Here is a 227523-nt window from a genome sequence, read left to right as displayed (position 1 = left end):
CGGACGGGCGGCGATGACCGGAGGCTGGGCCTGGTGGCGCGAGGGCGACCCCACGCGGGCTCGATCAGTCCTCGAACAGGGAATTCGACTTTCGAACCGCACGCACGACCCGGTCGGCATCGGCCGCAACATCCAGACCTTGGCATGGATTGAGGCCCACCAGAACCACGCCGACCGCGCCGCCGTCCTGCTGGGAGCCGCTGCTGGCATCTGGCGGGAGATTGGCCTCACCAACTACCTCGACCAGCTAATCGACCATCAGCAATGCGAAAAACAAACCCGCCACGCACTTGGTGGCCGCCAATTCGAAAAGGCGTTCCAGCACGGCGGTGCCATGAGCGTCAACGACGCCGTCGGCTACGCCCTCGGTCAACACTTTGACACCCCCGCATCCCACTCACCCGAAACCACCAGCCTGACCCGCCGTGAACGGCAGGTCGCCGATCTCGTCGCAAAAGGACTCACCAACAAGGCAATCGCCGATCAGCTGGTTATCTCCCGACGCACCGCACAGGGACACGTCGAACACATCCTCGCTAAGCTCGGATTCACCTCGCGAACCCAGATAGCCGCGTGGATCATCGAGACTAACAATCAGTCCGAAGACTTTGATAACAGTGCGCCGCCAGAAGGTGACTCTCCGGGTGCCGTATAGGGACGGATTGGAAGAGACGATCGAGAAACCCGGTAATACCGCCGTCGGCGCGGAGTCCGGGCTCGAACGTACTTTGCGGTGCGAGCACGAGCGGTCTGCCTCTCGCGCGTGTCCCCGGTCGGTGCCACGGGCCGACGCCGGGTTCGAGGATCGCTCCGTGATCGCGGGCCCACGCAAGCGTTTCCGCACAACCGTCCGCCCAGGCCCGCACCACATCTGACCGTGCCGTGTGGTCGGTGACTTGGAACACTTGGGCCGCCAGGGCGCTCGGATCGGTATTGGGATCGAGCTTGGCAGCATGCAGGACGCCCGAAGAGAGGGCGCTGTTGCTCCATCCCGGAATCCGGTCGCCGCGTTCGATCAACACGACCCGGGGCACCAATTCCTGCGCGCTGAGCGCCGCGGTCAGTCCGGTGATGCCGGCACCGACGACGACCATGTCGCTGAAGGGCATTTACTCCTCCTTGGTGAACAGCCCCGTCGTGACAATCACTTCTAGATCGTTGTCGCGTAGCCAGCGGGCATGTAGGTCGGTCAGGTGCTCATCGCGTTCACGGCGAGCGGCATCGCCGTCACCGAGCCGCAGGTCCTTTTCGGGCGTTTGCGGGCCTCGATGACGAAGGCGTGGCCGTCGGTGTGCAGCATGGGAAGAACTTGCCGCAGGTGTCGAGCAAGGCATCCATAAGAACGACGAGGATCGGATTGTCGGTGCTTGGGCCACCTTGCGGTAGAACTCGGTGAGCTCGTCGACGCGCTCGGTCCGGTGCTCCTCACCCGTCAACTCCTCGGCCCGGGCGATATCGCGGTCGAGTTCGTCGAGGTCGTCGGCGGTCAGCTTCGGGATCGCGGACGCCAGGACGTTCCCACAAATTGCGCGCATCGCCTCGGTGAGATTGTCCAGCGAGAAGTCCGCCAGCCGGAGGCCGGCGGTCAGGTGCGCAGCCATCGCCGCCGTGGTGGGGCGAGCGATGAACGCCCCACCGTTTGTCCGTGGCCATGAGAAAGGGATCTGGCGCACTTCTCGTGAAGGTGTTCGGCGTGTCGCCTCGGTGTGCTGACCTGCGGCGGGTGAAGATCGTCGGCGTGTGATTTCGAGGGCGTGCGGGCGTTGCTGCCTCACCTGATTGGTGTCGTTGTCGCGGGGGTTCGTCGGGTCGGTTCTACGATCCGTATCGCCGCAGAGCCGAAGGGCGACCGGGGACGGTGTCCGGGCTGTGATGGTGAGTCTGCTCGCGTGCATTCTCGGTACCGCCGACAGCTGGCCGACACCGCGATCGGTGGGCATCCGGTCATGATCGACCTTCGGGTGCGTCGATTCTTCTGTGACACCATTGATTGCACGGCAAAGACTTTCGCCGAGCAGGTACCGGGTCTGACCGAATCACGGTCACGACGCACGCCCGTCCTCGGCGCGATGGTCACAGCGATCGGATTGGCCGTGGCCGGGCGGGCCGGGGCCCGGCTTGCGACTCGCCTCGGGGTTGCTGTCGGCAGGGACACCCTGTTGCGGGCGGTCCGGGCCATGAGCGATCCGAAGGTCGGCGAGGTCAGCGTCCTGGGCATCGACGACTTCGCGATCCGCCGCGGTCACGTGTATGGCACCCTCGTGCTGGATATGGTCACCCGCAGGCCGATCGACCTGCTCGCCGACCGCACTTCGGACACCGTTGCCGACTGGCTGAAGGAGCATCCCGGCACCGAGGTGGTGTGCCGTGACCGCGCCGGCGCCTATGCCGAAGGCATCCGGATCGGTGCTCCGGACGCCGTCCAGGTGGCCGACCGCTGGCACCTGTGGCACAACCTGGCCGAGGCGGTGGAGAAGACCGTCACCCGTCACCGCGCCGACCTGCGTCTGCCCGATGAGGATGCCCATCAAGTCGGCGTCGTCACGGGTGGCATCGATGAGATCGTCCACGCCGCGAGCGAGCCGATCGATGGCCGGCTCGTCACCCGAACCCGCGAACGGCATACCGCTGTCCGGCAACTGGCCTCCCAGGGCATGTCGATTTCCGCGATTGGGCGGAAGCTCTCACTCGACCGCAGGACGGTACGGCGATTCGCCCGCGCCAGCGAGGTCGAGGAGCTGCTGACCAAGGCGGAGTGCCGCGCCAGCTTGCTCGACGAGTTCAAGCCCCACCTCCACGAACGCTTCAATGCCGGGTGCACCGATGCCGCCCGGCTCACTCGTGAGATCGCCCTGTTGGGCTACCGCGGCAGCGACAAGACTGTCCGCCGTTACCTGCAGCCGTTGCGGAGCGCTCTCAATCCGCTTTCATCAGGACCCGCTTCGCCGTCGGTCCGGCAGGCCACCGGCTGGCTGACCCGCCACCCGGATCGGCTCACCGCCGACGAACGCACTGGGCTCGATGCGCTGCTCGAACGCAGTCCCGCCCTGGCCACCACCCGAGAGCTGGTCCACGACTTCGCCGAGATCATGATCGAGCGGCGCGGGAGCGACCTCGGCGCCTGGATGACGGCCGTTGACACCAAAGGAGATCGGGCACTTCGGTCCTTCGTCACAGGTTTGCGCCGAGACCTCGACGCCGTCACCGCAGGGCTGACGTTGCCCTACAGCTCCGGGCCTGTTGAAGGACACATCAATCGCATCAAAATGCTTAAACGTCAGATGTACGGACGCGCAAACCTGGACCTGCTCCGCAAGCGCGTCATCCACACCGTATAGCTAAGGCCGACAACAGAATCACGAAAAGTGCGCCAGATCCTGAGAAAGTACCCACTGGTGGCCAGGTCGAGGTCCCCACTGGTGGCCAGATAAAAGTCCCCACCCCGTGTTCGTCGTGTCGATCAGGAACTTGTGGCCCGAGCGGTGACGGTGAAGGTGCCAACCACACACCGCACCACCCGGGGAGTTCCATTGAAGTCTGCGAGGGACCGTATGGACATCATTTCCGCCTACCGAGAAGTCGGGTCGTACCGGGGAGCCGCCGAGCTCTGCGGCACCACCCACAAGACCGTCAAACGAATCGTCGAGCAGTTCGAGGCCGGTGACACCCCGCGACCGCGAGCTGAACGCGCCCGCAACTACGACGCGGTGTCCGAACTCGTCACCCAACGCGTGGAGAAATCCCAGGGCCGCATCTCCGCGAAACGGTTGCTCCCGATCGCACGGACCGCCGGCTACGACGGGTCGGACCGCAACTTCCGCCGCCTCGTCTCGGATGCGAAAGCGCGGTGGCGCAACGAACATCATCGCGGACGCCGCCCCGCGGTGTGGACACCCGGCGAATACTTGGTCATCGACTGGGCTACCGTCGGCGGCCTGCACCTGTTCTGCGCTGTGTTGGCGTATTCGCGGTGGCGGTTCGCCGCCTTCGCCACCGACGAGCGTGCCACGACCACGCTGGCGTTGGTCGCCGAAGCGCTCGCCGCGATCGGTGGTGTCCCGGAGAAGGTGCTGGCGGACCGGATGGGCTGCATCAAGGGCGGGGTCGTGGCGAACGTGGTGATCCCCACCCCGGACTACGTCCGCTTCGCCAGCCACTACGGCTTCGCCCCCGACTTCTGCCACGTCAACGACCCGCAGTCGAAGGGCATCGTGGAGAACCTCGTCGGCTACGCCCAGCGTGACCTGGCCGTCTCGCTGTTCACCGAGGCCGCGGTCGCCGGCACCACGGTCGATGTCCATACCGCGAACGCCGCCGCCCGCACCTGGTGCGCCGAGGCCAACGCCCGGATGCACACTGAGATCTGCGCGATTCCTGATGAACGACTGCGCGACGAGCGGGAACTGTTGCACCCATTGCCGTCTCTGCGGTTGCAGATGGGGCCGCCGCCGGTGACCCGCAAAGTGGACCGGCTCTCGTGTGTGCGGTTCGCGTCCGCCCGGTACTCGGTCCCGACCCGGCTGATCGGGACCTCCGTGCGGCTGGTTCAGTCCGACGATGCCCTGGTGATCGTCGAACCGGCGACCGGACGGGTGGTCGCCGAACACGACCTCACCGCACCGGGAACCGCGTCGGTGCACGACGAGCACTACGACGGACCCCGCCCGGCCCCGAACCGGGCACCTAGGCCGAGAACGACTGTCGAGCAGCAATTCTGCGCTCTCGGTGCGAGCGCCGAAGCGTTCCTGGTCGGTGCCGCCGCGATCGGCAACACCCGCCTGGGACCCGAACTCGAGGTGCTGCTGGCACTGGGCGCCGCGCACGGCACCGAGGCGTTGGTGGCGGCGTTGACCCGGGCGGTGGCATTCCGACGATTCCGAGCGGCCGATGTTCGCTCGATCCTCGCTGCCGGTGCCGGAACTCCGCAACCCAGGCCGGCCGGGGATGCGTTGATTCTGGATCTTCCGACGGCACCGACCCGATCGCTCGACGACTATGCGATCGGCCCGCGCACGGACGGGAGCGCCGGCTCATGACCGAAACAGCGACCACCGCAGAAGGGCCGGTCACACCCGCTCCACCGCCCGCGGTTCCGGTGCTGGCGGCGGACCTCGATGCCGGGTTGCGCCGGCTCAAACTCGCCGCGATCCGTCGCACCGCACCCGAAGTCCTCCTGACCGCGAAGACACAGCGCTGGACCCCGGAAGAGGTGCTGCGAACCCTCGTCGAGGCGGAGATCGCCGCACGGGACGCCTCGAACATCGTGAACCGGCTCAAGGTCGCCGCGTTCCCGGTCCCGAAGACGTTGGAGTCGTTCGACGTCGCGGCGTCATCGATTCAGCCGAAGGTGTTCGACTACCTGACCAGCTTGGAATGGGTTCGAGCACAGTCGAATCTGATGATCATCGGACCAGCCGGCACGGGAAAGTCACACACCCTGATCGGGCTCGGGATCGCCGCGATTCACGCCGGGCACAAAGTCCGCTACTTCACCGCCACCGACCTGGTCGAGTCCCTCTACCGCGGACTCGCCGACAACACCGTCGGGAAGATCATCGACTCCCTGTTGCGGGTCGATCTGATCATCCTCGACGAAGTCGGGTTCGCCCCACTCGACGACACCGGCACCCAACTGCTGTTCCGGCTCGTCGCCGGCGCCTACGAACGCCGCTCACTGGCCATCGCCTCACACTGGCCGTTCGAGCAATGGGGCCGATTCCTACCCGAGCAGACCACCGCCGTCAGCATCCTCGACCGGCTCCTGCACCACGCCACCGTCGTCATCACCGACGGCGAGTCCTACCGGATGAAAGACGCCCAACACCGAAAGGAGCGCCCCTAAAACACCCCTGAACTACCGCACGGGGTGGGGACTCAGACTTGGCCACCAGCGGGGACTTCTACCTGGCCATTGACACCGTTGGTGCCCCGTCGGATGGTGATCACACCGCTGATTTCCAGCATGCGCAATGCCTCGCGGAGGGAGTTTCGGCTCACGGACAACTACGCGACCAGCGTGATCGTGGAGGCCCGCCGAACGGGGTACGAAGTGTTGTGGGCGGTCGGAAATGCGGAGCCCCGTGAGCTGCCGCAGTTGGACTTCCGCGGAGGGACGCCGTCGCGACGGTGTGCGTCGCTACCTCTCGGTGCTGCCGTGCTTCTGCTGACGGAGGCGTTCCCATCCGGCTGTTCGTTCAGCGATGAGCCGCTCGTACCCGTTGCCGGACGGTTGGTAGATGTGTTCGCGGTCCATTCCCTCGGGGAAATAATCCGCGCCCGAGAAGCCTCCTGGACTGTGGGGGTCATACTCGTAGCCTTCTCCGTAGCCGAGGTCCTTCATCAGCTTGGTAGGGGAGTTGAGGATGTGCGCCGGAGGCATGAGGGAGCCGGTCTGTTTCGCGAGCTTCCGTGCTGCGTTGAACCCGCGGTAGACCGCGATGGACTTGGACGCGGTTGCGAGGTAAACGACGGCCTGTGCGATCGCGAGCTCTCCTTCCGGGGAGCCGAGCCGCTCATACACATCCCACGCTGCCAGCGCCTGATGCACGGCCTGGGGATCTGCGATCGCGATGTCTTCGTTGGCGAATCGGACGAGGCGGCGGGCGATGTAGAGGGGGTCTTCGCCGCCGTCGAGCATCCGCGCCAACCAGTACAGCGCCGCGTCGGGGTCGGAGCCGCGCATCGATTTGTGTAGGGCGGAGATGAGGTTGTAGTGCCCCTCTTGAGACTTGTCGTAGATCGGGGCGCGTTGCTGAACCAGTTCGGCCAGGCCGGCGACGTCGAGCGTGCCGGCGACGGTCTGGAGCTGCTCGATGAGGTTGAGCAGGTAGCGGCCATCGCCGTCGGCCATCGCGATCAACGCCTGTCGAGCCGGCTCGTCAAGCGGCAGTGCTCTGCCGGTGGTCTCCTCGGCCCGTTCGGTCAGCGTGGTCAGCGCGGGTTCGTCGAGGCGTTTGAGGACGAACACCTGGCAGCGCGAGAGCAGTGCGGCGTTGAGCTCGAAGCTGGGGTTCTCGGTGGTCGCGCCGACCAGCACGATGGTGCCGCCCTCGACGTACGGTAGGAAGGAGTCCTGCTGGGCGCGGTTGAAGCGGTGGATCTCGTCGACGAACAGCAGGGTCCCCTGGCCGACCTCCCGCCGTTTGGCGGCTGCTTGAAAGATTTTGCGGAGCTCGGCGACGCCGGAGAAGGTCGCTGAGAGCGGTTCGAAGACGAGGTCGGTGCGCTCTGCGAGTAGGCGTGCGATGGTCGTCTTCCCGCAGCCGGGTGGCCCCCACAGCACCATGGAGACGAGACGATGCTCGGCGACCATCCGGCCGATCGGTGCGTCCGGACCGAGCAAATGCTCTTGTCCGACCACGTCGGCAAGGGTCTGCGGGCGCAACCGGTCGGCGAGCGGACGACCGACATCGTCAGGCTCGAACAGTGACGGCGGGTCCTGGCTCACGTTGTCGCCTCCTTCGTCATGACCGAGGTGCGGTGGTGGTGTTACTCCGGGCGGTCCTTGGCCGGGAGTTTCTCTTCGGTGAGTTCGTAGGAGCCGTGGACGAGGTCCTCGACGAGCGAGCGGGTGATGCCTTCGCCGGCTCTGACAGAGATCCAGTGGTCCTTGTGAAGGTAGTGGCCCCGGCTGATCGCATCGTGCTCGCGACGCAGCGCGTCCCCGTGGTGAGGGTCGACCTTGACGGTGATGATCTCCAGCTCCGGGTCGTCCTCGGTCACGATCAGGAACACTTTGCCCGCGACTTTCCACACCCGCAGGTGCTCGGTGAATGGGTACCCGCTGCTGGTGCCGGGCAACCTGCCGGCGACGTCCTGGGCCTTCTTCTGGATGTCTTTCCCGCTCAAGGTCATGGCTTCTCCTGCCCGAACGTGTGAGGGTCGACGGGCCGGTCCGCTCGTGGCAGGTTCTTCTCGACCACCAGCAGGTAGGACTCGGTCACCAGATCATCGATCAGCGGTGCGTCGAGCTTCCCGCCGGGGTGCAGGGTGATCCAGTGTTGCTTGTTCATGTGGTAGCCCGGCGTGATGTCGCCGTGCGCCTGTCGCAGCGCCGCGCTGTCGGCGGGCGCGGCCTTGAGGATCACGATCGGTTCGCCGGTGATGTCGGTCTGGAGCATGAAGACTTTGCCGCGGACCTTGAACACATCCCAGTCAGGGCCGAACGGATGAGTGAGTTCGGCACCCCGCAGTTCGTGCGTCCGATCGGCCGCACGCTGCTGCAACGACTTTCCATCCATCGTGGTCCCTCCTTCGGCTCAAGTACGTACTATAGTACGTACTGATGGGATGCTTCGTCAGACCGCGGATGGGGAGGTGATGCGATGCGCAAGGGAGTCGCGAACGATCCGCTACGGAAGGAGAAGATCGCGCAGGCGGCGCTGGATCTGCTGGACGAGGACGGGATGCGCGGCACGACGCACCGCACGATCGCCCAGCGAGCTGGCGTCCCTCTGGGATCTGTCACGTACCACTACGCCAGCCTCGACGACATCCTCGTCGCGGCGTTCGAGCTGATGGGCGAGCAGATGGACCCGCGCTACGGGCAGCCGATCCGTGCAGCCTCCTCGCAGGCGGAGGCCTGCGAGGTCCTCGTCGACGCGATCTGCGGGGAGCGTCGGGCGACCGACCGCGAAATGCGCTTGCATCGCGAGCTGTACGCCCTTGCGTCGCGGAACTCCCGGCTTCATGCTCTTGTCCGATCGTTCGAGGAGCGGGCGATCGCCGCGCTGACGACGCAGTTCCCCGAGCCTGCGGCCCGGGCCCTCGACGCTCTCGTCGAAGGGTGGTGGATCTACCAGTCGTGGAACCCGGGAAGGCCTGCGGCGGCTGACGTGCGCCGTTCTGTCAGGGGCCTGGTCGATGCATTCGAAGTAGGCGACCCCGACCATCATCCATCTCGAGACCGTACGACCAACAAGGTTCGACTATCGAACCCATCTTGAAAGGAACATCGTGGCCACCATTCCTGACTACGAAACGAACTACACTCCTGAGCAGAAGCAGCTTGCCGAACACCTCATCGGGTTGGAGAAGTCCGCCCTGGACAAGTGGTTCAACGGCGATGTGTCCGGGTACCGCGAACTGTGGTCGCGCAGGAGCTTCACCTACTTCGACGGCGCAAACCTGGAGCGGGTGGAGGACCACGAGAGCATCGATGGGTTCCTGGACGAGCTGGACGGGATGCTTCACGCTGATGCGTACGACCTGCGCAGCCCGCGCGTGCAGTTCGGCGACGACACAGCGTTGCTGACCTTCCAGCTGTACGCGGACACCAACCTCATTGACATGAAGTACAACTGCATCGAGCTCTACCAGAAGGAGGAAGATTCGCAGTGGCGCGTCATCCACTCCACATGGTCTTTCATTCGACCAATGGACATGGACTTCGGCTCAGCTGAAGAAATCGTCTGAGAGCATCGCCCGGCCCGATCCATGACAAGGACGATGTCCTCAGCAACAATCTGAAGCCGTTCAACGCCTGGGGAGGACAGCTACTTCGGAACGTCGATGACTCTCTCCCGCTCATACCGGGCGTCTCATACCCACCCGGCATGAGAGTGGAATACGGGGGAGAGCACAGCGACATCGGACAGAGAGAAGAGGGATAACGCATGGTCGACACGATGCAAGCCATACGGCTCACTGGCCCCGGCGGGTACGACGCGCTGACGATCTCAGAGGTACCCAAGCCTAGTCTTGAGCCTGGGTGGGTGCTTATCGGGGTGAAGGCATTCGGGGTGAACGAGTCCGAGGTAACCAGCCGGCGTGGCGAATCCGGCCCGGACTTCGCCTTCCCCAGAATCCTCGGGATTGAATGTGCAGGCGTCATTGACGCCGCCGCGCCCGAGAGCCGGTTCAGCCCCGGACAGCAGGTCGTCACGATGATGGGCGGCATGGGCCGCGCGATCGACGGCAGCTACGCCGAGTACGTGCTCGTGCGCGAGGAGAACGTCATCCCGTTCTCTTCCGAATCTGCCCTGGGAGACGATCGGTGCGCTGCCGGAGATGTTCCAGACCGCCTATGGGTCCCTGACCACCGGCCTTGTTGACGAAGGGGAGCTCGCGAAGCTGGTGTGGCGGGAGTATTCCGACGGTCTCAACGCAGCCCTCGAGCTGGTCGGACTCGACGTCCTTTCCGACACGATGCGCACGCTTCGCCGTGGCGGGACAGCATGCTTCACCGGTGCCCTCGATGGAGCGTGGAGCATCAAGGAGTTCTCTCCATTCTCGGTGACCCCCACCGGCGTTCGCCTGACGACCTACGCTGGCGAAGCCTCAGACCTCCCCGAGAACGCCTTCGCGACCCAGCTCGACGCGATCGCTGACGGCCGGATCACCCCCGCTATCGTTGCTGTCTACAGCGGACTCGGGCGCGTCGCCGACGCGCAGCGGGATCTTGAAATGAGTCACGTCCCCGGCAAACACGTCGTCGTCCTCGGCTGATGTATCGCGCACCGACGAACGCTCAGCATCTGACGGCACGCGCTTGATCCTGGGCTCTGCAGGCACTTCGGCCTCTCCGAGGCCTCTGCGGCCACGATCCGTGCCGCGCACACCGTCCACCTGTCACCGCCGCGTAGAGCGAGTACTCGCTGTGGACTTGGGATCTCGGAGTCGATCAACCTCGCCGACCACGGCGCGCAGATCCCCGAGGCCTGACCCGGCAGGTTACCGATCACCACCTTCCAACTCACTGGCCGCGACAAGTCGGCTGGACAATCCTCTGGGACAACATCATCGACTACGAACCGCAACAAGTAGCCTGACCCCCGACATCCCGGCCACACGGCCACGACCCAGGAACACCGAACGTGGATAAGCTGATAACCCGGTCAGCAGATCAGCCACGCCCCGAACACCGTCGCCCATCGGCATCACCAAATAGATCGACCCAAAAATCACCGAGATCACCGATCCACGGATTGAGGCTAAGGGCGTTTAAGATCACGGCACCCAGAACACTCCAGTCCCGGCGATGATCTCGTGCCCGATGGTCATCGATGCGGTCACCGGTCCTATACCCGTGAATACACTTGCGGACTCGTTGTACGGGACCTTCAGTACTCCAGCGGCCCCAGTCGCTAGGTTTCTCCAGTGCATCCAGTAAGTGCCGTTGCTATTGGGTGAGGTGACCGGGAAGGTGACGGTGCCGGGTCTCTCACCTGTTATTACCGTCGGAGTCCTGACACAGTAGTAGAGGGGCGGGCACCCCACAAAGAGGCCGGTGCTCCAGACGAGCGGAATCTGAAAGCTGTTCACAGTGGGCGCTGCTGACGCCGTGCTTGGCGAGATAGCTAACGGAGTAGCCACAAGGGTGGCGACAGCGAGTGCTTTAACGAGCGTGGACTTGAGCATGGTGCGAGCCTTTCGTTCACTGAAATGACTACTCAGACCCGCCCCCGACGCAGAGTACTGAGATCAACGGTAACTGCTACCTCCTGGTCTCGTGCGGCGTTTGGAACTGGCCAAGTTCGTCCCAGTCCCGGAATTCCGGCTCTCCGTGGCTGAGCCACCGGACGTATCCCAAACCACGGACATGGCGGGCTCAGTGGCCGATGCGGTCCGCAAGCAGATCCGCCGGTACTGGCTGGTGTCGGAGCACCGGTCAGCCTTTGCGGACACCGCTCGACACACCCAGGGCGATTCCGACCAGGCAACCACGCAAGGTCTCACGACCACGACCACGCTTGGCCGCGGTGGTCGCATGCAGCTCACGGGGACGGACCTGGGTCCGTTCGAGCGTCATCCCCGGGCGCGGTATCGGCCACTCCTCGTGAAAACGCGCTGAGGTGCGGTTTCGGTGGAGACGGTGCGGGAAGCGGAATTTCAGTTTCCGCACCGTCTCCGATGCTCGGCCGGACTTGGCAACGCGCTCCGTCGCATCCGGGTCACTGCCAGTCGGATTGAGTAGCCCGTATGAAGACGCGACTCGTGACGCTCTGCGCTCACCAGAACGCTCGGCAGCGATTACCGCGGTTCGCCTGTTGTGCGCGAATGTGCACGCAGGAAGCGGACTCAGGTGTGATTGGAGGCGCCTCGTTCGCGTGATTACCGGCCGGTCAGTTCGTGGGTGACCCAGGCTGGCACGGTTGCTCGCCATAGGTGAACACCCCTCCACGACCGGGGTGTTCACCCATTAGGCCGCGTTGTGTTCACCCATTGGGCCCGCGATCGGACTCGGCCCCCACTATCTGCGAATTCGACCCTTTTGCGTCCGTTTCGAACGGATCTCCGGCCGGTCTGCGACCCGTTCGGCGCGGTGGGAGCCGTATCTCCGGAGAATCGGTGCCTGATAGTGGTTCATTTTCGGTGGGTGGTCGAGGTCGGTCACCGGGATCCGTGGATTCCGGTGCCGGGGCGGGGTAGCTATCTGCCGGGAGGGGTGGTAGACGACGATTCTGTGTGGCCCTTGTTGGCTCGATTGATGCGAGGCCGCCGGCGCGGGGTGCGCTTGGGCGCCGCTTCTCCGAGGTACCGAGTCCACGGATCGGGAATCCCGCGCCGGGCGTGCCAGTCGTGCAGGCTGAGAATGTTCAGTGGGGCCAAGCCACACATGAAGCGGGTGGCTACGGCGTCGAGTTGGCGGACGTGCCCGAAGGTGAAGGACCGCAGGAACGAGCCCAGCGTCGACGGGGCATACGGGCGGTCGAAGACCGTGGGCATGGCTCCGTGCCGCAGCACTGCCGGGTCGTCGATACTGTCGGCGCCCGCGACCATTCCGGCCACCAGTGCGAACACCTTCTGGCCCGCATGCGCGCCCTTGTCGGTCGGCATCGACACATGCTTCGTCGCCAAGGCTTCCAAGCCGCACCGGTGTGCCAACCCGAGCGCCGGAACCAGCCCCGCCGACGAGAGGAGGTTGCGGTCATCGCACGCCGCGGCCTTCACCGGGCGGGTATGGGATAGGTGCACCCTAGAGATTCCCTTCGTGTCGATCGAACTGGTTCTGTGCGGAGCCCAATTCTTCTAGCGCGCAAGGGCATCTCGCCGTTTCAACTCACCCACCCTGACACAGGTGGATTCAGGCTTAGGGGCCTTCTGGATGTCGTTCTCGCTGTGTTCGCACGTTCTGCAGGGATCGGCGCTGGTGTGACCGGCCGGGTCGTGGGTGTTCGGTTGAGGTCCGAAATCTGCGGAGTCGGTTGAGTGGTTCCTGGTCCGTGGAATTGTGGCGACTGCGTCGATCGGCTTCGGAGGTACCGCCCCAGATCCCGAAGGGTTCACCGACCGCGATGGCGCGATTCCGGCATTCTGTAGTGACCGGGCAGCCGGCGCAGATTTCCTTGGCGACGCGTTCGCGCCGGAGACGCGCCCCCTTTCCTTCGCCTTCTCGGGGAAAGAAGAGGTCGATGTTTCGGGTGCGACACTCCCCGTGAAGTTGCCATTCCCAGAAGTGACTGAGCGGCAAGGGAAGTCGTGTAGTGAGCGGTGTCATCCTGTGGTGTCTTTCGCAGCGTCTATGTGGTCTAGGGTTTTTAGGTCTTTGTCGTTGGCTGTCGCAGGCTAGGCTCCGGGTTGTGATCGAGCTCGGTCAGCCTTGTGTCGCAGATCGTGGTGAGGTGCCGCACAATTTCCGGTGGGAGGGTTGCGGCGGCACCGTCGTCCAGGCGGGTTTGCAGTCTCCGGAAGTATTCGGCTGGCGGCAGGCCGAATGTGAGCATGATGTCCTCGGCTGGCCCACCGCCCCAGTGCCGCCAGGTGAGGGCGAATGCCAGGATTTCGTCGCTGTCGTGCATGGGGGTCCTTGGGTGTCAGCTTGCCTTTGCGCTCGGGTCGTCGGCGTCGTCGTGGCCGTTGTGGATCAGATGTAGTTGGGCGATGGCGTTTCGGGCGGTGATCTGTTGGTCGGTGATGGTGAGTTGGCCACGCCAGCTGCCGAGGAAGGTGCAGGTCCAGGAGATCAGCGTGGCCAGGCGGCTGCGGAAGCCGACGACGTACACGACGTGGACAGCCAGCCAGAGGATCCACGCGAGAACACCAGTCAGTTCCAGGTTGCCGACCTTCGTGACGGCCTTGAAGCGGGCAATGGTGGCCATCGAACCTTTGTCGCGGTAGCGGAACGGTGCCCGCTCGGATGTGGTGCGGTCCTTGGCGGCTGCGGTGAGCTCGGTTTTGATCTGCTGCGCGGCGTAGCGGCCGCCCTGGATGGCGACCTGCGCGACACCAGGCAGGTGGTCCTTGGCCATCATGTCGCCGACGACGAAGACGTTCGGGTGTCCGGGCAGGGTGAGGTCGTCCTCGACGGTGACACGTCCCGCGCGGTCGAGGTCGGCCCCGGACTGGGCGGCGAGCTGGGCGCCCAGGGGGCTGGCGGCGACGCCGGCGGACCACACCTTGCAAGCGGCGTCGATGCGGTGGTGTTCATCGTCGCTGTCGCGGACGGTGAGCCCGTCGGCGTCGACGTCGGTGACCATGGTGCCGAGTTGGATCTCGACGCCGAGATCCTCGAGTGCGGCGGCGGCCTTGTTGCCGAGGTTGAGTCCGAACGGTGGCAGAACGGTTGGGGCGGCGTCGAGGAGGATGATCCGGGCGTCGCGGGTGTCGAAATTGCGGTAGGTGCCGACCAGGGTTCGGTGTGCGAGTTCGGCGATCTGCCCGGCCATCTCGACACCGGTGGGTCCGGCACCGACGACGACGAAGGTCAGCAGCTTTGCTCGTTCATGGGGGTCATCGCACACCTCGGCGCGTTCGAACGCGCCGAGGATGCGGCCTCGGAGTTCGAGGGCGTCGTCGATGGTTTTCATGCCGGGGGCGTGTTCGGCGAAGGGGTCGTTGCCGAAGTAGGACTGTTGGGCGCCGGCGGAGACGATGAGACTGTCGTATCCGGTGACGGTGGTGCACCCGTCCTGCACGGAGGTGACCGTCTGGGTGGCCAGGTCGACGGTGGTGACGTCGCCGAGCAGGACGGTGGCGTTGGGTTGGTCCTTGAGAATCATCCGGGTCGAGGGTGCGATCTCGCCTTCAGAGAGGATGCCGGTGGCGACCTGGTACAGCAGTGGCTGGAACAGGTGGTGGGTGGTGCGGTCGACGATGGTGAGGTCCACATCCGCGCGACGCAATGCCTTGGTGGCGAACAACCCACCGAACCCGGACCCGACCACCACCACCCGATGGCGCGGAGAGGCGGCGGGCGCGGTGGGGAAAGTCATGACAGATCTCCTTTTGCCGATGTGACGAATCGGCCTGCGATAGATGAGGAACGGGGCGTGCTGCGTCGGATTTCGGCGCCTGGTTCAGATTCGCGGGCGTCGCGTCCAGCGGCGTGCCTTGAGCGCGAGGTGCAGCTCGAGGCGAGTGGCGCCGTTGAGGGGGTCGACGCCGAGGATGTCGCGGATCTTGTTGATCCGGTAGTAGAGGCTGGTGCGGTGCAGGTGCAGGGTGTCGGCGACGGCTTTGACGTTGTCGCCCTGGTCGTAGAACACTTCGAGAGTGTTCACGAGGTCACCGTTGGGGTCTGCTTCAACGAGGGTGTCGAGTAGGTCGGACACGGTCCCCTCGGTGCGTAGGCGGGTGGCGATCAACCGGTATGGGCCGATGGTGTCCCAGGTGGCGATGGTGCCCGATTCCGGTTCGACGGCGGCGGTTTGGGCGGCGATCACCGCCCGCCGGTATCCTTCGGGAAGCTGGTCGATGGAGGAGATGTTTTCTGCCACACCGGTGTAGAGACGCTCCGGCGAGGTATTGCCGGGTTGGGTGACGCCGGATGCGGCGGCGAGCCGCTGATGCAGACGCAGGGCGGCGTTGGCCTCGTTGTCCGGTCGCAGCAGCACCACCGAGTGGCTGTCCTGCACCGATCCGGCGATCACGCTCGGATACCGTGAGACGGTTTGCTGGCTGGCCAGTCGCAGCTGGGCGGCGCGGGTCTCGGAGAAGGCGGTGACGTCTTCGCCGGCGGAGAAGATCGAGACCGCCAGCCGCAGCGAGGACGCCGACCGCACCGGCGACCAGTTCGCGACCGTGTCGAGGGCATCGGCGTTTCCTTGGCAGGCGGCGAAGAACTCGAGTTCGCGTTGATGTCGTTCGTCCAGGTGCGGGGAGGCCATCTCGTAGAGGACCGTGGCGAGGAGTTCGACCTGGTCGGCGATGAGGGCGACCGTCGTGGTGACCCGGTCCGGGTTCTCCGGGGCGAGCTGGTCGATGACATAGAGCAGTCCGGTGCGCACGCCGCGGTGGATCAGCGGAACGCAGATCCGGGGGTCCATCTTCAGGTCCGGGTTGGCCGGGATGATGATCGGTTCGACGGCGGTTCCGGTGCCGTGGCGTGCTTCCCAGTCGCGGATGTCCTCGGGTACTTCTCGGTTGAGCAGGGACCGTACCCGGGCGTCGTCGGCATGGCCGTGCTGGGCGCTGTAGGCGACGAGTCGGCCGGTGAGATCGTCGAGGGACGCGCCGGTGCCCAGTGCGTTGGCGATCTCGTCGATCGCGGGTTGGATCTCGCTCTCGCTCACAGCCTCATCATCCGCTTCGTGGGGGGGTCGGGGGCGGATCTGGTGCAGGCAGACGCGTCTGTCGATCCGCCGGGGTCGGGTTCGGGTGGGTGCGGTCATGTCAGCATTCGGGGACATTGACGGCGAGCCCGCCGGTGGAGGTTTCCTTGTACTTCGAGAGCATGTCCATCCCGGTCTGCCGCATGGTCTCGATCGCCTGGTCGAGCGACACGCGGTGGGTGCCGTCGCCGTGCAGGGCCATTTTCGCCGCGTTGACGGCTTTGACGGAGGCGATGGCGTTGCGTTCGATGCAGGGGATCTGCACCAGCCCGCCGATCGGGTCGCAGGTCAGGCCGAGGTTGTGCTCGATGCCGATCTCGGCGGCGTTTTCGACCTGCGCGGGGGTGGCGCCGAGCAGTTCGGCGAGGGCGCCGGCGGCCATCGAGCAGGCGGAGCCGACCTCGCCCTGGCAGCCGACCTCGGCGCCGGAGATCGAGGCGCGTTCTTTGTAGAGCACGGCGATCGCGGCGGCGGTGAGCAGGTACTTCACTACCGCGTCGTCGCGGGCTTGCCGGGTGTTGAGGCCGGGGAGGTAGCGCAGCGCCCAGAACAGGACCGCGGGCACGGTCCCGGCGGCCCCGTTGGTGGGGGCGGTGACGATCCGCCCGCCGGCGGCGTTCTCCTCGTTGACGGCCATCGCGGCGACGTTGAGCCAGTCCATGGAGTCGGCATGGTCGACGACCTTCTCGCGTTCGACGAGGCGGGAGTAGAACTCCGCAGCGCGGCGCTTGACCCGCAGCGACCCCGGCAGGTGGCCGGGGGTGGTGAACCCGTTGTGGATTGAGGCGGCCATCACCTGCCAGATTTCGAGCAGCCCGGCACGGATCTGTTCGGGGCTGCGGGTGGCGAGTTCGTTGCGCCACATGACATCGCTGATCGGCAGGTTCTCGCGCTCGCAGATCTCGAGTAGCTCGGCGCCGGTGCGGAAGGGCAGCGGAATCGGGGCGCCCGCCCCGGCGGCGTTGTCGCCGTCGCGTTCGACGAAGCCGCCGCCGATCGAGTAGTACACCGCCTCGTGGGCGGGGGTGGCGGCGGCGAGCTGGTCGGTGGACCACTCGGCGGCGGCTGGGTCGGTGTGGACGGCGAACCGGATGGTGTTGGTGTGGCGGTCTTTGATGGTCAACGCGTGCATGCCGATGTCCGCGGTGCCGAAAACCAGGTCGGTGCTCGACCCGAACTGCAGGCGGTGTTCGGTGTCGATTTGTTCGACGCGGGTGTGGGCGTAGGTGGGGTCGACCGATTCGGGGGCGTTGCCCTCGAGGCCGAGGAGGACGGCGCCGAGGGTGCCGTGCCCTCGGCCGGTCGCCGCGAGAGACCCGTAGAGGTCGACCTCGAGGCGGGTGATCGACCGGACGTCGAGGAGGTGTTTGACCTCGTCGACGAACAGGGTGCCGGCGCGCATCGGGCCCACGGTGTGCGAGCTGGACGGCCCGATCCCGATGGAGAAGAGGTCGAAAGCGCTGAGAGCCATCAGACGGTGCTCCATTCGTCGGTGGACGGACAAGCGGCGGGACGACCCCACAGGTCGGTGGTGACCTGTCGGCGCAGGTGTCGGGTCGCCGGGGCCAGTGGGCTGTCGTCGGTGGTGGTGAGGGACCGGTGCACGAGAGCGGCGAGGTCGGTGACGGTGTCGAACCCGGCGCCGCACCGGATGAACTCCTGCACGCCCAGGCGCACGCCCTCGGGTGGGGTGCCCGGGCTCTGCCACGGCAGCCGGCAGGCGCCGGTGTAGATGCCAGAGGCCTCGAGACGCCGAACCGCGGCCGGTCCCCCGCCGATGCCTTGGGCGTCGATGACGACCTGGTGGCTGCGGGTGTAGCCGAGGCGGCGGCCGACGACGACCAGCCCGAGGGCGTTGAGGTTCGCGGCCAGCTCGCCCGCGTACTCGAGGGTGGCCGCGGCCCACGGCGGCGACTGGTCGACCGCTTCGGCGGCGGCGACCGCGAGCGGGCCGAGGCGGGCTGGGTCGTAGTTCGACAGCATCGTTGGGTATGCGGCGTCGGCGAGGCGCTCGGCGTGCTCCGCGGCGTGGGTGACGGCGGCGCCGCCCGCGGGTCCGGCGAAGGTCTTGTACGTCGAGAACGTCACCACATCGGCGCCCTCGGCGAGCGGGTCCTGGTAGTAGCCGGCGGCGATCAACCCGGCGGTGTGGGAGGCGTCGTAGACCACGACGGCACCGACCCGGTCGGCGGCCTCGCGGACCGGCCCGAGGTGGTGCGGGAACAAGGTCACGCTGCCGCCGACCACGATCAGCCGCGGTCGTACCCGGCGCACGAACTCGTCGATTTCCCCGGCGTCGATGTCGAGGGCGCTCGGCGAGTACGGCAGGTGTTCGACGGTCAGCCCGCGAATGCCTGCGGTGCCGAGAATCTGTTGATGGCTGGCGTGGCCGCCGGATTCCGGGGACAGGACGGCGATGGTGTCGCCGGGTTCGGTGAACGCGATATAGGCGGCGAGGTTGGCCATGGTGGCGGTCAGGTACCGCACCTCGGCGTAGGTTCCCCGCAGCGCCTGGGCGACCTGGCGGGTAGCGAGCACCTCGAGGTGCTCGATCTCCTGCACCGCGGTCTGCACCTTCTCCCCCGGCCACCCCAGTGCCGGGCGGGTGGACAGGGCGGTGTCGTGTGCGGCCGTCACGTTCGGGGACAGGACGTTGGTGCCGGCGTAGAGGACGATCCCGTCGTTGATCCGCGCGTGGTGCTCGGCCAGCGACCGGTGCACCGATTCGACGACCTGGGCGGTGCTGGTCTCGGTATGCGCGGTCTCCAGGGTCGACAGCCGCTGCTGAGCGATCGGTGATGCCCAGGGTGCGATGGTTGAACGGGGTCTCATGCGACTGTCTCCTGGTCGGTGGTCGGTGGTCGGTGGACGGCGAGCAGGCCGCACCCGGTTGCAGGTGCGGCCAGACTCGACGTCAGGGATGTAGTACGGGACGGTCGTTTTCGGTGGCCGGGCTCGGCGTCACCGGTGATGCCGTGCGCCGGGCCGAGAGGTAGTACCCGGCGAGCAGGACGGTGGCCCAGATCGGCAGGGCATAGAGGGCGATGCGCTGGCCCTCGTCGAAGGCGAGTAGGACGGTGACCGCGGCCAGGAAGGCGAGGGTGGCCCAGCACAACGGCTTGGCGAGCGGAAGCCGGAAGGTGCTTGCGGGGACCTCGCCGCGTTCGACGCGGCGCCGGTAGACCAGGTGGCAGGCGACGATGACACCCCAGGACCAGATTGCGCCGAGGGTGGCGACCGAGGAGATGTAGGAGAACGCCTGTTCCGGGACGATGGCATTGATCGCGACGCCGACGAGCATCAGCGAGCCCGAGGCGATGATCGCGGCGGCCGGGACGTGGCCGCGGTTGGTCTTCTCGAACATCTTCGGTGCCACACCGTCGGCGGCGAGCTTCTTGAGCAGGCGGCCGTTGCTGAACAGGCCCGCCGAACACGACGAGAGCGCAGAGGCCAGGACGACGAAGTTCATGATGCTGGCGGCGGCGGGCAGCCCGATCTGGGTGAAGCCCTTCACGAATGGGCTCGAGTCGGCGTTGAACTGGTTCCACGGGAACAGCGAGAGCAGCACGATCAGGGTGCCGACGTAGAAGATGCCGATGCGCCAGGGGATGGAGTTGATGGCCTTGGGCAGGACGGTGGCGCGGTTCTTGGTTTCGGCGGCGGTCATGCCGATCAGTTCGACACCCTGGTAGGAGAAGACCACGATCTGGAAGGCGAGCAGGACGGCGAGCAGGCCGTGGGGGGCGATGCCGCCGTGATCCCAGAGATTGGCGATGCCGCCTTCCTGTCCGGCCTTGCCGACGTTGAAGACCAGGGCGAAGATGCCGCCTGCGATGAGGGCGACGATGGTGATGACTTTGATGGAGGCGAACCAGAATTCGGCTTCGCCGAAGAAGCCGACCTTGGCCAGGTTCAAGGTGACGAGCGCGATCAGTGCGATCAGGGCAGTGAGGTATTGCGGCATCGACGGGAACCAGAATCTGACGAAGATGCCGGCGGCGGTGAGTTCGGCCATGCCGATGATGGTCCAGGTGATCCAGTATCCCCACCCGGTGATGAAACCGTATGCGGGACCGAGGAATTCGCGGGCGTATTCGGCGAAGGAGCCGGTGACGGGACGGTACATCAGCAGCTCGCCGAGGGCGCGCATGATGATGAAGATGAACACGCCGGTGACGGCGTAGACACCGATCAGGGCGGGTCCGGCGTAGGAGATGCCCTTACCGGAGCCGAGGAACAATCCTACGCCGATGGCGCCGCCGATAGCGATCATCCGGATGTGCCGCTTGTTCAGGCCTTGCGCGAGGCCGTCCTCGTTCAACTGTTCGTGGGAACTGTCGACTGTCATGGTGTGTCCTTGGGTCCAGGGTCGGCGAGGACCGCCGTGGCACTGGGAAGGGTGCCGGGCGTCGCTCGGTTGCTCTAGCTGGGGGTTCGGATCCGACTACTGCAGAATGTGCGTCTTCCGAGGACGCCCGAGTGGGCTCCCGGCGCCGCGCGCGGGCGGCGCCGGGAGAAAGCGGGGGTCAGACCGCGATGGTGATGTTCTTGACCTGGGTGAAGCTTTCGAGTGCTCCGTCGACGGAGTACTCACGGCCGAGGCCGGACTGCTTGATGCCGCCGTAGGACATGCCGGGCAGCTGGCCGCCGCCGCGGTTGATCTGCACCCAGCCGACCTCGAGGGCGTTGGCGGTGCGGATGGCCTTGGTGATGTCCTTGGTCCACACGTAGCCGGCCAGACCGTAGGTGCTGTCGTTGGCCGCGGCGAGGACCTCGTCCTCGTCCTTCCACGGGATCACCACCAGGACCGGTCCGAAGACCTCCTCGCGGGTGATGTCCCAGTCGGCGTCGGCGCCGGTGATGACGGTGGGGGCGACGAAGAAGCCGTCACCGCCGACGGGGCGTTCGGGTCCGCCTGTGATCACGGTGCCACCCTGCTCGATGCCCGAGGTGATGTAGCGGCAGACGGTGTCGAACTGCTTCTCGCTGACGATGGCACCGATGTCGGTTGCCTCGTCGAGCGGGTCACCGATCTTGAACTGGCCCAGCTTGTTCTTCAGCTTCGCGAGGAACGAGTCGAAGATGTCCTCGTGAAGGTACAGCCGCGATCCGGCGGTGCAGGACTGGCCCTGCCGGGTGAACCGCATCCCGGCGATCACGCCGTCGACGGTGGCGTCGTCGTCGGAGTCGGGGAACACGATCGCCGGCGACTTGCCGCCGAGTTCGAGGGTGACCGGGACGATCCGGTCGGCGGCCGCGGCGAGGATTTCCTTGCCGACACCGGTGGAGCCGGTGAAGGTCAGCTTCGCGACGTCGGGGTGCTTCGACAGCGGCACCCCGACCTTCTGGCCGGATCCGGTCAGCACGTTGAGTACACCGGCGGGCAGGATCTCGTGCGCCCATTCGGCGAGCTTGAGCACGGCCAGCGGGGCGAGTTCTGCGGTCTTGAGGACCAGCGTGTTGCCCATCGCCAACGCCATCGCGATCTTGAGCGAGGACAGGGTGACCGGGGCGTTCCACGGGACGATGCCGCCGACCACACCGAGCGGCTCGCGCACGGTGTAGCTGACGAGGTTCTCCCCGAACGGGAGGGTTTCGCCCTTCTGCTCGGAGGCGATCTGACCGTAGAAGCGGAAGATGTCCGCGCCGCTGGCGGCCTCACCGCGGGCCTGCGTCCGCAGGGCGTTGCCGGTCTCCGAGGCGATGATCCGGGCGAGTTCTTCCTGATTTTCGGCGATCGTGTCGCCGAGCTTGATCAGCAGGGCACCGCGGTCCCGCGCCGGCAGCGCCTTCCACGGACCGAACGCGTCCTTCGCGGCGGCGATGGCGCGGTTGACGTCAGCCTCCCCGGAGTCCGGTATCAATGCGAGAACTTCACGGCGGGCCGGGTTTTCGACCTCGAGCCAGTTGCCCGAATCAGCCGGGACCCACTGGCCGCCGATGAGCTGGCTGACCTTGGTCGCGGTGGTCAGGGTGGGGGTGCTCACTGGTTGTTTCCTTTCGTCTGCAGGCGGATGCCGGTGAAGTCTTCGTAGAACTCGACGACGCTGGTGAAGTCCTTGCCGCCGCGGCCGTCGCGCTGGCCGATGCTGAACAGGTCCCGGACCAGGCTGGTGACCGGGGTGGGGAGCTTGGCCTTGCCGGCGGCGTTGAGGAACAGGCCGAGATCCTTGTGCATGAAGTCCAGGGCGAAGCCGGTGGGCCGCTCCTCCGTGAACAGGGTCTTGGGGAAGTAGTTGCTCAGCACGTTGCTGTTGGCCGAACTCTTCATCAGCACGGCGACCGCGGTATCGAGATCGACACCCGCGGCGACGGCGCTGCTCAGGCCCTCACCGAGGGCGACGATGTTGGCGGCGGTGATCTGGTTGTTGGCGAGCTTGATCGCCTGGCCGCTGCCCGAAGGGCCGACGTGGAAGATGTTGCCCGCGAAGGTTTCGATCAGCGGGATGACCTTCTTCACCGAGGTCTCGTCGCCGCCGAGCATCACCGCGAGGGTGCCGGCCTCGGCGCCCTGCACGCCGCCGCTGACCGGTGCGTCGAGGAAGCTCGCCCCGGCGACCTGGGCATCCTGCGCCAACCGGCGGGTGGTGTCCGGGTCGATGGTGCTGTGGTCGACGATGACCAGGCCCTGAATGCCCTGCTGCAGGACGTCCGCGACGACGCCCTCGACGATCGCCGGGGTAGGCAGGCTCAGGAAGAGTGCCTCCGCCTTCTGCGCCGCCTCACCGGGTGAGGCGACCGAGCGGGCACCGAGCGCGACCGCCGCGTCGACAGCCGCCGTATTCAGGTCGTACACCGCGACGTCGTGACCCGCCTTGACCAGGTGTGCAACCACCCGGCCACCGATGTTGCCGAGGCCCACAAAGCCCACGGTGGATGTCATCAGTTGCTCCTATCGAGGAAGTGTTCTCGCTCATCAGCGAGACCGTCGTTTTGGTACGACGCCAACACTAGGAATGCGTGAGCTGGGTCACGACCGGCAAATGACGAGAGCTTTTCCCGATCTGCCCTACATTTGTCGAATCGGCTACTCATAGGGCGTTAACCAGGCATTTCGCAGACCACATAGAAGTGTGATTGGCTACCGCGCTATGTCACCCTTCCGAACCGACGCCGCCGCCGTCGTGGCCACCGCGCTCATCGACGCAGGCCTGACCGACCGCATGCGGATCTTCGACACCCCTGTTCCCACCGCTCCGGAAGCCGCCCGCACACTCGGGTGCGAGACCGCCGCGATCGTCAACAGCCTCGTTTTCGACGCCGACGGCTCCCCCTTGCTCATCCTCGCCAGCGGCGCCCACCGAGTCGACACGGAGCGACTCGCCGGAGAACTCGGCTTCGACACCCTCACTCGCGCCTCGAAGAACTTCGTCGTCGAAGCCGCCGGGCAACAGATCGGAGGGGTCTCCCCCATCGGGCATCCCCAGCCCCTCAGGACCATCCTCGACAGCGACCTCGAACAGCAGCAATGGTTATGGGCCGGCGGCGGCGATCTCTACACCATGTTCCGCGCCAGCTATTCGGAGCTACTGGCGATCACCACGGCAACACCCCTGCCCGTCGCTTGACGCAATGCCGACCGGCTGTGCCGACCGGCCGGAGAACGATGCATCGTTCTGCATGCGCTTCTACGCACATCTAGGACGAAATGATATTTGATGGTCAAAGTCATTGGCCCCGCTAGCTGTTACGAGGACCGCCGGTGAGCTTCGCCGGTCCAACCCTGTGGCCCGCGCCCACGCCGGCTCACCCGGGTCGACAGGCCCTCACACGGTTCTCAGAAGAATACCGAGATCCTCTCCAGTGACGCTCTGCGCTAACCAGAACGATTTTCAGCGATCACTACCGTTCGCAGGTAGCGCGCGAACGTAGCCGCAGCGACCGGAATGGGGTGTGATTCGAGGCCCCGCGTACGTGTGATTACCGGACAGTCAGTTCATGGAGCTACCAAGGCCCGCACTGTTGCTCGCCATAGGTGAACACCCCGGCGGGCGGCCATCCATCCATCCATTCCATCCACCATCCACCCCGCATCCACGCCCCGCGTCGTCCAGCCCGCCCCACCAACTCCACCCATCCGTCCGTTGGTTGCCGGTTGGCGGTTGTCGGGGGTTCGGTAGGCGACGATCACCAAATTGCTCGATGAATTGAGTTGAGTCGAAACTTATTCCCGGCCCAGCTCGGCCGGGGCATCGGAGTGGCAACGCGGTCCTCGACGGCGCCGACGCGGTGATGCTCTCCGGTGAAACCTCGGTCGGTGCATACCCGCTCGAGACCGTCGCGACGATGGCGCGGATCCTCACCGCCGTCGAAGACGAATCCACACCCCGCTGCCACTGCTGGCATTCGCCCCGGTACCCCGGATGAGCAACGAACCCGCGCTCATCTGGGGTACCGAAACCTTCCTCGTCGACCCGGTCCAATCCAGCCATCTGCCGCCACGGCTCGTCGTCGGCACTGTGCGAATCCGGTCGGGAGTGGGCGTCTGGTACGGCGCAGTGGTCCGCTGCGATGCGGAAAGGATCGAGATCGGCGAATGGACGAACATCCAAGACGGCTGCGTCCTCCGCGCACATCCCGGTTTCCCGCTTGTCATCGACACAGGGGTATCGATGGGACACAAGCGATCCTGCACGCCTGCACGACCGGCGACGACCTCCTCGCCGGCATGGGTGCGACGGTGACGAACGGCGCCCGCGTGGGGGCGAGCACCCTGATCGCCGGCATCCCCGGAAAGGTCCGGCGTTCCCTGACAACACTGGAACTAGGAGTACCCCTCGGCCGAACGCACCTTATCCGCGTCGAGCGGTGGTGTCTCGCACCTGAATCCCGTACGGCAGTATCTCTTTGCGTGCGGGTCCCTTGTCACCGGCGAGACGTTGGAGAAGCATGCGTGCGGCGCGTTGGCCCATCAGATCCCGCGGCACGGTCACGGTGCTCAACTGGAGGGGGCCGGCGCTGGAGAAGCTCATGTCGTCGAACCCGGTCAGGGCCAGGTCTTCCGGCACGCGCTTGCCGATTTCCCGGGAGACGTCGAGAACGCCGAGCGCGATCATGTCGTTACCGCAGACGATGGCGTCTATCTCGGGGTGTTCGGCGAAGAGTGCTCGGGCGCGCAACGCGCCGGCCGGTCGGGTCAACTCTCCCCACACGTCGGGTTCGTTGACCGCGCGCAGACCCGCTTTGGCCAGGGCGTCACGGTATCCGTTCATGCGGTTGACCGACACGCTCGAGGTGTCGGGGCCGCCGAGGATGGCGACCTTGCGCCGGCCGGTGGCGACCACGTGGGAGGCGATTTCGAACGAGGCGGAGTAGTCGTCGATGCCGACCCAGTCGGAGGGTTCGTCTTCGATCTTGCGGTAGAGCTGCACAACGGGGATGTTCTCGTGGCGGAGCTTGTCGAGGAGAGGTTTGTCGGCTGCGACGAGCGAGGTGAAGATCAGGCCGCTGCAGTTCCGGTCGACTTGCGCGAACGCGACATCCGATTGCCGCGAACCGTCCACGCCGACGTGGGAGACGAACACCTCGTAGCCTTCTTCGGCGGCGGCGGCGACCACTCCCCCGGCGACCTCGGTGTAGAACGGATTCGCGATGTCCGCCAGAAGTAGCCCGATTGCTTTCGTGGTGCCCGAGCGCAGTTCCCGGGCGATCCTGCTGGGTCGAAACCCCATCTCTTCGGCGATGGCGAGGATCCGCTGGCGGCTCTCGTCGCTGACCCCGGGCGCCCCGCTGAGTGCGTAGGAGACCGCGGCAGCAGATACCCCCGCCTTGCGGGCGACATCGCTCATCGTCACTCGCCGGGTGCGGCCACCGTTGGACTTACTGTCGGTCATGCGCGCCAGCTTACGCGGTTAAGTGATGCTTTCAGGGGCGACACCGCGCCGCGTCCTGCACAAACGCCATCACTGATTCGTTTAAGTTGCATGAAACTCCGCCAATGACTGCTTAAGCACTCGGACGACTACCCAGACTCCATCTATTTAGCCAGTTAGAGGCACTAGTGAAGCACTGAAGCATCACCACTTGTGCGCTAAACCACAACGATGTACCGTCACTTATGCGATTAAGCGAAAGGAGAGCATCGTGAGTTCCACTGTTGAGATGAAGAACGAAGAGGCTGTGCCCTACACGGGTCCGAAGCCGTACGGGATGAGTGACGATCTGATCGTTCCGGGTGCATTGGACCTCGAGTGCGACGAGCGGCTGTGGGTTCCGCAGTCGCAGGATGTCGAGTTCCGCCCGCTGGTGTTGTCGGCGAGCCAGGGCTACTTCGTGAACATTCTGCGGGTGCGCCGCTCGGGCATCCTGTCCCGCCACCGGCACGCCGGGGCGGTGCACGCGTTCACCCTGCGGGGCCGCTGGCACTACCTCGAGTACGACTGGTGGGCTGAAGAGGGCACCTACGCCTTCGAGCCGCCCGGCGACATCCACACCCTCGAGGTCCCCGAAGACGTGACCGAGATGGCGACCCTGTTCCACGTGAGCGGCGCGTACATCTACGTCGACGTCGACGGCAACACCGTCGGCATCGAAGATGTGTTCAGCAAGATCGACAAGGCCCGCGCGCACTACGAGAAGATCGGTCTCGGCGCCGACTACGTCGACCGCTTCATCCGCTGACACTGCGGCGGACACCGCCCGACATGGCGCAACCACACCGAGTGCCCTCGGCACTCGGGGGCGGTGTCCGCCGGCGCCCCACCCTCTCATCCCTGAGCCCGGCAGCGGGCGAAAGTTAGCAGGTTCCCCATGCGAGCTCTGACCAAGAGAAGTGCCACTCCCCACGACGTCCTGGTGCAGGACCTGCCCAAGCCCGAACCGGGCCCGGGGCAGGTGCGGGTACGCACCGAGGCGTGCGGGCTGTGCGGCAGCGACGTGCACGCCTGGCGTCGCGACACCGGCTACGAATGGATCCGCCCCCCGGTCGTGCTCGGACACGAGGCGGTCGGATACGTCGAAGCCCTCGGCGAGGGCGTCGACCCGACCTGGATCGGCAAACGCGTTGTCCCCGTTGCCATCGACGGCTGCGGCGTGTGCGATCTGTGCGAGCGCGGTTTCCGGCAGATCTGCCCCCGGCGCACCGTCCTCGGATTGTCCTTCGACGGCGCCGCCGCCGAATCGTTCGTCGTCCCCGAGGTCCGCCTCGTCGAGGTCGACCGGCATCTGCCTGCGTCGACCCTGGCGCTGACCGAACCACTGTCGGTCGCCTGCCGCGCGGTCGCGCACATCGAGAACGCCGCCGACGGCCCCACCCGGGTGGTGGTATCCGGGCCCGGACCGATCGGCACGATGGCCGCCCTCGTCCTCGCCCAACGCGGCCACGATGTCGTGCTCTCCGGGGTCGGCAACGATGAGAACGTGCGATTGCCGCTGGCCCGCGCGCTCGGTCTGCGCACCGTGATCGCCGGCCGGGACGCGCTGCCTTTCATTCCCACCGCCTGGGTCGACGCCTCCGGTTCGACGGCAGCGCTCGATGCTGCCATCGCCGCGGTCCTGCCCGGCAGCCCCATCTCCGTCGTCGGCCTGTTCGCCCGCACCGGACCGGTCGACTTCAACGCCGTCACCCGCAAGGAGATTCGTCTGCAGGGCAGTTACGGATCAACGAAGGTCGACTACCGGGCCGCTGCCGACGCGATGGCCGCCGACCCGACACCGTGGCCCCGGCTGGTGACCGAAATTTCCCTCACTGATGCGGCTTCGGCGCTCGAACGCGCCGCGGCCGGTCACGACATGAAGGTCGTGCTCGTCCCATGACCACACCGGACCCCACCCCTGTCCCGAAAGGACACGCCATGTCCACACCCGACGTTGCGGCCGAACCCGCAACCCACGCGGCCGGGCGCACCTCGATCGTCAAGGTCGCCTTCGCCAGCATGATCGGCACGGCCGTCGAATGGTATGACTTCTTCCTCTACGGCTCGGCCGCCGCGCTGGTCTTCGGGCCCCTGTTCTTCCCCGACAGCGAACCGGCCACCGCCACCCTGCTGGCGTTCGCCACGTTCGCGGTGGGCTTCTTCGCCCGCCCGCTCGGCGGGATCGTCTTCGGCCACTACGGTGACAAACTCGGTCGCAAGAAGATGCTGGTCGTCAGCCTGCTCATGATGGGCGCCGCGACCTTCGCCATCGGCCTGTTGCCGACCTTCGCGAGCATCGGTATGGCCGCACCGCTCCTGTTGATCGGCTGCCGACTGCTGCAGGGCTTCGCCGTCGGCGGCGAATGGGGCGGAGCGGTCCTGATGGCCGCCGAACACGGTGACAACGACCGCCGCGGATTCTGGACGTCGTGGACCCAGGCCGGCGTACCCCTCGGAAACCTCCTCTCGGCGGTGGTGCTGTGGGTGCTGGCACTGTTCCAGAGCGACGAAGCCTTCGATTCCTGGGGTTGGCGTATTCCCTTCCTGCTCAGCGCCGTACTGGTCCTGATCGGTCTCTGGATCCGGCTGAGCATCGAAGAATCCCCGGTCTTCGCCGCCAACAAGAAGGCCCTCGAGAACCACAAGGCCGAGCACGCACCGATCATCGAGGTCCTGCGCAAATACCCCCGCGAGGTGCTCATCGCGATGGGGCTGCGACTGGTGGAGAACACCTCGTACTACATCTTCACGGTCGTGGTGATGACCTACATGGTCACCTACCTGGATATGCCCAAGAGCGCCGCCATCGCGGGTGTGCTGATCGCCTCCGTCGCGCAGTTCTTCCTCACCCCGATCATCGGCGCCCTGTCCGACCGGGTCGGCCGGCGACCGCTGTACTTCACCGGCGCACTCGGTGCCGGCATCTGGGGATTCGTCTTCTTCCCCCTCATCGACACCGGCAACCAAACCGTCATCGCGGCGGCGATCTTCATCGGCCTCATCTTCACCACCCTGATGTACGCGCCGCAGGCGGCGATGTTCTCCGAACTGTTCGGCACCAGCGTCCGCTACAGCGGCGCCTCTCTTGGGTACCAGCTCGCCTCGGTGTTCGCCGGCGGCCTCGCCCCCGTCATCGCGGTCGCGCTGCTCGGCACCGTCGAGGAAAAGAACACCATCGCCGTCAGCATCTACCTCGCCGTCCTCGCCGTGATCACCATCATCGCGGTGATCGCCGCCAAGGAAACCGCCCGCACCTCCCTCGAACACGACCGGGTCCTCGACGAGGCCACCCGCAACTGATGAGCCGCCGGGCCGGTGTGCGGCGCTCACCCCGCACACCGGCCCGGTCACCACCATTCGAAAGAGCCTCCCCCATGAACACACCCGCCCACACCACGGTTATGGACCTGTTCCGGCTGGACGGCAACGCCGCCCTCGTAACCGGTGCCTCCCGCGGCCTCGGCCGCGCACTCGCCATCGCACTCGCCGAGGCGGGAGCCGACATCCTCGCCGTCGACATCGGCGACCTCGACCAGGTCGCCAAGGAGGTGCGCGCCCGGGGCGTTCACTGCGCCACCCGTACCGCCGACCTCAGCAACCTGACCCCCGACACCGCGGCCGAGTTGATCTCCTGGGCCAAAGCCGAGTTACGGCCTCCGACGATCCTGGTCAACAACGCGGGCATCATCCGCCGCGGCCCGGCAATCGAAACCCCTGCAGCGGACTGGTCGGCGGTGCTCGACCTCAACCTCACCACCCCCTTCCTGCTCAGCCAGGCCTTCGCACAGGCCGCCCTCGACGATAATGCCGCCGCGAGCATCATCAACATCGCCTCGATCAACTCCTTCCAAGGCGGAATGGAGGTCCCGTCCTACGCCGCCTCCAAGCACGGCATCCTCGGACTGACCCGAGCGCTCGCGAACGAGTGGGCACCCCAACGCATCCGCGTCAACGCAATCGCCCCCGGCTACATGGAAACCGAATTCACCGCCGCGCACCGCGAGGACCCCGCCCGGGCGGAGAACATGCTGCGCCGCATCCCCGCCGGCACCTGGGGCCGACCGGAAGATCTTGCAGGCGCAGCCGTCTTCCTCGCCTCGGCCGCATCCGCCTACGTCACCGGCACCGCCCTGTCCGTCGATGGTGGATGGCTGTCCCGATAACACCGCGACCACCACTCGGAGGAGCCGCCATGGCATCGACACCGCAGAACCGTACCGACGTCCCCGCCGCCGATGCCCGATCGTGGCTGCTCGTATCCGCAGCACACAGCAGGCACTTCACCGAAACACACACCGGAGCGGCCGACGCCGTCATCTACGACCTCGAAGACGGTGTCGTCCCCTCCGCGAGACCCACGGCACGAGAAGCCCTCCACCTCTGGTTCTCTCGCGGCGGCACCGGCTGGGTCCGCGTCAACCCGCCGGCACCGAGGACTGGAGCCATGACCTCGACGCACTCGAGGCAACACCCGGGCTCTTGGGCGTGATGCTCGCCAAATGCGAGTCGGCAGAGCACGTCACCGAGACCGCCGCCCGATTGCCCGCCCGGACCCCCGTTATGGCACTCGTCGAATCGGCCCTCGGCATCGAACGCGCCTACGACATCGCCTCCGCACAGCCCACTTCCCGGCTCGCCTTCGGAAGCGGCGATTTCCGCCGCGACACCGGGGCAGCCGATCTCGCGCCTGCTCTGTCCTATGCCCGGGACGATCGGTGGTGGCGAGCCAGGCAGCGGGTCTGCCCGGCCCCATCGACGGTCCCACCCTCACCTCCGCCGACGACGCGCTCGCCGATGCCCTGACCGTGACGCGCACGATGGGCATGTCGGGCAAGCTGTGCATGCACCCGGGACAAGCCCCCGTCATCAACCGCGCCCTGAGCCCCACCGACACCGACATCGACTGGGCCCGCCAGATCATCGACCAACTCGGCGTCGACGGTGCGCGCATCGAAAATGGCAGTGACCTGCCGAAACTCGGCCGAGCGCGGACGATCAGCCGCCTCGCCACCGTCTTCGCACCAGCACCAAATGGTCGACGTGGACGTTCTCGGCTTCGACACCGGCGCGGCGCAGCGCATCGACCTGGTGGTCGGAGTCTGGTCTGCGCTGGAGACCCGTGCGTAGCCGCGATTACCGACACTCACTTACCGATGTACCGCCACGGGCGAGGGCACTCGGCAGCCGTTCGGGAAGTAGGCGTGCTGCGTGCGCGGCAGCCGGGGAGTTCCACGTCAAGCTGCTCGACCGACCGGTCTAGGAGGTGACCCGCGTGGTGTTGGTTTCGAGCTGTCGGCGGATCGCGTCGCCGAGGGTTTGGGTGGTGGCGGTGCCACCGATGTCGGGGGTGAGGGTGTCGCCGCCGACGGCGAGGACGTCTTCGACTGCGGTCATGACGGCGGTGGCGGCCTCGGTCTCGCCGAGGTGGTCGAGCATCATGCTCGCGCTCCAGATCTGCCCGATCGGGTTGGCGATGCCCTTGCCGGCAATGTCGGGGGCCGATCCGTGGACCGGTTCGAACAGGCTCGGGAACGTGCGCTCGGGGTTGATGTTTCCGCTGGGGGCCACGCCGATGGTGCCGGTGCAGGCCGGGCCGAGGTCGGAGAGGATGTCACCGAAGAGGTTGCTGGCGACGACGATGTCGAACCAGTCGGGGTGCAGGACGAAGTTCGCGGTGAGGATGTCGATGTGGTACTTGTCCACTGCGACATCGGCGAAGTTCTGGGCCATCGCTTCGACGCGCTGATCCCAGTACGGCATCGTGATGGAGATGCCGTTGCTCTTCGTCGCGGAGGTGAGGTGTTTCTTGGGCCGGGACTGGGCGAGATCGAAGGCGTACTTCAGGATTCGGTCCACACCGGTTCGCGTCATGACCGTTTCCTGGATGACGGTTTCGCGGTCGGTGCCCTCGAAGATCTTGCCGCCGATGCTCGAGTACTCGCCCTCGGTGTTCTCCCGCACCACGAAGAAGTCGACGTCACCGGGTTCGCGCCCGGTCAGCGGGCTGGTGATTCCGCGGAGCAGTTTGACCGGCCGCAGGCTCACGTATTGGTCGAAGTGGCGGCGGAACTGCAGCAGGCTGCCCCACAAGCTGATGTGGTCGGGGACCACGTCGGGCCAGCCGACGGCGCCGAAGAAGATGGCGTCGAACTGGTTGAGCTGGTCGAACCAGCCGTCCGGCAGCATCGTGCCCGTCTTGGTGTAGTAGTCGGCGCTGGCGTAGTCGAACTGCTCGTAGTCAATGTGGAAGTCGAATGCCGACGCCGCGGCTTCGAGGACCCGTAGTCCCTCCGGGACGACCTCCGTCCCGATCCCGTCGCCGGGGATGACTGCGATCCGATGTGTTGCGCCCATGGTGTGGTGACTTCCCTTCGGGGTCCAGAAATCCTGGCGTGCAGCACTATCGGCGCTGCCGCCAGGGTGATTCGGGTGTTTGGTTATGGAGGCCGGTGAGGCCGCCCGGTCAGGCCGGCTCGCGTGAGGTCGCGCCCTCGCGTTCCTCGAGGGCGCGGATGGCGGTGGCGGTGAGGCTTTCGGTGATGTGTCGGCGCATCAGCTCGCCGGTGCCGGCCGCATCGCCCGCGACGACCAGGTCGAACAGCTGGCGGTGTTCGTCGAGGTCGCGGATGCGGGGTTCGTCTCCGGGAGGGAGTTCGAGGCCGACGCGGCGGTACCGGTCGGATTTGTCCCAGACGTCGTCGAGTAACCGGATCAGCACGTCGTTGTGGGAGGCGACGTAGAGGGCACGGTGGAATTCGCGGTGGGCTTGCAGGCCCTCTTCGCCCCATTGACGGGTGACCGGCACCAGTCGGCTCAGGGCGGAGCGCATGAACAGGATGTCCTGATCGGTGCGCCGTGCGGCGGCCAGTTCGGCGGCGGTGGGGTCGAGGGAGAGGCGGACCTCGAAGAGCTGGCGGGCCTCCTGTGCGCTCATCTGCGCCACTCGCACGTCGCGGTGTGAGTCCATCTCCACGAGCCCTTCGCTGCTCAGGCGGCGGATCGCCTCCCGCAGCGGGGTGATGCTCATCTTGAGGCTGTCGGCGAGTTCGTACTGCGCCAGGCGTGATCCCGGGGCGAGTTCGCCGCTCAAGATCAGCCGACGGAGCTCGCCGTACGCAACGTCGCCCTTGCTCGAATAGACGTTCATGACGTTCGTCGGCTGCATGTGCCCTCCCTCACCCAAATCCTCGGTCTGTGCTCCCGGCCACAAATTGGCCCTTGTGTCCGGCGCCACGATCAGTCTAACATCGCTCTTGCATCTTATAAGACTTACAACTTATAAGACCGATACGAGAGGGAACCATGAAGATCATTTCCGTACACGAGGGCATCGTCCCGATCAGCTCGTCCATCCGGAACGCCTGGATCGACTTCAGCAAGATGGACTGCTCGATCGTGGCGATCGTCAGCGACGTCATGCGAGACGGCGAGCCGATCGTCGGCTACGGCTTCAACTCCAACGGCCGCTACAGCGCCGGAGAGATCCTGCGCCGCCGCGCCATCCCCCGGCTGCTCGACGCCGACCCCGAAGCGCTGCTCGACGAGGCCGGCGACCTGGACCCGACCCGGGCCTGGGACATCATGATGAAGAACGAGAAGCCGGGCGGCCACGGCGAGCGCTCGGTCGCGGTCGGTGTCATGGACATGGCCCTGTTCGACCTCGCGGCGAAGATCGCCGACAAGCCGCTCTACCGCTACCTCTCCGACAAGTACGGTGACGGCCGGCCCGACGACTCGGTCTTCGTCTACGCCGCCGGCGGCTACTACGCGCCCGGCAAGACCCTGAAAGACCTGCAGGACGAGATGCGCGGCTTCCTCGACATGGGCTACAACGTGGTCAAGATGAAGATCGGCGGCGCCGACCTCAAGGAGGATCTCCAGCGTATCGACGCCGTCCTCGAGGTCCTCGACGGCGACGGATCCCGCCTCGCGGTAGACGTCAACGGCCGCTTCGACCTGGCGACCGCCCTCGAATACGGCAAGGCCATCGAGCCCTACAACCTGTTCTGGTACGAAGAGGTCGGCGACCCGCTCGACTACCGCCTCAACGCCGTGCTGTCCGAGAACTACTCCGGCCGGATTGCCACCGGTGAGAACCTCTTCTCGCTGCAGGACGCCCGGAACCTGATCCGCTACGGCGGCATGCGCCCGGACCGTGACATCATCCAGGTCGACCCCGCCCTGAGCTACGGCCTCACCGAATACCTGCGGGTGCAGGAGATGCTGAAGGACCACGGGTGGTCCTCGCGCCAGTGCATCCCGCACGGCGGACACCAGTTCTCCCTGCACATCGCCGCCGCACTGAAGCTGGGCGGCAACGAGTCCTACCCGGGCGAATTCCAGCCGACCGGCGGCTTCGCCGACGGTGCCGTCGTCGAGAACAGCCGGGTCGGGCTCACCGAGATCCCCGGCATCGGGTTCGAGGGCAAGGCCGCCTTCTACAAGGTGCTCCGCGCACTGCACCACTGACCCCCAACCTCCATGGTTCCGGCTGATGCGGGGACCGCCACCTGGTCCGATGTGCGAAGGAGCACTCGCGATGACTACTACCACCATGTCCCCGAGCCATACAGAACCTGAACGCTCGCGGCTCAGCCGACTGATGCGCGAGTTGTGGTTCCAAGTGCTGCTGGGGGCGGTCCTCGGAATCACGGTCGGCGTCCTGCTCCCGGACGTCGGCGCCGCTCTCAGCCCGTTGAACGACTGGTTCATCGGCATCGTCAAGATGATCGTCGTCCCGGTCGTGTTCTGTGTGGTCACACAGAGCATTGCGTCGATGGACAGCCTCCGGAAGGCCGGCCGGATCGGTGCCAAGGCGCTCGGCTACTTCATGGTCCTGTCGCTGTTGTCGATGCTCATCGGGCTGGTCGTGGCGAACGTCTTCAAACCGGGCGCGGGCATGAACATCAATCTCGCCGAGCTCGACACCGAGAGCATCCCCGGCGCCGGCCAGGCCCACGGCGCGGTCGACTTCATCGACCGCATCATCCCGACCAACCTGTTCGGTGCCGTCACCGGCAACGAAATCCTTGCCGCACTGCTGGTCTCGATCGTGTTCGGCTGCGCCCTCAACGTCTCCGGCGAGAAGGCCGCACCGATCAACGACGGCATCTCCGCGCTGACCTCCGTGGTGTTCAAGATCGTCGGCTGGGTCATGCGGCTGGCCCCGATCGGCACCTTCGGCGCCTTGGCCTCGGTCGTCGCCAAGTACGGCGCCGAGAGCCTGCAGCAGCTCGGCTACCTGATCCTGCTGTTCACCGGCACCTGCATCGTGTACGTCATCGTGGTCCTGGGGGTCATCAGCCGCGCCTGCGGAGTCGGCCTGTTCTCGCTGATGCGGTACCTCAAGGCCGAACTCCTGGTCGCGCTGAGCACCTGCTCGAGCGAGGCGGTGCTGCCGCAACTGGTCCGCAAGCTCGAGGACCTCGGTGTCGGTAAGCCGGTCGTCGGCATCGTGATCCCGTCCGGGTTCTCGTTCAACCTCGACGGATCCGCGGTCTACCTGACGATGGCCTCACTGTTCCTCGCCCAGGCAGTCGGAATCGACCTGTCCTGGCAGCAGCAGCTGATCATGGTCGGGGTGATGATGCTGACCAGCAAGGGAACCGCCGGTATCGCGGGCGGAGCGTTCATCGTCCTCGCCAGCACGATCACCGCCGTCGGCCACGTCCCGCTCGCCGCGCTCGCCCTGATCGTCGGTGTCGACCGCATCCTCAACGAGGGCCGGGTCTTCATCAACGTTCTCGGCAACGCGATGGCCACCATCGTGATCGGCAAGTGGGAGAACGACTTCGACGCCGAGAAGGCACGAGCAGTGCTCGGTGCCCGGCCCGGCACGCACGAAGAAGCCGGAAAGTAACCAACAGTGCCGACATGACAGGGCGAGGTGGCCGCGGCGACGCGGCCACCTCGCCCTGCCGCATTCGGCCGCAACACACACACGAACTCGAGAGGAAATGACCTGTATGTCACGCGTTCTGGTGACCACCGACTACCTCGGTCCCGGTGACGACATCGACGACCTTCTGCGCCGGCACGGACACGAGGTGACCTACGCACCCGCTCGCGGTGCCCGCAGCCGCGCGGAAGCGTTGGCGTTGTTCGACGGAATCGACGGAGCCGTCATCGCGAGCGAACCTATCACCGCGGACATGCTCGAGACCGCCACGTCCCTGAAAGTCATCGCCCGCAGCGGCGTCGGCTACGATTCCGTCGATTTGGCGGCGGCCGCCCGCCACGGCGTCCGGGTGTGCAACACCCCCGGCGTCAACCACGACGCGGTCGCCGAAATGACGATCGCGCTGATCCTGACGACCGCCCGTAAACTTTCCGCCGTCCTCTGCGGAGTCCGGGAGGGCCGCTGGCCCCGCGGCGCCGGCCGCGAATTGCGCGGCTCGACACTCGGTGTCATCGGCTACGGACCCAGCGGCCGGGCCGTGGCCCAACTCGGTCTGGCGTTCGGAATGTCGGTTGCCGTGCACAGCGCGCACCCCACCGGCGACCCGGGCATCGAGTTCGTCGACCTCGACACCGTCACCGCCACCGCGGACTACCTGTCGCTGCACACCCGCGCCGCCGCCCAGGCCGGGCACCTGATCGACCGCAAGCGCCTGCAGGCGATGAAGAACACCGCGGTCCTGATCAACACCGCCCGCGGCAGCCTGGTCGACGAGGACGCCCTCGCCGACGCCCTCGAGGCCGGAGACATCGCCGGCGCCGCACTCGACGTCGTCGCCCGAGAACCTCTCCCCGCCGACAGCCGACTCCGCGGCCTCGACAACGTGCTCATCACCTCACACCTGGCCGGTCAGACCGTCGAGGCCCGCAACCGCGCCGGTCTCGCCGCCGCCCAGGCCGTGATCGACGTCCTCGCCGGCCGCGAACCCGCTCATCCGGTCGATAAGGAAACGGTATGACCATGACCGAGAAACTCTCGACACCTCCCCGCGCGGTAGACGCCGAAATCTCCCGTACCTGGCTGCTGGTCAACGCAACTCGGACAGACACCTTCGACGACGCCGACCAGTCCCGGGCCGACCAGATCGTGCTCGACATCGAAGACGCCGTCGACCCCACCGCGAAACCCGACGCCCGTGTCGACGTCACCCGATGGCTGGAAGAACGATCGGCGTGGGTCCGGATCAACGACCGCTCGACCCCCTTCTGGTCCGACGACGTCGACACCTTGAAGGGCCTTCCCGGCCTGGCCGGGGTGATGCTCGCCAAGACCGAGTCCGCCGAGCAAGTGACCGAAACCTTCGACCGCCTCGGCGGCGCGACCCCGGTGCTCGCACTGATCGAGTCCGCCCTGGGCATCGAGGAAGCCCCACAGATCGCACGTGCCCGAGGCGCCTTCCGCCTGGCCTTCGGCAGCGGCGACTACCGGCGCGACACCGGCACCGGAGCCGACGACCTCGCCATGGCCTATCCGCGCTCACGCCTGGTCATCGCCAGCAGACTCGGTAACCTCCCCGGCCCGATCGACGGACCCACCGTCAGCGACGACCACGCAGTCCTCCACGAGAAATCCACGCTGGCTACCACCCTCGGACTGACCGGCAAGCTGTGCCTGAAAACCGACCACCTGCCCGTCATCAACGCCGCCATCAGCCCCACCACCGACGACGCCACCTGGGCCCGGGACTTCCTCGCCGACTTCGAAGCCCGTGGCCGCATCATCCGCGACGGCAGCGACCTGCCCCGTCTGGGCCGCGCCCAGAAGATCGCCCGGCTGGCTACGGCATTCGGAGTTCTCTCGCCATGAACGCTGCCCACCCTGCAGTGCACAGCGTCTGTGCAGCCACTGCTGATCCTCACGATGCGAGGTAGCGCCACATGTCGTCGACTACCCTTTCGACCCACCTGTATGCACCGCGGACCGATTTATGGGACTGGCAACTTCGCGCCACCTGCAGACAGGTCGAAACCGACCTGTTCTTCCCCCAGGAAGGCGAAACCCATCACGATCGACGGGGCCGCGAGCGGGCAGCCAAACGGATCTGCCGCACCTGCCCGGTGCTCGCCCAATGCCGCACCCACGCCCTGAGCGTCGGCGAACCCTTCGGAATCTGGGGCGGCACCACCGAGGACCCCGACGGTTGACCATCTCCCACAGCCACCCACCACCGGGCAAACGACCGCCCCAATCCTGAACTGCAGTACACGGATCCACAATCGCCACGCGACCCCTCACGGCACCCACCCACCGAGAAAGTGAGAACATGCCCCTCTTCGTCGTCGAGTACACCTACTCCGCCGTCACCGCTGCAGGCCGCGATGAACACCGCACCGCACATCGAGCCTGGCTCGCCGACCTCGTCGAACAGAAGACCGTGATCGTCTCCGGCCCCTACGCCGACGACTCCGGCGCATTCATCGTCGTCGCCGCCGACACCGCCGAGACCGTCGAACAGCTCTTCGCCCAAGACCCCTTCGTGACCCACGGACTGGTTCCCACCCACAGGATCATCGAATGGACGCCGGTCCTCGGAACGCTCATCCACTAACCGGCTGGCGCAGCGATACCACCCGACGGTGGGCACCGCCCTCCGACCGGCTGGAGTCGCGACGGTGACGCCCGACCGGCAGCACCCGCAGGCCATGAATCCTCTGCACAGAGCGAGCACGACTGGTGCAGAGAATCCACCCGGCCGAGACCGACATTCTGCCTCTCGCCGGCATCTTCGACTTCTGGCGCAACTCCGATGTCCCCGACGAGGACCCGGACGCCGCAAGTGCACGCGCAGTAGCGACTGGGAGGGCCGCCCGATCTGCGCTGCCTGCAATCGGAAGTCCCGCAACGTCAATCATCTCGATCGCTTGGTTCGCCGAATTCTGGCGGTCAGCCCGGCGGCGCATGTCGACCGCGTCCGCCAGATCCTCGAGCGTGCAGAGAAAGCGCCGTCTAGCGACATAGATCTCCGGTGAGGTACCGCTGCAGATTGGGAGCGATCATGTCGATGATCCGTTCGTGTGAGGCCGAGGCCAGTGGTTCGATGGCGAGCAGATAGCGCATCGAAGCGAGACCCATCAGCTGGGTGGCGACGAGATTCGCGCGCCAACGCGCTAATTCGGGGTCGGGCTCCATCGACTCCGCGATCGGTTGCAGCGCTCGTTTGAGTAGGAACTCCCGCAACAGTGCGGCGCTGCGGTCATGTGCCATCGAACTTCGCAGTACAGCCACTGCCGCTGTTCCCGCGGGGGAATCCCAGAGATCGAGTGCGGTCCGCAGCAGCCGCTCGGCGATCCGGTCGCGAGGTCCTTGGAGGACTGAGTCGACGTATTGTCGCGGGTCGAACGGGGCGTCCATCACCGCGAGGAAGAGCTTCTCCTTGGTGCCGAAATAGTAGTGAACCAACGCCGTGTCCACTCCGGCGGATGCGGCAACCGCGCGTACAGTCGCCGCATCGTATCCGGCTCTCGCGAACTCTTCTCTTGCAGCGCTGAGGATTTGATCTCTGGTATCGGATGTTCCTGGGCGTCGTCCGCTTCGTGCACCTGCCGCCATCAGGACTCGATTGCTGCCCGGCGGTCGATCAGTACCATCGTCTCCTCCAAGGTGGCGGGCACCTCTGTCACCGCCGCTCTTAGCCCGGCTGAGTCGAGCGCCCTGCGCACATCGGCGGTGCTGACACCCGCTACCCGTACGACCCGTCCGTCGAGTGTCACCGGCAGCTGCGCCCTCATCAGCGCTTCGAACGTCCGTGCCCACTCCGCCGTCTGCACGGCGACCGCCCGTTGCCCTCCGATGATGTCGGCGAGGGTTCCGCGCGCCACCGGGCGTCCGTGGGACATGAGCACCAATCGGGTGCACTGCTGGGCCTCCTGCAAGTAGTGCGTGGTCACCAGTACCCCGCAGCCTGTGTCCGCCTGGTCGTGGATGGTGTCCCACAGCCGGGTACGGGCCAGCGGGTCTACGCCCGAGGTCGGCTCGTCCAGGATCACCAGTTCCGGTCGGTGCGACAGTGCGCAGTGGAACGCGAGCCGACGTTGCAACCCGAGCCCGATCTCCCGGACCGGACGCGCGGCAACCGCCTCGAGCGCCTCCGGTAAAGGTTGCTCGGACAGTCCGAATGCCTCGGCCACGAACTCGACGTTTTGCCGGACCGATAGTTCCTGGTAGAGCCCGAGACTCTGCGGCATGTAGCCGAGTCGGCGGAGGGTGTGCCGCGAGGGCGGTGCACCGAACACATCGATCGCTCCCCGATCGACCGCCTCGAGCCCGAGGATCATCCGGATCAGCGTGGTCTTGCCGGCCCCGTTCGCGCCGATCAAGCCGACGATCTCCCCCGAGCGAACATGCAGTGACATGTCTCGGACTGCTGTGAACGCGCCGAAGTTCCGCCACACACCACGCACGTCGATCGCCACTCGCTCAGACATGCTCGGAGTTCCGCTGCTCGTTGCGTGCCAACATCAGCGCGATCACTGCGTCCTCTAGATCGGTGTGCTCGTCGCAGCGTCCCCGACCTGACGGGCTCCACACACGAAACATGCTTCCTCGCCTCCAGGTTCGGTTCGCAGCTTCACCCAGCGGCCGATTCCGTTCCGTACTGATCGTGCCCGGAATCGAGGCGATCATCTCGTCCGGTGTTCCCAACCCGAGGATCTCGCCGCCGTCGAGAACCAGCACTCGGTGTGCACGCTCGGCCTCGTCCAGGTACGTCGTCGACATCAGCACCGCGGTGCCCGCTGCCGCTGCTTCCGCCACCATCCGCCACAACTCCACCCGACTGACCGGATCCACGCCGGTGCTCGGCTCGTCGAGTAGCAGCACCAGAGGACGATGCAGCATCGCCATGCAGAAGCCCAGTTTGTGGCGCATGCCGCCAGAGAGCTGGCCGCCGAGCCGGTCGCCGACGCCGCCCAGACCTGCCGGGCCGAGTAGCCGAGCTTTTCGGTCGCCCAGCAGGTCCGGACTCATTCTGTAGGCGCTGCCCACGAATTCGATGTTCTCGTCCACCGTCAGGTCCCGCCACACCCCGGCGGTGCTCGGCTGAAACCCGATCTCGTCCTTTGCAGGCATCGTGACGGTACCGCTGGCAATCGGGATCCGGCCGGCCAGTGCCCCGAGCAGGCTGGTCTTGCCCGCCCCGTCGCCCCCAACCACCGCGGTGATCTCCCCGCGCGGAATATCGACAGTCACCCTGTCGAGCACGACCCGACCGCCGAGTCGCACTGTCAGCGCAGCCGCACCCCAAGCACGGTCACGTGAGGCCACTGCGTACCACCGCCTTACCCCTCGGTGCAATCGACCGCTTCAGCCGGAACACCGCCGCCCCGAAGATCAACAGTGCCATCGCGGTCAACACAGCAATCGGGATCCACAAGGTGCTCATACCGGCCCCACGCAGCATCACCCCCTGCGAGATCTTCGTGAAGTACGTCAGTGGAAGCAGGTACCCGATCCAGCGGACGCCTGGGGCCATGGCGCTGAGAGGAAAGATCATGCCGGACAGCAGGACCTGAGGCAGCAGCACCATCATCGCTGCCTGGATCGCTTGTCCGGTGGTCTTGGAGATCGTGGAGATGAACACCCCCAGACCGAGTACCGCGAACAAGAAGATCGCCGCCCCGAGCGCGAAGATCAGTGCGTTGCCGTTGAACGGTACCGAGAAGATCCAGATGCCGAGCAGAGTCACCGCCACCATGTCCACTGCGGCCAGCAGAAAATAGGGTGCAATCTTCCCGGAGATCACCGCGGCTGGCGAAAAGGGCATCACGGCAAGCTGTTCCAGTGTGCCCGCCTCACGCTCTTTGACCAGACCGATGCTGGTAATGATGGTGCCGATGAAGGTGAGGATAAGTCCGATGATTGCTGGCACCATCACCCATGATGTTTTCAGGTCGGGGTTGTACAGGACCTCGGAATCGACGGTGGGACCCATTCGCGCGACGACAATCTTGGCCGCTTGTGCGGCGAAGAGATTGGACCCGTCGATATACACGGTCGGCTTCCCTGCCCCCGTGACGATCGCTAGGTCGGAAACGTCGTCGCGCAGTGCCGTGCGCGCCGTCGCGTCGGTACCCGCAGAATCGACGGTGTCGACGTGCAGAACCTGCGCCACCTGCGGGTCGGCCGCGAGGCGGTCCGCCACCGTGTTTGCGTTCGGTCCGACGATTGCCGTTTCGAGTGTCGTGATGGTGAAGTTCGCGGCGAATCCGAAGACGACTAGCAACAACAGCGGCAGCGCGACGAGCATGGCGAGGGTGCGTCGGTCTCGCCGTAGCTCACGAAATTCCTTGATGATCATTGCCCGCATGAGCACTCCCGAACCTGAGATACAGGCTTATCCATGAATTCATCGAATAATGAATTCAACGCTATGCCGCCTTGATGAGCACTGTCAATGGGCGCGGCGAAGCCAGGCGTCGCGGCTCCGTACTGGTGAAGATCACGGTCAGAGGGCCCGCGCCGCATCACCGGAGCGACCGTCGCCGTCGACAGCTCCGACCCCGCCCTCGCCCGCATTCGACTGCGCCACCTGTCCGGTGCTCCGATCTGTGCCGTGCGCTCCGCATCGTGCAGAACCATGTCGACTTCGACCCGTCGCTCTGGTCTGCGGCAAACCCCCCGGACTGCGTGAAGCTGAACCATCAGCCACCGATCAGCGTCCACTGCTCTGCGGGAATCTCCCGAGCGATCTCGGCGGCCTGCGGTCACGGCCGGCCCCATCCACCGACCGGTGCCTCCACCGCCCACTCCGGCCGCGTCTCACCGGATGTCATCGAGCAACTCCCCTGGCGCCCGCACTCCGGCGCTTCGCTCCCGGGTGTCGAGCGAGTCCATCAAATCCACCGCAACAGTCGCCACCGGCAACGTCGTCGTCGTGAAAGACGGATCCGGCGTGGGCCCACACGGGACAGCCGGGTTTGTGGTCAGGTCAGGGAGTCGACGGGCAGGGCCGCCAGCCGCCACTCGAGCATGCCGTCGGTCAGCCGCGCTGCGCGGCGGCCGTGGTCGGTCAGCAGCCGGACCGCGTCGTGGGCGAGAACGCAGTAGGCGCCGCGGCAGTAGGCGACGATCTCCTGATCCGGCGGCAGGTCGGCCAGGTGATCGGCCAACTCGTCCAACGGAATCGACACCGCCCCGGGGATGTGCCCGGCCTGGTATTCCTCGCGGGGGCGCACGTCGAGCACCGTCACCTTCCCCGACCGGGCCCGCTCGAGCAGCTGGTCCTTGCTGACGTGTTCGGTGTCGGCCGGGCCGAGATACGCGGCGGCGGCGGCCTCGACATCGGGCAGGTGTTCGTTGGCGACCGTGCGGACCAGTGCGAACAGCTGCGCCACGTCCTCGCCGGCGAGCCGGTAGAACACCTTGGTGCCCTCGCGGCGGGTGGCGACCAGGTTGGCCTGCTTGAGGGTCTGCAGATGCGCGGACGCGGTGGTCAGTCCCAGCTCGCAGGCGCGGGCAAGGGCGTCGACGGTGCGTTCGCCCTGGGCGAGCAGATCCAGCAGTTCGAGCCGCTTGCCGCTGCTGAGCGCCTTGCCGACGCGGGCGAACTGGTCGAACAGTTCGGTCTTCGCGATCCGATCACCCATGGCATTCTCCAATCATCTTTGGAATAGTGTAGAACATGGATCGGGTGTTCCGCCCGGGACGCCCACGGAGCCGAGGCAGGGAGAAGGCCATGGCCGGGATCGATCTGGTGCCGCTCGTCGACGAGGGGCTCGGCAACTCCGCGTATCTGGTGGACCTGGGCGACGGGCGGGCGTTGGTGGTCGACGTCAGCCGAGACCTGCGGGCCGTGCACGCCGCGGCCGCGCGCCGCGGGTTGACCGTCGCGTTCGCCGCCGACACCCACCTGCACGCCGACTTCCTTTCCGGCGCCCACCAGCTCGGCGCCACCGGCGGGACGCGGGTGCTGGCCTCCGCCGCCGGGGACCGGGAGTATCCCCATACCGGGCTGCGCGACGGCGACGAGGTGGACCTGGGCGGGCTGCGGCTGCGGGCCCTGATGACGCCCGGGCACACCCACGAACACCTCTGTTACCTGCTCCTCGACGGCGAGAAGGAGGTCGGGGTGTTCACCGGCGGCTCGCTGCTGGTCGGCTCTGCCGCCCGTACCGACCTGATCTCTCCGGAGCGCACCGAGGCCCTCACCCGCGCCCAGTACGCCTCCCTGCGCCGTCTCGCCGCGCTACCCGGCGAGGTGGCGGTGTGGCCCACGCACGGGGCGGGCTCGTTCTGCTCGGCCCCGCCCGGCGCCGAACGCACCAGCACCATCGCCCGCGAACGCGCCACCAACCCGTTGCTCGCCGCCCGCGACGAGGACGCGTTCGTCGACCAACTGCTGGGATCGCTGGGCAGCTATCCGCCGTACTTCCGCCGGCTCGGGGAGGTCAACCGACTCGGTCCTCCACTCCTCGACCAGGATCCGGTGCTGCCGGCGCTGACCGTCGACACCGTCCGCGCCCAGTTGGCCGGGGGCGCCGCCCTGATCGATGTGCGCGCGCTGGCCCGGTTCGCCGCCGAACACATCCCCGGTGCGGTGTCGATCCCGCTGCGGCCGGTCTTCGCCAGCTGGCTGGGCTGGCTCGCCCCGGCCGACCGGCCCCTGATCATCGTCCGCGACCAAGACCAGGACGTGGACGAGATCGTCTGGCAAGCAATGAAAATCGGGTACGACAATCTGATCGGTGAACTCGACGGCGGCCTCGCCGCCTGGACCGCCGCCGAACTCGCGGTGGCCGCCACGGCGCTGACCGGCCCCGACGGGGTCGGCAATGTCCGGGTCCTCGACATCCGTCAACGCCCCGAATACCTGGCCGGGCACTTGCCCGGCGCCATCCACATCGAACTCGGCGCCCTCCCGGGCCGGGTCGACGACCTGCCCCGCGAGCCCACCGTGGTGATGTGCGGGCACGGCGAACGCGCGATGGGCGCCGCCAGCCTGCTCGAACGCGCCGGCCACCGACAGCTGACGGTGCTCGAGGGCGGTCCCGACGACTGGGCCCACGCGACCGGGCGCACCCTCGAGACCGGCGCATGAGCAGAGACCGTCGCAGGAGCACCACCTCGCCCCGGCCGATCCGACTCGGCCTGGGCCCCAACCTCGCCCAGTTCAGCCTGCTCGTCGCGGTCAACGCCCTCGTCGGTGGCATGGTCGGCCAGCAGCAGACCGTGCTGCCGCTGCTCGCCTCAGGCGAATTCGGGCTGACCGGCTACACCTTCATCTTCACCTACGTAGCCGCGTTCGGAATCACCAAGGCCGCCGCCAACTACTTCGCCGGAACCTGGTCCGATCGCTTCGGCCGCAAGCCGGTGCTGCTGGTGGGCTGGCTGTTCGCCATCCCCGTCCCGCTGATGCTCATCGCCGCCCCCAACTGGTGGTGGGTCGTGGCCGCCAACGTGCTCCTCGGCATCAACCAGGGCCTGACCTGGTCGACCACCGTGGTGATGAAGATCGACCTGGTCGGCCCCGCCCGCCGCGGCCTGGCGATGGGACTGAACGAGGCCGCCGGCTACGGCGCCGTGGCCGTCAGCTCGCTGATGGCCGGCTACCTCGCCGACCAGTACGGGCTACGACCGGCCCCGTTCCTGCTCGGACTCGCCTACACCGCGCTGGCCCTGCTGCTGTCCGGGGTATTCATCCACGAAACCCGCGACCACGCGCGCCTGGAAGCCACCCAGCACACCCCGCGTGCGGACGGAATGCACGATCACCTGCACGCGGATCTGACCAACCGGCAAATCGCTGCGGCAACCAGTTTCACCGAACCCGCCCTGTCCTCGGCGAGCCAGGCCGGGCTGGTCAACAACCTCAACTTCGGGCTCTCCTGGGGCCTGTTCCCCCTGCTGTTCGCCACCGCCGACCTGGGCGCCGGGCAGATCGGTGTGCTCTTCGCCCTCTATCCCGGCGTATGGGGCGCCGGACAATTGGTCACCGGCGCCCTTTCGGACCGGATCGGCCGCAAGCACCTGATCACCGCCGGCATGACCCTGCAAGCCGCAGCCCTGGCGCTGATCGCCGCCTCCCACGGCTTCACCGGGTGGGCGGCCGGCACGGTGCTGCTCGGGGCCGGCACCGCCATGGTCTACCCCACCCTGCTCGCCGTGATCGGCGACGTCGCACACCCGGCCTGGCGCGGCCGCGCCGTCGGGATCTACCGGGTCTGGCGCGACAGCGGCTACGCCGTCGGCGCGATCCTCGGCGGCGTCGTCGCCGACCTGATGGGCATGCACGCCGCCGTCTGGGTGGCCGCCGCCGTCAGTGCCGCCTCGGCCCTGGCCGTCGCGGTCCGCATGTACGAAACCCACCCCCGACCCGTCAACACGAGCACGCAGCGTGCGCCGAGGGGTTGATCGCATCCCGGGGGAATGCGCTGCGGCGGCAGCCCATACAAGGACCGGCGCCTGGCCGGCTCCCGAGTGCAGTCGGCATGAGCAGCAGGGTCGCGAGCGCACGGCTCGTCTGCACCGCAGTGATCGAATGCACCAGGTGAGCATGACCTCCCGTCCGTGTGGCGAGGACGTACGCCGCCTACGTGTGGGTCAAGATCGCGGACCAGATCCTCGAATCGATTGTAGGAAGTCCGGCGGGTTCGGGAAGTGCCGCGTTCATCATCCGGGGGCACCCGATTCACCGCCGTCTCGTCCGTCGAGGATGAGGTGGGCGCCACGGGAATGTCCTAGCACCTGTCCCGGTTGATCTATATATACCCATGGGGGTATTTTGGGAGATGCTGACCGAGGTGACGATGATGAAGCTGACCGACGACTTGCCGCGTACGTGTCTTCCGGACGATCGGGGTGGCGGTGCCCCGCAGTTGGTCGTGACCCGGGGCCCTGGGCCGGCGAAGGGTGCATCCCTTGCCGTCGACCGCGACATCACCGTGCTCGGCAGCCATCCCAGGTCGGAGATCGTGCTCGGCCACGGAACCGTCTCGCGTCGGCATGCCGAAATCCGCCGGGACGATGCCCAGTTCATCCTGTGCGATGCCGGCTCTCTCAACGGAACTTATCTGAACCGGCAGCCCGTCGATTGCGCCGGACTGGTGGACGGCGACGAGGTTCAGATCGGAGTCTTTCGCATGCTCTTTCGACTACCCGCCGCGTCGTCGATGTGTCGGCCGACCGTAACGGCGACGCCGAAGATCGCGGGCACCCCGAGCGCCGGGCCGTAGTGCCCGCCGCTGATCATGAGGACCGCTGCAACGGTCAGCGGACCGATCACGCGCCGATCTGGTCGAGGGCCATCCGCGAGCAGGCTGACCGTACCGAACGCGACCACGAACCCCACGCACCCATCGACGGCAGCGCTTGCGAGATCGGGCGTTCCCCCGGCGGTGCGGAGGTTCCCGGCGGCGGGGTCGTGCGGTGTCACCCCTGCTCCTTGCGGGGGGCGGGGACCAACAGGACGGGTCGGCGGGCGTGGTGGACGAGTTTCGAGGACACCGATTCGCCGAGAAACCGCTCGAACAGGGACATTGCGCCGCCCCGGGAGGTGCCGATGATGATCATCAGGGCATCGTTCGCTTCGGCGATCGTGGTCAACAGTTGCGCGGGATTCCCTTCCCGCGAGTAGTAGGCCCAGTTGCCGGGCAGCGCGGCCAGCATGGTGCAGGCCTCCCGGCGTTCTTGTTCGACGGCGTCGGCGAAGCGCTGTTCCCAGTCGTCCCGGTCGGGTTCGACGGGCATGTCGTCGATGTCGACGATGTGCGCGACGTGCAGAAAAGCATTGAGTCGGCCCGCGAGGTCCATCGCGTGGGTCAGGGCGGCGTGGCTGGCCGGGTGCCGGTCGAAGCCGACCACCAGATGGCACACCACCGGAGTGGAGGTCGCGGGACCGTCGACACGCAGCGGGGTGCGCCAGTCCCGCAGCGTCTCCCGCGTCGGGTGGTTGTCGTTATTGGTCATGGTCGTCTTCTCCTCACACCCCATCAGCCAGGGCGAGACCGGCACTGCCGGCGACGGTCACCAGCAGGGTGCCGACCGCGCGACGCCGGGTGGCGTACCGCTGGCGTGGGATCAGCCGCACGGTCTCGAAACTGGCGGTACTGAAGGTCGTGTACCCGCCGCAGAACCCGACACCCACGATCAGCTGAATTTCCAGCAAGACATCGTGAAAAGGGAACCAATCCGGCTACGAACCCGAGGAGCAGCGCCGGTCACGTTGACGATCGCCGTCGCCCACGGAAACTCCGACGTCCGCCGGTGTTTGATCGCCCCATCCACACCGAATCGGGCGATCGCCCCTATCGCTGCCGACGCACTCGATCCACCACACCATCATCGCGTCGCCTCCTGCGCCGTGACTGAAGGTGCGTGCCGATCGCAATTCCCGCGGTGGTGGCCACCAGACGCGGTCAACCGCGCGCTGCTGGCCAGTCTCGATCCTCGCCTGACCGATGTCGGGCAAGACACAGCCTGCTGGAATGAGGCGTCTGGATCAGTACGACCAGAAGCCTCCCTGCGTCCCTCGTGTGATGCGGGATTGGCCAGTCCCGGCCCGCTCTGTCAGCTCTTCGGCTCGGGGGTGCGCAGGTTCGGCGACGACGGTGACCCGTCCAAGTCGATCGTCGAGCGCACGGTCGAGCGCATCGAGATAGGCATCGGTGAACGCGAAGCCGAAATCCCCGAGGTGGATCAGGACGTCGGCGTTGCGTTTCGCCGCATGTGCGATGGCCACGACACCGCATGCCGTGTTGGCGTGCCAGTCCCCCGCGATCGCCACCCGCCCAGGGCTGGTGCACAGAAATCGCCCGGTACCGGGGTTCTCGAGCTGGTGGTGGAGCATCTCAAACCACCTCTCTCGCTGCGTTTTCGGCGGGCGCACCAGTCGCCGGACCGGAGCGCGTGTGCTCGGTCGATGCCAACCATTGCGTTGGCATACAGCGCGTGTCGCTCACGCGATCCGCTGTTCGTGCTGATGCCCGTGAGGTCCGATACCGGGCGTCGTGCCTGGGCGGTCTTCTGGCTGCGGGACCTCTCCGCCGTGGCGCACAACTATCGTCCACCGGTTTTCGGGGGGCGAGATCGTGCACTGGGTCGTCAGTCGGGGTGTCCGCCGTGCGGGACGGTCAACGGGAGGGACCGGCCGACGAGACTTCGCCGCAGGATCGGCAGGGATGTCGCGATCTGCCGGATCTGTGTGACGGAGGCGGCTTGCGGGGCCGCGATCATCGCCGGGACCCCGGCATCGCCCGCCTCGCGCAGTTCGATGTCGAGTGGCACCTGCCCCAGGAGCGGTGCGGCGATGGCCTCGGCGAGACGCTGACCACCTCCGGCGCCGAACAGCGGGGTGCTCTCGTGGCACGACGAGCAGATCATCGCGGACATGTTCTCCACGACGCCGGCGACCGGCATCCGTGAGTCGCGGGCCATCCGGCCGACCCGCTGGGCGACGGTCTGGGCCGCCGGCTGCGGTGTGGTGACGACGATGAGCGCTGCGTCGGGCACGAGCTCGAGCAGCGAGAGCGTCACGTCGCCGGTGCCGGGTGGGAGGTCGATGAGCAGAACATCGAGTTCACCCCAGTACACATCGTCCAAGAACTGCTCGATCGCCTTGTGCAGCATCGGGCCACGCCAGACGACCGGCTCGTCGTCCCGGACGAAGAACCCCACCGACATCAACGCGACCCCGAAGGCCTCGACGGGCAGCATCAGTCCCTTCAGCGCGACCGGCGCTCGGCGCACCCCGAACAGGTGCGGGATGGAGTATCCCCAGACGTCGGCGTCGAGAATGCCGACCCGTTTCCCCTGCCGGACCAGGGCCACCGCAAGGTTGGCCGTGATCGTGGACTTACCCACGCCACCCTTGCCGGAGGCCACGGCATACACCTGGGTTGCCGAACCCAGTCCGAACGAGTTGGCGCCCCGTGGCCCGGCGCCGCGAAGGCGTGCGGCGAGCCGCATACGCTCGCCCTCGCCCATCGCCGCGAAGGCGACCTCGACGCCGGAGACGCCGGCGATGGCGCGGACTGCCGCGGTGACGTCGGTGGTGAGGGTCTCCTTCAGTGGGCATGAGGGCGTCGTGAGTCGGACAGTCACCCGCGCGACGCCGGAGCGGTCAACTTCCACCTCGCCAAGCATCCCGGCCTCCTCGAGGGGCAGGTGCAGCTCGGGATCCTCGACGCGTGCCAACGCGGTGCGCACGTCGGCCGGATCGACCTTCGCGTCGGCACGCCTCCGCGACAACAGGCTCATGGTCGCTCCTCCGCATCGGGCGATCGAAAGGCGCGTCGGCGGGGTTTGACCGGGCGCATCATGAACTCTGGACGGCGCAGCCCGGACCGGCTCGGTCCGGGACGGGTGTTGTCCATCCAGGCGCGGTACACCTCACGGGACCGCTGGGTGTCCACCACCACATCGCCGTACCGGTCGTCCACGTGGGCTCTCTCGACGCGCACCTTCTGGTGCCAGCAGTGCATGCCCGAGACCGGGTCGGGATGCACGGCGAATGCGAGGTTCTGGTGCACGCCGGGGTCGTCCCAGTAGATCCGGTCGCTGTCCGGGTCGTCACTGTGGAACGGCTTCACCCCTTCCTTGTAGCGCAGCCTCCACACCCCGTTGCCGTCGTTGCCGAGGTCGACCAGGCCCATCACCCACCGGGATCCCGCGTTCTCGGACGTGCGCCACCGGCCCATGTGGTGGGAGAGCCCCATGACGCCGGGGCGGATCGCCTCGGTGGACCAGACGCGGGCCACGAAGTAGCCGATCTCGGTGTTGACCCGGACCAGATCGCCCGTGCCGACCCCGAAGCGCCCGGCGTCCACGCTGTTCATCCACAGGGGATGGGTGTTGCTGATCTCGTTGAGGTACTTGGCATTACCTGATCGCGTGTGGACCAGGGTCGGGAGCCGGAAGGTCGGCATCAGCACAATCTCGTTGTTGGCCTGGTCGATCGAGCGGTAGCTGACGTGGGACTCGATGTAGCCGGGTGTGGCGTACTCCTCCCACCCGAAGTCGACCATGGTGTCGCTGAACAGCTCGAGTTTGCGCGACGGCGTGAGCCAGCCGGCGGTCCTGCTGCCGTCCGCGTGGACGACTCCCACCGCACCCGCCTCCCCGACCAGCGGCGGGGTCGAATCGAGGGTGACGGGTTTGCGGAGCACACCGTTGCCGTCCGGGGTCGCCCCTTCGGTTTCGGCGTCCGACAGTGGCCGCTCGTCGAGTCGATAGGCATCCTTGGCGACCTCGAACACGCCGTACTTTCGCATGTATTGCAAGGGGGTCAGCCCCTGGTCGGCGGCAGCTTGTGGCAGGCCGGGCACGCTGTTTTCGAAGACCCAGCGGTAGTACTCGTCGACGGTGACCTTCTCGCCCGGCCGGTACGGCGACTCGAAGTACTTCCGGATGCCGAGGCTGCCGTCGGGGTCGATGCGCCAGGACAGCTCGAACCAGAATTCGTTCTCCTCCCACACCTCCCCCGGGTTGGATTCACGGGAGTCGGACACGAGCCGGCCCATCTTCTCCATGGCCACCCGGGTGACCGGCTGGCGGAATCCGAGCCACTTGCCGGCGTACTGCTCGTAGGACTGGGTGTCGTGCCGTTCGGTGCTGTGCCCCATCGGCAGGACGTAGTCCGCGAACGTCGCCGTCTCCGACCACGTCGGGGTGAGTGCGACGTGGCAGCCGACGAGCTGTTCGTCGGTCAGGGCCTTCAGCCAGCTGAAGCCGTCGGGGTTGGTCCACACCGGGTTGTAGACGCGGGAGAAGTACATCGACAGCTTCCCGCGGCCGTCCTCGAGCAGGTGAGGCAGCAGGATCGACATCTCGTTGGTCGACAGTGGGAACTCCGCCGGCCAGATCATCTCGTTCCACGACTGGTGTCCCTCGGGGACGTTGGGGCCGTGGGCGATGATCTTGTCCCAGCCGTTGGGGCTGGTGCCGCCCTTGGTGCCGACGCTGCCGGTGAGCACGTTGAGGAAGAACAGGGCCCGCGACACCTGCCACCCGCCGAGGTTGCCGGACGCCGCGGCGCGCCAGACGTGTGCCGACAGTGCTGTACCGGCGGTGGCGACGATCCGGGCTAGCTCGGCAATCTGCTCCTCGGGCACCTGCGCCTCCTGCGCCGCGTAGGCGAAGGTGTATCCGGCGTAGTCCTCGGTCAACGCGCGGATGAACTGGTCGAAGTCGTCGGCAGGGTGCTCGGGGTGGCGGCGTGTCATGTACGTCGACCAGTTCACCCAGCGGCGGATGAATGCCCGGTCGATCTGGCCGGTTCGGAGCAGGTACGCCGCGACGGCCAGCAGGATCGCGGCCTCGCTTCCTGGCCACGGGGCAATCCAGAGGTCGGCGTGGGAGGCCGTGTTCGACAGCCGCGGATCGAGCACGACGACCGTGGCTCCGCCCTCGATCTTGCCCTCCATGATCCGTTGCGCGTGCGGGTTGAAGTAGTGCCCGGCCTCGAGATGACTCGAAATCAGCAGGATCACCTTCGCGTTCGCATAGTCCGGCGAGGGCCGGTCGTAGCCGCCCCAGAGCGAGTAGCCGAGCCGCGCGCCGGCGGAACAGATGTTGGTGTGGCTGTTGTGCCCGTCTACGCCCCACGCCAGCAGGAACCGTTCGGCGAAGCCGTCCTCGCCGGGCCGCCCGACGTGGTACATGACCTCGTCCCTGCGGTCCTCGACGATGGCGGCCCGGATCCGGGCCGCGATGTCGTCGAGCGCGTCGTCCCAGCTGACCCGATCCCACCGGCCGCTGCCGCGCGTGCCGACGCGCTTGAGCGGGTGCAGGATCCGCTCGGGGTCGTTGACCTGGTTGATCGTCGCGGGACCCTTGGCGCAGTTGCGCCCTCGCGAGCCCGGGTGGGCGGGGTTGCCCTCCACCCTCTTGATGGACATGTCGGACTTGTCCACGTAGGCGAGCAGTCCGCAGGCCGACTCGCAGTTGAAGCACGTGGTGGGCACCAGCATGTACTCGTGTGGCACCTTGCGCGGGTGCGCCTTGGCGTCGTATTCGACGTGGTGGTCCCAGTTCTCGACCGGCGGGAAGTTCCGCAGCCGTTCGTGCGTGCGTTCGCCCGGCATCGCCGGCGAGGCCGGTGTGCGGTCCGTCTCGGCAGTCATGGCTGGTCCCTTCGGCGTGGTCGTTCGTTCACGAGAGCGGCGGGTCCTGGCCCGCCCGGACGAAGGCCGTCTCGTAGTCGAGGAGAGCGACCTGGGCCAGCAGGCCCGCGAGGACGAGGAGCACGGCACTGCCGGACCCGGTCCACGCGGGCGCGGCCAGCGCGGCCGCCAGCACCGCGGGGGCGATGGCTCCCAGCCAGAACAGTCGCGCGTAGCGGCCGTGCGTGATGATGTGCGCGGCCACGGACGCCTGGCGGCTGGCGTGCCTGCTGGAGTACTCGATGCCCAGCATCATCAGGTGCAGGCCCGTCGAGAGCACGAACGCGCGCGTGAGGAAAGCGATTGCACCACTGGAGAGGTCCTCGAACGGTGCCATGACGAGGAGGGCCCCGGAGCCGACCATTCCAGCCTGCACGAGCAGGTGCCAGAACAGCAGCGGCGACTGCCACAGGTCGCGGCCCTCGGCCTGCCCGAAGAGGAAGCCGGTGTAGCCGGCGACGAGCGCGCCGAATGGGATGGCGAGCCAGGCCAGCACGGTCTGGGCCCAGCCGATCTCGAGGAGGGCGGCGAGGATCCACAGGACCGCGCCGCCGGCGAAGGCGGCCAGGGCGTAGGCGCCCCAGACGAGCCATGAGGTCCAGTTGGACTCGAGGAAGATGTAGAGGAACCGCTCGGGACGCTTGAGGTCCCAGATCAGCAGGGCCCCGGTGGCGGCGGCGCCGAGCAGGGCGACGGCGGGGGCGCCGTAAGCGCCGAGCCAGCCCAGGTCGACGCCGAGGATGTGGGCCAGCCCGGCGATGGCCAGCGCGCCGGCGGCCACGGCCTTGGTCCACAGGTAGGTCGTCACCCGCCACCCCCACGGCCGGGGGTGCGCGGTGTTCAGCGTGGTGCGCGCCCGGGTGGTGGGGTCGCCGGGCAGATCGGCGGCGGTCGCGAGGCGCTGCGCGTCCGGTTTCGCCCACAGGTAGGTGTCGGCGACCGGTGCGGCCAGCGGGTCGAGGACAGCGTGGTCGGCGCCGAGGTAGAAGACGTTGGGCCCGGTGTTCTGCTCCGGGGAGCGCACCGTGGTCTCGTGGGTACCGATCAAGCGGGCGATGCCGCTCGTCGGGTCGTCGAGGTCGCCGACCCAGATCGAGTGAGTGGGGCAGACCACCACGCAGGCGGGCTCCATGTCGTTGTCGATCCGATGCGCGCACAGGTTGCATTTGGCTGCGGTGTGGGTGTTGTCGTCGATGTAGAGGGCGTCGTAGGGGCAGGCCTGCATGCAGCTCTTGCAGCCGATGCAGCGCTCGTTGTCGAAGTCGACGATGCCGTCGTCGCGCTTGAACAGTGCCTGAGTGGGGCAGATCTTCACGCACGGGGCGTCGGTGCAGTGGTTGCAGCGCATCACCCCGAAGGAGCGGGTGGTGTCCGGGAACTCGCCGGTGTCGACGTACTTCACCCAGGTGCGGAACTGCCCGACCGGCACCTCGTGCTCGGTCTTACACGCCACCGTGCACGCGTGACAGCCGATGCAGGTGCGTTGGTCGATGGCGAAGCCGTAGCGCACCGACCTCACTTCTTCCGGATGATGTAGCGGTAGACGCCGTCCTCGCTGGTGCGCTCCAGCAGTTCGTTCCCGGTGTCCTTCGCCCACGACGGGATGTCGGTCCTCGACCCACCGTCGGTGGCCTCGACGAGCAAGATCTGCCCGGACTCGAGTTTCCGGGCCGCACGCGAGGCGAGGAGCACCGGCATCGGGCACTTCTGGCCCTTGGCGTCGATGGTGACGTCGATCTGATAATTCACGGCGGGCTCCCTGAATGCGGCGGGTCAGATGAAGAGGTTGATCTGGGACTTGCTCATCGCGGACAGCGCGGTGGCGGCACCGACGGGCTCGCCGACACCGTCGATGAGCTGGTCGCGGCGCAGGCCGAGCAACTCCATGCTCATCTCGCACGGCCACAGGTTCACGCCCAGCTCGGTGCACATCTGCACCAGGTCCGTCGGAAGGGCCACATTCTGGCCCCGCGCCAGCTTCTTCAACATCCATGGACCGGCGCCGGCCATGTGAAGTTTGGACAGCTTCATGTGGCTCATCCCCGGCCGGTTCATCCCTGCCAGTGCCTTGGTCATCGCGTTGGTGCCGGTGATCCTGACGTCGTCACGCACCAGCGGGAAGAGCCCCCAGAACGTGAAGAAAATCGTGGTGGACATGCCGTACGCGGCACCGGTCGACCCCAGGATCAGCGTCGGCCACATCTTGTCCAGGTCACCACTCCAGGCCACGATCGTCATGCTCTCCGGGATGACATCGTCATCGTGCTGCGGGCTGTCGGACATGCGCCGGCCCCTTTCTCGGCTGGCTGCCCAGGAGACCTCGTGAGGGCCTTCGCGCAGACATTGCTAACTGTGATCCAAAACACTACATTCGTATATGCGCATACTGCAAGATGCCTCTTCGCGTCGTATCGAATATGTGGAAGACCACCCGACATCCGTGCACCTTGGGAGGACACGTGGCTGACACCATCACCTCGACGGAACTGTTTCGCGAGATCCAGGCCGGCACCGTCACCGAGATCCTCGACGTCCGCAGCACCGACGACTTCCGGGCCGGCAAGGTGGAAGGCCCGCGGCCCGTCCCCACCCGCCACGTCCCGGTGTACCGGGTGATGGAGGAACTCGAGGAGCAGGCCGCCGCCACCCGCGAGGGTGCGGTGATCGTCTGCGGGCAGGGAAACGGCTCCGAACTGGTCGCCGAAGAGTTCGAGGCCCTCGGAGTGCGCACCCGCTCCCTGGCGGGCGGAACCGACGCCTGGAACCGGCTTCTCGTCCCCGTCGAGATCACCGGATTGCCCGGGGACGTGCGGGTGTGGCAGTTCCAGCGACCCGCGAAGGCGTGCCTGTCCTACCTCGTCGGAGTTCCCGGCGGCAACGCCGTCATCGTCGACCCCACCCGGTCTCCCGACGCTTACCTGGAGCTCGCACAGGTTCACGACATGGCCGTCACACACGTCGTGGACACCCACGTCCATGCCGACCACATCAGCGGTGGCCCCGCCGTGGCCGCCCGGCTCGGCGCCGAGTACCACCTGCCGCCGGAGGACGCCGGTGGCATCGTTCCGTTTCCCAACCGGCCCCTCAAAGACGGCGACCAGCTCGACCTCGGCTCCGCCATGGTCCGCGCCATGACGATGCACCTGCCGGGACATACCCCCGGCACCACCGCGCTGTTGGTCAGCGAGACGGTACTGCTCGTGGGGGACACCGTCTTCGTTCGCGGGCTCGGACGGCCCGACCTGACCGGTCAGGCCGAGGAACTCGCCCGCGATCTCTTCCGCAGCGTGCACGAGCGGCTTCGACCTCTCGATCCACGCACGATCATTGCCCCGGCGCACTGGTCCACCAGCGAAGAGATCAACGCCGACGGGCTCGTCACCACCACCCTCGAAGAGGTCTTCACCGCCACCTTGCTCAACGAGCGGGCCATCGAACGGTTCGTCGAGCAGATCGTCAGTTCCCTACCCGCAGCGCCGCAGGCCTACGACACGATCCGCCGCGTGAACGCCGGACAGATCACCCCAGGGGACGACGAGATCGAGGTCCTCGACGTCGGACGCAATCAGTGCGCGGCATCCACCTCACTGACGGCGACATCGTGACCAGCTCTCCCCGCCGGCCGGCACGCCCCGGGAGAACCCCACTGCACGAGGTCGGCGAGCATCCCGACTACCGGTTCACCCTCGCCAACGAACGCACCTTCCTGGCCTGGGTCCGCACCGCACTGGCCCTGATGGCAGCCGGGGTCGCCGTCGTCCAGTTCGTCCCCGGCCCCACGGCGATCCGCCACGGACTGGGCTTCGTGCTGATCAGCCTCGGCGGCGCGCTCAGCGCCGTGTCCTACACCCACTGGGAACGCAACGAACGCGCCATGCGGCTCGGCGAACAGCTGCCCTACTCGCCGATGCCGAGGCTGGTGGCCGCGATGCTCGCACTGGGAGCCCTGGCGGCGCTGGTGCTGACCGTAGTCGACCTGGTCGAGACCTGAGGGTCGCAGCCGATGCTGACCGGTTGGCTGCTGCCGCATCGTCGCAGGAAGGAACCGGCCGTCGACGTCGGCCTGCAGGCCGAGCGGACCGCCATGGCATGGCAGCGGACCGCCCTCGGTGTCGGTGGCGTGTCGGCGTTGCTGCTACACCTCGCCGCAGGCAATCTCCCAGTGGCTGTTCCAGGACTCGCCGGCCTGTCGGCCGCGCTGCTGCTACTCGTGCTGTCGGAACAGCGGTATGTGCGGATCGTGAACAAGGTGGGAGCCGGTGAGCCGCCGCCAGCCCCCGGCCTCGTACGCCTCATCGCAGCCGGTGCCGTCGTCCTCGCGGTGTCCGCCCTTGCGCTGCTGCTCCTCACCGACGCCTGACCGAGCAGGCACGCGGGCCGCACCTATAATCAGCTTCCGAGGCCCGGTTTGGAGGGGTGATGGACCAAGACATCGCGGCACAACTACAAGAACTCCACGCCAGGGTCTGCAAAGCCATTGCCGACCCCAAGCGCCTTCTCATCATCAACGAACTTCGCGACCGTGAACTGAGCGTCGGAGAACTCTGCGAGGCAACCGGCATCAGCCAGTCCAACGCCAGCCAGCATCTGACCATCCTGCGTGAGCGCGGCATCGTGACGACGCGCCGCGTCAAGAACAACGTCTTCTACTCGCTACGCAGCCAAAAGATTGTGCAAGCAGTGGACCTGCTCCGAGAGTTCTTGGCCGAGGATCTGGCCGACCACGCAGCATTGGACGGCGCCATCCGCGGCTGACCCCGCGGGACGTCGGGACAAGCGGCCCAACCGCACGCCGCGCCGCGCCGGTGAGATCGGTGCGCGACCAGGCTGCGCCCCCGGATACACGCACACCATCTCCCCCGCCGGCCCTCGGTGAGACCAGGAAGTCACCTCCCCCAGCGGCATCAGCCGCACACCCGGTACATGGGCCCGCACGGACCCGTAGCCTTCGCGCACGACCACCACCGGCGCGCCGGACGCCCATGCCGGACGCAGAGGCATCGACTTCCTTGTCGTGGCCACTGGCCGATTGAAACCGGCGGGGGCATTTCGCCAAGAGCCTGACATATACCCCCAGGGGTACTTGCATACCCCATGGGGTATATGGCAGTCTTGTTGACAAGGAGAAAGATCCTGCCAACTTCGGAGGAGACCACGATGATTCTCGAGCAGTACTACATCGAGTGCCTGTCCCACGCCTCGTACCTGATCGGAGACGAATCCACCGGGCGAGCCGTCGTGGTCGACCCGCGCCGCGACATCACCGAGTACCTCGACGACGCCCGCACGTACGGGCTGACCATCGACGGGGTGATCAACACCCACTTCCACGCCGACTTCGTCTCCGGGCACCTCGAATTGGTCGAGGCCACCGGCGCCTGGATCGGCTTCGGCGAGGCCGCCGAGACCGACTACCCGATCCGTCGCCTCGCGCACGGCGAGCACATTTCCCTCGGGCGAGTCGACCTCGAAATCCTCTCCACCCCCGGCCACACCTGGGAATCGATCAGCGTCCTGGTCCGGGAAACCGCGGACGCCACCGCGACCGCGGTCCTGACCGGGGATTCGCTGTTCATCGGCGATGTCGGTCGGCCCGACCTGGTCAACCTCGGCGACGGCTCCACCACGGACCTGGCCCGCGCGATGTACCACACGGTGCACGACACGCTACTGGCCCTGCCCGACGGCGTGACGGTGATGCCCGCGCACGGCGCCGGCTCCTCCTGTGGCAAGAACCTGTCCGCGGAGCTCACCTCGACCATCGGGGAACAACGGCGCACCAACGCGTCGGCTCAGCCGATGAGCGAGGACGCATTCGTCGCGTTGATCACCGACGGCCAGCCCGCGGTACCGGCGTACTTCTCGGTGGACGCGGCCCTGAACAAGTCCACCCACCCGGCGCTCGACCAGCACCGTCGGATCCCGGAACTGTCCGCGGACCGGGTGCGCGCCGAACTCGCCGCCGGCACCCGGGTGCTCGATGCCCGCACCGTCGACGACTTCGCCGCCGGACACTTGCGCGGTGCGGTCAACGTCGGCTTCGACGGCCGGTTCGCCGAAACCGGCGGCATGGTCGCCGAGGTCGGCGAGGCGATCGTGCTGATCACCTACCCGGGCGAGGAACAGGACGCGGCGATGCGCCTGGCCCGGATCGGCTCGGACAACGTGATCGGCTACCTGGGCACCCACACCGACGGCATCCTCCCCACCGCACTCGCCGACCTCGTCCAGACGGCGCCGCGCACCACCGTCACCGAACTCGACCGGCTGCGCGCCGACGATGCGATCACCCTGGTCGACATCCGCAACCCCGGCGAACGCGACTCCGGCGTCATCCCCGGTGCGATCCCGGTTCCGTTGGCGCAGTTGCGGTCCCGAGCCGAAGAGCTGCCGACTGGCAAGCCGATCGTGGTGCACTGTGCCGGTGGATGGCGTTCGAGCGTCGCCGCATCGCTGCTCCGCGCCCGCGGTATCGAGCGGGTCAGCGATCTCGTCGGCGGCTACAACGCATGGGCCGCACAGCAGGTGTCGGCCTGACGCTCCCTCGATAAGCACCCCCACGGAAAGGATCCCTCATGACCACCAAAAACCTCACCCACACGGACTTCGCATCCACGATCACCGACAACGCCATCGTGCTCGTCGACTTCTGGGCGTCGTGGTGCGGCCCGTGCCGGGCCTTCGCGCCCACCTTCGAACAGTCGTCCCGCAAACACCCCGATATCGTGCACGCCAAGGTCGACACCGAAGCCGAGCAGCACATCGCCGCGGCCGCGGGAATCCGCTCGATCCCGACGATCATGGCATTCCGCGACGGGGTGCTCGTGTATTCGCAACCCGGAGCTTTGCCGCCCGCGGCCCTCGAGGAGTTGATCTCCCAGATCAAGGCGCTCGACATGGCCGCAGTACACGCCACGCTCGCACAACAACCTGCCGCAGCGGGGCAGGCATAGCGGTCTCATTCCCGGGCCCCTCAACAGCACCGACCCGATCAGTGAGGTGCCGCCCATACCCGTCCCACACGTCACCGCCGAACTCTCCGGCGAGCAGACCCGATGACGGTGCGCGAGCCGACGCGGCGATCTGGTTCCCCGATCGGTGGCCGTCGCTGGGAGGAGCCTCCTGCCGGGCGATGTCCCCGGTCGCTCCCGGGGACCAACGGCCCTGGCGCGGTCCGTGGTCCCCTGCCACCCTGACAAGAGCAGGAACCTGGTGCCCCGCCGGAGAAGAGGCACTTCGATGACGACGGCAGTTTCGTCCACGCCGATTGCACCGTCCCGGTGGTGCTTTCGATCCCGTCCCGTGCCGGACCTCGAGCCGATGAGATCGATACCGAACGCAAGCACCAATAATCGGAGGTAGAGCATGGACTACGGCAAGGCCGTCCAACAGGAACTTCGGGGGCCCGCCCGGGCACTGCGCCACACGATCCCGCAGGTCTACGCCGGTTACGGGCAACTGCACGAAGCCGCCCTGGCACCCGGGGCTTTGGACGCCAAGACCAAAGAACTGATCGCCCTCGCGATCGCCGTGAGCAAGCAATGCGATGGCTGCATCGCCGCACACGCGCGCGGCGCCGCCGAGCACGGCAGCACACCACAGGAAGCAGCGGAGGCAATCGGCGTCGCGATTCTGATGAACGGTGGGCCCGCCACCGTGTACGGACCCCGAGCATTCGCCGCGTTCAACGAGTTCCACGCCGATCAGGAACCTGGCCACGAGAACAATCCGCCCGGACGATAGCTGGAATCACAGCGATTCCCGCCGAGCGCCCACCAGGCGGCTGGGCAGACTGAGGCACTGTGCGCCACCGCGGATCCGACCGGAACCGCCGCGACCCGGATCCGTTGCCGCTCAATGACTGTCGATGCCAAGGTGGGAAGAAGCCGGCACAGGACAGGTGTGGCCATCCGCACATCTCCCGCGAATAGATACCCCTAGGGGTATAGTTTGTTTCGTTACGATCAGCGGCATTCCGAGGAGGAACCCACCATGTGTTATCCAGTTACGTGCCCCGGCTGCGGAAAGACAACGTGGGGAGGCTGCGGTGCACACGTCGACGGTGTCATGAAGGCCGTGCCCGAATCCCAGAAATGCACCTGCGAGGACAATTCCGCTCCCCCGGCGAAATCCGGATTCTTCAGCACACTCTTCGGCCGCTGACCGCACGACCCACCCGCCCCACCGACAGACCCTCGCCACCTCCACTGCCGGCCACCGCGCACTCGAGGGTGCCGTCGACGAGAACCAGGCTTCGTCGGCGGAGCAGGGATTCGGCCGCACCGAGATCGACATGCAGGGGGGCGCGCCGGCGAAGCTCGGCGAGAGGACGGCACGCAATGCCACCCTCGGCACCTGTAACTCCCCGCCCGCGGATCGAGCGGTCAACCCCAACCGGCAGATCGGGCTGCTGCCGCGGGTAACCGAGGAGCCCGCGCTCGCGCCGGCGATCAGGGAAGCGGGTATGCGCCAGCGATGCGCACCAACGTCGCCGGCGCCCGCCACCCGAAGGACTGCATGGATACCCCCATGGGTAACATAGTCGACCATGTTCAATACCCCCTAGGGTATGAAGGGTGTGTCATGCGTGAAATCGAGATCGGTGAATTCGCCGACGCGTGGGCGGCGGGAGCGCCCGTCGTCGACGTTCGAGAGCCGTGGGAATACCGGAATGCGCACGTGCCCGGCGCGCAATTGCTGCCGTTGGGACAGCTTGGCGACCGGGTAACGGAGATCCCGGCCGGCGCGGTGGAGTACGTGATCTGTGCGTCCGGGAACCGGAGCGTGCAGGGGGCACGAATCCTCATGACTGTCGGACGGCCCGCGGTGTCGGTGGCCGGGGGCACCTCCGGGTGGGCCGCGGCGGGCCGGCTCCTCGACACCGGTGATGGCGGCTCATGTGCCCACCGCTGATCGCCCCGCCCCTGTATCGACCAGATTGTTCCTCTCAGATCGTCAAGGAGACCGCAGATGACCCGCAGTACCACCGTCGACGGCGACCAGCCCACGACCACGACCACCGCCGAGAGTGGGGTGCTGGGCCGAATGGGCGTGGCGATGGCCACCCATACCAAAATGGTGTTCGGGGTGTGGTTGATCATGCTGGTCGCGCTCGGTGCGGCGGCGCCGTCGGTGTTCGGCTCGCTGGCCGGTGCCGGGTGGCAGGCCAACGGCTCGGAGTCGGTGCAGGTGCGTCAACTCGCCGAGCAGCACTTCGGCGGTAACTCCTCGGCGGCGGTGCAGGTGGTCGTGCACTCGGACTCCCAGACCGTCGACAGCCCGCGGGTTCAACAGACCCTCCGCGAGGTCGGCGCCGTCTTCGCAGGCGATACCCGGTTCGGGGCGGTGATCACGCCGCAGCCGGGAATGTCGATCAGCCCGGACGGGCACACCGGCATTCTCATTGCGGGCGCGAACGCGAGCACCGACGACATGGTCAAGGCCGTCGACGTGCACAAGGCGGAGCTGACGGCACTGTCCGGCGACGGGATCGAGGTGTACCCGACCGGGGCGTCCGCGCTGTGGAGCGACTTCAACAAGGCCAACCACGACGCGATGATTCAGGCCGAATTGTTCTCCTGGCCGGTGACATTGGCGATCATGGTGCTCGCGTTCGGATCCCTCACCGCCGCCGGGCTGCCACTGCTGTTGACCCTGGCCGGGCTCGTCGCCTCGGCAGGCGGGCTGGTGTTGCTCAACGAGATCACCCCGATCTCGGTGTGGGCGATGAACTTCGCGATGATGTTCGCCCTCGCCCTCGGCATCGACTACGCCCTGTTCGTCGTCTCCCGCTTCCGGGACGCGGTGAAGAACGGTGGTGACCCACGATCGGCGGTGGCCGAGACGATGGACACCGCGGGCAAGGCGGTAGCCCTGTCCGGGCTGACCGTGCTCGTGAGCCTGTCCGCTGTGCTGTTGGTGCCGGCACCGGCGGTGCGCACGATGGCCGTCGGGATCATGCTGGCGGTGTTCTTCGTCCTGCTGGCCACCCTGACGTTGCTGCCCGCCGTGCTGGGCACGCTCGGCGGCAAGGTCAACGCCGGCTCGCTGCCCTGGGCGAAGAGGCAGCAGCACCGCTCGCCGCGGTTCGCCGCCTGGGGCGAGCTGCTACATCGCCACCCGTGGCCGTTCGCGATCGGTTCGCTGCTCGTGCTCATCGCGCTGTCGGTCCCCGTGCTCGGGCTGAAGGTCGCGATGCCCTCGATCGAAGTGGTGCCCACCGATGCCCCGGTCCGGCAGGGCTACGAACTCGTTCAGGGCCAGATGGGCGAGGGGGCACCGGGGATGTTGCAGATCATCGCCCCCACCGCGGAGGGTACGGAAACCGGGACGACAGCCGCCGCAACCGACGGAATCGCCATGGTGACCCCGCCGCAGCCCGCACCGGACGGTAGTGGCTACGTGATGCTGCAGGCCATGCCCACCGTCGATCCCTCCGACGCACGAATGGGCACCATCCTCGACACCCTGCGCGCGGATCTGCCCCCAGGCGCGTTGGTCGGCGGGGCGCCCGCGGAGAATCTGGACCTGCAGCAGGCGCTGAACGATTATTTCCCGCTGATCGTGGGCATCATCTTGATCCTGGGGTTCGTGCTGCTGCTGGTGGCGTTGCAGGCCCCGTTGATCGCGATCCTCGGCACGGTGGTCAGCCTGCTCTCCACTGCGGCCGCGTTCGGGGTCGCGAAGCTGGTCTTCCAGGACGGTCACGGTGCGAGCCTGCTCGGCTTCACCCCCCAGGGGTTCCTGGACGGGTGGGGGCCGGTGTTCTTCTTCGCGATGATCTTCGCGATTGCCATGGATTACACCGTGTTCCTGCTGGCCACCGCGAAGGAACACTACGAACGTTCCGCGGATCCGAAGGTCGCGCACGTCGACGGTCTGGCGCATTCCGGTCGGGTGATCTTCGCCGCCGCCGCGGTGATGGTCGCCGTGTTCTTCACCTTCGCCCTCGCCGACCCGTTGCCCCCGAAGGAGATGGGCATCATCCTCGGGGTCGCCGTGCTCCTCGACGCGGTGCTGATCCGGCTGATCCTGCTGCCGGTGCTGCTGCGCCTGACCGGGCACGCTGCCTGGTGGTCACCGGCCTGGCTGCGCAAGGTGTTGCCGAAGATCAGCTTCTCCCACTGAGCGTCGGGACCGTGGCCGCGGGTGGGGTGGGGCATTACACAATGCACCCACCCCACCCTTGGTACCCCGGGGGGTATACTGTGATTAGGTCTCAGGAAAGGAACCATGATGGTCGGCGACGAAGACAGCATTGCATTGGTACTCAACCGGCTCCGCCGGGCCCACGGGCAGCTCGCCGGGGTGATCTCGATGATCGAGCAGGGACGCGACTGCAAGGACGTCGTCACCCAGCTCGCCGCGGTCTCCCGCGCCCTGGATCGCGCCGGGTTCAAGATCGTGGCCACCGGGCTACGGGAATGCCTCACCGGCGAGCCCGAGGACGGCAGGGAACCGATGACCGAGGCCGAACTCGAGAAGCTGTTCCTCGCCCTCGCCTGAGGCTCGGTCCGGCCACCACCTCCGTTCGCCGTCGACGAAAGGTGACCATGACCGACGCGACCCGTCGGTGCGGCTGAACCATCGAATGGATCGTGCCGCTCCTCGCCGGAACGGTGGTGCTCGCGGGAATCGCACTGGCACTGGTCTTTCCGTCGCGGTGGCTGCTGGTCACCGGGTTCGCAGCCCGCGAACCCGCTGCTCCACCGCCTCGGTGTGTGTCCCGGCGCACCGCAGTATGCCCGACCTGATCCCAGGTCGCCGAGAGAAAGGCAGACACGCTCATGACACTCGCACTGTCGACCACCCTGCACACCTCGTTCGCCGACGCGGTGGACCGCACCCGCAAAGCCCTGGCCGAGCAGGGTTTCGGGGTCCTCACCGAGATCGACATGAAGGCCACCCTGAAGGCGAAACTCGGTGAAGACATGGAGGACTACCTGATCCTCGGTGCCTGCAATCCGCCGCTCGCGCACCGTGCGGTCACCGTGGACCGGCAGATCGGGCTGCTCCTGCCGTGCAACGTCGTCGTGCGCGCCGACCCCGCCGATCCGGGCACGGTGCTGATCGACGCGATGAACCCACAGGTGATGGTCCAAGTCGCCGACCAACCCGGGCTCGGAGCCGTCGCCGACGACGCCACCGCCGCATTGCAGGCCGCCATCGACTCCTTGGGCGCGGGCGCATCGAAGGACTGACACCGCACCCGCCCATTCCCGTTGACGGAAAGGAGGATCGGTGACTCTGACCGTCGCGCTCGCCCTCGGAGCGATCATCGGCGTCCTGCTCGGACTCCTCGGCGGCGGCGGGTCGATCCTGGCCGTCCCCGCGCTGGTCTTCGGCCTCGGTCTCGACCTCGAACAGGCCATTCCGATCTCCCTGCTCGTGATCGGTGTCGCCTCCCTCGCCGGAGCCGTCCCGAAAATTCGCGAGCACCAAGTGAATTGGCGCATGGCCGGGGTATTCGCCGCCTGCGGCATTCCCGCCACCTTCGCCGGCAGCGCGATCGGGCGCCTGCTACCGCAATCGGTGGTCCTGATCGGTTTCGCTGCCGTGATGGTCGTCGCCGGGATCCGGATGCTGATGGACCGAGGCGACACCGGCACCGCCTGCGAGGTCGGGGACTCGGGGATCGACTGGCGCCGCTGCGCCCCCCGATCCATCCCCGCCGGGATCGCGGTGGGATTTCTGACCGGCCTGTTCGGTGTCGGCGGCGGATTCTTGATCATCCCCGCCCTGGTGCTGATGCTCGGTCTGGACATGTCGGTCGCGGTCGGCACCTCGCTGGTCATCATCGTCGCGAACTCGGCGGCCGGTCTGGTCTCGCACCTGAGCGGCGCGAGCATCGACTGGGCGATCACCGTCGCGTTCGCCGGCACCGCGATCGCCGGGTCCCTGATCGCCGGTCATTTCGGCACCAAGGTCGACACCGACCGGCTGCAGCGGTGGTTCGCCTACCTCGTCTTCGCCGTCGCCGCCTACGTGCTGATCGACACGATCTTGCTGCGCTGATGCCGCGGGCGGCCGGCACCACACCGTTTCACCTAAGCCCTCCCGGGCAAGCGAACACCAGAGAATATGTGAGGAAGGTACGAGTCATGGACGTATCGATCATCGAGACCTCGAGCCTGGGCGACCGCAGTTACCTGGTCAGCGACGGCGCCGTCGGCGTCGTCGTCGACCCGCAACGCGACATCGACCGGGTCTTGACTCTCGCCCACGACCGCGGCGTGCGGATCACCCACGTCCTCGAGACCCACATCCACAACGACTACGTCACCGGTGGCCTCGAGCTGGCCCGCACCGTCGGCGCCGAATACGCCGTCCCCACCGGCGACGACGTCGGCTACCAGCGGCGCGCCGTCGGTGACGGCGACGTCATCGACGCCGGACCGATCCAATTGCAGGTCATGCACACCCCCGGCCACACCCACCACCACGTCAGCTACGTCCTCCGTGACACCGCCGGCACCCCCCACGCAGTCTTCACCGGTGGATCGATGCTCTTCGGCACCACCGGCCGCACCGACCTCCTCGGCAAGGCCCACACCCGGGAACTGACCCACGCCCAGTACCACTCGGTGCGCCGCTTGGCGGACGAGCTCCCCGCCGACACCAAGATCTACCCCACCCACGGATTCGGCAGCTTCTGCGCCGCCACCCCCGCGAGCGGGGACTCCTCCACCGTCGGCGAACAACTCACCACCAACCCCGCCCTGACCCAAGACGAGCAAAGCTACGTCGACGAACTGATCGCCGGTCTGTCCGAGTATCCCGCCTACTACGCCCACATGGGCGTGATCAACACCCGAGGACCGGCCCCGGTCGACCTGTCTCTGCCCGCACCCGTCGACCCGGACGAGCTCCGCCGCCGCATCGAGGCCGGCGAATGGGTCGTGGACCTGCGGGAGCGCACCGCCTTCGCCGCCGGCCACCTCGGCGGCACCCTCGGCTTCGAGCTGTCGGACTCGTTCGTCACCTACCTCGGCTGGCTCTACCAGTGGGGTGCACCCCTGACCCTGATCGGCGAAAACGAAGACCAGGTCGCCGACGCCCGCCGCGAACTGGTCCGCATCGGCATCGACGACCTCGACGGCTCCGCGATCGGTGAAATCCACACCCTCGTCGCCGGCACCGCACTGCGCTCCTACCGGGTCGCCGACTTCGCCGCCCTCACAGAGGCACTGCGCGAGAAGGACATCGCAGTCCTCGACGTCCGCCAACGCAACGAATACGACAGCAGCCACATCGACGGAGCGATCAACATCCCGCTCCACGAACTCTCCGACCGCCAGGGGACCCTCCCCGACGGGGAAATCTGGGTGCACTGCGCCTCCGGCTACCGCGCCTCCGTCGCCGCCTCGATGATCGACCGACCCGACCGCACCACCGTGCTGATCAACGACGACTACGACAACGCAAAGGACACCGACATCACCAGCACGACATAGGCATTCGAATGTCACGGGGCGCTGACCGATTCTGGAAGACCGGCGTCCACTGCCATACCTACCCGTGGAATCGGTTCGGCCAACGCTGGAAGCAACTCTGGCGACCGCGACCTCGTGCACGACGGCCAGACATACACCGGTGACCACCGTCCCGTGTGCACGCGGGGGCCTGCCGGGTGCGGCGACGCTGCCGCGCTGGTGACGGTGGTCCGAGAAGGCACACTTATACCCCCCGGCGTATTATGGGAAGTGGCGGGGCGACAGCATCGGGTCTCCCCCGGACGGAGGTGAGGCGGCAGATGCGTTACGGCGACTGCGGTGGGGGCATAGCCGGCTGGGTGTGGGTGTTCGGTGCGCTGCTGGTGGTCGGGCTTCTGCTGCTCATGGTCGCGGGAGGACTGCTGACGTATCGCGCAACATCTCGACCGGACAGCCACCTCACTGGCCGCACCGGCCGACACCCCGCGCCGCCGGCCGGGCAGGCCCGGGCCCGCGAGATCCTCGACGAACGTTTCGCCCGGGGCGACATCGACGCCGAGGAGTTCGGTGACCGGCGGCGCATGCTCGACGGCGGCGATTGATGGAACCGATCAGCCGCCGCCGCGCACTGCAACTCGGCGGCCTGGGCCTGGCCGGCGTGCTCGCGGGCGGGCTCGGATTGGCTTGGCAGGGCAGCCGAGGCGCCCGATTCGACGCGGCGGTCGGTGCGGAACTGTCCGAACCGAGCGTGCTCGCGAGCAGCGGCGGGGAACTCGCGCTCGCGCTGACGGCGGCCGAGGGGGACCTTCCGGTCGCCGGGGGCCGGGCGCGGGTCCTCGGGTTCAACGGCGGCCTGCCCGGCCCCACCTTGCGCGTGCGGCCCGGCGGGGCTTCCCCCCTGAGTGAGGACATCATGAACACTGGGTCGTGAAGACCCAGAGGAAGAGATGTCACTGATGGCGATGAAGGCGTACTCGGCGGAGTTCAAGGCCGATGCCGTCGCGCTGTACCTGTCCGATCCGAGCCACACGTTCGAGGGCATCGGCAAGGATCTGGGAGTCAGCCGCGAGACGCTGCGCACCTGGGTGCGGGCCGAACGCAAACGCACCGGCGCTCCCGCGGCCGAGCTCCGGGCCAGTGGGGCGGCGCGGCCGGCATCGCGGGCCGGCGGGGTATCGTCCGAGTCCGTGTTGGAGGAAGAGAACAGGCAGCTCAAGGCCCAGATCCGCAAGCTCGAAACCGAACGGGAGATCCTGCGGAGGGCCGCGAAATATTTCGCCGGGGAGACGAATTGGTGAGCAGCCACTTCCAATTCGTTGACGACCACTGCGACACCTTTCCGGTGAAGTGGCTGTGCCAGATCCTCGAGGTCTCCCGCTCGGGGTTCTACCGGTGGCGGGCCGCCGCGCCGGCCCGGGACGCCCGCACCTCCGCCGACGAGGAGTTGGCCGCCCGGATCCGCGCCATCCACGACGACTCCGACGGCACCTACGGGGCCCCACGGGTGACCGCCGAACTGCGCGATGCCGGGATCGAGGTCAATCACAAGCGGGTCGAACGGGTCATGCGCGTGAAGGGGATCGTCGGGCTGCATCTGCGCAAACCGGTGCGCACCACGATTCCCGCCCCGGACGCGGCCCCGGTGCCGGACCTGGTCCGGCGGGATTTCACGGCGAGCGCACCGAACACCAGGTACGTCGGGGACATCACCTACCTGCCGGTGGGTGACGGTGAATTTCTGTATCTGGCGACGGTGTTGGACCTGGGTTCGAGACGGTTGGCGGGGTGGTCGATCGCCGACCATATGCGCACCGAGTTGGTCACCGATGCGCTGCGGGCGGCGGCCGCCTGTCGTGGCGCCGCCGGGCTCGATGGATCAATATTCCACTCCGACAACGGAGCTCAATATGCATCGGCGGAATTCGCCGAACTCTGCTGCGAGTTGGGGGTGACCAGATCGCGGGGTGCGGTCGGAACGTCGGCGGACAACGCGGCCGCCGAGTCGCTGAATGCGACGTTGAAACGGGAGACGCTGAAGGGGCGGAAACGCTGGAACAGTGCGGGCGAGGCGCGCGCTGCCGTGTTCCGCTGGATCACGCGATACAACACCAGAAGGAGGCATTCCACTCTCGGCCAAATCTGTCCGGTCGAGTTCGAGCAGCGATCGGCTACGCTGGCCACCGCCGCATAGGAATAGGTGTCCACATCTCGGGGGGAACGCCCGGCGACCGGATCCGGGTGACGCTGCGCAACCGCTTGTCCGAGCCGACCAACCTGCACCTGCACGGGCTGCACGTCTCCCCTGCGGGCAACGGCGACAACCCGTTCCTGCGGATCGAGCCGGGCCAGGACTTCGACTACGAATACCGGCTGCCCGACACTCATCCGTCCGGGGTGTACTGGTACCACCCGCACCACCACCACCTGGTCGCCGACCAGATCTTCGGTGGCCTGTATGGAGCCATCATCGTCGACGACATCGATCCGGTGCCCGTCACCCGGGAGCGGGTGCTGGTGATCTCCGATCTGACCCTCGACAATGCCGGACGGATCGCGCCCGCCTCGATAATGGACCGGATGGTCGGCCGGGAGGGCAATCTTGTGTTGGTCAACGGCCAGCTCCGTCCGACGATGACCGCCGCCCCGGGCACGCTCGAACGGTGGCGCATCGTCAACGCCTGCGTCAGCCGGTACCTACGCCTTCGGATGGACGGGCAACAGCTGCGACTGCTCGGCCTGGACTCGGGCCGCTTCACCGAGCCGCGCCCGGTCCAGGAGTTCGTGCTGGCCGGTGGAAACCGCGCCGACCTGTTGGTGTCCACCATGGCGGGATCGGGGCAATTGCTGGCCCTGCCGGTCGACCGGGGCGCAATGGGCATGATGGGGCGCGGGGGCAGGGGCGATCCCTCGTCACCGGGCGGGGATGCGACGGGGACGGTCCTTGCCACTGTCGAGGTCGCGGGTGCTGCCGCCTCGCCGCCGGCTCCGGTTCCCCCGCAGCCGTCGCCGCGTGACCTGAGACGCGAAACCGTTGCCGCCACCATGACGTTCACCTTCGGGGTGGGAATGGGAATGGCCATGGGCGCCGGCGGGATGCGGTTCACGATCGACGGCCGCGAGTACGATCCCGACCGCACCGACCACACGGTACGGGTGGGCACCGTCGAGGAATGGACCCTCGTCAACGACTCGCCTATGGAGCACTCGCTGCACCTGCATGTGTGGCCGATGCAGCTCCTGCGCACCGGCGGACGGGAGGTCACCGAGATCGCCTGGCAGGACGTGGTCAACATCCCGTCCCGCAACCGGGTGACGGTCCGCGTCGCGTTCGACGACTACCCCGGCCGCACCGTCTATCACTGCCACATCCTCGACCACGAAGACCTTGGCATGATGGGCGTCATCGAGGCGCGATGACCCCCACCGAGAACGTGCGATCGAAGAATTTTCGCGTACTTACGCAACCCGCCTGCCGCCGGAGTCACCCTGGAAATCCGATGAATCCCACCGCACGAAGAAGGCGGCGGGGACACCCGCGGACAGGGTGGCGGCTCCGGAGACGGGGCAGTTCAAGGCTGCGGACGTCCGCACGTGAGAGGGCCCACCGCTTTGGACACCGCCGCGATGTCGGCGCACATCCCGTCTCGCCATCGTTGCCGCAGGTGCAGGTGGTCTCGAGCTCACGCTCTCGACCGAACGAGCACCGGCCGATGACACGGTTCGACGACGAACTCGCAATACCGAGCTTTCCTGTGTCGGGGTTCGCTCCCCGGCTGCTTCGCCACGGCAGTCCGTCGCTGCGCTCCTGGCGGTCTCGTTGTGTGCGGCGTGTGGGGTACCCGAGGTTCTTCCACCGCCCCCTACCGGTGACTATTCCCAATTCCACCTGCCCGATGGTGCCCAAGTGTTACCGCCCCCGAGCGTCGTTCCACCTGTCCCACAGGATCCCTCCACCTGCGACGCACTGTCGAGCCTGCGACCCGATCCCTGATTGCGACCGGAGACGGCGCCACCCGGCACCGCGCTGGCCACCATCGCCGCACGCGGCCGGCTGATCGCCGGAACCGACCAGAACACGAACTTGCTCAGCTTCCGGGATCCCGCCACAGGCACCCTGCAGGGGTTCGATATCGACCTGGCAAGGGAAATCGCCCGCGACCTCTTCGGAGACCCGGCGAACGTCGAGTTCCGACTGCTGACCTCTACCGGGCGCTTCGAGGCGTTGGAAAACAACGAAGTCGACCTCGTAGTCCATGCCACCTCCATCACATGCGAACGCGCCGCACGCGTCGGATTCTCCACCGTGTACTTCGAGGCGTTCCAGCGCCTGCTCGTACCGAAGGGATCCGGCATCTCCTCGCCGGCGGACCTGGCCGGGAAACGGGTCTGCACCTTCATCGACACCACCTCCCTCGCCACCGTCCAGCGCGTCGCACCCACCGCCACGGTCGTCGCGGTCCCCGACTGGGACGATTGCCTGACCACCCTGCAGCACGGCCGATGCGGCCAGCACCGACAACTCCATCCTCGCCGGCCTCGCAGCTCAGGATCCCCACCTCGAGCTCGTCGGCCCGAACCTGGAACTCGAGCCGTACGGTGTCGTCACAAACAAGAGCAACGACGACCTGGTGCGCGTCGTGAACGCAACACTCGGAACGAGTGCGTACCGCACGGAACATGGATGAGGATGTACGACAAATGGTTACGCCTGGTAGGGCCGACCGGCGGCCCACCAGCGCCGAGCTATCGGGACTGACACGGTGACCGGGTGCGAAGGTCATCGGTATGTCGCCACTCGCCTGGATCTGATCCCGCGGACCTGGATGTGATCCCGCAGGTGACGGTCGCCGATCGGATCCTCGGAGACCTGCACCGCGGAGACCGGGTCCGGCGCTCCACTGGCAAGGAGCCGGACCCAGGACGACCACGGGCGCACGGTGACAGCGGGATTCGCACGGACTCGAGGCGCAGGGCGCCATACCGAAGACGAGATCGACTGAGCTCACTTCGCTGACTGTGACCCCCGCGCGCGACCACGTCGATCTCCGCATTCTTCACCCATTCGATCCGACCGAGGTAGACGTCGGTCAACGCATTGCGGGCGGATCTCCGGCGGGGGTGAGGCATCAGCTTGCCCAACATTCTGACAATGACAGTCTTCGGGTGCCATCATCAGACATGGGCTATGACACGGATGAATCAGCCGAGCAACCGATCACCGAACTGGACTCGGAGACGAGCTGGCAGTTGCTCAGCTCGGGCGCCTTGGGGCGGCTTGCCTTGAGCGTGTCCGGGCGGGTCGACATCTTTCCCGTCAACTACGTCGTCCACGAAGGCAAGGTGTACTTCCGAACCGCTGAGGGATCCAAGCTCGTCGAGCTAACCATCCACCGGGACGTCGCCTTCGAGGTGGACGAAATAGCCGAGAAATCGGGCTGGAGCGTCATCGTCCACGGCACCGCGCGTCGCCTCCAAAAGCTCAGTGAGGTCGCCGCAGCCGACGAGTTGCCTTTGCGGTCATGGCTGGCCACCCCCAAGTTCAATTACGTCGAGATCACACCCACCGAAATCACCGGTCGCCGCCTCGTCTTCAGCGACGAACCGGACCGCTGAACCGCCCTAACTGCCTCGGCTCTCCTCCGCGCTGCCACCCCAAACAACCCTGCAGTGACGTGCGGTACCAAGTACGTGGCCGAGACGTAGCGGGAAGAGGGTACGGCGCCAGGCTTCTGCATGAGGCGCCGGAGAGTTGGGATGGGATCGGACCGCGTTCCCTGTTGGAGAAGTACGTACCTTGTGAGGCAGGACGCCATGGACCCCGATCGCCGCCGCCCCGCCCTTCAAGGGCTCGGACGGACCCTCACGACCGGCGAGTGCATGCCGCTGCTGCGGTCGGTTCCCTCGGCCTGAGCCTGCTACTAGCCGGTGCCCGCCGCACCTCCCGACGCGGCCGCCTCGCCCGCCACGAAACCGACGTCGTAAGCCAGGACCGCGACCATCTCGCCGAACAACAACGCGGGAACGTCAACGCCGATTCCAACCCCACCGACAGACGTGACTGGCGGCACCCATTCGGCCACCGATCAGACTGCACCGCAACCAGCTCCACCCCCTGCCGCCAAACCGAGGGCGCGGTTGTGGAAACTCCGGTACCCGGTGGTGAACAGTGTGCTCGGGTTCTCTGACGGGCTGATGTATTCGCTGTTGTACGAGTGCAAGCTCGGGCCGGTAACGTAGTTTCTCGTGAACGGGCTCCCTGCCACGCTCGATGCCGATCATCGGTGTCTCGTGACGGCGCCCAGACCGTGAAAACTGCGAAGCCGCACGTTCGGCACCCTCCTCAGCAGGCCGCGGTCGACAGCGTCATCGAAATGCATGGATTGTCGAAACGCTTCGGTGGTCTTATCGCCGTCGACGCGCTCGACCTCGACGTCCATCGGGGTGAGGTCTTCGGGTATCTCGGCCCCAACGGGTCGGGGAAGAGCACGACGATCCGCATGCTGTTCGACTTCATCCGGCCGTCCACCGGAACCTACACCGTCCTCGGTGGCAGCGGCGCCGACCCGGCCATTCGCCGCCGGCTCGGCTACATCCCCGGCGAGCTCCAGTTCGACCCCAGATACACGACGGCAGACCTGATCGCGTTCTACGGCCGCCTTCGCGGTGGAGTCGACACGACCTACGTCGACGAGCTTCTCGAACGCTTCGACCTCGATCCAGTGCGCCCGATCGGACAACTCTCCACGGGCAACCGCCGCAAGACCGCAATCGTGCAGGCGTTCATGCATCGTCCGGAGCTGTTGATCCTGGACGAACCCACGGCGGGTCTCGACCCATTGCTGCAACACGAGTTCCACCAGCTGATCGGCGACGTCAAACGCGACGGCACGACGGTGTTCCTGTCCTCACACGTCCTGCCCGAGGTGGAAGCGCTCGCTGACCGGGTCGGGATCTTGAGGAAGGGCCGGCTCGTCACGGTGGCGGCCATCGACCAGCTCCAGCGCCAAGCCCGCCAGCACATCGACCTGTACGTTGCCCGCGAAGCAAGCGCCGAGCCGTTCGAGAGCCTTCCGGGCGTCCTCAGCGCTACATCGTCCGGTACGGTGATCAGGCTCGTCATCGAGGGGAACGTCGACGCCGTCCTCAAGCAGGCCGCGACGCTGCCGGTGCGACGGATCGTCACCCACGAGACCGATCTCGAGGACGCCTTCCTCAGCTTGTACCGGGACGAGCCGAGCCCGTGAGGGTCCTTGGGCGTTACCTCGAGGACCGGCGCCGCTCAATGGTGTGGTGGTCGGGCGGCGTGGCTGCCTACGTGGCGGTCAACAACGCGTTCTACCCGACGATCAAGAACGTGACGGGCATCGAGAACCTCGTCAAGGACCTTCCGGATACGTTCAAGACCCTGATCGGCTCGAGCGACCAGATCCTCATCACCTCGCCCGCGGGGTACCTGCAGGGACGTTTGTTCGGCCTCATCCTGCCCGTCCTGCTGTTGATCTTCGCCGTGGGAGCGGGCGCGTACGCGATCGGCGGCAGCGAGGAGGACGGCACCCTCGAACTGCTCTTGTCCAACCCGGTGACCCGTGGACGCGTCCTGATCGAGCGATTCGTCGCAGTGGTCGCGCTGTCGCTCGGCCTTGGGATCGTCACCACCGCGAGCCTCCTCGCGTTCTCCCCGCCGTTCGGCTTGCTCGAGGGCGTATCGATCCCCGGGCTCGTCGCGGCGGTGTTCGCGGCGACCGCATTCGGGCTGATGCACGGTGCGATCGCGTTTGCTGCGGGCGCCTGGACGGGCCGACGGTCGGTGGCGATCGCCACGGCCGCAACCGTGGCGGTGATGGGAAATCTCCTCAACGCCGTCGCGGCATCGAGCGAGAGCTTGCACATCTTGCGCTTCGCTTCGCCCTGGCACTGGTACGGGGGCCGCAACATGCTCGCGCAGGGAATCGCGCTCGAGCCGTTCCTCGCTCCGATTGCCGTTTTCGTGGTCTGCGCGGCGGTGGCCCTGTGGAGCTTTCGACGGCGGGACCTGCACTGACCCACCGCACGTGGGGTGACGTCGAACCGGTGTACCGGACTCATGCCGTATCCGCGAGCAGCGTGGCAGTTTCAGCAGTTCCCTGCACGGACCCCAGAGGAGCTAGTCGTTGGTGCAGACTTCATCCGAATGGGAGGCGCAATAGTCATGTGCACAACGCGATCATCTACTTGCTGAAGCCCATTCGCGATATCTGGGCGCAGCCGTGCAGTGCGCGGACGGCGGTGGCGGCAGCGAGGACGCCCGCTGTGGCCTGGCGGCGGATTCCCTCCAGCCACGAATCCAGGCCACCCCTCCGGTGGTGATTGCCATGAGCGTCGTCGATGCTCCCGTCCTACCCTGAGTTGAGGCCGCCCGGGTAATGGTCGGCGGTGCCGTCGTCGACCGCTGAAGGAGTCCCGTGTCCGGTGACACAGATCCGGAACTCACTCCCGCCCCGCGTGGTCGGATCACCCACATGCTCAGCGCCCGCCCGTTGCTGCTCCTCGCGTTCGCGTTCGCGGTCATGGCGGACCCCGTATCCTCCGTGGCGTACGCCATCGAGGCTGCACTGCGAGCCCTGGGCGGTGATCTCGCTCTGCTGATCCCGCCCATGGGAGCAGTCGTTGCCATCATCGCGGTGGTGAGCGTGAACTACCAGCAGCTGATTGCCCGTTACCCGCAGGGCGGCGGCGGCCATCGGCGAGGCCTTCGGCGGGCTATGTGTGGGTGAGAACGACCGCAAGGAACAACAGACCGTTCACGATGCCGGTGATGCCGGCCGTGATCCCGGCGGCAACGTCGACGGGCATGCGATGGGGTGTTCTTCTACCTGTCCGGTAGGCGGTGATCCCGGCCGTCACCGCACCCACACCCACGATCACACCGATGCCGTACGCCCAGAACAGGGCGACAGACAACACCCCGCAGAGAAATGACACCTGCCCGTATCGGTGCTCCCGTGCCTGGTCGCCGGTCCCACGGCTGTGACCGGCTCCTCTCATGATTACCCGCAAACCCCACCGCTGACTTCCCTTGTTGCCGCCTCGCTCCGGGTCACAGGTTGGGCAAGACCGCGGCGAGGAACAACACACCGGCCGTGATTCCGGCCAGCCCGGCCAGAACGCCGAGGACCGCCTCCACGGGAATCGGTTCCTGCGTAGCGCGGGCGCGATCTCGGGCAACAGCTGCTACGACGAGAGCGCCCAGACCCAGCAGCACACCCACTCCGAAGGCCCAGAACGCCACGACCGAGAGGGCACCGAACATCACCGCCAGATCACCGGCAGCGTTTTCCCGTGCCGACCCTGCCGGCACGGGGTGCTTGCGTGATTCGGGAGCGACCATCATGGGTCTATTCATCGAGCCACAGTCGTCGCCGGCACACCCGCAGCATCGCCGAGGCTTCGGACGGGGTGAGGGTCTCGGGTGGGTCGGTTTCGAGAAGGTCCTCGAGCCGCCGGAAGAACGTGGCCGGGGGTAGCCCGAACTCGGTTTCGATGTCGTCGGCGGGGCCGCCTCCGAGGCGATACCAGCGGCGCTCGAAATCGACCAATTCCGCAGTGTCTGTCTCGGGCATCGGTGTCACCTTCCCATCCGGTCCGGCCGGTAGGTCAGATCGCATTCTGGGCGGCCGTGCCGGGAGTACTTCCGAAGTGATGTCCTCGGGTGGATGACCCCTCGGGAACACCACTGACCGTATGACGATTGTGCGGCTCGGTTGTAGGGTCCGAAGACCTCACCCGCGAACACCACGGCTTGCCCGACCGGCACCGGCGTCAGGCGGCGCTGCCGTCGGCCACGGCAGCCGGGAACGCGCCGGCGACCGGCTGATCGAACGCGGCGGGAAGTGGCTGGTGGATGACGTTGGTGATGAGCTCGCCGAAGGCGTGCGGGTCGTCCATCAGCCAGGCGTGCCCGCCCGGCATGGTGATCGTGTGCGGATCCCCCAGTGCGGCCTGCAGTGACAGGGACGTGGATTCGGGGATGATCGTGTCCCGCTTGCTCCACACCACGAAGATCGGAAGTCGACGTTCGGCGAGAGCGGCGAGTTCCGGGGCAAGGTTCGCGGTGCGGGCGAGGTGGGCGACCTCCCACACCGCGCCCGGGTTGCGCAGCACGTTGGGCACCGCGTCGCGCAAAACGACCGGCAGGACACGAGTCAGTTGCCGGCCGGGCAGCAGATCGGCCGGCAGGTGCAGACCCCAGTCCCACAGCGGACGATCACGCAGTGCGCGCACCACCCCGCGGCCGTCGGTCCACGCGGAACCGCCGATGGAATTGACCAGCACCAAACGTTCGGCCAGATCGGGCAATCGGTGGGCCGTGGTGATCGCGACGCCCCCACCGAACGAATGACCGACGACGGTCACGGGCCGGGGCAGGCCAATGGTGTCGGCGAACTGCCCCACCCAGTGGGCGTACCCGGGAAGAGTTCTCTGCGCCTCCGGCAGACGGGCGGTGCCTCCGAAACCGGGGAGTGCCGGGACATACACACGCATACCCATTCCGATCAGCTGCTCGAGCGGGCGGGTGTAGGCCGCTCCACTGAGCCCCCAACCGTGCAGGAACAGCACCCGCGGCCCGAAGCCGCCGACCCCGTACCGGGCGATCCGGCCGTCGATGCGCACCGACCGCCACCGCAGACCGGAGCACGGTCGCTGCGACCCAACGTTCGTGTTCATACCTTCCATCACACGACGATCGCGCGGATGCGCCCAGGGCCGCCGGGCCTTCACTTGGTTACCAAGGTCCCTTTTCTACCCGGTGTGCTCGAGGCGGTGCCTGCACGCTGCCCTGCAAGCGGCCGCGAAGGTCGTCATCGTTGTCGGCAAGGCTGTCGCCACCTCGCCCTCGGATCAGCGCGCCGCTACCCGGACCACCACCTCGTTGCGACGGAGGAATGGGATGGTCCACGGCGGATCGTAGAACCAGGCGACGGGTTCACCGTTCGGGACCCACGCGGTGTCATCCAACGCGCGCAGCAGTTCAGCGGTGCGCGCAGCGACCGCCCCGGGGCCGCGGTCGCCTGTGAAACGCAGCGCCGCGACCGCCTCACCGGGGACCTCCACCAGTTCCACGTTCTGGTCCTTGGGAATGGGCAAAGCTTCCATCGTCCATTTCGACGGCATGTAGAACCGGACGACCCACGAGTCGCCCGGACCGCCGACCTGGGATACCGGCGAGGTCATCGCGATCTTCGACTTACTCACGTTGGCGCCGAAGATGTATCCGGCCAGGCGCCGGAACCCTGCGTTACGGGCACTCTCCTCGTCTCCGGGCACCGTGGTCTCGGCAGCGACACGCGGACCGTACCGGCGGATCTCGAGGCCTCGAATCTTCTCCTGGACGTCGTAGCGAGGCTCTTCGGTGCCGCTGCGAATTCCTACCAGCGACCCAAAACCCTTCGCCACATCGGTCGCGATCGTCACCAACCCCATCTCGGCCTCCTTGTCGGATTGCTACGCCGTGAACTCTTACGGGACACCTCTAGGTCTTCATCAACGACTCGCGCACCACGCGACGCAGAACCTTGCCAATCTGGGAACGCGGTAGATCTTCGACCACCACCACCTTCCGAGGCACCTTGTATGCCGTCAGATGGGTTCGGCAATGCTCCCGCGCCGCCTCGGCGTCGAACTCGCTTTCCGATGCAACCACCGCCGCGACCACTTCTTCACTGCCGCTCGGTGTCGGCAGGCCCACAACGGCGACGTCGGTCACTCCGGGGAACAGTCGCAGCGCCTCTTCCACCTCGGACGGCATGACGTTGAATCCACCGGTGATGATCAGTTCCTTGATGCGATCCACAACCGTGACGAAGCCGCCAGGATCAACTTGGACAATGTCGCCGGTTCGGAACCAGCCGCCTTCGAGCAGCGCTTCCCGCGTCTTTTCGGGTTTGTTCCAGTACCCGGTGAACACTTGAGGCCCTCGAATCAGCAGCTCGCCGCGTTCCCCTGGCTCCACATCATCGATGGGATTGTCGGGATGCACGACCCGAATCTCGGTGCTGGGAAAAGGAACTCCGACGGCACCTGGGCGACGCGCGAGCCCGATCGGATTTCCGAGCGCGACCGGAGACGTCTCGGTGAGCCCGTAGCCCTCGACGAGCAACCCACCGGTGACCGTTTCCCACAGTTCGAGTGTCGCTGCCGGCAACGGCATCGCCCCGGAGATCGCGTAACGAGCCGACGTCAGGTCCACACCTCGCTCCTGTGCGGCACGCGCGAGTCGCTCGTATATCGGTGGCACCGCGGGGAGAAATGTCGGCGGATGTCTCTTCGCTGCGGCCAACACCAGGTCGACGTCGAACTTCGGAAACAGCACCAGGCGTGCGCCGATACTCATCGCGAACGTCAGACACAGCGTGAGCCCGTAGGCGTGAAACATTGGGAGAACGGCGTATACAACCTCCTCGCCGTCCACAAGTCCTGGAACCCACGCGCGTCCCTGCTGGGCGTTGGCGGCGAGGTTCCGGTGACTGAGCATGGCGCCCTTCGGGGTGCCTGTGGTGCCGCTCGTGTATTGCACCGCCGCCAGATCACCGACGGTGGGTCGGGGATAAGCCGGATCGATTCGCCCCTTGGTCAGCAGCTGCTTCCACGGAACCGCTGCCGGCGCCGGAGCGGTCAACTCGTTCCGAAGCTTCCGCGCCCTCGCGATGGGCAACGCCAGGCCGATCCGTTTGGTCAGGGGCATCGATTGCGTAATGTTCACCGCAACGACGTGCTGGAGGGCCGTCTCGCCGGAGAACTCGCGGAGCATCGTGCACACTTTGTCCCAGGCGATTGCGACCTTTGCACCGTGGTCCGCAAGTTGGTGCGCCATCTCCCGAGAGGTGTAGAGCGGATTGTGCTCGACCACCACACCGCCGATCCGCAGCACGGCGTAGAACGCGACAACGTGTTCGGGGCAGTTCGGCATGATCAGAGCCACCCGGTCACCGTGGCTGACGCCGAGGCGCCGCAGTCCCTCGGCCGCACGTTGTACGCGGTCATCGAGCTCGGTATAGGTGAGTTCCGCTGCGAAGAACTCGAGCGCCGGTCTGGGCCCGAACCTTGCCACCGAGGCGTCGAACATGTCGACCAGTGACGTCTCCGGGATTTCGATGTCCGCTGGAACGCCTTCTGCGTAGCTGCTGAGCCACACCCGTTCGACACTCTTTCTCATACGGACCACCTGACCCTGTCGCACCTCGTCGCCCTAGGACTGCCGCGCAGTGCTCCGCGCGGTCGGCTAATGGCATCCCGACCCCGTCGGGTCGGCGTCATCGCTGGGCTTGCCGCCGAACCTACGACCGTCCGACACGTACTTCTAGAGGCGTTGGACCCCGGCAGGTGGCGACGTCGATGATGATCTGTCTGAGGCCGCGCGACGGATACAACCTCTGCACCGCGCCTGCGGCCAGTCCGGGTCAGTTGACCGACCATCCCGGTGCGTGCCCGAGACCCTGCCATTCCCGCTGCCACTGCGAACGGTGGTGTTTGTCGAGCAGCCAATGGACCCCGAGTAGGAGCAGGCCGCAGCCGACCGTTCCGAGCATCAGGAACCCGAGTGCCGCGCCGATGGCCCCGAGTGCGTTGTCGGTGGCGGTGTTCGGGGCGGCCATGTAGTTGCCGTCTTTGTCGACCCAGACGGTCACCGTCTGTCCGGCCCACGCCCCGGTACCTCGCTGACTCCCGAACAGTGGTCGAGTCAAACCGATTGCCCCGCATGGGATGTGCGACAGCTTGCGTGCCACGTCCTCGGCATGGCGGCGTATGCATCGTCGATCCGCGAGGGCCGCCGGCAACAGAGGCTCGCGCACAAGGCCCTCGCAACCCACGGCGGAGGTGAGTTCATCGATCAACTCACCGACCTCCAGGTCCGAGAGCGCGCCGCGCTGACCCCAGCGCAGATCACCAAGCAATTCCACGCCATCGGCCGCGGCGCAGCGAAGGGACGCAGGCGCACACCCGCGATCATTCGCCGACACCGAATGCCCGAACCGCAGACGATCGGAGGAATCAGCGAATGGTGGTCCATCGGGTTCGTCACCGACGTGATCCTCACCCGCGATGTCTGGATGCATCGTGTGGATCTCAGCCGGGCCATCGGCCGACCGCTGCGCCTGTCCGCCGACCACGACGGCGAACTGATAGCCGACATGGCACGCGAGTGGGCGGGGCGCCACGGACAACCGTTCCGGCTGCACCTCACCGGTCCCGTCGGGGGTGCGTGGTCGTCGGGCACCGACGGCGAAACCCTCGAGGTCGACGCCCTCGAGTTCTGCCGCATCCTCTCCGGGCGGGAACCCGGAAACGGGCTGCTCGCAACCCCGGTGCCCTTCTAGGGCTGCGCCACACGAGATCGTGATCACCTCGGATACCACACCGAATTGGACACGACATCAGCGTTCTCAACGATCAACTCGCCTCGAGGCTCACGTCGTAGTCCTCGTCGGTGAGAAACCATGGGTCAACGCGCGGCAACCTGATGGTGGAAGCCGCCCTCGGCGTGAGGGCGGACGTCGTCGATTGTCAGAGTAGGCGCTCGGCGCTGGTCCGTGCATCTCGTCGCCGACGCCGGTGTGTGCGCCGTCTGCGGTCGGCCTCGGACATCCCACCCCACGTTCCGTACGGTTCGGCAACGGCCAGGGCGTACTCGCGGCATTCGATGAGCACCCGACAGTCCTGGCAGACGCGTTTGGCGTGCGCTTCGCGCCGCGCCCGGTCGCGGCCGCGCTCCCCCTCCGGGGAGAAGAACAACGACGACTCGACGTTCCGGCACGACCCCAGGATGCGCCAATCTCCGTAATCACGGTCGGTGGACAGCCCGGTCCGCAGCGAATTTTCACGGCGGGAAGCCGACGCAGTGCTCGGCGCACGAGCGGGTACAGAAGTCATGGGATCGGTGTCACTCATCTCAGTTTCGGATTTTGCGCGGCGAACGTGCCACGTGTAGTGACATCGGTTGGACAACAACATGAAGCACCGTGCGCCCTGTTCGGCGGATCAGGTGCCCAGCCAGAGCCGTCGACGGGCGACGGTGGTCATTCGCTCGACCAGCACCGGCCGCAGGGGTGCCAGCGCAGCGACGTCGAGGTATGCGACCAGTGTCCGGAAGAACGCCGCGGTGTCCATCCCGAAATCGGCCATGATGACCTCGGCCGGTCCGCCGCCGTGGGCGCACCACCGCAATTCGAAGGCCACCATTCGGCTCAGCTCCGTCATGTCCGTGGCCATCTGCGCCCCTGGTGGTTCGGTGCACCGGTTGCCGCACAACGGGTCCGGACCCTGGGCTGACGCGAACTCGGTTGCCGAGGCCGAGGTGGTGGGTAATCCATCGGGTGGCCAACCGGGCAGTAGCCACAGTGCATCGGCACGGCGCTGTCATCGGGCAACGCTCTGCCCTCCGGGGCAACCGGGACCCACGGCGAGGACTGTGTGAGAGCAGTTCGATGGACCAAGGATCGGAAATATCGGATCCTCGCTGCCGGCGGAGGTCTGGGGTGAGCGGGCGGCGTGGAATGCGTTGGCGACGGTGTCGAAGCAGGGCACCGCTGCACCGATGCCGATCCGGTCCAGGATCGAGCGCACATCGGCGGATGCGGCCAAAGTCAGGCGGCACCGCTGCGCCGACAGATCGGTGGCGGTGCGGTGCAATGCTGCCAACCCGGGGCACCCGAGAAAAGGAACATGTAGCAGGTCGACGACGACACTGTGACCGGTCAGCACCGATTCGCCGAGACAGGCCGACAGCACCGGCACGGTGCCGGCGTCCACGTTCCCGGCCACCCGGATCACGACCGGGCCGCCGGGGGGTTCGTCGATGTCGATGCGGAATTCGGTGGCCGCGGCAGCGATGGTGTTCGACCGCCAGGTGTCCGCTGACCAGGACTTCACCTGTGCCGGAGAGTCGACAACGGAATGGAAAAAGGTCATGAGGTTCCTCCGGGGTGGGACCGACCCGAAAAACCCAAAAAAGAAAAGGCCGAGAATCGTAGCCGGGAACGGACACTGTCTGCCGGGCTGTGAACTCAACCTCTGCCCTCAACGATAACGCGCATTTCCCAGGAAGCAACCCGCACCCGGATTCGGGCGATACCGCACAAACCCCGCCGCCGCGGCCGCGAATCCGCGGCGGTGTCGCGTGGGCGCTACCAGACGAAACGCACACCAGGTAGGGGCAAGGTATACCGTTGAGCAACTCCTATCCCCGTCCCCGCCGGCTCGAACGCCAGAGCGCCGCACAGCGGACACCAGCTGCCGACTCTGGCCACCGATGACTCGGCGGATCCGCACTCATCACGGTGTCGGCCCCGTACGGGGGATCGACATCGAGCTATGAAAACACGCGTCCATCGCACCGTTCGACGTCGCGGCCGAGCGGTGGTTCCCTGCGGCGGCCAGGTTCGCCGTCACGGTCACGACCGCCAGCGGCTCGCTTCCCCGGCCGCCCCGGCACACGACGCGATTCGGACACTCAGATACGACACGATCGCCGCACGACCCTAGAAGCGCCGCAGCACTTCTCGCCCATCACTAGGCTCGACACGATAGCGCTCAGAACGCCTGAGACAGGGCGTTGACGACGGATCTTCCTACCGGAAAGGGGTGGCCATGAGCAGATCGATCGAACAGCCCGGTCACGACGGCACCCGGGTGCTCGTCGTGATCATCTCCGCGGCAGTGGCGATCGTAGGCTCCTTCATCGGCTCGGGGGCGCTGTTGGGAACCCCGATCGCCCAGGTCGCCGACGGCGCCCTCGCCGCGGACGCCACCGCCGTCGCCCCCGGCGGGCCCGCCTTCTCGATCTGGACACTGATCTATCTGGGATTCATCGCGCACGCGATCTGGCAGGCCCTACCCGCCCACCGCGCCGACGTTCGACAACGGCGCCTCGGGTGGTGGCTCGCCGCCTCGATGATCCTGAACGCGGCATGGATAACCTGCGTCCAATTCGAACAGCTCTGGCTCAGTGTCCTGGTCATCATCGCTCTCCTCGCCGTGCTGACGGTCGTCTTCGGGGGTCCTGACCACCGAGAGGCCCTCCAGCCGCGTCGAGGCGGTCGTCGTCGACGCCACCGCATACGTCTACCTCGGCTGGGTGTGCGTCGCCGTGGTCGCCAACATCGCCGCAACACTGGCTGCCGCCGACATCGATCCGTTCGGACTCGGACCCGACACCTGGGCCGTACTCGTCCTCACCACCGTCGCCCTGGTCGCCATCCTCCTCGCCGTCGCCGGCCACGGACGCGTCACCGTCACAGCCGCGATCGTGTGGGGCCTTGCCTGGATAGTGGTGGCCCGAACCACCGGCGACGGCCTCAACTCGCGGCCGGCCGCCATCGCTGCGGCCGTCGCCGCCACCGTAGCCGTACTCGCCACCGCAATCGCTCGCGTACCTCGGCAGCAACCGACAACCCGAACACTCAAATGACCATGTAATCAATTTCGCGCCCACCACGCACACCGATGGAACATGTCGCCTCTACTGGTCAAACGCTAGGTTTGCTCAGGGAGCGCCTCCATAGTCAGCCGGTGTGCGAGGTGATGACCGGCAGGCTCAGTACCCTGCCCTCCCCCGGTGCTCACTGACGCTGGCAGCATCAGCGCCGCCTGCAAACATCAACTCGACTCCCGCCTTCCTCGAGCAGTACAAATACTTCATCGCCGGTGTGAGCACCCCGCCGCGGCTGCTCAAACAATTCGACCAGATCCGGGCCGACCTCGGCGGCGTAGGGATTGCGGTGCGGTCCATAGCGCAGCAGAGTGGGAATGGCATGGCCGGTGCATACGGACGTGATGGGCGATGGCGGCGTGCTCCACGTACCGCGGCTCGCCGGGCCCCTCCGGTTCGAGGCCGAAAGATGGGTGAGCACGATGGTGAGTGAGCAAACGAAGGCCCGGATTCAGCACGATCTCGACGCCCGGTTCGGCCGGTTCGGGGTGTGGCTCTATCGCGTGACGAGGGGCCGCATCGTGCGGCCGTGGGGGCGACGAGTCCTGGTGCTGACGACCCGGGGCCGGCGCACCGGGCTGGCTCGGTCCGTTCTGCTCCAGTACTTCCCCGACGGCGCCGACCGCATCGTCGTGGCCGCTAACAGTGGCCGCCCGACACATCCTGCCTGGTACCACAACCTGACGGCGACTCCCGCGGCGACGGTCGAGGTCGACGGGCACCGCCTGCTCGTGCGCGCCGTCGAGCTCACCGATGCGGAGGCGAAGCAGTGGTGGCCGAGGGTGGTGGCGATCGCTCCGTCCTACGCCCGGATCCCCGAGCGGACCACCCGACGCATCCCGTTGATCCGACTCGTTGCCGCGAACTGACCGGCGATGGCCCGGGTTCGCGGCGCGCAGGTCCGGGCGCCTGCGGTAGTAGGGGGTCGATGGCTGCGATCCGATCGGTTTCCGGTCCCGGTGTTGAGGTAAGACCACCTGCTCGGATTCGCTGGGCAGTCCGGTGAGGGCGGAAACGGTCGGTAGCTCCAGGGCACCCGCACCTCGTTCATCGCGACGCGGTTCCCGGCGCGTTGGATGAGTTGCGGTCGGCGGCGGCCGCCGAGGAACCCATCGAGACGGTGCTGGGCCGGCTCACCAAGACCGCGCGGGATGTGTTGCCCGACGCCGACGCGGTGAGCGGTGACCCGGATCGACGCTCCGACTCACGCACCGTCGTCGCCACCGATGACCGGGCGGTGCGGACCGACCAGCAGCAGTATGCGGCGGATCGGTGCGTGTCTGGACGCCGCTCGCACCCGGGAAGCGGTCCGGGCCGTCGGCGGGGACCACGCCGCGCAGTGGCCGGAGTTCGCCTGCGGCCGCCGCGGGGGCCGGAATCGGTGCGTGCCTGTCGGTCCCGTTGGTCGTCGACAGCACGGTACCGGGCGAGTTGGTCGGCTCGTTCAACGTCTACAGTGACCGGGGCGAGGCATTCGATCCGTTCGACGAGAAGTTGATGCGGTTGCCGACCACCGCGGCGGCGGCCGCGATCAGCAACGCCCGCCGCTGGCAGGCGGCCGGTGAGACGATCGCACAACTCGAGGTCGTGTTGGGGTCCCGGGCGGAGATCGACCAGGCCAAGGTGTGCTGATGGCGGAGCACCGCGTCACCGCGGAGGAGGCGTTCCAGCATCTGGTGCAGGTCTCGCAACGCACGAACACCACACTGTCCGAGGTGGCCCGGAATCTGATGGCATCGATCACCCAGGACCGCTGACCCCCGCATCAAAACGAGTGTCCCGCATGCGAGGAGACGCCTTGGTGTGACCTCTGATGCGGGTTGTCAAGACGGGGCTGGTGCGGCGGTGTGGGTTGCCGGCGGGCGGCGAACTGTCGGACGTAGTCCTGATCGGCAGGGCCGGTGCGGGCGGGCAGCAGCAGCGGCCGAGTCTGGTTGAGCCGCTGACCGTGATCGCCGGTCCCCTCGCCGACCACACCGAAGCCGTTCTGCGGGAAGCGCTCGGCCACGTCCTCACGCCCACGCCCGAACGGGCACGATCACCCTCACCGTCACGGTCGACGATGTCCTCACCCTCGACGTCACCGACGACGAAGCCGAGTCGCCTTCCTGGCTGCGGCGACGCCGGACACGGACCGAAGGGTTCGACGGGGCGTGTTGGTGACGTTGTCCTCTACGCGCGCACCGGGACCAGCGAAAGACTGGACACAGCCCCGGATAGGCTGCAGCCTGCAGCGCCACGGAGGGAAGAGGGAACCGATGTTCTCGCCGTCTTCTCTGCGACCCGCCCGACTCGACGACAGTCCCGCGTTACCGGGTTACATGGCACCGCGATTCGCGTTCGGTGCCGCGACGGCGGCGACCGTGCCCACCGCAATGGTCACCGGGTCCGCGCTCATCGCCGCGGCCGCCGGACTCCTCGTCCTCCTCGCCGTCGCCGTTGCCTCGATACTGATCTGACACCGCCGGTCGAAAAGCCCGCCGAGACAGCGGCCGAAGTGCGCCGGGTGCGGTGCTCGTCCGCACCCTTCCTCCCGGCTCACACCGGGGTGTCGACGTGCGCATACATCGCGCGCAGTCGAGTGAACGGGCGGCAGCGCCACCGGGGACCCGGCGGCCGGTCCGATTGTCCTGTGTGTGCATGAGTGAGGAAGTCACAATGGGCCGCATGGCGGCAGAACCGAAGATGCTGCGGGTCGAGCTGGAAGAGGTCGGGGCGCGGCACTGGTGGGCTGCGCTGTTGGCGACCCTGGCCTCGCAATCGGGGAACGCGTACATGCGGTTCGTCGGTGTCGTCGACGGCCGGCCTCGGTATGTCAGTTCCACCTTCCCGGTTCCCCGCACGTGGGGCACCGTCCCGCCGCAGGAAGCGTGGGCGCCGGGGATGACGGCGTCCCTGGCGGAGCTGCGCCGCACCATCGAGGATGATGGTTGGCATGAGGTTGGCCGCGGACAGCAATCCTGGTCACTGACCTATCAGCGTCGCTGACACGAGACACGCTGGCCCACATCACAATCGAGATGCAGACAGTCCGGGTCGGTGAGGAATAGGTGCCTCGCACACGACAACAGAAGTCACCGGAGCGTCCTCGTCTTCTGCCGTTGTGCTGCCCGGACGTGTTTCAGGCGCGCATGCTCGGAGGGAACACGTCGATTCACGCGACCGGAGGAGCATGCATGAGGGCGATCCAGTATCGAACCATCGGCCGTGAGCCCGAGCTCGTCGACATCCCCACTCCCGAGCCGGGGCCCGGGCAGGTGCTGCTTCAGGTCACCGCTGCCGGGGTCTGTCACTCCGATGCATTCCTGATGGGGCTGCCGCGTGAGCAGTACACGTTCGGTCTGCCGCTGACCCTCGGGCACGAAGGCGCCGGCCGCGTCGCCGCGGTCGGGGCCGGTGTGGACGACGGTCTGCTCGGAGTCAATGCCCTGGTCTACGGGCCCTGGGGGTGCGGGCAATGCTGGCACTGCGCGCAGGGCATGGAGAACTACTGTTCCCGGGCCGCGGATCTCGGTATCGTCCCGCCCGGGCTCGGTGCCCCCGGGGCGATCGCCGAGTACATGATCGTCGATTCGCCGCGGCATCTCGTCCCGATCGGAGAACTCGACCCGGTGACAACGGTTCCGTTGACCGACGCCGGACTCACCCCGTATCACGCGATCACACGATCGCTGGGCAAGCTGCGGGCCGGCTCCAGCGCCGTGGTCATCGGGGCCGGCGGTCTCGGCCACGTCGCCATCCAACTTCTGCGGCATCTGTCGCCGGCACGGGTGATCGCCCTCGATGTCAGCGAGGACAAACTCGAGCTGGCCCGGTCAGTGGGTGCGCACGAGGTGCTGCGCAGCGATGCCGGCGCCGCAGAGGGGGTGCGCAGGTTCACCGGACCGGCCGGGGCGGCGCTGGTACTGGATTTCGTGGGGATGCAGCCGACATTGGATCTGTCGATGGCCGTCGCCGGGGTCGGTTCCGACGTCGCGATCGTCGGCTTGGGTGACGGGCAGGCGGCTGCCCAGGTCGGATTCTTCCGCGGCGCCTACGAGACCAATGTCGCCGTTCCCTATTGGGGTGCCCGGCACGAGTTGATCGAACTCGTCGAACTGGCTCGTCAGGGTGTGCTCGATATTGCGGTGGAGCGGTTCGACCTCGACGACGGGGTGGAGGCGTACCGGCGGCTGCTGGCCGGAACGTTACGCGGACGTGCGGTCATCGTGCCGTGAATATGTCGGAGTGCGACACCGGAAGGCCCGCAGTGGTGGGCCTGCTCACTTCTCCTGTTCCGGTGGGTCGGGGTCGGCAGGCACACCCTCCTCGTGCGCGCCGCCGAGCTCACCGTGGAGGCGAAGCAGTGTTGGTCCGACTCGTCCCCGCGGTCTGACCGGCGATGGTCCGGGTCCGCGGCAGCCTCGACATCGCTCGACCGGTCGAGGAGGTTTTCGACTTCGTGGCCGATCAGCGCAACGAGGTGCGCTACAACCCAGCCATGACCGACTCGATCAAGATCACCGACGGGCCGATCGGGGTGGGGACACGGTTCCACGCAACCATTCTTCGCCGAGGCAAACCACTCGCGGTGATCGTCGAGTACACCGGGTTCGACCGCCCTCACCTGCTGGCGTCCCGCAGCGTCATGAAGGGTGCGGTCGTTACCGGACAGGTGCGATGCGAACCCGTTGCGGGCGGCACCCGGCTTCAATGGGAGTGGGAGATCACGGTGCCGGGCCTCGCGCGCCTCGCCGGACCCGTCGTCGGATTCATCGGTCGGCGGCAGGAACGCGCCATCTGGACGGGCCTGAAGCGCGTCCTCGAAGCCGGGACCGACACCGTCTGATTAGCCCGCCCCTGACACGTCGGGCAGGGGTGCGGTCCAGGTCAGGCGGGTTCCGCCGGTGGTGCGGGTGGTGTGGGTGCAGGTGCCGCCTGCCTGTTCGGCGCGGGCAGTGAGGTTGTGCGGGCCGCTGCGCGTGACGGCCGGGGCGATGCCGGCCGTCGTCGGTGACGCAGATGGTGAGGTCGTCGCCGACGGAGACGGTGACATCGACGTGGTGGGCGTGGGCGTGGTGGACGACGTTGCTCAGTGCTTCCCGCAGCACTGCTTCGGCATGGTCGGCCAGTGGGCTGGTGACCACGCTCAGCGGTCCGGTCAGGCGCACCGAGGTGCGCAATCCGCTCTCACCGGTTTGTTCGGTGACGATCGCGGTCAATGCCGGGCGCAGCGCGAACCCGTCGTCCTCCCCGCCGTGCAGGTCGAAGATGGCGGTGCGGACATCGGTAAAGTCCAGTCCGTGCGCGAACAGTCGTTGGATGACGTGGTCGTCATCCACGCGCACGATCACACCGCGGAGTCGAGCTTCGGACTCGGCATCCTCTACCAACAGGAACTGCAGATCGGCGACGAGCAGGCCGAACACCTGAACGGTCAGTGGCAGGCGGCGCTGAAAGCGGCACGCCCCCTCTGGCGCTGACCGGGCCGATCACCGCAAACACAAGAGGTTCCTACCGCAAGATGGGTTCACCGACACGGGCACAACGGCTTTCCCCGCGGCACGCGGCATAGCCTCACGTTCCACCAGGAATCTTGGACCGGCCTCCAACTCAGAATTCTATCGAGTCAGGCGGCGAATCATCTACGCCCCCTTAGGTGTACCGTGGCCGACCGGGTCGATTCGGGCCTGCTGGCTGATCGGGGTCGGGGTCTGCGCTATCGAGACCGTCTCCCAGATCCACTTCTCTAAACGGAAGAGGTGGTCACCTCGAGAAGATCGGCGAGCTCGAACACCCGCTCCTCCGGTGACGCTTCCCGGAGTTCCCTCGCTTCCTCCACGACCTTGGTGTGGAGCGCCGTCAGGTAGTCCGAGTCTGTCGACCAGGCGGTGCCAGTGGGGTCTGTCGCCGTTGGCGGTGATCACGTCAGGAATGTTGTCACTGACGAGCTTTCGATGACCCTCGACCGCGTCGTTGTTTCACATCCCTCGATCGAACCATTGCAATCGGCTGCAACGTTTATTGCGCACGTCATATCTCCCTACATTCATGACCCGGGTTACACGAGGCACCAACCGTTCCGACGCCGCAGCGCGATCGGAGGCGGGCCCCGACGTAGCCGGCGACAACGGAGAAACCAAGGGAGTGCAATGGCGCTGAACAAGAACTCGCTACTGAGCGCGTATCGGAGGATGTCCGAGATCCGCGCGTTCGAAGACCGTCTCCACGAAGAGAACGCCACCGGCGACATCCCGGGCTTCATTCACCTGTACTCCGGGCAGGAAGCCATTGCCGTCGGCGTGTGCGAGAACCTGCAGGACACCGATTACATCGGGTCCACCCACCGCGGGCACGGGCACTGCATCGCCAAGGGGTGCGACCTCCACGGGATGATGGCGGAGATCTTCGGCAAGGACGACGGCCTCTGCCACGGCAAGGGCGGTTCCATGCACATCGCCGACCTGTCCGTGGGCATGCTGGGCGCGAACGCCATCGTCGGCGGGGCACCCTCCCTGGCCATCGGTGCGGCGCTCAGCGCGAAGACACTGCGAAACGGCGGCGTCGCGGCCTCGTTCACCGGCGACGGTGGCTCCAACCAGGGAACGGTCTTCGAGGCCATGAACATGGCTGTCGTACTCGACCTTCCCATCATCTTCGTCACCGAGAACAACGGATTCGGCGAGGCCACCGGACGGGACTACGCCGTCGGCGCACCCAGCATCGCCTCCCGCGCGGCATCCTTCGGCATGCCCGCCGTCACCGTCGACGGAACCGACTTCTTCGCCGTGTACGAGGCGACCCGTGAGGCCGTCGAGCGTGCCCGGATGGGAGGCGGGCCCACCTCGATCGAGGCGATCGCGTACCGCTGGCACGGGCACTTCGAAGGTGACGCGCAGCTGTACCGCACCGCGGATCAGGTCGCGGAACTGCGCAAGACGAAAGACCCGCTGCTGAATTTCCGCAACCACCCGGACAGCAGGAAGGTGTCGGCGAAGGAACTCGACGCGATCGATTCCGACGCACGAGCCCGCGTGGACGACGCCGTCGCGAAGGCGCGGCAAGCCGAATACCCGCCGTTGGAGAACCTTCTGACCGACGTCTACGTGTCGTACTGAGAGTGAGAACAGAGATGACAACGTCGAAGACGACGTACCGCGAAGCAATCAAGGCCGCGCTCGCCCAGGAGATGGAACGCGATGCGACGGTAGTGCAGATCGGTGAGGATCTGCGTGGTGGTCAGGCGGGGACCAATCCGGAACTCGAGTCCGGGAAGCTCGAGGCGTTCGGTGGTGTGCTGGGTGTGACCAAGGGCTTGTGGACCGAATTCGGTTCCGACCGGGTCATCGACACCCCGATCACCGAGTCCGCGATCATCGGCATGGCGGCCGGCGCGGCGTTGACCGGGCTCCGTCCGGTCGCCGAACTGATGTTCATGGACTTCTTCGGGGTCTGCTACGACGCCCTGTACAACCAGGCCGCGAAATTCCGCTACATGTTCGGCGGGAAGGCCCGCACCCCACTCGTGGTGCGCGGCATGATCGGCGCCGGATTCTCGGCGGCTGCGCAGCATTCGCAGTCCCCGTACAACGTGTTCGCCGCGGTGCCCGGCCTCAAGGTGGTGGCCCCGTCCAACGCGTACGACGCCAAAGGCCTTCTCATCCAATCCATTCGCGATGACGACCCGGTGGTGTTCTGCGAGCACAAGACGCTGTACGACCTCAAGGGCGAGGTGCCCGACGAGCCGTACACCATCCCGTTCGGCGTAGCCAACTACACCCGGGAAGGCACGGACGTCACGATCATCGCGCTCTCGGCCATGGTGAATGCCGCCAACACGGCCGCCGACAAACTTGCCACCGAGGGCATCTCCGTCGAAGTGGTCGACCCGCGGACCGTCTCACCCCTCGACGAGGAGGGCATCCTCGAATCCGTCGCGTCCACCGGGCGGGTGGTGATCGTCGACGAGTCCGCGGCACGATGCGGATTCGGCCACGACGTCGCAGCGCTGATCGCCACCAAGGCGTTCGGTTCGCTGAAGGCACCGATCGAACTGGTCACCCCACCGCACACCCCGGTGCCGTTCTCCCCCGTGCTCGAACAGGCATGGCTTCCCAACGCGGCACGCATCGAGGCCGCGGTACGCAAGGTGGTGACCGCCTGACCATGAGTGACATCAAACTGATCGAAGTTCCCAAATGGGGCCTGTCCATGGACGAGGGCACCGTCACCGAGTGGTTGATCGACGAAGGAACCCCCTTCTCGAAGGGCGATCTGATCTGCGAGATCGAGACCAGCAAGATCACCAACGAGTTGGAGGCGCCGTTCGACGGAGCGCTTCGTCGCATCGTCGCCAGGCCGGGTGCCACGTTGCCGGTGGGTGCGGTTCTGGCCGTGTCGGCTGACGCGGCCGTTTCCGACGCCGAGATCGAGGAATTCCTGACCGGCATCGGAGCGGATTCCGTCCCCGCATCCGAGCCCGAGCGGTCGCCGGGCGGACAACCCACCCCCGCGGAACCGCGCGTGACACCCACCCCGTCGGCGCCGGCGGCACAGGAGTCGGCGAGGACTCCCGGCACAACCGCCGTCCCGGATTCGCTACGGGGACAGACGAAGGGTGACGTGTTCGCGACACCACACTCCCGCCGACTGGCAGACGAATTGTCGATCGACCTGGGCCGTGTGGCCGGGACCGGTCGCGAAGGCCGGATCTCCGTCGCGGATGTCCACGACGCGATTCGCTCGGCAGGTGGAACCGTCGCGGAGGCACCGTCTCCGACCCGATCGGGTGTGCCCGGACGCACCTCCGAGGACGACAGCGGAATCGATGCGACGCCGGTGGCGCGTCGACTGGCGAAATCCCTCGGCATCAATCTGCACGATTGCCGGGCCACCGGTTCGCGGGGACGCGTCTGCGAGGCAGATGTCCGGGAAGCCGAACGGACGTTCCGGCTCGTTCCCGATCCGGTGGCGGCGTCCACGGGCGGCGCGGACACCTCGCAGCACACGGCACCCGAGTTCGAGACGATCCCGTTCAACTCGATGCGCAAGGCGATCGGTCAGCGTCTGCAGGAATCGAAGCGCAACGCCCCGCACTTCCGGCTCACCGTGGACCTCGAGATCGACAATCTCCTCGCGCTCCGCAAGGAGATCAACGCGACCGTGCCCTCGGTCAAGCTGTCGGTCAACGACTTCGTCGTCAAGGCCTGCGCGGCGGCGCTGCGCAAGGTCCCCGATGTCAACGTCCAGTTCGACGAAGCAGCACAGTCGGTGCTGAGATTCTCCACCGCCGACATCTCGGTGGCCGTCGCCCTGCCGTCGGGTCTGATCACGCCCATCGTTCGCGGGGCGGAGAGCAAGAGCCTCGCCGAGATCTCCGGTGAGGTCCACGCACTGGTGACGAAGGCCAAGACCGGCAAGCTGACGCCTGCGGAGTTCCAGGGCGGCACGTTCACCATCTCGAACCTCGGGATGTTCGGGGTGCGCGAATTCGACGCGATCATCAACCCACCACAGGGCGCCATCCTCGCCGTCGGAGCCGGACAGCACCGTCCCGTCGTCGTCGACGGTCAGGTCGTGCCTCGCACGGTGCTCACCGTCACCTTGTCCTGCGACCACCGGGTAATTGACGGCGCCCTCGGCGCCACGTTCCTGCAGGAACTGCGGCGCTTCGTCGAGTCACCCGCATTGATGCTGGTCTAGGGAGTATCCATGACTGACAAATACGACGTCCTGGTAATCGGAAGCGGCCCCGGCGGCTACGTCGCCGCTATCCGCGCCGCTCAGCACGGACTCCGCACCGCGGTGATCGAACGGGACCGCCTCGGCGGTATCTGCCTCAACTGGGGTTGCATCCCCACCAAGGCACTCCTTCACGGCGCCGACGTGGCGCATACGCTGGCAAATCTGCGTCCGCTCGGATTCTCCACCAGTGGTGTGGAATTCGATATGGCACAACTGGTCGAATTCAGCCGTGGGGTGTCGGGTCGGTTGTCCGACGGCATCGGATATCTGATGAAGAAGAACGGTATCGACATGATCACCGGCACCGCACGCCTGACCGGAAAGGGCGTCGTGGGGGTCCGGGAGAGCGCGGACTCGGCGTCGCCGCTCACCGAGTACCGGGCCGACCACATCATCCTGGCCACGGGTGCGCGCCCGCGGTCGGTGCCCGGGGTGACACCGGACGGCGATCGGGTCTGGACCTACTTCGACGCACTGGTTCCCCAGGACCTTCCGAAGTCGTTGCTGGTCATCGGGTCCGGTGCCATCGGCGTCGAGTTCGCCAGCCTCTACCACGATCTGGGCAGCGAGGTCACGCTCGTAGAGCTGGCACCGCAGATCATGCCCGTCGAGGACGCCGCGGTGGCCGGCCACGTGCGCCGGCAGTTCGAGAAGCGCGGGATCGAGATCCACACCGGTGCCTCGGTATCCGAACTCACGGTCGGCGCGGACTCCGTCGCTGTGACGGTGAGATCGGCGGACGGAACCCTCGAGCAGCGTGTCGTGGAGCGGGTTCTCGTCGCAGCCGGCATCCAGGGCAACGTCGAGGATTTGGGACTCGAGGACCTCGGCGTCGAGGTCGACCGCGGCTTCGTCACCACCGACCAGTGGTGCCGCACGACCGCATTCGGGGTCTATGCCATCGGCGACGTCGCCGGCGCCCCGTGCCTCGCTCACAAGGCCGGCCACGAAGGTGTGCTGTGTGTCGACAAGCTGGCGGGTGACCCGCACGTGACACCGCTGGACAAGGACTATGTCCCCGGATGCACGTACGCCCGGCCCCAGGTCGCCAGCCTCGGCCTCACCGAGGACCAGGCGCGGGCGACCGGTCGTTCCCTGCAGATCGGGCAGTTCGATCTGCAGGCCTCCGGCAAGGCGCTCGCCATCGGTGAAGCGGACGGGTTCGTCAAGACCATCTTCGACGCCGACAGCGGGGAACTACTGGGCGCCCACATGGTCGGTCCCGATGTCACCGAGCAGATCCAGGGCTTCGGCATCGCCCGATCCCTGGAGGCCACCGGTGACGATCTCGCGGAAGTGATCTTCGCGCACCCCACGCTGTCCGAGGCCATGCACGAATCTGTCCTGGCCGCGCTGGGTCGCCCGATCAACATGTAGCAATCCCGCCGAACCGTGGTCACCCTCCGGCACCACGGTTCGGCGGAATTACCCCCAGGAATCGACACGTGACTGCCACACCGAGACCATCGTCCGACGCCACGCAGGCCCCGCCCGGCCGCAAGCTGCTCCGCCTCGAGATCCGGAATGCGGAGACTCCGATCGAACGCAAACCGAACTGGATCAAGACGAGAGCGAAGATGGGCCCGGAATACTCCGAGCTCAAAAGCCTCGTCAAACGTGAGGGTTTGCACACCGTCTGCGAAGAAGCCGGCTGCCCCAACATCTACGAATGCTGGGAAGACCGCGAAGCGACCTTCCTCATCGGCGGGCAGCAATGCACCCGCCGCTGCGACTTCTGCCAGATCGACACCGGCAAGCCCGACGACCTCGACCGCGACGAACCCCGCCGCGTCGCCGAGTCCGTCCAGGCGATGGGACTGCGCTACTCCACCATCACCGGCGTCGCCCGCGACGACCTCCCCGACGGCGGCGCCTGGCTCTACGCCGAAACCGTCCGCCTGATCCACCAGCTGGGCCCCGGCACCGGCGTCGAACTGCTCATCCCCGACTTTGGCGCCAAGCCCGACCAGCTCGCCGAGGTGTTCTCCACCCGCCCCGAGGTGCTCGCCCACAACGTCGAAACCGTCCCCCGCATCTTCAAACGGATCCGACCCGCGTTCCGCTACCAGCGCAGCCTCGACGTGATCACCGCCGCCCGCGAAGACAACCTCGTCACCAAGTCCAACCTCATCCTCGGCATGGGCGAAACCCCCGACGAGGTCACCCAGGCGTTGCACGACCTGCACGACGCCGGCTGCGACATCATCACCATCACCCAGTACCTGCGCCCCTCCCCCCGCCACCACCCCGTCGAACGGTGGGTCAAGCCCGAGGAATTCGTCGAGCACTCCACCACCGCCGAGGAAATCGGCTTCGCCGGCGTCATGGCCGGACCCCTCGTCCGCTCCTCCTACCGCGCCGGCCGCCTCTACGCACAGGCGATGGCCCACCACGGCCGCGAACTCGCGGACCCTCTCACTCACCTCGCAGCCGTCCGACCCGACAGGAGTGTCAGCCCTTGATCAACGATTCCGTCATCGAAGACGCACAGGTCATCGAATTCGCCCGTCGCTGGCTGCCGTACGGCGGTGGCACCACCGGTGATCTCCTCGTCGAATTCGGTATGACACCCGCGTGCTATGTGGCCCGGCTCCGCAAGATCCTCGCCGGACCGGCCGGTCAGTGCCTCGACCCGCAACTGCGCGCCGACCTGGGCCGGTTCGTCGCCGTGCGATCGGCGAGGAATTAGACACCGGGAAGGTTCGTCACCCGACGACGTGCACGTCGACACCGTCCACGAACCGATACGGATGGGTGGACAGAACGGGGCCGAGACTCTTCCGGAGACGGGAGAGCTCGGCGCGAACGGCCACCACGTGGTCGCGGTCACCGAACAGCGCCACACTCAGTGACGCGGCATCGATTCCAGCGGAACCTGTTTCGGTCAACAGTCGCAGGATCTGCGCGTGGCGGGGTGAGAGCGCTCGGGTCCAGCTGGTGTCGCCTCGCACCGTGGCTCGCGGGGTGTCACCGAGGTCGAGTTCCACTGCGATGGCCGTCGGCCTGCCTCCGCGTCGCACCAGCCAGCCGTCACCGAGCGGTTCCGGCATGCACAGCCCCAACCCGGGCACGAGCAGTGGCGTGCCCGGGCACGGCGGTGACACCCGGTCGGGAACGGTGAGCCCGCGGGCGTCGGCGACCCAGCCGTGCCGGTCGACCACGAGCGCCGGACCGGCGGTCGCCCCGAGCGCCGGTGCCGCATAACCGCGGAGCTTCCCGAGAGTGATCGTGTGTTCCTGCCACAGTGTGGCCTCGGCCAACCGGACCGCCGTCTGCACCAGTGCCACCGTCGTCGGATGAACCGACATCGCCGAGCCACTGATGTCGACGACGCCGAGCACCTCGCCGCTGCGCGGATCGTGCACCGGAGACCCGGTACACGACCACCCGCAGTGCGACCGTGCGTAGTGCTCCGCCGAGAACAGCTGCACGGGAGCATCTTCCACCAACGCTGTTCCGATGGAGTTCGTGCCCACCGACCTCTCGGACCACCGGGCGCCCTCCATGAACCAAAGCGCGTCGGCGGCCTTTCGCACGCCGCGTGACCCTTCGCGCCACAGCACCACCCCGTCGGCGTCCGCGATCACCACGATGAAGTTCGCGTCTTCCGCCACCTGGGTCAACGTGTCGCGAAGCTCGGGAAGGACCGATCGCAGGGCAGTTCGCGTCCGCCGGGCCTCGACCTCGGCATAGTCGGCGAGCACCACGTCCTCGCAGCGGTCGGGGCTGACCCCGTCCGCTTGTAACCGCGACCACGATCGGCCGACCACGTCGCGCGGCTGCGCGGGCGGTTGCCGTCCCGACAGCACGGCATCGTGCACTTGACTCAACAACCTCGCGTGCCGGGGCAGATCGACGCCCGAGCCGACGGCGGGAAGGCGGTGCCGAACCGAACCGGTAGTACTCACCCGGCCGAGCCTACCGGGGATGTGAGTGCTCGACCAGAGCCAGGCTCCAACCATTTCGATTGGGGGCGAACGCAATCGACAGCGGTCGGGACCACAGTGCAACCGAGTGCAACCCTTGAATCCCCGCCCTCGTGACGCTTGGCTCTCCTGTGAGGACCGTCACAATGGACAGGAGCTAGGGATGAGCATCAAGGGCAAAGTCGCGTTGATCACCGGCGCGGGCCAGGGCATCGGACGCGCGATCGCGTTGCGATTGGCGTCGGACGGCGCCGACATCTCGCTCGTCGACGTCAACGGCGACCGGGTCGATGCGGTGGCCGACGAGGTCCGGGCCGCGGGCGCGAAGGCGATCTCACTGGTCGCCGACGTGACGGACCGCGATCAGGTGCAGTCCGCCGTCGACCGGACCGAGCGCGAACTGGGCGGATTCGACATCATCGTCAACAACGCGGGAATCGCCCAGGTCAACCCGATCGCCGACGTCACACCGGAGGAGGTCTCGCGCATCCTCGCCGTGAACGTCGAAGGCGTGCTGTGGGGAATCCAAGTCGGGGCAGCCAAGTTTCGAGCACGGGGGCATGGTGGAAAGATCATCAACGCGTCGTCGATCGCCGGCCACGAGGGATTCCCGATGCTCGGCGTGTATTCGTCGACCAAGTTCGCGGTCCGCGGACTCACCCAGGCCGCGGCGAAGGAGTACGCGTCCGACGGCATCACCGTCAACGCCTACTGCCCCGGCGTCGTCGGCACCGACATGTGGGTCACCATCGACGAGCGGTTCTCGACCCTCACCGGCGCACCGAAGGGCGCCACGTTCGAGAAGTTCGTCGGCGGCATCGCCCTCGGACGCGCGCAGACACCCGAGGACGTCGCCGCGTACGTCTCGTATCTTGCCGGGCCGGATTCCGACTACATGACCGGGCAGGCGGGACTGATCGACGGCGGCCTGGTGTACCGATAGGCCACCACTCGCAGCGGGGTTTCACGCCCGGATTCGCGGGTAGACGGACGTAGGGTGATGCGACAGCGCGTCCGGGGATGAAAGGGGCAGCCGTGGACGTCGACGACCTGGTGGAGCGCACCGCTCGGTTGCGGTTCGATCTGCAAGCACTCGAAAACCGCATCAAGGAGTTGACCGACGCGTTCGACACACTCGACCGCACCACCGACGGCGCTTCGAAGGAACAGGTGATCGACAGCCTCAGCGATGCCCGGCTCGACCTGAGCACTGCGGACAGGCACCTCGAGACCGCAGTGCGAAACGCCGAGAGGCTGTCGACCACCTGAACCCTGCGTCGGACGACGGGCTCGTCATGTCGTCGACCCCCGCGCACCCCAGACAACCCGATCCCACCAACTGCTGAGCGGACTGGGATCCGGCCACCGGATGGGCTCGTCCTCGCGCAGTTCCGTAACGCGACGTTGCGCACTCTGATTCGATGATCCGCCTTCTTCTCGACGCACAGCACTGCACCTCCCGAATTCCTGCGCGCCCGTCACGGCGGCGGGCGCGGCCCACTGTGCATCCGGAATTTAGCACCGCCGCGTCCGAACGACCAGCTCTCCGACGCAGTAACCATTCGATAGCGACCGTCCAGGTTTCGGCGAGCACCATCGAAACTGGCACTCACAGCCGCCGAGTGCTAAATTTCTGCTGCACAGTGGTGGATGCGCTCGCCGAGGTGGCGGGCCATTTTGACGATCACGGGAGGTGTGTTGCGGTGCTGCGTTCCGATCGACTCGCCGAGGCTCGGCCGATGACCCGATCTTTGCTGGAAGTCCACAACGGATCGTCGCGACACAATCCCGACAGCTCCCCGGCACGACTCCCCCGGCTCGCCAGACCACAGCACCTGCAGGGCGAACACTGGAGCGACATCTCGGTCATGCTGGGAGCACTGTCGATAGTGATGTTCTGGATGTTCGGATTCGGCATCGTTCTCGGCGTCTGCGCCATCGCTGCCGGCATCGCCGCCAACCGACACCCTGCCGTCGAAGGAAGCGAGCCCAAGTCTCTGGAAGCACTGCTGGGCATTCTCACCGGCGCTTTCGGAATCGCCGCCGGCACAGTCTTTCTCACCGCGGCGCTCCCACACCTCTGACATACGCCACAAATCTGGCCCGACACCCGGCGAGGATCAACTCGCGGGTGCCGGGCCAGATGACGGTTGATCGGCCGAGGCCGATCAACCATGATCAGTCGAGGTCGAACCGGTCGAGGTTCATCACCTTGTTCCAGGCAGATACGAAGTCCTGCACGAACTTCTGCTGCGCGTCGTCGGTGGCATACACCTCGGCGAGAGCGCGCAGTTGCGAGTTCGAACCGAAGACGAGATCGACGGCGGTGGCGGTCCACTTGGCGTCACCCGTGACACGGTCGGTGCCTTCGTAGACGTTCTCCGCCGAGGCCGAGCCCTTCCACTGCGTACCCATGTCGAGGAGGTTGACGAAGAAGTCGTTCGTCAACGCCTCGGGCCGGTCGGTGAAGACGCCGTGCTTCGTCTGACCGAAGTTGGCGTTCAGTGCACGCAGGCCGCCGACGAGAACCGTCATTTCCGGAGCGGTCAGGTTCAACATGTAGGCCCGGTCGACCAGAAGTGCCTCGGCAGGCAACTTCTCCCCCTCTCGGAGGTAGTTGCGGAACCCGTCGGCCCTCGGCTCGAGTACGGCGAACGACTCCACATCGGTCTGCTCCTGTGTGGCGTCGGTACGACCCGGCGTGAACGGGACCGTGATGTCGTGGCCGGCGTTCTTCGCCGCCTTCTCGACCGCCGCGGCGCCGGCCAGCACGATCAGATCCGCGAGCGAGACCTTCACCCCGCCGGACTGCGACGAGTTGAAGTCCTGCTGGATCTGTTCGAGGGTCTGCAGGACCGTGGCCAGCTCGGTGGGGTTGTTGATCTCCCAATCCTTCTGCGGCGCAAGCCGGATTCGCGCCCCGTTGGCGCCGCCGCGCATGTCGGTGCTGCGGTGGGTGGCTGCCGACGCCCAGGCGGTCGACACGAGCTGGGAGATGGACAGACCCGAGTCGAGGATCTTGCCCTTGAGCGCGGCGATCTCGCTGTCACCGATCAGCTGGTGATCGACTGCGGGGACCGGGTCCTGCCACAGCTGCGCCTCCGGAACCCACGGGCCGAGGTAGCGCGTGACGGGCCCCATGTCGCGGTGCAGCAGCTTGTACCACGCCTTGGCGAACTCCTCGGCGAACTCCTCCGGGTGATCGAGCCAACGCCGGGTGATCTTCTCGTAGGCCGGGTCGACGCGCAGGGAGAGGTCCGTGGTCAGCATCGTGGGGGCACGCCCCGCCGACGAATCGAACGGGTCAGGGATCGTGCCCGCGCCCGCGCCGTCCTTGGCGGTCCACTGCCAGGCACCCGCGGGACTCTTGGTCAGCTCCCACTCGTAGCCGTACAGGACTTCGAGGAAGCTGTTGTCCCACTTCGTCGGTGTGGGGGTCCACACGACCTCGAGACCACTGGTGATCGCGTCCTTGCCCACGCCGGTGCCGTAAGCACTCTTCCAGCCCAGGCCCTGCTGCTCGATCGGGGCGCCTTCCGGTTCCGGACCGACCAGGTCGGCGTCGCCTGCGCCGTGGGTCTTGCCGAAGGTGTGGCCGCCTGCGATCAGCGCGGCGGTCTCCACGTCGTTCATCGCCATGCGGCCGAACGTCTCCCGGATGTCGCGGGCGGCTGCCAGCGGATCCGGCTGGCCATTGGGGCCCTCCGGGTTCACGTAGATGAGACCCATCTGCACGGCCCCGAGCGGACCCGAGAGTTCGCGATCGCCGCTGTAGCGCTCGTCGCCCAGCCAGGTGTCCTCGGGACCCCAGTACATCTCCTCGGGCTCCCAGATGTCCTCGCGGCCGAATCCGAACCCGAAGGTCTTGAACCCCATCGACTCCAGGGCACAGTTTCCGGCGAAGACGAGGAGGTCCGCCCACGAGATCTGCTTGCCGTACTTCTGCTTCACCGGCCAGAGCAGCCGGCGAGCCTTGTCGAGGCTCGCGTTGTCGGGCCAGCTGTTGAGGGGGGCGAAACGCTGGGCGCCCTGACCGCCACCGCCGCGACCGTCCGCGATGCGGTAGGTGCCGGCGGCGTGCCAGCTCATCCGGATGAAGAGGCCGCCGTAGTGGCCGTAGTCGGCGGGCCACCAGTCCTGCGAGGTCGTCATGAGATCGATGACGTCACGCTTGAGTGCCTCGACGTCGAGCTTGGCGAACTCTTCGGCGTAGTCGAAGTCCGCGCCCATCGGGTTCGACTTCGACGTGTGGGCGTGCAGCACCGACAGCTCCGGCTGGTTCGGCCACCAGTCGCGGTTCGTCCTCGGGCGGTTCGCCGCCGGAGTGGGAGACGGGATTACGGGGTTTTCACTTTCACTGGTGCTCTGAGTGTTTCCCTCATGAGCGACCGGGCAGCTATCGGACACAACATTCCTTCCGGGAGAGACCAAATTGGGCTGTGGTCATGGGTTCGATCGAGAAGTCTGTGATGTCGAGCAGTCGGGGCACAGACCCCAGTAGATGACCTCGGCCTCCTCGACGAGGAAACCGTTGTCGTCGGACGCGGTCAGGCAGGGCGCCTCGCCGACGGCACAGTCGACGTCCGCAATGACCCCACACGACCGGCAGATGACGTGGTGGTGATTGTCTCCGACCCGCGACTCGTACCGAGCAACGGAGCCGGGCGGCTGAATCCGCCGCACCAATCCCACAGCGGTCACTGCGTGCAGCACGTCGTACACGGCCTGCCGGGACACCCCTTCCAGAACGGTGCGCACCGCTCCGAAAATCGTCTCCGTATCGGCATGTGGACGCGCGTGCACGGCCTCCAACACCGCGACCCGCGGGCGGGTCACGCGAAGCTCAGCCCCGCGCAGCAGCGCTGCGTAATCCGGCATCGACGGCACCCACCCACTATGACTTACTTTTCTGGACTCAGCCAAGACTTTGCGGAAACATTTTGCCGTGACTTCGAATCACGCATATATGGCCCGGTGGCCGACCGCTGCTCCGGCAAACCCTTCAGGGAAGCTCGAAGGTGACGACGACCGTGGGCACCGAATCCGGCGACGACAGTCCGATCGTGCCGCCCGACGGCACGAGGGAGAGTCCGCCCCCGCCGCCGCCCGGTGGCTCGTCCGCCTCGCCGGTGCCACCGATGCGTCCCCCGGCGGCGCCCCCACCACCGCCGTACCAGCCGGCCCCACCTCCACCCCCGGCCCCGATCCCGTCACCGACGGCCGCCGGAAGCGTCGCCCCGGAACTTCCTGCGCTGCCGCCGTATCCGGGACCACCGGCAAGCCCCGCCGGGCTCGACCCGTCGGATCCGAACACTCCCTGTCCGCCGCCCTGCGCGAACGAGCCGTAGCCCGACGGTGTCGCCCCGCCGCGCGCACCGCCTCCCGGCGCTCCCGCATCGCCGCCGGGCGACACCATCCCGCTCGCGGTCGACGCGCCGCCGCCTCCTCCGGCCGCGATGACCAGCGGCAGTTCGATTCGATGCGGAACCAGCATGCTCGACCTTCCGGTATCGAGGACGACGGCCGAAAGACCTCCCCCGTCAGCGCCGTTGACGCTCGGCGGAGTGGTGTTGCGGCGCCAGTCGGTGGTGCCGCCGCTGCCCCCGCCGCCCTCGACCTGCGTCAGAGCGTCCGACCCGCCGCCGTGCCCGTTCTCGCCGACCCGGACGTACACCGTCGATCCCGGAACGAGCCACGCGTCACCACCGGCTACCGCTCCCCGGCGATGACGACGACGGCCAGGAACGGACGCGGAAGCACCACCCCCGGTCTGATCATGTCTCCCGCAACGGGGGTCACCGCGGCGACCAGGCCACACAGCAGGACCCACCCCGGCGGCACGAAGCCGTCGCGTTGCGCGACAGCCGCACCGGCGATGGCAACGACGGCGATATGCGCGAACACCGGCACAGCGAGCGGGTAGTCGTACTCACTCTCCGCCACGCGTCGACGAAAAAATGCCGTCACCTGCACACGACCAGCGTAGGCGAAGACCCACCCGCAGCGCGTCCTCTCCGGAGCGGAGACACCCTCCGCCCACGGTAGGAGACGAGAACGCGACCGTGGCACGGCGAAACCGCTGCCGCGAATCCGTAGCGTTGCCGTCATCAACGGAACTACGGAGGTGGCCGAGATGTCGTGGAACGGTTCCGTGCACGCCGGGCGGTGCTGGAAGAGATACTGGCGCGGGCGCACGCCGACCCCGCACTGGCGTTGCGGTTCGACGAAGTGCCCGGCGCGATAGAGCTTTTCGGCTCGGCCGACAACATCCTGCTCTCACTTCAGCACCGGTGGAGCAATCACCTCGCGGCCCGCCTCGACCAGGCGGTCGAGGACGGCACTCCTGTGAATTCGACGTGGAAAGCGCTGGCCGCCGAGCAACCGGCGTTGCGCGCGCTCCTCGACACCGCGGCCGCGTCTTCCCTGCCGTTGCGCGGGTCTCAGCGCGCGGAGCAGCGGATGATCGAGGCCCACCACACCGGACGCCTGTCCGGCCACGGGATCGAGCAGCGACCGATCGGCGCGCGAACGCCGACGACGACCCCCGCGTGACAGACGGACAGCTGGCCTCGGGATTTCGCTAAGGGTGCGCGAAGGCCGCCTCGAACGCGTCGAGCGCGTCGTCCGGATCGTTCTTCGCCCACCCTTCGAGTCCCACGACGCCGGTGTAGCCGATGTCGCGGAGGGCGGCGGCGACAGCCGGGTAGTGGATTTCGCCGGTTCCGGGTTCGCAGCGTCCGGGGACGTCGGCGACCTGGATCTCCCCTATGTAGGGCAGCGCCTTTCGGACGAGTTCGATGAGGTTCCCCTCGCCGATCTGGGCGTGATAGAGATCGAGATTCATGCGTAGGTGCGGGCTGTCGACCGCCTGGACGAGAGCGAGAGTGTCGGCCGCGGTCGCGAACGGGGTACCGGGATGATCGACGGCGAGGTTGAGGTTCTCGAGCGTGAACACCCGCCCCGCCTGTTCACCGAGTTCGGCGACCTTCCGCAGAGTGTCGGCGGCGGTGAGCCACATTGCGGGCGTGACCGTTTCGACCGGCCAGACGGGCAGGCCCCGGTTGTCGAGTCCGGTTCCGTGCAGGTTCAACCGCGGGCAGTCGAGCCGTTTCGCGACGTCGAGGGACTGCTGCGCCGTGGTGAGCAGGGCCTCGATGCCGTCGGGTTCGGTGAGGTTGCCCTCCAGATAGCCCGTCATCGAGGAGAATTCGGCGCCGACAGCGGCGAGAGCGTCGATGTCCTTGGTGGACCAGTCCCAGATCTCGACCTGGAGTCCGCGTTCGGCGATGCGGTGCACGCGGTCCAGGAACGGCAGGTCGAGGTAGAGCATTTCGGCGCTGGCGGCGAGCGTGTACGTGGCCATCGGGTGTCACCCGTCCAGGTCGACGGCGGAGCCGGTCTCGACGCTGCGGATGGCGGCGAGTGCGATCGACAGCGCGGTGCGGGCGTCCTGGCCTGTGACGACGGCCGGTGTGTGGGTGCGGATCGCGTCGACGAAGGCGGTCAGTTCCCCCACGTACGCGGAGTGCAGGAGGTCGGTGTCGCGGCGCGCGGTGTCGGCGTGCAGCCCGTCGGGGCCGTAATAGGTCATGTCGGTGCTGAGCCCACTGCCAGCGGTGACCATGCCGCCGGAGCCGAATACCTCGCCGCGCACGTCGTATCCGTACAGCGCGCTGAAGCTCGCCTCCGCCGTGGCGATGGCACCGTTGTCGAATTGGACGGTCACCACTGCGGTGTCGAGGTGGCCCGCGCCCTTGGCGTCCGGTCGCACCAGGGCGTCGGCGACCGCGTGCACCCGCACAGGGCGTGCGCCGGGGTTGAGGAAGCAGAGCGTATCGAAGTCGTGAATGAGCGTTTCGAGGAAGATCGTCCACTGCGGAACGCGTGCCGGATCAGCGGTGTACGGCCCGGGATCGCGGGTCAGCGAACGTAGCAACTGCGGGGTTCCGACCTTCTGCGCGTCGATCGCGGCGCGCGCGGCGGCGAATCCGGGAGCGAATCGGCGATTGAACCCGACCTGCAGGACGATGCCGGCGTCGGCGGCCGCCGCGATGGCGCGGTCGGCGTCGGCGAGGGTCACTGCCATCGGCTTCTCGACGAACACGTGCTTGCCGGCGGCCGCGGCCGCGACGACCAGGTCCGTATGACTCCGCGCGGGGGCGGTGATCAGCACCGCATCGACCTCGTCGCTGGTGAGGACGTCGTCGACGGTCGTGGTGGCGAGCGGCGCCCCCAACGCCGTGGCGAGACGCTGCGCGGACTCGCCGACCGGGTCGCTGACCGCGACGAGCGACGCCCCGGGAACCAGACGGGCCACGATCTCCGCGTGATTCGAGCCGATGCGCCCGGCACCGATCAACGCGATGCGTACCGGGTGGGAAGCGGGCGCCGTCGAGTGGACGGTTGCGGCTTCGGTGAGTGACATGGGTGCGCTCCAGTGCAGTGGAAGGGGAGGTCGAGGCGAACTAGTACGTTCTAGTTCTAGACCGTAGAACTCGTGCGATCATTGGTCAAGAGCAGCTTCGAGCGAAACGGCACGGGGCCCGGAAGACAGGAGCCGTGCACGTGGTCGAACCGGTGGCGGGATCGACCGGTGGCGCTCGTCCGACAATGGGCGACGTCGCGCGCGCAGCAGGAGTCTCCACAGCGCTCGTCTCGATCGTGATGCGCGGCGTTCCCGGCGCCAGCGAGGCCACTCGCAGGCGCGTGCTCGACATCGCCGACGAGATGGGCTACGTGCCGGATCGGCGCGCACAAAAGTTACGCCAGGCCAGTTCCCGGCTGCTCGGCGTCGTCTTCGAACTGCAGCAGCCGTTCCACGGCGACCTCGTCGAACAGATCTACGCCGCGGCCACCCGCCGGGGATACGACGTGATGCTCAGCGCGGTCGCCCCGAGCCGTGCCGAGAAGGTCGCCGTCCAGGCGCTCATGCGGGAGCGCTGCGAGGCCGCGATCCTCCTCGGCACCCGGTTCGACACCGATGCGCTCGGCGCCCTGGCCGATCGCGTGCCCACCCTCGTCGTGGCGCGCGCAAGCGGCCTGCCCGGAGTCGGTGCCGTGCGGGGCGACGACGTCGCCGGAATCACCCTGGCCGTCGACCATCTCACCGAACTCGGGCACCGGAACATCGCCCACATCGACGGCGCCGACGCGCCCGGCGGTGCCGACCGGCGGGCCGGTTTCCTGGCCGCGATGCACCGGCACGGACTGTCGGCTTCGGCAACGGTCGTGGCGGGCGGCACGACGGAAACCGAAGGCGCAGAAGGCATGCACAAACTTCTGGAACTGCCCACTCCCCCGACCGCCGTCGTCGCCTTCAACGACCGATGCGCCACCGGCGTGCTCGACCTACTGGTCCGCCGCGGCCGGGACGTGCCCGCGGACATCTCCGTCGTGGGCTACGACGACTCCCGCCTGGCGCGGATTCCGCACGTGCAGATGACGACGATCTCGCAGGACGCCACACACATGGCCGAAGCCGCCGTCGACGGAGCGCTGGCTCAGATCGCCGGCGACAAGGCGGTCGACCTCGTGCTCGCGCCGCACCTCGTTCGCCGCGCGACCACCGGCCCTGTCGCACACCACGACTGAGGTCAGGAGCCTGCGAATGTGTCGAGATTGCGACCGATGAGCATCAGAGTGGGCCCAAGCGGGCCCTGAGCAGGCAGAACTCATTGCCTTCGGGGTCGGCCAGGACGTGCCACTGCTCCTGCCCTGTCTGGCCGATGTCGGCCGGGCGCGCACCGAGCTTCAGAAGGCGGTCGAGCTCGGCGTCCTGATCGCGGTCGGTGGCGTTGACGTCGATGTGCAGCCGGGATTTCCCCTTCTCCGGCTCATCCCTGCGGCTGAGGATGATCGTCGGCTGCGGACCGCCGAACCCTTCACGCGGTCCGATCTCCACCGAGCCGTCGTCCTCGCGATCGAGCACGACGAGGTCGAGGACCTCGCACCAGAACCGCGCCAGCACCTCAGGGTCGCGGCAGCCGAGCACGAGCTCACTGATACGACATGCCATTAGCGACACCTGCTCTCAGCACGGCCGTCGGCCATGCGGTAGGGAAACCGACTTCGAGACACGACAGAGATCTGCCGGATACTAGGCCGACGACCAGACACCGAGTTCGTTGCCACTCGGATCGGTGAAGTGGAAGCGGCGCCCGCCGGGAAAGTCGTACGGGCCGTTGACGACGGTGCCGCCGGCCGCCCACACCGCATCCACCGACGCGTCGAGATCCACCGAGTACAGCAGCACCAGCGGCCCGCCTGCCGGCTTCCGTTCCGGCACCTGCAGCAGGCCGCCGACCTCCTCTCCGTCCGCACCGACGATGCCCGCGTACTGCGGGCCGTAGGAGTTGAACTCCCAGCCGAATGCCGAGCGGTAGAACGCTTCCGCGTCCGCGAGGTCCGTGACCGACAACTCCACGTAGTTCAGTCGATGATGATCTGCGGCAGAACGTGACATGCCGGAACTCTAGCCGGAATCGGCTCCTCGATCAGGAGTTCGGTCGGCGAGAAGCATGTTCACGAAACCGCGGGTGCTCGCCGTCTGGGGTCGGCCGGCGACCTGGACGAGTGAAATGGTGCGTTCGACCGTCGGCTGCAGCGGTATGTGGACGAGACCGGCGAACGAGATCATGGGAAGCACGAGTTCGGGCACCGCGGTGACACCGAGCCCGGCCGCCGCCAATCCCGCTACCGCGCCGATGTTCTGCGCCTGCATGACGGGTCCGAGTTCGATGCGGGCGTCCTCGACGGCCCGGCGGACGGGCGCCGCGATGCTGCTCTCGGGTCCGAACGCGATGAACGGCTGTCCGGCGAGATCCGACCACCGGAGTACCGGCCGATCGGCGAACGGATGTGTCGGCGCGACGGCGCAATAGAAGGAGTCGCTCGTCAGAACGTCCTGTTGCAGGCCGGGCAGAATCCCCGAGGTGGTGACCAGGGCGAGGTCGACCGTGCCCGAGTACACGGCGTCGAGGACCTCCTGCCGCAGTCCGTCCCGGATCTGGAGGCGCACGTCGGGATGCTGCTCGCGGAAGCTCACCACGTACGGGGGAAGGAACGTGGCCGCGAGCGAGGGCAGGCATGCCACCGTCACGATTCCGCGGTCACCGGTGACGAATCGTTCGATCTGTGTGAGCCCGTCGTCGAAGTCGTGGAGCATCCGCCGGGCGTGCTCGATGATCTCGTGCCCGTGCGTGGTCAGCTCGACGCGGCGCGTGGTGCGTTCGAACAGCGTGACGTCGAGTCGGCGCTCGGCCTCGGCGACCGAGCGGCTCAGCGAGGACTGAGATACGTCGAGTGCGTGGGCCGCCGAGGTGAAGCTCGCGTAGTCGGCGATGGCGACGATGCTCCTCAGGTGAGAAATCCCGAGATTGATGCTCATGCGCATCAGTATGGCCGGTATTCATGCGCTGGATATTCATGACTTGAACTCATGAATCGATCATTCATTGATATTTGACGCGCAATTGTGAGGCGCGCGACACTGAGACTCCATTTCGAAGGAGGTCACATGGTTGCCGCGCTCGGGTTCGCCACGATCGCTTGTTTCCTGGCGCTGGCGTTCAGCCGCCGGGTCTCGGTGCTGGTCGCACTGATCCTCGTTCCCGTCGCGTTCGCGATCGTGGGCGGATGGGCACCCGACCTCGGGGAGATGGTGGGCGACGGTCTGCTGAAGGTCGCGCCCGTCGCCATCATGATCGCCTTCGCTGTCCTGTATTTCAGTCTGATGGTCGACGTGGGACTGTTCGACCCGGCGATCCGCCGGATCGTCCGGTGGGCAGGCGGCAATCCCACCAAGATCGCCGTCGGAACCGCGGTGCTGACCCTGCTCGTCGCGCTCGACGGCGACGGAACCTCGACCTTCCTGATCACCATCTCGGCGTTGCTACCCATCTACCAGAAGCTCGGGATGCGCCCGGTCGTCCTTACCGGCATCGTCTGCCTTGCCGCGGGACTGATGAACATGATTCCGTGGGGCGGCCCGACCGTCCGCGCCATGGCCGCGCTCGACCTGACCAGCGCCGACATCTTCACGCCGGTCCTGCCCGCGATGGGGGCCGGGGTCCTGTGGGTCCTGTTCGCCGCCTACATGATCGGCCGCGTGGAACGTAAACGGCTCGGCGTCACCGAACTGATATCTCCCGGCGGCGGTGGTCCCGGCACGCCGCACGTGTCCGACGCGCCGGTGCGCACCGGTCGCCAACGGGCGGTGATGGCGTTCAATACCGTGCTCACCCTCGTTCTGATCGTGATCCTGCTGTTCCAGCTCGTGCCGCTGGAGGTGGCATTCGCCATCGCATTCGCACTCGCGCTCGCCGTCAACCGCCCGAAGTGGGACGACCAGCAGGCCCTGTTCGCGAAGCACGGCGGCAACGTCACCATGGTGGTGGCGATGATCCTCGCGGCAGGCGTGCTCACCGGAATCCTCAACGGCACCGGGATGATCACCGCGATGGCGCAGACCTTCGTCTCCTGGATTCCGCAGTCCGCCGGCTCCCTGATCCCCGTCATCACCGCCGTCACGTCGATGCCGCTCAGCCTGGTCTTCACCCCGGACGCCTACTACTTCGGCGTCGTACCGGTGCTCGCGGAAACCACCGCATCGTTCGGAGGCGACCCCGCGGAGATCGGCCGCGCCGCCATCCTCGGCCAGATGACCACCGGATTCCCGCTCAGCCCGCTGACCGCCGCGACGTTCATCCTGATCGGACTGAGCAAGGTAGACCTCGGCAAACACCAGCGGTTCATCTTCGGCTGGGCCTTCGGAACCACGATCGTGATGACCGTCATGGCGCTGCTCACCGGTGCCATCTCGCTGTAATCGTCCGCGACACCACCTCGGGCCGGCCCACCCACCACACGTCGAACAGGCAAAGGACTTCGAGCCCGTGACACCATCGAGCACCCGCGGCAGCGCTTCGCGGAGCGTACGACTCGGCGCCGGATCCGGGTTCTCCGGGGATCGCATCGACCCCGCCGAGAAACTCGCCCGGCACGCCGACCTCGACTACCTGATCTTCGAATGCCTCGGCGAACGCACCGTTGCCGCCGGAAACTCTCGCCGACTCGAGAACCCGGACGAAGGATACGATCCGCTCCTCGGCGCACGCATGCGCGCGGTTCTCCCGCACACGCTCGCGTCCGGGACCACGGTGATCACCAATGCCGGTGCCGCGAACCCTCTCGCCGCTGCCGAATTGGTCTCCGGCATCGCGTCCCGGTCCGCCGACCGGCGGGTCCGCGTCGCTGCCGTCACGGGCGACGCGGTGCTCGAGCAGGTGCTGCGCCACGACCCCGTCGTGTGGGAGACCGGGAAACGCCTGTCGGAGCACGACGAGGAACTCGTCTCCGCGAACGCGTACATCGGCGCGGAGGCCGTGATCCCCGCGCTCGAACTGGACGCCGACGTCGTGGTCACCGGGCGTCTGGCCGATCCTTCCCTCTACGTCGCCCCACTCGCCCACCACTTCGGATGGGACCTGGCCGACCACGACACCATCGGCGCCGCAACCGCGATCGGGCACCTGCTCGAGTGCGCCGGACAACTCACGGGCGGGTACTACGCGGATCCCGTCACCAAACCGGTGAAGGGCATGGCCGATCTCGGCTTCCCGTTCGCCGACGTCCTCGCCGACGGATCGGCGACGTTCGGCAAACTCGACGGGTCCGGCGGCATACTCACCGAACGAACCTGCGCCGAGCAACTCCTGTACGAGGTGGGAGATCCCACCTCGTATCTCACGCCGGACGTGACCGCGGACTTCGGCAACGTGTCGTTCACCAATGTGGGACCCGACCGGGTCGCCATCACCGGTGCGACGGGGCGCCCCCGGCCGCAGCAGCTGAAGGTCACCCTCGGCTTCCGTGGCGGCTGGCTCGGTGAGGGGCAGATCAGTTACGCGGGCCCGCGCGCCCACCCCCGCGCCCGGCTCGCCGCGGACATCGTCACCGAACGACTCGTCGACGTGCACGGTTTCACCGAGGACGCCGTCTCCGTCGAATACATCGGCGCCGGTGCGGCTTTCCGCGGCCTCGACACGGACACCGATGCGCACGAGGTTCGACTGCGGGTGACCGCCCGCGCACGCACCCGCGAGGAAGCCGACCTCGTCGGCTGGGAGGTGGAAAGCCTGTACACCAACGGACCGGCCGGCGGGGGCGGCGCCCGGCGCTCGGCGACCGAGGTACTCGCGATCCGCTCGTGCACCCTCCCCCGCGACCTCGTGCCCACCCGGGTGCACCTCACGGAGGTGACGACATGACCACGCCCGCAACGGTTCAGAAGATAGACTCCCTCGCCGACGTTCGTGCCGGCGACAAGGGAGACACGCTCATCCTTGCCGTGCTGGCCCGGGACCACGCCGCCTACCGTTATCTCGCCCGGAGACTGACCGAGGACGTCGTCGCCGCCCACTACGGCGAGCTGATCACCGGTCCGGCCCGGCGCACCTGCCAGCCGAACCTGATGGCGATGGTGTTCGAGTTGCCGGGCGTCCTCGGCGGCGGCGTCACGGGTTCCCCCGCACTCGACGGACACGGCAAGACGCTGGGCTATCACCTGCTGAGCCTCGAAATTTGACGGGCTACACGGGATTCCGGTCCCGCGACGCCGACAGGGTGACGGCGAGCGCCTGACGGTCGAGCTTGCCGCGCGGCGTGCGCGGCAAGCTGTCGACCGCGAGTACCTGGACCGGCATGCTCGGGCTGGGTAACGTGGCGCGCAGATGCCGCCAGATCTCGCTGGAACTCGGCCCGTCGCCGTCCACCACGATCGCGGCGGCCGGTGCCTCGCCCATCCGGCTGTCGGGCACTCCGATGCACGCAGCCTCCGAGATCCCGGGGAGTGCGGTCAACGCCGCTTCGATGGCCGCGGGTTCCACATTGAGCCCCGCCCGGATCACCGTGTCGCTGTCGCGGCCGAACAACTGCAGGCTGTTGCCCGCGACCCTGCCTCGGTCCCCGACGGTCATCCACCCGTCGGCGGGGCCGTTCACCACGCCGTCCTCGGTGAGGTAGCCGTCGAACAGCATGTCGCTGCGCACGTGAACGAGGCCCGCGCGAATCGCTGCGTCGACACCGTCGAATAGTTCGCCTGCCGCATGTTCGTCGGCGGCGCCGAGACTCCGGTCGAAGGACACGAAGCTCAGTTCGGAGGCGCCGTAGAAGTGCACGAGCGACGCCTTCGGCAACACTTCCTGCAGCGCCTCACGCCCGGTGCGCGGCCACCGGGCCGCCGACGACAGCACCTCACGGACGCTGCCGACCGGACCGATGCCCGACCGCACCACATCCCAGGCGATGGTGGGTACCGAGTACAGATGTGTCGCTGCGTCGCGCAGCGAGTGGGTGACCGGTCGCAGATCCACCGTCGCACCGCGAGTGAGGCCGTGCAGCGCGCCGTACAGGAAATGGGTGTGGTCGAGAACTCCGGGCACCGCCACGCGATCCCCGCTGCCGATGTCGAACGTCGCGTCCGATCGGTCGAGGGTCGTGGCCCACGATCGCTGGTTGCGCACGAACAGCTTCGGCTCACCGGTGGTGCCGGACGTGATGCCGACCAGCAGTTCGGTGCCGGGACGCGCCCGGCCTGCGGCGCCGTCGGATTCGAGGCTGTCCGCCGTCTCGACGGTCCCGTCGAATCCCAGTCTCCGTAGCCTGGTGTGCTGGTGCGGCGCGGCCACCACGGCGCCGGGTTTCGCGAGCTCGAGCACCCGCGTCAGCTGCGCGGGCAGGAGATGCCGATGCAGCAGCACGACGCTGACTCCCGCGTGCATCGCCGCCGTCACCACGACCAGCGACCCGACATCCGACGTCGGCAGCACGGCGACCCGGTTCATGCCGTCGAGCCCGGCGGCGGTGCGTGTGACCCGCGACCAGAACCGGCCGTAGTCGACGGTCTCGCGTGCGGACACGACCGCTGTCGTCTCCGGGTTCTCGGCGGCCCGTCGAGCGACACGCTCGGCGAGCAGCTCAGTCATCGTCCACTCCCCGTGCGACGAGGGCGTCGCCCATCGCATCCGCGGTCCGGAGGGCGCGGACCAGAACCGGTGTGGCCAGCGCCGTCATCGACCATTGCAACCCGCGTGCCTTCCGCGCCTGCGCCACCTCCTGCACGATCCCCGTCAACAGCGGGATACACCGGATCGCCAACGCGAGCAGGAGTCCGATCCGATCCGGGTCGACCCCGAACCTCCGCAGGGGCCCGAGTGCGCGCGACACCGTGTCGAGCATGTCGGTGACCCGGGTGGTGAGCGTGACCAACGCGGCGAGCGCCACCGAGATCAGCAGCACCCCGCACACGACGACCGCCCGCGCGGGCGACGTGATCAGCACCTGGAACACGGCGATGATCAACAACATCCACACCACCGGGCGCAACTGCGCCACGGCGACCCGCCACGGAATGGAGGCCACCGCGAACAGCAGTCCCACCGCCAGGACGACGACGCCGACCTCGAGCGGGGTGCGCACGAACACCGTGGCCGTGACGATCGACGCGATCAACAGCAGCAGTTTCAGCCCGGCGGGCATCCTGTGCAGGAGCGAGTCGCCCGGGCGGTACAGGCCGATCATTCGACCAGCTGCCGGTACGCCGGGACGGCGTCGTCCGGGCTGCCGTCGAACGCGACGAGACCGTCGTCGATGACGATGACCCGTTCGAAACTCTCCAGCAGCGCCAGTTGGTGGGTCACGACGATCACCTGCTGGTCCATCGAATCGAGCGCTTCGGAGACGACGCGCGCGTTCCGCAGATCCAGCAGCGTCGTCGGCTCGTCGGCGATGACCACCTCGGGCCTGCGGATGAGGACGGCGCCGATGGCGAGCAGCTGCTTCTGGCCCCCGGACAGCAGGTGCGCGGGGTGATCGGCGTGCCGGTCGAGCCGGAACCGCACCAGGATCTCCTCGACGCGACCGGCGATCTCCTGTTTGCTCAGACCGGACCGGCGCAGCGAGAACGCCAGGTCCTCGGACACCGTGGGCATGACGATCTGGGTGTCGGGGTCGGTGAACACGAACCCGACCTTGCGGCGCACCTGCGCGCCCTTCCTGGCGGCGTCGACACCGTCGACCGTGACCGTGCCGGAGGTGGGCTTCAGCAACCCGTTGATCATGCGCGCCAGGGTCGACTTGCCGGAACCGTTGGAACCGATGATGCCGACGCGGCGCTCGGAGAAACGCAGGTCGACGCCGCGCAGCACCGGGCGGTCCCCGAAGGCGTGCGTCACCGAATCGAAGACGATCTCACTCACGACACACGCTCCACGAGCATCGCGATGCCCTGCCCGCCGCCGATGGCGCAGGCCGCGAGCCCGAGCGGGGGTCCGTCCTCGCGCAGCATCTGACTTGCCAAGCGCACCAACAAGATCGCCCCCGAGGCGCCCCACGGGTGCCCCATGGCGATGGCGCCGCCCTGCGGGCAGATCGTGGATTCGTCCAGGCCGAGTTCGTCCGAGACCGCCAGCACCACCGACGCGAAGGCCTCGGTGATCTCGACGACGCCCAGATCCGCCACGTCGTGTCCGGTCCTCTTCAGGAGTGTGCGGATCGCGGGAACCGGTCCGAGTCCGGGCAGCGCCGGGTCCGATCCCGCGACGGCGGAGCCGAGGATCCGTAACGCAGGCAGTCCGGCGGCCAGCGACTCGGTCGTCACCGCCAGCACGGCGGCGCCGTCCGAGATGCCGCACGAGTTGCCCGCCGTGGCCGTTCCGCCGGCACCGAAACTGGGGCGTAGCCGCGCGAGCCTGGCCTCGGTCATGCCTGCGCGAATGCGCTGGTCCCGCTCGATGTCACCGATCGGCACGATTTCCGACGAGAAGTCGGCGGCTGCGGCGAGCGTGTGCGACCGCGCCGCGTAGGCATCCTGCCGCTCACGGCTGATGCCGCGCACCCGCGCGAGCTCGTCCGCGGCCGCTCCCATGTCGGGGTCGGGGAAGCCCTGCGGCGCAAAGGGAGCGCGGGTGTAGCGCACCGGATCGGCGCCCCCCGCCGGCGGCCAGAACCGCCACGGCGCCGTGCTCGCCGACTCGACGCCGCCGGCCAGAATCAGCTCGTCGGCGCCGCTGCGCACACGGAGCGCGGCCTGCATCACCGCGTCGAGTCCGGAACCGCACTGCCGGTCGACGGTGACACCGGGAACCGCCACACCCATCCCCGCCTGCAGGGCCGCGACCCGCGCCGGATCACCGCCAGGCCCGAGGCAGTTGCCGAGGACGACGTCGTCGACCTCGGCATCGATACCCGACTCCCGCAGCGACGTCAGAACCTCGCGGAGCACGGGGGCGGCCAGGTCGGTGGTGGTCAGATCGGCGAACCCGTGCCCGGCATTGCCGATCGGCGTGCGGCGCGGCGCCACCAGGACAGGGACAGAGCTCATGCCAGCCAGTCTCTCACTCGGCCTCGGGCGACCTTGCCACTGGCAGTCCGCGGCATCGACTCGATCGGCACCCAGCGGCGGGGCAGGGCTTCCTTCGTCAGCGTCCGGCGTGCTCGGGAACGGACGTCGCCGATCTCCGCGGTGCCGTCGAGCTCCACCACGGCGGTGACGGTCTCGCCGAGCACCGAATGCGGCGATCCGACGACGGCGGCCGCGGCGACACCGTCGAGCGTCCCGAGGATGCGCTCGACGTCCTCGGCGATCACCGTGGTGCCGCCGACATTGATCGCGGATTCGCCCCGGCCGCGCACCGTCAGCTCGCCGTCGTCACCGAGTTCGGCCAGGTCACCGACACCGAACCACTCCGGGACTCCGATCACGCTGTACGGCGACCGGACGTACAGCAGACCGTCGCGGATGTCGGCGTCGACGCCGTCCAGCAGCCGGAGCGGTTCGGGCACCCGGCGCGCCGCGACGAGGGAGAGTTCCGCGGCGCCGTAGTACTCGACGATCCCGATGCCGTCCGCCACCGCGCGGGCGCCGTCGTCCAGGGCGGTGCCGGCGACGATCGCCGTGCGCAGCTTCGGGGCCTTCCCCACCACCTCACGGAGAACGGCGGGAACGGCGTGCACCACCGTCGCCCGGGACGGGTCGTCGGTGACGCACGCACCTCGCCAGAGTGCGTGCACTGCGCCGAACAGGTGCATCGTGGCGTGCAACGGGCCGGTGATCAGCACATGGTCGGTCGCCTCGATGCCCGTGATCGCGGTGAAGGCGGGGAAGCTGTCGAACCAGGAGGCCGCGGTGCGCGCGAGCGGACGCGGCCTGCCGGTGGAGCCGGACGTCGCGACCAGCAGAAACGCGGACGGCGGAATCACCGCGCGGTCCGGGCGCGCGTCGGGGTTCTCGACGATCACCGTCGTCCCCTGCCGCGCCGCCGCGCACACGCAGATCAGGGCGTCCGGGACCGGCAGCGTCGACGCGTCGTAGGCAGGCGCACCCGGGCCGTGCTCGAGGATCCATCGGTCGATGGCACGGTCGAGTTCGGCGTACGTGTAGGTGCGGGCTTCGAAGTCGAGAGCAGGCTGATCGCCGGAGCCGCCGAGTTCGGAACTCACGTACGGATCAGGCCGGGGTACGCGCGATGCACGCTCTTGGCGACCACGGTCGCGACGACGACCTTGAGCAGGTCGCCGGGGATGAAGGCGAAGTTGGTGGTGATGGCGGCGCCGACACCCAGATCGGTGCGGAGCAGGAGTCCGACGGTGCCGAAGACGTAGATGACGACGATCCCGCCGAGGGCGTTGATCAGCAGACCGAGCGCGATCGGGTACTTCGGCAGGATCCGAGCGGTGAGGAGACCGATGATCAGCGTCGCGGGCATCCAGCCGATGAGGTACCCGGCGCTGGGGCCTGCGAGCGCGGTCAGTCCGGTGCGGCCACCGGACAGCAGGGGCAGGCCGATCAGGGTCAGTGCGATGAAGACCGCGACGGCGGCTGTGCCCTTGCGAGCGCCGAGCACCGCGCCGGCGAGGATGACGCCGAGCGTCTGCAGTGTGATCGGCACTCCGCTGAAGCCGACCGTGATGGCGCCGGGCAGACCCAGCGCCGCGATCAGCGCGGCGAACACCGCGATCTGCGCCATGTCCCGCGCTGAAATACCGAGCCTCGACACCCGAGCACTCTCGACACCTGCCATGACGACTCCTCTTGCTTCAAACTTGAACGACGTTCAAGGTATCAGGTCGGCGCGGACAACGGTGCGGCAGACTCCGCGACGTCGCCCTCGTCGGGCGTCGTGCGCGCCCCGGCCCGCGCTGCTCCGATCCCCGCCGCGACGACGAAACAGATCCCGGCCACGGCCGCGTGGTCGGGAACCTGATGCAACACGACGAGCCCGATGATCAACGCGAACGCCGGTTCGAGGCTCATCAGGGTCCCGAATGCCGCCGTGTTCAGCCGGCGCAGGGCGAGCATCTCCAGCGTGAACGGCACGACCGGCAGCAGTATCGCCAAACCCAGCCCGATGATCAACAGGTCCGGCGTCATCTTTCCGAGCATCGACGGTCCACCCACGGCAGTCGCGACCAATCCGGCGACCGGCATGGACACCGCGAGCCCGTTGAGACCGGCCACCTCGTCGCCCACGCGCTGGGTGAGCACGATGTAGAGGGCCCAGCATGCGGCCGCGCCCAGTGCGAACAGGATTCCGACCGGATCGACACCGCCGGCCCAGGGTTGCGTCAGCAGCAGCACCCCGACGGCCGCCAGCGCCGGCCACTTCAGGCGACCGCGTCCGTGCAGAACAGCGACGCCGAGGGGACCGAGGAACTCCAGCGCGCTGGCGGTTCCCAGCGGGATCCGGTCCACCGCGGCCATGAACAGCAGGGTGACCGCCGCCGTGACCACCCCGAGCAGGACACACGCGCCGAGCGACGATCGCGTGAACGCCTTCGGACGAGGCCGCACGATCACGGCCAGCAACACCCCCGCCCATGCCAGGCGCAACCAGGCGGCGCCCTCGGCGCCGACGCGTTCGGACACGCCGACGGAGATCGCGAGTCCGCTCTGTACGCACAGCATCGAGGTCAGCGCCATCGTCGCGCCGACGTGGGTCGAGTTCCTGGTCATGTCTGCATTGAAGGACACCTCGACCGTTCACGTCCACGTGACTTTCATGGACAAACCGTTCGGATATCGCGAACAATGCGTGGGTGGATACCCGACGCCTGCATCTCCTGCTCGAGCTCTCCCGCCTCGGCTCCATGCGTGAGGTCGCCGAGACACACCGGCTGACCACCTCGACCGTCTCCCAGCAGATCGCCGCACTCGCGAAGGAGACGGGTGCGCAGCTCGTCGAACCGACCGGCCGCCGGGTGCGGCTCACTCCGGCCGGTCGCCGGCTGGCCGACCACGCCGTCACCATCCTGGCGGCCGTCGACGCCGCCCGGCTCGACCTCGACCCCCACGCCGAGCCGGTCGGCACCCTGCGCGTCGGGGGCTTCGCGACGGGCATCCGGGTGTCGCTGCTCCCGGTCGTCGCCGAACTGGCACGCACCCACTCGCAGGTGGACGTGGTGATCAGCGAATACGAGCCGGTCGAGGCGTTCGCATTGCTCGCCGACGACGAACTCGATCTCGCCCTGACCTACGACTACAACCTGGCACCGGCATCCCCGGGCACCGCGCTCGAGGCCGTCCCGTTGTGGTCGACTCCCTGGGGACTCGGCACCCCCACGCCCGCCGAGAACGGACCCGCAGACGTCGCCGCCTATGCCGGTTCGCCCTGGATCGTGAACTCCCGCAACACCGCCGACGAGGACGCCGTCCGCACCCTGGCCTCGCTCGCGGGTTTCACACCGCACATCGCCCATCAGATCGACAGCCTCGACCTCGTCGAGGACCTCATCGCCGCCGGCTACGGGGTGGGCCTGCTGCCCGCCGACCGTCCCACGCGCAAGGAAGTCACGGTCCGCCCGCTCACCAACCCGAAGGTCGTGCTGACGGCCTACGCCGTGACCCGCCGCGGGAGGTCGACCTGGCCGCCGCTGCGCCTGGTCCTCGACCGCCTGGCCGCCGTCACCCGGGAACGGCGATCGGCCGACGCGACATGACCCGCGTGATACACGACGCCCCGCCTGCGGGAGCGCAGGCGGGGCGGTTTCGAACGGGAGCGCGCAGGGCGGGTTCTAGCGGGAGGCCACCGCGGAAGCCGCGTCCTTCAGGGTGCGGGCGGCGACCTGCAGTCCTTCGAGCTGTCCCAGTTCGACGTCCTCGTGTTCGATGTTGACCGCCATGTCCGGGTCGACCCGCTGCAGGGCGGCGAGGAAACGGGACCAGAAATCGACGTCGTGTCCGCGACCGACGGCGACGAAGTCCCACGCCGAGTCCTCGGGCCACTTGTTGACCACGTGCTTGCCGCCGAGTCCGGTGGGGTTCTGGTCGGCCGGGATCCGGGTGAACCGGTCGTCGAGAACACCGTAGATCTTGCAGTTCTCGTTGATCCGGGTGTCCTTCGCCGCGGCGTGGAACACGAGGTCGCCGAGCCAGTCGACCGCGGCGACCGGATCGATGCCCTGCCAGAACAGGTGCGACGGGTCCATCTCCGCACCGACGTTCGTGGCACCGGTCTTCTCGACCAGACGCTTCAGGGTCGGCGGGTTGAACACCAGGTTCTGCGGGTGCATCTCGATCGCGACCTTGACGCTGTTCTCACGGGCGAGCGCGTCGATCTCCTTCCAGAACGGCACCGCCACCTGATCCCACTGGTAGTCGAGGGAGTCGAGATAGCCACTGTCCCACGTGTTCACGTGCCAGGCCGGCCACTGGCCGCCGGCGTGCGCGGCCGGCAGCCCGGACATCGTGACCACCCGGTCCACACCGAGCAGGCCGGCGACCCTGATGGCGTTGCGCAGGTCCTCGGCGTCCTCGGGGCCCACCTCGGGATCCGCGTGCAACGGGTTGCCGTTGCAGTTCAGGCCGGCGATGGAGACGCCGGTCTCGTCGAAGACCTTCAGGTACTCCTGCGGTGACACCTCACCGGAGAGGAGTTCCTTGACAGGCAGGTGCGGGGTGGGCAGGAAGCCGCCCGCGTTGATCTCCGCGCCCTCGAGCCCGAGGGACGCGATGGTCTCCAGCGCCTCGCGCAGGCTGCGGTCGTGCAGGACGGCGGTGTACACACCGAGTTTCATGAGGGTTCCTTGCGTGGTGGGAAGAAGTTGCGGTTCAGGGGGTTTGCGGTTACGGGGTTTGGGTTCAGCCGATCTTGACGGCTGCTCCGTCGGCGCGGGCGGACTCCGCGACGGCGGTGACGATCTGCATGCCGCGCAGCGCGTGGGCGAAGGACGGCAGCGGGCCGAGGATGTCGATGCCGGCGATCTGGTCGAGGAACGCCCGGGCCTGGTAGGCGAAGAACTCCGCCTTGCCGTGGCCGACGCCGCCGGCATCCATCGGCAGGCCACCCTGGATGTACGGGTGCTGCGGACCGATGATCACCCGCCGCTGACCGTTCACGGTGCGGTCGAGGCCCTCGCTGGACACCGAGAATTCCGCGGCGCGAGCCAGGTCGAACGCCGCGGAGCCGGACGTCCCGAACAACTCGAAACCGAGTCCGTCCGGAAGCTGATGCGCGACGCGGGAAGCGGAGAACGTGCCGACCGCGCCGTTCTGGAAGCGCGCCGTGAACGTCGCGAGGTCCTCGTTCTCGACGGGTGCCATCTCACCGGTGGTCTCGGCCTTGGTGTGGCCGTAGGTGACTCCGGCAGGCACGGGACGCTCCGTGATCACCGTGGCGAAGGTCGCGCCGCTGATCTCGACGATCGGACCGCACACGAATTCGGCCATGTCGAGCAGGTGGCTGCCGACGTCCGCGAGCGCGCCCGTTCCGGGACCGCCGCGGTACCGCCAGGTGATCGGCGAGGCGGGGTCGAGGCCGTAGTCGCACCAGTAATGCCCGTTGAAGTGGATGATGTCGCCGAGGCGGCCCGTCGCGAGTTCGTCGCGGATCGCCTGGATGGCCGGCGACCGGCGGTAGGTGTACCCGACCGTCGCGATCGTGTCGGCATCCGCAGCGGCCGCGACCATGGCCTCGGCGTCCGCGATGGACCCCGCCAGGGGCTTCTCGCACAGCACGTGCTTCCCCGCGGCGAGGAGCCCTTCGACGATCTCCCGGTGCAACTGGTTGGCGATGACGACGCTCACGGCGTCGATGTCCGGCGATTCGGCGATGGCCTGCCAGCTGTACTCGGCCCGCTCGTACCCGTACCGCTTCGCGGTGTCGTCGGCGACGGCCTGATTGGTGTCGGCGATCGCAACCAGACGCACGTCGGGGCGGTCGGTTCCGAACAGCGTCGACGCCATGCGATATCCGGCGGCGTGTGCTCGTCCGGCCATGCCGCCGCCGATGACGGCGACACCGATCGAGTTGGAAGTCATGAGTGGAAGCCTTTCGGTGTGATGTTGACCCGGCGGGAGCGCAAGTCGGCTACCCGCAGACCCGCACGGATGAGTGAAGACGTCCCCCGGCTAGTTCGGTCTATTTAACCGGTCTAATACGACTACTATGAGCTGAGTCACGCCACCCTGTCAAGCCCCGGCTCGGCGAGCCGGCCAGCGGGCCGCACCCCTTGACGAGCACCCTTGGCGTGCAGATATCGAATGCAATTTCACTGAATACCTCTTCAGTGAATGCGAAGTCGGGAGGAACGGACGACGGTCAGCGTCGCAGGCGGTCCGGCACTGGGAGGCTGCTGGCGGAAGTTCCGCACGGACGGCTGTCGGGGGATCCGCTGCACAGTACGACGCTGAAGCGGGGTTCCCTGGTCGAGGTGCTGCGTGAGTGCGCCGAGCAGGCCGGGGTGCGGATCGTCACCGGCCGCCGACTGGTAGGGGCCGAGCCCACGGGACACGGTGTCCGCGCGCAGTTCGCCGACGGTTCCAGTGCCACGCGCCGACCTGCTGGTCGGCGCGGATGGTCTCTGGTCGGCTACCCGGTCGGTCCTTGATCCCGGCGCGCCCCGACCCACCTACGGAGGCTCTCCAGCGTCTCGGGCAACGCCGACGGCATCCCGGCCGAGACCGGCACGTTCAACATGGTTTTCGCGCGCAGCGGCGCCTTTCTCCACATCCCGGCGCCGGACGAAACCGTGTGGTGGTCCGCGCAGGTTGCCGATCCCAGGCCACCGGACCTGGCCGGTGTCGGCGACGACTGATTGCTCGGGCGACTCGCCGAGCTGTACCGGTTCGAGCCGCAGCCGCTCGAGATCATCAGGGCGACCACGCAATTGCACCGTCCGACGCTCATGCACACGCTGGCCGAAGTCCCCGTCTGGCACGACGAGCACGTAGTCCTCGTCGGCGACGCCGCCCACCCGGTCGGGGCGGGGCAGGCGCCTCCATGGCCATCGAAGACGCCGTCGTCCTGGCCCGGGCACTCGCCGAGACCGACTCGACCGGAGAAGGTCTCGCCGAATACGACCGGCTCCGCCGGGCCCTGACGGCCGCCGCGGGTCAGGACACGCCCGACCGGGATCCTTCCATCGGCTCCGGCGCGGGCCCGGTGGTACGGCGCGCGACGAGCCGCGGCCGGAGGACGGTCGCGACCGATTCGGTCCTCCCCCGGTCCAGCCGTTGGATGACCGCCTCGACCGCGGTGGCGGCTTGCTCCCGCGGTTGCTGATTGACCGACGTCAGATCGATGTGCGCGAGGTGGGCGAGCACGCTGTCGTCGTATCCGGAGACCGAGACGTCTTCGGGGATCCGCACGCCCCGGCTGCGCAGTTCGCCGATCAGCCCGATGGCACTGCGGTCGTTGGCCGCGATCACCGCGGTGGGAAGCTGCGACCGCCCGAGCAGTGTCTCCGCGGCGACCGTTCCGGCGCTGTCGGTGAAATCACCCTCGACGACGTCGATGTCGAGACCGTGACGACGCATGGCACGGGTGTACCCCGACCTCCGGTCGGCCGCAATCGTGCCCGTACCACCGCTGAGGTGCGTGATCCGGCTATGCCCCAGCTCGACGAGATGGTCGACGACGGTGCCGATCCCCTTGCCGTCCGCTGTGCGCACGACGTCGACGGCGCCGTCTCCGACGCGGCGACCGACCACGACCACCGGTACCCGTTCCCCGAGCGTGTCGAGCACGTCGGCGTCGAGTTCGGTGCCGAGCAGGATCAGGGCTTCGCAGCGGAAATCGAGCAGCGTTTCGACGACTTTCGGTTCGGCGTGCGTGGGAGTCAGCGCACCGAGCACCACCTCGTACCCGTGGTCGTCGGCGGCGGCGACGATGTACTCGACCATCTCGGCGTGGAAGCTGTTGCGAATATCCGCCGTCACACCCACGAGGTGGGTCCGCCGGAGCGACATCAGTGCAGCGGTACGGTTCGGTCGGTACCCGAGCTCGTCCGCGACGTCGAGGACCCGTTTCCGCGTCTCGGCACTCGGTCCGGGAACCCGCCGAAACACCATGGAGACCAACGCCTTCGACACCCCGACACGGTCGGCGATGTCCTGCATGGTCACGGCCTGCCGGGGCATCGGAGCAGGACCACCGCTCCGGGCGTCGTCGTCGCTTCGCATGTGCAGACCCTTTCGCTCGCCGAGCACGAGGCACACCCAGAGTATCCGACATAGACCGAAGTACTAGACCGGGCTACCTACCCGAACGCAGCTATCCGGCAGGAGAACGCGCGACGTTCGATGTTCTGGGCGCTGGCGAGCACGAGCGCTCCCTGCACGAAGCGGCGGTCGTCGTCATCAGCGTCTGGGAGGGCGGCGTCGTCGGACTCGCCGTCACCCTCACAGTCGGACTCCTCGGAGGCCTGCTGTCGCGGGCGTTCACGATCCACGCAGGCGTCCTGTTCATGGGGTACTACGTGGCAGTCCTCAGCGTCCCCGCCATCCTCGCGCTCTGACCGTGCCGACTACGCGGTGACCAGGTCGATGGCGACGGCCGATCCCTGCGGATCGACGACCGCGTCGAGGATGGTCTTCTGCGTCTGGGTCAGGTGCTCGGTGCAGGCCGCGGCAGCCGCCGGTCCGTCGCCGGCGAGGATCGCACGGCACATCGCCCGGTGCTCCGCCAGCGAGACATCCAGACGGTCCGGGTGGGAGTGGGCGATGTTGCGCAGTCTCTCCGTGTGCGGCCGGAGTTCGGCAATCGATCGGGCCAGTTGCGAGTTCCGGGTGTGCGCGATCACCGCCTGGTCGTACGTTTCGGTGAGTTCGTAGAAACGATCCCGCCGGGACTCGGACGGGTCCTCCTCCGAGATCGCCCCGAGTGCGTCCGCTACCTCGTCGAATTGCTGCCGGGCCGCGGTGTCCCGGCCGACGGCCTCGGCGACCATGCGCGCCGCGGCCGCCTCGAGCAGGATGCGTAGCTCGAACAGGTCCCGAACACTCTTGATGGAGATGGGAGCGACCCGTGCCCCCTGCCGGTCGGTGAGCGAGACCAGCCCGTCTGCTTCGAGCCGAAGGAAGGCCTGACGCACCGGGGTGCGAGACGCCGAGAACCGCGTGCCCACGTCGATAGCACTCAGCGACTGCCCCGGAGACAGGGTCCCGTTCAGAATGTCCTGTTTGAGCTGCACGTATACCTGTTCGCTCTTGCTTTCGCGCGCCATGCATACATCCTAACGTTCACCACCGTATGAGCTAAGGTATACGCTAATGCGCACCATAGAACAGGAACAGCATCCCGAAGTAGGCGTCCACACGTGAACGACGTGCAATCCACCGAACGATCCGTGCCGACGCGCGCGTCCGAACTGCGCCGTCACGGACTTCGGTGGGCCGCACTGATCGCACTCTCGATCGGCGGCTGGGCGCTCGGCGAGAGCGTCGGACTGACAGCGGCCGGTCTCTTCTCGGCTCTGATCGTCGCGGCGACCCTGGCCGTCACCGGCTGGGGCCCGTCCCGCGTGCCCCGCCCGCTGGGGAAGCTTGCCCAGGGAGTGCTGGCGAGCGCCGTCGGACTGATGGTGCACCGGGACACGATCGCCGCCCTAGGCTCGATGTGGGTGCCGGTGGTCTCGATCGCGGCCGCGACTCTCGCGCTCAGCGTGGCGGCCGGCGCCCTCCTCGCGCTGCACCGTGACGTGGACGCGGTGACCGGATCCCTCTCCATGACTGCGGGCGGCGCCACCGGACTCGTCGCGATGGCCCGCGAACTCGGCGGCGACGACCGGGTCGTCGCAGTGGTGCAGTATCTGAGGGTGGCGCTCGTCGTCGTGTCGATGCCGATGATCGTCACGTTCGGCTTCCGCGCGGATACCGGTGCAGACACCGTGACAGGCACCGAGGGCGGCGGGTCCGAATGGTATGTGACCCTGCCATTCCTGGCACTGTTCATCGTGGGCGGCACCGCTGTGGCGTCACTCGTGCGACTACCCGCGCCCGCGACATTGGGTCCGCTGGCCGTGAGTGCCGGGTTCGAACTCGGCGGCTGGAGCGACGCGGTCGCGGTCCCGCCGATGCTGATGACCGCCGCGCTGATCCTCATCGGCTGGCAGGCCGGGCTCGCGTTCGACCGGGCGAGCCTGCGGGCGATCGGACGAATCCTGCCGTACGCGGCGCTGCTCACCTTGCTGGTCGGGGCGGCCTGCGCCGGGCTGGGCGTCCTACTCTCCCACCTCACCGGCGCGAGCCTGCTCGAGGCCTATCTCGCCACCACGCCCGGTGGCCTGGCGGCGGTGCTGGCCGTCTCGGCATCCACCGCCTCCAATGTCACGTTCGTCGCGGCCGCTCAGGTGTTGCGCCTGGTCATCATGCTCGTCACCACCCCGATCATGGCGAAGGTGTTTGCCCACTTCAGTTCTCGGCGTCGACGAGCGTAGTTCGGGAATCCTCTCCGGACAGGACGGTCCCGCTAGCGTCCGGGCCGTCTCGACCGGAGAGGAGTCCCGAACACCCCGAGTCTCGTTGCAGTGTCTCCGAACTCGGGGTCCACCGGGAAGTGGGTTCCTCGAATGTCGGCGCATGGCATCTACCTCCGATTCTTGTCAGCAGCTACCGAGCTGCACGGTGGGTGGGTGTCGGGTCGGTCAGCCGTAGACCCTCGCGATGAAGGCATCGAGGTTGTCGCGGACCCGCGCGATCCGCTCCTCGGGCTCGAGATCCTCGCGGTACTGCCTGCCCAGCGCAGGAGACTTCTTCCGGCGCGCGTAGAGCGAGCAGGCGAGATCGGCGCACATGTAGGTGCCGATCGAGTTGCCGCGGCGTCCGGATTCACCCGACTTGCGCGCGGTCATCAGCGAGACGCCGCCGTTGGCGTGCGTGGTCATGCAGACGGTGCACATCTGCGCGCGGCGATAACCGCCCGTTTCGTAGCGCAGCGCGACGCCGACCAGACCACCGTCTCGCGGCACGACGACATAGCAGCGGCCGGGAAACGACGGGTCACTCCAGCCGAGGAAGTCGAGGTCGTCCCAGGGCCGATCGTCCAGATCCCGAGGGACGGGCAGACGCTTGGCGTCGCCTTTGGAGCAGTTGATGAACGACGACCTGATGTCGCGTTCGGTGACGGGTTCCATGTCGAGGTGAACTCCTTCTGTGAACGGGTTGACAAAGCCACGTGACACTACGGACAGCGGTGAGGTCGAGCAACGGATTTTCCGAACGATCTCTGGCCGCGTCGCGGGTGCGGCGGGTGTCGCGAGCGTCCCAGGACAGCGCGACATCTGCGTGTATCGTGCTGTTTCCGGCTTCGAGGGGAACGGCAATGGCGGCAGGTACACGGGTCGGCTCGCAGTTCGGGCAATACCATCTCAGGGCTCTGCTCGGACGAGGCGGAATGGGTGAGGTGTACGAGGCGTACGACACCACCAAGGATCGCACCGTCGCCCTCAAGATCCTCGACGTCGACCTCGCGAAGGACCCCACCTACCAGCAGCGGTTCCGACGCGAATCGCATGCCGCGGCGCGGTTGCAGGAGCCGCACGTCATTCCGATTCACGACTGGGGCGAAATCGACGGTGTGCTGTACATCGACATGCGCCTGGTCGTGGGACAGGATCTGCGTTCACTGCTCCGCACACGGGGCCCGATGGGTCCCGCACACGCGGTCGCGATCGTCGACCAGATCGCGGCGGCGCTCGACGCCGCGCACACCGACGGTCTCATCCACCGCGACGTCAAGCCGGAGAACATCCTCGTCACCGCCGGGGAGTTCGCGTACCTCGTCGACTTCGGTATCGCGCACTCGAGTTCCGACCTCCGCCTGACCACGCTCGGCAGTGCCGTCGGCTCCTACGCGTACATGGCGCCCGAGCGGTTCGACAATGCGCCGGTCGATGCCCGCGCGGACGTCTACTCGCTGGCGTGTGTCCTCTACGAATGCCTCACGGGGTCCATCCCGTTCCCGTCCAACAGCATCAGCAGCGCGATCCGCGCCCACCTCACGACGCCGGTGCCCAGCCCCAGCTCGATTCGACCCGACGTGCCCGCCGCGTTCGACGAGGTGATCGCCCGAGGCCTGGCGAAGGACCCCCGCGATCGGTACCCGACGGCCGGCGACTTCGCGGCCGCCGCCCGGTCCGCGTTGACCGCTCGCGAGCGGAGGACCGAACCCGACATCGCGACCCGCCCGGAACCCTCGTCGGGGATGCGGTCCGAACCGACGCGCGTCGACGACCGCGGCCGTCCACCGGTCTACCCGCCGACCGCATTCCACGGCGAGCCACCTGCGCAGCCCCCGGCGGCGCCGTATTACCCGTCGACTCCCTACGCCCCGCCGGCACGACGGTCGGTGGCCCTGCCGGTGACGGTGACCGTGCTGGTGATTGCGCTGCTGGTCCTCGGCGGGGTGGTCGGATGGCTCGTGCTGGATCGGAACACACCGGACGCATCCACCGTCGCCGCGGCCACCAGCAGTCAGGTGCGCGCCTCGGCCACAGAGGACGTACCCGCCGCGTCCGCGGCGCCGGCGACGGTCCCGCCTGCCGTGACGACGCCGCGTACGACGACGGCTCCCCCGCCGACGATCGTCGGCGAGGTGTCGGGCGCCGATCGGCAAGGTTTCCTGGCCCCGTCCGACGCACGCTGCAACTACACCAACCCGGCGGTGTTCATCGGTCGCACCACGAAGTCTCTCGTCGTGGTCTGCGAGACGGGAGTGGGCCGCTACTACTACCAGGGCGTGCGCATCAGCGACGGCGCCGCCATCTCCGTCGACGATCCGATCTCGAGCGGTACCGGCTTCGTGGCCACCGGCGACGGCGGCACCCAGTACCGGCTGACCCCGTCCGCCCTGACCATCGTCAGCGGCGACGGACGGATCCTCGCGACCGAACCGATGGTCGAGTCCGCGCACCGCTGAATCGCCGTCTGCGGCGACAACGGGACGAGCGGTCGGAATCGGTGAGAGTATAGGTCTGTGAGCGCACAGGCAGAGCATGAGGAGAGACGTCGCCCGACCCCGGAAACTCCCTTGGGCTACCTCGAGCAGCTACCCGCCCTCGTCCTGCTCGAACGCCTTCCGGTTCCCGTCCTGGCGGTCGAGAGCGACGGCACCGTCGTCCACGCGAACAGTGCTTTCGAGGAGATGCTGGGTTATCCCGTCGCTTCACTGCGCGGACACCCGGTGTCCGAACTCCTCGCCCTGGACGACGCACCGACAGGTGCCGACGCGGTCGAGCACCTCCGCGAGTCCGCCACCTCACCCGTCGACCTCACACATCAGGACGGGTCCCGAGTGCGTGCACTCGTCAGCCGGCCCATTCTCCGTCGGGAGGACGATCCGGTGACCCTCGTCTGCTTCCACGACGTCACCGAACAACTGTGGAACGGCGGCCGGGCGCCCGGCTTCTGACCCCCGCCCCACAGACGCACGGACATTGGCCGGATTCACGCGCTATTGCCTGTGAATCAGGCGAAACCGTCTGCAAACAGCGCGGAAGGGATCGAACGCGGGTTAAGTTGACTGAATGGCGACCGGCAAGAGCAAGGCTCCCGCTGTCGAACTGGAGGTCGGCGACCGGACCGTGCGGATCTCGCACCCGGAGCGCGTCTACTTCCCCGCGACCGGTGCCACGAAGCTCGACCTCGCGAACTACTACCTGAGCGTCGGCGACGGGATCGTGTGCGCCCTGCGCGAACGCCCCTGCATGATGCACCGCTTTCCGGACGGCCTGAGCGGCGAGAAGGTCCACCAGAAGCGGTTGCCGCACGGTGCGCCCGACTGGGTCCAGACGGTGCGGGTGACGTTTCCGCGGTACAACCGTCACGCCGACGAACTGTGCGTGACGCACCTGGCGGATGTGATCTGGGCGGTGCAGATGTCCACGGTCGAGTTCCATCCGTGGAACTCGCGCCGCGCTGACGTCGAACGTCCCGACGAGTGGCGGATCGATCTCGATCCGATGCCCGAGTGCGGGTTCGACACAGTGCAGCGCGTGGCCGGGGTGGTGCACGAGGTGCTCGACGAAGTGGGCGCGACGGGCTGGCCGAAGACGTCGGGCGGAAGCGGCATGCACGTTTACGTCCGGATCCGGCCCGACTGGGGTTTCGGCGACGTCCGGCGGGCCGCGCTGGCCTTCGCCCGCGAAGTGGAGCGCCGGGCCCCGCAGGACGTCACCACCACCTGGTGGCGGAAGGACCGGGATCCGCGCAAACTGTTCGTCGACTACAACCAGAACGCCCGCGATCACACCATCGCCAGCGCGTACTCGGTGCGGGGTGTGCCCGACGCGACCGTGTCCACACCGGTGACGTGGGACGAGATCGACGACGTGGACCCGCACGAGTTCACCATCGCCACCGTCCCCGACCGCTTCGCGAAACTCGGTGACCTGCATGCCGGAATCGACGACGCCGTGTTCTCGCTCGAACCGCTGCTGGAGTGGGCCGACCGGGACGAGGCCGAAGGCGAGCCGGATCCCGGTGGCGCGGAGGATTAGTCGGGGCACTCGGCCAGCGCTGCCGGAGCGGTTTGCCCACAACGCGACACGCGCCCCGACCGTGCGGCCGAGGCGCGTGTCTGGCATGCCGAACTCTTCCCTACCGTGGCGGCGGGGGCGGCGGAGGCGGTGGGTTGGGATTGCAGAGTTGGCAGCCGTCGACCGGCGGTTTGGGAACCGGCGCGTGACAATCGTTCTGACATGGTCTGGCGCCGGCGAATTCGGCCGTTCCCACCAGTGAAATCGAGAGAGCCGCGAGGATCGCCCCGATGGCGACCACGATTCTGGCGGAAGTTCTGATAGTCGACATTGTGGGTTCCTCCTGTGAGCTGAAGGGCGGTGTGCACCGTCCATAGAGCTTCGGCGAAGGACGGGCCGGCGACCAGGCACCCTCGGGGTGGTATCGCGCCACCCGCTATGCCATCCCGCCGATCACGTCGAGCACGTCGCGGAGCGCGGACACGGAGTGCGCGGGGAGGAAGGCATCGCAGAACGGCAGCGCAGCCGCCATCGATCCGGCGAGCGGCCGGAAGTCGGGGTCACCGGCGCGGGGGTTGAGCCACACCAGTCGGTGGGCGCGGCGACGGACCCTGGTGAGGGCATGCGCCAGGCGCTTCGGGTCGTCGCTGTCCCAGCCGTCGGACGCGATGACCACGACTGCCCCGCGCAGCGCGTTGCCGTGCGGGGACGCCAGTAGTTCGCTCACGCTGCCCGCGATGTGGGTGCCACCGAATCTGTCGACCACCTTGTCGTTCGCCTTACGGACCGCGGTCTCGGCGCTGCGGTGGGCGAGCACGGGCGTGAGCCTCGTCAGCGACGTGGAGAACGCGAACACCTCCGGCCTGCCCGCGGTCTGGCGTTGCACCGCCGCCCGCATCAGATGGAGATAGATCGCGGCGTACGGCTGCATCGACCGGCTCACGTCGCACAGCATCACGATGCGCCGCGGGCGGTTCCGGGGACGGCTCCGCGCGAGAACCACCGGTTCCCAGCCCGTGGCCCTCGACCGGTTCATGGTGGCGCGCAGATCGATACGCCGGCCGCGGCGATGCACTTCGCGACGCCGGGTGCGGCGGGACGGCCACGCGGCGGTGGCCTGTTCCAGCCAGGATCCGAGGAGCCGGAGGTCGCCGGCGTCGAATCGGGCGAAGGGTTCGTCGGCGCGGGCCACGAGCCTGCTGGGCAGGGTGTCCGGCACGGCGGTGAGCGCGTCGTGAAGGTCGTCCTCGCCGCTGTCGTCGCCACCGGTCATCATCGGTCGTGTCATCCACGGCACGCCCTCGACGTCCTGCGCCTCACCGGGCCGGTCGCGACCGTCGCTGACACCTGCGAGGGCCTTCTCTCGTCCCGCCGCGGCGCGTCGCGCGTGCGGATCCACGGACAGCACGGCGTCATCGAAGACCGCGGAGAACACCGCGTCGAACGACGCGAGGTCGTCGACGCGGTTGACCAGGGTCAGACGCGCCGACCAGTACAGCCGCGACCGCGAACCCGGCGGTGACAGATGAAGCGCCTGCACGAACACCGCGGGGCCACTTGCCGAGACGACGACACCACGGGAGCGCAACCGGGCGACGAGTGCCACCGCGAACGCCGCGAGATCGACGCCCCGCAGGACGCCCGACGCGCTCATCGCCTGCGGCGGCCCACCACGAGGACGACCACGATTCCCGCGAGGATGGCAGCGAGAATGGGGGCGTACCGTTTCCACGCACCCGCGCCGGACAGCGCCAGAAGATCCAGCGGCGCCGGTTCGGCGGCAGGCGGGGCCACGGAGAGGTTCGTGGTGCCGGCCGCCTCGGGCTCGGCCGTGGCCTGCTCGGCGGGTCCCCCGGCGAGCTTCGCTTCCAGCGACTCCGCGAACTGCCCCATGAGTTTCTCCGACACCTGCTGGATCATTCCGCTGCCGAACTGCGCGAGTTTGCCGACGATCTTCATGTCGGTGTCCACGGTGACGCGGGTGCGGTCGCCCACCTCGTGCAACTGGGCGGTGATCGTCGCGGACGCGTTGCCGGAACCGCGCGAGTCCCTCCCGCGGGCGTCGATCACGGCGCGGTGCTCCTTCGGATCGCGCACGACGAACGCGGCCTTGCCTTTGAACTCACTGGTCACCGGGCCGACCTTGACCTTCACTTTCCCCAGGTAATCGTCACCCTCCCGCCCGGTCATCTGAGCTCCGGGTAGCAGGGGGGCAACCTCCTCGAGGTCGCTGAGCACCTCCCACGCCTGCTCGATCGGAGCGCTGACGGTGAACTCGTTGGCGATCTTCATGGCAGTTGCCTCTCATCCGGTGGCCAGGCCGTGCGCGTAGTCCGCGAATGCGTCCTGAACTATTGTGCGGTCGTCCGGGGTCTTCGCGAGGGCACTCAGGCTCTGGATCGCGTCGTCGCGAACCAGATCGGCCACCCCCAGCGCCGCGAGGGCGGACACCCAGTCGATCGTCTCGGCAATTCCGGGCGGCTTGTCGAGATCGAGTTCGCGGGCCCGGCCGACGAAGCGGGTGGCGTGCTCGATGAGGGGCGCCGCCGCCGCGGGCACCGTGCGGCGCACGATGGCGGCGGCCCGCACCGGCTCCGGATAGTCGATCCAGTGGTAGAGGCATCGTCGGCGCAGCGCGTCGTGGAGGTCGCGGCTCCGGTTGGACGTCAGCACGACGACGGGGTGATGTTCGGCCGTGAACGTTCCCAGTTCGGGAACGGTGACCGATGCCTCCCCCAGGAATTCGAGGAGGAGTGCCTCGAACTCGTCGTCGGCTCGGTCTATTTCGTCGATCAGAAGTACGGGCGGGGTCGGTCCCCGATATCGCACACAGTGGAGGATGGGACGTTCCAGCAGGAATTCCTCGGTGAACAGGTCGTCCTCGGTCAGGCCGTCGCCCCGCGATTCGGCCAGCCTGATGGTGAGCAACTGCCGCTGATAGTTCCAGTCGTAGAGGGCCTCGTTCGCCGTGAGGCCCTCGTAGCACTGCAACCGGATCAGCGGGGCGCCGAGGACGGTCGCGAGAGCCTTCGCCGCGGTGGTTTTGCCGACTCCGGGTTCGCCTTCGAGCAGGAGCGGGCGGCGCAGGGCTGCCGCGAGATACAGGGCCGACGCGGTTCCGAAGTCCAGAAGGTAGTCCTCGGCATCGAAGCGCCGGACCACGTCCCCCACGTCCTCGAACGCCTCCGTCATACCGCTCCCGTCTCCCGCGCGAACGAGGTCCGGCAACCCGGGCCGCAGAACCAGAAGTCGGCACCGTCCCGCCGCAGGTGGGCGGTATCCGGCCCCACCACGACTCGCATCCCGCACACCGGATCGACCGCCTCGGTCACCACCGCCCGCGGAGGCGAATCGCCCTCGGGCGCGCGAAGTCCCGCGGTCCGCAGTTCCTGCACCAACTCGGCCGCGATCGACACCGCGATCTCCGCCGACGTCCGCGCCCCGATGTCGAGACCGACGGGGGTGTGTACCCGCGACCGTTCGGACTCGGTGAGACCCAGGGTGTCGAGGATGGCCCCACCGCGTGTTCGGCTGGCGACGAGCCCGACATACCCGATCCCGGCGTCGAGCGCCGCACGGATGACCTCCCCTTCGGGTCCGCCGTGGCCGGCGAGCACCACCGCCGTGGTGCCGGAGAACTGCTCGAAACCGGCGTCGTCGTGCTCGACGGTGAATCCCAGCAGTTCCGATATGCCCCCCAACGCCTGCGCGATCGGCGTGGTGCCGAAGATCCGCACCAACGGGGGTGGCAGTTGCGGCTCCAGGAAGATCTCCATGGCGCCGCCGGACAGGCACGGATTCACCACGACGGACGCGCCCGGAGTCTCCGGGAATTGCACGGCCCCGTCGGGAAGGACCCGCAACAACACGCTCTCGTTGGTCGCCAGCGCCCCCAGGGCGGCCGTGCGCACCGAATTCTGCGCGCACTGACCGCCGACGAAACCCTCGATCGTGCCGTCCTGCAGGAGGATCGCCTCATCGCCGGAATGACTGGACGTGGGCGGCTGCACCCGCACCACAGTCGCATGGACGAACGGCCTGCGGTCGCGCGCCAGTTGCGCCGCACGCTCTTTCAGATCCATCGGGCCTCCTCGCAGCCGACGGGCGACATTCAGATCGGGGGTGTCGCGCGGCCCTGCATGGCCTCCCACACCCGGGACGGGGTGAGCGGCATGTCGGCGTGCCGGACACCGAACGGGGCGAGCGCATCCACGACAGCGTTCACCACGGCCGGGGGCGATCCGACCGTCGCGGACTCGCCGATGCCCTTCGCGCCGATCGGGTGGTGCGGCGACGGGGTCACGGTGAATCCGGTCTCGAGCTTCGGAACCTCGAGCGCGGTGGGGATCAGGTAATCCATCAGTGATCCGCCGAGGCAGTTGCCGTCCTCGTCGAACTCGATGATCTCCATGAGTGCCATACCGATGCCGTCGACGATGCCGCCGTGGACCTGCCCCTCGATGATCATCGGGTTGATGCGGGTGCCGCAGTCGTCGACGGCGAGGAACCGCCGCACCTTCACCACGGCGGTGCCGGGATCGATGTCGACGACGCAGAAGTACGCGCCGTAGGGGTACGTCAGATTCTCGGGGTTGTAACAGATCTGCGCGTCGAGTCCGCCTTCGATGCCCTCCGGCAGGTCGCCGGCGCCGTGTGCCCGCATCGCGATGTCCTGGATGGTCACCTTGGCCGAGGGATCGCCCTTCACATGGAATTCGCCCTTCTCCCATTCCAGATCCGCGACCGAGGCCTCGAGCATGCCCGAGGCGATGATCTTCGCCTTGTCCCGCACCTTGCGGGCCACCAGCGCCGCGGCCGCCCCCGACACCGGTGTCGACCGGCTGCCGTACGTGCCGAGCCCGAACGGCGTGTTGTCGGTGTCGCCGTGCACGACGTCGATGTCGTCCGGTGGGATCCCCAGTTCCTCCGCCACGATCTGCGCGAACGTCGTCTCGTGACCCTGCCCCTGGGTCTGCACCGACAACCGCACGACGGCCTTGCCCGTCGGGTGGACGCGCAGTTCGCAGCCGTCGGCCATGCCCAGGCCCAGGATGTCCATGTCCTTCCGGGGTCCGGCACCGACGGCTTCGGTGAAGAACGACATGCCGATTCCCATCAGCTCGCCGCGTTCGCGGCGTTCCTTCTGCTCCTCGCGCAACTGCTGGTAGCCGATCATGTCCATGGCCTTGCGCATGGTGGTCTCGTAGTCGCCAGAGTCGTACACCCACCCGGTCTTGCTGGTGTACGGGAACTGTTCCGGCCTCAGCAGATTCTTCAGCCGCAGTTCCGCCGGATCCATCTTCAGATCGAACGCCAGGCAGTCGACGAGCCGCTCGACCAGATACACGGCCTCCGTGATGCGGAACGAACAGGCGTACGCCACCCCGCCGGGCGCCTTGTTCGTGTACACCGCCGTCATCGCGCAGTGCGCGGCCTCGATGTCGTAGCTACCGGTGAAGACGCCGAAGAAACCGGCCGGATATTTCACCGGGGCCGCCGTGCCGTTGAACGCACCGTGATCCGCCAACACCTTCGTGCGGATCGCGAGGATCTTGCCCTCGCTGGTCGCCGCGATCTCGCCGACCATGATGTAGTCGCGTGCGAAGCCCGTGCTCATCAGGTTCTCGCTGCGATCCTCCATCCACTTCACCGGTTTGCCCGTCACGAGCGACGCCACGATCGCACACACGTATCCCGGGTAGATCGGGACCTTGTTACCGAATCCGCCGCCGATGTCCGGAGACACCACCCGGATCTTGTGCTCCGGGATCCCGGAGACCAAGGCGTAGATCGTCCGGTGCGCGTGCGGGGCCTGCGACGTGGTGTACAGGGTGAGCTTGCCGGACACCCGGTCGACGTCGGCGATCGCACCGCACGTCTCCATCGGCGCCGGATGCACCCTGGGGTAGACGATCTCCTGCTTCACCACCACGTCCGCCTTCGCGAACACGGCCTCGGTCGCGGCGGCATCGCCTGTCTCCCAGTCGAAGCAGTGATTGTCCGTCTTGCCTTCGAGGTCGTCGCGGATCACCGGCGCATCGGGCGAGAGCGCGGCGCGCGCGTCGACGACGGGATCGAGCATGTCGTATTCGACGTCGATCAGTTCCAGCGCGTCCCGGGCCGAATACCGGTCCTCGGCGATGACGAACGCCACCTCCTGGCCCTGGAAACGCACCTTGTCGGTGGCCAGCACGGCCTGCACGTCGTTGGACAGCGTCGGCATCCAGGCGAGGTTCTTCGCGGCGAGGTCGGCGCCCGTCACCACTGCCGTCACCTTCGGGTGTTCCTGCGCCGCAGTGGTATCGATGCTCACGATCCGCGCGTGCGCGACCGGCGACCGCAGGATCGCCAGGTGCAGCATGCCGGGGAGGGTGATGTCGTCGACGTAATTTCCGAGCCCCCGGATGAAGCGGGGGTCCTCCTTGCGCAACATGCGACCGTGGCCGCAGGGCTTCTTGTCGTTGTCGACGATGTCGGCGCCGCCCGACGGCGGACGGGATTCGACGGTGGTCATGATGCACTTCCGGTGGGTGCGTGTTCCTCGACTGTCATCGGTGCGCCCTCGGCGCCCCGTGTCTTGTCCTCCTGGACCTCCGCGTCGAAGTCGCCGGCCGGTTCCGGCTCGGCGGCCTCGCCCGCCCGATGGTCCGCCGCCCACTGGATCGAGCGCACGATCGTGGTGTACCCGGTGCAGCGACAGATCTGCCCGGAGATCGCTTCCCGGATCGTGGCCTCGTCCGGGCTCTCCTCCCGGTCGAGCAGTGCCCGCGCCGTCATCATCATGCCGGGGGTGCAGAACCCGCACTGCAGTCCGTGGCACTGCATGAAGCCCTGCTGGACGGGATCGAGTTCGCCGTCGTGTTCGAGGCCCTCGACCGTGCGGACGTCGTGCCCGCTCGCCATCGCGGCGAGCATCGTGCACGACTTCACCGGATCGCCGTCCACGGTGACGACGCACGTGCCGCAGTTGCTGGTATCGCAGCCCCAATGGGTCCCGGTCAGGCCCAGCTGGTCGCGGAGAAAATGGACCAGCAGCATGCGCGGTTCCACCTCGGCGCTCACTGCCTCGCCGTTGACGGTCATGTTCACCTGCATGGCTATGCCTCTTCTCCGGTCGGCTCGTGCTCCACGTCGCTGCGGAGCACCCGGTCGACCGCTGTACGGAGTGTGCGGATCGTGAGTTCGGATGCGAGATGGCGTTTGTAGTCGACGGTGCCGCGTGCGTCCGCGACGGGCTCGCAGGCCTGCGCGGCCATCCGCCCGGCCTGGGCGAACGCCTCCTCGGACGGGGGACGTCCGGTCAGGTAGTCGGCGACATCCGAGAGTCCGGACGGATCCGGGTTGACCGCGGTCAGGCCGACAGCGGCCCGGGCGATCTCGCCGCCCTCCACCGTGACGGCCGCTCCGGCCGCGGTGACCGCCCAATCTCCGGTCCGCCGTTCGACCTTGGCGTACGCACTGGAGCTGTGACCGTGGACCGGTATCACGATCTCGATGAGCATCTCGTTGTGTACGAGCGCCGTCTCGTACGGTCCGACGAGGAACTCGGACATGGGGATCTCGCGGCGCCCACCGGGCCCGCGCACCACGCAGGTGGCGTCGAGAACAGAGCAGACAGTGGTGAGATCCTCGGCCGGATCGGCCTGGCACAGAGATCCGCCGATGGTCCCGCGGTTGCGGACCACCGGGTCGGCGATCACCTTCTCCGCGTCGCGGAAGAGTGGGAACGCCGCCGCGAGCTCGTCCGATTCGAGCAGCCGGCGGTGCCGCGTCATCGCACCGATCCGCAGCCTCGACCGCTCGGTCGTGATGTAGCCGAGTTCGCCCTCGAGATCGTTGATGTCGATGAGGTACTCGGGATTGGCGAGGCGAAGTTTCATCATGGGGAGCAGGCTGTGGCCGCCTGCGACGAGGCGGGCTTCGTCGCCCAGCCGGTCGAGCAGGGCGATGGCGTCCTCGACGCCCGTGGCACGCTCGTATTCGAAGGATCCTGGTACTTGCATTATGACCTACCTCACAAACGTGGATGCTCTCAGCCTCCGCAAGAACCGACGGTCCGTCAACCCCGGGTGAACCGCCCTAGTCGACGCAGAAATCGACGGGTTCCTCGTGGTGGATCCGACCGCTCGACTCCGCCAGCGGGCGCCCCGTGCCACCCCACCGGCGGGCGATGATCTCGGCGGCGATGGACACGGCCGTCTCCTCGGGTGTCCGGGCGCCGATGTCCAGGCCGATGGGGCTCGACAGCCGGTCGAGCTCGGTGTCGGTCAGACCGGCCTCGCGCAGGCGTTCGCGCCGGTCCAGGTCCGTTCTGCGTGATCCCATGGCACCGATGTAGGCGACGTCCGGGAGGCGCAGCGCCGTCTCGAGGAGAGGAACGTCGAACTTGGGGTCGTGGGTGAGCACACAGATCACGGTCCGGCCGTCGATCGCCTGGGCCTCGGCCTGGGCAGCGAGATACCGGTGCGGCCAATCCACCACCACCTCGTCGGCCGTCGGGAACCGCGCGTGCGTCGCAAACACCGGACGGGCGTCGCAGACCGTCACCCGGTATCCCATGAAGGCGCCCTGCCGGGCCACCGCGGCAGCGAAGTCGATGGCCCCGAACACGAGCATGCGCGGCCTCGGCGCGTAACTGGCGACGAACACCTCCATGCCCTCGCCGCGACGCTGACCGTCGGTTCCGTACGTCAGGACCGTGCTACCGCCCGCCGCCAAGAGGCCCCGGGCGTCGTCGGTGACCGCGGAATCGGCCCGGTCCGAGCCGAGCGAACCGCTCACGTGCTCGGGCCGGACGACCAGCCGGCGCCCCACCCGAGCCGCATCGGGGTGCGCCACGACGGTGGCCACCGCGACCGGCAGGTGGTTCTCGATGTCCCGGGCGATCTCACCGAGCTCCGGAAAATTGTCCCGCGACACGGGCTCGACGAAGATGTCGATGATTCCACCGCAGGTGAGACCCACCTCGAACGCGTTCTCGTCGCTGATCCCGTACCGCTGCAGCACCGGCGTGCCGGACGTCGTGACCTCGGATGCGAGTTCGTAGACCGCTCCCTCGACGCACCCGCCGGACACCGAACCGGACGCGCTGCCGTCGGGCGCCACGACCATCGACGCCCCCGGCGGTCGCGGCGCGGAGCGGAACGTGCGGACCACCGTTCCGACACCCGCCGTCCCACCCGCGGTCCACACCGCCATCAGGTCCGCCAGCACGTCGCGCATCAGCACCCTTCCCGCTCGAGTCCGACGTGTGATACACGCTCAGCTACAAGCCTATTCCGCCGAGGCGAGTTTGGCCCGGGAGACGGGAACCTCGACTTCGACCGGCGTCAGCGGGAACGGTGGCGTCCCCACCCCGGAGATCCGGTAGTGGCCCCACGGGTCGCGCTCCGCGAGCGCCGCGGGCACGTCCGGACCGTCCCCGATCGTGAGGAACAACGGGGCGCGGTTGCGCCGTTTCGCCGCGTCGACGCCGTCGCCGACGACGCGGCCGTACCAGTGGTAGAGGCCGTCCACCGGTTCGATGTGACCGTTCAGAAAGATCTCGACGGCCACCGCCAGGTCGCCGGACGTGAGCACGCCGGGCCCGCGGTATTCCGTGTCGTCCTCGCGCTCGGCGAGCGAACTCAGCTCGAAGTGCCGATCGTCGGGGTTGCGCATGCGCCGCCAGTAGGAGGCACTCGACCCGGGCCACGCCGCCCGATTGTGGCCGGTGGAATCGAGGTACCAGCTGTCGCAACCACCCGAATTCCACACCGAGCGCGCGAGTTTGCGGTGGACCACCCGGTTGAATTCGCGCTGCGCGCCCGCACGCACCTCGATCCGCGTCGCGTCGCGTCTCTTCATCAGCGCCAGGCATCGGGTGACGTAGTGCGCCTGGGCCTCGATGACGAAGACGATCGACTGATTGCCGCCACCGGAATTCGGCCCCATCATGAGGAAGAAATTCGGGAACCCCGCGACCGCGACACCGAGGTACGCCTCCATGCCGTCGCGCCACGCCCGCTGGATCGTCAGCCCGCGCCGGCCCACGATGTGCTCGTTCTCGAACCGGTCGCCGACGGCGAAACCGGTGCCGTAGACGATGACGTCCGCCTCGTGCATCGTTCCGTCCTCGGTGCGGATCCCGCGCTCGGTGACCGCCGAGATGCCCGAGGTGACCAGATCGACGTTCCCGCGTTGCAGGGCCGGGTAGAAATTGCTGGACACCAGAATCCGCTTGCAGCCGATGGTGTAGTCGGGGGTCAGGGTGGCGCGCAGTTCGGGATCACGCACCTGCCTGCGCAGCAGACCCCGGGCTGCCGACTCCAGCACCGTCATCAGCCGCGGGTGCAGGAACCCGGCGATCAGCGATTCGTGACTCCAGTAGATCGCACCGCGGTAGGCCTTCTGGACTCCGGGAACGGCATTGAACACCGCCTTCTCCCCGGCCGTGATCGGGCGGTCCAACTTCGGCAGGATCCAGTGCGGAGTCCGCTGGAAGACGTCGACCTGCGCGGCCGTCTTCGCGACCTCGGGAACGAACTGCACGGCACTGGCTCCGGTGCCGACGACCGCCACCCGCTTACCGGTCAGGTCGACCGAGTGATCCCACTCGGCGGAATGGAATGCCGCACCCGAGAACGACTTCCGGCCGGGAAGATCCGGGACGCTGGGTTTGTGCAGTGGGCCCGGACCGGCGACGACGATCCGCGGCCGGTAGACGGAACCTGACCTGGTCTCCACCCGCCACCGGTCCGTTCTCTCGTCGAACTCGTAGGAGATCACTTCGGAGCCGAACCGGATGTGCGGTGCCAGATCGTAGTCGCGGACCACCCGTTCGATGTAGTCGAGAATCTCGGGTTGCCGCGCGTACATTCGCGTCCATTTCCGGTTGGGCGCGAAGGAGAACGAGTACATCAGCGACATCACGTCGCAACCGCACCCGGGATACGTGTTCTCCCGCCACGTCCCGCCCACCCGATCGGCTTTCTCGAGGACGACGAAGTTCTCCTCCCCCGCCTCCTTCAGCTTGATCGCCATACACAATCCGGCGAATCCGGTGCCGACGACGAGGACGTCCGGCTCCGCGACCCCGGGTGTCACAGGAATCCTCCGCGCCGCCACAGCGCGCGGGACGTCGCTCGCATCAGACCGTTCTCCTCGAGGAACGCGGCCAGCGACTCGAACCCGCGTCGTTGATTCTCGCGAAAGTTCGGATTTGCCAGCGCCTGTCGACGCGCCTCCTTCGGATCCAGTCCGGCCCGCTCGTACATGGCCGGGTTGGTGAACAGCCGCTGGAACAGCGGGCCGCCGATCCCCTGCAGCGTTCCGACCCACAGCCGGTCGATCCGGTGGCCTTCTGCGACGCGGCGACGCACCCCCTCGCGCGCGAATCGGATGTGCCGGGACTCCTCAGTGACGTGGATCCGCATCAGCCGGGAAATCATCGGCTGCAATTGCGGGTCCTCGAGGACTCGCCGCTGCGTGGCGTCGAAGATCTCCTCACCGATCAGCGCGGCCACCCACAGCATGGTCCCGCGAAACGTCTTGGGCAGCAGGTTGACCACGACTGCCTGATGCCACCGGAGCTGGAAGGGCTTGGCGCCCATCTGCTCGATGGCGCGCCCGAACATCGTCATGTGCCTGCACTCGTCGCCCATCTCGGTGAGCATGTACCGGGTGTGCAGCGAGCTCGGGTCGTTGTGCAGCAGCGCGCGCAGGAGCGCCTGGTTGAGAATGTTCTCGAACCAGATTCCGACGCTGAGGATGTTCGCCGATTCCTGCCGGGACAGCTCGATGCGCTGCGCCTCGCTCATCCGGTCCCACATCTCGGTTCCCCACAGGGACAGGACCTGCGGCGGCAGGAAGTACTTGCCGTCGTCGAGGGGCGCGTCCCAGTCGATGTCGACGACGGGAGCGTACGAACGCTTGACGGAGCCCGCGAGGAGCCGGCCGGCGACTTCTTCCCGGGCGATCGTGTGTGAACGCTGAGACATCGCTGTTCCCTTCATCGAGCGCGATTCCATCTCGTTGCCGTTTATAGGTAAAACGTAAACCCGGGTGTGACGTAGGTCAATGGTTATCTGTGACTCGAGTTCACATTTGCGGCTTCTGTTTGCACCCACCCCACCCGAACAGCACAATCAGGGCCGTGAGGACGCAGCCGACGACACCGACCCCCGGCGAACTCCGGGAACGGATCCTCGATGCGGCCGAGGAATGCCTGATCGAACTCGGCTACAGCACCCGGCTTCACGCGGTCATCGCCGAGCGGGCAGGACTGTCCCGGCCCACGCTCTACAAATACGTCGGCGACCAGTCCGCCATCCTCGACGCCCTCTTCCAGCGGGAGATCTCGCGATTCTTCGTCGTGCTCGACCCGGTGCTGCGAGGACGGCAGAGCCGACTCCAGGTGCGATTCGTCGACGCCGTCGTGTTCGCCGTCCAGTACGCACGCGAACACCGGTTGCTGCAGAAGGGCTTGCGCGACGACCCCGAGGTGGTACTTCCCTGGTTCACGGTCAAGGCGAAGCCGATGATCGAACTCGGGGCGCAACTGCTGACCCCCCATTTCGAGCGCCTGTTCTCTCCCGACCAACTGTCGGGCGTGAGCCCCATCGCCATCTCCGAGTGGGCGTTCCGCATCATCGGCTCGCTCATCATCACGGAGGGGATCGTGGACACGTCCGACGAGCGGGCTCTGCGCGAGTTCGTCCGATCCCTGCTGTCGATCGCGTTCATGCCACAACCGGACGTTCATATTCCTTGACGCGTATATACGCGCAGGAGCATACTCACACCATGGCACCGGACGTGTTCACCGTGGTCGCCGAACCGCAGAGGCGCAGGATCCTCGAACAGCTGCGGGCCGGCCACGCCAGTGTCGGCGAACTCGTCGACCAGCTCGCACTGCCCCAGCCGACCGTGTCCAAACACCTGCGGGTGCTGCGACAGGCCGGATTCGTCACCTGCCGCACCGCGGCCCAGCAACGCATCTACAGCCTGCACCGCGAACCGTTCGACGAGTTCGACGCGTGGCTGCAGCCCTACCGCCGGCTGTGGACGCATCACCTCGATGCCCTGGAGCGGCACCTCGATTCGAAGGAGACCCCGTCATGACCGAGTCAGACGCACGACGCGACTACCGCCCCGGCCCACTGCGGCACGTCGAAGCACGACCCGACGGCACCCGATGGTCCCTCACCTTCGTTCGCGAGTTCACCCACTCGCCGTCCGCGCTGTGGACCGCGCTCACCGACCCCGGCGAACTTCCGCTGTGGGCGCCGTACACCGCGGACCGGAACCTCGGAACTGTCGGTCCCGCGACCCTGATCATGGTCGACGGGCAGAATCGCACCGAACTCGACGGCACCGTGACCCGGGCCGACTCACCTCACGTCCTCGAACACGCCTGGGGCGACGACGTCCTGCTCTGGACGATCGACGAAACCGACGCCGGCACGCGACTGACCCTGCGCCACACGGTCGACGACCAGCACACCGCGGCGATGACGGCCGCCGGGTGGCACATGTGCCTCGACGTCGCCGACGCCCTGCTCGACGGCAATCCGATCGGACCGATCGTCGGTGCCGAGGCGATGAACTACGGCTGGCGCGAACTCAACGAGCAGTACTCCGAACGCCTCGGCGTCGAACCGGTCGATCCGACGCTGCAGTGAATCCGTGCCGCGCGCCAACCGCTCGCCGTACCGTTGACGCATGGGACTGCAATGGGAAGCCGTGGTGGTCAACGCTCTCGATCCGACAGCCCTGGGACGCTGGTGGGCCGAGGCCCTGGGCTGGGGCGCCGTGACCGACTCCGACGGCGACGTCCACATCCGGCCCCGGGCCGACAGCCACCCGGAAATCCTGTTCGTGGCCGTTCCGGATCGGAAACGAACTCCGAATCGGCTGCATCTCGACTTCCGGCCCGACGATCAGCAGGCCGAGGTCGCGCGGCTTCTCGGGCTCGGCGCCCGGCACGCGGATGTCGGTCAGGGCGAGCAGAGTTGGGTGGTGCTCGCCGATCCCGAGGGCAACGAGTTCTGCGTCCTGTCCGGCCGGCGCTGACGCCGGTCAGGCCACCTTCGCCCGCAGGGTCCGCAGCGTCTCGTGCTGCACGACGAGGACCCGCCCACCGGGAGGCCGAGGAGGCCCGCGGTGTCGTGCACGGACAGCCCGTCGATGACCCGCAGCAGAACGATCTCCCGGGCGGTGGCGTCGAGATGGCGTAGCAGCACGGCCACTTCCGCCGGAATGTCCGGACTTCCGACCGCGCTGCCGTGGGCGTCCGCGACGGTCCGGCTCACGACGCGATACACCTCGCGGACAGGATGGTCACTGCGAGCGAGAGCCGGAAGTTCGCGCGCGACCGCGAGCAGCGCTTCGTGCGCCACCTCGTCCGCCGGCCGCGTGACCTGCGTGGAATTCCCCACGCGGGTACGGCAATAGCGCACTACCTGCGGCCACAGCGTCGTCATCACCCGCTCGACAGCCTCGCGATCCCCCGCCGCGGCGGCCGTCGCTGCCGAATGTAATTCCTCGTCGAGCACACTCATATGACCCTCGATCCCCCGACCTCGCCGTCTCCGGTCATCCGTCACGGCGCTTCCGTACTCATCTTCCGGCACACCAGGGGTCAACACATCCGGGAGATTCCGTTCATGCTGAGTGTTGTTTAGTGCATTCTGCATGAGTGTCCGGGTTACCCCGGTCACGTTCACCACTCAGTGGTGTTCCCGCAGCAATACCGTCAGCCCACCGAGCGGCGGGTCTTATGGTTGGTTTCTGTCGGGCGTCTTTTACGTCTCGTCCGCAACTCGCCGAAGACGCACCACCGTCAACCGCTGCGAGGGCAGCGAGGTTGAGAGCAGCATTGTGATCACGATCAGCGCGGAATCCGCACGCATCGCAGGTGAACACCCGAACCTTCAGGGGTAGTTTGGCTTTCACTACCTGACAGTTCGAGCAGGTCTTACTCGACGGATACCAACGGTCCGCCACCTGCAGACCGGTGCCAGCCCACTCGCACTTATAGGTCAGTTGTCGCCGGATCTCGGCGAACGCCGCATCCTGCAGAGCCCGGTTCAACCCCCGCTTGTAGGCGCCACCGGAACGGGTCATTCCCGCGACGTTGAGGTCTTCGACGACGACGGTATCGAAGTCCCGCACCAGTCGGGTGGTGAGTTTGTGCAGGTGATCGCGGCGACTGTTCGCGATGCGGATGCGCACCGCCCGGATCTGTTCCTGGGTGCGCAGCCAGCGCCGGGAGGGTTGTTGACCGGTGCGACGATCCGGGCCGACACGGCGGGACGCACGGCGCCCGAGGCTACGAAGTTGTTTCGCGTGCCTGCGTGCGTGCGTCGGATTCTCGATCATCTCCCCGTTCGAGAGGACTGCGAGGTGTTTGACCCCCACATCGACTCCGACCACCACACCGCAATCGCCGACCGCGGCGGAGGTACCGGTGGTGGCGGATGGCAGTGCCCGCGCGGGGAGAGCGATTTCGACCGAGAACGACACCTGCCACCGGCCCCGACGAAACGAGAGGGTCGCCGACCGAATCCGCGCCGTCCCGGCGATCGTCTTTCGTGCCAATTTGCGGGTCGATTCGGCAGACCGGACCACGCCGATCCGTGGTAGTTGGATGTGGCGTCGATCCCCGCTGTCGGTGACCAACCCGAAACTGCCGGTGGTGAACCGGCACGACAGCACCGCCCGTTTGCCCTTGAAGCGGGGGAATCCCATCGGACCTTTGCGTTTTCCGGATCGGGCGTCGGACCAGTTCGATAGGGCGGCCGCGCAGTTCGCGAGTCCGGAACTGTAGGCCTCTTTCGAGTTCTCCGGCCACCACACCTGCCCGGTGTCGGTGTTGACGGCGACGTCGTCTTTCACGGTGTTCCAGTATTTGCGCAGGCCGTACGCCGACCAGGACACCGGCGGCGTCAACTCCGCGTCCGGGATCTCGTAAGACCGTTCCGCAGTCCGTTGGTCGAGGTTCGCCTTGACCTGCGACAGTGCCCAGTTGTAGGCGAAGCGCTGCGCCCCACAGTGCGACCGCAACACCGACGCCTGCTCCGGGGTCGGCTCGAGGACAAAAACGTAGGCACGGATCACCGTCCGAGAAGAGTCCGCAACCTGGTCGAGCGCCGCGCCCGGAGCCGTGACGTGGTCACCGGGATCGGCGAGCACAGCTGTGGGCGTCACGACAGATCCGCCGCAGCGGTCACCGCAGCTGCGGCACTCCGGCGTGAACCACGCCGCCCGCATCGGCGGGCACACAGCGAGGCCTTCACCTCGGTCATATCGCGCACCAGATCATCACCACCCGTCGTCGGTCAACACAAGCACGGTACGACAGGGCACCGACAACACAGCCTCGATGAGGCCGAACCCGAACCTGGCGAGTCGGTCCCGATGCCGACGACACAATCGGATCAGCCACTTGCCTGCGAAATGTAGTGGTCGGAACCGATCTCGGTGACCGTCCTCGACACACCCAGACCCCGCGTTCCATATTCGGTCACACCACACCCCCGCCTGGCGTTCCAGATCGGCCTACTGACAGGACGACACCCGGCAACACGCACCAACGCACCCACCGCCGGGTCCCGACCGCCGGAACCCCCACCACAATCGTCTCCGAGAGCAAACAGTGAGCCTGGACCGGCAGTGCCGCCGCGTGGAACTACACCAACGGGGTCCGATACTGCACACCGGTGGCCCAACCCCGCAACATCACTGCACTAAACAACACGAAACGACATCAAACATTCAGAACACGCAGACTGTACGCAACCCCCTACATGTCCGGCTTCCTCCGCAGGTTCTTGGTCTGGCCGCGTTGTTTCTTGGCGTCGAGTCTTCGTCGGTGCGAACCCTTGGTCGCCTTGGTCGGACGCCGAGTGCGGGTTTCGGCGAGGACCGCCGCGCGCAACAACGCCGCCATCCGGGCCCGGGCAGCGCGCCGATTGCGCAGCTGCGAACGGGTTTCGGACGCCGTCACGGTGACCACCCCGTCAACGAGCCTGTGTCCCAACTGAACCTGCATGCGTTCGAGCTGGGACGGCGACAGCGTCGACAACGTCCACAGGTTCACTCGCAACTCCACCCGCGAGTCCGTGGTGTTGACGCCCTGACCGCCGGGACCGCCGGCGCGGGAGAACCGCCACTGCAACTCGGCGGCCGGAACGACGAGCGACCGCGTGACCTCGAGGTCGTCGGTGACCTCGCCGCCGGGAAACACCGGAGGAACTTCGCTCACACTCCCAGCGCCCGAGCGAGCACCGGCCAGGAATCGTGCAGGTCGTCCTGCCAGTATCCCCACGAGTGTGTGCCCGAGTTACGGAAACTTGCGGTTGCAGGTATTCCCAGTTCCCCCAGGCGATCCGTAAATCGACGGGTGCAGTAGTTGGTCACCGCTTCGATGGGACCACCCGCGTAGATCTGACGCGCGAGCGTCGCGACGTTCCCGTCGATCCCGGGGCCGTCCAGGGTCTCGTGGCGCCCCGGCAGACCGTTGCCGTTGGAGAGGAACAGTTCCGTTCCGCGCAGTTCGGCGGCGTGAACGTAGGGATCGTTCGCCGCCCACGCCGGATCGTCCGCCTTCCCGTACATGTTGGCCGGGTTGCCGTAGCCGTAGTTGTCCATGGTGATCTTGATGAGGAGCTGACCGAGCGGATCACTGGTCAGAGCGCAACCGCTGTAGGCGGCCACACCGCGGAACAGGCCGGGAGCGGCAATCGCCAACTGCAGAGCGGCCGTACCCACCCGTGACATGCCGGCGAGCGCGTTGACTCCGTTGGTGCCGAGGGCCGCGTCGACGACCGGCGGAAGTTCCTGAGTCATAAAGGTCTTCCACTTGTTCACCCCCATCACCGGGTCGGGGCTCTTCCAGTCCGTCCAATACGCGTTCTCGCCGCCGGACGGGCTGACGACGTTCACGTTCTGGTCGGCCAGGAACTCTTCGACATCGGTCTTCTCGCGACGGACCTGACCGTCGAGGAAGTACAGCGTCGGCCTCGGCACGCTCGTGTCGGCGGGGCGCTGCACGTACACCGGAACGACCCGCTGCATCGACGCCGAGAAGACGTGCAACGTCAGGTGTCTCGGATCGATCACGGTGACGTGATCGAGCGTCGACCCGTTCGGCGCCACCGCGGAACCGAGCGCCTGACCGGTGTCGACGATCGGATCGGCGGCCGCCGCACCGGTGCCACCGAGGCAGAGAGAGACCACGGTCACGGCCGTCACGGCCGCTGTTCGCAATTTCCCCCGAAAGATCTGTCGTGTCACGACCGTGTACCGCCCTCCACCCGCACGAATTCCGGTCCCGGGCATGCTAACAGTTCCCGCGATGCCGAGTAACGGAAGAGCCCTTCCGCGCGATGAACATCCGACCCCCCACGTTCATTGAAGGACCGGCATGACGCTTCCCCCGCCCTCACCACCTGCCACCCGCAAGAAGTGGCCCTGGATTACCGCCGGGATCGTCGTAGTCGTGGCCACGGTCTCATTCCTCAGCCCCGGACAGGACGACCAATCGGCCCAGGCCACAGCAGTATCCGCGTCCGTGACTCCCACGGTCGCCGATACGACGACCGTGCGTGCCGCGTCGAGTTCGTCGACACCGGTTCCGGTTTCGTCTGCGCTCGCCCTCTCGCCGGTCGAACCCGCCGCCGTCGGCGGCGCCGACGCGACCGCCGCGCTGCAGCAACTCGCCGGCCTCGAGATCAAGGGACGCGCACCGAAGACCGGTTACGACCGGGATCTCTTCGGCCAGGCGTGGACCGACGACGTCACGGTCGAGGGCGGCCACAACGGGTGCGACACGCGGAACGACATCCTCGGGCGCGACCTCGAACAGATCGTGTTCAAGCCGGGCACCCGCGACTGCGCGGTACAGACCGGAACGCTGCTCGACCCGTACACGGGCAACACCATCTCCTTCGTCCGCGGTGAGGGCACGTCGAATGCCGTACAGATCGATCACGTCGTCGCGCTGTCCGACGCCTGGCAGAAGGGGGCGCAGCAGCTCGACACCGCGACCCGCGTGAACTTCGCCAACGATCCGCGGAACCTGAAAGCCGTCGACGGCCCCACCAACCAGCAGAAATCGGATGGAGACGCCGCAACCTGGTTGCCCCCGAACAAGGGCTACCGGTGCACCTACGTGGCCGATCAGGTGGAGGTGAAGGCCGCGTACGGACTGTGGGTGACCCAGGCCGAGCACGATGCGATCGCCCGGGTTCTCCAGGACTGCGGGGCCGCGACGCCTGCCGTCGCGCCCGCTCCGAGCACCGTCACGGTCCCGGAAGCGGCTCCCGTTCCCGCTCCGGTACCCGCGCCCGCACCCGTCCCGTTCGTCGATACGGCACCGCCGAGCGACGTCTACTACAAGAACTGTTCGGCCGCCAAGGCGGCCGGTGCCGCGCCGGTCCACCTGGGCGAGCCGGGCTACGGCACCCACCTCGATCGCGACGGCGACGGCGTCGGCTGTGAGAGCTGATCCGGGCCTGGCGCGACACGCGCCGCCGTCACCAGTTAACCTGAACTGCCTGCAGGGACGTCGGGTACCTGTAGCGCTTTCGTACATGTCAGAAAGATGAGATCGGCATGACCACTGCACCCGACGCACTCGGGCACCCCCCACATACGGGCGAACCGGCAGTCGCCCGCACGTATCCGAAGCCGGCGTTGTCGGCGCGCGAAATCGAGGTTCTCCGCCACTGGTTGCGCGGCGACTCCAAGCTCGCCGTCGCCGCCGACCTCCACATCGCGCTCGGAACGGTCAACACGCACCTGACCCGCATCCGCGAGAAGTACGCGCTGGTCGGACGTGACGCATCCACCAAGACGGCGCTGCTGGTGCGGGCCCTTCAGGACGGGATCATCACGATCGCCGAACTCTGACGGCCTACGCCCTGCGCAGGGCGTCCCGGTCGATCTCGGCCACCGACGTCAGGCCACTGAGCCCCATCGTGAGGTCGAACTCGGCGATCACGTTGGCCGTGGCGTCCCGCGCACCGGCCTGACCTGCGAGGGCCAGGCCGTACAGGTGGGGCCGGCCGAGCGTCACCGCGTCCGCACCGAGCGCGAGGGCCTTGAAGACGTCTGCTCCCGTGCGGATTCCGCTGTCGAGGAGCAGCGTCAGCCTGCCGTCCACGACGGGCGCGATGTCCACGAGCGCGTCCAGCGACGACACGCTGCCGTCCACCTGCCGCCCACCGTGATTCGACACGACGATGCCGTCCACGCCGGCATCGAGCGCGCGCCTGGCGTCGTCCGGGTGCAGCACGCCCTTGAGGAGGATCGGCAGCGACGTCCTGCTGCGGAGGGTCTCGATATCGGCCCAGCTCAGCGACGGCCGGGAGTAGATGTCGAGGAACGTCTCCACGGCGGCCCGCGGTTCCGGCGACCGCAGGTTGTCGAGGAAGCGGCCCGGGAAGCGCCGGGTCATCGACACCAGTGACCGGATCGCGCCGAGCGTCACCTCGACGTCCGCCTTGCCGGCGGCAGCCGTGATCCGCTCGTGCACGATCCGGCGGAACACCGGATCGGACGTGTACTGCGCGATCCCCTGGCCCTGCGCGAAGGGCAGCGAGCCGAGGTTGAGGTCTTCCGGGCGCCAGCCGAGCATGGTCGTGTCGAGGGTGACGACGACGGCTTCCGCACGAATGTTCTCGGCGCGCTGGAGCAGGCTGTCGACGAGATCGTCGTCGGTGCTCCAGTACAACTGGAACCACCGGGGCGCGTCGCCCATCGCCGCGGCGCTCTCCTCCATCGGTGCGCAGCCTTGATTGGAGAAGATGTACGGCACACCCAGTTCGGCGGCAGCGGCGGCGATCGCCACATCCGCCTCGGGGCTGGCCAGTTCGGCGGCACCCACCGGGGCGAGCAGGACCGGGGCCGGAATCCTGCGCCCGAACAATTCGACGCCGATGTCGCGCTTCGAGACGTCGCGCAGCACCCGGGGAACGATCTGCCACTTGTCGAACGCGTCGCGGTTGGCCTGCATCGTGCGACCCAGTCCCGCGCCGCCGTGGACGTACGCCCACCCCTTCGCGCTCATCTTCCTCCGCGCGCGTCGCTCCAGCGTGTCGAAATCGGTGGGAACGGAGGGTGTGCGGCCGAGGACGCCGTCGCGGTAGATCAGATTCTGGCGGGCCCGGCCCGGGCTGTCCTGGTTCTCGCTCGCAGACATGCGCCGAGTCTTCCACAGCGCGTCGCGAACCGACGGCAGGTCGTCGGGACGCGTAGGTTTGTGACCGGCACCACACCGTGCGCTGCCCCGACCATGCCCTAGGAGACCGCGATGCCCGACCGTCCGTCCCTCACCGGCGCTCCCTGCTGGATCGATCTCACCAGTTCCGACCCCCAACAGGTCATTCCGTTCTACACCGGGCTGTTCGGGTGGAGGTCCGACACCAACGAGGATCCGCAGTACGGCGGGTACTCCATCTTCAGCAAGAACGGCAAACCCATTGCGGGCCTTGGTCCGCAACAACAGGGCAACCCGTACGGCAACGTGTGGACCACCTACATCGCGTCCGAGGACGCGGAGGCCACCGCCGCGAAGGCGGCCGAGGCGGGCGGGCAGGTGATGATGCCCGCGATGACCGTGGGCGACCAGGGCACGATGGCCATCCTCGGCGATCCCGCCGGCGCCGTGATCGGCGTGTGGCAGGCCGATCGACACGGCGGCTTCGGTCTCGTGGACGAGCCCGGCGCGCCCGTCTGGCACGAAACGCTGTCGCGGAACTACGCGGCGGCGCTCTCCTTCTACGCGGACGTCTTCGGCTGGACCTATCGGACTCTCGGCGACACGGACGAATTCCGGTACTCGCGGGCCGACCTCGGCGACCGCACGGTGGCCGGAGTCATGGACGCCGACTCGTTCCTGCCCGAAGGCGTCCCCTCGTTCTGGCAGTTCTACATCGGCGTCGACGACACGGACGCGGCGGTCGCGAAGGTGACCGAATTGGGCGGCAGCGTTCGGCGCGAACCGGAGGACACACCGTTCGGGCGGCTCGCGTCCGTCGCCGACCCGCTCGGCGCCACGTTCCAGATCACGACGCTGCAGTCCTGATCCGGTGACGGTGGCGTGCAGACCGCGCCACCGTCACACCGGGCCGAACGGCGCCTGCGCCTCCTTGGCGTCCCAGATGTCGAGGAGCGAGCGGAGAATCTCCTCGGACATGCCCAGGCCCCCGAGATGGCTTTCCCCGTGCATCGTGTGGAACTCGGCGTCGGGAAGAAGCGACACCATGTGCTGCCCGTGCCGGAGCGGAATGATGTGGTCGCAGTCGCCGTGCCACCACCGCACCGGGGTCTTCACCGCATTCACCCGGAATCCCCAGTCCCGCGCGAACAGGACGAGGTCGGCGAACGGTGCACTGAGCTGCTTACGGCCGCCGTTGAGCAGATCGTCGAGGAACATCGCCTTGAACTCCGGCCGCGCGAGCAGACGGCGGTCGCCCTCCGGCGACAGCCGCCCGTACAGGTCGATGATCGGCGACGCGAACGGTCTCGCCAGCCTGATCACGGAACTCGCCGCCAACCCGACGGGGACACCGCCCGCCGACAGCACCGGAGCCGCCAGGACGGCGAGATCCATCAGCCCGCTGCGGATCGCGTCGGGACCCTTCGTCGGCGCGACACCCCCGAGGATGCCGGTCGCGACCACGCGGTCGGGCATCGCGTACGCCGCGGCCAGTGTGTAGGGGCCGCCTCCGGACAGGCCGACCACGGCCATCTGATCGATGCCCAGCGTGTCGGCGACCGTCCGCAGGTCTTCGGCGAAGTCGATCACGGCGCCGTACCGGTGCGGCGTCGACGACCCGACCCCCGGCCGGTCGATTCCGATCAGCCGGACGTGCTCGCGTTCGGCGAACGCGCGCGCTTCCATCGGCACCTGCCGCCGCGCTCCGGGCGTGCCGTGCAGCCAGAACACCGCCCTGCCCTGTGCCGAACCGAACTCCGCGAAGCCGAGCCGACGCCCCTCGCCTACCGCGACCGTGCCCTCCAACTGCGGGCGTGCGATATCCACCATGCCCACAGCTTCGCACGTGACACCCGTCACGTTTCCGCCCGGGACCCGCTCAGCGGTGTGCGGTGGACGTGAACTGGTAGGTCGCGGCATCGACGATCTGCTCGGGAGACACCTCGATCTCGCCGTTCAGCCACGCCGTCATGAGCTCCGCGAGCCCACCCACGAACAGCAGCGCGGTGATCTCGTCCTGCGGCGACGACCACGCCCGGTCGCCGTAGAGTTCCTTCGATTCCTCCGCGACCAGCAGGGCGAACGCCCGCAACAATTCACGCCGACGCGTCCGCAGCGGTTCGGCGCCCGCCGATTCGATGATCGACACCCGCCCTTTCCGCGGGTCCGCCGTCAGGATCTCGACGAACGTCGAGATCGCGGCCCGCGCCCGCACCTCGGGGTCGCCGGTCACGGTCTGGAGGGTGACCCGCGTCGCCTCCGCGATCTCCGCGGCAATGCCCTCGATCACCTGCACCAGCAGGTCGTCCCGGCTGTGGAAGCTCTCGTAGAAATAGCGTTCCGTCAGTTTCGCCTCGGCGCAGATCGCGGTCATGGTCGCCTTCTCGCCGCCGACGGTGCCGAACACCTGCAGTCCCGCCTCGAGCAGTCGCGCGCGACGGTCCGCGGCGCGTTCCTCCGAACTTCGACCGCGGTACTGGCGCGCCGGCTGACTCATGACTCGATGTTGACAGACCCGCAGGTGTGACGCACACTACACACATCTGACAGAGGGTCCTGTCACATATGCCACGAGGAGGGCCGATGCCCAAAGTTCTCGCTGCTCCCCCACCGCAAAGCACCTTGCAACCCATCTCGGGCAATGCCGGATTCCCCGTCATCGGACACTCGCTGGACTATTTCCGCGACCCGATGGGACTGCTGCAGAGTCGCTGGGATCGCTACGGCCCCGTGTCGTGGCTGAGCATGGCCGGCAAGCGGTGGGTCACCGTGCTCGGACCGGACGGCTGCCAGACGGTGCTGCAGAACAAGGACCGAGCCTTCGTCAACAGCGACGGGTGGAGCGTGCTGATCGGGCCGTTCTTCCACCGCGGGCTGATGCTCCTCGACGGCGACGAACACCTCGCCCACCGGCGAATCATGCAGCAGGCCTTCACCCGGGACCGGCTGTCGCGCTATACCGAGGCACTCCATCCGGCCGTCGAGGAGGGGCTCGACGGCTGGCAGCCCACCCCGGGCTTCGCCGCGTACCCCGCGCTCAAGGAGCTGACACTCGATCTCGCCACGAGCATCTTCATGGGCGGCGCCGAGGGGTCGACGCCCCGGGAGATGGCCGAGATCAACAAGGCGTTCATCGACAGCGTGCAGGCCGCCACGTCGGTGGTGCGGTATCCCCTGCCCGGAACGCGGTGGAAGCGCGGCATCGACGGGCGCGCACGACTCGAGGAGTTCTTCCGCCGCTACCTGCCCGCGCGGCGAGCGGGTGCCGGCGACGACCTGTTCTCCGCGCTGTGCCACATCGAATCCGAAGACGGGCAACGGTTCAGCGACGACGACGTCGTCAACCACATGATCTTCCTGCTGATGGCGGCGCACGACACATCCACCATCACGCTGTCGACGATGATGCAGTACCTCGGTCAGCACCCCGACTGGCAGGAGCGGTGCAGGCGGCAGTCGGCGGCACTGGGCACGTCCACCCCGACCTACGGTCAACTCGACGAACTGACCGACCTCGACCTCGTCATGAAGGAATGCCTGCGCCTCGTTCCGCCGGTCCCGGTGGTCGCCCGCCGCGCGGTCGCGGACACCGAGGTGCTCGGCCACTACATCCCCCGGGGCACGTACATGTCGGTGGTCGTGCACTTCACCCATCACATGCCCGAGTACTGGCCCGATCCGGAGAGGTTCGACCCCGAACGGTTCGCACCCGAACGCCGCGAGGACAAGGTTCACCGGTTCGCGTGGGAGCCGTTCGGCGGCGGCGTGCACAAATGCCTGGGGATGCACTTCGCGGGAGCCGAAATCAAGACGGTCATGCATCACCTGCTGCGGCGATTCGACTGGCAGGTGAGCCCCGGCTACGTCGCCCCGCTCAACTACACCTCGCTGCCCTTTCCCTCCGACGGCCAGCCCGTGGACCTGTACCACCGTGTCGGCTGAGCCGACTCTCGACATTGCGGGCTGAGCCGATATCCCAAGTGCAGCCTGAGCCGATCCACCATAGTGGAAGTCATGACCGTTACGGCGCCCCCGCTCGACGTCTATTCGCAGCCGACACTATCTGCCCTGATGCCGTCCGTCCTCGCCGCACTCGGCGTTGCCGGCGAACCCAACCGGCTGCACCTGCCGGACAGCAGGCACACCGTGGTGTTCTTGATCGACGGCCTCGGCTGGACATTGCTGCGTCGCCACCGCGACCACGCCCCGTTCCTCGACAGCCTGACCGGACGGCCGATCCGGGCGGGCTTCCCCACCACGACCGCCACCAGCATCGCGTCGTTCGGCACGGGGTTGCCGTCCGGCGGTCACGGCATCACCGGCTACCAGTCATACGTTCGTGAGGTCCGCGGCACGCTCAACTGGCTGTCGTGGCGCGCGGGCCACAAGGGCGATGAACTCACCCGCCTGGTGCCCGAGGTCGTCCAGCCCGCACCGACCGTGTTCGAACGCGCCGCGGCAGCGGGCATCACGTGCACGACCGTGGTTCCCGCGAAGTTCGACGGGTCCGGGCTCACCCGCGCCGTCCTCCGCGGCGGCACGTTCACAGGAATACACGCGTACGGTGACCTGATCGCGCACGTCGTCACCGCGGCCCGGGGAGGCGAACGGACCCTCACCTACTGCTACCTCAGCGAAATCGACACGCTCGGGCACATTTACGGACCGGGATCCGAATCCTGGCTACACCAGGTCGCGCTCGTCGACCGGCTCGTCGAGAAGCTCGCCGCGGGACTCGCCGCGGCACAACCCGACACCACGCTGTACGTCACCGCCGACCACGGCATGGTCACCGTCGACGACGCCGACAAGATCGACTTCGATGCCACTCCCGCCCTGTCGGACGACGTGGTGGCGCTCGCCGGCGAACCCCGGTGCAGGCACGTCCACACCCGAGCCGGAGCCGGGCACGACGTCGCCGCCCGGTGGCGGAACGAACTGGGACACCGCATGTGGATCGGCACGCGCGACGAGGCCGTCACCGCGGGACTGTTCGGGCCGGCCGTGCGATCCGAGGTCCAGGGCCGCATCGGCGACGTCGTCGCCATCGCCCAGGGCGGCGTCGCGGTGGTCCGGCGCAAGGCGGAGTCGAGGCTGTCCGCCCTCCCCGGGCAACACGGCGCCCTCACCGACGACGAGTTGCTGATTCCCCTGCTGCGGGGCGCCACCACGTAACCCGGGCCGATCACCGGCCCGTGGGGCCACTCCTGATAGAAATGACGAACAGCGTTGATTTCAGGAGTGATTCATGCCCCGCTCTGCGGTACCGAACACCGGCTCCATCATCACGACCATCCGCACCAAGTGGCCCTGGATCCTCGCCGGGCTGCTCGTCGTCGTACTCGTCACGATGCTCTCGCCCGACCCCGACGACACCCTCGCCGCCGGAACCGGACCGGTCGCGCCCTCGGAAGTCACTGACGCACAACAGATACAGATGGCGTTCGCCCAGCTGTCCACCCTCGAGGTGAAGGGCCGGGCACCCAAGACGGGATACGACCGGGAACTGTTCGGTGCCAGCTGGACCGACAACGTGTCGGTCGACCTCGGGCGCAACGGCTGCGACACCCGCAACGACATCCTGCGGCGCGACCTGGTCGACATCACCTCACGGGACCGCACCCGCAACTGCGTTGTGCAGTCGGGCACGTTGCGGGATCTTTACACGGGCACCATCATTGCGTTCACCCGGGGCACGAAGACGTCGGACGCCGTGCAGATCGATCACGTGGTGGCACTGTCGGACGCGTGGCAGAAGGGCGCTCAGCTCCTCGACGCGCAGACGCGGGCGAACCTTGCGAACGATCCGCGCAATCTGCAGGCGGTGGACGGGCCCACCAATCAGCGCAAGAGCGATGCCGACGCGTCGACGTGGCTGCCCCCGCTGGCGGCGTACCGCTGCACCTATGTGGCGCGGCAGGTGGAAGTGAAAGTGGCGTACCGGCTCTGGGTGACGCCGCCCGAGCGCGATGCGATGGCCGCGGTGCTCACCGGTTGCGGCGCCCGGTGATCACGCTCCGGGTGGGGTGAGCCGATTCTCCGAGCCCGTGTCGACCGACGGGGTCGTCGCGCCGGAATCCCAGTCGACGGAGTTGTTGGACCCGGTCAGTTCGAGGGAGTCGAGGGACACGGCGCGCACGAAATTGTCGTTGCCACTCACCGTCATCGCACCGGAGTCGTCCACGGTCACGGAGTTCCCGCTGCCGCTGACCGAGATCCGCCCCGCCTGCTTGCCGAGTACGGTGACGGCGTTGCCCTGCACGTCGATCGACTCGACGACGTCGATGGTGGCACTGTTGCTGCGTCCCGAGATGGTGAGCGTTCCGGTCTGCCCGCCGGCGACGTTGGTGTCCTGACCGTTCACGACGACCGCGTTCGACGTCGCGACGTTCGCCGAGACGCCGTTGGCCTCGATGGTGACGGTGCCGCACTCGCCGTCGAGGACGACCCCGGCACCGTCCCGGTTGACGATCACGTCGCGGCCCGCGCAGTCACCGCCCGAATTCAGTTCCACCGCAGAGCCGGACACCGTCGAGGTACTGCCGCCGCCAGTGCTCCCGCCGCCGCAGCCCGCGAGGGCCACGGCGCCGGACATCAGCACGGCGACGGCGATCGACTGCCGGGTGACGCTCATCGACCCCTGCTTTCCTGTCCCCTCCGGGGCCGGGTCAGTCCTTCGCGAGTACCGGCATCGTCACGACCTGGGCCGCGTAGGACAGCCCGGCACCGAAGGCGAGCAGCAGGGCGGTGTCGCCGGGCTTGGTGGCGCCGGACTGCAGCATCTCCTCCATGGCGAGCGGCACCGATGCCGCCGACGTGTTGCCGCTCTCGGCGATGTCGTCGGACACGGGCACGTTCTCGGGGAGCTTCATGCTGCGCGCGATCACCTCCGTGATCCTCGAGTTGGCCTGGTGCGGCACGAACGCGTCGAGGTCGTCGACCGACATGCCGGCCTTCTCGACCGCCCGCAGTGCCACCTTGCCCATCTCGAAGGCGGCCCAGCGGAACACCGCGGTACCCGCCATCTTGATGTACGGGCGCGTGGCACCCGGCGTCGTGATGTATTCGTACCAATCGAGATCCTGCACGATGGCGTCGGCCTGGGCGCCGTCCGAACCCCACTCCACCGGACCGATGCCCGCGACGTCGCTCTTGCCCACGACCACGGCGCCGGCGCCGTCACCGAAGATGAACCGCGTCGAGCGGTCGGTGGGGTCGGTGGTGATGCTCATCTTCTCGACGCCCACGACGAGGGCGTAGTCGACGGATCCCCCGCGAACCAGGTCCGACGCCACGGTCAGCGCGGTGCAGAAGCCCGCGCAGCCACCGCCGAGATCGAACGCTCCGGGCCCGTTGGTGCCCAGGGCGTCGGCCACCACCGCCGCGGCGGGCGGGGTCAGCAGGAGGTACGTCGACGTGGCGACGATGACGCAGCCGATCTGCTCGGGATCGATCCCGCTCGCTTCGATCGCCTTACGCCCGGCTTCGATGGACATCGTGACGACGTTCTCGTCCTCCGCCGCGAACCGCCGGTTGCGGATTCCCGAGCGCGACTGGATCCACTCGTCGTTCGAGTCGATCAGTTCACAGATCTCGTCGTTGGTGACGACCCGTTCGGGCCGGTACACGCCGAGCCCGAGAAGGGCGGACTGCCGACCTCCAGCCACGGTGGCAATCTGCTTTCCCATCGATCGATCTCCTCATCAGGTCCCGCGTGGTTACGCGCAGTGTGGACTTGTCGCCAGCACACGTTACGTCGGCGACCGCCCAGCGGGTAGCACCGGTTCCTGTTACTCGTCGGTAATATCAGTTCGGCAGGGCAGCCGATGAAACGAACACGGCGGTCAAACCGACACTTTCGTAAGAACAGACTTGTTAGACTTCTGGCGATTTCCAGCAGTTGATCACCGGTAGGGGGAGTGGTCTCTTCGGGCCACGCAGTGCCGCCTGCTGCTAGAGATGGAGTGTCCTTCGTGAAGCGAACCAAAGCTCTTGCAGCAGCGTCGCTCGTCGGCGCAGCCGTGACGTTGATCGCATTCGCCGGCCCGGCCGCCGCGAATCCCAACGCCATCAATCCGATCCCCGGACTCAACGGCACCAACGGGATTCCGAACCTCACCGGACGCACCCAGGCGGTCGCGCAGCAGACCGGCATGCTCAGTCCGAACCGCACCCAGGACGCCAACGTCCTCGGCACCGACCTCGGGATCATGTGGGACAACGGCCAGGGCCAGGTCCTCACGGCGTTCGGCGACTCCGCCGGGCTCGGACTGCCCAACCTGCTGTCGGGCAGCCTGTGGGCCTGGCGCAGCAGCACGCTGTTCCGCAGCTCGGACGGCATCCTCGCGGACGGGATGAACTTCGACAGCTCACCCCGCGACATCTTCGGCCAGTCCAAGGAGCTCGTCCCGAGCCCGAAGATCCCGTTCGTCGAGATCAGCCGCATCCCCACCGCCGGCGTCGCCGTCGGCAACACCCAGGTCCTCAGCATGATGTCTGTGAAGAACTGGGGACCGGCGGGAACGTGGGACACCAACTACTCCGGTCTCGTGTACTCACACGACAACGGTGAGAACTGGGCCGTCGCCCCCGAGACGCAGCGCCCGAACGTCGGCGGCAACGCCAACTTCCAGATGAGCGCGTTCGTCAAGGCCGACGGCTTCGTCTACCAATACGGCACGCCTGCCGGCCGCGGCGGACTCGTCCACATCGCGCGGGTCCCGGAACCCCAGATCATGGACCTCGGCGCGTACGAGTACTTCGACGGCGCCAAGTGGATCAAGGGCAATCCCGACGTCGCCAAGCCGATCATGCCGGGCGGAGTCGGCGAATTGTCCGTCGCGTACAACGAGTACCTCGGCCAATACCTCATGCTGACCACCGACCAGTACAACTCCGTCGTCATGCGCCGATCACCGTCGGTCACCGGACCGTGGGGCCCACCGGAGGTGCTCGTCGACACCCGGGAGCTGCCCACCGCGTACGGCGCCTACATCCACCCGTGGTCGTCGGGGCGCGACCTCTACTTCCTCACGACGGTGCACAACAACTACAACGTGCTCCTCATGCGGACCACACTCACTCCGTAGCCCGGGTACTAGCGTCGGGGCATGGATGCAGCTGCCTGGGACGAACGGTATTCACAGAGCGACCTGGTGTGGGGCGCGCCACCCAACGCCGTAGTGGTCGAGCGGGTCACCTCGCTCCCCCGCGGCCGCGCGCTCGACCTCGCGTGCGGGGAAGGCCGCAACGCGCACTGGCTCGCCACCCGCGGCTGGGAGGTGACGGGGCTCGACTACTCTGCCGTGGCCGTCGACAAGGCCCGCCGGGTGGCCGCCGAAGCACCCCGCTCGGTCCGCGAACGGCTCGACTACCGCGTCGCCGACGTCACCGATGCAGACCTCGGCGGCGAGTACGACCTCGTCCTCATGATCTACCTCCATCTCGCCCCCGAGGAGCGTCTGCAGGTTGTGAACCGCGCCATATCTGCGCTGAAACCTGATGGAATCCTCATGATTTTGGGGCATGACGCCGTTAACTTGTCACAGGGAGTCGGGGGTCCCCAAGACGCTGAAATTCTGTACACGCCAGATGATTTGGTGAACTCGTTCGGCGGGCGGCTCGTCGTCGAGGTCGCCGAACGGCGATTCCGCGAGACGGACGCCGGAACGGCAATCGACGCGCTCGTCGTCGCGCACCACCCGAGTCTTGGCAGTCAGGTAAATCGGGCGTAATATCGCTGATGTTACCGACGAGTAATAACTTGGGCGGTACTAACGGATAGACCGCACCATCTCACTGGGAGAGACAGAAGACATGGGCCATTACAAGAGCAACGTCCGCGACCTGGAGTTCAACCTCTTCGAGGTACTCGGTCTCGAGCAGCCGCTGAGTGAAGGCGTGTGGGGCGATCTCGACGCCGACACCGTCCGCAACATGCTCAGCGAAGTTGCCCGCCTCGCCGAGGGACCGCTCGGCGAGTCCTTCGCCGATGCCGACCGCAACCCTCCGGTCTTCGACCCCGAGAACCACACCGTCACCCTGCCGGAATCCTTCAAGAAGTCGTTCCGCGCACTGTGGGACGCCGAGTGGTACCGCATGGGACTTTCCGAGGAAATCGGCGGCGTCCCCGTCCCCCGGTCCGTCGTGTGGGCCATCGGTGAGCTGATCCTCGGCTCCCAGCCGGCCGCGCACATGTACCAGGCCGGACCCGCATTCGCGGACGTGCTGTTCCACAACGGCACCGAAGAGCAGAAGAAGTGGGCCGCCACCGTCGTCGAGCGCGGCTGGGGTGCCACGATGGTCCTCACCGAACCCGACGCCGGCTCCGACGTCGGCGCAGGCCGCACCAAGGCCATCAAGCAGGACGACGGCTCCTGGCACATCGAGGGCGTCAAGCGGTTCATCACCTCCGCCGACTCCGACGACCTGTTCGAGAACATCTTCCACCTGGTCCTGGCCCGCCCCGAGGGCGCAGGCCCCGGCACCAAGGGACTGTCGCTGTTCTTCGTCCCGAAGACGCACTTCAACTTCGAGACCAACGAATTGGGCGAGCGCAACGGCGTCTTCGTCACCAACGTCGAGCACAAGATGGGCCTGAAGGTCTCCGCCACGTGCGAGGTCACCTTCGGCGGCCACGGCATTCCCGCCCAGGGCTGGCTCGTCGGCGAGGTCCACAACGGCATCGCGCAGATGTTCGACGTCATCGAGCACGCCCGGATGATGGTCGGCACCAAGGCCATCGCCACCCTCTCCACCGGCTACCTCAACGCCCTCGACTACGCGAAGGAACGCGTCCAGGGCGCAGACCTCACGCAGATGACGGACAAGGCCGCGCCGCGCGTCACCATCACGCACCACCCCGACGTCCGTCGCGCCCTCGCCATGCAGAAGGCGTACGCGGAGGGCCTGCGCGCCGTGTACCTGTACACCGCGGCGCATCAGGACGAGGCCACCGCCAAGCTGGTGTCCGGTGCCGACAAGGACCTCGCGTTCCGCGTCAACGACCTGCTGCTCCCCATCGTCAAGGGCGTCGGCTCCGAGCGGGCCTACCAGTACCTGACGGAGAGCCTGCAGACCTTCGGTGGCTCCGGCTTCCTGCAGGACTACCCGATCGAGCAGTACATCCGCGACGCCAAGATCGACTCGCTGTACGAGGGCACCACTGCTATCCAGGCGCAGGACTTCTTCTTCCGCAAGATCGCCCGCGACCGCGGTGTGGCACTCGCCCACGTCGCAGGCGAGGTCAAGAAGTTCATCGACAGCGAGGCAGGCAACGGTCGCCTCAAGGCCGAGCGCGCCCTGCTCGCCACCGCCCTCGAGGACGTCCAGACCATGGCCGCCACCCTCACCGGGTACCTCATGGGTGCGCAGGAGCAGCCGTCCGAGCTGTACAAGGTCGGCCTCGGTTCGGTCCGCTTCCTGATGTCCGTCGGCGACCTGCTCATCGGCTGGCAGCTCCTGCGCCAGTCCGAGATCGCGATCAAGGCCCTCGACGAGGGTGCCTCCGACAAGGACAAGGCGTTCTACGAGGGCAAGGTCGCCATCGCGTCCTTCTTCGCGAAGAACGTCCTGCCGGAACTGACCGCCACCCGCAGCATCGTCGCCAACATCGACAACGACATCATGGAGCTCGACGAAGCAGCGTTCTGATCGGGTTCACACGGCCCGGCGGCCGGGGTACTTCCCTGGCCGCCGGGCCTTTTCGTGTCCCGACCGGCCGACCTCGGGCACTCTTTCCCGGTCGACGCACCCCTTTTCAGCCCCCACAGGCAGTGCGCGAGCCGAGAAAGAGTGCGGGAGTTGTCCACAAGCTCCAGTTCATCCACAGCAGGCTCCTTCGGACCGGATTCTTCCGGTGGCTCCGGCGAGAATCGTTCCCATGGAACATGACCCGGGGGCAATGCTACGACGCCAGGAGGCGTTGGGCCGCGGCTACAGCGACGACGAGATCCGACGCCTGTACACACGTGGCGAGTGGCGGCGCATCGGGCGCGGCGCGTACCTCTCCGCGTCGATGTACTCGGCGCTGAGTGAGGAGGAACGTCATCGCTTCCTGATCGACTCGACAGTTCACGCCGTGTCGGACGACGCGGTGCTCAGTCACCAATCCGCGGCCGTCGTGTACGGGCTGCCACTGTGGAAGACGCCCCTCGACCGCGTGCACCTCACCAGAAATCGACGCGGAGGTGGCCGGATCAAACGGCGGATCACGGTGCACTGCGCCCCGATCGGAGAGCACGTGACGGTGGTCGACGGGCACTCGCTGACTCTCCCTGCGCGGACCGTGATCGACCTCGCGAGAACTCTGCCGTTCGAGCAGGCCGTCGTGGTGGGAGACGCGGCCGTCCGCAAGATTCGACGTCAGCCGAGAGGACCTGGAGGCCGAACTCGCCCGCGCTGCGCGTCGTCACGGCGTCGATGCGGCACGGAGGGTCGTCCGGTTCCTGAGCGGGCACAGCGAAAGCGTCGGTGAATCGCGAAGCCGGGTGATGTTGTCGAGTGCCGGGCTGCCCGCCCCGCCCCAGCAAGGCGAGGTGTTCGAACCCGGCGGGCGCCGAATCGGGCGGGTCGACTTCCACTTCGACGGCATCGTGCTCGGGGAGTTCGACGGACGCGTCAAGTACGGACGGCTACTGAAACCCGGGCAATCCCCCGGCGACGCGGTCTTCGCCGAAAAGCAGCGCGAGGACGCCCTGCGCGACCTCGGCTTCCAGGTGGTGCGGTGGACCTGGGACGAGCTCGAGTCCCCGGGGCAGGTGGCGGAGCGTGTCCGCCGCGCGATCGCGCGTGCCGCGACGCCACGAGGCTGGGTCACGCAGGCCCCGCTCCCGTCCGCCCAGCGGCTCACGTTGCGATCACTGTAGCCGCACCCTTTCTCGGTTCGCGCTCTCCTTTTCGGGCTCGAAAAGCGGTGCGCGAACCGAGAAGTAGTGCGTCTACTCGCCGTCGTTCGGCTTCGGCTTCGGGGTGGTGGTTTTCGGGCTTTCCGCCGGGGCGGACGGGGCCGGCGAGGCGGCGGGGGTGCGCTCGTCGGGTTTGGGTGCGGGGGCGGGTGCCTCGCACTTGACGATCGGGACGGGGTCGTACCGGACGGTCCTGGTGTTCCGGGAGATTTCCTGGCCGGTGGCGTGGTCGGAGATCACCCGGGTGTCGCTGGCGGTGAATCCCGGTGCGCCGCTGGAGGCGATGCAGTGATCGCCGGCGGGCAGGGTGACCGTGTCGGGCTCCGTCGGCTTGGTCCGGTTGCCGGTGATCGACTCGACGTCGACCGACTTGGTTCCCCAGAACCGGATGGTCAGATCCGAGGCGCCGCCGATGGCCTGGATCATCACACCCGTCTTGCCGGTGTTCCGGAACTGCAGGTCGATGGCGCCTTCGAAGACGGTGGCCTCGCGCGCCTCGGGGTAACGCGAGATGTAGTACGAGTGCTCGGTGTGCGCGACGTCCTCCATGCCCGCGAAATATGCGGCGTTGTAGAGCGTCGTCGCCACCTGGCTCACACCGCCACCGACGGCGGTGTCCGGGCGACCGTTGTTGATGATGCCCGACTCCACATAGCCCTGAGCCGTGCCGCGCGGGCCCGTGTACCCGTTGAGGGAGAACGTGTCGCCCGGCTTGATCAGCGCCCCGTTGATCTCACTGGCGGCGAGCCGGATGTTGGTACCCGACGCGGCAGAGAAGCCGCCGGTCGTGAACTCGCCAATCACTTCCTTCACGCCGAGCGCCTGCGCGGCCTCCGTGGTGAGGGCGGGCGGGACGGGTCCGTACACCGCGGCGGTGGTGTGAGAACCGTTGCCGCGCAACAACTCGGGCAGTGTCTCCAGCGTCTTGGGCCACTGCACCAGGTCGCCGACGACCGCGGGGACGACGGTGGGTGATCCGCCGTCGAGCGTGATCGTCGCGTCCTTCGGTGCGATCTCCGTCGAGACCAGCTGCGGGGCCAGGATGCCCGTGGCAGCCTCGATGTTGTAGGTGGGCTTCAGCCCGCCGTTGCCGTCCGGTTCGAAGCCGACGATGGCACCGATCTGCTGACGCGCCGCGGTCGCGACCTTGCCGTCGCGTCCGGTTACCACCAGATCGGCGGAGGCAGCGGGCGCCGCCACCTCGTCGAGCGCCCTCTGGACGCCTTCCTTCGTCACCGTCACGGGCACGACGTCGACGGGCAGGTCCACCGTCCGGCCGAACGCCCATTCCTCGGTCAACGCCGCCTCGGCGCCCTCGCCGTTCAGGTTCTGCCCGGTCGACGGGTCGACCGGAACCGGGGTCGGCCCCTCGAACACGACGGTCCCCTCGCGGGACGCGCGATCGGTCTCACTGCGGAGGCCGTCGACGGCGGACGCCAGCGCGGCCTCGTCGCGGGTCGACACCACACCGATCTCGTCGGTGGTGAAGAACGACGTGAGCCTCGTGAACGGGTTGAGCGGCTGCGAATCGGCCCGGTCGAGGGTGGCCTCCCAGTCGACCCCGAGCCCGGCGGCGGACGGAACGAGTTGCGTCGACACGTCGCCGGCCGTCACCGTCAGCGGTTGGTCGGCGCGCGGGCCGACCTGCGCCTGCAGAATGGCCTCGGCCGCCTCGCGGGACGAACCGCCCACGTCGACGCCTGCCACGGTCACCCCGCGCGGGACCTTCCCGGAGGACACCGCGAGGTCCGCGGCGTACGCGATGCCGATCAGGGCGATCACACCGCCGGTGACTGCTGCGATCTTCACCCAGGGCGCGCGGGCCGGGGTGGTCGGTTCTGCGGAGGGCTCGGCGGGCGCGGAAGGTTCCGGTGCCGGCTGCGGTGGGACCTGCGCCGCGGCGGCGGGCGCCACCACGGTCGGATCGTCGGCCGGTGTGGTGTACGCCGGCGTCGGCCCGGGAACGGGACCCGGCGGAATCGCGGGGATCACCTGAGTGACGTCCTCGTTCGCCGGCGGCTCCACCCACAACGGCGCGTCGGGAGCCTGCTCCTCGGAGCGTTCCCCCAGGTCACCGAGGTTCAGCTGCGTCGTCGGGGCGTCGTCGGCACTCGGCTGTTCCGCCGAATCCTCGGGAGCCGGAGCGTCCTCGGGAGCCGGAGCGTTTTCGGGTTCCGAGATCTCGTCCGGTTCCGGAGCGGGCGGGTCGGCCACATTCTCGGGTTCGACACTCTCGGGCGTCGCGGAAGGGTCCGGCGTCGACCGTTCGGGTGCCGTGCTCCCCTTGTCGCCGTCTTCGTCGTTCACCGTGGCCCTCTCACCGAGTTGTCCTTCGTGCGGGCCTCAGCTTGCCGTCGGTGCTCGTTGCATTTCAAGCGCGATCCGATCCGAGCGAGGCCCGGTCGAGACCCCCACGTCAGCGTACCGGCCGCCGGAAATGCAAGAGCCCCGCGCTGCTGCCAGGTCGGGGGTCAGGCAGCAACACGGGGCTGACAGGGATATCGCCAGCTAATCTCCAGCGTTACACCTGTTGGAAAAGAATTCGGGGATCCGGCCACCCCTCGTTGCCGGATCCCCGCTCGCACTGCGCGCACGCTGGCCTTTCCGGTCTCCCAGCTACCGGAAAGGCCAGTCGGATCACGCCTCTATGATTGCCGTCACACCCTGGCCGCCGGCGGCGCAAATCGAGATCAGGCCGCGGCCCGAGCCCTTCTCCGCCAGCATCTTGGCGAGCGAGGCGACGATGCGTCCGCCGGTCGCGGCGAACGGGTGCCCCGCCGCCAGCGAGGACCCGTTGACGTTCAGCTTGCTGCGGTCGATGGACCCCAGTGCGCCGTCGAGGCCCAGGCGTTCCTTGCAGTACTCGTCCGATTCGAACGCCTGCAGCGTCGCCAGCACGACGGACGCGAACGCCTCGTGGATCTCGTAGTAGTCGAAATCCTGCAGGGTGAGGCCGTTGCGGGCCAGCAGGCGCGGGATGGCGTACGTCGGCGCCATCAGGAGCCCGTCCTTGCCGTGGATGTAGTCGACGGCCGCGGTCTCGGAGTCGACGAGATGCGCGAGCACCGGAAGCTTGCGCTCGGCGGCCCATTCGTCGGTGGACAGCAGGACTGCGGACGCGCCGTCGGTGAGCGGGGTGGAGTTACCCGCCGTCATCGTGGCGTCGCCCGCCTTCACCCCGAAGACCGGCTTCAGCTTGGCCAGCTTCTCGGCGCTGGAGTCGGGCCGCAGGTTGTCGTCGCGGGTGAGCCCGAGGAACGGCGTCACCAGGTCGTCGAAGAATCCGCGGTCGTAGGCGGCGGCCATGTTCTGGTGGCTGGCGGCGGCGAGTGCGTCCTGGTCCTCGCGGCGGACGCCGAATTCCTTGGCCGTGATGGCGGCGTGCTCGCCCATGGAGAGCCCGGTGCGGGGTTCGCCGTTGCGGGGGATCTCGATGCCGAGCATGGACGGGCGGACGTTGCCGAGGAGCTTGATGCGGTCGCCGGTGCTCTTCGCGCGGTTCAGGGACAGCAGGAACTCGCGGAGTTCGTCGTTGACGCCGATCGGCGCGTCCGACGTGGTGTCGACGCCGCCACCGACACCCGCATCGATGCGGCCGGCCGCGATCGCGTCACCGACGGCGACGATCGACTGCAGTCCGGTGCCGCAGGCCTGCTGCAGGTCGAAGGCCGGCGTGTACGGGCTGAGGGCGCTGCCGAGGACGCATTCGCGCATCAGGTTGAAGTCGCGGCTGTGCTTGAGCACGGCGCCGCCTGCGACGAGGCCCAGCTTCTCGCCCTGGAGGTTGAAGCGGCTCACGAGACCGTCGAGGGTGGCGGTGAACATGTCCTGGTTGGACGCCTGCGCGTACTTCCGGTCGGAGCGGGCGAACGGGATGCGGTTTCCGCCGACGATCGCGACGGGACGCTGCTGCTTTCCGCCTGGCTTCGGCGCCGCTGCGGAGTTCGAATTGGTGCGAGCTTTGCTGGTCACTGACGTCTCCAAGGATCTGGTGCGATTACCTGTTGGCTACTATTCTTACTCAGGAGTAAGTTACTTGTCGACACCGCACTTCACTCGGTGCTCGGTGACTGACCGCCAAACGACGACAGAAGGTAGGACCGTGGCAGCCAGCAAGGGAGCTCCCGACCTCTATTCCCAGTTCCTCTCATCCGCACCCGGCGCGTTCATCGCCGCGAAAGCGGGACTGCCGCGACCGGAGAACCTGCGGCGATACAAGCACGGCGAACCGCCGCTCGCCGGTCCGGTCCTGATCGGCGGCAAGGGCCGCCTCGTCGAACCGTTGCGCGAACTGCTGTCCGACTACCCCGCCGCGGGAACGGGCGACGACACGTACGGCGCTTTGGTGTTCGACGCCACAGGCATCGGTTCGGTCACCGACCTCGAGCAGCTTTTCGAATTCTTCCAGCCGGTCGTCCGCAACCTCGCGCCGTCCGCGCGCGTCGTCGTCATCGGCACCACCCCCGAGGAGACGTCCAGCGTCGACGAGCACATCGCCCAGCGCGCGCTCGAGGGCTTCACCCGCAGCGTCGGCAAGGAGGTCAAGCGCGGCGCCACGGCTCAGCTCGTCTACGTCTCGCCGAAGGCTTCCGCAGGACTGTCGGGTCTCGAATCCACGCTGCGTTTCCTGCTGTCGGCCAAGTCCGCGTTCGTCAGCGGCCAGGTCATCCGGGTCGGCGCCGAGGATTCCGTCGCACCCGCCGACTGGGACAAGCCGCTCGACGGGAAGGTCGCCATCGTCACCGGTGCGGCCCGCGGCATCGGCGCGACCATCGCCGAGGTCCTCTCCCGCGACGGCGCGCACGTCATCTGCGCCGACATCCCGGCCGCCGGTGAGGCACTGTCGGAGACCGCCAACAAGGTCGGCGGCACCTCCCTCGCGCTGGACGTGACCGCGGACGACGCGGCAGACAAGCTCGCCGAGTTCGTCCTCGAACGGCACGGCGGCGCGGACATCATCGTCCACAACGCCGGCATCACCCGCGACAAGACCCTCGCCAACATGGACGAAGGTCGCTGGAACATGGTGATTGGCGTCAACCTTCTTGCGCCGCAGCGCATCACCGACGTCCTCGTCGCCAAGGGTGCACTGAAGGAAGGCGGCCGCGTCATCGACGTCTCCTCCATCGCCGGCATCGCGGGCAACCGGGGCCAGACCAACTACGGCACCTCCAAGGCCGGTGTGATCGGCCTCGTGCAGGCCTCGGCGCCGGTGCTCGCGACGAAGAAGATCACGATCAACGCCGTCGCACCGGGCTTCATCGAGACGGCGATGACCGCGGCGATCCCGTTCGCCACCCGCGAGGCCGGACGTCGCATGAGCTCCCTGCTGCAGGGCGGCGAGACCGTCGACGTCGCCGAGACCGTCGCCTACTTCGCGAGCCCCGCGTCCAACGCCGTCACCGGACAGATCGTCCGCGTCTGCGGCCAGAGCCTGCTGGGCGCCTGATGTCCGGCAAGGTCGTGCAACTCACGGAGAAGCCGGGCACGCTCGACATCTACGCCCGGGCCGTGCGCAGTGCGCTGCCGGTCATCGGCGCGAGCGGGCACAGTGCCCCGGACACGACGCTGGTCCTGAACGGCGTCCGCGTGGACCCCGACAACCTGGCGGCGTACGACCGGGTGACCGGTCTGCGTTTCGGCGACCACCTGCCGCTCACGTACCCGTTCACGCTGGTGTTCCCGGTCGTGATGAAGCTGATGGTGTCCGAAGGCTTCCCCTTCCCCGCCATCGGTTCCGTGCACGCGGAGAACGTCATCGAACAGTTCCGTCCCATCTCGGTGATCGAGCCCCTGGACGTGTCGGTGCACGCGGAGAATCTGCGTGAGCACCGCAAGGGACTCCTGATCGACGTGATCAGCGAGATCCGGGTCGGACGCGAACTGGTGTGGAAGCAGACGTCGACGTTCCTGCGTCAGCAGAAGACGTCGCTGTCCGGTCAGCCCGGCCCCGAGCCGAAGGCCGAGGAGGAGCCGCCGCGTCCGCTGCGGACGCTGCGGGTCGATCAGAAGACGATCGGCAAATACGCCGCGGTGTCCGGTGACCGGAACCCGATTCACGTGTCGACGTTGGGCGCCAAGGCTTTCGGATTCCCGAAGACCATCGCGCACGGCATGTGGAGTGCTGCCGCCGTCCTCGGGTCGGTGGAGGGCCGGATCCCGGACGCCGTCACGTACAGCGTGCGCTTCGGCAAGCCGATCCTGCTGCCGTCGACGCTGAACGTGTACGCCGATCAGACCGGCGACGGCTGGGATCTGTCGATCAAGCACCCGAAGAAGGGGTACCCGCACCTCACCGCGACGCTGCGGTAGCTGCTGCACGGGCGAATGTACCTTTCGACGCCGCCAAGGCGTCGAAAGGTACATTCACTCCGGCTTCTTCTTACCCGCGAGGCCGCGCCACGCCAGGGATTCCAGCAGGTCTGCGGCGGCGTCGACCTCGATCTCGCCGCCGGCGACGCGGTCGGCCACGGCCTCGCCCGCACCGACCAGGGCGATGGCGATCAGTTCGAAATCCTGCCCCGGCTCGGGATCCTTGGTGCTGGACTCGAGCAGGTGCGCGGTCAGCTCGATCAGCCGGTCGCGGCTCGATTGCACCGACCCCACGAACGCCTGCTGCCCCATCGCCTGGCGATACAGCACCATCCACGACTTGCGGTGCTTGCCCACGAACCCGAGAAACCCTTCGAGGGCCCGGCGCAGCTGTTCGCGCGGGCTCAGCCCCGGATCGCCCGCCGGAGCGAGTGCCTCGACGAAGCGCAGACCCTCCCGCTGGATGCATGCCGCGAACAGTTCGTCCTTCGAGCCGTAGTACAGGTACAGCATCGGCTTCGAAATTTCCGCCTTGGACGCGATCGCGTCCATGGACGTTTCGTGAAAACCTCTGTCGGAGAAGACGTCGACAGCAGCGTCGAGCATCTGCTGCTCGCGCACTGCGCGCGGCAGTCGCTTGGTGCCGCCGGCCATTCGTCCTCCATCATCGTCGAACCCGCTATCTTACTCTACGGTAATAAAGCGGGCCCGACCGGCGGACGAGAAGAATACCAGCACCCTGTCGCAGACCGGGCACTAGCAGGCCAGCACGCCCTTGGCGCGCGCCACGGTCAGGACCGCCTCGTCGACACGCTGCTGCGGCAGCTTGCCCGAGGCCACAACGCTTTCGAGGTGATCGAGGACCCGCGGGACGTCGTCGGTGGTGAGCCACAGGGCGACGTCGACACCGGATTCCAGCGCGGTCTCGACGGCGACCGTGATGTCGTAGCGGTCGGTGATCGCCTGCATGCCGCTGAGGTCGTCGGTGAAGATCGGGCCGGTGAACGGCGGCGCGCCGTATCCGGTGCCGCCGCGCAGCAGCGCCACGGCGTCGGGACTGATGCTGGCAGGGACCCCGGGGGCGGTCAGACCCGGCACCTCGAGGTGGCCGAGCATGACGCCGACACCCGTGGACACCAGGTTCCGGAACGGGACGAGGTCCTTCGTCTGCAACTGCTCGAGCGGCGGGGTGGTGACGGCCCCGGTGTGCGAGTCGCCGGACGCCGATCCGTGGCCGGGGAAGTGCTTGATGACGGGCAGGATTCCCGCGTCCCGCATCCCGCGCGCGTACGCGTCGGCGTAGCGGGTGACCACGGCGGGATCGTCGGAGTAGGAGCGGTCGCCGATGACGCTGTCGTCGGGCTGGCTGCTCACGTCCACGTCGGGGGCGAAGTTCACGGTGACACCGAGGTCCTTCAGTCCGCGACCGCGCTCGAGCGCCATCTGGTACGTCTGCTCCTCCGTCATCGTGGCTGCGGTCTGCCGGGCGGACGGATCGGCTCCGAGCAGGTTCTCGACGCGCGACACGCGTCCACCCTCCTCGTCGATCGTCACCATCAGGGGCAGCGACGACGCCGACGCCACCTGGGGAATCTCACGGTTCGCGAGCATGGCCTCGTCGGTCCAGCTCCCGACGAAGATCCCGCCGATCTGCTCGTCCCGGACCACCTGAGCCGCATCCGCGGTGCCGGTCACTCCCACGTTCAGCAGCTGAGCAAGCTTGCGCCGCAACGGCAACGACTGCAGAAACTCCGTCTCGCACGACGCCGGTGCGGCGGCGGGCGCTGCGGTGCCGGTGTGCGACGCCGGCTCGACGGAGGACGGCGACGGCGTCGCTGTCGCCGACGACGATTCCGCGACCGTCTCGCCACCACCCGACGAACATCCGGCGACGAGGCCGGTACAGGCAGCGAGCGCGAGTGCATACTTGATCCGCATGGGTTCGACGGTAGCCCAATTCGCCACCGGCACCCCCCTGGTAGGCCCCGAATCGGCGACCGCTGCCGCCCGTCTTGGTAATCTGGACACAGAGGAAGCCCGTACTCAGGAGGTCGTAGTGCCCGGTGGTTTGATGTTGATCGCCTACGACGGATCCGACAACGCCAAGCGTGCCGTGGAGTGCGCAGGTCGCTTCCTCGCCTCCAATCGCGCTGTGCTGGTGACGGTGTGGGAGCCGATGGTCCGCCAGGCCGCGCGTATGTCGGGCCTGTCCGGTGTGATGCAACCCGAGTGGGTGCCCGACGAGGAGACCGAGGACGTCGCGTTCTCCGACGCCAAGGTGACCAACGAAGAGGGCGTCCAACTCGCCGAGGCCGCCGGGCTCGCCACCGAGGGCCGCTGCATCGAGTGCACCAGCACGATCTGGACGGCCATCGTCGAGACGTCCGACGAACTCGCGGTCGACATCATCGTCACCGGCACCCGCGGCACCACCGGTCTGCGGTCGTTGCTGCAGAGCAGCGTCGCCGACCACGTGTTGCGCCACAGCCACCGCCCGGTGCTGATCGTGCCTCCCGGGAAGTAGTCCGGCCGCCCGACTACTGTCGGGTGACCATGGACGGCTTCCTTCTCTCCCGCGCCGACCGGACGCTGCGCACGTCCGGTGCGCGGCACGGGCACGACACCGCGGCAGCCGCTGTCGCGGCCCTCGCGAACGGTGACACCGAGCTGATCGTCGGAGCGCTGCCGTTCGATCCCGAACGTCCCGCCGCGCTGACCGCCCCGGAATCGTGGGAGTTCACGGACGGCCCGTGGCGCCCCGGCACCGTTCCCGACCTTCCCTCCGTACACCTCACGCGGGAGGTCCCCGACCCCGCCGAGCACGTGGCCCGGGTGCGATCACTCGTCGACCGCCTGCGCGAGGGCACCCTCGGCAAGGTGGTGGCCGCACGCAGCGTCACCCTCCGCGCAGACACCCCCATCTCCGCAGAAGCGTTGGCCGCGAGAATGATTCACCAGAATCCCACCGCCAACGGGTTCGCCGTCGACCTCTCCGCGGCCGGCGAGAGCTTCCGCGGACGCAGTCTCGTCGGCGCCAGCCCCGAGGTGCTGCTCAGCCGGCGCGGGCGACGCGTCACCTGCCGTCCCCTCGCCGGAACCGCGCCGCGGCGCACCGATCCGGAGGCCGACGAGAAGGAAGGTCGCGGACTCCTGGAGTCCACGAAGAACTTGGCCGAGCACGCGTTCGTCACGGCCTGGATCAGGGAGGTCCTGGCGCCGCTCTGCACCGAGCTGACCATCCCGGACTCCCCGGTACTGACGAGCACGCACGAGGTGTGGCATCTCGCGACCCCCATCGAAGGCGTGCTGCGCGACCCGTCGACCAGCGCGTTGAGCTTGGCCACCGCGCTGCACCCGACCCCCGCGGTGTGCGGCACCCCCACCGACCTCGCTCTCGCGACCATCCGGGACGTCGAGGAGGATCGGCGGTTCTACGGCGGCGCCGTCGGGTGGTGCGGCGGCGACGGCGACGGCGACTGGGTGGTGGCCATCAGGTGCGCCGAGATCGCCGCGGACGGACTCGAGGCACTGGCGACGGCGGGCGGGGGCATCGTGGCCGAGTCCGACCCGGAGTCCGAACTCGACGAGACGACCACCAAACTGCGCACGCTGCTTCGGGCGCTCGGAGTGCAGCAGAGCCCGTGAACTGCAGAAACGGTGGCCCACGAGCACCAATCAGCAGTTCGGCGGCCCACGGGTGATACCTTGACCCGAGCAATTCGTACGCGGGAGTAGCCGTGTGCGTCGATGGCACGACGGTGGGAGATGTCTGATGGGGAAGTTCCTTGTGCCCGGTGTGGTCAGCGCCGTGGTCGGTGTCGCTCTCGGCACCGTGGCGACGCTCGGCATCACTGCAGCCGCACAGGACAACACGCGTCCCGAGATCGACCGCAGCGGCAACGCGGATTCCTCGCTCCTGAACCAGGTTGAGTACGGCAGCCGCTGAGAGCGCCGGCTCAACAAGTTCCCGCACTTCCCCCGAGTCGGCGGCCATGTCGTCCATGGCGCCCTCGGCGGAGCCTCTGTCACGGCGGTGGCTGTTCGGCGCCTCTGTCGTAGCGTTTCTTCTCGCATTTCTCCAAACCCCCGGCCGGCTCGCCGCTGACACCAAGTACGACCTGTCCCAGAATCCGATCGGATTCCTGGAACGGGCCGCGCATCAGTGGAGCAGCCAGGCCCCCATGGGCCAGGTGCAGAACCAGGCCTACGGTTACTTCTTTCCGCACGGCGCGTTCTTCGCGCTCGGCGACGTCCTGAGCGTCCCGCCGTGGATCACTCAGCGGGTCTGGTGGGCCCTGCTGCTCGTCGCCGGATTCTGGGGCATCGTCCGTCTCGCCGAAGCACTCGGTGTCGGCAGCCGATCGTCCCGGATCATCGCCGGTGTCGCGTTCGCGTTCTCCCCCCGTGTCCTCACCACCCTCGGTTCGATCTCGTCGGAAACCCTGCCGATGATGCTGGCGCCGTGGGTCCTTCTTCCCGTGGTCGTCGCCCTCTCCCATGTGAGTGACAAAGCGTCCCGGGACACGCGATGGCACTCACCTGCACGGTTGGCGGCCCAGTCGGCGCTCGCCGTCGCGTTGATGGGCGCGGTGAACGCCGTCGCGACCGTGGCCGCGTGCCTCGTCGCAGCTCTGTGGTGGATCTCGCACCGGCCCAACCGTCGGTGGTGGGTGTTCACCGCGTGGTGGTTCCCGTTCCTGGCACTGGCCACGTTGTGGTGGATCGTGCCGCTGCTGTTGCTCGGCAAGGTGAGCCCGCCGTTCCTCGACTACATCGAGTCGTCCGGGGTGACCACGCAGTGGACGTCCCTCGCCGAGATTCTCCGCGGCACCGACAGCTGGACGCCGTTCGTCTCCCCCGAGCGGATCGCCGGCGCGGTCCTCGTCACCCAGCCCGCCGCGGTCGCGGCGACCGGTCTGATCGCCGCCGCGGGTCTCGCCGGACTGTGCATGCGGTCGATGCCGGCCCGCGGTCGCCTCACCCTGATCCTGTTCGTCGGTGTCGCCGGACTCGCGGCCGGGTACATCGGCGAACTGGGCTCCCCGTTCGCCGAGCAGGTGCGACTGTTCCTCGACTCCACCGGGGCGCCCCTCCGGAACGTGCACAAACTCGAGCCGCTCGTCCGACTGCCCCTCGTGCTCGGGCTGGCGCACCTGCTGGCGAAGGTGCCGCTGCCCGGGTCCGTGCCGGTGGCCCGGTGGCGCAGCGCGTTCGCGCACCCCGAGCGCGAACCGATGGTCGCGGTGACGAGCCTGGTGCTGGTCGCCCTCACCCTGGCGACGTCGCTGGCGTGGACGGGCAAGCTCGCACCGCGGGGCACGTATTCCGAGGTCCCCGGCTACTGGCAGCAGGCCGCCGCGTGGCTGGAGGACAACGCCGGGGGCACGAGCCCCGACGGTTCCGACGCGGAGCGGGCGCTCGTGGTGCCGGGCGCACCGTTCGGCAGCCAGCTCTGGGGTCTCACCCGCGACGAGCCGATGCAGGCCCTGGCGTCCACGCCGTGGGCGTCCCGCGACGCCGTCCCGCTCACCCCGCCCGGCACCATCCGCGCGATGGACTCGATCCAGCGGCTGATCACGGACGGCCGCCCCTCGGACGGCATGGCGCAGACCCTGCTCGGCCAGGGCATCCACTACCTCGTCCTCCGCAACGACCTCGACCCCGAGACGTCGCGGTCGACGCGCCCGCTGCTCGCGCACCAGGCCGTCACCGGCTCGCCCGGATTCACGCAGGTCGCGGAATTCGGTGAGGACATCGGCCCCGGCGACGTGGAAGGCCTGGTGATCGACAGCGACCTGCGGCCCCGGTACCCGGCGATCGAGATCTTCGAGGTGTCGATGCCGGACGGTTCGCCGACGACGAGCGGGCCGTACACCGCGAACCTCGACGGCGTCCCCCGGGTGCAGGGCGGTCCGGAATCGCTGCAACGCCTGCGGGAGAACGGCGTCCTGCCCGGGGCCGGACCGGTACTGCTGGCCGCGGACGCGAAGCGCGCCGGACTGCCGGTCGACGACGTCACCGTCACGGACACGCCCCGGAACCGGGAAACCGACTACGGCCAGGTCGACAACCACAGTTCGGCGCTGCGCACGCCGGACGATGCCCGCCGGACGTTCAATCTCGTCCCCGACTATCCGGTGGCGGACACCCCGCTGGTGGAGGGGCAGTGGGAGGGCGCGGCGTTGAGCGTGTCGAGTGCCGCGTCCGACGCCACGCAACTCGGCGGCACCTCCCCCGCCAGCAGCGCCGCCGCGACCGTCGACGGCGACCCGGCGACGGGCTGGTTCAGCAACGGCATCGAGCGGGCGCTGGGCCAGTGGCTCCAGATCGACTTCGACACTCCGCTCACCAGTTCGCTGCTGCACATCACGACCAGCCCGGCCGCGATCGGCGCCCCCGTCCGCTGGATGGAGGTGTCGACCCCCAACGGCAGTACCGCCGTGAAGGTGGATGCCCCGGGCAAACCGATCGCCGTGTCCGTCCCCGGCGGCATCACCCCGTGGGTGCGGATCACCGCGACCCGCACCGAGAATGGTTCCGCGGGAACGCAGTTCGGCATCAGCGAGGTGTCGGTCGAGGACTTCTCCCAGCGTGACGCCCCGGTCACCGTGCCGATCCGGTACCGGACCGTGTTGCCGCCCACCCCCGACGGCGCGTCCGTCTCGGGTTGGGATCTCAGCCAGGAACTCCCCGGCCGCAACTCGTGCGCCGATTCCCCGGACCGCGTGCGGTGCAGCAACGCCGTCGTCCTGCCGCCCGAGGAGGTCGGCACGTTCGAGAGAACGTTGTCGGTGCCCGAACCCACGGCGGTCACACCGCAACTGATGCTGCGGGCGCGGCACGGCGCGCCGCTGGAAGAGCTTCTCACCCAGCGGGATTCACCGTCGGCCCACGGCACCAGCAACATCACCGACCTTCGTGGGTCGGCGTTCGCCGCCACCGACAACGATCCGCGCACCAGCTGGTCGGCGAAACAGGACACCACCAGCGGCAAGGGCGCGAAACCGACTCTCACGATCGACCTTCCCGAACCGACGCTGGTCACCGGCCTGCAACTGACCCCCAGCCTGGGTGCCGTGCCCGCCGCCCCCGACCGGGTCGCCGTCGACCTCGGGAACGGACCGCAGGTGCGCGACGTGGACGAGGACGACGGGACCGTCACGGTCGAACCCCGGGTGACCGACCGGATCGTGCTCAGCCTCGTGTCATGGAAGAGCACCCTCGATCAGAACGCGCTGGGTTTCGCGCAGCTGCAGCCGGCCGGACTCGCCGAGGTCGGGGTGCTGGGCGAGGACGGCGTCCTGCTGCCCGGTTCGGGTCCGGCCGACGATGCCGGCGCCCGCCCGGTGGCGGTTCCCTGCGAGGAGGGGCCGGTCGTGACGGTCGGCGGGCAGCCGGTTCGCACGAGCGTCACGGCAACTGTCGGGCAATTGCTCTCCGGTGACCCGGTTCCCGCGACCCTCTGTGACACGGCCGGCCCCGTTCCGCTGGGAGCCGGATCCCAGGACGTGACCGTCGACCCCGGGTCGGCGTTCTTCGTCGACAGTCTCCGCCTCGACGCCGGACCGCAGGCCCAGGCCGTTCCGACCGAGCAGGTGTCGACCACCGCGTGGACGGAGAACCACCGGGAACTCACGGTGCCGCGCTCGGACGCCGAGCGCGTCGTCGTCGTCCCCGAGAGCACCAACGTCGGCTGGGTGGCCACCGCACCGGACGGCAGCGAACTGACACCGATCGTCGTGGACGGCTGGCAGCAGGGGTGGATCCTGCCCGCGGGAACCGAGGGGACGGTGACCCTCGACTTCCCCACCGACCACTGGTACCGCCTCGGGATCTTCGGCGGTCTGCTGCTGCTGATTCCGCTGATCGCTGCCGCGCTGTGGCCGCGTCGCGCACGTCAGCGCGATTCCGGCCCGGCACCCCGGACCTGGGGCAGCGCGACGGTCGGGTGGCTGGGAATCCTCGCTGCCGCCACCGTGATCGGTGGTCCCGTCGGCGCGATGACGACGGTCGTGGTGACGCTGCTGGCCGTGACCCTCGTCCGGCTACGCGGAACCGCCACCACGGCGCGCGTGCTGGTGGGGGTCGCCGGAGCGTCGACGATGCTCGGCATGGCGATGCTCTCCACCGGCCCGTGGCGGGCGCCCGGCGGGTACGTGGGGCACTCGTTCCTCGTTCAGTTCCCGCTACTGCTGGCGCTCGTCGCCACCGGGCTGGCGGTGCTGCCGCTCGGACGGTCGGCGCTCCTGACGCGCGCCTCCCAGCGTTTGACGGCGCGGCGAGCCGGTTCCTCCACCAACGCGTAGCTGGCCGACGCGACCGCGACGCTCATCACGGTCGTCAGGAACAGGATGTAGACGAAGTGGCCGGTGAACGGAACGAGCCCGAACACCGGAAAGACGATCGACAGCACCGCGAGGTGCCAGATGAAGATGCCGTACGACCAGCGGCCCACGGCGAGAGCGAGCGGACTCGCGAGGTAGCGGTGGCTGGATGTGTCGGACAGCACCAGCGGGGCCATCAGCGCGAAGCTGATGACGGCGCCGAGCGCCATCTTGACGGCGTACTGCCACGGTTCGGGACGCACCAGCCCCTCCGGGCCGGCGAGGTCGGTCGCCGTGAGGGCGAATGCCACAGCGGCGACGAGAAACATCCGGACGCGATGATGCGCCCAGCGGTGCATTCGTCCGGGCGGACTCACCGCCAGTTCGGCCAGCAACATCCCCGCTCCGAACCAGGGCAGGTACCCCGGCAGCCAGTTGTCGTGATGGATGCCGCCCGGCGTCGACACCGGCACGAATGCCCACGTCAGGCTCACCGCGATCAGCGCGAGAATCGCCGGAACACGCAGCCGCGCAACCGGACCCCGCAGCCCGACCAGCGCGAACGCCAGCAACGGAAGCACCAGGTAGAAGGCCACCTCCACCGACAGACTCCACATCTGGGTCAGACCGTCGGTGAGCGTGAGGGGCACGAACACCTGCACGAGTCCGAGATTCGCCCACCACGTGCGGTAACTCGCGTTCGCGGTGGGCAGGAACGTCAACACCACCGCCACGGCGACCCAGTACGCGGGCAGGATGCGCGTCGCCCGCGAGATCCAGTACCGGACGATTCCCTGGGCGGGGCCCATCCCTCGCGCCGCGCCGGCATGGCTGCGCCACAACAAGAATCCGGACAGCGCGAAGAAGACCGCCACCGCCAGATCGAATCGTCCCCAGATGCGGCCGAGGACGGGCACGTGCGTGGCACCGGTCTGGAACGCGACGTGCGTCACGAGCACACCCAGCGCCGCGAGACCGCGCATTCCCTCGAGTGCGGGAATGAAGCTGCGCGGGGTTGCGGTCGTGCGCGTGGTGGCCGAGGTGCTCATCACCAACAGTGTGCCTGGTCCCGGGGCTGTGACGGAAAACTCCGTCCGAGTCACTTCGATGGCGAACGGCCGATGCGTTTACTATCCGATGGGGCAAATGCGCGTTCGAGACTGTTAGTGTTTTGCCTCACGTGGTGTCGATGTGGGCTCCATGCGATCCGTGCAGCCGTGCTGCCGGTGGGGGAATCTCAATCGACAGAGTTGGGTTAGGAGAGAAAGCATGGCGGAGCGCTCAGGGCCGAGCCGGATACTTGCTTGCATTCTGGTGGGCCTCGGTGCCTTCCTCTTGGCCGTCGCAATCCTCATTCCGACCTATGGGATGAGCAAGTTGGCAAAGACGCCTTTGGATCTCGAGGCGACCACGATTGCCAAGGCAAACGGCAGTGTGCTCAACTCGCAGGCACTTCTCGCAGGCAAGGCCGAAGTCAACACGAATGTTCCGTTGGTGTCGCAGCGCTTCGTCACGTCCGAGGATCCTGCGGACGCCGACGTGGTCACCATCCAGAATGGTCAGACGCTCCGGCGCACCGACAAGCAGGGCGACACCGGATTGCTCACCGCGTTCGTGGACCGCGTCACCGTCGACCGCAAGACGGCTATGCCGACCAACGATCCGGTGGGCACGATCCAGACACAAGCGAACCAGCCAGCCGAGGAAGTTCCGCGTGACGGACTTCAGTACCGGTTCCCGTTCAACTCGGAGAAGAAGGCCTACCCGTTCTTCGACGTGACCGCGCGCACCACTAACGACATCAACTTCGTCGAGGAGACGGAGATCAACGGTCTGAAGGTCTACCACTACAACCAGACCATCGAACCCGTCGATCTCTCGAAGGTCGCCAACCTCCCCACCAACAAGTTGACTCTTCCCGCCGACACCTGGGGTGTTCCCGGCGGCACTCTGCCCGTCACCATGACGCGCTGGTACACCAACGTGCGCGACGTGTGGATCGAGCCCCAGACCGGTGTGGCCATCAAGGGTCAGGAGCAGGTTCACCAGTACTACGCCCGGAACAAGGACAAGCCTGAGGTCGACGTGTTGAAGGCAACCCTGCCGTTCGACGAAGAGACCATCGAGAGCCAGGCCGAACAGGCCCGGGACGGCATTGACCAGCTCAGCCTGATCGGCCGGACCATTCCGATCATCGCCGGCATCCTCGGTGTCATCGCCCTGATCGCAGGAATCGTCCTGGGTCTGCGCGGCGGCAAGGGCAGGCAGCCCGCGCACACCGCCGGCGACGACTACCCGCCGAGCGACGGTGGCCGCCACGTCGACCTGGACAAGTCGGAGGCTCCCACCGAGCAGCACGACTGGACCACGGACAAGACGGAAGAGATTCCCGTGCAAGATCCGCGCCGGTACGACGAGCGATAGAGCAGTACAGCCGGACGCCACGTAGTCCGGTCGCGAAGGGGACCTCGGTAGTGCACCGAGGTCCCCTTCGTTGTTCCCGGGGGCGGCTGTGCGGTGTCGCCCGATGTCACAGGCGGCTCGTCGGGTTGAACGGATGTCACATTGGGCGCGGGGCATCGCGCCGCGCGCTGCGCACGGCGAGAACGCCGGCGACCAGTGCCGTGCTCGACGCGACCGTCACGGCGACGGCGATGAACTGCCCGATCGTGGACGCGAGGGTCAGCATGCCGGTCATCTCGACGGCAAGACCGATCCAGGCGATCACGGCGAGGTACGTCCGCTCCCCCGCGATGGCGGACAGCAAGGCGCCCTGCAGGACGGCCAGGCAGGCACCGTGGAGCGCGAACAGCCACAGCAGCGACTGGACGGGCTGGTACGCGTCGCCGACGAGGAGCGGGACGAGGGGGGCGGCCACCGCGACGCCCGCGACGAGTACCGCACCGAGTCCGACGAGGACGGCGAGCGCCGACCGGATCGCCTGCGCGGAGTGCGCGGGATTCGCCATCCGCGGGTAGAGCACCACCCCGACGGCCTGCGGCAGCCAGAATGCGGCCTTGGTCGCGACGGCGCCCAGTGCGTACAGGCCGGCGTCGTCGTTGCTGAGCACGATCCGGGCGATCACGAGGTCCATCGACGACAACGCGATCAGCGCCAACTGCACCTGCGACGCCTTCAGCACGGCCGCGACGCCGATCCGGGTGCTCGACTCCCCGGTGATCCCCGAATCGGCGAACAGTCGCGCGCACAGCGCTACCAGTCCGGTGCCCACCGCACTGGCGGCGAGCGCGAGCCCCGGCCCGGCGCCGACGGCCAGCACCACGACCGCGGGAACGACCTTCGCGACACCCGCTGCCGCGAGGACGACGCTGAGCGGACCGAACCGCGCCGAGCCCTGCAGCAGTCCCTGCTCGGTGGCGAGCAGGACGAGGACGGGCGCCGTGACGAGCGCCGAGAACGTGGCGAGCATGCCGGTGTCGAGCGCCCACGACACGAGGGGGGCGAGCAGCATCGCCGCGACCGCGACGATCACCGCGCAGCGGTATCCCAGCAGCCGGACCGCGTGGGCTCCCTTACCCCGGACCACCTCGCGGGCGACGACGGTCTGCAGTGCGAGAGCGGGGACGGCGAGGACGAGCTGGGCCGCCAGCAGACTCGCGAACTCTCCGTAGCCCGCCGGTCCGAGCCAGCGGCTCGCCGGCAGATGCAGCAGGTAGGACGCGATGTTCGCGATCATCGAGCCCGCCGTCACCATCGTCACCCCGGCGACCGCCGAGCTGGTGAGGGTCTGGCGTGGCATGCGCCCCATGATGCACTACGTGCCGTGCGAGCCGGGTCGATGCACCACGTATCGTGACGGCCCATGACCGCCCGGCGCCGAGCACCGTTCGTCGTGCCGGGTTACAGCCTCCTTCTGGCGTTGCTGATCCTCGGGCCGCTGCTCGGGCCGGGCTATCTGCTGTTGCGGGACGCGGTCAGCACTCCCCGCTCGTATCTGACGGATTCGGCGCTCGGTCTCACGGATGCCGCCGCGCGGGCCGTGCCGCAGGACGCTCTGCTTGCGACGCTGAGCGTCGTCGTCGACGGCGGCCTGGTGGTGAAGGCGATCCTGCTTCTCGCGCTGTGGGCGGCCGGCTGGGGCGCGGCCCGGATGGTCCGCGCCGTGCTGCCGACGGCGGGGCTCGGACCGCGGCTCGTGGCCGCGACGGTGACGGTGTGGAATCCGTACGTCGCCGAGCGACTGCTGCAGGGGCACTGGAGCCTGCTGACGGGGTACGCGGCGCTGCCGTGGACGGTGTGCGCAGCGGTCGCGATTCGACGGGGTCACGGCCGGGGGTGGTTCGCCCTCGCGGCCTGCCTCGCGGCGGCCGGGCTGACCCCCACCGGGGTGTTGCTCGCCGCGGTGACGGCGGTGGCCGTCCTCGCACTACCCGGCGGACGATCGGCCGCGTGGCTCCGGGTAACCGGCGCGCTGGGCCTGTTCGTCGCCGCGAGCGCGCCGTGGCTGGTGGCCACGGCCCTGGCCGGAGGCGGCGGGGACGGCTCCGATCCCGCCGGGGTCGCGGCGTTCGCGGCGCGCGCCGAACCGGGGCTGGCGACGCTCGGCAGTCTCGCCGGCCTCGGCGGCGTGTGGAACGAGACCGCCGTCCCGGATACCCGGACCACACTGTTCGCCCTCGTCGGAACGGTCCTGCTGCTCGGCGTCGTGCTGTGTGGACTCCCGGCGCTGTGGCGGCGGCGACGGCATCCCGTGGTGGCCGCACTGACCGCACTCGCACTGGTGGCGGTGCTGCTGCCCGCACTCGGCGCGACCGCGTGGGGACTCGACGTCGGCCGTTGGATGGTGCAGAACGTCCCCGGCGCGGGGTTGCTCCGGGACGCGCAGAAATGGGTGGCGCTCGCGGCGCCGCTGTATGCGCTCGCCGCCGCGGCCGCGGTGCTGCGACGCCCCGGCACGTGGTCCGTCTCGGCCGTCCTGGTCGTGCTGCTCGCCCTCCCCGACCTCGCGTGGGGCGTCGGGGGCGCGCTGCGCCCGGTCCACTATCCGCCGTCGTGGCAGCAGGTAGCCGCCGAGGTGGCGCGCGACGCGCACAGCGGGGACGTCGCCGTGCTGCCCACCGGCATGTTCCGCAAGTTCTCCTACAGCGGTGCCGCTCCCGTTCTGGACCCCGCCCCGAGGATGCTGCCGGAGGACGTCCTGCAGACGGGCGAGCTGGTGGTGGCCGGTGGCACGGTGGAGGGCGAGGGGTCCCGGGCGCAGCAGGTGGAACGGGTGCTGCTCACCGGCGGTTCGGCCGCCGATCTCGCGTCGCTGGGCGTCCGGTGGGTCCTGGTCGAGCGCGACACGCCCGGACCGCGCGGCGAATCCGCGACCACCCTGGCCGGTCTGGAGCGACAGTTCTCGGACGAGCATCTGGAGCTGTACCGCGTCGGCGGCGACGTCGCGCGGCACGAGGCGTCCGATCGGGCACGGGCGACGGTGGTCGCGGCCCACGTGCTGTGGGCGCTGCTGCTGGCCGGCGGTCTACTCGGCGCGGGCGTGCTCGAGACCCGGACGCGCCAGCGCCGGCGACACCAGCCCTGACGTCCGCAGGCCCGCGGCCGTGCCCGCCAGCACCTCGTGGACGCCGTTCCCGGTGTGCTTCCAGGAGAACTCACCCGCGCGGACCCGCGCCTTCTCACCGAGCACCATGCGTGTCTCGGGGTCGAGCAGGAGGGTGTTGACGGCCGCGGTCAGTTCGCCGACGTCGGCCGTCGCCGCTTCCGCGCTGCCGACCAGGACACCGGTCACGCCGTCGACGATCGAATCCGTCAGCCCCTTGGAGCTGCGGTAGCCGACGGTCGGGACCCCGTGCTGGGCGGCCTCGATGACGGCCAGACCCCAGCCCTCCTTGCGGGACGGCATGACGTGCACCCAGGACTGCGACAGCAACTGGTGCTTGCGGGTTTCGTCGACGTGCCCGTGGAACGTGACGGCGTCGCCGATGCCCAGTTCGTGTGCGTGGTCGCGGAGATTCTGCTCCCACCAGCCGCCACCGATGACGTCGAGGTGCACGTCGGCGATCGTGGGGCGCAGCGCCGCGATCGCTTCGAGGGCGTCCTCGATCTGCTTGTGCGGCACCAGCCGGGACAGGACGCACACGCTGGGATGCGCGGTCCGGGTGTCGGCGCCGCCGACGTCCACGCCGAGAGGGATGTCGTCGGCGCCGTTGCGCACCACCGCGATCCGTTCGCGCTCGACGCCGAGTTCGACGAGTTCGTCGGCGGACGGCAGCGACACGGTGAGGTACTGGTCGTCCCGATGGGTGCGCGGCGACAACCGGGATTCCACCCACCAGCCGATCTTGCCCATCAATCGGCCCGCCACGGGCCACTGCTCGCGGTGGCAGTGATGCACGAGCAGCGTCACGGGTGCACCGGCGACGACGCGGGAGAAGAACGGGATGCCGTTCTGGGTGTCGATGACGGCGTCGGGCCGGATCCCTCGTAGCGGTCCGAACCCGAGCCGGCCCGCGGCGATCGCGGCGAGGGCGCGGGGGTAGACGCTGTACCGTCCGCCCGCCCGGCTGATCTCGATGCCGTCGACGGTCTCCTTCTTGGCGGCGCCGCGGTAACCGGCGGTGCGGAGGGTGACCTTGATTCCCCGCGCCGCGAGCTGGGCGCCGACCTCCTCGAGGTACCGCTCACTGCCGCCACCCTGAGGGTGACCGGTGTCGCGCCAGCAGAGCAGCAGAACCTCTCGCACGTTCATATACTCCTGTGGTCGGTGCGGTACATGTGGTCTCGGGGCGGGACGTTCCGCGCTGTAGTCCCCGAACACCCTATCGGTCGCGTTCCACCGGATGTTGCAGCCACCGCGAACGGATTGCGGCCCCGGCGGCGGCACTCGCTAAGGTTCAGTCTCGTGACGACGCCTCCCGTGACCCGGCGATTCGGTCGACGGGCAACCCTGAAGCGGTCGTTCGGCCTGCTCAGCGACTTCCGGCACGAACAGACCGCACCCGACCTGTTCTACGGCGCCCTCGCCCGCGACTCCGTCGAACTGATCGGCGACCTGTACGGCGGTCTCACCGAATCGGATCTCACCGGGACGACGGTGCTGGACGTCGGCGGCGGCCCCGGTTACTTCGCGGACGTGTTCCAGCAGGCCGGCGCCCGGTACGTCCCGGTGGAGCCGGATCCCTCGGAGATGCATGCCGCGGGTCTCGCCGTGGGCGGCGCGGTGCGAGGGTCGGGGTTGGCGCTGCCGTTCCGGACGTCGTCGGTGGACATCTGCTTCTCCTCCAATGTCGCCGAGCACGTCAGCGAACCGTGGGCAATGGCGGACGAGATGGTCCGGGTGACGAAACCCGGCGGCCTGATCGTGCTGTCCTACACGTTGTGGTGGGGCCCGTTCGGCGGCCATGAGACCGGGCCGTGGCATGCACTCGGCGGTGAGTACGCCGCTCGCCGCTACCTGCGCAAGAACGGCCGCGAACCCAAGAACCGGTACGGCGTCTCCCTGTTCAAAGTGGGTGCGGCCGACGGGCTTCGGTGGGCCCGCCGCGCCCCGGACGCGGACTTCCTCGCGGCCTTCCCCCGCTACCACCCGCGCTGGGCGTGGTGGATGGTGCGAATCCCCGGACTGCGGGAGTTCCTGGTGAGCAACCTCGTTCTCGTGATGCGGAAGCACTGACCGTGGTCGCGCTGGCTCTCGACATCGGCGGCACCAAGATGGCCGCCGGGATCGTCGACGCGGACGGCACCGTGCCGCATCCGGCGACTACCCCGACGCCGGCGACCGGCGTCGCCGACGCGTGCGCCGCCCTGCTGCGGGAGGTCGCGGGAGCGGCGACGATCACGTCGGTCGGTATCGCGTGCGCGGGACCGGTCGACACGGTCGCCGGCACCGCGTCACCCATCAACATCGACGAGTGGTCGGGCGGCTTCGGCCTGGTCGGCTTGGTGCAGGAACTTTTTCCCGGCGTCCCCGCGAGGCTGGCGATGGACGGCGCCGCCGCCGCTCTCGGTGAGCATCACCACGGTGCCGGGCGCGGTGTCCCCGACCTACTGAGCCTGGTCGTATCCACCGGCATCGGCGGCGGAGTGGTCCTCGGCGGCCGCATCGCCACCGGCCGGACCGGCAACGCGGGACACATCGGTCACCTGGTGGTCCCCGGCGGAACCGAGCCGTGCACGTGCGGCGGGACCGGGTGCCTGGAGACGGTGGCGAGCGGACCGTCGTCCGTGCGCTGGGCCCGCTCCCGGGGATGGCGCGGGACGACGGGCGTCGAATTGGCGAGGGCGGCCGCGGACGGGGACGACGTCGCCGTGGCCGCCCTCGACCGCGCCGGGACCGCACTCGGGCAGGCCATCGCGTCCGCCGCAGCCCTCCTCGACGTCGAGCTCGCGGTGATCGGTGGCGGATTCGCGCAGGCAGGACCGCCGCTGTGGGACCCGATGCGCAGGGCCGCCGCCCGCCACGCCCGGTTGTCCTTCGTCGCGAATCTGCGGGTGGTCCCGGCGGAACTCGGCGCCTCCGGAACCCTCGTCGGGGCGGGAGTGCTGGCCGTCGACGAGGGCTGACGCAGCGGGATCTCCTCACCTGTTCCGAAATTCTGTAACGTGTTCTAGTGTTCAGGGTCACACCACGTTCAGGAGAGGAGGTGACCGTGAGCACGAGCACCGCCCGATCCGCCGACGACTCCGATCACTCGTCCGAAGTCGCCCGGCCCACTGACTCCCGTCGCGATCCGGAGGTACTGCGAGACGCGCTGCAACGCTGGCTCGCCGCCCAATTGCCCGCCGACGCCGCACCCGAGGTCACGCACGTCCACCTCCCCGACGCCAACGGCATGTCGAGCGAGACCATCCTGTTCGACGCCACCTGGTCCGGCGAGGTTCACCCACTGGTCGCGCGGGTCGCGCCGGCCGACACGACGATGCCTGTCTTCCCGGAGTACGACCTCGACGGGCAGTTCCAGGTGATGGCGCAGGTCCGGGAGCACTCCGCCGTCCCGGTCCCGGTCGTCTACTGGTCCGAATCCGATCCCGGTCCGCTGGGCGCCCCGTTCTTCGTCATGGCCCGCGTCTCGGGGCAGGTCCCGCCGGACGTGATGCCCTACAACTTCGGGTCGTGGGTGACGGAGGCGACCGAGGAGCAGCGCGCGCTGTTGCAGCACAGTGCGGTGAATGTGCTTGCGCTGCTGCACGACATCGACCGGCCGTGGGAGCGGTTCGCGTTCCTGCAACTGCCCGGCTCGGGTCCCACCGTCACCGAGGCGCTCGCCGCGCACATCCGGCAGCAACGCGACTACTACGAGTGGACGACGCTGTCCGGTCCCCGGTCCCCGCTGATCGAACGCGGCTTCGCGTGGATGGAGGAGAACCTCCCGGACGACCCCTCCCCCGCCGTCTTCTGCTGGGGCGACGCCCGCATCGGCAACATGATGTTCGAGGACTTCCGGCCCGTGGCCGTACTCGACTGGGAGATGGCCGCACTCGGACCCCGCGAACTCGACCTGGGCTGGATGACGTACCTGCACCGGTTCTTCGAGGACATCGCCGCGGCCGCCGGACTGGACGGGATGCCCGACTTCCTGCGACTCGACGACCTCGCCGCGCTGTACGAGGAATTGACGGGTCACACGCCCCGCGATCTCGAGTATTACACCGCCTACGCGGCACTGCGGCAGGCCACCATCATGCTGCGGATCCAGGAGCGCGCCATCCACTTCGGACAGGCCGTCGCTCCGGAGGATCCGGACGACATGATCATGCACCGCGCGTCGCTGGAGGCGATGCTCGACGGCACGTACTGGGAGAAGATCCGATGACCGCCGACTACGCGGGAAATCCGCTGTCCCCGATGGACGACTACCCCATCCATCAGGTGGCCGAACCCATCCGGCGCGTCGCCACGTCCGACCGCAACTTCTACGACCGCTACTACTTCAACTGCTACCCCTCGGCCGAGTCCGACCTCTTCCTCATCATCGGTCTCGGGCAGTACCCCAACCTCGGCGTGACGGACGCCTTCGCGGTGCTCCGCCGCGGCGACGACCACATCGTCGTCCGCGGGTCCGCGGCCCTGGGACACGACCGCTCCGACAGCACCGTCGGACCGTTCCGCGTCGAGGTCCTCGAGGGTCTGCAACGCTTGCGCGTCGTGCTCGAGCCCGGCGACTACGACCTCTCCTTCGACCTCACCTTCGACGGCGCGATCCCCGCGACGCTGGAGCCCCGCCACTTCCGCAGGCAACTCGAGCGCGTCACCTTCGATACGAGCCGATTCGTCCAGACCGGCACCTGGGCAGGCGAACTCACGATCGACGGGCAGAGCCGCCCCGTCACCCCCGACACCTGGCGCGGCAACCGCGACCGGTCGTGGGGGGTGCGCCCCGTCGGCGAGTCCGAGCCGCCCGGACGGCGCGCGGTCGACGGGATCCAGAACTTCTTCTGGATCTACTCGGTGATGCAGTTCGAGGACTACTCCGTCTCCGTCGTCCTGCAGGAGGACGAACTCGGCAGGCGCATCGTCGAGGAAGCCGTCCGCATCTGGCCGGACGCCGACCGCGAACCCGAATGGCTGGGCCGACCCGAACACGAGCTGAAGTTCGAACCGGGGACACGGGACGTCACGTCGGCGTCGCTGAGTTTCCACCGCCCGACCGGCGAGGTCGTCACCGTCACCTGCGACCTGCTGGTTCCCAATTACATCGGTATCGGCACGGGGTACGGCCTCGAAGCCGATTGGCGTCACGGCATGTGGCAGGGCGAACTCATGGTGCAGGGACTGCGCAAACGAGCGTCCGAGATCGAACCGGGACTCCGGATGTTCTGCCCCGTCGACAATCTCACCCGCTTCCGGCTAGAGGACGGCGGCGAGACCGTCGTCGGGACCGGGCTGTTCGAGGTCGCGGCGATCGGCCCACACGCACGGTACGGATTCGACAGTTTCACCGACACCGCCTCCTGACCGGGGGAACGACACGAGGAATGGACTCATGACCGACTACGACAAGCTCTACATCGGCGGCAAGTGGGTGGCCCCGGCCACCGATCAGGTGCTCGAAGTGTTCTCCCCGGCAACCGAGGAACGCGTCGGCAGCTGTCCCGTCGCGTCGCCGGCCGACATCGACGACGCCGTCGCCACTGCCCGGCGGGCATTCGACGAAGGTCCGTGGCCGCAGACCACTCCCGCCGAGCGCGGGGAGATCCTCGCGAAGGCGGCGAAACTCATCGAGGAACGCGGCGACACCCTCAACGCACTGATCTCGTCCGAGATGGGCCAGCCGCCGGCGATGGTCGGGATGATGCAGCAGACGCCGTCGCTCGCGACCCTGAACTTCTATGCCGGTCTCGCGAACGAGTTCGAGTGGGAGCAGACCCGCACCGGCGTGTTCGGACAGACGAAGGTGCTGCGGGAGCCGGTCGGCGTGGTGGCCGCGGTCCTCGCCTGGAACGTGCCACTGTTCCTCGCCGTCAACAAGCTGTCCCCCGCGCTGCTCGCCGGCTGCACCGTCCTGCTCAAGCCCGCACCCGAATCTCCGCTCTCCACACACCTTCTCGCCGAGATCTTCGCCGAGGCGGGTGTCCCCGAGGGTGTCATCTCCGTCCTGCCCGGCGGCGCCGAGACCGGCGAATACCTGGTGTTGCATCCCGGGATCGACAAGATCACGTTCACCGGCAGCAGTCCCGTCGGCCGCAAGATCGGCGCCATCGCCGCACAGAACCTCAAGCGCTGCTCCCTCGAGCTGGGCGGCAAGTCGGCGGCCATCATCCTCGAGGACGCCGACCTCGCATCCACGATGCCGATGCTGGTGATGTCCGGGCTCATGAACACCGGGCAGGCATGCGTCGCGCAGACCCGGATCCTCGCCCCGCGTTCCCGCTACGACGAGGTTCTGGACGCCCTCGTGGCGGGTGCCGGATTCATGACCGTCGGCGATCCGTCCGACCCGGCCGCGCAACTCGGTCCGCTGATCTCCGAGAAGCAACGCGACCGCGTCGAGGGCTACATCGCCAAGGGCAAGGAACAGGGCGCCCGCGTGGTACTCGGCGGCGGCCGTCCGGAAGGCCTCGACAAGGGCTGGTACGTGGAGCCGACCATCTTCGCGGACGTCGACAACTCGATGACGATCGCCCGCGAGGAGATCTTCGGACCCGTCCTGTCCGTGATTCCCTACGACTCCGAGGACGAGGCGATCAAGATCGCCAACGACTCCGACTACGGACTCGCCGGCTCGGTGTACACCACCGACATCGATCACGGTCTCGCCGTAGCGAAGCAGATCCGCACCGGCACCTACGCCATCAACTGGTACGCGTTCGACCCCGGCTCACCGTTCGGCGGCTACAAGGCCTCCGGCATCGGTCGCGAGAACGGACCGGAGGGGCTCGAAGCGTTCTGTGAGACCAAGTCCGTCCTCATGCCGCCCGGTTACAGCGGATAGGCGCTCCGCGCCCGTGCGCCTTTCTGGTTGCTGCAGCTACCAGAAAGGCGCACAGGCGTTAGCGTGATCGGGTGACCGCATCGACTCCGGACACCACCCACGACGCCGATGGTGAGAGTGCACTCACCGTCGTCCTCGCGTTCGGCGCGAACATTCTGATCGCACTGGCCAAGACCGTCGCCGCGGTGGTCACCGGCTCGGCGTCGATGGTGGCGGAGGCCGCCCACTCGTGGGCCGACTCGGGCAACGAGATCCTGCTCCTGATCGCCAATTCGCGGGCCAAGCGCACGCCGGACCGCATCCATCCGCTCGGGTACGGGCGCGAGGCCTACGTGTGGTCGATGTTCGCGGCGTTCGGGTTGTTCGCGCTGGGCGCGGGGGTGTCCGTCACGCACGGCATCCAGGAGCTCGTGCACGCCGAGCCAGCAACGAACTTCGCCGTCGCATACGTCGTGCTCGGTGTCTCGTTCGTGCTCGAGTCCATCTCCTTCCAGCAGGCGTACCGACAGTTGCGCGCCGAGGCCATCGCCATCGACCGCGACGTCCTGGCCCACGCACTCCGCACGTCCGACCCGACCACCCGGGCCGTGTTCGCGGAGGACGCCGCGGCGCTCATCGGTTTGGTCGTCGCGTTCGTGGGCGTTCTGCTGCACCAGATCACGGGATCGGCGATCCCCGACGCAATTGGCTCCATCCTGGTCGGGATCCTGCTCGGCGTCATCGCGCTGATTCTGATCGACCGCAACCGGCGATTCCTGATCGGCGAGGAGGCATCCCCCGCCCTGCGCCAGGCCGGCATCGAGGCGCTCGAGGCGCTGCCCGAGGTCGACCGGGTGACGTTTCTGCGCATGGAGTACCTGGGACCACGACAGGCGTACCTGGTGGCGAGCGTCGACCTGGTCGGTGACTACGCGGAGTCCCGTGTCGCCCATACCCTCCGTGACCTCGAGGCCCGGCTCGAACGGAACTCGCACGTCGTCCGCGCGATACTCACCCTGTCGACAGAGGACGAGCCGACGATCACCCTGTGAGATCGCCGGCTCGCCGCCGTTTCTGCGGTCTAGCTGCCGAACTGGACCCCGCCCAGCGGGCCGCCGACGAGGACGATCTGCGGCATCGTGGTCTGGGGGTTGGCGACGGTGCTCAGCGACAGGCATTCGCCGATGACCGCGTACGCGCCGTCCGGAAGCTCCGGTGTGGTGAACGTCTTGACCGCGTTGCCTGCGGCGTTCGCGACGACGCGCTCGATCGGGTTGGTGGCCCACGCGACGAATCCCGGTTCGAGGACGACGGTGGGATCGGCGAGGACGGCGGGCAGCTTGGTGGCGTCGAATGCCACTGCACCGCAGGACTGGGCGTCCAGCAGATTCAGGACGTTGGGGTTGGTGACGGTGATGTCGAGGGTGTTTCCGTCGACCGCGGTCACCACGGTGGGAGGCTGGACTTCCGTCGCTGCGGATGCGGTCGCCGGCATGGTGACGGCTACGGTGGCGGCGGCCGCGGCAGCGAGTGCGGCACCTCCGGCGAGTCGTTTCATGCCCCTACTGGTCCCTGTCTGCATCTGCAATCCTTTCGTCGGGTGCGAGCTTCGAGAATCGAGGCTTTACAAACCGAATGGTATGCGTTTACTGCAGAATCCTCCCCTGAAACGACGAATGTCACAGTGGTTCAGTCGGACTGAACCACTGTGACATTCGGTCACCGGGGGGACTAGCTCAGGCGCTGCTTCAGGGCCTCGAACTCATCACGGATGCCGGAGGGAACCTTCTCGCCGAGGAACTCGAACCATTCCTCGATGAGCGGCAGCTCCTGCTTCCACTCGTCGACGTCGACCTTCAGCGCCTCGTCGACGTCGGCGGCGTCGACGTCCAGGCCGCCGAGCTCCAGATCGGCTGCGGTCGGAACGAAACCGATCGGGGTGGACTCGGCGCCGGCCTTGTGCTCGATACGGTCGACGATCCACTTCAGCACGCGGGAGTTCTCGCCGAAACCGGGCCACAGGAAGCGGCCGTCGTCGCCCCGACGGAACCAGTTGACGTAGAAGATCTTCGGCAGCTTCTCGGAATCCGCGTGCTTGCCGAGGTTGATCCAGTGGTTCAGGTAGTCGCCGGCGTTGTAGCCGATGAACGGGATCATGGCCATCGGGTCGCGGCGGACGGTGCCCACGGCACCCTCGGCGGCAGCGGTCTGCTCGGACGACAGCGTCGCACCGAGGAACGTGCCGTGCTGCCAGTCGAAGGACTCGCTGACCAGCGGAACCGTGGTCTTACGGCGTCCACCGAACAGGATCGCGGAGATCGGCACACCCTGCGGGTCGTCCCACTCCGGCGCGAGGATCGGGCACTGCGACATCGGGGTGCAGTAGCGCGAGTTGGGGTGCGCGGCCTTCTCGCCCGACTCGGGCGTCCACTCGTTGCCCTTCCAGTCGGTGAGGTGCTGCGGGTCGCCCTCGAGCCCCTCCCACCAGACGTCGCCGTCGTCGGTCTGCGCGACGTTCGTGTACAGCGAGTTGCCGGCCTCGAGCGTCTTCATCGCATTCGGGTTCGACCCGTAGTTGGTGCCCGGCGCGACGCCGAAGAAGCCGTACTCCGGGTTGACGGCGTACAGGCGGCCGTCCTCACCGAAGCGCATCCACGCGATGTCGTCGCCGAGGGTCTCGGCGCGCCATCCGGGGATGGTCGGCTGGATCATCGCGAGGTTGGTCTTGCCGCAGGCACTCGGGAACGCGGCCGCGATGTAGTACGGCTTGTCCTCCGGGGAGATCAGCTTGAGGATCAGCATGTGCTCGGCCAGCCAGCCCTCGTCGTGGGCCATCGCCGACGCGATGCGCAGCGAGTAGCACTTCTTACCGAGCAGAGCGTTTCCGCCGTAGCCGGAACCGTAGCTCCAGATCTCGCGATCCTCGGGGAAGTGGGTGATGTACTTGGTGTCGTTGCACGGCCACGGGACGTCGGCCTGACCCTCTTCGAGAGGTGCGCCGACCGAGTGCAGCGCCTTCACGAACGGCTTGTCGGTGCCGAGCTTCTCCATCGCGGCGGAACCCATGCGCGTCATGATGCGCATGGACACGACGACGTACTCGGAGTCGGTGATCTCGACACCCAGCTTCGGGTCGTCCGCACCGAGGGGACCCATGCAGAACGGCACCACGTACATGGTGCGTCCGCGCATGCTGCCGCGGTAGAGGTCGGTCATGAGCGACCGCATCTCGGTCGGGTCCATCCAGTTGTTGGTGGGCCCGGCGTCGATCTCTTCACGCGAGCAGATGTAGGTGCGGGACTCGACGCGTGCGACGTCCGACGGGTCGGAGTTGCCGACGAACGAATTCGGCTTCTTCTCGTCGTTGAGTCGCGTGAACGTACCGGCCTCGACGAGCTGCTCGGTCAGTCGATCCCATTCTGCGTCCGAGCCGTCGGCGAAGACGACGCGATCGGGCTGAGTGAGTTCGGCAACCTCTCGAACCCAGGCGAGCAGCTCACTGTGCTCCGTGGGGGGCGTGCCGTCAGTTCCGTTCAGACCGGGAATGGTCGCTGAGGTCATCAAACTCTCCTGGGGTGAGCCGGAACCGGACCATCTGCCGTCCGCTGAGAGAACCTCGCAGCGAGTGCCAGACGGTCCGATTTCCCCTCTCGGCGGGGTCCAGCCAGGCCGTCCATGCCACATGGAAGACGCGGGCGCCGGGTGTCCTATCCCTAGAGGTTAACGCCGCGAGTCCCATCTCGGGGAATCGGGTGCGGTTGGAATGGTCACAGAAACGATTCAGTAGAGCTACCAGGGGCCTTTCCCGCGTCTGCAGTGCGGATTTCGGAGGTGTTCAGCCGTTACCGAGAGTCCCACCATCGGTCTGCTGCCAGTGCACGACGCCGTCGCCGTCGCGGCGAAACTCCCAAGACGCGTACTCGCCGTCCTCGTGGATCATCGTCAGATGGTCTGCGTCGCCGTCCGAGTCGAGGTCGGAGGCGATGACGACGGCGTCGCCCGCGTCGAAGGTCTGGGTGTCGAGGACGCCGTCTCCGTCGATGTCGTGGGTCGGATCGGTGAGCGCGACCGCCCCGGAATCGTGACCGAAAGTGTTCGGATCGACGTCCGGCACGTCCGGGACCAGAAAACTCTCAGTCGTCGCCACCGCGGTCTCCCTTCACATTTCGGACCAGTTTCCCGCACAAATCAAGACATATCAAGATAATTCAACACGATCCCACACGAAAGCGGGCGAACACCGGTCAGGTACCTATGTATTCAGACGTTCGATGCGGCGATTCGGTTCCCCCGACTGCCTGCGGACCTCCTGCAGCCCCCGGTCGACGGCCCCGAGGTCACGTTCACAGGACGACAGCTGCCCGTTGCGCCTCGCGGCGAGGCGACGCAGTTCACCCTCGATCTGCGCGACCCGCTCGTCGACGTCCCGGGCGCAGACCCGGCTGTCGGCGATGATCGCCTCACTCGCCTGAGCCTCGGCCGCGAGCAACCGAGCGAGGACGAACTGCTCCCACTGGGACCGCACGTGCACCAGCGCCTCGGTGGCCCACTGCCGCACGTGGGCACGCTCGGCGACGTGCCCGCGCGCCCGGGTCAGCCACCACGCCGCGACGGCTCCCAGCGCGAGGGTGAGCGGGATGGTCGCGATGTCCAGCGCGGGCACCATCGACAGCGGCGAGACCACCAGCCTGCCCAGACCGAGCCCGGCGGACGCACCGATCAGGATCGTCATCCGGTCTTCGAGTCCGCGGTGTCGCGGCTCGGGCCCGTCCGGCGCAACCGGCTCCGGCAGCGGAACGGCGGTGTCGGCCGCGGACACGGTGACGCCGACCCGCGACCGCAGGTCGTCGAGGCGCGCGGCGACCGCGGCATCGACCGCACCACTTCGCTCGCGCACCATTTCGGCCAGCCGGTCGGGGTAGCCCTCGAGCGTCCCGCGGCCGGCACGGTCGATCTCGGCGCGCGCGGTCGTTCCGGCCGCGCGAAACTGTGCGGCCACCTCGTGCATCAACTCGACCTTCGCGAGCTGGACCTGACCGCGGAGCTGCGCGACCCGTTCGGTGCGCCTGCCGTCCCGCAGCGTCATCGCGCGAACCCGCTCGGCGCGCAGTTCCGCGCCGGGCTCGGTCTCCCGCACGGACCGGGCAGTGGCCGCGATCATGCGCCGGGTCTGCTCGAGCACGGCCTCGGTGACGGAACGCGGGTCGGGGGCCTGGGCGCGGACGGCACGCAGGAGTGCCGCGAGCAGCGCCTCGGTCCCGGAGCCCCCCGCCGCCACCGGGTGGATCTCTGCGTCGGCGAACCGCGCCGCATGCCGGGCGAGGAGGGCCCGGTTGCGTTCGCTCACCCCTGCCCAGTTCCAGTGGACATCGGTCTTGGAGAGCGCGAAGACCACCGGACAGGCCGGTCGCGCGACGACGTCCAGAACGGACAGCTCCTCCCGTCCGAGTGGTGCCGCGGCGTCGAGCACCATCAGGACCACGCGGGCGTCGATCGGGTCCTCCACGAATGTGAGCGCGGACGCGTCGAGAGCGCGGAGCCCGCCCACGAGCGTGGTCTTCCCGGAGCGCCGCGGCCCCGCCACGAACACACCGCGCTGCGAGGCTTCACCGGACTTCAAGCGGGCGACGCCGTCGGGTTCCATCGCGTCACCACGTCGACGGTCTCGGCGGGCAGATCCGACAGCTGTTGCGTCGTCACGTTCCGGGGCTGCCGCTCAGCTGCTGCCAGACCCGAACGTAGTGACGCCGGACGTCGACGACCGCCCGGCGCCGGCGGGCCGTCGGTTGCCGGGCGAGTTGCGCCCGCCACCAGTCCGCGCACCGGGCGGCGTCCGCGGCGCTGGACGGCGACCCTGGCGCCTCCGCGACGCAATCGGCGAGATGAAGCCTGGCCGCGGCGGCCGCGAGCGCGGCAGCATGGTCGCCGGCGAGATACCGCTCCAGCACGTCGCGGGATGCCGGGCTGCGCGCCGCCTGCGACCGCAGTGTGTTCAGCAGGGTCTCGGCGCGGCGTGCCCGGGATCGTGTGACCCGATCGGCGACGGCGGCCGACACCGCGTCGATCCCGGACTCCGGTGCCGGCCCTTCGATCGCGAGCGTTCCGATGAGGGGCAGAGCCGGGAGGCCGCCTTCCTCCGAGCACTCGGCGGCACGCGCGGTCGCCGTCGCCCAGGCGTCGGCTGCCGCGCGCGACGCGCCCAACGTGTCCGACTTGTTGAGGACGAACAGAGCCTGCGCCGGATCCAGCGTCCGCGCGGCGTCCCGGTCGGCGTCGCGCACCGACTCGACGAGGACGTAGACCACGACGTCGCCATCCAGCGTGGGGTCGGGCGCGCCGGGCACGTCGACGGCGTCCGCTTCCTCCACGACGGCGTCGGCGATCCCGTTCGCGGTCAGCGCCGAGGCCACGGTCGACCTGCCCACACCCGCTCGACCCGCGGTCTGGACCCGGATCGGCGCCCGAAACGCGGCCACGGCGCCGCGCACACGGTCGCCGGCAACCCCGTCCAGTGCCGCCACTCGTTCGGCGAGATCCGCCAGTTCCCCGCCCCCGGCATCTGCAGTGCCCATGACGCAGTCACCCCCCTTCGTCCCGCGCCGATTCTGTCAGACTCGCCCCGAATCGGCGTGGGCAACCGTGCAGGCTGGGCACCGGATTATCGAAAAAGTCTCAAGGTGAACTTCAGACCCGTATGCCGGAAACGCCCCTCATGCGTGACAATGGTCCGGTGAACCACGCTGATCAGGATGCACCCGCCGTCCCCGAGGAGGGGCAGACGAAGGACTCGAAGGGGTCTCGTCTCCACCCGAGGGTGACCAGTTTCCGCTCGCGCAGGGGCGCTCTGACCGCTGCGCAGCAGGAGTCATGGGACCGGCAATGGCCCGAGATCGGCGCGGACGTCTCGGACAATCGCCTGGATGCGCCGTCGTGGTTCGGCCGCGACGCCCCTCTGATCCTCGAGATCGGCTCGGGCACCGGTACCGCCACCGCGGCGATGGCGAAGGCCGAACCCCACGTGAACCTCATCGCCGTCGAGGTCTACCGGCCCGGCCTCGCACAGTTGCTTCAACAGATCGAACGGGACGAGATCCCGAACATCCGGGTCCTGCGCGGCGACGCCATGGATGTCCTGGAGAACATGATCGAGCCGGAATCGCTCACCGGAGTCCGTGTCTTCTTCCCGGACCCGTGGCCGAAGGCCCGCCATCACAAGCGGCGCCTGCTGCAGTCCCCCACTTTCGCCCTGATCGCGAGCCGGCTGAAGGCCGGTGGTGTGTTGCATGTCGCAACAGATCACGCCGAGTACGCCGAGGTCATCGCCGAGGCAGGCAACGCGGAACCCCTCCTGACCTCCCTCGACTGGGAATCGCCGATGACGCACGAGCGTCCGGTGACGAAGTTCGAGGACAAGGCCCACCAGGTCGGCAGTGCGATCACCGAGTTGATTTGGGGGAAGATCAGGTCATGAGCGTCAGCGAGCAGTACTCCGACATAGCCGGCGCGGTCCCGGCAGGCACCGCCGTGTCGTCAGGATCTCCCGTGGCAGGTGCACGTGACGGACGCCACCAGAAGCGGGTCCTCCTCGTCTGGGACGCCCCGAACCTCGACATGGGCCTCGGCGCCATCCTCGGCGGCCGGCCCACGGCTGCCTACCGGCCACGATTCGACGCGCTCGGCCGCTGGCTGCTCTCCCGGACCGCGGAACTGTCCGCGTCCGGCACCGACACACTCGAACCCGAGGCGACGGTCTTCACCAACATCGCGGCTGGCAGCGCCGATGTCGTGAGACCGTGGGTCGAAGCCTTGCGTAATGTGGGCTTCGCGGTGTTCGCCAAGCCGAAGATCGATGAGGACAGCGACGTCGATTCCGACATGCTCGACCACATCGCGCTTCGTCACGGCGAGGGGCTGGCCGGTGTCATGGTCGCCTCCGCCGACGGTCAAGCGTTTCGCGAACCGTTGGAGGACATCGCCGCGACCGGCATTCCGGTCCAGATACTCGGGTTCCGCGAGCACGCCAGCTGGGCGGTCGCGTCCGACCTTCTGGACTTCGTCGATCTCGAGGACATCCCCGGCGTGTTCCGGGAGCCACTCCCTCGGGTCAGCCTCGACACACTGCCCGACGAGGGTGCCTGGTTGCAGCCGTTCCGACCGCTTTCCGCCCTGCTCGTCGGGCGGAAGAGTGCTGCCGAGTAGGAGTTGATCAGTGTTCGCGAGCTGGGGAAGCGTCGTCTACCGGGCCCGATTCACCGTCATCGGCATCATGGTTGCCTTGTTGCTCGGTTCGGCCGCGTACGGCCTGGGCCTCGAGAAGCATCTCAGCCAGAGCGGCTGGGACGATCCGGGCTCGGAGTCGGTCGCCGCGGCCAAGCTGGCTGACGGCACCTTCGGTCGCGACACCAACAGCGACGTCGTGGCGCTCTATACGGCGCCCGAGGGCAAGACGATCGAAGACCCCGAGTTCCAGGCGAAGGTCGTCGAAAACCTCGAACGGCTGGCCGCGGAACACCCGGACAAGATCCTCAAGATCAACGGCGGTTACTTCAAGGTCGGCAGCGCACCGCAGCTGGCGTCCGCCGCGGACGCCGACAAGCAGCACGCGATCGAGAGCATCGCGATCGTCGGCGACAACGACACCGAGGTCACGGCCAATTTCCGCGACGTCAAGGACGAGTTCTACATCGACGGCGTCGACGTGCAACTCGCCGGACTCCAGCCCGTGTCGGGTGCGCTCAACGACACGATGGCCAAAGACATCAGGCGAATGGAGATCCTCGCGATCCCGGCCGTCGGCATTCTGCTGTTCTTCGTGTTCGGTGGTGTCGTCGCGGCGGCGCTGCCGCTGATCATCGGCGGCCTGACCGTGGTCGGGGCCAACGGCGTCGTCCGGTTGATCACCAACTTCACCGAGGTCAACTCGTTCGTCGCGCCCGTGGTCTCCCTCGTGGGGTTGGGTCTGGCCATCGACTACGGGTTGTTCATCGTCAGCCGGTTCCGAGAAGAGATGGCGGAGGGGTACGACACCCGCTCCGCCGTCCGCCGCACGGTGATGACCTCGGGCCGCACCGTGGTCTTCTCGGCGACGATGATCGTCGCCAGCCTCGGCGGTCTGCTGCTGTTCCCGCAGGGCTTCCTGAAGTCCGTCGCCTACGGCGCCATCGCGACTGTCGGCCTGGCGGCGCTGACGTCGATCACGATCCTGCCCGCGATCCTCGGCATCCTCGGCAAGCGCATCGACGCCCTCAGCCTCGACCGTTTCCGTCAGACCAAGAACACCGAGGAGATCGAGGCGAGCATCTGGGGCCGGCTCACCCGCTGGGTGATGCGTAACCCGCTCAAGGTCACCATCCCGATCGTCGTCGGTCTGCTCCTACTGATCGTGCCGCTGACGGGCATCAAGTTCGGTGGCATCAACGAGACCTACCTTCCCCCGGACAGCTCGACCCGCGCCGCGCAGGAACAGTTCGACGAGATCTTCCCGAATCTGCGCACCGAACCGGTCAAGCTCGTCGTGTCCGACGCCGACAACAAGGCGCTCGGCCAGATCATCAAGGAAGCCAGTGGCGCGCCGGGGCTGATCGAGCGATTCACCCCGGAGGGCGCGGCCAAGGACGGTGTGGTCGTCCTCAAGGCAGGCCTCGTCGACCGCAACGAGTCGAAGCCGACCATCGACTATCTGCGCGCCATGGACAGTCCGGACGGCGTGCAGGTACTGGTGGGCGGCACCCCGGCGATCGAGCAGGACAGTATCGCCGCGCTGCTCGACCACCTGCCCACGATGGTGATCTCCGTCCTCGTCCTGACGACGCTGCTGATGTTCCTGACGTTCGGCTCGCTGGTGCTGCCGATCAAGGCGGCGTTGATGAGCGCGCTGGGCCTCGGGTCCACGCTCGGCATCCTGACGTGGATCTTCATCGACGGTCACGGCTCGGAGTGGTTGAACTTCACCCCCGGCCCGATCATGTCGCCGGTGCTGGTGCTGATCATCGCGATCGTCTACGGCCTGTCCACCGACTACGAAGTGTTCCTGCTCTCGCGCATGGTCGAGGCGCGGGCGCAGGGGGCCAGTACGACGGAGTCGATCCGCATCGGCACGGCGCACACGGGCCGCATCATCACCGCGGCCGCGCTCATCCTCATCGTCGTCACGGGCGCGTTCGGGTTCTCGGAACTGGTGATGATGAAGTACATCTCCTACGGCATGATCGCCGCGCTGATCATCGACGCGACCCTCATCCGTATGTTCCTCGTGCCGGCCACGATGAAGCTCCTCGGCGACGACTGCTGGTGGGCGCCGGCGTGGATGAAGCGGATCCAGGAGAAGACGGGTCTCGGTGAGCCCATCCTCGACAACGAGCTGATGCCCACCGACGTCCCGGAGCTCACCCCGATCGGTGCCGTCCCGCCGCAGCGCAAGCTCGCGGCGCCGCCCGCACCCCGGAAACCGGAACCGCTCACCGAGCCGATCCCGTTGGTCACCGCACGGGCGCTGGCCGCGAAGATGTCCGAGGACGACGCGAAGGCGCGCCGGGCGCAGAACGAGGCTCGCCGGTCGGCGACCGGCCGTCCCGCTCGGGCACCGGAGGAGATCGAGGACACGCCGACCGCGGAACCGCAGACCACTGTGCTGCCGCAGCCTGCTCCGCCGCGTCCGGCCCCGACGCAGTCGCGTCCCACACCGCAGTCGCGGCCCGCACCGCAGTCGCGTCCTGCTCCGCGGCCCCGTCCGGCGGCCCCCGCCCCGGGTCCGGCCACCGAGTCGCGTCCGATCGAGAGTTGGCTCGCGGACCTCCGGTCCACGTCGGCCGCCGAACCGCGGCCGATCTCCTCACCCGCCGAACCGCGACCCAGTGCGTCGGCGCCGTCACTGCCGACCCGCTCGCCGCGCTCGGTGCCCGCACCGTACGAGCAGGAGACCCCCCAGTCGTCTCCTGCCCGCCCGGTGCCGCCGATTCCGTCGAGGCGCCGTGCCGCCGAGCCTTCGGAACCCGTGAACGGCAGCAGGCGCAGCAACGGCTCGCCCGCGAACGGAACCCCACCCAACGGCGCCCCGACCAACGGCTCGCGTCGCCGCAGCGTCGAGGAACCGCCCGTCGATCCGGACGACGCCTCGAGCGGCAGGCACCGCGCGGACGACGGCAACGCCGTCAGCGTCAGCGAGCTCATCGCTCGGCAGAACCGGCGCTGACGGAGCCGTTCGGCGTTCCCCGTCCGGCCTCCCGCTCCGCGAACTCACGCGCGTAGCGGGTGCCGGCGAGGAGTAACAGCAGACCGACCACGAGGAACGCGAGGACGCGGAACAGGCCGTCGAGGGTGGCCAGGTCGAACAGGAACAGTTTGGCCAGCGCTGCGGCGGTCAGTCCGAGCCCGACGCCGAGCGCGGTGTGCGCGTAGTCGCGGCGGGCCAGTCCGAACACCAGCGCCGCCGTTGCCGCCGCCATCCACGCGATGGTCGCAGCGCAGTGTCCGGCGATGAATCCTGCGGACGTCCCGGTGAGCGCCGTTCCCGCGGACACCGTCGCGGTGGTGACGGCGTACAGGATCACCAGCCCGGCGAGCACCCACCACGGCTGGGCGGTGTTGTCGCTCAGCAGCTTCAGCGTGTGCGCGTACCAGACGAACAGGAACACGGTTCCCGCCAGCACCAGCGAGGACAGCACCGTGGTCACCCCGAGCGAGTCGAGCGCGCTGTACTCGTCGACGAGAACGAACGGCGGCGCGGTGATCACGAAGGCGAACCCGCCGACGACGGTGAACACTGCGCCGACGGCATACGCGATCCGCGACCCCGCCTGCCCGCCGATGGTGAGGAACAGTGCCGCCACCCCGAGCAGGACGAGCGGCGCGAGGTCTTCGCTCGAACCGATGAGGCAGGCCTCGAGCAGAGCGAGGGTACCCACGCCCGCGAGCGCGATCCGTGCGTGTCCCGGCAACGACCGCGCCGACGCGAACGCGGCAAACATCGCGGCGGCCAATGCCAGCGCGATCAGCGTGGACCCGAGCCGGTCGAAGAGGTGGCCGATCACCAGCGTCGGGACGGCCGTCGTGACGATCATCGCGGTCGCAGTGACGTCACGGGAGTTACTGCGCAACAGGATGATCGACGAGACGAGCCCGAACAGGGCGACCAGGGCGGCGGACGCGAGCAGCCAGAACCTCTCCGGTCGGTCGGACAGTCCGGAACTCGCGATCGCGATCAGCAGCGCGATCACCACCGGGCACGTCCGTGCAATCGCCAGGTACAGCCAGTCGCGACCGAGTTGCGCGGGGAAGCTGGCGACCTGGATGACGAACAGGAACCCGATGAGGGTGAGCGTGATGCCGTCGGTGAGGACGGGTGCGAGCACGGCGGCGCCGGTCACCACGAGCAGCGCGAGGGGTTGCGAACCCCACCTGACCGCCAGTGCGACACCGGCTCCCGCGATCCCGAGTGCCACGACCATGGCGAGCACCGGCAGCAACCAGTGATAGACGACCGCCACGGCCACGACGTCGAGGTAGGCGCCGGCAATACCCGTCGCCGCGAGCGCGATCCCGCCGACCCGGCCGCCGGGCCGTCCGAAGACGCGGGTACCGGTGTAGACGAGACCGGCCGAGAACAACCCGCCCGCCACGACGCGCAGTTCCGGACCGAAGAAACCGGCCTGCGCCGCCAGCACGAGCAGCATCACGACACCGATCAGGGTGACGGCGACACCCGCGACGGCCAGCACGCGGCTGATCACCCCGTCGCGCTGCCACCAGGGTTCGCGAGCCACCCGGGGCGGTGGCGCCGGAGCGGGACGGTACGGGACGGCCGGTGCGGGCGGCGGGGGCGGCTGGGCGACCGGGGGTCGGTACATCGGCTGCGACGCCGGCTGGGGTTGCGGCTGGGGTTGGGGTTGGGGTTGCGGCTGGGGTTGGGGTTGCGGCTGGGGCCGCGGGACGCTCGCGAGCTGCGCCTGCAGGACGGCGAGGTTCTCACCCACGTGACGCATCTGCTGCCCGAGCGCCGAGAAGTCACCGGAGAGCTGCGCGACCAGCCGGGGGTCGATCGAAGGAGTACCAGGTGTGGACATGGGTCAATCGTCCTGCGGCGACGGCACCCACACATGAGTAGGCCTACTCGAGAGACCTGCGTCGTGCTACCCGAACATTCGGCGAATCGAGGTGCCGAAAGGGTGTTTGGCCGTCACGTTCCCGAACCTCACCTTGCCTCGCACGACGACGTGCAGCGGGCCGATGGGCGGGCCGGTCCGCACCTTGTTGGTCGCGGAACCACCGACCGTTTCCACGCCGTTGAGGTCGACCGTCGCCTCTTCCGGCACGATCAGCGAGATCGTGCTCGCATAGTCGTCGATCGTCACGTGCACCACCTGCGTGGTCATGACGGCCCGCGTGAAGTCGAGCGTCACCGTCGACAGCCGGGTGTTCACCTCGAGGGCGGGGGGAACGTTCCACGAGCCGGTGCGGCTGACCGACGACATCCGGCCCCGGATGACCTCGCCCGGCGGTGGCGCGGGCGACCGGTGCGCGACCGGCGGAACCGGCGGAACCGGCGGCGCCGGTCGAGACACATACGGCTGGTCGGGGTACGGCGGCGGCGTGAAGTCGGAGATCAGCTGGATTCCCGGCAGATCCACCAGCACGACGTTCAGCTCTGCCCGCGTCTTCGCGGCGAGTGCCGTGTCCATCCGTTCGGTGAACTCACCGAGCGAGAGCATCCCCTGGCCCACCGCCCGCTGCAACAATTCGCCGACGTGTTCGCGCTCCGCATCCGATACGCGTAGGTCCCGTGCCTCCATACCGACCAGGCTAGCGCCCGTGAGTACTTGTTAACCGCCCGCGGTTAACAAGTACTCACGGCTACTCGAGGCCCTGCTCGATGGCGTACCTGGTCAGCTCGACGCGGTTGGCCAGCTGCAGCTTGCGGAGCGTGGCCTGGACGTGGTTCTCGACGGTGCGGTGACTCAGCGACAGCTTGGTCGCGATCTGCTTGGCGCTGAGCCCTTTCGCGACGAACCGCAGAACCTCGGTCTCCCGTTCCGTGAGTTGAGGGATGGCAGGACCCTGCTCGTCGGCGGGCGCACTCGACATCCGGCGGTACTCCCCCAGCACGAGTCCGGCAAGCCCCGGTGTGAACACCGCCTGCCCCGCCGCGGTGGCCCGCACCGCGTCCAGCAGCTCCTCCACGGACGCGCTCTTCACGAGGTACCCGGACGCACCGGCCTTGACGGCGTCGAGGACGTCGTCACGCTCGGACGAGGCCGACAGCACCAGCACCCGGCTGTCCGGCGACACCTGGAGGACGGCGGCGGTGGCCGCGGCGCCGTTTCCGTCGGGCAGTTGCATGTCCATGAGCACGACGCCGGGACGGGTCGCGGCGGCCCGACGTCCCGCCGCGGCGACGCCGTCGGCCGTGGCGACCACGGTGAACCCGGCGCCTTCGAGGTCGCGGGCCACCGCGTCCCGCCACATCGGGTGGTCGTCGACGACCATCACGGTGATCTGCTCGCCAGTCTCCGTCTCACCCATGCGTTTCGTCTCCCTTCGGCACGCGGATCTCCCATTCGGTGCCGTGACCGGGTTCGGTGTCGAGTTCGGCGGTGCCGCCGAGCGCGCCGACGCGGCCCAGAATGGATTTCGATACTCCCATGCGGCCCTCCGCCTCCGCTTCGGCCAGCCGTCCCGGGGCGATTCCGCTGCCGTCGTCGCGGACGCTGACGATCACCTCGTCGCCCAGATCCTCCAGCAGCACGTACGCCCGGGCGCCGGTCCCCGCGTGCAGTGCGACATTGGACAGTGCCGTGTCGACGATCGCGACGAGTTCCGTCGCCCGGTCGCGCTCGATCGTCACCGGATGGGCCGGGGTCGACACGGACACCGTGGTGCTCGCCCGCGTGCCCAGCAACAGTCGCAGATCGATCAAGCTTCCACCCAGATCCGACGCCACACCCGCGCCCTGCTCGGAGATGAGCATGCGCAGCGCCACCTCCTGCTCGCCGGCGAGATCCGCGAGTTCGGCTGCGGGTCCCCCGATCTCGTTGCCGCGGCGGCGGACGAGCGCGAGCACCTGCAGGACGCCGTCGTGCACCTCACGGGCGAGTCGTTCCCGTTCCTCGGTGGCGGCGGCCAACCGCACCGCCTGCTCCAGTTGGGCCTGCGCACGCCTCGCGGTGGTGGTGGCGAGCCCGAGCGCCAGCCCCACCGACACCAGCACCGGCGCCGTCGCGTCCCGCCACAGGTCGAGGTTGACCTGGTCGCGCACCACCGCGCTCACCGTCGCCATCAGCACACCGGACGCCATCCCGAGCCACGGCCCGCCGAAGACGGCGGCGGAGATCACCGCGTTGGTGACCCACAGCGTCGTCGGCAGCGTCTGATGGTGGTTGTACCAATCATGATCGGCGACAAGGCGAGTCGACGCCATCAGCGCGATGACGATCAGCTGGTCGGCGATCACCACCTGGTAGCGCGGGACCTTCCCGTGGGACAGCAGGACGGCCGAGAGTCCCGACCACACCGCCATCAGGGCGACGAGGAACCAGCTCAGCCGCTGATGGGTGTAGTACTGCACCGACACGATCTGGTAGCTGATCGCGTACACCAGCGTGACGAGGCGGAACGCCTGCGCCGCCCGCCACAGCGGTGCGTCCGGCTGGGTGTCGAGCTCGGTCGCGGCCCGCGGCCGGTAGTGCAGGCGGGTGCGGTGCTCATTCCGGTCGGTCATGGGTCTGGGCGGTGTCGTCGAAGTGCGGGTCGTCGAAGTGCGGGTCGTCGAGGCGCGGGTGGGCGGGATGCGGCGGGTGCGGGACGTCGGCCTCGGCGGGATAGAGCGGGACTGCCGGGTCGTCGACCTCGAGTGCGTCGTAGGTGGCCTCGGGATCCGCGGACATGAGCGAGCGCACCGCCGTGTTCAGCAGCGCGACGATCGGCACCGCCAGGAGGCCGCCGACGATCCCGGCGAGCACGATGCCGGTGGTGATGGCCAGCACCACCGCGAGCGGGTGCAACCGGACCGCGCGGCCGAGCAGCAGGGGTTGCAGCACGTGGGCCTCGAGTTGCATCACCCCGATGATGATGCCGAGCACGATCAGCGCGGTGAGGAATCCCTTGGTGACGAGGGCAACCAGCACAGCGAGGAACCCGGTGAGGAACGCACCGACGATCGGGATGAACGCACCGATGAACACGAGCGACGCCAGCGGCAGGGCGAGCGGAACTCCCAGAATCGCCAGTCCCGCGCCGATTCCGATGGCGTCCGCGGCGGCCACCGCCACCGTGGCCCGGACGTACCCGATCAGCGAGCCGAACCCCTGACTCCCCGCCAGCCGGACCCGTCGCCGCGACGCGGTGGGGACGAGGCGGGTGACGAACTCCCAGATCTGAGATCCGCCGTAGAGGAAGAAGATGAGGGTGAACAGCGTCAGCAGGGCTCCGGTGAAGATCTCGCCGACGACAGTGGCGGTGGTCAGTGCCCCACTCGTCAGCTGCTGGCGGTTGTCCTGGATGGACTTCACCACCGAGTCGCCGGCCTGCCGGATCTGATCCTCGCTGAAGTGCAACGGGCCGTCCGTGAGCCACCCCTGGATCTGTGTGACGCTCGCCTCGAATTGTTCGGTCAGGCCGGGAAGACCTTCGATGAACTGCTCGACGACGAACGTCATGATCCCGGCGACGATGCCGATCGAACCGATGAGGACGACCAGGACGGCAGCCGACCGCGGCACGCCCTTGCCCTGCAACCAGTCGACGAGCGGCACCAGCAGCGCCGACGAGAGCAGCGCCAGGCCCACCGGAATGAGGACGGTGTCGAGCCTGGTCACGATGTATCCGAGGGTCAGCAGGCCCGCGAAGATGACGAGGAGCCGCCACGTCCATTCGGCCGCCACCCGCACCACCGGGTGCACGGACGCCGAGGGGTGACCCCCGCCCTGTGTTACCGCGGCAGTGTCCGAGCGTTGCTCGTTCGCGTTCACGTGCGGAGCGTATCGAGGTTCGGACAGTGCCGGGCGATTCGCGTGCGAAACACGCGCGCAGGGCACGCATATGCGCCTTTTAGGGGACGTGTCCTACGCCACCCGGTACACCCCCCGCTAAATTGAACGGCGTGCGGAAATCCTATAGAGCGATCGCGGCGACGGTCCGCAGCAGATGGCCGCTCTATATGGTTTCGATGCTCCTCGCCAATTTCATCGGCGCCATCCTCGTCTTCGCGTTCGTGCGTTACGGCGTGCCCATCCCCGAATCGCAGGAAATTATCGCCGACCGGGTCCGCAACGTCGCGATCTTCGGTGGCTATCTCGCGTTCGCCGCCGTGGTGAGTCTCACGGCCGCGGCGATGATGCTGAGGTCGGTAGTCCGCTGGCAGTTGCGTGGGGGTCCGCCGACGCGCAGCGAGCAGATGTCGGCGCTGCACGCACCGCTGCGACAGGCGATCGTGCACCTGGTGCTGTGGATCCTCGGCGGCATCATCTTCGTGCTGCTCACCATCACCGAGATGCCGGAACTCGCGGTGGCGGTGATCGTCACCGTCTGCATGGCCGCGACCACGACGTTCGGTTTCACCTACATGCTCGGCGAACGCATCCTGCGTCCCGTGGCCGCCCGCGCGCTCAGCGAGGGCGAGTTCGACCGGACCATGGCACCCGGTGTCGGTACCCGGATGGCCATGACGTGGGGTCTCGGAACGCTGATGCCGGTCATCGGCATCATCCTGCTGTGCGTGACGCAGATAACCACCGACCTGGTGTTCTCCCCGAACGCGCTCGCGTGGGCGATCATGCTGCTGTCGATCATCGCGATCGCGCAGGCGTTCGCGCTGTCGATGCTGACGGCCAGCCAGATCTCCGACCCGATCAAACAGCTGCGACGGGCCATCGAACGCGTCCAGCGCGGCGCCACCGACGTCCGGGTCGAGGTGTTCGACGGCAGCGAGATCGGGCGACTGCAGGTCGGGTTCAACCGCATGATGCGCGAATCGGATGAACGGCGGCTGCTGCGCGAACTGTTCGGTCAGCACGTCGGTGAGGACGTCGCACGGCGGGCCCTGCAGTTCGGTACCGAACTCGGCGGGGAGACGAGGTTCGTCGCGGTGCTGTTCGTCGACATGGTCGGCTCCACCGGCGCCGCCGCGGAGCGTCCCCCGGGCGAGGTCGTGAACCTGCTCAACGAGTTCTTCCGCGTCGTCGTCGACGTGATCGACCGGCACCACGGCTTCGTCAACAAGTTCATGGGTGACGCGGCTCTCGCGATTTTCGGCGCCCCGCTCGACCGCCCCGACGCACCGACGGCGGCGCTGGCGGCGGCCCGGGAGCTGCGGTTCGCGCTGAACGAGATCACCGGCCTCGACGTCGGTATCGGCGTCTCCGCAGGCCTCGCCGTCGCCGGCAACATCGGCGCCGCCGAACGCTTCGAGTACACGGTGATCGGCGACCCCGTCAACGAGGCGTCGCGGCTCACCGAACTCGCCAAGCTCCACCCCAGCCGTGTGCTGGCCTCGACGAGCGCCCTGTATTTCGCGGACGACGACGAACAGGCGCACTGGGAACTCGGCGAACAGGTCCAGTTGCGGGGGCGCCGCCGCAACACCCATCTGGCTTGGCCGGAGGACTATCCGGAGTAATCCGCTACCCGTTGGTTACGCTGGCCAGGTGGCCCAGCCTCGATCCGACCCGCCCACTGCCGAGCCTCCTCGGCAGCGAAGCCGATACTGGTGGATCAAATGGCTACTCGGCGCCGGCCTCCTGGCCCTGCTGACCGTCGAGGGCATCTACCTGTGGCCCACCCTCAGCGACTCGTGGAAAGCACTCACCGAGATCCACTGGGGGTGGGTCGCGGCATGTATCGCAGCCCAAGCCGTCTCCCTGAGCGGGTACGGCGCGGTCCAGCAGCGGCTGCTGCAGGCGGGTGGTGTCGTCGTCAGCCAGCTGAAGTCGGTGTCGGTGATCTACGCGAGCACCGCGATGGCCGTGAGCCTGCCGGCCGGTCAGGTGTTCTCGACCGCCTTCACCTACAAGCAGACCCGCAAGTGGGGTGCCACCCCCATCGTCGCGTCCTGGCAGCTGGCGATCTCCGGAGTGATCGCCGCGGGCAGCCTCGCGCTGCTCGGCGCTGCAGGCGCGTTCGCGGTGGGCACCAAGGTGAGTCCGGTCACGCTGGCACTGTCGCTGGTGGCCGCGTTCGGACTGTTCTACGGACTGCGATACATCTCACGTAACCCCGACTCGATCGAGTCGATCGGACACTGGGTGCTCACCCGGTACAACAAGTTCCGCAAGAATCCCCCCGAGACGGGTGTCGAACGGTGGAAGGAGATCCTGAGCCAGCTCGATTCGGTCGAGCTGAGCCGCAGGGATTCCGTCATCACGTTCGGGTGGTCGGCGGTGCACCGGCTCGCCGACGTCGCGTGCCTCGGCTTCGCCTGCTGGGCGGTGGGCGCGGAACCGTCGTTCGCGGGTCTGCTGATCGCGTTCGCCGCGGCCAAGGCCGTGGGCAGCATTCCACTCGCGCCGGGCGGGCTGGGGTTCGTCGACGGCACCCTGATCGCGACGCTGACGGCGGCGGGAGCCACCGCGTCGCAGGCCCTCGCGGCGGTGTTCGTCTACCGCGTCGTGAGCTACATCCTCGTCGCGATCGTCGGCTGGGTGGTGTTCTTCATCCTGTTCCGGCACAACCAGCACGAGGACCTGGAGATGGACCTCGAGTTCGAGCGCCGGGAGCAATCGTCACCGACCACCAAGCGCACGAAGCACACCGGGGACCCCGAGCCCGACTCCCAGCCGTGAGTACTTCTTAACCGCCGGACGTTGACAAGTACTCACAGGCGGCGAAGCCGCATGATCCGGACGGCCTGCTCGGCGTCGCCGTCCGCGATCGCCTCCACCAGCAGTCGGTGGTCGTCCGCGTCGGGCTCACTGTGCGCGGTCAGGTCCAGCACGTCCATCAGGTCGAGCATCGCTTCGCGCAGCCGCGGGACGAACGTCTCGAACAATTCGGTCAGCACCGGGTTGCGCGCCGCGACCACGACCGCGCGATGCAGGGCGATGTCTGCGTCGACGAACGCGGCAGCCCCGGTTCCGGACGCTGCGGACCGGGCGTCCAGGGCCTGGCGGAGCGCCGCGACATCGTCCTCGCCGCGCCGGGCCGCGGCCAGCCGGGCCGCCTCGATCTCGACGGTGTTACGCACCTCGACGACGTGCCGGATCTCCTCGGTCCGGAGCACCCGGTCCCAGCCCTGCCGTGGCGACGACCCGCGGAGAAAGACGCCGGCCCCTTGCCGCGACTCGAGCATGCCGAGGCCCGCGAGCATCCGGACGGCCTCGCGCACCGTCGACCGTCCGACGCCCAGTTCCGCGGCCAGTGTGGTCTCGCCGGGAAGCTTGGCGCCGACCTCCCATTCACCGCTCTCGATCCGAGAGCGCAGCAGGTCCGCCGCCTGGTCCGTCAGCAGGTGGCGTCGTATCGACGAGGTCACTCAGAACTCCTCAGGTTGTCTGATGAGTGATTTTCTCCTTGTCTAGCGCCGTGGCGTTCCGTGGACTTCTCCTCCACTGCCGCGGCGGGGCCTGAAGGCCGGCACCCTGCCGCGGGGTTTCGCCGCGTCGGTCGTCTCGTGCACCCCCTTTCCGAGGAGCAGACCGTGATGACCAGCACCGTCCCCACCTGGAACACCCACCAACCCTCGCCGATGCCCTCCGATCGCTACCGCGCGATCTGGGACCGCGTTCCCGTCCCCGACCTCGACCGCACCTGGCCGGCGCGACGCACGACCACCGCCCCGCTGTGGGTTCCCGTCGATATGCGCGACGGCAACCAGGCCCTCGCCGAGCCGATGGATCCGGAGCGCAAACGCACGTTCTTCGAACTGCTGATCTCGATCGGCTACAAGGAGATCGAGGTCGGATACCCGTCCGCGAGCCAGACCGATTTCGACTTCGTCCGCGACCTCGTGCGTCTGGACCTGGTGCCCGAGGACGTGACGATCGTCGTCTTCACCGCGGCCCGCGACGATCTGATCGCCAGGACGTACGAGGCGGTCGAGGGACTGCGGAACGTCGTGGTGCACATGTACACCGCGACGGCGCCGACGTGGCGCTCCGTCGTGCTCGGCAAGGACCGGAAAGCGCTGCACCGGTTGATCTTCGATGCAGCGCAGGAGGTGGCACGCGGCGCCGGCGATCATTCGGGCCGGCGGTTCGAGTTCTCACCCGAGGTGTTCAACCTGACCGAGCCGGACTTCGTGCTCGACGTGCGCAACAGCCTGACCCGACTGTGGGACGCGAGCCCCGACCGTCCCGTGATCCACAATCTGCCTGCCACGGTGGAGGTCTCGACGCCCAACGTGTATGCCGATCAGATCGAGTACGTGCACCGGCATCTGGAGCGGCGGGAGTCGGTCATCCTGTCGGTGCACCCGCACAACGACCGCGGCACCGGGGTCGCCTGCGCCGAACTGGCGGTGCTGGCGGGTGCGCAGCGGGTCGAGGGCTGCCTGTTCGGCAATGGTGAGCGGACCGGCAACGTCGATCTGGTGACGCTGGCCCTGAATCTGCACGCGCAGGGCGTCGACCCGATGATCGACCTCTCGGACATCGACACGGTGCGGCGAACCGTCGAGTACTGCAATCGGATTCCCGTTCACGAGCGGCACCCCTACGGCGGCGACCTCGTGTACACGGCGTTCTCCGGTACCCATCAGGATTCGATCAAGAAGGGATTCGCGGAGCATCGGGCGTCCGCAGCAGCAGCAGGGCTGGATGCGAGGAGCGCACCGTGGGCGGTGCCGTACCTGCCGATCGACCCGGCGGACGTGGGACGCGACTACCAGGCCGTCATCCGCATCAACAGCCAATCCGGCAAGGGGGCATCGCGCACCTGCTGCAGACCGAATACGGTGTCACGCTGCCGCGGCGGCTCCAGATCGACTTCGCCGCGAAGGTGCAGGAGGCGGCGGACACGTCGGGGCTCGAGATCACGGCCGAGGAACTGTGGACACTGTTCTGCGCCGAGCACGGCTATCGGGGCGGCCTCGGCCGCTGGTCCGTCGAGCACGGCGCGGACGGTGACCGGCTGTTCGTCGTGTTCGACGTCGACGGTGTGGAAGTGTCGGGCGAGGCGGTGGCCACCGGCCCCGTCGAGGCGATGACCCATGTCCTCGCGTCGAAGGGCGTGGACGTGGACGTCCTCTCCCTGACTCAGCACTCGCAGAAGTCGGATAGCGACAGCGCGGCGATCACGTTGGCGGAGTGCCGCGTCGGCGATCGGACGGTGTGGGGCATGGGCTCACATCAGTCGGTGACGGCCTCCGCGATCCGGGCGGTGTATCGAGCCGTGAGTACTTCTTAACCGCCGGACGTTAAGAAGTACTCACGGGCGGCGAAGCCGCAAAGGAGCGAATCGCCTCCGCCACCACGTCCGGCCGGTCCTCGGGCATCAACGTGTAACTGTCCTCGACCTCCCGTAGTTGGGCGTGCGGGTACAGTTCCGCCAACCGCCGGCCGTGGTCGCGGGGCATCACCTTGTCCTCGACGGCCCACAGCACGAGGACCGGCCGGTCGAAGCTCCGGTTCGCTTCCGCCCAGTCCAGCAGCGTCGACTTGGGTGGCAGGGATGTCGTGTACTTGCGCAGGTCTCGCCGCACCCGGCGGTCGGTGGTCGCGGGCCGGAACCAGCCGTCCATCACCGGTTTCGGTACCGGTCGCTTGCTCATCCAGCCCCACGCCGCCGGCGCCCGGCGCATCGCCCGGAATCGCAACGCCTGCATGGTCAGGGCGAGGCCACCGGGGATCGCCACCGCGACACCTATCGCGCGACCGGGAATTCCCGGCGGATAGTTGTCGAACGCCTCGCACGGCGTGAGGACGAGCGCCGCGACGCGGCTGGTGTCACCGAGCGCGATGAACACTTGCGCGCCGCCCCAGTCGTTCTGCACGAGTGTGACGTCCGCGAGGTCGAGTCGCTCGAGGAATTCGCCGATCAGCAGTCCGAGGCCGCGCAACGAGAGGTCGGCGTCCTCGTGCATCGGAATGCGGTGCGCGCCGAGCGGGAGGATGGGGAGGATGCAGCGGAAGTCCGGAACGAGCCGCTCCACCACGTGTCGCCACACGGTGCCGTCGATCGTCAGTCCGGAGATGAACACGAGGACGGGGCCGTCGCCACCGGTGTCGTGGTACTCGACGGTGCCTGCGGAGAGGTCGATCTGCTTCATGGCGCTCACTCCATTTGATAGATCGTTCTACTGAAATTCACGTTACGATCAGGTAGGCACCGAGCGCAACGGTCGGAGGCAGGAAAGTGAAAGACACGAAGGCCCGGATCCTCGGCACCAGCGGCGAACTCTTCCGCCGCAACGGATACACCGGGACCGGACTCAAACAGGTCGCGGCGGAGGCGCGCGCCCCGTTCGGGTCGATCTACCACTTCTTCCCCGGCGGCAAGCAGCAACTCGGCGAGGAGGTCATCCGCTCGTCGGGCGAGGAGTACGCCCGGCTCGTGTTCTCCATCCTCGACGCGCATCCCGACATCCTCGAGGGGATCGAGGTGGGGTTCCGGTTGGCGGGCGAGACCCTGGTGGCCACCGATTACGCGGACGCATGCCCGATCGCCACGGTCGCACTCGAGGTCGCGAGCACCAACGAGGTGCTCCGCGTGGCCACGGCCGACGTATTCACGAGCTGGATCGACTCGGGCAGCGCCCTGCTGCGCGCCCGCGGATTCGCCGAGACCGATGCGCGGCGTCTGATCCTCGGCTTCGTCACCAGCCTGGAGGGCGCGTTCGTCCTGGCCCGCGCACTCCGCAGCACCGAACCGCTCGATGCCGCCGGCACCACGGTCCTCGCCGCCGCGCGGGCCTGCCTCCCGTCGCGCGAGTGACAGGCGTCACACTCGGGTTGCGGAAGAAATCCACCGGGTTCATAGTTGAACCTACAAGAACTTGAACATTCAACTAATTGAGTCGACGATCCGAGGAGTTTTCATGACCACCGCCACCGCCACCCTGCCCAACCTCACCGCCGGAACCTGGGCCATCGACACCGTCCACTCCACCGTCGGCTTCTCCGTCCGCCACCTCATGGTCAGCAAGGTCCGCGGCACCTTCAACGACTTCACCGGCGCGATCACCGTCGCCGAGGACGGCACCGCCGCCGTCACCGCCGAAATCCAGGTCGCATCCATCGACACCAAGAACACCGACCGCGACGCCCACATCAAGTCCGCCGACTTCTTCGACGCCGAGCAGTACCCCACCGCCACCTTCACCTCCACCGCCGTCCGCGCCAAGGGCGACGACTACGTCGTCGACGGCGAATTCACCCTCCACGGCGTCACCCGCCCGGTCGAGCTCGCCCTCGAATTCAACGGCGTCAACCCCGGCATGGGCAACGGCCCGGTCGCCGGCTTCGAAGCCACCACCGTCCTCAACCGCAAGGACTTCGGCATCACCATCGACATGCCCCTCGAAGGCGGCGGAGCCGTCGTCGGCGACAAGATCACCATCACCCTCGAGATCGAGGCCGGCCTGCAGGCCTGACCCATGGGCGTCGATATCAGCGGTAGTGAACGAGTGCCCGTTCCGACCTGGGACTGTCGTTCGCTCGCAGTCTCAGATTCTGGTGATCGGTGGGATGACGTACGTCTGATCCAGCACTGATGGTGCGGGCTCGTACATTCTGAGTACGGGCCGGAAGTCTCCTGCGGGAGAGGGCAACCAGTTCGCGGCCGCGGCATCACTCGCGGGTTTGGTGTGGCTGATGGTGATGGTCAACGACCCCTCCTCGTCGCGCACGATCCCGGGGGTGCGATCACCGATCGAATAGCGGTTGATCGGGTTGCTCACCAGGAAGAAGTCCGGCACCGAGTACATGGTCAGCGACCAGAATGCGTCAACGGGCGGAGTCGGATCGAGGCGGAGTGTGTACGTATTCGAACCGGTGAGCTGCCGGCCCTGATCGTCGAGGTAGGTCATGATGTATGCCGCCTCGTAGGGGTGATTCCCCCAGAGCCCTCCCTTGGCTGCGGCAGCCCGCTCGATGATCCGCAAGGTCGGGTCCTCGATCTTGAATCGTGCGTCGTCGAGCGAACCGACTTCGAAGAAATCGAGGTTGTAGTCGAAGGCGTGGAACGTCAGCTTCCAGCCGTTGACTTCGGGACTCGACCCCTTTTTCAGTACCGTGTCCAGATTTTGACGACCGGCAGCTAAGCCTGCCCGCAGAGCTGCCGCCGTCTCGTCGTCCGGTGACGAGTAGGGAGTGGGGCCGGATCGGTCGATTCCGAGCGGTGCGAACGAGTCCTGCAATGCGCGATCGCGTGTAGCCGGCGGGAAGGCCTGTGACCACAGTCGTAGCTTCTCGAAGAACCGAAGGTCGGTGCCGACCGTCGGATCCGGCGACGGGAGACCCGCGGGTCGGGTGCCGGCGTCGAGCACGGTCAGAGTGGTCGAATCCTGCAATGCATGAACAGCCGGAAGGTCGTCGTCGCCGGAGCATCCCCACCTGCCGACGATCGAGGCAATGGTCGTAGGGAACGTGATGACGGTGGCGTCGCCCGGTTCGCCGGCGTTCCAGCCCGGCGGCACCAGCAGGAAATCGGCGGCGGCGGTGCCGGTGGCGCGGTGGCCAACGTACGCGAAGTTGTTGGTCCAGGCGTCGACGAACTGCAGCACGTAGTACCGGCCGGCAGTGTCCGGAACGTGCAGGGCGACAGGTCCCACGGACAGATCTATCTGGGCCATCGAGTACACGGTGTCGTTGTTGATGGTCACGAACGTGTCTGCCGGGCCGGCTAAGGCTCGCGCATGGCTGAAGGTGTTGAACCCTGCTGCGGGATTCGCTCCGACTCCCTCGTGGACATACCGGTGGACCTGGTCCAAGTTGAAGACGAGGGGAAATCCGTAGATGTAGGCATGAGATGCCAGATCGGACAACGTCTGGTTCGTCACGGCAATCCTGTTCTTCGTCTCGGATACGCGTCGGGTCTCCATACCGGCCCGACTGTGGGCGAGCCGTACGATTTACAACAATGCGGTGATCAGCCCCGGTCGTGCATCACCCGATGCGGATGAGGAACCTGCGAGCGTTCCCACGTATCGACCCGCACCGCGTCATCGTATGAACGCCGTGCCCTTCCACGATCGGTGACCGCACGACCGTCAGCTCGCGACGCGTTCCGGCCGGCGCGGTCTCGCGATCAGCGCGAAGTCGATCAGCCGGAACTGTGAGAAGGCACCACCTCTAGGCTGGCCGTGTGAAGAAGTACCTCCCCGCGCTCGTCCTGGACGTCGTCGTCGTGATCGTGTTCTGCGCCATCGGCCGCCGCAGCCACGACGAAGCCAACGCACTGACGGGTCTGGCCACCACGGCGTGGCCGTTCCTGACCGGCCTGGCGGTCGGCTGGCTCGCCACCGTCGCGCTCTACCGCGACAAGTTCGACGCCTTCCTCATCGTCCCGACCGGCATCGTGGTGTGGCTGTCGACGCTCGTGGTGGGCATGCTGTTGCGCGTCGTCAGCGGCCAGGGAACGGCGTTCAGTTTCGTCCTCGTGGCGGGCACGGTGCTCGCCGTGTTCCTCCTCGGCTGGCGGGCCGTCGCGAAGATCGTGACGAAGTCGCGCGCCACCACCCGATAGCGGCGAATCCGCCCCGACGGCACACGCACACCCGCTCGAGGTGAGACAGTTTTCCCATGAGTGACACCATCGATCCGGCCCGGGACGAGAAGCGGTCCGACCGCAGCTTCTTCGGCCAGCCGTTCGCCCTCGCGAACCTGTTCGGCGTCGAGATGTGGGAGCGGTTCTCCTTCTACGGGATGCAAGGCATCCTGATCTACTACCTCTACTATTCCGCCGCCGACGGTGGCCTCGGAATCGCCGAGTCGTCCGCGACCAGCATCGTCGGCGCCTACGGCGGCACGGTGTATCTGTCCACCATCCTCGGCGCGTGGATCGCCGACCGGCTCCTCGGCTCCGAACGGACCCTGTTCTACAGCGCCATCCTCGTCATGCTCGGCCACATCGCCCTGGCCGTGTTCCCGGGGCTGTGGGGGGTGGGCATCGGCCTGGTCTGCGTCGCATTCGGTAGTGGCGGGCTCAAGGCCAACGCCACATCTCTCGTCGGTGATCTCTACGACGAGGACGACGACCGCCGGGACGCCGGATTCTCCATTTTCTACATGGGTATCAACCTCGGCGCCCTCGTCGGCCCGTTGCTGACGGGCTGGGCGCAGGACTCCATCGGATTCCACGCCGGCTTCGCGCTCGCCGCGATCGGCATGGCCCTCGGACTGATCCAGTACACGCTCGGCCGCAAGCACCTCCGCGGCATCGGTGCGGAACCGCCCAATCCCCTCCCCCGCGCTCAGCGGCCCAAGTGGATCGCGATCGGCGCCGCCGCGGTCGTGGTGATCGCGGCCCTGTCCCTGACCGGGGTGATCACCGCGGCCAACATGTCGGACATCGTGGTCGGCCTCACCATCGTCGCGGCGATCGGCTACTTCGCGATCATGTTGTCGAGCCGCCGCATCACCGCCGTCGAGCGCAGCCGCGTCTACGCGTTCATCCCGATGTTCATCGCCAGCGCGGTGTTCTGGTCGCTGTTCCAGCAGCAGTTCACCACCGTCGCGGTGTACTCCGACAAGCGACTCGACCGCAACCTGTTCGGCTGGGATTTCCCGCCGTCGTGGGTGCAGTCCATCAACCCGGTCTTCATCATCATCTTCGCCGGCGTCTTCGCGGCCGCGTGGACGAAGCTCGGACCCCGTCAGCCGTCGTCGCCGATCAAGTTCGCGGCGGGCACCGTCATCATGGGTATCGCGTTCCTGGCGTTCATCCCGATGTCGGGTGGCGGCGCGAACAGCGCACCGCTGCTGGGTCTGGCCGGAATCCTGTTGCTGTTCACGTTCGCCGAACTGCTGCTGTCCCCGGTCGGGCTGTCGCTGTCGACCAAGCTGGCGCCCGAGGCCTTCCACACCCAAATGGTGGCGTTGTTCTTCCTGTCCGTCGCCCTGGGCACCGCCATGGCGGGCACACTGGCCGGCTACTACGACGAGAACAACGAAGTTCCGTACTTCACCGCGGTCGGGCTGGGCTCGATCGCCGTCGGTGTGCTCCTCGCCATCGGGTCACCGTGGATCCGGCGTCTGATGAAAGGTGTGCACTGAGCGTCGTCTCAGCGCACCCACAACCACGCGGCCAACCCGAATCCCGCGATTGCGATGACGACGCGGAGGACGGACGGTGGTATCCGCCTGACGACGGGCGGGCCGCACCAGCCACCGGCCAGGGCGCCGATCGCCATCGCGGCGGCGGCGCCCCAGTGGACGGGGCCGAAGATCGCGAACCCGATCGCCGCCACCAGGTTCGCGACGCCGAGGAGAAAGCTCTTCAGGATGGTCGCGCGCCAGATCTTCTCCGAGGTGAGGATCAGCGCGATCGCCAGGAAGATCACGCCGGCGCCCGCGCCGAAGTACCCGCCGTAGATGGCGACGGCGAACAGCGACACCGAGTACGCGCGTGGCATGTCCCGCTCGCCCGCCAGCGCGCGGAGCCGGGGCTGCAACAGCAGCGCCAGCGCGGCGAACGCCACCATGAACGGAACGATCGCCTCGAACGACCCCGCCGGGGCCACCAAGAGGATTCCCGCGCCGACCAGGCCGCCCGCAGCCGAGTACAGCGCCCAGCGCCACAGCTTGGGGCCGGTGTCGGCTACCTCCCGCGTCGAGTTGGACAGGGCGCCGACGCCGACCGCCACCATCGCGACCGTGTTGGTGACGTTCGCGGTCACCGGCGGAAGACCGACCGCGAGAAGTGCGGGATACGACACGATGGACGCCAGGCCGGTGACGAAGCCGACCAGTCCCGCGAAGAACCCCGCTACGACGAGAAGACCGATATCAAGCAGGGACACAAAGAAGAAACTTACCCTTGCTCACTTACTCCATCAGCGCGGACGGCCCCGCCATTCCCTCAGTTCGCCGGCTTCGCCATCACCGTGTCCTCAGTTCGCCGGCTTCGCCATCTCACGGAACAGCATGTCGGTCATCTTCACCGCGCGGTCCCCACCGTCGGCGTCGGCGACGAAGACCGCGAAGGCCAGGTCGCCGCGTGAGCCGTAGAACCAGCGGTCGTCGCCGCTCGCACCGTTCATGCCCATGAGGTCCGGGTAGCCGTTGAGGAACGACGCCCCGCCCCGCACCACGTTGTCGCGCATCATGCCGCGGAGCTGGTCGTTGACGTTCGCCGGAAGCGGCTGAGCGGCCACATCCGTGGTGCCCGGCTGCCCCTGGACGATCATCGGTGTCGGCGCGCTGCCCCGCGCGATCGACGCGGCCAGCATGGCCATCCCGAACGGCGTCACGGCGGGCAGGTCGCTGTCCTGACGGTTCATCACCTGGTTCATGCCCGACTGGTCGGCGGTGAAGACGGCGGTCTGATGGTCGAGGCCCGGGATCTTGTAGTTCATGCCGAGCCCCAGCTGATTGCCTGCCTTCTCGATGTCCTCGATCGACAGCGACGACGGGTCGACGCCCTTCTGCAGTCCGGCGGCCTTCTTCACCAGGTCGAGGTTCGATCCGGCCGGGTAGAGCCCCTGGAACGCGATCGGCCCCTGCTCCATCGCCTGGTTGTTCTGCGCGGCGGCCAGCACGGCGCCGGAGGACGGCTGGATCGCGACGATCGTCGCGGGGGTGCCGACACTGACCACGGCTTCCTCGGCTGCCAGCTGCAGGCGGGAGTCCATGGTCGCGACGATGTCCGGTCCGGGCGGGCCCTGGAAACCTGCCTGCGGAATCAGCGTGCCGTCGGGGTCCACGAGGTGGACGGCCCAGCCGGCCGTGGCATCCCGGTTGGCCTGCCACACCTTGCGCAGCGGATCCAGCAGCGGTGTCGTGATGCGCCGATCCGCCGTGATCAGCTTCGGCGTCTTGATGGTGATGACGCCGGGGATCGCAAGATCCTGCTCGAGGAACTCCCAGTCCTGGTCGCGCAGCAGCACGGCGGTGACCTGCTGGCCGGGCTTCTCGGCCATCTCCGCCATCATCGTGTCGGACGTCACGAGGGGTGCCACCGGCTCGAGGACCTCCGCGAGACGCCGGGTGGTCGCGACGGGATCGGGCATCGTGGCGGGATCGAGGGTGACCGAGTTGATGGTCTGCTCGTTCATGAGCAACCCGCCGAACGCGTCGAAGACCCGCGGCGGAGCGGCGTCCGTCCGGTCGTAGCGGACGATACGCCCGTTGCCCAGGTCGGGCGCGAGGATCGACGGATCCCAGGAGATGCGCCAGCCGACGGACAGGTTCCGCACACCACCCTGAACCTGGTAGGTCCAATCCTTGCCCTCACCGAAATGCCAAGCGGCACCAACGGTGAAGAAGCCGGAGTCGGAGCCGAGATCCATGAACTGGGTCAGGTCGAACTTGGCGTCCTCGGGTTTGAGACCGTCGAACATCTGCTGAATCGCCGTCTCCGCGGCGTTGGGATACGAGGTCTGCGCTGCCGCGGCAGCGGCGTCGCCCTCGTTCAGCGCGTTGACGAAGTCGTCGACGACCGACTGAGCGGTCGCCTCCTCTTTCGACAGCACACACGACGCCAGAATCACCGCCAAAATGACTGCCGACGTCAGGGCGATCACGTATCTGTTGCGGCGGCCAAGCGATCGTCCATTCCCCATGTCCACCATCTTGCTTTCAGTCACATGCGTAACAAGCACCATTTGCCTACGAAGGAGTTACGGTTGAGCCACAACTTATCCCCGAACAGCAACGCGCGAACGGGTTTATCGAAGAAAACGCCCCGCAGCCTGCACAGCAGGGGCCGAACTGTCACCTGTTGCTATAAAAACGGCAAATGCTAGGTCGTCCTTGATTCCGACGAACCAGCCGTGTGCGGGACCATTTCCCGACTCGGCCGTGCCCGTTTTGCCGAGCAGTCCCGGAATGTCCTGCAGCGCAGTAGCGGTACCGCCCGTCACAGTTTCGCGCATCATCGTCCGGAGGTCGGAAGTGACGTTCGCAGGCACGGTGGGCGCCGTCTTGTCGGCGGTTCCCGGTTGGCCTTGCACGATCATAGGCGACGGCGTCGAACCGTTCGCGATGGAGGCGGCCACCATGGCCATTCCGAACGGCGTCGCGGTCACCTGCCCCTGCCCGATCCCGGACTCGACACGGGCCGCCGGACTGTCTGCGACGGGCACGTTGCCGGTCACGGTCGTCAGCCCGGGCGTCACGTAGTCGACGCCCAGCCCGAACTGCAGCGCGGCTTGCTGCAGGGCGTCGGGCGGCAACCCGACCGCCAGCCGTCCCATGGTGGTGTTGCACGAACGGGCGAACGCGGTGTGCAGCGGGACCGCGCCCAGGTCGAATTCGTCGTCGTTGGGGATCTGCCTGCCCTCGATGTTCTCGGTGCCGGGGCAGGGCAGAACGGTGTCCGGTGTGGCGGCACCGGCCTGCAGGGCCGCGGACGTGGTCACCGTCTTGAACGTGGATCCCGGCGGGTAGAGGCCGGTCAGCGCGATCGGGCCGAGTGCATCGGCCGGAGCGTTCTGCGCCACCGCCAGCACCTCGCCCGTGGAGGGTCGCAGGGCGACGATGGCGGCCTGCTGCGGGACGTCGGCGAGCGCCCGCTCGGCAGCCATCTGCATCGGGAGATCGAGGGTCGTCGCGATGTCGGGGGCGTCGGGCCCCTGTTCACCGGCGATGCTCTTGGCCGCGCCGTCCTGACCGACCAACTGCACCGCCCAGCCGGCGGAGGCGTCCTGCCCCTCCTGCCACAGGTCACCGAGGCCCGCCAGGGTGGGTGAGGCCAACGCTTTGTCGGTGCTGAGCAGCCTGGTCTGCGGCGCCAGCGTCACGCCGGCGAGTTGCCGCAGCTGCGGTTCGATCGGCGCCAGGTCCTCGGCGCGCAACGAGATGGCCGTGACCGGCTTGCCCTGGGCGCCGGCAAGATCCTGCTGGAGCGAGGCCGCGGTGATCGTCGGCGCGATGGGCGACAGCAACGCCGCCACCGCCGCGGTGTCGGCCCCCTGTTCGAGGTTGACCAGCGTCACGACCTGTTGTTCGAGGATCGGTGCCCCACCCGCGGCGAGGACCTTCGGTGGCGTCCCGGTCGTGGTGGTGTACCGGACGGTGGTGTCGTCGGTGAGACCGGGTGCGAGCACGGCCGGGTCCCAGACGATCTTCCAGTCGTCGCCTTCCTTGGTGGCGTTGCCGGTGGTGCTGTACTTCCACTCCTGCCCCGGGGCGAACGGCCACGACACGTCCATCGTGAACGTGCCGCCGTCGTCGCCGGACTCCTGCACGTCGGTGCGGGTGAACGTCCCGTCCTTGTTTCCGAGCCCGTCGTACATCGCCGTGATCGCGGCGGTGGCGGCGGCCGGATCGGTGGTGAGTTGGGCGGCGGCCTGCACGTCGTCGCTGTTCAGGGCGTCGGCGAACTGCTGCGAGACGGTGTCGGGCTGGTCCGGTCCGAAGAGTCCGCAGGCGGAGAGCACCGTCGCGAGGACGGCGATTCCGGCCGCTGCCTTCCGGGTGGGGGTGGGACGGATGGGGCTGTGACGAACGGTTGAGGTGCGCACGGACTCGATCATGCCTGACGTGGTGGCGCGCTTCGAATAATCGGTGTAATCATGTAATCAGTGCTGCATCGCAGTGATCGCGGCACCAGGGTCCCCAGGAGGACGCCATGAGAAACACACAAGGTCCGGGCCCGCGCCGCTTCGGCCGGCCCGGTGGATGGCAGCAGGCGGATGTCCCCGATGCGAGCGACGCGGCCGAATGGTTCGCCGGCCGTCTTCCCGACGACTGGTTCACCGGCCCCGCGACCGTCGAGGTCGACCGCGAGGAGATCGTGGTGGTCGGCGAATTGCCGCCCGTCGAGTCCGCCGACTCCGGTTCCGAGGCGGCGATCGACGGACGCATCTCCCGATTCCGCGAAACGACCCGGGGCGATCGGATGCGCATCGCCGACGAGGCCGAGAGACGATACGGGCGCAAGGTCGCGTGGGGCGTCAGCCTCGACGGCCACAAGACGCTGTTCACTCACCTCGCCGTTCCGGTGATGACCCGGCTCCGCCAACCCGAACGCAAGGTTCTCGACACGCTCGTCGACGCCGGTGTGGCGCGGTCGCGATCGGACGCCCTGATGTGGACGGTGCGCCTGGCGGGCCAGCACAGCGAACAGTGGCTCGCCGAACTCCGCGACGCTATGGCGAAGGTGGACGAACTCAGGGCCGACGGCCCCCAGATTTAATTCGATTGCGCGGGCATCGGCGCCGTCCTATCGTGAACGGCACCGATGCGCACCGGGCGCGTCTGACAGAGGGGAACGGTCCATTGCTCCTGACGAGGTAGTCACGCGAGTCTTCATCCGCACACACCTCGGGAGTCCCCTATGGCCCAGTCATATCTGTCCCTGTCCGACCTCACGTTCACCTGGCCCGACGGCGAGCCGGTCTTCGACAGCCTCGACGCCGTCTTCGGCCCCGGACGCACCGGGGTGGTCGGTCTCAACGGTTCCGGTAAATCCACCCTGCTCCGGCTGATCGCCGGGCGCCTGCACGCCGACCGCGGGTCGGTGACGGCGCAGGGCGAGGTGGCGTATCTGCCGCAGGACATCACGCTCGATCCCGCACTGAAGGTCGACCGGATCCTGGGCATCGCCGACCTCCGGGCGGCGTTGCACCGCATCGAGTCCGGCGACGGCACACCCGAGGATTTCGATGCCGCGACCGGCCGCTGGGACATCGAGGAGCGGGCGGTGTCGACCCTGCACCGGCTCGGTCTCGAACGCGTGCTCGGCAGCACGTCCGATCTGGATCGCACCGTCGGCACCCTGTCCGGCGGTGAGACCGTGCTGCTCGGCCTCACCGCGCAGCTGTTGAAGGAACCGGAGGTGCTGCTCCTCGACGAGCCCACCAACAACCTCGACAGCGCGTCCCGCAGCAAGCTCTACGAGGTGGTGCAACAGTTTCCGGGCACCCTGCTGGTGGTCAGCCACGACCGTGACCTGCTCGATCTCATGAATTCCGTCGCGGAGCTGCGCGGTGGTGAGATCCGCATGTTCGGCGGGAACTTCAGTGCCTACCAGGAGATCGTCGAGGCGGAGCAGGAGGCCGCGCGGGCTGCGGTGCGCGATGCCCGCAGCGACGTGCAGAAGCAGAAGCGGGAGCTCGTCGAGGCCCGCATCAAGATCGACCGTCGTAAGCGGTACGGGCAGAAGATGTTCGAGAACAAGCGCGAACCGAAGATCGTGATGGGACTGCGGAAGCGCCAGGCGCAGGAATCCGCGGGGAAGCTGCGAAACAACCACATCGCGAAAGTCGACGGGGCGCGGGAGTCGTTGACGGAAGCGGAGAGTGCCCTGCGGGAGGACCGCGAGGTGCGCATCGACCTCCCGGCCACGGAGGTGCACTCGGGCCAGGAGGTGGTCTCCGTCCGGGACGTGAGCCTGCTCAGCGGACAGGAGGTGTCGCTGGACGTCGTCGGTCCCGAGCGGATCGCCCTCGTCGGACGCAACGGCGTCGGGAAGACGACCCTGCTCGACGCCGTCGTGGCCGCGGGACCGCGGGTTCCGTTCAAGGCCCTGCCGCAGCGACTCGACGTGTTCGACGAGTCGCTGACGGTCGCCGAGAACGTGGCGGCGGCGGCGCCCCACGCGTCGCAGGAACAGATCCGCGCGCAGCTGGCCCGGTTCCTGTTCCGGGGCAACGATTCCGACGTGCTCGCATCGGCGTTGTCGGGCGGGGAACG

Annotated in this window: 223 protein-coding genes and 7 pseudogenes (2 of these 230 running past the window's edge); 119 read left to right on the top strand and 111 right to left on the bottom strand. The window is 67.7% G+C overall.

Annotation, left to right across the window (positions count from 1 at the left end):
• A protein-coding gene (locus QM806_RS07380; RefSeq protein ID WP_283290905.1) for a protein kinase domain-containing protein crosses the window boundary here: on the top strand, positions 1-655 show its final stretch. 2738 nt of this gene lie to the left of the window's left edge; 655 of the gene's 3393 nt are visible here — the last part of the coding sequence; its start codon lies off the left edge, out of view; its stop codon occupies positions 653-655.
• On the opposite strand, the gene QM806_RS07375 is transcribed toward QM806_RS07380, so the two are convergent.
• Together QM806_RS07375 and QM806_RS07370 are read right to left on the bottom strand one after the other, a co-directional pair.
• A complete protein-coding gene (locus QM806_RS07375) occupies positions 588-1109 on the bottom strand; it encodes an FAD-dependent oxidoreductase (protein ID WP_283290903.1) in 522 nt (173 codons plus the stop codon). The genes QM806_RS07380 and QM806_RS07375 overlap by 68 nt on opposite strands.
• Positions 1110-1601, bottom strand: coding sequence for a carbonic anhydrase (locus QM806_RS07370; RefSeq protein ID WP_169693394.1), 492 nt, complete (start codon positions 1599-1601; stop codon positions 1110-1112).
• Positions 1602-1754: 153 nt separating this feature from the next.
• On the opposite strand from QM806_RS07370, the gene QM806_RS07365 reads away from it, so the two are divergent.
• The 3 genes from QM806_RS07365 to istB all read left to right on the top strand — a co-directional run bounded on the left by QM806_RS07365 (position 1755) and on the right by istB (position 5842).
• Complete coding sequence (locus QM806_RS07365; RefSeq protein WP_283290900.1) at positions 1755-3338, top strand: ISL3 family transposase; 1584 nt, start codon at positions 1755-1757, stop codon at positions 3336-3338.
• A 192-nt stretch (positions 3339-3530) separates the two neighbouring features.
• The gene (istA, locus tag QM806_RS07360; protein WP_283290898.1) at positions 3531-5036 is read left to right on the top strand and encodes an IS21 family transposase; all 1506 of its coding nucleotides are present in this window, start codon (positions 3531-3533) and stop codon (positions 5034-5036) included.
• Positions 5033-5842, top strand: coding sequence for an IS21-like element helper ATPase IstB (gene istB / locus QM806_RS07355; protein ID WP_283290897.1), 810 nt, complete (start codon positions 5033-5035; stop codon positions 5840-5842). The genes istA and istB overlap by 4 nt, the downstream gene beginning before the upstream one ends.
• Positions 5843-5874: 32 nt before the next feature.
• Here the strand turns inward: istB and QM806_RS41635 are convergent, their stop codons facing one another.
• The 4 genes from QM806_RS41635 to QM806_RS07340 form a co-directional block, all read right to left on the bottom strand.
• Positions 5875-5997, bottom strand: a complete 123-nt coding sequence (locus QM806_RS41635) for a hypothetical protein (protein ID WP_368680918.1) — start codon at positions 5995-5997, stop codon at positions 5875-5877.
• A 139-nt stretch (positions 5998-6136) separates the two neighbouring features.
• Positions 6137-7447: a replication-associated recombination protein A gene (locus tag QM806_RS07350; RefSeq protein WP_283290896.1), complete on the bottom strand. Its 1311-nt coding sequence runs from the start codon at positions 7445-7447 to the stop codon at positions 6137-6139.
• 41 nt (positions 7448-7488) lie between these two features.
• On the bottom strand, positions 7489-7854 hold the full coding sequence (locus QM806_RS07345) for an MmcQ/YjbR family DNA-binding protein (protein ID WP_169693399.1): 366 nt from the start codon (positions 7852-7854) through the stop codon (positions 7489-7491).
• Positions 7851-8240 carry an MmcQ/YjbR family DNA-binding protein gene (locus QM806_RS07340; protein ID WP_169693400.1) on the bottom strand — a complete coding sequence of 130 codons (390 nt, stop codon included), beginning with the start codon at positions 8238-8240 and terminating at the stop codon, positions 7851-7853. The genes QM806_RS07345 and QM806_RS07340 overlap by 4 nt, the downstream gene beginning before the upstream one ends.
• An 84-nt stretch (positions 8241-8324) precedes the next feature.
• Between QM806_RS07340 and QM806_RS07335 the strand changes: the two genes are divergently transcribed.
• The 4 genes from QM806_RS07335 (at position 8325) to QM806_RS07320 (ending at position 10446) form a co-directional block, all read left to right on the top strand.
• Complete coding sequence (locus QM806_RS07335) at positions 8325-8945, top strand: TetR/AcrR family transcriptional regulator (RefSeq protein ID WP_169693401.1); 621 nt, start codon at positions 8325-8327, stop codon at positions 8943-8945.
• A 10-nt stretch (positions 8946-8955) separates the two neighbouring features.
• The gene (locus QM806_RS07330) at positions 8956-9414 is read left to right on the top strand and encodes a Cif family virulence factor (RefSeq protein ID WP_212636116.1); all 459 of its coding nucleotides are present in this window, start codon (positions 8956-8958) and stop codon (positions 9412-9414) included.
• A 200-nt stretch (positions 9415-9614) separates the two neighbouring features.
• A complete protein-coding gene (locus tag QM806_RS07325) occupies positions 9615-10052 on the top strand; it encodes an alcohol dehydrogenase catalytic domain-containing protein (protein WP_212636117.1) in 438 nt (145 codons plus the stop codon).
• Complete coding sequence (locus tag QM806_RS07320; protein WP_212636118.1) at positions 10009-10446, top strand: zinc-binding dehydrogenase; 438 nt, start codon at positions 10009-10011, stop codon at positions 10444-10446. The genes QM806_RS07325 and QM806_RS07320 overlap by 44 nt, the downstream gene beginning before the upstream one ends.
• 501 nt (positions 10447-10947) lie before the next feature.
• Here QM806_RS07320 and QM806_RS07315 read toward each other — a convergent pair.
• From QM806_RS07315 to QM806_RS07265, 11 genes and pseudogenes are all read right to left on the bottom strand, one after another.
• Complete coding sequence (locus QM806_RS07315; RefSeq protein WP_169693402.1) at positions 10948-11358, bottom strand: hypothetical protein; 411 nt, start codon at positions 11356-11358, stop codon at positions 10948-10950.
• Positions 11359-12543: 1185 nt separating this feature from the next.
• Positions 12544-12915, bottom strand: a pseudogene (locus QM806_RS07310) (IS1380 family transposase); the annotation flags it as partial.
• A 115-nt stretch (positions 12916-13030) separates the two neighbouring features.
• Complete coding sequence (locus tag QM806_RS07305) at positions 13031-13438, bottom strand: WhiB family transcriptional regulator (protein ID WP_169693403.1); 408 nt, start codon at positions 13436-13438, stop codon at positions 13031-13033.
• A 40-nt stretch (positions 13439-13478) separates the two neighbouring features.
• Positions 13479-13739 (bottom strand): DUF3263 domain-containing protein, encoded by a 261-nt coding sequence (locus QM806_RS07300; RefSeq protein ID WP_169693404.1) that lies wholly within the window; start codon positions 13737-13739, stop codon positions 13479-13481.
• Between the two features lie 15 nt (positions 13740-13754).
• A complete protein-coding gene (locus QM806_RS07295) occupies positions 13755-15152 on the bottom strand; it encodes an NAD(P)/FAD-dependent oxidoreductase (protein WP_283290894.1) in 1398 nt (465 codons plus the stop codon).
• 84 nt (positions 15153-15236) lie between these two features.
• On the bottom strand, positions 15237-16451 hold the full coding sequence (locus QM806_RS07290) for a PucR family transcriptional regulator (RefSeq protein ID WP_169693406.1): 1215 nt from the start codon (positions 16449-16451) through the stop codon (positions 15237-15239).
• A 100-nt stretch (positions 16452-16551) separates the two neighbouring features.
• Positions 16552-17961, bottom strand: a complete 1410-nt coding sequence (locus QM806_RS07285) for an L-serine ammonia-lyase (RefSeq protein WP_283290891.1) — start codon at positions 17959-17961, stop codon at positions 16552-16554.
• On the bottom strand, positions 17961-19322 hold the full coding sequence (gene glyA, locus QM806_RS07280) for a serine hydroxymethyltransferase (protein ID WP_169693408.1): 1362 nt from the start codon (positions 19320-19322) through the stop codon (positions 17961-17963). Before glyA ends, QM806_RS07285 begins: the two co-directional genes overlap by 1 nt.
• A gap of 82 nt (positions 19323-19404) precedes the next feature.
• Positions 19405-20838 carry an amino acid permease gene (locus QM806_RS07275; protein WP_169693409.1) on the bottom strand — a complete coding sequence of 478 codons (1434 nt, stop codon included), beginning with the start codon at positions 20836-20838 and terminating at the stop codon, positions 19405-19407.
• 178 nt (positions 20839-21016) lie between these two features.
• The gene (locus QM806_RS07270) at positions 21017-22477 is read right to left on the bottom strand and encodes an aldehyde dehydrogenase family protein (RefSeq protein WP_169693410.1); all 1461 of its coding nucleotides are present in this window, start codon (positions 22475-22477) and stop codon (positions 21017-21019) included.
• A complete protein-coding gene (locus QM806_RS07265) occupies positions 22474-23373 on the bottom strand; it encodes an NAD(P)-dependent oxidoreductase (RefSeq protein WP_169693411.1) in 900 nt (299 codons plus the stop codon). The genes QM806_RS07270 and QM806_RS07265 overlap by 4 nt, the downstream gene beginning before the upstream one ends.
• A gap of 208 nt (positions 23374-23581) precedes the next feature.
• On the opposite strand from QM806_RS07265, the gene QM806_RS07260 reads away from it, so the two are divergent.
• Both QM806_RS07260 and QM806_RS07255 read left to right on the top strand, forming a co-directional pair.
• A complete protein-coding gene (locus QM806_RS07260) occupies positions 23582-24058 on the top strand; it encodes a YbaK/EbsC family protein (RefSeq protein ID WP_169693412.1) in 477 nt (158 codons plus the stop codon).
• 600 nt (positions 24059-24658) lie between these two features.
• Positions 24659-24919, top strand: a pseudogene (locus tag QM806_RS07255) (pyruvate kinase); the annotation flags it as partial.
• A 363-nt stretch (positions 24920-25282) separates the two neighbouring features.
• Here the strand turns inward: QM806_RS07255 and QM806_RS07245 are convergent.
• On the bottom strand, positions 25283-26323 hold the full coding sequence (locus tag QM806_RS07245; RefSeq protein ID WP_005561026.1) for a LacI family DNA-binding transcriptional regulator: 1041 nt from the start codon (positions 26321-26323) through the stop codon (positions 25283-25285).
• Positions 26324-26573: 250 nt separating this feature from the next.
• On the opposite strand from QM806_RS07245, the gene QM806_RS07240 reads away from it, so the two are divergent.
• The 5 genes and pseudogenes from QM806_RS07240 to QM806_RS07220 all read left to right on the top strand — a co-directional run.
• A complete protein-coding gene (locus tag QM806_RS07240) occupies positions 26574-27110 on the top strand; it encodes a 2,4'-dihydroxyacetophenone dioxygenase family protein (protein WP_054245771.1) in 537 nt (178 codons plus the stop codon).
• A gap of 129 nt (positions 27111-27239) precedes the next feature.
• Positions 27240-28244: an alcohol dehydrogenase catalytic domain-containing protein gene (locus QM806_RS07235; protein ID WP_283290887.1), complete on the top strand. Its 1005-nt coding sequence runs from the start codon at positions 27240-27242 to the stop codon at positions 28242-28244.
• A gap of 38 nt (positions 28245-28282) precedes the next feature.
• A complete protein-coding gene (locus tag QM806_RS07230) occupies positions 28283-29644 on the top strand; it encodes an MFS transporter (RefSeq protein ID WP_005561020.1) in 1362 nt (453 codons plus the stop codon).
• A 74-nt stretch (positions 29645-29718) separates the two neighbouring features.
• Positions 29719-30507: an SDR family oxidoreductase gene (locus tag QM806_RS07225; RefSeq protein ID WP_005561017.1), complete on the top strand. Its 789-nt coding sequence runs from the start codon at positions 29719-29721 to the stop codon at positions 30505-30507.
• Positions 30508-30536: 29 nt separating this feature from the next.
• Positions 30537-31365: pseudogene (locus tag QM806_RS07220) on the top strand (HpcH/HpaI aldolase/citrate lyase family protein); the annotation flags it as partial.
• A 235-nt stretch (positions 31366-31600) separates the two neighbouring features.
• On the opposite strand, the gene QM806_RS07215 reads toward QM806_RS07220, so the two are convergent.
• Together QM806_RS07215 and QM806_RS07210 are read right to left on the bottom strand one after the other, a co-directional pair.
• Complete coding sequence (locus QM806_RS07215; protein ID WP_283290883.1) at positions 31601-32698, bottom strand: tartrate dehydrogenase; 1098 nt, start codon at positions 32696-32698, stop codon at positions 31601-31603.
• A 109-nt stretch (positions 32699-32807) separates the two neighbouring features.
• Positions 32808-33509, bottom strand: a complete 702-nt coding sequence (locus QM806_RS07210) for a GntR family transcriptional regulator (protein WP_283290882.1) — start codon at positions 33507-33509, stop codon at positions 32808-32810.
• A 137-nt stretch (positions 33510-33646) separates the two neighbouring features.
• On the opposite strand from QM806_RS07210, the gene QM806_RS07205 reads away from it, so the two are divergent.
• The 6 genes from QM806_RS07205 to QM806_RS07180 all read left to right on the top strand — a co-directional run bounded on the left by QM806_RS07205 (position 33647) and on the right by QM806_RS07180 (position 38850).
• Positions 33647-34813, top strand: a complete 1167-nt coding sequence (locus QM806_RS07205; RefSeq protein ID WP_283290881.1) for a mandelate racemase/muconate lactonizing enzyme family protein — start codon at positions 33647-33649, stop codon at positions 34811-34813.
• A 70-nt stretch (positions 34814-34883) separates the two neighbouring features.
• Positions 34884-36203, top strand: coding sequence for a cation:dicarboxylate symporter family transporter (locus QM806_RS07200; protein WP_283290880.1), 1320 nt, complete (start codon positions 34884-34886; stop codon positions 36201-36203).
• Positions 36204-36309: 106 nt separating this feature from the next.
• A complete protein-coding gene (locus QM806_RS07195) occupies positions 36310-37260 on the top strand; it encodes a phosphoglycerate dehydrogenase (RefSeq protein ID WP_283290879.1) in 951 nt (316 codons plus the stop codon).
• Positions 37261-37262: 2 nt separating this feature from the next.
• Positions 37263-38108, top strand: a complete 846-nt coding sequence (locus QM806_RS07190; protein WP_065489735.1) for an HpcH/HpaI aldolase/citrate lyase family protein — start codon at positions 37263-37265, stop codon at positions 38106-38108.
• A gap of 71 nt (positions 38109-38179) precedes the next feature.
• Positions 38180-38446 carry a WhiB family transcriptional regulator gene (locus QM806_RS07185; RefSeq protein ID WP_005257408.1) on the top strand — a complete coding sequence of 89 codons (267 nt, stop codon included), beginning with the start codon at positions 38180-38182 and terminating at the stop codon, positions 38444-38446.
• Positions 38447-38565: 119 nt separating this feature from the next.
• Positions 38566-38850: a YciI family protein gene (locus QM806_RS07180; RefSeq protein WP_005561003.1), complete on the top strand. Its 285-nt coding sequence runs from the start codon at positions 38566-38568 to the stop codon at positions 38848-38850.
• 398 nt (positions 38851-39248) lie between these two features.
• Here the strand turns inward: QM806_RS07180 and QM806_RS07175 are convergent, their stop codons facing one another.
• From QM806_RS07175 to QM806_RS07155, 5 genes are all read right to left on the bottom strand, one after another.
• Positions 39249-39851: a TetR/AcrR family transcriptional regulator gene (locus tag QM806_RS07175; RefSeq protein ID WP_037203932.1), complete on the bottom strand. Its 603-nt coding sequence runs from the start codon at positions 39849-39851 to the stop codon at positions 39249-39251.
• Positions 39851-40714 carry an ABC transporter ATP-binding protein gene (locus QM806_RS07170; RefSeq protein WP_005257413.1) on the bottom strand — a complete coding sequence of 288 codons (864 nt, stop codon included), beginning with the start codon at positions 40712-40714 and terminating at the stop codon, positions 39851-39853. Before QM806_RS07170 ends, QM806_RS07175 begins: the two co-directional genes overlap by 1 nt.
• A 4-nt stretch (positions 40715-40718) precedes the next feature.
• Positions 40719-41522 (bottom strand): ABC transporter ATP-binding protein, encoded by an 804-nt coding sequence (locus QM806_RS07165; RefSeq protein ID WP_005257415.1) that lies wholly within the window; start codon positions 41520-41522, stop codon positions 40719-40721.
• A 28-nt stretch (positions 41523-41550) separates the two neighbouring features.
• Positions 41551-42597: an ABC transporter permease gene (locus tag QM806_RS07160; protein WP_037203949.1), complete on the bottom strand. Its 1047-nt coding sequence runs from the start codon at positions 42595-42597 to the stop codon at positions 41551-41553.
• A 625-nt stretch (positions 42598-43222) separates the two neighbouring features.
• Positions 43223-43885, bottom strand: a complete 663-nt coding sequence (locus QM806_RS07155) for an ArsR/SmtB family transcription factor (RefSeq protein ID WP_054245767.1) — start codon at positions 43883-43885, stop codon at positions 43223-43225.
• A gap of 89 nt (positions 43886-43974) precedes the next feature.
• Here QM806_RS07155 and QM806_RS07150 point away from each other — a divergent pair, with 89 nt between their 5' ends.
• The 3 genes from QM806_RS07150 (at position 43975) to QM806_RS07140 (ending at position 47470) form a co-directional block, all read left to right on the top strand.
• Complete coding sequence (locus QM806_RS07150; RefSeq protein WP_065491391.1) at positions 43975-45336, top strand: MBL fold metallo-hydrolase; 1362 nt, start codon at positions 43975-43977, stop codon at positions 45334-45336.
• Positions 45333-46649, top strand: coding sequence for an MFS transporter (locus QM806_RS07145; protein WP_283290878.1), 1317 nt, complete (start codon positions 45333-45335; stop codon positions 46647-46649). The genes QM806_RS07150 and QM806_RS07145 overlap by 4 nt, the downstream gene beginning before the upstream one ends.
• 359 nt (positions 46650-47008) lie before the next feature.
• Positions 47009-47470: an FHA domain-containing protein gene (locus QM806_RS07140; protein WP_122975622.1), complete on the top strand. Its 462-nt coding sequence runs from the start codon at positions 47009-47011 to the stop codon at positions 47468-47470.
• On the opposite strand, the gene QM806_RS07135 is transcribed toward QM806_RS07140, so the two are convergent.
• From QM806_RS07135 to QM806_RS07095, 9 genes and pseudogenes are all read right to left on the bottom strand, one after another.
• A complete protein-coding gene (locus tag QM806_RS07135) occupies positions 47359-47670 on the bottom strand; it encodes a hypothetical protein (protein ID WP_005257434.1) in 312 nt (103 codons plus the stop codon). The two genes, QM806_RS07140 and QM806_RS07135, sit on opposite strands and share 112 nt — an antisense overlap.
• A complete protein-coding gene (locus QM806_RS07130) occupies positions 47667-48203 on the bottom strand; it encodes a universal stress protein (protein WP_005257435.1) in 537 nt (178 codons plus the stop codon). The genes QM806_RS07135 and QM806_RS07130 overlap by 4 nt, the downstream gene beginning before the upstream one ends.
• Before the next feature lie 13 nt (positions 48204-48216).
• A pseudogene (locus QM806_RS07125) lies at positions 48217-48545 on the bottom strand (fluoride efflux transporter FluC).
• Positions 48546-48735: 190 nt separating this feature from the next.
• Positions 48736-49083 (bottom strand): hypothetical protein, encoded by a 348-nt coding sequence (locus QM806_RS07120; RefSeq protein ID WP_054247923.1) that lies wholly within the window; start codon positions 49081-49083, stop codon positions 48736-48738.
• Positions 49084-49337: 254 nt separating this feature from the next.
• Positions 49338-50492 carry an Mrp/NBP35 family ATP-binding protein gene (locus tag QM806_RS07115; protein WP_005571918.1) on the bottom strand — a complete coding sequence of 385 codons (1155 nt, stop codon included), beginning with the start codon at positions 50490-50492 and terminating at the stop codon, positions 49338-49340.
• Positions 50489-53356: a molybdopterin-dependent oxidoreductase gene (locus QM806_RS07110; RefSeq protein WP_005571919.1), complete on the bottom strand. Its 2868-nt coding sequence runs from the start codon at positions 53354-53356 to the stop codon at positions 50489-50491. Before QM806_RS07110 ends, QM806_RS07115 begins: the two co-directional genes overlap by 4 nt.
• A gap of 28 nt (positions 53357-53384) precedes the next feature.
• Complete coding sequence (locus tag QM806_RS07105) at positions 53385-54905, bottom strand: 4Fe-4S dicluster domain-containing protein (protein ID WP_043792821.1); 1521 nt, start codon at positions 54903-54905, stop codon at positions 53385-53387.
• 5 nt (positions 54906-54910) lie between these two features.
• A complete protein-coding gene (locus QM806_RS07100; protein ID WP_005571921.1) occupies positions 54911-55144 on the bottom strand; it encodes a sulfurtransferase TusA family protein in 234 nt (77 codons plus the stop codon).
• Between the two features lie 24 nt (positions 55145-55168).
• Entirely contained in the window at positions 55169-55678 is a 510-nt protein-coding gene (locus QM806_RS07095) for a DsrE/DsrF/DrsH-like family protein (RefSeq protein ID WP_005257442.1), read from the bottom strand.
• Positions 55679-55854: 176 nt separating this feature from the next.
• Between QM806_RS07095 and QM806_RS07090 the strand changes: the two genes are divergently transcribed.
• From QM806_RS07090 to QM806_RS06985, 24 genes are all read left to right on the top strand, one after another.
• A complete protein-coding gene (locus QM806_RS07090; RefSeq protein ID WP_054247921.1) occupies positions 55855-57000 on the top strand; it encodes an MBL fold metallo-hydrolase in 1146 nt (381 codons plus the stop codon).
• On the top strand, positions 56964-57386 hold the full coding sequence (locus tag QM806_RS07085; RefSeq protein WP_054247920.1) for a YidH family protein: 423 nt from the start codon (positions 56964-56966) through the stop codon (positions 57384-57386). Before QM806_RS07090 ends, QM806_RS07085 begins: the two co-directional genes overlap by 37 nt.
• Before the next feature lie 12 nt (positions 57387-57398).
• Positions 57399-57755: a DUF202 domain-containing protein gene (locus tag QM806_RS07080; RefSeq protein WP_054247919.1), complete on the top strand. Its 357-nt coding sequence runs from the start codon at positions 57399-57401 to the stop codon at positions 57753-57755.
• 59 nt (positions 57756-57814) lie between these two features.
• A complete protein-coding gene (locus QM806_RS07075; protein ID WP_005257448.1) occupies positions 57815-58150 on the top strand; it encodes an ArsR/SmtB family transcription factor in 336 nt (111 codons plus the stop codon).
• 402 nt (positions 58151-58552) lie between these two features.
• A complete protein-coding gene (locus QM806_RS07070) occupies positions 58553-59932 on the top strand; it encodes an MBL fold metallo-hydrolase (protein WP_054247918.1) in 1380 nt (459 codons plus the stop codon).
• Between the two features lie 38 nt (positions 59933-59970).
• On the top strand, positions 59971-60348 hold the full coding sequence (trxA, locus tag QM806_RS07065) for a thioredoxin (RefSeq protein WP_005571929.1): 378 nt from the start codon (positions 59971-59973) through the stop codon (positions 60346-60348).
• 412 nt (positions 60349-60760) lie between these two features.
• Entirely contained in the window at positions 60761-61138 is a 378-nt protein-coding gene (locus QM806_RS07060) for a carboxymuconolactone decarboxylase family protein (protein ID WP_005571931.1), read from the top strand.
• Positions 61139-61387: 249 nt separating this feature from the next.
• Positions 61388-61558: a DUF8730 family Cys-rich protein gene (locus QM806_RS41630; RefSeq protein ID WP_488175740.1), complete on the top strand. Its 171-nt coding sequence runs from the start codon at positions 61388-61390 to the stop codon at positions 61556-61558.
• On the top strand, positions 61506-61937 hold the full coding sequence (locus QM806_RS41625; protein ID WP_488175741.1) for a DUF302 domain-containing protein: 432 nt from the start codon (positions 61506-61508) through the stop codon (positions 61935-61937). The genes QM806_RS41630 and QM806_RS41625 overlap by 53 nt, the downstream gene beginning before the upstream one ends.
• 41 nt (positions 61938-61978) lie before the next feature.
• Positions 61979-62308, top strand: a complete 330-nt coding sequence (locus QM806_RS07055; protein WP_054247917.1) for a rhodanese-like domain-containing protein — start codon at positions 61979-61981, stop codon at positions 62306-62308.
• 57 nt (positions 62309-62365) lie between these two features.
• On the top strand, positions 62366-64522 hold the full coding sequence (locus QM806_RS07050) for an MMPL family transporter (protein WP_169693421.1): 2157 nt from the start codon (positions 62366-62368) through the stop codon (positions 64520-64522).
• A gap of 108 nt (positions 64523-64630) precedes the next feature.
• Positions 64631-64900 (top strand): metal-sensitive transcriptional regulator, encoded by a 270-nt coding sequence (locus QM806_RS07045; protein ID WP_005571934.1) that lies wholly within the window; start codon positions 64631-64633, stop codon positions 64898-64900.
• A 281-nt stretch (positions 64901-65181) separates the two neighbouring features.
• Positions 65182-65595, top strand: a complete 414-nt coding sequence (locus QM806_RS07040) for a DUF302 domain-containing protein (protein ID WP_005571935.1) — start codon at positions 65182-65184, stop codon at positions 65593-65595.
• 40 nt (positions 65596-65635) lie between these two features.
• Complete coding sequence (locus QM806_RS07035) at positions 65636-66409, top strand: sulfite exporter TauE/SafE family protein (protein WP_120659582.1); 774 nt, start codon at positions 65636-65638, stop codon at positions 66407-66409.
• 86 nt (positions 66410-66495) lie between these two features.
• On the top strand, positions 66496-67848 hold the full coding sequence (locus QM806_RS07030; protein ID WP_120659583.1) for an MBL fold metallo-hydrolase: 1353 nt from the start codon (positions 66496-66498) through the stop codon (positions 67846-67848).
• A 299-nt stretch (positions 67849-68147) separates the two neighbouring features.
• Positions 68148-68429 (top strand): SHOCT domain-containing protein, encoded by a 282-nt coding sequence (locus tag QM806_RS07025; protein WP_005574114.1) that lies wholly within the window; start codon positions 68148-68150, stop codon positions 68427-68429.
• A complete protein-coding gene (locus tag QM806_RS07020) occupies positions 68429-68758 on the top strand; it encodes a hypothetical protein (protein WP_283290868.1) in 330 nt (109 codons plus the stop codon). The genes QM806_RS07025 and QM806_RS07020 overlap by 1 nt, the downstream gene beginning before the upstream one ends.
• Before the next feature lie 25 nt (positions 68759-68783).
• Positions 68784-70018 (top strand): IS3 family transposase gene (locus QM806_RS07015; protein WP_268962685.1). Its coding sequence is split into 2 segments (ribosomal slippage): positions 68784-69105 and positions 69105-70018, totalling 1236 coding nucleotides; the frame shifts between segments, so codons are not numbered across the junction.
• Positions 69916-71244, top strand: a complete 1329-nt coding sequence (locus QM806_RS07010) for a multicopper oxidase family protein (protein ID WP_283290978.1) — start codon at positions 69916-69918, stop codon at positions 71242-71244. The genes QM806_RS07015 and QM806_RS07010 overlap by 103 nt, the downstream gene beginning before the upstream one ends.
• Positions 71245-71818: 574 nt before the next feature.
• Positions 71819-72583, top strand: coding sequence for a transporter substrate-binding domain-containing protein (locus tag QM806_RS07005; RefSeq protein WP_407719903.1), 765 nt, complete (start codon positions 71819-71821; stop codon positions 72581-72583).
• A gap of 422 nt (positions 72584-73005) precedes the next feature.
• Entirely contained in the window at positions 73006-73440 is a 435-nt protein-coding gene (locus tag QM806_RS07000; RefSeq protein ID WP_210461442.1) for a pyridoxamine 5'-phosphate oxidase family protein, read from the top strand.
• Positions 73441-74132: 692 nt separating this feature from the next.
• Positions 74133-75071, top strand: coding sequence for an ABC transporter ATP-binding protein (locus tag QM806_RS06995; protein ID WP_283290867.1), 939 nt, complete (start codon positions 74133-74135; stop codon positions 75069-75071).
• On the top strand, positions 75068-75868 hold the full coding sequence (locus QM806_RS06990; RefSeq protein WP_242323307.1) for an ABC transporter permease subunit: 801 nt from the start codon (positions 75068-75070) through the stop codon (positions 75866-75868). Before QM806_RS06995 ends, QM806_RS06990 begins: the two co-directional genes overlap by 4 nt.
• A gap of 400 nt (positions 75869-76268) precedes the next feature.
• Entirely contained in the window at positions 76269-76580 is a 312-nt protein-coding gene (locus tag QM806_RS06985; RefSeq protein WP_205627385.1) for a hypothetical protein, read from the top strand.
• Here the strand turns inward: QM806_RS06985 and QM806_RS06980 are convergent.
• From QM806_RS06980 to QM806_RS06950, 7 genes are all read right to left on the bottom strand, one after another.
• Positions 76567-76788 (bottom strand): hypothetical protein, encoded by a 222-nt coding sequence (locus QM806_RS06980; RefSeq protein ID WP_283290863.1) that lies wholly within the window; start codon positions 76786-76788, stop codon positions 76567-76569. The genes QM806_RS06985 and QM806_RS06980 overlap by 14 nt on opposite strands.
• 115 nt (positions 76789-76903) lie before the next feature.
• The gene (locus QM806_RS06975) at positions 76904-77197 is read right to left on the bottom strand and encodes a hypothetical protein (protein ID WP_005565139.1); all 294 of its coding nucleotides are present in this window, start codon (positions 77195-77197) and stop codon (positions 76904-76906) included.
• Between the two features lie 4 nt (positions 77198-77201).
• Positions 77202-77426 (bottom strand): DUF3263 domain-containing protein, encoded by a 225-nt coding sequence (locus QM806_RS06970; protein WP_005264209.1) that lies wholly within the window; start codon positions 77424-77426, stop codon positions 77202-77204.
• Between the two features lie 199 nt (positions 77427-77625).
• Positions 77626-78531 (bottom strand): alpha/beta fold hydrolase, encoded by a 906-nt coding sequence (locus QM806_RS06965; protein ID WP_054247782.1) that lies wholly within the window; start codon positions 78529-78531, stop codon positions 77626-77628.
• Positions 78532-78705: 174 nt separating this feature from the next.
• Entirely contained in the window at positions 78706-79287 is a 582-nt protein-coding gene (locus QM806_RS06960) for an SOUL family heme-binding protein (RefSeq protein WP_265147094.1), read from the bottom strand.
• A 49-nt stretch (positions 79288-79336) separates the two neighbouring features.
• A complete protein-coding gene (locus QM806_RS06955) occupies positions 79337-81019 on the bottom strand; it encodes a long-chain-fatty-acid--CoA ligase (protein ID WP_054247780.1) in 1683 nt (560 codons plus the stop codon).
• Positions 81020-81263: 244 nt separating this feature from the next.
• Complete coding sequence (locus QM806_RS06950; protein ID WP_005565134.1) at positions 81264-81491, bottom strand: hypothetical protein; 228 nt, start codon at positions 81489-81491, stop codon at positions 81264-81266.
• A gap of 3 nt (positions 81492-81494) precedes the next feature.
• Between QM806_RS06950 and QM806_RS06945 the strand changes: the two genes are divergently transcribed.
• Complete coding sequence (locus tag QM806_RS06945) at positions 81495-82181, top strand: maleylpyruvate isomerase family mycothiol-dependent enzyme (RefSeq protein WP_502943843.1); 687 nt, start codon at positions 81495-81497, stop codon at positions 82179-82181.
• A 187-nt stretch (positions 82182-82368) separates the two neighbouring features.
• Here the strand turns inward: QM806_RS06945 and QM806_RS06940 are convergent, their stop codons facing one another.
• The 3 genes from QM806_RS06940 to QM806_RS06930 form a co-directional block, all read right to left on the bottom strand.
• Positions 82369-82752, bottom strand: coding sequence for a WhiB family transcriptional regulator (locus QM806_RS06940; protein ID WP_081315274.1), 384 nt, complete (start codon positions 82750-82752; stop codon positions 82369-82371).
• 90 nt (positions 82753-82842) lie between these two features.
• Positions 82843-83073, bottom strand: coding sequence for a DUF3263 domain-containing protein (locus tag QM806_RS06935; RefSeq protein WP_005565129.1), 231 nt, complete (start codon positions 83071-83073; stop codon positions 82843-82845).
• Positions 83074-83220: 147 nt separating this feature from the next.
• A complete protein-coding gene (locus QM806_RS06930) occupies positions 83221-83772 on the bottom strand; it encodes an STAS domain-containing protein (RefSeq protein ID WP_245371755.1) in 552 nt (183 codons plus the stop codon).
• A gap of 678 nt (positions 83773-84450) precedes the next feature.
• On the opposite strand from QM806_RS06930, the pseudogene QM806_RS06920 reads away from it, so the two are divergent.
• The 8 genes and pseudogenes from QM806_RS06920 to QM806_RS06885 all read left to right on the top strand — a co-directional run bounded on the left by QM806_RS06920 (position 84451) and on the right by QM806_RS06885 (position 90119).
• Positions 84451-85270 (top strand): annotated as a pseudogene (locus QM806_RS06920) (TspO/MBR family protein).
• A gap of 443 nt (positions 85271-85713) precedes the next feature.
• The gene (locus tag QM806_RS06915) at positions 85714-86160 is read left to right on the top strand and encodes a nitroreductase family deazaflavin-dependent oxidoreductase (protein WP_241769712.1); all 447 of its coding nucleotides are present in this window, start codon (positions 85714-85716) and stop codon (positions 86158-86160) included.
• Positions 86161-86563: 403 nt separating this feature from the next.
• The gene (locus QM806_RS06910) at positions 86564-86923 is read left to right on the top strand and encodes a GAF domain-containing protein (protein WP_283290855.1); all 360 of its coding nucleotides are present in this window, start codon (positions 86564-86566) and stop codon (positions 86921-86923) included.
• Positions 86923-87048: an ANTAR domain-containing protein gene (locus QM806_RS06905; RefSeq protein WP_005264248.1), complete on the top strand. Its 126-nt coding sequence runs from the start codon at positions 86923-86925 to the stop codon at positions 87046-87048. Before QM806_RS06910 ends, QM806_RS06905 begins: the two co-directional genes overlap by 1 nt.
• A gap of 501 nt (positions 87049-87549) precedes the next feature.
• Positions 87550-87750: a hypothetical protein gene (locus QM806_RS06900; protein WP_155772959.1), complete on the top strand. Its 201-nt coding sequence runs from the start codon at positions 87550-87552 to the stop codon at positions 87748-87750.
• Positions 87751-87958: 208 nt separating this feature from the next.
• Positions 87959-88279 carry a hypothetical protein gene (locus QM806_RS06895; RefSeq protein ID WP_231137833.1) on the top strand — a complete coding sequence of 107 codons (321 nt, stop codon included), beginning with the start codon at positions 87959-87961 and terminating at the stop codon, positions 88277-88279.
• A gap of 188 nt (positions 88280-88467) precedes the next feature.
• Positions 88468-89508 carry an NAD(P)-dependent alcohol dehydrogenase gene (locus QM806_RS06890; protein ID WP_005565115.1) on the top strand — a complete coding sequence of 347 codons (1041 nt, stop codon included), beginning with the start codon at positions 88468-88470 and terminating at the stop codon, positions 89506-89508.
• A 164-nt stretch (positions 89509-89672) separates the two neighbouring features.
• A complete protein-coding gene (locus tag QM806_RS06885; protein WP_005565113.1) occupies positions 89673-90119 on the top strand; it encodes an SRPBCC family protein in 447 nt (148 codons plus the stop codon).
• Here QM806_RS06885 and QM806_RS41620 read toward each other — a convergent pair.
• Positions 90043-90381 (bottom strand): ATP-binding protein, encoded by a 339-nt coding sequence (locus tag QM806_RS41620; protein ID WP_502943842.1) that lies wholly within the window; start codon positions 90379-90381, stop codon positions 90043-90045. The two genes, QM806_RS06885 and QM806_RS41620, sit on opposite strands and share 77 nt — an antisense overlap.
• Before the next feature lie 216 nt (positions 90382-90597).
• On the opposite strand from QM806_RS41620, the gene QM806_RS41340 reads away from it, so the two are divergent.
• The 7 genes from QM806_RS41340 to QM806_RS06850 all read left to right on the top strand — a co-directional run bounded on the left by QM806_RS41340 (position 90598) and on the right by QM806_RS06850 (position 97703).
• On the top strand, positions 90598-90753 hold the full coding sequence (locus tag QM806_RS41340) for a hypothetical protein (protein ID WP_005264255.1): 156 nt from the start codon (positions 90598-90600) through the stop codon (positions 90751-90753).
• Between the two features lie 669 nt (positions 90754-91422).
• Positions 91423-92388: a thiamine pyrophosphate-dependent dehydrogenase E1 component subunit alpha gene (locus QM806_RS06875; protein ID WP_005565109.1), complete on the top strand. Its 966-nt coding sequence runs from the start codon at positions 91423-91425 to the stop codon at positions 92386-92388.
• Positions 92389-92402: 14 nt separating this feature from the next.
• Complete coding sequence (locus QM806_RS06870; protein ID WP_005243580.1) at positions 92403-93434, top strand: alpha-ketoacid dehydrogenase subunit beta; 1032 nt, start codon at positions 92403-92405, stop codon at positions 93432-93434.
• Between the two features lie 2 nt (positions 93435-93436).
• Entirely contained in the window at positions 93437-94972 is a 1536-nt protein-coding gene (locus QM806_RS06865) for a dihydrolipoamide acetyltransferase family protein (RefSeq protein ID WP_005264257.1), read from the top strand.
• 9 nt (positions 94973-94981) lie between these two features.
• A complete protein-coding gene (gene lpdA, locus QM806_RS06860) occupies positions 94982-96391 on the top strand; it encodes a dihydrolipoyl dehydrogenase (RefSeq protein WP_120659593.1) in 1410 nt (469 codons plus the stop codon).
• A 68-nt stretch (positions 96392-96459) separates the two neighbouring features.
• Complete coding sequence (gene lipA, locus QM806_RS06855) at positions 96460-97476, top strand: lipoyl synthase (RefSeq protein ID WP_283290848.1); 1017 nt, start codon at positions 96460-96462, stop codon at positions 97474-97476.
• On the top strand, positions 97473-97703 hold the full coding sequence (locus QM806_RS06850) for a DUF3263 domain-containing protein (RefSeq protein ID WP_005258409.1): 231 nt from the start codon (positions 97473-97475) through the stop codon (positions 97701-97703). The genes lipA and QM806_RS06850 overlap by 4 nt, the downstream gene beginning before the upstream one ends.
• A gap of 16 nt (positions 97704-97719) precedes the next feature.
• On the opposite strand, the gene QM806_RS06845 is transcribed toward QM806_RS06850, so the two are convergent.
• On the bottom strand, positions 97720-98976 hold the full coding sequence (locus tag QM806_RS06845) for a GAF domain-containing protein (RefSeq protein ID WP_502943837.1): 1257 nt from the start codon (positions 98974-98976) through the stop codon (positions 97720-97722).
• Positions 98977-99103: 127 nt separating this feature from the next.
• Between QM806_RS06845 and QM806_RS06840 the strand changes: the two genes are divergently transcribed.
• The 3 genes from QM806_RS06840 to QM806_RS06830 all read left to right on the top strand — a co-directional run bounded on the left by QM806_RS06840 (position 99104) and on the right by QM806_RS06830 (position 101024).
• Complete coding sequence (locus tag QM806_RS06840) at positions 99104-99883, top strand: acetoin reductase (RefSeq protein ID WP_054248894.1); 780 nt, start codon at positions 99104-99106, stop codon at positions 99881-99883.
• A 92-nt stretch (positions 99884-99975) separates the two neighbouring features.
• On the top strand, positions 99976-100209 hold the full coding sequence (locus tag QM806_RS06835) for a hypothetical protein (protein ID WP_005258415.1): 234 nt from the start codon (positions 99976-99978) through the stop codon (positions 100207-100209).
• A 470-nt stretch (positions 100210-100679) separates the two neighbouring features.
• Entirely contained in the window at positions 100680-101024 is a 345-nt protein-coding gene (locus tag QM806_RS06830) for a hypothetical protein (RefSeq protein ID WP_052023954.1), read from the top strand.
• Between the two features lie 94 nt (positions 101025-101118).
• On the opposite strand, the gene katG is transcribed toward QM806_RS06830, so the two are convergent.
• From katG to QM806_RS06810, 4 genes are all read right to left on the bottom strand, one after another.
• Positions 101119-103347 (bottom strand): catalase/peroxidase HPI, encoded by a 2229-nt coding sequence (katG, locus tag QM806_RS06825; protein WP_265147086.1) that lies wholly within the window; start codon positions 103345-103347, stop codon positions 101119-101121.
• A 36-nt stretch (positions 103348-103383) separates the two neighbouring features.
• The gene (locus QM806_RS06820; protein ID WP_005243590.1) at positions 103384-103827 is read right to left on the bottom strand and encodes a Fur family transcriptional regulator; all 444 of its coding nucleotides are present in this window, start codon (positions 103825-103827) and stop codon (positions 103384-103386) included.
• 115 nt (positions 103828-103942) lie between these two features.
• A complete protein-coding gene (locus QM806_RS06815) occupies positions 103943-104614 on the bottom strand; it encodes a hypothetical protein (RefSeq protein ID WP_283290841.1) in 672 nt (223 codons plus the stop codon).
• A gap of 35 nt (positions 104615-104649) precedes the next feature.
• Complete coding sequence (locus tag QM806_RS06810) at positions 104650-104883, bottom strand: hypothetical protein (protein WP_005574618.1); 234 nt, start codon at positions 104881-104883, stop codon at positions 104650-104652.
• 195 nt (positions 104884-105078) lie between these two features.
• Here QM806_RS06810 and QM806_RS06805 point away from each other — a divergent pair, with 195 nt between their 5' ends.
• Complete coding sequence (locus QM806_RS06805) at positions 105079-105492, top strand: hypothetical protein (protein ID WP_169692834.1); 414 nt, start codon at positions 105079-105081, stop codon at positions 105490-105492.
• Positions 105493-105520: 28 nt separating this feature from the next.
• On the opposite strand, the gene QM806_RS06800 is transcribed toward QM806_RS06805, so the two are convergent.
• Both QM806_RS06800 and QM806_RS06795 read right to left on the bottom strand, forming a co-directional pair.
• Positions 105521-106303 (bottom strand): TIM barrel protein, encoded by a 783-nt coding sequence (locus tag QM806_RS06800; RefSeq protein ID WP_169692833.1) that lies wholly within the window; start codon positions 106301-106303, stop codon positions 105521-105523.
• A 6-nt stretch (positions 106304-106309) separates the two neighbouring features.
• Positions 106310-107365: a Gfo/Idh/MocA family oxidoreductase gene (locus QM806_RS06795; protein WP_005258433.1), complete on the bottom strand. Its 1056-nt coding sequence runs from the start codon at positions 107363-107365 to the stop codon at positions 106310-106312.
• Positions 107366-107505: 140 nt separating this feature from the next.
• Here QM806_RS06795 and QM806_RS06790 point away from each other — a divergent pair, with 140 nt between their 5' ends.
• Complete coding sequence (locus QM806_RS06790) at positions 107506-108531, top strand: LacI family DNA-binding transcriptional regulator (RefSeq protein ID WP_037204354.1); 1026 nt, start codon at positions 107506-107508, stop codon at positions 108529-108531.
• Between the two features lie 43 nt (positions 108532-108574).
• On the opposite strand, the gene QM806_RS06785 is transcribed toward QM806_RS06790, so the two are convergent.
• The 3 genes from QM806_RS06785 to QM806_RS06775 all read right to left on the bottom strand — a co-directional run bounded on the left by QM806_RS06785 (position 108575) and on the right by QM806_RS06775 (position 110332).
• The gene (locus QM806_RS06785; protein WP_283290839.1) at positions 108575-108955 is read right to left on the bottom strand and encodes a VOC family protein; all 381 of its coding nucleotides are present in this window, start codon (positions 108953-108955) and stop codon (positions 108575-108577) included.
• Positions 108956-109036: 81 nt separating this feature from the next.
• Positions 109037-109402, bottom strand: a complete 366-nt coding sequence (locus QM806_RS06780; RefSeq protein ID WP_182623732.1) for a VOC family protein — start codon at positions 109400-109402, stop codon at positions 109037-109039.
• Positions 109403-109411: 9 nt separating this feature from the next.
• The gene (locus QM806_RS06775) at positions 109412-110332 is read right to left on the bottom strand and encodes a LysR family transcriptional regulator (protein ID WP_005258441.1); all 921 of its coding nucleotides are present in this window, start codon (positions 110330-110332) and stop codon (positions 109412-109414) included.
• Between the two features lie 123 nt (positions 110333-110455).
• Between QM806_RS06775 and QM806_RS06770 the strand changes: the two genes are divergently transcribed.
• The 3 genes from QM806_RS06770 (at position 110456) to QM806_RS06760 (ending at position 113524) form a co-directional block, all read left to right on the top strand.
• Entirely contained in the window at positions 110456-111766 is a 1311-nt protein-coding gene (locus QM806_RS06770; protein ID WP_005574611.1) for a CitMHS family transporter, read from the top strand.
• Positions 111767-111833: 67 nt separating this feature from the next.
• Positions 111834-113207 carry an acyclic terpene utilization AtuA family protein gene (locus QM806_RS06765; RefSeq protein WP_283290837.1) on the top strand — a complete coding sequence of 458 codons (1374 nt, stop codon included), beginning with the start codon at positions 111834-111836 and terminating at the stop codon, positions 113205-113207.
• On the top strand, positions 113204-113524 hold the full coding sequence (locus QM806_RS06760) for an AtuA-related protein (protein WP_005574609.1): 321 nt from the start codon (positions 113204-113206) through the stop codon (positions 113522-113524). The genes QM806_RS06765 and QM806_RS06760 overlap by 4 nt, the downstream gene beginning before the upstream one ends.
• Before the next feature lie 4 nt (positions 113525-113528).
• Here QM806_RS06760 and QM806_RS06755 read toward each other — a convergent pair whose 3' ends face one another.
• The 7 genes from QM806_RS06755 to QM806_RS06725 are packed head-to-tail and all read right to left on the bottom strand — an operon-like array spanning position 113529 to position 119950.
• Positions 113529-114923 (bottom strand): AMP-binding protein, encoded by a 1395-nt coding sequence (locus QM806_RS06755; RefSeq protein ID WP_283290836.1) that lies wholly within the window; start codon positions 114921-114923, stop codon positions 113529-113531.
• Positions 114916-115518, bottom strand: coding sequence for an energy-coupling factor transporter transmembrane component T family protein (locus QM806_RS06750; protein ID WP_005574607.1), 603 nt, complete (start codon positions 115516-115518; stop codon positions 114916-114918). The genes QM806_RS06755 and QM806_RS06750 overlap by 8 nt, the downstream gene beginning before the upstream one ends.
• The gene (locus tag QM806_RS06745) at positions 115515-116195 is read right to left on the bottom strand and encodes an energy-coupling factor ABC transporter ATP-binding protein (RefSeq protein ID WP_005258449.1); all 681 of its coding nucleotides are present in this window, start codon (positions 116193-116195) and stop codon (positions 115515-115517) included. The genes QM806_RS06750 and QM806_RS06745 overlap by 4 nt, the downstream gene beginning before the upstream one ends.
• Positions 116192-117319 (bottom strand): thiolase family protein, encoded by a 1128-nt coding sequence (locus QM806_RS06740; RefSeq protein WP_283290834.1) that lies wholly within the window; start codon positions 117317-117319, stop codon positions 116192-116194. The genes QM806_RS06745 and QM806_RS06740 overlap by 4 nt, the downstream gene beginning before the upstream one ends.
• Positions 117316-118437, bottom strand: coding sequence for a class I adenylate-forming enzyme family protein (locus QM806_RS06735; protein WP_169692825.1), 1122 nt, complete (start codon positions 118435-118437; stop codon positions 117316-117318). Before QM806_RS06735 ends, QM806_RS06740 begins: the two co-directional genes overlap by 4 nt.
• A complete protein-coding gene (locus tag QM806_RS06730; protein WP_081276633.1) occupies positions 118434-119018 on the bottom strand; it encodes a biotin transporter BioY in 585 nt (194 codons plus the stop codon). The genes QM806_RS06735 and QM806_RS06730 overlap by 4 nt, the downstream gene beginning before the upstream one ends.
• Positions 119019-119059: 41 nt before the next feature.
• A complete protein-coding gene (locus QM806_RS06725; RefSeq protein ID WP_005566210.1) occupies positions 119060-119950 on the bottom strand; it encodes an EamA family transporter in 891 nt (296 codons plus the stop codon).
• An 83-nt stretch (positions 119951-120033) separates the two neighbouring features.
• Here QM806_RS06725 and QM806_RS06720 point away from each other — a divergent pair, with 83 nt between their 5' ends.
• Positions 120034-120933 carry a LysR family transcriptional regulator gene (locus QM806_RS06720; RefSeq protein WP_133986204.1) on the top strand — a complete coding sequence of 300 codons (900 nt, stop codon included), beginning with the start codon at positions 120034-120036 and terminating at the stop codon, positions 120931-120933.
• 75 nt (positions 120934-121008) lie between these two features.
• On the opposite strand, the gene QM806_RS06715 is transcribed toward QM806_RS06720, so the two are convergent.
• Together QM806_RS06715 and QM806_RS06710 are read right to left on the bottom strand one after the other, a co-directional pair.
• The gene (locus QM806_RS06715) at positions 121009-122010 is read right to left on the bottom strand and encodes a sugar phosphate isomerase/epimerase family protein (RefSeq protein ID WP_283290832.1); all 1002 of its coding nucleotides are present in this window, start codon (positions 122008-122010) and stop codon (positions 121009-121011) included.
• A 64-nt stretch (positions 122011-122074) separates the two neighbouring features.
• The gene (locus tag QM806_RS06710; protein ID WP_283290830.1) at positions 122075-123253 is read right to left on the bottom strand and encodes a Gfo/Idh/MocA family protein; all 1179 of its coding nucleotides are present in this window, start codon (positions 123251-123253) and stop codon (positions 122075-122077) included.
• Between the two features lie 248 nt (positions 123254-123501).
• Between QM806_RS06710 and QM806_RS06705 the strand changes: the two genes are divergently transcribed.
• Positions 123502-123822, top strand: coding sequence for an FAD-dependent monooxygenase family protein (locus QM806_RS06705; RefSeq protein WP_283290828.1), 321 nt, complete (start codon positions 123502-123504; stop codon positions 123820-123822).
• Between the two features lie 21 nt (positions 123823-123843).
• On the opposite strand, the gene QM806_RS06700 is transcribed toward QM806_RS06705, so the two are convergent.
• From QM806_RS06700 to QM806_RS06685, 4 genes are all read right to left on the bottom strand, one after another.
• A complete protein-coding gene (locus QM806_RS06700) occupies positions 123844-124161 on the bottom strand; it encodes a hypothetical protein (protein WP_283290826.1) in 318 nt (105 codons plus the stop codon).
• Positions 124162-124327: 166 nt separating this feature from the next.
• Positions 124328-125395, bottom strand: a complete 1068-nt coding sequence (locus QM806_RS06695) for a LacI family DNA-binding transcriptional regulator (RefSeq protein ID WP_283290825.1) — start codon at positions 125393-125395, stop codon at positions 124328-124330.
• Positions 125396-125472: 77 nt separating this feature from the next.
• Positions 125473-125664 (bottom strand): hypothetical protein, encoded by a 192-nt coding sequence (locus QM806_RS06690; RefSeq protein WP_182623728.1) that lies wholly within the window; start codon positions 125662-125664, stop codon positions 125473-125475.
• Between the two features lie 75 nt (positions 125665-125739).
• The gene (locus QM806_RS06685; RefSeq protein WP_005566256.1) at positions 125740-126438 is read right to left on the bottom strand and encodes a GntR family transcriptional regulator; all 699 of its coding nucleotides are present in this window, start codon (positions 126436-126438) and stop codon (positions 125740-125742) included.
• Positions 126439-126531: 93 nt separating this feature from the next.
• On the opposite strand from QM806_RS06685, the gene QM806_RS06680 reads away from it, so the two are divergent.
• The gene (locus tag QM806_RS06680; protein WP_005258473.1) at positions 126532-127650 is read left to right on the top strand and encodes an AbrB family transcriptional regulator; all 1119 of its coding nucleotides are present in this window, start codon (positions 126532-126534) and stop codon (positions 127648-127650) included.
• Positions 127651-127857: 207 nt separating this feature from the next.
• Here QM806_RS06680 and QM806_RS06675 read toward each other — a convergent pair whose 3' ends face one another.
• Positions 127858-128346: an FBP domain-containing protein gene (locus tag QM806_RS06675; protein ID WP_005566258.1), complete on the bottom strand. Its 489-nt coding sequence runs from the start codon at positions 128344-128346 to the stop codon at positions 127858-127860.
• A gap of 188 nt (positions 128347-128534) precedes the next feature.
• Between QM806_RS06675 and QM806_RS06670 the strand changes: the two genes are divergently transcribed.
• From QM806_RS06670 to ligD, 3 genes are all read left to right on the top strand, one after another.
• Positions 128535-130130, top strand: coding sequence for a serine/threonine-protein kinase (locus QM806_RS06670; protein ID WP_005566259.1), 1596 nt, complete (start codon positions 128535-128537; stop codon positions 130128-130130).
• Positions 130131-130187: 57 nt separating this feature from the next.
• Positions 130188-130622 carry a PAS domain-containing protein gene (locus QM806_RS06665; RefSeq protein WP_039952173.1) on the top strand — a complete coding sequence of 145 codons (435 nt, stop codon included), beginning with the start codon at positions 130188-130190 and terminating at the stop codon, positions 130620-130622.
• Between the two features lie 115 nt (positions 130623-130737).
• Positions 130738-131709, top strand: coding sequence for a non-homologous end-joining DNA ligase (ligD, locus tag QM806_RS06660; RefSeq protein WP_283290821.1), 972 nt, complete (start codon positions 130738-130740; stop codon positions 131707-131709).
• A gap of 415 nt (positions 131710-132124) precedes the next feature.
• Here ligD and QM806_RS06655 read toward each other — a convergent pair whose 3' ends face one another.
• From QM806_RS06655 to QM806_RS06610, 10 genes are all read right to left on the bottom strand, one after another.
• The gene (locus tag QM806_RS06655) at positions 132125-133342 is read right to left on the bottom strand and encodes a vWA domain-containing protein (RefSeq protein ID WP_005566265.1); all 1218 of its coding nucleotides are present in this window, start codon (positions 133340-133342) and stop codon (positions 132125-132127) included.
• A complete protein-coding gene (locus QM806_RS06650) occupies positions 133339-133980 on the bottom strand; it encodes an SRPBCC family protein (RefSeq protein ID WP_005566267.1) in 642 nt (213 codons plus the stop codon). Before QM806_RS06650 ends, QM806_RS06655 begins: the two co-directional genes overlap by 4 nt.
• Before the next feature lie 12 nt (positions 133981-133992).
• A complete protein-coding gene (locus QM806_RS06645) occupies positions 133993-134880 on the bottom strand; it encodes an AAA family ATPase (RefSeq protein WP_005258486.1) in 888 nt (295 codons plus the stop codon).
• The gene (locus QM806_RS06640; protein WP_283290818.1) at positions 134877-135770 is read right to left on the bottom strand and encodes an XdhC family protein; all 894 of its coding nucleotides are present in this window, start codon (positions 135768-135770) and stop codon (positions 134877-134879) included. The genes QM806_RS06645 and QM806_RS06640 overlap by 4 nt, the downstream gene beginning before the upstream one ends.
• Before the next feature lie 29 nt (positions 135771-135799).
• Entirely contained in the window at positions 135800-138202 is a 2403-nt protein-coding gene (locus tag QM806_RS06635; RefSeq protein ID WP_005566271.1) for an aerobic carbon-monoxide dehydrogenase large subunit, read from the bottom strand.
• Positions 138199-138783: a (2Fe-2S)-binding protein gene (locus QM806_RS06630; RefSeq protein WP_005258492.1), complete on the bottom strand. Its 585-nt coding sequence runs from the start codon at positions 138781-138783 to the stop codon at positions 138199-138201. Before QM806_RS06630 ends, QM806_RS06635 begins: the two co-directional genes overlap by 4 nt.
• A 2-nt stretch (positions 138784-138785) precedes the next feature.
• Complete coding sequence (locus QM806_RS06625) at positions 138786-139691, bottom strand: FAD binding domain-containing protein (RefSeq protein ID WP_283290815.1); 906 nt, start codon at positions 139689-139691, stop codon at positions 138786-138788.
• Positions 139692-139767: 76 nt separating this feature from the next.
• Positions 139768-140910, bottom strand: coding sequence for an XdhC family protein (locus QM806_RS06620; RefSeq protein ID WP_054246503.1), 1143 nt, complete (start codon positions 140908-140910; stop codon positions 139768-139770).
• A 51-nt stretch (positions 140911-140961) separates the two neighbouring features.
• Positions 140962-142773, bottom strand: coding sequence for a DUF4873 domain-containing protein (locus tag QM806_RS06615; RefSeq protein WP_283290813.1), 1812 nt, complete (start codon positions 142771-142773; stop codon positions 140962-140964).
• Entirely contained in the window at positions 142770-143696 is a 927-nt protein-coding gene (locus QM806_RS06610) for an AurF N-oxygenase family protein (protein ID WP_080606167.1), read from the bottom strand. Before QM806_RS06610 ends, QM806_RS06615 begins: the two co-directional genes overlap by 4 nt.
• A 125-nt stretch (positions 143697-143821) precedes the next feature.
• Between QM806_RS06610 and QM806_RS06605 the strand changes: the two genes are divergently transcribed.
• From QM806_RS06605 to QM806_RS06590, 4 genes are read left to right on the top strand one after another with little or no spacing between them, the layout of a single operon-like run.
• Positions 143822-144439, top strand: coding sequence for a TetR/AcrR family transcriptional regulator (locus tag QM806_RS06605; protein WP_005258497.1), 618 nt, complete (start codon positions 143822-143824; stop codon positions 144437-144439).
• Positions 144440-144471: 32 nt separating this feature from the next.
• Positions 144472-144789 (top strand): ArsR/SmtB family transcription factor, encoded by a 318-nt coding sequence (locus QM806_RS06600; protein WP_005258499.1) that lies wholly within the window; start codon positions 144472-144474, stop codon positions 144787-144789.
• Complete coding sequence (locus QM806_RS06595) at positions 144786-145349, top strand: SRPBCC family protein (RefSeq protein WP_283290810.1); 564 nt, start codon at positions 144786-144788, stop codon at positions 145347-145349. Before QM806_RS06600 ends, QM806_RS06595 begins: the two co-directional genes overlap by 4 nt.
• Before the next feature lie 40 nt (positions 145350-145389).
• Positions 145390-145740, top strand: a complete 351-nt coding sequence (locus QM806_RS06590; RefSeq protein ID WP_005574977.1) for a VOC family protein — start codon at positions 145390-145392, stop codon at positions 145738-145740.
• On the opposite strand, the gene QM806_RS06585 is transcribed toward QM806_RS06590, so the two are convergent.
• The 4 genes from QM806_RS06585 to QM806_RS06570 all read right to left on the bottom strand — a co-directional run bounded on the left by QM806_RS06585 (position 145665) and on the right by QM806_RS06570 (position 149922).
• Positions 145665-146228, bottom strand: a complete 564-nt coding sequence (locus tag QM806_RS06585) for a sigma factor-like helix-turn-helix DNA-binding protein (protein WP_283290808.1) — start codon at positions 146226-146228, stop codon at positions 145665-145667. The genes QM806_RS06590 and QM806_RS06585 overlap by 76 nt on opposite strands.
• 103 nt (positions 146229-146331) lie before the next feature.
• On the bottom strand, positions 146332-147876 hold the full coding sequence (tnpB, locus tag QM806_RS06580) for an IS607 family element RNA-guided endonuclease TnpB (protein WP_166680668.1): 1545 nt from the start codon (positions 147874-147876) through the stop codon (positions 146332-146334).
• A 595-nt stretch (positions 147877-148471) separates the two neighbouring features.
• Positions 148472-148933: an alternative ribosome rescue aminoacyl-tRNA hydrolase ArfB gene (gene arfB / locus QM806_RS06575; RefSeq protein ID WP_502943836.1), complete on the bottom strand. Its 462-nt coding sequence runs from the start codon at positions 148931-148933 to the stop codon at positions 148472-148474.
• Complete coding sequence (locus QM806_RS06570; protein ID WP_283290805.1) at positions 148930-149922, bottom strand: alpha/beta hydrolase; 993 nt, start codon at positions 149920-149922, stop codon at positions 148930-148932. Before QM806_RS06570 ends, arfB begins: the two co-directional genes overlap by 4 nt.
• Before the next feature lie 172 nt (positions 149923-150094).
• On the opposite strand from QM806_RS06570, the gene QM806_RS06565 reads away from it, so the two are divergent.
• The gene (locus QM806_RS06565) at positions 150095-151177 is read left to right on the top strand and encodes a GmrSD restriction endonuclease domain-containing protein (protein ID WP_283290803.1); all 1083 of its coding nucleotides are present in this window, start codon (positions 150095-150097) and stop codon (positions 151175-151177) included.
• Between the two features lie 107 nt (positions 151178-151284).
• Entirely contained in the window at positions 151285-151581 is a 297-nt protein-coding gene (locus QM806_RS06560) for a response regulator transcription factor (protein ID WP_283290801.1), read from the top strand.
• Positions 151582-151585: 4 nt separating this feature from the next.
• Here the strand turns inward: QM806_RS06560 and QM806_RS06555 are convergent, their stop codons facing one another.
• Positions 151586-152872, bottom strand: coding sequence for an alpha-hydroxy-acid oxidizing protein (locus tag QM806_RS06555; protein ID WP_283290799.1), 1287 nt, complete (start codon positions 152870-152872; stop codon positions 151586-151588).
• A gap of 111 nt (positions 152873-152983) precedes the next feature.
• Between QM806_RS06555 and QM806_RS06550 the strand changes: the two genes are divergently transcribed.
• Entirely contained in the window at positions 152984-153757 is a 774-nt protein-coding gene (locus tag QM806_RS06550) for a VOC family protein (protein WP_283290797.1), read from the top strand.
• Positions 153758-153790: 33 nt separating this feature from the next.
• Here QM806_RS06550 and QM806_RS06545 read toward each other — a convergent pair whose 3' ends face one another.
• Together QM806_RS06545 and QM806_RS06540 are read right to left on the bottom strand one after the other, a co-directional pair.
• Positions 153791-154720, bottom strand: coding sequence for an alpha/beta fold hydrolase (locus tag QM806_RS06545; RefSeq protein ID WP_005258512.1), 930 nt, complete (start codon positions 154718-154720; stop codon positions 153791-153793).
• Positions 154721-154769: 49 nt separating this feature from the next.
• Positions 154770-155387 (bottom strand): TetR/AcrR family transcriptional regulator, encoded by a 618-nt coding sequence (locus tag QM806_RS06540; RefSeq protein WP_005574988.1) that lies wholly within the window; start codon positions 155385-155387, stop codon positions 154770-154772.
• A gap of 86 nt (positions 155388-155473) precedes the next feature.
• Here QM806_RS06540 and QM806_RS06535 point away from each other — a divergent pair, with 86 nt between their 5' ends.
• From QM806_RS06535 to QM806_RS06525, 3 genes are all read left to right on the top strand, one after another.
• A complete protein-coding gene (locus QM806_RS06535) occupies positions 155474-156832 on the top strand; it encodes a cytochrome P450 (protein WP_005574990.1) in 1359 nt (452 codons plus the stop codon).
• A 72-nt stretch (positions 156833-156904) separates the two neighbouring features.
• Positions 156905-158065, top strand: coding sequence for an alkaline phosphatase family protein (locus QM806_RS06530; RefSeq protein ID WP_169692816.1), 1161 nt, complete (start codon positions 156905-156907; stop codon positions 158063-158065).
• A gap of 73 nt (positions 158066-158138) precedes the next feature.
• Complete coding sequence (locus QM806_RS06525) at positions 158139-158900, top strand: HNH endonuclease family protein (protein WP_007299180.1); 762 nt, start codon at positions 158139-158141, stop codon at positions 158898-158900.
• On the opposite strand, the gene QM806_RS06520 is transcribed toward QM806_RS06525, so the two are convergent.
• Both QM806_RS06520 and QM806_RS06515 read right to left on the bottom strand, forming a co-directional pair.
• Positions 158901-159524 carry a DUF3060 domain-containing protein gene (locus tag QM806_RS06520; RefSeq protein ID WP_283290793.1) on the bottom strand — a complete coding sequence of 208 codons (624 nt, stop codon included), beginning with the start codon at positions 159522-159524 and terminating at the stop codon, positions 158901-158903.
• A gap of 34 nt (positions 159525-159558) precedes the next feature.
• Positions 159559-160578 (bottom strand): beta-ketoacyl-ACP synthase III, encoded by a 1020-nt coding sequence (locus QM806_RS06515; protein WP_005574998.1) that lies wholly within the window; start codon positions 160576-160578, stop codon positions 159559-159561.
• A gap of 285 nt (positions 160579-160863) precedes the next feature.
• Between QM806_RS06515 and QM806_RS06510 the strand changes: the two genes are divergently transcribed.
• The 5 genes from QM806_RS06510 (at position 160864) to QM806_RS41330 (ending at position 165756) form a co-directional block, all read left to right on the top strand.
• A complete protein-coding gene (locus QM806_RS06510) occupies positions 160864-161979 on the top strand; it encodes a glycoside hydrolase family 183 protein (protein WP_043794175.1) in 1116 nt (371 codons plus the stop codon).
• A gap of 21 nt (positions 161980-162000) precedes the next feature.
• Positions 162001-162624: a class I SAM-dependent methyltransferase gene (locus QM806_RS06505; protein WP_169692814.1), complete on the top strand. Its 624-nt coding sequence runs from the start codon at positions 162001-162003 to the stop codon at positions 162622-162624.
• Between the two features lie 82 nt (positions 162625-162706).
• Positions 162707-164542 carry an acyl-CoA dehydrogenase gene (locus QM806_RS06500; protein ID WP_005575004.1) on the top strand — a complete coding sequence of 612 codons (1836 nt, stop codon included), beginning with the start codon at positions 162707-162709 and terminating at the stop codon, positions 164540-164542.
• Between the two features lie 229 nt (positions 164543-164771).
• Positions 164772-165365: a hypothetical protein gene (locus QM806_RS41335; protein WP_306671898.1), complete on the top strand. Its 594-nt coding sequence runs from the start codon at positions 164772-164774 to the stop codon at positions 165363-165365.
• A gap of 16 nt (positions 165366-165381) precedes the next feature.
• Entirely contained in the window at positions 165382-165756 is a 375-nt protein-coding gene (locus QM806_RS41330) for a hypothetical protein (protein WP_345890949.1), read from the top strand.
• A gap of 72 nt (positions 165757-165828) precedes the next feature.
• Here QM806_RS41330 and QM806_RS06490 read toward each other — a convergent pair whose 3' ends face one another.
• The gene (locus tag QM806_RS06490) at positions 165829-168102 is read right to left on the bottom strand and encodes a VanW family protein (RefSeq protein WP_283290790.1); all 2274 of its coding nucleotides are present in this window, start codon (positions 168100-168102) and stop codon (positions 165829-165831) included.
• A gap of 330 nt (positions 168103-168432) precedes the next feature.
• Positions 168433-169767, bottom strand: coding sequence for an acetyl-CoA C-acetyltransferase (locus tag QM806_RS06485; protein ID WP_005575008.1), 1335 nt, complete (start codon positions 169765-169767; stop codon positions 168433-168435).
• Positions 169768-169897: 130 nt separating this feature from the next.
• On the opposite strand from QM806_RS06485, the gene QM806_RS06480 reads away from it, so the two are divergent.
• Entirely contained in the window at positions 169898-171244 is a 1347-nt protein-coding gene (locus tag QM806_RS06480; RefSeq protein WP_005258533.1) for a 3-oxoacyl-ACP reductase, read from the top strand.
• Complete coding sequence (locus tag QM806_RS06475) at positions 171244-172107, top strand: MaoC/PaaZ C-terminal domain-containing protein (protein ID WP_005258534.1); 864 nt, start codon at positions 171244-171246, stop codon at positions 172105-172107. Before QM806_RS06480 ends, QM806_RS06475 begins: the two co-directional genes overlap by 1 nt.
• 54 nt (positions 172108-172161) lie before the next feature.
• Here the strand turns inward: QM806_RS06475 and QM806_RS06470 are convergent, their stop codons facing one another.
• Both QM806_RS06470 and QM806_RS06465 read right to left on the bottom strand, forming a co-directional pair.
• Positions 172162-172761: a TetR/AcrR family transcriptional regulator gene (locus tag QM806_RS06470; RefSeq protein ID WP_005258535.1), complete on the bottom strand. Its 600-nt coding sequence runs from the start codon at positions 172759-172761 to the stop codon at positions 172162-172164.
• Positions 172762-172863: 102 nt separating this feature from the next.
• On the bottom strand, positions 172864-174045 hold the full coding sequence (locus QM806_RS06465) for a glycoside hydrolase family 3 N-terminal domain-containing protein (RefSeq protein WP_005575010.1): 1182 nt from the start codon (positions 174043-174045) through the stop codon (positions 172864-172866).
• A 118-nt stretch (positions 174046-174163) separates the two neighbouring features.
• On the opposite strand from QM806_RS06465, the gene QM806_RS06460 reads away from it, so the two are divergent.
• The 4 genes from QM806_RS06460 to QM806_RS06445 all read left to right on the top strand — a co-directional run bounded on the left by QM806_RS06460 (position 174164) and on the right by QM806_RS06445 (position 180413).
• A complete protein-coding gene (locus QM806_RS06460) occupies positions 174164-174631 on the top strand; it encodes a universal stress protein (protein WP_005243718.1) in 468 nt (155 codons plus the stop codon).
• Between the two features lie 29 nt (positions 174632-174660).
• Complete coding sequence (locus QM806_RS06455; protein WP_037204330.1) at positions 174661-175752, top strand: isochorismate synthase; 1092 nt, start codon at positions 174661-174663, stop codon at positions 175750-175752.
• 127 nt (positions 175753-175879) lie between these two features.
• Positions 175880-176053: a DUF2613 domain-containing protein gene (locus tag QM806_RS06450; RefSeq protein WP_005258546.1), complete on the top strand. Its 174-nt coding sequence runs from the start codon at positions 175880-175882 to the stop codon at positions 176051-176053.
• Between the two features lie 46 nt (positions 176054-176099).
• Positions 176100-180413, top strand: a complete 4314-nt coding sequence (locus QM806_RS06445) for an alpha-(1->3)-arabinofuranosyltransferase (protein WP_120659613.1) — start codon at positions 176100-176102, stop codon at positions 180411-180413.
• A gap of 71 nt (positions 180414-180484) precedes the next feature.
• Here QM806_RS06445 and QM806_RS06440 read toward each other — a convergent pair.
• Positions 180485-181414: pseudogene (locus QM806_RS06440) on the bottom strand (acyltransferase family protein); the annotation flags it as partial.
• A 286-nt stretch (positions 181415-181700) separates the two neighbouring features.
• On the opposite strand from QM806_RS06440, the gene pgfA reads away from it, so the two are divergent.
• A complete protein-coding gene (gene pgfA, locus QM806_RS06435; RefSeq protein WP_054248366.1) occupies positions 181701-182855 on the top strand; it encodes a cell envelope lipid trafficking protein PgfA in 1155 nt (384 codons plus the stop codon).
• Positions 182856-182991: 136 nt separating this feature from the next.
• On the opposite strand, the gene QM806_RS06430 is transcribed toward pgfA, so the two are convergent.
• On the bottom strand, positions 182992-184200 hold the full coding sequence (locus QM806_RS06430) for a polysaccharide biosynthesis protein (RefSeq protein ID WP_081276597.1): 1209 nt from the start codon (positions 184198-184200) through the stop codon (positions 182992-182994).
• Positions 184201-184254: 54 nt separating this feature from the next.
• Here QM806_RS06430 and QM806_RS06425 point away from each other — a divergent pair, with 54 nt between their 5' ends.
• A complete protein-coding gene (locus QM806_RS06425) occupies positions 184255-185976 on the top strand; it encodes an MmpA family trehalose lipid delivery protein (RefSeq protein WP_064080683.1) in 1722 nt (573 codons plus the stop codon).
• Here the strand turns inward: QM806_RS06425 and QM806_RS06420 are convergent.
• Positions 185917-187137, bottom strand: coding sequence for a glycosyltransferase family 4 protein (locus tag QM806_RS06420; RefSeq protein ID WP_043789983.1), 1221 nt, complete (start codon positions 187135-187137; stop codon positions 185917-185919). The genes QM806_RS06425 and QM806_RS06420 overlap by 60 nt on opposite strands.
• Before the next feature lie 174 nt (positions 187138-187311).
• Between QM806_RS06420 and QM806_RS06415 the strand changes: the two genes are divergently transcribed.
• The 6 genes from QM806_RS06415 (at position 187312) to QM806_RS06390 (ending at position 193857) form a co-directional block, all read left to right on the top strand.
• The gene (locus QM806_RS06415) at positions 187312-188067 is read left to right on the top strand and encodes a class I SAM-dependent methyltransferase (protein WP_005566981.1); all 756 of its coding nucleotides are present in this window, start codon (positions 187312-187314) and stop codon (positions 188065-188067) included.
• A 2-nt stretch (positions 188068-188069) separates the two neighbouring features.
• Positions 188070-188957 carry an ROK family protein gene (locus QM806_RS06410; protein WP_169692810.1) on the top strand — a complete coding sequence of 296 codons (888 nt, stop codon included), beginning with the start codon at positions 188070-188072 and terminating at the stop codon, positions 188955-188957.
• 80 nt (positions 188958-189037) lie between these two features.
• Positions 189038-190207 carry a phosphotransferase family protein gene (locus QM806_RS06405; RefSeq protein WP_054248605.1) on the top strand — a complete coding sequence of 390 codons (1170 nt, stop codon included), beginning with the start codon at positions 189038-189040 and terminating at the stop codon, positions 190205-190207.
• On the top strand, positions 190204-191349 hold the full coding sequence (locus QM806_RS06400; protein WP_054248604.1) for an Rv3169 family protein: 1146 nt from the start codon (positions 190204-190206) through the stop codon (positions 191347-191349). Before QM806_RS06405 ends, QM806_RS06400 begins: the two co-directional genes overlap by 4 nt.
• A 28-nt stretch (positions 191350-191377) precedes the next feature.
• Positions 191378-192826, top strand: coding sequence for an aldehyde dehydrogenase (locus QM806_RS06395; protein ID WP_283290782.1), 1449 nt, complete (start codon positions 191378-191380; stop codon positions 192824-192826).
• Positions 192827-192897: 71 nt separating this feature from the next.
• Positions 192898-193857, top strand: coding sequence for a cation diffusion facilitator family transporter (locus tag QM806_RS06390; protein WP_283290780.1), 960 nt, complete (start codon positions 192898-192900; stop codon positions 193855-193857).
• 29 nt (positions 193858-193886) lie between these two features.
• Here the strand turns inward: QM806_RS06390 and QM806_RS06385 are convergent, their stop codons facing one another.
• The 5 genes from QM806_RS06385 to QM806_RS06365 all read right to left on the bottom strand — a co-directional run bounded on the left by QM806_RS06385 (position 193887) and on the right by QM806_RS06365 (position 199377).
• Positions 193887-194387 carry a hypothetical protein gene (locus QM806_RS06385; RefSeq protein ID WP_037204339.1) on the bottom strand — a complete coding sequence of 167 codons (501 nt, stop codon included), beginning with the start codon at positions 194385-194387 and terminating at the stop codon, positions 193887-193889.
• 149 nt (positions 194388-194536) lie between these two features.
• Positions 194537-196366, bottom strand: coding sequence for a phosphoenolpyruvate carboxykinase (GTP) (locus tag QM806_RS06380; RefSeq protein WP_005573539.1), 1830 nt, complete (start codon positions 196364-196366; stop codon positions 194537-194539).
• A gap of 274 nt (positions 196367-196640) precedes the next feature.
• The gene (locus tag QM806_RS06375) at positions 196641-196952 is read right to left on the bottom strand and encodes a DUF6802 family protein (protein WP_005258577.1); all 312 of its coding nucleotides are present in this window, start codon (positions 196950-196952) and stop codon (positions 196641-196643) included.
• A gap of 105 nt (positions 196953-197057) precedes the next feature.
• Positions 197058-198449: a GTPase Era family protein gene (locus QM806_RS06370; protein WP_283290777.1), complete on the bottom strand. Its 1392-nt coding sequence runs from the start codon at positions 198447-198449 to the stop codon at positions 197058-197060.
• Between the two features lie 52 nt (positions 198450-198501).
• Positions 198502-199377 (bottom strand): hypothetical protein, encoded by an 876-nt coding sequence (locus QM806_RS06365; RefSeq protein WP_064080714.1) that lies wholly within the window; start codon positions 199375-199377, stop codon positions 198502-198504.
• A 122-nt stretch (positions 199378-199499) separates the two neighbouring features.
• Between QM806_RS06365 and trmB the strand changes: the two genes are divergently transcribed.
• From trmB to QM806_RS06350, 3 genes are read left to right on the top strand one after another with little or no spacing between them, the layout of a single operon-like run.
• Positions 199500-200276: a tRNA (guanosine(46)-N7)-methyltransferase TrmB gene (gene trmB / locus QM806_RS06360; protein ID WP_283290775.1), complete on the top strand. Its 777-nt coding sequence runs from the start codon at positions 199500-199502 to the stop codon at positions 200274-200276.
• Complete coding sequence (locus QM806_RS06355) at positions 200273-201004, top strand: NYN domain-containing protein (protein ID WP_005258582.1); 732 nt, start codon at positions 200273-200275, stop codon at positions 201002-201004. Before trmB ends, QM806_RS06355 begins: the two co-directional genes overlap by 4 nt.
• 10 nt (positions 201005-201014) lie before the next feature.
• The gene (locus tag QM806_RS06350; protein WP_005574339.1) at positions 201015-203996 is read left to right on the top strand and encodes an MMPL family transporter; all 2982 of its coding nucleotides are present in this window, start codon (positions 201015-201017) and stop codon (positions 203994-203996) included.
• Here the strand turns inward: QM806_RS06350 and QM806_RS06345 are convergent.
• From QM806_RS06345 to QM806_RS06325, 5 genes are all read right to left on the bottom strand, one after another.
• Positions 203971-205866, bottom strand: coding sequence for a DUF2339 domain-containing protein (locus tag QM806_RS06345; protein ID WP_283290771.1), 1896 nt, complete (start codon positions 205864-205866; stop codon positions 203971-203973). The genes QM806_RS06350 and QM806_RS06345 overlap by 26 nt on opposite strands.
• A 66-nt stretch (positions 205867-205932) precedes the next feature.
• Positions 205933-206592, bottom strand: coding sequence for a DUF1707 SHOCT-like domain-containing protein (locus QM806_RS06340; protein ID WP_120659615.1), 660 nt, complete (start codon positions 206590-206592; stop codon positions 205933-205935).
• A 61-nt stretch (positions 206593-206653) separates the two neighbouring features.
• On the bottom strand, positions 206654-207322 hold the full coding sequence (locus QM806_RS06335) for a response regulator (protein WP_054248598.1): 669 nt from the start codon (positions 207320-207322) through the stop codon (positions 206654-206656).
• The gene (gene macS / locus QM806_RS06330; protein WP_120659617.1) at positions 207315-208517 is read right to left on the bottom strand and encodes a MacS family sensor histidine kinase; all 1203 of its coding nucleotides are present in this window, start codon (positions 208515-208517) and stop codon (positions 207315-207317) included. Before macS ends, QM806_RS06335 begins: the two co-directional genes overlap by 8 nt.
• Positions 208501-209766: an AI-2E family transporter gene (locus QM806_RS06325; RefSeq protein ID WP_005573348.1), complete on the bottom strand. Its 1266-nt coding sequence runs from the start codon at positions 209764-209766 to the stop codon at positions 208501-208503. Before QM806_RS06325 ends, macS begins: the two co-directional genes overlap by 17 nt.
• Before the next feature lie 188 nt (positions 209767-209954).
• On the opposite strand from QM806_RS06325, the gene QM806_RS06320 reads away from it, so the two are divergent.
• Together QM806_RS06320 and QM806_RS06315 are read left to right on the top strand one after the other, a co-directional pair.
• The gene (locus tag QM806_RS06320) at positions 209955-211412 is read left to right on the top strand and encodes an adenylate/guanylate cyclase domain-containing protein (protein WP_005258596.1); all 1458 of its coding nucleotides are present in this window, start codon (positions 209955-209957) and stop codon (positions 211410-211412) included.
• Positions 211413-211440: 28 nt separating this feature from the next.
• The gene (locus QM806_RS06315; protein WP_005258597.1) at positions 211441-212574 is read left to right on the top strand and encodes a lysylphosphatidylglycerol synthase transmembrane domain-containing protein; all 1134 of its coding nucleotides are present in this window, start codon (positions 211441-211443) and stop codon (positions 212572-212574) included.
• Between the two features lie 32 nt (positions 212575-212606).
• Here QM806_RS06315 and QM806_RS06310 read toward each other — a convergent pair whose 3' ends face one another.
• A complete protein-coding gene (locus tag QM806_RS06310) occupies positions 212607-213263 on the bottom strand; it encodes a FadR/GntR family transcriptional regulator (RefSeq protein WP_054248600.1) in 657 nt (218 codons plus the stop codon).
• 168 nt (positions 213264-213431) lie between these two features.
• Between QM806_RS06310 and QM806_RS06305 the strand changes: the two are divergent.
• Positions 213432-215134 (top strand): annotated as a pseudogene (locus QM806_RS06305) (2-isopropylmalate synthase).
• A 10-nt stretch (positions 215135-215144) separates the two neighbouring features.
• Here QM806_RS06305 and QM806_RS06300 read toward each other — a convergent pair.
• On the bottom strand, positions 215145-215996 hold the full coding sequence (locus QM806_RS06300; protein WP_005571312.1) for an alpha/beta fold hydrolase: 852 nt from the start codon (positions 215994-215996) through the stop codon (positions 215145-215147).
• 86 nt (positions 215997-216082) lie between these two features.
• On the opposite strand from QM806_RS06300, the gene QM806_RS06295 reads away from it, so the two are divergent.
• Positions 216083-216661 (top strand): TetR/AcrR family transcriptional regulator, encoded by a 579-nt coding sequence (locus QM806_RS06295; RefSeq protein WP_005571313.1) that lies wholly within the window; start codon positions 216083-216085, stop codon positions 216659-216661.
• A gap of 103 nt (positions 216662-216764) precedes the next feature.
• The gene (locus QM806_RS06290; protein ID WP_133986187.1) at positions 216765-217319 is read left to right on the top strand and encodes a YceI family protein; all 555 of its coding nucleotides are present in this window, start codon (positions 216765-216767) and stop codon (positions 217317-217319) included.
• Positions 217320-217391: 72 nt separating this feature from the next.
• Here QM806_RS06290 and QM806_RS06285 read toward each other — a convergent pair whose 3' ends face one another.
• Positions 217392-218726: a DUF1254 domain-containing protein gene (locus tag QM806_RS06285; protein WP_133986186.1), complete on the bottom strand. Its 1335-nt coding sequence runs from the start codon at positions 218724-218726 to the stop codon at positions 217392-217394.
• A 305-nt stretch (positions 218727-219031) separates the two neighbouring features.
• On the opposite strand from QM806_RS06285, the gene QM806_RS06280 reads away from it, so the two are divergent.
• Together QM806_RS06280 and QM806_RS06275 are read left to right on the top strand one after the other, a co-directional pair.
• A complete protein-coding gene (locus QM806_RS06280) occupies positions 219032-219412 on the top strand; it encodes a DUF3054 domain-containing protein (protein WP_283290764.1) in 381 nt (126 codons plus the stop codon).
• A gap of 56 nt (positions 219413-219468) precedes the next feature.
• Complete coding sequence (locus QM806_RS06275; protein WP_005263665.1) at positions 219469-220941, top strand: peptide MFS transporter; 1473 nt, start codon at positions 219469-219471, stop codon at positions 220939-220941.
• 8 nt (positions 220942-220949) lie between these two features.
• Here QM806_RS06275 and QM806_RS06270 read toward each other — a convergent pair whose 3' ends face one another.
• The 3 genes from QM806_RS06270 to QM806_RS06260 all read right to left on the bottom strand — a co-directional run bounded on the left by QM806_RS06270 (position 220950) and on the right by QM806_RS06260 (position 225362).
• Positions 220950-221687, bottom strand: a complete 738-nt coding sequence (locus QM806_RS06270) for a sulfite exporter TauE/SafE family protein (protein ID WP_167116183.1) — start codon at positions 221685-221687, stop codon at positions 220950-220952.
• A 90-nt stretch (positions 221688-221777) separates the two neighbouring features.
• The gene (locus tag QM806_RS06265) at positions 221778-223457 is read right to left on the bottom strand and encodes an NTF2-like N-terminal transpeptidase domain-containing protein (protein WP_081276677.1); all 1680 of its coding nucleotides are present in this window, start codon (positions 223455-223457) and stop codon (positions 221778-221780) included.
• Between the two features lie 96 nt (positions 223458-223553).
• Positions 223554-225362 (bottom strand): penicillin-binding transpeptidase domain-containing protein, encoded by a 1809-nt coding sequence (locus QM806_RS06260; RefSeq protein ID WP_283290761.1) that lies wholly within the window; start codon positions 225360-225362, stop codon positions 223554-223556.
• Positions 225363-225457: 95 nt separating this feature from the next.
• Between QM806_RS06260 and abmR the strand changes: the two genes are divergently transcribed.
• Together abmR and QM806_RS06250 are read left to right on the top strand one after the other, a co-directional pair.
• On the top strand, positions 225458-226024 hold the full coding sequence (abmR, locus tag QM806_RS06255; RefSeq protein WP_005243791.1) for an ATP-binding transcription factor AbmR: 567 nt from the start codon (positions 225458-225460) through the stop codon (positions 226022-226024).
• Between the two features lie 141 nt (positions 226025-226165).
• A protein-coding gene (locus QM806_RS06250; protein ID WP_005569197.1) for an ABC-F family ATP-binding cassette domain-containing protein crosses the window boundary here: on the top strand, positions 226166-227523 show its 5' portion. Its footprint extends 241 nt past the window's final position; the window shows 1358 of its 1599 coding nt (coding positions 1-1358); its start codon is at positions 226166-226168; its stop codon lies off the right edge, out of view.

The sequence above is a fragment of the Rhodococcus sp. IEGM 1351 genome (assembly GCF_030056875.1).
GTDB classification, from domain to species: Bacteria; Actinomycetota; Actinomycetes; order Mycobacteriales; family Mycobacteriaceae; genus Rhodococcus_F; species Rhodococcus_F opacus.
The sequence above is the reverse complement of the archived record's forward strand: the minus strand, read 5'-3'. Positions and strand labels throughout refer to the sequence as shown.

What these genes read in the sequence shown, in the direction of transcription:
- QM806_RS07375 (WP_283290903.1), bottom strand. Translation starts at nt 1,109, where the DNA reads ATGCCCTTCAGCGACATGGTCGTCGTCGGTGCCGGCATCACCGGACTG.
- QM806_RS07370 (WP_169693394.1), bottom strand. Translation starts at nt 1,601, where the DNA reads ATGGCTGCGCACCTGACCGCCGGCCTCCGGCTGGCGGACTTCTCGCTG.
- istB (WP_283290897.1), top strand. Translation starts at nt 5,033, where the DNA reads ATGACCGAAACAGCGACCACCGCAGAAGGGCCGGTCACACCCGCTCCA.
- QM806_RS07345 (WP_169693399.1), bottom strand. Translation starts at nt 7,854, where the DNA reads ATGACCTTGAGCGGGAAAGACATCCAGAAGAAGGCCCAGGACGTCGCC.
- QM806_RS07340 (WP_169693400.1), bottom strand. Translation starts at nt 8,240, where the DNA reads ATGGATGGAAAGTCGTTGCAGCAGCGTGCGGCCGATCGGACGCACGAA.
- QM806_RS07335 (WP_169693401.1), top strand. Translation starts at nt 8,325, where the DNA reads ATGCGCAAGGGAGTCGCGAACGATCCGCTACGGAAGGAGAAGATCGCG.
- QM806_RS07325 (WP_212636117.1), top strand. Translation starts at nt 9,615, where the DNA reads ATGGTCGACACGATGCAAGCCATACGGCTCACTGGCCCCGGCGGGTAC.
- QM806_RS07320 (WP_212636118.1), top strand. Translation starts at nt 10,009, where the DNA reads ATGTTCCAGACCGCCTATGGGTCCCTGACCACCGGCCTTGTTGACGAA.
- QM806_RS07315 (WP_169693402.1), bottom strand. Translation starts at nt 11,358, where the DNA reads ATGCTCAAGTCCACGCTCGTTAAAGCACTCGCTGTCGCCACCCTTGTG.
- QM806_RS07305 (WP_169693403.1), bottom strand. Translation starts at nt 13,438, where the DNA reads ATGACACCGCTCACTACACGACTTCCCTTGCCGCTCAGTCACTTCTGG.
- QM806_RS07300 (WP_169693404.1), bottom strand. Translation starts at nt 13,739, where the DNA reads ATGCACGACAGCGACGAAATCCTGGCATTCGCCCTCACCTGGCGGCAC.
- QM806_RS07295 (WP_283290894.1), bottom strand. Translation starts at nt 15,152, where the DNA reads ATGACTTTCCCCACCGCGCCCGCCGCCTCTCCGCGCCATCGGGTGGTG.
- QM806_RS07285 (WP_283290891.1), bottom strand. Translation starts at nt 17,961, where the DNA reads ATGGCTCTCAGCGCTTTCGACCTCTTCTCCATCGGGATCGGGCCGTCC.
- glyA (WP_169693408.1), bottom strand. Translation starts at nt 19,322, where the DNA reads ATGAGACCCCGTTCAACCATCGCACCCTGGGCATCACCGATCGCTCAG.
- QM806_RS07275 (WP_169693409.1), bottom strand. Translation starts at nt 20,838, where the DNA reads ATGACAGTCGACAGTTCCCACGAACAGTTGAACGAGGACGGCCTCGCG.
- QM806_RS07265 (WP_169693411.1), bottom strand. Translation starts at nt 23,373, where the DNA reads ATGACATCCACCGTGGGCTTTGTGGGCCTCGGCAACATCGGTGGCCGG.
- QM806_RS07260 (WP_169693412.1), top strand. Translation starts at nt 23,582, where the DNA reads ATGTCACCCTTCCGAACCGACGCCGCCGCCGTCGTGGCCACCGCGCTC.
- QM806_RS07245 (WP_005561026.1), bottom strand. Translation starts at nt 26,323, where the DNA reads ATGACCGACAGTAAGTCCAACGGTGGCCGCACCCGGCGAGTGACGATG.
- QM806_RS07235 (WP_283290887.1), top strand. Translation starts at nt 27,240, where the DNA reads ATGCGAGCTCTGACCAAGAGAAGTGCCACTCCCCACGACGTCCTGGTG.
- QM806_RS07230 (WP_005561020.1), top strand. Translation starts at nt 28,283, where the DNA reads ATGTCCACACCCGACGTTGCGGCCGAACCCGCAACCCACGCGGCCGGG.
- QM806_RS07225 (WP_005561017.1), top strand. Translation starts at nt 29,719, where the DNA reads ATGAACACACCCGCCCACACCACGGTTATGGACCTGTTCCGGCTGGAC.
- QM806_RS07215 (WP_283290883.1), bottom strand. Translation starts at nt 32,698, where the DNA reads ATGGGCGCAACACATCGGATCGCAGTCATCCCCGGCGACGGGATCGGG.
- QM806_RS07210 (WP_283290882.1), bottom strand. Translation starts at nt 33,509, where the DNA reads ATGCAGCCGACGAACGTCATGAACGTCTATTCGAGCAAGGGCGACGTT.
- QM806_RS07205 (WP_283290881.1), top strand. Translation starts at nt 33,647, where the DNA reads ATGAAGATCATTTCCGTACACGAGGGCATCGTCCCGATCAGCTCGTCC.
- QM806_RS07200 (WP_283290880.1), top strand. Translation starts at nt 34,884, where the DNA reads ATGACTACTACCACCATGTCCCCGAGCCATACAGAACCTGAACGCTCG.
- QM806_RS07195 (WP_283290879.1), top strand. Translation starts at nt 36,310, where the DNA reads ATGTCACGCGTTCTGGTGACCACCGACTACCTCGGTCCCGGTGACGAC.
- QM806_RS07190 (WP_065489735.1), top strand. Translation starts at nt 37,263, where the DNA reads ATGACCGAGAAACTCTCGACACCTCCCCGCGCGGTAGACGCCGAAATC.
- QM806_RS07185 (WP_005257408.1), top strand. Translation starts at nt 38,180, where the DNA reads ATGTCGTCGACTACCCTTTCGACCCACCTGTATGCACCGCGGACCGAT.
- QM806_RS07180 (WP_005561003.1), top strand. Translation starts at nt 38,566, where the DNA reads ATGCCCCTCTTCGTCGTCGAGTACACCTACTCCGCCGTCACCGCTGCA.
- QM806_RS07175 (WP_037203932.1), bottom strand. Translation starts at nt 39,851, where the DNA reads ATGGCGGCAGGTGCACGAAGCGGACGACGCCCAGGAACATCCGATACC.
- QM806_RS07160 (WP_037203949.1), bottom strand. Translation starts at nt 42,597, where the DNA reads ATGATCATCAAGGAATTTCGTGAGCTACGGCGAGACCGACGCACCCTC.
- QM806_RS07155 (WP_054245767.1), bottom strand. Translation starts at nt 43,885, where the DNA reads ATGGGTGATCGGATCGCGAAGACCGAACTGTTCGACCAGTTCGCCCGC.
- QM806_RS07150 (WP_065491391.1), top strand. Translation starts at nt 43,975, where the DNA reads ATGGCCGGGATCGATCTGGTGCCGCTCGTCGACGAGGGGCTCGGCAAC.
- QM806_RS07145 (WP_283290878.1), top strand. Translation starts at nt 45,333, where the DNA reads ATGAGCAGAGACCGTCGCAGGAGCACCACCTCGCCCCGGCCGATCCGA.
- QM806_RS07140 (WP_122975622.1), top strand. Translation starts at nt 47,009, where the DNA reads ATGGGGGTATTTTGGGAGATGCTGACCGAGGTGACGATGATGAAGCTG.
- QM806_RS07130 (WP_005257435.1), bottom strand. Translation starts at nt 48,203, where the DNA reads ATGACCAATAACGACAACCACCCGACGCGGGAGACGCTGCGGGACTGG.
- QM806_RS07120 (WP_054247923.1), bottom strand. Translation starts at nt 49,083, where the DNA reads ATGCTCCACCACCAGCTCGAGAACCCCGGTACCGGGCGATTTCTGTGC.
- QM806_RS07115 (WP_005571918.1), bottom strand. Translation starts at nt 50,492, where the DNA reads ATGAGCCTGTTGTCGCGGAGGCGTGCCGACGCGAAGGTCGATCCGGCC.
- QM806_RS07110 (WP_005571919.1), bottom strand. Translation starts at nt 53,356, where the DNA reads ATGACTGCCGAGACGGACCGCACACCGGCCTCGCCGGCGATGCCGGGC.
- QM806_RS07095 (WP_005257442.1), bottom strand. Translation starts at nt 55,678, where the DNA reads ATGTCCGACAGCCCGCAGCACGATGACGATGTCATCCCGGAGAGCATG.
- QM806_RS07080 (WP_054247919.1), top strand. Translation starts at nt 57,399, where the DNA reads ATGCTGACCGGTTGGCTGCTGCCGCATCGTCGCAGGAAGGAACCGGCC.
- QM806_RS07075 (WP_005257448.1), top strand. Translation starts at nt 57,815, where the DNA reads ATGGACCAAGACATCGCGGCACAACTACAAGAACTCCACGCCAGGGTC.
- QM806_RS07070 (WP_054247918.1), top strand. Translation starts at nt 58,553, where the DNA reads ATGATTCTCGAGCAGTACTACATCGAGTGCCTGTCCCACGCCTCGTAC.
- trxA (WP_005571929.1), top strand. Translation starts at nt 59,971, where the DNA reads ATGACCACCAAAAACCTCACCCACACGGACTTCGCATCCACGATCACC.
- QM806_RS07060 (WP_005571931.1), top strand. Translation starts at nt 60,761, where the DNA reads ATGGACTACGGCAAGGCCGTCCAACAGGAACTTCGGGGGCCCGCCCGG.
- QM806_RS41630 (WP_488175740.1), top strand. Translation starts at nt 61,388, where the DNA reads ATGTGTTATCCAGTTACGTGCCCCGGCTGCGGAAAGACAACGTGGGGA.
- QM806_RS07055 (WP_054247917.1), top strand. Translation starts at nt 61,979, where the DNA reads ATGCGTGAAATCGAGATCGGTGAATTCGCCGACGCGTGGGCGGCGGGA.
- QM806_RS07050 (WP_169693421.1), top strand. Translation starts at nt 62,366, where the DNA reads ATGACCCGCAGTACCACCGTCGACGGCGACCAGCCCACGACCACGACC.
- QM806_RS07045 (WP_005571934.1), top strand. Translation starts at nt 64,631, where the DNA reads ATGGTCGGCGACGAAGACAGCATTGCATTGGTACTCAACCGGCTCCGC.
- QM806_RS07040 (WP_005571935.1), top strand. Translation starts at nt 65,182, where the DNA reads ATGACACTCGCACTGTCGACCACCCTGCACACCTCGTTCGCCGACGCG.
- QM806_RS07030 (WP_120659583.1), top strand. Translation starts at nt 66,496, where the DNA reads ATGGACGTATCGATCATCGAGACCTCGAGCCTGGGCGACCGCAGTTAC.
- QM806_RS07025 (WP_005574114.1), top strand. Translation starts at nt 68,148, where the DNA reads ATGCGTTACGGCGACTGCGGTGGGGGCATAGCCGGCTGGGTGTGGGTG.
- QM806_RS07020 (WP_283290868.1), top strand. Translation starts at nt 68,429, where the DNA reads ATGGAACCGATCAGCCGCCGCCGCGCACTGCAACTCGGCGGCCTGGGC.
- QM806_RS07000 (WP_210461442.1), top strand. Translation starts at nt 73,006, where the DNA reads ATGGGCTATGACACGGATGAATCAGCCGAGCAACCGATCACCGAACTG.
- QM806_RS06975 (WP_005565139.1), bottom strand. Translation starts at nt 77,197, where the DNA reads ATGATGGTCGCTCCCGAATCACGCAAGCACCCCGTGCCGGCAGGGTCG.
- QM806_RS06970 (WP_005264209.1), bottom strand. Translation starts at nt 77,426, where the DNA reads ATGCCCGAGACAGACACTGCGGAATTGGTCGATTTCGAGCGCCGCTGG.
- QM806_RS06965 (WP_054247782.1), bottom strand. Translation starts at nt 78,531, where the DNA reads ATGAACACGAACGTTGGGTCGCAGCGACCGTGCTCCGGTCTGCGGTGG.
- QM806_RS06960 (WP_265147094.1), bottom strand. Translation starts at nt 79,287, where the DNA reads ATGGGGTTGGTGACGATCGCGACCGATGTGGCGAAGGGTTTTGGGTCG.
- QM806_RS06955 (WP_054247780.1), bottom strand. Translation starts at nt 81,019, where the DNA reads ATGAGAAAGAGTGTCGAACGGGTGTGGCTCAGCAGCTACGCAGAAGGC.
- QM806_RS06940 (WP_081315274.1), bottom strand. Translation starts at nt 82,752, where the DNA reads ATGAGTGACACCGATCCCATGACTTCTGTACCCGCTCGTGCGCCGAGC.
- QM806_RS06935 (WP_005565129.1), bottom strand. Translation starts at nt 83,073, where the DNA reads ATGGCCACGGACATGACGGAGCTGAGCCGAATGGTGGCCTTCGAATTG.
- QM806_RS06930 (WP_245371755.1), bottom strand. Translation starts at nt 83,772, where the DNA reads ATGACCTTTTTCCATTCCGTTGTCGACTCTCCGGCACAGGTGAAGTCC.
- QM806_RS06915 (WP_241769712.1), top strand. Translation starts at nt 85,714, where the DNA reads ATGGTGAGTGAGCAAACGAAGGCCCGGATTCAGCACGATCTCGACGCC.
- QM806_RS06905 (WP_005264248.1), top strand. Translation starts at nt 86,923, where the DNA reads ATGGCGGAGCACCGCGTCACCGCGGAGGAGGCGTTCCAGCATCTGGTG.
- QM806_RS06900 (WP_155772959.1), top strand. Translation starts at nt 87,550, where the DNA reads ATGTTCTCGCCGTCTTCTCTGCGACCCGCCCGACTCGACGACAGTCCC.
- QM806_RS06895 (WP_231137833.1), top strand. Translation starts at nt 87,959, where the DNA reads ATGGCGGCAGAACCGAAGATGCTGCGGGTCGAGCTGGAAGAGGTCGGG.
- QM806_RS06890 (WP_005565115.1), top strand. Translation starts at nt 88,468, where the DNA reads ATGAGGGCGATCCAGTATCGAACCATCGGCCGTGAGCCCGAGCTCGTC.
- QM806_RS06885 (WP_005565113.1), top strand. Translation starts at nt 89,673, where the DNA reads ATGGTCCGGGTCCGCGGCAGCCTCGACATCGCTCGACCGGTCGAGGAG.
- QM806_RS06875 (WP_005565109.1), top strand. Translation starts at nt 91,423, where the DNA reads ATGGCGCTGAACAAGAACTCGCTACTGAGCGCGTATCGGAGGATGTCC.
- QM806_RS06870 (WP_005243580.1), top strand. Translation starts at nt 92,403, where the DNA reads ATGACAACGTCGAAGACGACGTACCGCGAAGCAATCAAGGCCGCGCTC.
- QM806_RS06865 (WP_005264257.1), top strand. Translation starts at nt 93,437, where the DNA reads ATGAGTGACATCAAACTGATCGAAGTTCCCAAATGGGGCCTGTCCATG.
- lpdA (WP_120659593.1), top strand. Translation starts at nt 94,982, where the DNA reads ATGACTGACAAATACGACGTCCTGGTAATCGGAAGCGGCCCCGGCGGC.
- QM806_RS06845 (WP_502943837.1), bottom strand. Translation starts at nt 98,976, where the DNA reads ATGGTTGGAGCCTGGCTCTGGTCGAGCACTCACATCCCCGGTAGGCTC.
- QM806_RS06840 (WP_054248894.1), top strand. Translation starts at nt 99,104, where the DNA reads ATGAGCATCAAGGGCAAAGTCGCGTTGATCACCGGCGCGGGCCAGGGC.
- QM806_RS06830 (WP_052023954.1), top strand. Translation starts at nt 100,680, where the DNA reads ATGACCCGATCTTTGCTGGAAGTCCACAACGGATCGTCGCGACACAAT.
- QM806_RS06800 (WP_169692833.1), bottom strand. Translation starts at nt 106,303, where the DNA reads ATGGCCACGTACACGCTCGCCGCCAGCGCCGAAATGCTCTACCTCGAC.
- QM806_RS06795 (WP_005258433.1), bottom strand. Translation starts at nt 107,365, where the DNA reads ATGTCACTCACCGAAGCCGCAACCGTCCACTCGACGGCGCCCGCTTCC.
- QM806_RS06785 (WP_283290839.1), bottom strand. Translation starts at nt 108,955, where the DNA reads ATGGCATGTCGTATCAGTGAGCTCGTGCTCGGCTGCCGCGACCCTGAG.
- QM806_RS06780 (WP_182623732.1), bottom strand. Translation starts at nt 109,402, where the DNA reads ATGTCACGTTCTGCCGCAGATCATCATCGACTGAACTACGTGGAGTTG.
- QM806_RS06775 (WP_005258441.1), bottom strand. Translation starts at nt 110,332, where the DNA reads ATGCGCATGAGCATCAATCTCGGGATTTCTCACCTGAGGAGCATCGTC.
- QM806_RS06770 (WP_005574611.1), top strand. Translation starts at nt 110,456, where the DNA reads ATGGTTGCCGCGCTCGGGTTCGCCACGATCGCTTGTTTCCTGGCGCTG.
- QM806_RS06760 (WP_005574609.1), top strand. Translation starts at nt 113,204, where the DNA reads ATGACCACGCCCGCAACGGTTCAGAAGATAGACTCCCTCGCCGACGTT.
- QM806_RS06755 (WP_283290836.1), bottom strand. Translation starts at nt 114,923, where the DNA reads ATGACTGAGCTGCTCGCCGAGCGTGTCGCTCGACGGGCCGCCGAGAAC.
- QM806_RS06750 (WP_005574607.1), bottom strand. Translation starts at nt 115,518, where the DNA reads ATGATCGGCCTGTACCGCCCGGGCGACTCGCTCCTGCACAGGATGCCC.
- QM806_RS06740 (WP_283290834.1), bottom strand. Translation starts at nt 117,319, where the DNA reads ATGAGCTCTGTCCCTGTCCTGGTGGCGCCGCGCCGCACGCCGATCGGC.
- QM806_RS06730 (WP_081276633.1), bottom strand. Translation starts at nt 119,018, where the DNA reads ATGGCAGGTGTCGAGAGTGCTCGGGTGTCGAGGCTCGGTATTTCAGCG.
- QM806_RS06725 (WP_005566210.1), bottom strand. Translation starts at nt 119,950, where the DNA reads ATGACCAGGAACTCGACCCACGTCGGCGCGACGATGGCGCTGACCTCG.
- QM806_RS06715 (WP_283290832.1), bottom strand. Translation starts at nt 122,010, where the DNA reads ATGAAACTCGGTGTGTACACCGCCGTCCTGCACGACCGCAGCCTGCGC.
- QM806_RS06710 (WP_283290830.1), bottom strand. Translation starts at nt 123,253, where the DNA reads ATGACTTCCAACTCGATCGGTGTCGCCGTCATCGGCGGCGGCATGGCC.
- QM806_RS06695 (WP_283290825.1), bottom strand. Translation starts at nt 125,395, where the DNA reads ATGCGAAGCGACGACGACGCCCGGAGCGGTGGTCCTGCTCCGATGCCC.
- QM806_RS06685 (WP_005566256.1), bottom strand. Translation starts at nt 126,438, where the DNA reads ATGGCGCGCGAAAGCAAGAGCGAACAGGTATACGTGCAGCTCAAACAG.
- QM806_RS06675 (WP_005566258.1), bottom strand. Translation starts at nt 128,346, where the DNA reads ATGGAACCCGTCACCGAACGCGACATCAGGTCGTCGTTCATCAACTGC.
- QM806_RS06670 (WP_005566259.1), top strand. Translation starts at nt 128,535, where the DNA reads ATGGCGGCAGGTACACGGGTCGGCTCGCAGTTCGGGCAATACCATCTC.
- ligD (WP_283290821.1), top strand. Translation starts at nt 130,738, where the DNA reads ATGGCGACCGGCAAGAGCAAGGCTCCCGCTGTCGAACTGGAGGTCGGC.
- QM806_RS06655 (WP_005566265.1), bottom strand. Translation starts at nt 133,342, where the DNA reads ATGAGCGCGTCGGGCGTCCTGCGGGGCGTCGATCTCGCGGCGTTCGCG.
- QM806_RS06650 (WP_005566267.1), bottom strand. Translation starts at nt 133,980, where the DNA reads ATGAAGATCGCCAACGAGTTCACCGTCAGCGCTCCGATCGAGCAGGCG.
- QM806_RS06645 (WP_005258486.1), bottom strand. Translation starts at nt 134,880, where the DNA reads ATGACGGAGGCGTTCGAGGACGTGGGGGACGTGGTCCGGCGCTTCGAT.
- QM806_RS06640 (WP_283290818.1), bottom strand. Translation starts at nt 135,770, where the DNA reads ATGGATCTGAAAGAGCGTGCGGCGCAACTGGCGCGCGACCGCAGGCCG.
- QM806_RS06635 (WP_005566271.1), bottom strand. Translation starts at nt 138,202, where the DNA reads ATGACCACCGTCGAATCCCGTCCGCCGTCGGGCGGCGCCGACATCGTC.
- QM806_RS06630 (WP_005258492.1), bottom strand. Translation starts at nt 138,783, where the DNA reads ATGCAGGTGAACATGACCGTCAACGGCGAGGCAGTGAGCGCCGAGGTG.
- QM806_RS06625 (WP_283290815.1), bottom strand. Translation starts at nt 139,691, where the DNA reads ATGCAAGTACCAGGATCCTTCGAATACGAGCGTGCCACGGGCGTCGAG.
- QM806_RS06620 (WP_054246503.1), bottom strand. Translation starts at nt 140,910, where the DNA reads ATGCGCGACGTGCTGGCGGACCTGATGGCGGTGTGGACCGCGGGTGGG.
- QM806_RS06610 (WP_080606167.1), bottom strand. Translation starts at nt 143,696, where the DNA reads ATGGAATCGCGCTCGATGAAGGGAACAGCGATGTCTCAGCGTTCACAC.
- QM806_RS06600 (WP_005258499.1), top strand. Translation starts at nt 144,472, where the DNA reads ATGGCACCGGACGTGTTCACCGTGGTCGCCGAACCGCAGAGGCGCAGG.
- QM806_RS06595 (WP_283290810.1), top strand. Translation starts at nt 144,786, where the DNA reads ATGACCGAGTCAGACGCACGACGCGACTACCGCCCCGGCCCACTGCGG.
- QM806_RS06590 (WP_005574977.1), top strand. Translation starts at nt 145,390, where the DNA reads ATGGGACTGCAATGGGAAGCCGTGGTGGTCAACGCTCTCGATCCGACA.
- QM806_RS06585 (WP_283290808.1), bottom strand. Translation starts at nt 146,228, where the DNA reads ATGAGTGTGCTCGACGAGGAATTACATTCGGCAGCGACGGCCGCCGCG.
- QM806_RS06565 (WP_283290803.1), top strand. Translation starts at nt 150,095, where the DNA reads ATGACGCTTCCCCCGCCCTCACCACCTGCCACCCGCAAGAAGTGGCCC.
- QM806_RS06560 (WP_283290801.1), top strand. Translation starts at nt 151,285, where the DNA reads ATGACCACTGCACCCGACGCACTCGGGCACCCCCCACATACGGGCGAA.
- QM806_RS06555 (WP_283290799.1), bottom strand. Translation starts at nt 152,872, where the DNA reads ATGTCTGCGAGCGAGAACCAGGACAGCCCGGGCCGGGCCCGCCAGAAT.
- QM806_RS06550 (WP_283290797.1), top strand. Translation starts at nt 152,984, where the DNA reads ATGCCCGACCGTCCGTCCCTCACCGGCGCTCCCTGCTGGATCGATCTC.
- QM806_RS06545 (WP_005258512.1), bottom strand. Translation starts at nt 154,720, where the DNA reads ATGGTGGATATCGCACGCCCGCAGTTGGAGGGCACGGTCGCGGTAGGC.
- QM806_RS06540 (WP_005574988.1), bottom strand. Translation starts at nt 155,387, where the DNA reads ATGAGTCAGCCGGCGCGCCAGTACCGCGGTCGAAGTTCGGAGGAACGC.
- QM806_RS06535 (WP_005574990.1), top strand. Translation starts at nt 155,474, where the DNA reads ATGCCCAAAGTTCTCGCTGCTCCCCCACCGCAAAGCACCTTGCAACCC.
- QM806_RS06530 (WP_169692816.1), top strand. Translation starts at nt 156,905, where the DNA reads ATGACCGTTACGGCGCCCCCGCTCGACGTCTATTCGCAGCCGACACTA.
- QM806_RS06525 (WP_007299180.1), top strand. Translation starts at nt 158,139, where the DNA reads ATGCCCCGCTCTGCGGTACCGAACACCGGCTCCATCATCACGACCATC.
- QM806_RS06520 (WP_283290793.1), bottom strand. Translation starts at nt 159,524, where the DNA reads ATGAGCGTCACCCGGCAGTCGATCGCCGTCGCCGTGCTGATGTCCGGC.
- QM806_RS06515 (WP_005574998.1), bottom strand. Translation starts at nt 160,578, where the DNA reads ATGGGAAAGCAGATTGCCACCGTGGCTGGAGGTCGGCAGTCCGCCCTT.
- QM806_RS06505 (WP_169692814.1), top strand. Translation starts at nt 162,001, where the DNA reads ATGGATGCAGCTGCCTGGGACGAACGGTATTCACAGAGCGACCTGGTG.
- QM806_RS06500 (WP_005575004.1), top strand. Translation starts at nt 162,707, where the DNA reads ATGGGCCATTACAAGAGCAACGTCCGCGACCTGGAGTTCAACCTCTTC.
- QM806_RS41335 (WP_306671898.1), top strand. Translation starts at nt 164,772, where the DNA reads ATGGAACATGACCCGGGGGCAATGCTACGACGCCAGGAGGCGTTGGGC.
- QM806_RS41330 (WP_345890949.1), top strand. Translation starts at nt 165,382, where the DNA reads ATGTTGTCGAGTGCCGGGCTGCCCGCCCCGCCCCAGCAAGGCGAGGTG.
- QM806_RS06475 (WP_005258534.1), top strand. Translation starts at nt 171,244, where the DNA reads ATGTCCGGCAAGGTCGTGCAACTCACGGAGAAGCCGGGCACGCTCGAC.
- QM806_RS06470 (WP_005258535.1), bottom strand. Translation starts at nt 172,761, where the DNA reads ATGGCCGGCGGCACCAAGCGACTGCCGCGCGCAGTGCGCGAGCAGCAG.
- QM806_RS06465 (WP_005575010.1), bottom strand. Translation starts at nt 174,045, where the DNA reads ATGCGGATCAAGTATGCACTCGCGCTCGCTGCCTGTACCGGCCTCGTC.
- QM806_RS06455 (WP_037204330.1), top strand. Translation starts at nt 174,661, where the DNA reads ATGGACGGCTTCCTTCTCTCCCGCGCCGACCGGACGCTGCGCACGTCC.
- QM806_RS06450 (WP_005258546.1), top strand. Translation starts at nt 175,880, where the DNA reads ATGGGGAAGTTCCTTGTGCCCGGTGTGGTCAGCGCCGTGGTCGGTGTC.
- QM806_RS06445 (WP_120659613.1), top strand. Translation starts at nt 176,100, where the DNA reads ATGTCGTCCATGGCGCCCTCGGCGGAGCCTCTGTCACGGCGGTGGCTG.
- pgfA (WP_054248366.1), top strand. Translation starts at nt 181,701, where the DNA reads ATGGCGGAGCGCTCAGGGCCGAGCCGGATACTTGCTTGCATTCTGGTG.
- QM806_RS06430 (WP_081276597.1), bottom strand. Translation starts at nt 184,200, where the DNA reads ATGGGGCGCATGCCACGCCAGACCCTCACCAGCTCGGCGGTCGCCGGG.
- QM806_RS06425 (WP_064080683.1), top strand. Translation starts at nt 184,255, where the DNA reads ATGACCGCCCGGCGCCGAGCACCGTTCGTCGTGCCGGGTTACAGCCTC.
- QM806_RS06400 (WP_054248604.1), top strand. Translation starts at nt 190,204, where the DNA reads ATGACCGCCGACTACGCGGGAAATCCGCTGTCCCCGATGGACGACTAC.
- QM806_RS06395 (WP_283290782.1), top strand. Translation starts at nt 191,378, where the DNA reads ATGACCGACTACGACAAGCTCTACATCGGCGGCAAGTGGGTGGCCCCG.
- QM806_RS06385 (WP_037204339.1), bottom strand. Translation starts at nt 194,387, where the DNA reads ATGCAGACAGGGACCAGTAGGGGCATGAAACGACTCGCCGGAGGTGCC.
- QM806_RS06380 (WP_005573539.1), bottom strand. Translation starts at nt 196,366, where the DNA reads ATGACCTCAGCGACCATTCCCGGTCTGAACGGAACTGACGGCACGCCC.
- QM806_RS06370 (WP_283290777.1), bottom strand. Translation starts at nt 198,449, where the DNA reads ATGGAACCCGACGGCGTCGCCCGCTTGAAGTCCGGTGAAGCCTCGCAG.
- QM806_RS06365 (WP_064080714.1), bottom strand. Translation starts at nt 199,377, where the DNA reads ATGGGCACTGCAGATGCCGGGGGCGGGGAACTGGCGGATCTCGCCGAA.
- trmB (WP_283290775.1), top strand. Translation starts at nt 199,500, where the DNA reads ATGCCGGAAACGCCCCTCATGCGTGACAATGGTCCGGTGAACCACGCT.
- QM806_RS06355 (WP_005258582.1), top strand. Translation starts at nt 200,273, where the DNA reads ATGAGCGTCAGCGAGCAGTACTCCGACATAGCCGGCGCGGTCCCGGCA.
- QM806_RS06345 (WP_283290771.1), bottom strand. Translation starts at nt 205,866, where the DNA reads ATGTCCACACCTGGTACTCCTTCGATCGACCCCCGGCTGGTCGCGCAG.
- QM806_RS06340 (WP_120659615.1), bottom strand. Translation starts at nt 206,592, where the DNA reads ATGGAGGCACGGGACCTACGCGTATCGGATGCGGAGCGCGAACACGTC.
- QM806_RS06335 (WP_054248598.1), bottom strand. Translation starts at nt 207,322, where the DNA reads ATGGGTGAGACGGAGACTGGCGAGCAGATCACCGTGATGGTCGTCGAC.
- macS (WP_120659617.1), bottom strand. Translation starts at nt 208,517, where the DNA reads ATGACCGACCGGAATGAGCACCGCACCCGCCTGCACTACCGGCCGCGG.
- QM806_RS06320 (WP_005258596.1), top strand. Translation starts at nt 209,955, where the DNA reads ATGGTTTCGATGCTCCTCGCCAATTTCATCGGCGCCATCCTCGTCTTC.
- QM806_RS06300 (WP_005571312.1), bottom strand. Translation starts at nt 215,996, where the DNA reads ATGAAGCAGATCGACCTCTCCGCAGGCACCGTCGAGTACCACGACACC.
- QM806_RS06290 (WP_133986187.1), top strand. Translation starts at nt 216,765, where the DNA reads ATGACCACCGCCACCGCCACCCTGCCCAACCTCACCGCCGGAACCTGG.
- QM806_RS06275 (WP_005263665.1), top strand. Translation starts at nt 219,469, where the DNA reads ATGAGTGACACCATCGATCCGGCCCGGGACGAGAAGCGGTCCGACCGC.
- QM806_RS06265 (WP_081276677.1), bottom strand. Translation starts at nt 223,457, where the DNA reads ATGGTGGACATGGGGAATGGACGATCGCTTGGCCGCCGCAACAGATAC.
- QM806_RS06260 (WP_283290761.1), bottom strand. Translation starts at nt 225,362, where the DNA reads ATGATCGAGTCCGTGCGCACCTCAACCGTTCGTCACAGCCCCATCCGT.
- abmR (WP_005243791.1), top strand. Translation starts at nt 225,458, where the DNA reads ATGAGAAACACACAAGGTCCGGGCCCGCGCCGCTTCGGCCGGCCCGGT.